The sequence below is a fragment of the Rhizobium mesosinicum genome, from assembly GCF_019511345.1.
In the GTDB taxonomy this organism is placed as follows: domain Bacteria; phylum Pseudomonadota; class Alphaproteobacteria; order Rhizobiales; family Rhizobiaceae; genus Rhizobium; species Rhizobium mesosinicum.
Genome location: NZ_JAEUAK010000010.1, coordinates 1 through 227,742, shown reverse-complemented (window position 1 = coordinate 227,742; position 227,742 = coordinate 1). Strand labels below are relative to the sequence as shown.

The window sequence follows — 227,742 nt, the reverse complement described above, 5'->3', positions numbered from 1 at the left end:
TTTACGCGGAGCGTCCGGCGCTTTCGCTCGAAGCGGCAAAGGAAGCCGTGACGGGTGCGCGCAAGGCACAGAAGGCCTGGGCCAAGCGTCCGCTCGAAGAGCGCGTCCAGTTGGTGCTGAAGGGTGTCGCCCGTCTCAACGAAATGTCCGATGTCGTCGTGCCCGAGCTTGCCTGGCAGATGGGCCGGCCGATCAAGTATGGCGGCGAATATCGCGGCTTCAACGAGCGCTCCAATTATGTCGCCTCGATCGCAGCCGATGCTCTGGCGCCGCTCGTCGTCGAAGAGAGCGACAAGTTCGAGCGCCGTATCGAGCGCGAAGCGCATGGCGTCGTCTTCGTCATCGCTCCCTGGAACTATCCTTATATGACGGCGATCAACACGATCGCGCCGGCGCTGATGGCCGGCAATACCGTCGTGCTCAAGCACGCCTCGCAGACGCTGCTCGTCGGCGAACGGCTGGTGCAGGCCTTCGTCGAAGCCGGTGTTCCCGAGGATGTGTTCCAGAACGTCTTCCTCGATCACGAGACGACTTCGGCGCTGATTGCGGCCGGCAGCTTCAACTTCATCAATTTCACCGGTTCGGTCGAAGGCGGCCGCTCGATGGAGCGGGCCGCGGCAGGCACCTTCACCGGTCTCGGCCTCGAGCTCGGCGGCAAGGACCCGGGCTATGTGATGGAAGATGCCGATCTCGACGCTGCCGTCGATACGCTGATGGATGGCGCGACCTATAATTCCGGCCAGTGCTGCTGCGGAATCGAGCGCATCTATGTGCATGAATCGCTCTATGACGCTTTTGTCGAAAAGTCGGTCGCCTGGGTTTCGAACTACAAGCTCGGCAATCCGCTCGATCCCGAGACATCGCTCGGGCCAATGGCGCACAAGCGCTTCGCCAAAGTGGTGCGCGAGCAGATCGCCGATGCAGTCGCGAAGGGCGCCAGGGCGCTTGTCGATCCGAAGCTCTTCCCGGCCGATGATGGCGGCGCCTATCTCGCGCCGCAGATCCTCGTCAATGTCGACCATTCCATGGCTTTCATGCGCGAAGAAACCTTCGGTCCGGCGGTTGGCATCATGAAGGTGAAGAACGATGACGAGGCGCTGGCGCTGATGAACGACAGCCAATACGGGCTGACGGCTTCGCTCTGGACGAAGGATGCGGAGCGGGCAGGGCGGCTCGGCCGCGAAATCGAAACCGGAACCGTCTTCATGAACCGCGCCGATTATCTCGATCCGGCTCTGTGCTGGACCGGCGTCAAGGAAACCGGCCGCGGCGGCTCGCTGTCGATCATCGGCTTCCACAATCTGACGCGCCCGAAATCCTACCATCTCAAGAAGGTTACAGCATGAGCAGCGCCAACATCACCGCCAACTGGAGCTACCCGACATCCGTCAAGCTCGGCCGCGGCCGCATCAAGGAACTGGCCGACGCCTGCAAGAGCCTCGGCATGAAGAAGCCGCTGCTCGTCACCGACCGCGGCCTCGCCTCGATGGCGATCACCAAGAATGCGCTCGACATTCTCGAAGATGCCGGCCTCGGCCGGGCGATCTTCGCTGATGTCGATCCGAACCCGAATGAAAAGAACCTCGAAGCCGGCATCAAGGCCTTCCGCGACGGCGGCCATGACGGCGTGGTCGCTTTCGGCGGCGGTTCTGGCCTCGATCTCGGCAAGTGCGTCGCCTTCATGGTCGGCCAGACGCGCCCGGTCTGGGATTTCGAGGATATTGGCGACTGGTGGACACGGGCGAGCGTTGAAGGCATCGCGCCGATCGTTGCCGTACCGACGACGGCCGGCACGGGCTCGGAAGTCGGCCGCGCCAGCGTTATCACCAATTCCGTGACGCATGTGAAGAAAATCATTTTCCATCCGAAGTTCCTGCCGGGTGTCGTCATCGCTGATCCGGAACTGACGGTCGGCATGCCGAAGATCATCACAGCAGGCACCGGCATGGATGCCTTCGCCCATTGCCTGGAAGCCTATTCCTCGCCCTTCTACCACCCAATGTCGGCCGGTATCGCGCTGGAAGGCATGCGCCTCGTCAAGGAATTCCTGCCCCGCGCTTACCGTGAAGGCACGGATCTGGAAGCCCGCGCCAACATGATGTCGGCAGCTGCCATGGGCGCCGTCGCCTTTCAGAAGGGTCTCGGGGCCATTCATGCGCTCTCACATCCGATCGGCGCCGTCTACAACACCCATCACGGCATGACCAATGCTGTCGTCATGCCGGCTGTTCTGCGCTTCAACCGCTCGGCCATCGAAGAGAAAATTGCCCGTGCGGCTGCCTATCTCGGAATTTCAGGCGGTTTCGAGGGTTTTTATGATTACGTGCTGAAGCTACGTTCCGAGCTCAACGTCCCAGACAATCTGACGGCGATGGGAATCACCCCCGACCGGATCGATGAACTGGCGGCGATGGCCATCGAAGACCCGAGCGCCGGGGGCAATCCAGTTGCAATGACGCTCGAAAATACCAAGACCCTGTTCAGAGATTGCTTCTGAACAGATAAAGGCGGACCTAACAGCTAGCCCGGAAAACCTTGGTTTTCCGGGATTTTTTGTTTTTAGCGCGTGCTTATTTCTAATGATGTGAAAAATGCAGGCCGCAATTTCAGCGGGTCCGCTTAACAGTTTGTTAACCACGATTGGAAAGGATGGGTTAACCGCACGATGCTCCGACAGTGCGATTGACAACGAGCGATGCCGGCTCGCGCCATTTCCCTTCGAGGACTAAGAATATGCCAGTCATCACATTCGCAAATACCAAGGGCGGCGCCGGCAAGACCACAGCCGTGTTGCTGCTTGCCACCGAACTGGCCCGCCAGGGCTACCGCGTCACGATCCTCGATGCCGATCCGCAGCACTGGATTTCGCGCTGGCACGAAATCTCCGGCCATGTGCCCAACATCAGCGTCATCGACTTCGTAACGACCGCCTCGCTGCCGCAGCATATCAGCGAAAACAAGCAGAATACCGATTACTTCATCATCGACCTGCCAGGCGCGCGCAATCCGCTGCTGGCAACGGCCGTCGGCCTCTCCGACCATGTGCTGATCCCGATCCAGGGCTGCGCCATGGATGCCCGCGGCGGCGCCCAGGTTCTCGAACTTCTGCAGTATCTGGAGGAGAGGGCAGGTATCAAAATCGGCCATTCGGTCGTGCTCACCCGCGTCAACTCCATGGTCACCACCCGTGCTTTGCAGCTCGTCAAGGCGCTGTTGAGTGAGCGTCACGTGCCGGTTCTCGATACGGCGATCATCGAGCGTTCGGCTTTCCGTGACATCTTCGATTGCGGCGGCACGCTGCATACGATGGACCCGATGCGCGTCAGCAACCTCGACAAGGCTCGTGAAAACGCCCTCTGTTTCGCTGAAGAAATCACCCGCAAGGTGCCGGGCCGGCTTCCGGTCGCGGTGCGGCTGGCAAACGCGATGCTCAGCGCTGCCTGATCATAATATTCGATGAAAAAATGCCCCGGCCTGTCTCGGGGCATTTTTTGTTTGTAACTACGAGCACGTGGAGTTGCTCTGCCTCTCCAGTCGGCTAACGCGCGGCTGAGACATCGGGCGAATAGACTTCGTTAATCGACGAATTCGACCGTCACGCCGGGCTTGACCATCTTGGCAAGCTCCGTCGCATCCCAGTTGGTGAGCCGGATACAGCCATGGCTCTGGGTGCGGCCGATCCTGGAGGGGTCGGGTGTGCCGTGGATGCCGTAGGTGGGTTTGGAAAGCGCCATCCAGACCGTACCAACCGGGCCATTCGGACCTGGCGGGATGTCGAGGATCTTGTCGTTGGCACCCTGCTGGAAATTGATCTTCGGATTATAGGTGTAGCCTGGATTGAAGGCGACGCGCTCGACCGTCACCGTACCTGACGGAGAAGGCGTGTCGGTGGAGCCGATCGAGGCGGGGTAGGCGGCAACGAGGTTGCCGGCGTCATCATATGCGAAAACCTGCTTGCGGCCCTTGTCGGCAAGGATCTTTGCAACAGTGCCGGCCTTGTTCCCGCCGGGATTGACGACTTTGATGACGGTGCCCGGAATGGTGAAATCCGCGCCTGGGTTCATTTCCTTCAGGAAGTTCTCGTCCATGTGGAAACGTTCGGCGAGCGCTTCGGTGACTGAGGTGTAGGCGAGGGACGGCAAGAGCGCCTTCTGCGAATAATCTTCGGGGATCTGTGCGACATAGGGACCGGCCGCATCCGCATCCGTGATCGTATAGTTGACGACCGGCAGGCCGCCATTCATGCGCAGTTCTTCGAGGATCGCATCCGTATTGTTCGGATCGAGTTTGGTCCCTGTCATTTGCTCATAGGCATAGATGGCCTTGGTGACGTTGGAGCCCATATGGCCATCGATGACGCCGGGCGAAACGCCGGCGCGATCGAGAAAGACCTGGAGGGCAACGATCTCGGGCTTAGACTTGTCCTTGAGCGTGATGACGGGTTCCTGCGGTGCCTGGCGGGGCTGATCGACCGGCGGAAACTGCTGATCGGGCTCTACCGCTGCGTAGTCGTCCTGGCCTGGCTGGTCACCGGGATAGGGTTGATCCTCAAGCGGCCGTCGCTCGATGGCGGCATCCTGCGGTATGGAGCCGGTGACCGGGCCGCGCTCTGAATAGCGTGTGTCGCCGTAGCCGTTGGCATCAGGGTAATAGGGATCGTTGTTGTCGGCGTCGTAATAGACTTCCCGGTCGGTGCGCGGCGAGTAATAGCCGCGGGCGCGCATTTCGGTGGCGACGATATTGCCGTAGCGGTCGATCAGCACGCGATTGCCACGATAATCGTGGGCATAGACGAAGCCGCGGCCGGGCGGGACGTAATCGAGAATTTCGCCGCTCGGGGTCACCAGTACGATATCGCTTCTGTTGCGGCCATATTGCTGCGCATCGGCCTGCTGCGGTGTGACGCCAGCGAACGCCAAAAACATCGCCGAAAGGGAAAGGGCCGATTTCAAAAAGCGATTCACGTCTCACACCTCGATCAGTGGCTCGGCAGACACACACCTGCGAATTTTGACGCTAGTGTGGAATTTCTTAAGCCGTGCTGAACAAAAGATAAAAACAACAGTATTTGGCGTTTACTCTTAAACGCTTGCGCGAAAATGACGTTCCCGTGAAGTCGCCAGCTGCGCTGTTGTCTGCCGCCGTTTCGCCCTCGATTGACCAGGGTGGCGGCACCACCTAACCCTATTGGCAGCCAAGATTCGCGGGAGGACAAGCGATGATCGAATTTGCCGCGGCGCGCGGGCCGCGCCTGGTGTTGGATGAAAGATCGGTGCTCGATATCGGCGGCTGCATCGTCGAGGGCATCGATATCGCGCCCAAGCGCGCCATACCTGACGATGGCGATCCGCGAATCGATCATTCGCTCGAAGGCTTCCTTTTCACCTGTGGTCCCGATCATATCCGTCATCGGCAACCAATTCCCGGCACGGATGGTACGATCTATCCACTTCATGGTTCGGCTTCCGGCCACGCGGCCAAGGTGTTCTGGACGAAGTTCGAAAATGGCAATGCCGAATGCCGCGCCGATATCGACATTACCACGGTCGAGGGTCTGCCTCAGCGCATCGAGCGCCTGTGGCGGATCGACGGGGCAACAGGCGAAGTCTCGCTTGAGGATCGCGTGGTCAATACGAGCAGCCAAGCGGTACCGACCTTTCTGATGTACCATATGAATCTCGGCGGCAAATGGCTGGACGCGGGAACGCGGCTCGAGGGGAAGATGCTCGACGGCGGCGGTTTTCCCTGGACCTTTGGCGAGGAACCGGGCGGCATCTTCTGCGTCGAGGCTCCGGCCACCGAAGACGGTTTCGCCGAAGTCCGCCTCGGGCCGATCGCGGCCATCAACGGCAAGACGTTGAGGGTGCGTTTCCGCGCCGATACGCTGCCGCATCTGCAGATTTGGCGGAACCAGAAGGCGCCGGCGCATATTATCGGGATCGAGCCCGTGTCGCATCGCTGGGTGCCGCGCGATGAACTGGAGGCCGCGGGCGAATTCAACTGGCTTAAGCCGGGGGAAAGCCGCAGCTACGGCCTGCGCTTTGCATTCGTCTAATGAAGGAGCGTCCGGCGAAGACATGTTGACGCTCGGCAGGGCGCGTCGTAGACCTTCAGCCCACCATTTTCGAGGAGATTGAGACGATGGATATCCGCCAGATCGACGATGAATACTCCGTTTCCGGCCAGATCACGGTAGATGATCTCGACCAGATCAAGGCGCTCGGCTTCAAGTCCATCGTCTGCCATCGTCCGGATGGCGAAAGCCCGGATCAGACACCCTTTGCCGTCATCGAGGCCCGCGCCAAGGAAATCGGCCTCGATATCACCCATGTGCCGGTTGGGCCTATGGGCGTGACCGAGGAAGCCGTGCAGGGCATGGTCGATGCGCTCGACGAATTCCAACGTCCGATGCTCGGCTACTGCCGCTCCGGCGCACGCTCCACGGCGATCTATCAGAAGACGCACCACATTCGCGCCTGATCCGGCTTTACCCGGTCCAATATGACGCCGCCTCAAGCGGCGTCTGTCATTTAATGAACAGGAGAACACGATGAGCATCAAGCGTATCGACATCGGCGCCCGCATGAGCGGTGCCGTCATCCACGGCAACACCGTCTATCTCGCAGGCCAAGTCGGCGAAGGCGAAAGCGTTACCGATCAGTGCAAGTCGGCACTCGGCGAAGTCGACCGTCTGCTCGCCGCTGCCGGCAGCAGCAAGTCGAAGATCCTGCAGACGATCATCTATCTCTCGGATATCGCCTATTTCGCAGAGATGAACGCCGTCTGGGAAGGCTGGATCGATCCGGCAAACCCGCCGGCTCGTGCCACCAGCGAAGCCAAGCTCGCTGCGCCGAAGTACAAGGTCGAGTTCATCGTCACTGCTGCTCTCGACTAAGAGCGCTGCAGGCCAACCAATCAAAGCCGGTGAGGTGTGAACTGGACGAGTTCACGTATTCACCGGCTTTTTGTTTGGGCAATTTCCGAGAGCGTCCGGGTTGGCGTAATAGCCTCGGGATCGAGTTTGATTTCGATGATCGCCGGCTTACCGCTGTCGCGCGCCCGCTCGAAGGCCTGAGCGAATTCGTCGGTCTTTTCCACCGTCTCGCCGTGGCCGCCATAGGCACGGGCAAGGACTGCAAAATCCGGATTGGTGAGATCGGTGGCGCTGACGCGACCTGGATATTCACGCTCCTGATGCATGCGGATCGTGCCGTAGATGCCGTTGTTGACGACAACCGATATGATCGGCAGGCCGTAGCGTATAGCCGTTGCAAATTCCTGGCCATGCATCAGGAAGCAGCCGTCGCCGGCAAAGCAGATGACCTCCCTCTCTGGAAAAAGCTGCTTGGCAGCGACAGCAGCCGGCAGGCCATAGCCCATGGAACCTGAGGTCGGCGCGGCCTGCGTGTTGAAGCGACGGAAGCGGTGAAAGCGATGCACCCAGGTGGCATAGTTGCCGGCGCCATTGGTGAAGATCGTGTCCGGCTTCGTATTGGCCTCCAGCCATTCCATGATCGGTCCCATCTGCACCGCGCCGAGCCCTGTCGCGGGCGGCTTCGACCAAATGAGATAGGCCTGATGCATGCGCTCGGTGCGTTCGGCCCAGCGCGGTTCTGCCGGCGCTTCGAGATCGGCGAGTGCAGCGACGAGATCGGCAGGGCTGGCGCAGATCGCAAGATCAGGGCGATAGACGCGGCCGAGCTCCGATGGATCCGGATGGATGTGGACGAGCGACTGGGCCGGGTAGGGGATATCGATGAGCGTATAGCCCGAGGAGGCCATTTCCGACATGCGGCTGCCGAGCAGGATCAGGAGGTCGCTCTCCTTGATCTCCTTTGCCAGCGCCGGATTGATGCCGATGCCGACATCGCCGGCGTAGCAGGGGTGCAGGTGATCGAACAGCATCTGCCGGCGGAAGGAGCAGCCGACCGGCAGGCGGAAGCGCTCGGCAAAGGTCTGGAAATCGGCGACGGCATCGGCATCCCAGCGGGTGCCGCCAAGGATGACCATCGGCCGCTCGGCCTTCAGCAGGCGCAGATAGAGATCGTCGATCTGGCTGCGGCCGGGATGGGCTTCGACGCGCGCGTAGCGCCTTGCTTTCGGGGCCTCGACCTCGTCGCGCAACATATCTTCAGGTAGCGTCAGCACGACCGGACCCGGACGACCTGATGTTGCGATCGCGAAGGCGCGGGTGACGAATTCCGGGATGCGGGCGGCATCATCGATCTCGCCGACCCATTTGGCGAATTCGGTGAAGGCGCGGCGGAATTCGACCTCCTGGAAGGCTTCGCGCTCGCGCGCATCCCGCTGCACCTGACCGATGAAGAGGATCATCGGGATTGAATCCTGCCGGGCAATGTGCAGACCGGCAGAGGCATTGGTGGCGCCGGGGCCGCGGGTGACCATGCAGATGCCAGATTCGCCCGTCAGCCGGCCCCAGCAATCCGCCATCATGGCAGCACCGCCCTCCTGACGACAGACGATGACGTCGATATCGCTGTCATGCAGGGCGTCGAGCACGGCGAGGAAGCTTTCTCCCGGCACGCAGGAGAGGCGCTTAACCCCGTTCGCCTTCAGCGCCTCGACGATCAACTGCCCGCCTGTCCTCTTCATGGCTCCCTCCTTGTCATGGCCCCCTCCTTGTCATGGCGATGTCTTCCTCTCCCATTCTACAAGTTCGGCCAGAACTTCGGCATTGTGTTCACCAAGACGCGGGCTCGGCCGCTCGTATCGCAGCGGCGTTTCCGACAGCACGACCGGGGAACGCACGCCAGGGATCATCGTGCCCGCTGCATCCGGCAGATCAACCCGCAGGCCGCGCGCCTTGACCTGCGGATCGGCAAACATTTCCTCAATCGTATTGATGGCACCGGCTGGCACGGCATTGTCCTCGCAGGCCTTGAGCAGATCCGCTTTTTGCCATTTCAGCGTTTCGGCTGAGACCATCCGGCGAACTACGTCTCTGTTGGCGAGGCGGGCCTTGTTGGTCGAGAAATTTTCGTCATCGCCGATGACGAGGCCAAGAATCGTGCAGAGGCGACGAAACTGGCCGTCATTGCCGATGGCAAGGATGAGATGACCATCAGCTGTGGGCACCACCTCGTAAGGCGATATGTTCGGGTGAGCGTTGCCGAGCCGAACCGGGGCACGGCCGGAGACCAGGTAATTCATGTTCTGGTTGGCGAGCACTGCCGATTGCACATCGAGCAGCGCCATGTCGATCAACTGACCTTCGCCCGTCTTCAGGGCATGGATAAGAGCGGCTTCGATTGCCGAGACCGCATAGATGCCAGTGAAGATATCGGCAATCGCGACACCTGCTTTCATCGGCTGTCCATCCGGTTCACCCGTTATAGACATGAAACCCGATATGCCCTGGACGATATAATCGTAGCCGGCGCGATTGGCATAGGGGCCGGTCTGGCCGAAGCCGGTGATGGAGCAATAGACGAGGCGCGGGTTGATTGCTTTCAGGCTCTCATAATCAAGCCCGTATTTGACAAGGCCGCCGAGCTTGAAATTTTCGATCAGCACATCAGCGGTGGCGACGAGGCGGCGCACCAGCGACTGGCCTTCCTCGCTTTTCAGATCGGCAGTGATGGACCGCTTGCCGCGATTGGTTGAGTGGTAATAGGCGGCAGAGAGGTTTTCTCCATCCGCGCCCTCGACGAAGGGCGGTCCCCAGTGCCTGGTGTCGTCGCCACCGTCGGGGTTTTCCACCTTGATGACATCGGCGCCGAGATCGGCCAGCATCTGCCCTGCCCAGGGACCGGCCAGCACGCGCGCAAGCTCGATGACCCTGATGCCGGCAAGCGGCGGCTTCTTCTTCACGTCTTGCGTCATGCTCCTCCCCAATTCCTCCCGAACTCCTCCCATGGCTATCGGATTTCAGGGCGCCCGCGTTGCCTCAGATGTATCGGATACGGGTTTGGAAGCAAAGCGCCGCTCACGCCAGATGATGTAGAGGCCCGATGCAATGACGATGAGGATGCCGACCCATTTCAGCACATCTGGGAAATCGCCGAAGACCAGCCAGGCGAAGACTGTCGCCGAGACGATTTCCAGATATTGCAATGGTGCCAGTGTTGAGGCCGGGGCGGCGCGATAGGCATAAGCTGCGAGAATGCCGGTTATCGCTGCGGCAATGCCTGTGCCGACCAGGTAGCTGAAGGCGGGAAGATCAGGCATGGCCGTATCGATGATGTCGGAGCCGCTGCCATAGCCGAAGAACAGGATGACGGCACAGAAGAAGATGCCCCAGAGGCCGGTCTGGAACTGCATGGCCCAGGGATCCTCCCGGTGTGACAGCACGCGCGTCATCAGCGCGAAGACGGCGATGCAGAAGGCGCTGACGACGGGTAACAGAGCGATATAGCCGACCTGCTCGAAACTCGGCTGGATGATCAGCAGGGCTCCCATGAAACCGACAGCGCAGGCGCTGTAGCGCCGCCAGCCGATCGTCTCCTTCAGGAAGATGCTGCCGAGGATCGTGAGAATGATTGGCTCGACGAAGAAGATGGCGATGGCATCGGCAACCGCCATGACCTTCAGCGTCGTGACGAAGCAGATCATCGAAATGGTAACCATCGCGCCACGGATGGCATGATACCAGCTCTGCTTCAGCGAAAACTGGATCTTCGCGCCGCGCAGGAAGACGAAAGGCAGCATGGTGAGCGACTGGATGATGAAGCGGAAGCCAGCGACTTCAGTGGACGAGATCGTCGCGGTCGCGAGCTTCGAGAAGATGTCGATCAGCGGCGAGATCATCACCGACAAGAACATAAAAAGCAGGCCGAACGTCACCTCGGAGGCGGCGGGATGGCGTATGGAACTCGTGCTCGTCATCTCAGATCCTTTCGCACGGGACCGCGCGGATCGCCGCGTCGCACCAGCCGGCGAAATTCGCAATTGCCGTTTGCGCGCCGATCTCATTCAGCGTTTCATGCCGCATGTCCTGATATATCTCCGTGCTGATACGGGAAAAGCCCTGACTTCTCAAACGCTTTGACAGCCAGAGGACGGCTTTTCCATAATTGGTTGCCGGGTCCTGACCACCGCCGACCAGATGGATTGGGAGGTCTTTCGGCAGCCTCTCGAGCCGCTCCTTCTCGATGCCGCGGAAGGTGAGGGCGAAGACATCGAGCCAGAGCGATACCGAGGGGTCGAAGCCGCAGGATGGATCGGCGATATAGGCATCGACCTCCACCGGATCGTGCGACAGCCAGTCGAATTCCGTCCGGTGGTTGGGAATGGATTTGCCCCAGGCGGAAAATGTCAGCCGCGGCAGCATGTCGCTTGGCACATCCGAGCCTTTTAGCATGCGCTCGGCAAGCAGGATCGCCTGCGCAGCGCGGCCCGAAAGGCCAACCGCAAAATTGGAATTCCAGACGGCAAGGGCTGCGAAACGGCCGGGGAGATCGGCGGCGGCATTGAGGGCGATCAGGCCGCCCATCGAATGGCCGAGGAGGATGACGGGCAGGCCGGGGTGGCGGGTCGTGGCAAAGTCATGCACGGCGGCTATATCACGGATGACGCTCTCTATGCCGCCCCATCTCGCGAAGCGGCCGATCGGTGCATCGGGTGCGCTTGTCTCACCGTGGCCGCGATGGTCATGCGCATAGACATGATAACCTCTTGCCGCCATTGCCTCGGCAAAGCGCCGGTAGCGGCGCGAATGTTCGGCAAGCCCGTGTGAAATCATCAGGATAGCGTGCGCTTGGCCCTCTGCAGGCTGATGATGGCACGCAAGCGAAGCTCCGGCATTCTGAAGCCGCAATGTCTCGGAAAACATGCATTCCTCCCGCGCCCAAAAGAGCAGATCGCAGGACAAATGCAACATTACGGTTCTCCTCATACATGAGAAAGCGCAATTTTTCTGCGATTCAGGGTTGCGTAATCCTTGGCTTCATGCTTGTTTGTTCCTGTATTGTTCTTTTCGGGGCTGCCAATGGTCAAGTTTTTCCTTTCGGTTTCCATTCTCTTCCTTTCGCTGTCGTCAGTCGGTTCCGTATCCGCGCAGGAAAGCGGGCGCACGCGCTTCATCCTTGCTGCAAGCTGGCAACCGGCATTCTGCCAAACCAACCAGAAGAAGGCGGAATGCGTCAGCCAGGGCGGTGATCGTTATGACGCCACCAATTTTTCTCTCCACGGTCTCTGGCCCATGCGCCAGGACTATTGCGGTGTCCCTGATGATCAGAAGGCTGCCGATAAGGGCAGCGACTGGAAGAGCCTGCCGGCGGTAAACCTCTCGGCCGAGACGAAGAGCGCGCTCGACAAGGCGATGCCCGGGACGCAATCGGCGCTCGAGCGGCATGAATGGGTCAAGCACGGTACCTGCACGAAGATGAGCGCGGACGACTATTTCGCCACCGCCATTCATCTGATGGGCGATCTCAACGCCTCGGCCGTGCGCGACCTCTTTGCCGCCAATGTCGGCAAGACGCTAAAATCTGATGCGATCAAGGCGGCGTTCGACAAGAGCTTCGGCGCTGGCGCCAGCGACCGTGTGAAGATGAGCTGCCGGCGCGTCGGCAACAAGCGCGTGATTAGCGAACTGACGATCGGGCTTTCGCAGGATGCTGTTTCGGCTCAAGCGAAGGAGAAGGGCCTTGGTGGCCTCATCCAAGGGGCAGGGCAGACGTCCTTCGGCTGCGACGAAGGTCTTGTGGATGCCGCCGGCTTCTGACGGAAACATGCCGAAATCCTGACGAAACAGGGTTTCGGCGTTGCCCGCGGGCGTGGTTTCGCCTACATAGCGGCCACGATTTCAAGTTTCCGCCCGGAGCATCCCAGCATGGCACGCCAGTTCATCTATCATATGTCCGGCCTCAACAAGGCCTATGGCAATAAGAAAATCCTCGAGAATATCCACCTTTCCTTCTATCCCGATGCCAAGATCGGTATCCTCGGCCCGAACGGCGCCGGTAAGTCCACCGTACTGCGCATCATCGCCGGCCGGGACAAGGAATATACCGGTGAAGCCTGGCTCGCCGAGGGCGCGACGGTCGGCTATCTGGAGCAGGAGCCGCAACTCGATCCCAACAAGACGGTGTTCGAAAACGTCATGGAAGGCGTTGCCTCCAAGACGGCAATCGTCGATCGCTACAACGAACTGATGATGAACTATTCCGACGAGACGGCGGAAGAGGGCGCAAAGCTTCAGGACATCATCGACAGCCAGAACCTGTGGGATCTCGAAAGCCAGGTCGAGATGGCGATGGAAGCCCTGCGCTGCCCGCCGCGCGATGCCGATGTCACGACACTGTCGGGTGGTGAACGCCGCCGTATCGCTCTCTGCCGCCTGCTTTTGTCGCAGCCGGACCTGCTGCTGCTCGACGAACCGACCAACCATCTGGACGCCGAAACCATCGCCTGGCTCGAAAAGCACCTGCGCGACTATCCGGGCGCCGTAATGATGATCACCCACGATCGCTACTTCCTGGATAACGTCACCGGATGGATCCTCGAGCTCGATCGCGGCCGCGGCATTCCCTACGAAGGCAACTACTCGGCCTACCTGCAGGCCAAGGCCAAGCGCATGCTGCAGGAAAACCGCGAAGAAGCCGGCCGTCAGAAGGCGATCAGCCGCGAACAGGAATGGATCGCTTCGAGCCCCAAGGCCCGTCAGGCCAAGTCCAAGGCCCGTATCAAGTCCTACGAACAGCTGGTGGAGGCTGCCGAGAAGCAGCGTCCTGGCGACGCGCAGATCATCATCCCGGTCAGCGAGCGCCTCGGCCAGGTCGTCATCGAGATGGAGGGCATCACCAAGGGCTTTGAAGGCCGCACGCTGATCAACGATCTGTCGATCAAGCTGCCGCCGGGTGGCATCGTCGGCATCATCGGCCCGAACGGCGCCGGCAAGACGACGCTGTTCAAGATGATCACGGGTCAGGAAAAGCCCGACAGTGGTTCGATTCGCATCGGCGAGACCGTGCATCTCGGATATGTCGACCAGAGCCGCGATGCGCTCGACGGCAACAAGACCGTCTGGGAAGAAATCTCCGGTGGCGCCGAAGTCATCAAGCTCGGCAAGTTCGACATGAACTCGCGCGCCTATTGCGGCGCCTTCAACTTCAAGGGCGGCGATCAGCAGCAGAAGGTCGGCAATCTTTCGGGCGGTCAGCGCAACCGCGTTCACCTTGCCAAGATGCTCAAGGCCGGCGGCAACGTTCTGCTGCTCGACGAACCGACCAACGACCTCGATACGGAAACGCTCGGTGCGCTCGAAAGCGCGCTAGAAAATTTCGCCGGCTGCGCCATCATCATCAGCCACGATCGCATGTTCCTCGACCGTCTGGCCACGCACATCCTCGCTTTCGAAGGCGAGGGCCATGTCGAATGGTTCGAAGGGAACTTCGAGGATTACGAGCAGGACAAGATCCGCCGCCTCGGCCCTGACGCGCTGAATCCCGGCAGCCAGGCCCATAAGCGCCTGACGCGCTAACTGGTATGACATACCTTTCGAAGCCCCGGCTGGTCCGGGGCTTTTCGATGTTTGCTGTCGTTATCACCACAGCCAACTTCGCAAATCTGTAAAATGTAGCTTGCCTCAGCTATCCAAATCACATAAAGATATCTTTATATCTTGATTGGATAGGGTATGGGTGAACCGTTAAGGCTTGGACTGGATGCGCTGGTGGACGTCTTGAAGGCGGCCGGCGAGCCGACGCGCCTGCGGCTGTTGGCGCTGCTGGCGGCTGGTGATCTCACTGTGACCGATCTTACGGAAATTCTCGGCCAATCCCAACCCCGCATCTCCCGGCACTTGAAGCTGCTCGGTGAGGCGGAGCTGATCGACCGCTATCAGGAAGGTGCCTGGGCCTATTTTCGGCTTGCGCATGAAGGCAAGGCTGCCGCGCTCGTGAGGAATCTGCTCAAGCATGTCTCCGAAAATGATCCGGTCGTGCAGCGCGACGGCGAGCGCCTTGCTGCCGTCAAGCGCCAGCGCGCCGAACGCGCGCAGGCCTATTTCAGCCGCAACGCCGCTGAATGGGATGAGCTTCGCCGTCTGCATGCCGCAGACGAAGAGGTGGATGCCGCCGTCATCAAACTGCTTGGCGGCAATCCGATCGATTCCCTGCTCGACCTCGGCACCGGCACCGGTCGTATGCTGGAGCTTCTCGCCGGTCGTTATCGCCGGGCGATCGGCGTGGATGCCAGCCGCGACATGCTGAGTGTTGCGCGCGCCAATCTCGACAAGGCCCATATCACGACGGCGTCGGTGCGCCATGCCGATATCCTGAACCTGCCGTTCGAGGGGCAGGACTTCGATCTGGTGACGATCCATCAGGTGTTGCACTTCTTCGATCAGCCTGACATCGCCATTACTGAGGCTGCACGTATGCTGCGGCCAGGCGGGCGTCTTGTTATCATTGATCTCGCGCCGCACAATCTCGAATATCTTCGCGACGAACATGCCCATGTCCGTCTCGGCTTTTCGCATCAGGCCATGTCAGACTGGGTGCGCAAGGCCGGTCTCGATATAGAGCAGGTCGTCGACCTTCATCCGGGTCAGCAGAGCGAGAAAGGCCTCACGGTCACCGTCTGGCTCGCACGTGATCCGAGGCGCCTCATGGCTTCGCTGGAGAGCGAAGGCGCTGTACCTACATTTGCCGGGAGAGACTAAATGCACCAGAAAAAGAACGACGCCCCCCGCCGCGATATCATATTCTCCTTCGAGTTCTTCCCGCCGAAGTCCGAGGAGATGGAGGGTCAGCTCTGGAACGCCGTCCGCGATCTGCAGGACTGGAACCCGGAATTCGTTTCGGTGACCTATGGCGCCGGCGGCACCACGAAGGCGCCGACGCTCTCCACAGTCACCCGCTTCCTGGCCGATACGCCGTTTGCCACCGCCTCGCATCTGACCTGCGTCAGCGCCACAAAGGAGGAGACGCATCAGGTGATCGACAGCTTCCGGAAGGCAGGCGTCACGCATTTCGTCGCGTTGCGCGGTGATGCGCCTGGCGGCGTCGGCGCGCCATACCAGCCGCATCCGGGCGGTTATGCCAATGCGGCTGAACTGGTTGCCGGTCTCAAGCAGATCGGCGATTTCGAGATCTCCGTTTCGGCCTACCCGGAAAAGCATCCGGAAAGCCGCGACCAGGCGGCCGATATCGACATGCTGAAGCGCAAGGCGGACAACGGTGCGGACCGCGCGCTGACACAGTTTTTCTTCGATAACGACAATTTCGAGCGCTATCTCGAAAAGGTGCGTGCAGCCGGTGTCAAGATTCCTGTCGTGCCGGGCATCATGCCGATCCAGAACCTGACGCAGCTGAAGCGCTTTGCCGGCGCCTGCGGCACGGTCATCCCGGCCTTTCTCGATGAGCGCTTTGCCGGATATGATGACAAGCCGGAGGAGCGGGCCAAGATCGCCGCCGATGTCGCCGCCGAACAGATCGAAGATCTCGTCCGCCGAGGTCTGCACGAATTCCATCTTTATACGATGAACCGCGCGCCGTTGGTCTCGGCTGTTCTCAATAATCTCGGCTTTTCGCGCCAGACAGCCAGAAGTGCCGGTGCGGCCGCCTGATCCCACAGTTTCATAGACAAGGGAAAAGCGCATGTCCGGCGGGGACATGCGCTTTTCAATAGCTGGGGCTGGTTGTTTCAGGAGTTCGGTATTTCAGTCTTTACGCTTTGCCTTGGCTCAAATGAAGAGCATGGACAAGACGAAAGCGAACGCTGCACTGACCAACAGGACATTCAAGGATTGCGTAAGTCCCATGTCTGCCTCCTCGCGTTAACCGGCTGATAATATGTCGGAAATGTGTTAGTTGGGAAGCGCTTCTTGTGCTGCGCTGCCGAAGAGGCCGGTGGACAAGTCTTCCAACAGGGCTCCAAGCTGCTGAAATATAATCGGAAAATCTCGCTCTCAAAATTTAACGATTCGTTACAAACCGATAGTGTGGATTCATGCTTTTGGCGGAAAAATGGCGCGATGCAGCATAATCCTTTCAGGCTATCGCGCGTGAGCGGCGATAAAGGCGGCCGTCGAGTATGACAAGCCCAGCGCCGATCAGCGCCATGCCGGCAATGTCAGTCATTTCCAGCCGCTCGCCGAGAAAGAGGAAGCCGAGCAGGATCGCACTCGGCGGAACGAGCAACGTCACCAGCGAGGTGTTGGTCGCGCCTGCCGCCGCCATAATGCGAAAATAGAGAATATAGCCGAAGGCGGTGGACAGTAGGGCAATTGCCAAAATGGCTGCAATGGAATCTATTGACGGCATGGCAATCGCCCAGGGGCGGTCCATGACGAGCGACAGCGGCAAGGCCACGAGCGAGGACGCCGTCATCTGACCGGCGGCGATGACGGGCGGCACCACACCCTTGAACCCTTTGCCGTAGGTCGCCGCAAATCCATAGGAGACAGCGGCGATGACGGGCAGGAGGAGCGCCCAGAGGGGCAGGTCGCGACTACTGGTCATGCTCGGGCCGACGAGGACGACTGTGCCGAGAAGGCCGGTGAGGCAGCCGATGATCTTCGCCGAGGAAAATTTTTCGTCCGATGTCAAAAAATTGGCGATCAGCACCGTCCAGATCGGCGTCGTGGCGTTGAGGATGGAGGCAAGGCCGGCGCCGATGCGCGTCTGACCGAAGAAGATCAGCGCATGGGGCAGGGCATTGTTGAGGATGCCCAGAATGAGGAATTCGCGCCAGCGGCTCTTCAACAGCGGATAGATGCCGAAACGGCCGGCGATGTAGATATGCAGCGCAAGGGCCGCGATCGAGAGGCGCATGAAGACGAGGGTAAGCGGCGGTACCTCCGCAACAGCGATGCGCGCGAAGAAAAATGAGCCGCCCCAGATCAGACCGAGCAAGGCAAGGAGTCCCCAGGTCAAAGCGCTCATTTTCTGTTCCACGCCGATTCCTCCCATTTGCTGGCAGGTTCAACCGAACGACTGGAAACCGCCACCCGATTCATGGACCCGGGTGACGAAAGGATAGATGTGAGGACTCAGAGAGCGTTGAGAAGGGCGGGTGTCGCCCAGCCGTCGGCCGGCACGCCGAGGCGGAGCTGTTCCTTTTGGATCGCAATACGGGTGCCGGAGCCGAGAATGCCGTCGATCTCGCCGACATCGTGGCCAAGCGAGTCGAGCTTCGTCTGCAACTGCTTCATCTCGTCGTTGGAAAGGCCCTGCTCAGGCGTGCCCTTCTGATATGTCGGGGCACCGGAGAGTCGCGTTGCGAAATAGGCGGCGGAGGTCGTGTAGATGAACGACTTGTTCCATTCGAGATAGATCTTGAAGTTGGGATAGGCGATGAAGGCCGGTCCGAGGCGGCCCTGCGGCAGCACGAGATCGCCTTCGAGATTGGCGAAAGTGATGTTGCCGTCGCGTGGCTTGACGCCGAGGCTGAACCATTCGCCTGCCGTCATCGTACCGCCGAGGCCTGATTTTTCCCAAGGCAGATTATCAGGCACGGTGACTTCCTGCAGCCAGGGCTGGCCGCGCTCGAAGCCGAGATGCTGGATGAACTTGGCGGCCGTCAGGATCGCGTCCGGGCCGCTCTGCTTGAGGCGCACATGGCCGTCGCCGTCGCCATCCATACCGTAGGCGATGATATCGCGCGGCAGCATCTGCACTTGGCCGATTTCACCGGCCCAGGCACCGGTGTTGGTCTGCGGGTCGAGGTCGCCATGCTGCACCATTTCGATGAGGGCGATCAGCTGCGGGCGGAAGAGTTCCGGGCGGCGGCAATCATGGGAGAGCGTCACCAGCGCGTTGCGCGTGTTGAAGTCGCCCTGCACGGCGCCGAAATCCGTTTCCATCGCCCAGAAGGCGGTGATGATACCGGCGGGAACGCCGAACTCTTGCTCGGCGCGGGCGAAGACATCGGCATATTGCTTCATCTTCTGGCGACCGATGTCGAGGCGGGCCTGGCTGACGGTGCGCTGCGAGAATTCCAGAAAAGTTTGGCGGAAGACGCCTTGGGCGCGGTCGCGGCTGAGAACCTTGGGATCGATCTGAGCGCCGGCAAGCGCCTCGTCTGCTGCTTCGGCGCTGGCGCCGGCTGCGATCGCGTCCTTCTTGACGCCCTCGAGGAAGGTAGAGAGATCGCCGCCGCAGGGGGCTGCCGGGGCCGAAGCTGCCGCATCCGGGGCCTGTTGGGCGGCAGCGCCTGTTGCAATGGCGCAGGCAAACAGAAGAGCAAGTGCAGAGCGGCCTTTAAGCGGGCGGTGCATGAAAGGATCCTCGTAAAATGACATAGAATTCCGTCGCTTTCTCAAAGGAATGTGACGGAAGCAAGAAAGATTAGGGTACGTTACTAAGAATTTCTATCCTTGGAAACGTCAGCCACCCAGTTGTTCCAGTTTTTCGCGGAACCGGCGAAGACATTGATATCCGTCGGCCCCTGAATGCCGGGAATGACGCCCGTCGACGTATACTGCCAGAAGGCCCAGCGGCGGTCGGCGTAGGTCACCTCGGGGTGTTTGGCGGTCGAGCGGACCCAGAAATGGTAGTCCTGGAAGTAGCCGGCGAGGTTGTCGCGATGGAAATCGACCGAAGTATAGATGATCGGCCGCTTGCCATAATAGGCTTCCAGGCGATCCATGAAACGCTGCATCTCTGAGCGGACGGTCGCCGGGTCGGGGCGGAAGCGACAGGTCTTCGATTCTGCGTTCCACTCGACATCCAGCACAGGCGGCAGACGCATGGATTCCCTGGGAACGTTACGGATGAACCAGTCGGCCTGGTCGTCGGCGGAGGAGCAGAAATAATAGAAGTGGTAGGGGGCATGCGGAATGCCGGCGGATGCGGCTTCGTGCCAGTATTCGCTAAAGCGCGGATCAACCCTGTCCTTGCCTTCGGTCGCCTTGATGAAGGCGAAGGCGACGCCGGATTTGCGCACCGTCTGCCAGTCGATATCACCCTGCCATTTGGAGATGTCGATGCCGTGGACCGCGTTTTGCTGCGGATGCTTGGGGCCGAAATCCTGGGGATCGGTATCCTTGAAGCGGGTCTTGGGCTTTATGGAAGCGGTTTCGAGATAATCGTAACCCGTGGAACTGCAACCGGCGAGCAGCAGGGCAAGCGGCAGGACGCAAAACAGAAGCCGACGCATGAACGTTCCGTCGTGATGATGGATCTGCCCCACAGCCTGACCTTCGAAAACACGCGCCCAGCAGAGGGTATAACCCTCTTTTCTAATATCAACGTAAAAAAATGGTTATTTACAAGCAAATTATGAGCGCTTGCTGATAATTGCCGCCCGCCAGGCGTAGCCGCCGCCGATCGTCTCGAATGACAGTCGGGCGTTATTTTCAGCGGCTTGCGCTTCCAGGATCTCGCGCAGATTGGCGCGCGGCGTGACGTGAAATTTGGCGAGCCACGCCTGCAGCAGGTTGCGGAACCAGGTGGGAAGGCCTTCCTGCTGGCCGAAATCAACGATATGGAGTTCGCCGCCAGGGTTGAGTGCTGCAATCGATGCGTCCACCGCCCGTTCCCAATCCGGGATCATCGACAGCGCGTAGGAAATCAGGATGCGGTCGAAACCGGTGATGCCGAATTCGCGCGGTGTGTAGGCCGTGGCATCCGCCACTCTGAAATCCGGAATCGTCGCCTTGGTGGCGAAGGTCTTGCGGGCGGAAATCAGCATTTCCTGGGAAATATCGAGGCCGTAGAGCCTGGCAGTCGGGAAGTGTTTGTGCGCAAGCGCCATGTTCCGGCCGGTGCCGCAACCGACTTCCAGCAGCGTGCCACCTTGGGGGATGTCGAGGTTGCGGATCGTGCGGTCACGGCCGAGAAGATAATATTTGCGGGTCAGGTCGTAGAAATGGCGCTGGTAGCGGTACATGCCGTCCATCAGATCGGCATGTTCCTCGCTCTTGACGGTCATCTCGTTGGCTTTGCTCACGCCTTCTTCCCGTAAATATGGAAGCCGCCGTAGATTGCCGAGCGGTCCTGGGTGGTCATCTCACGCGACTGCTCTTCGAAATAGTGCCACTGGTCGCGAATTTCAGGGGCGAGGCGGCCTTCGATGATGCTCTTTTCGGCTGCCGTGCGGAAGATCACGCGGGCGCCTTCGCGCGCGGTGCGGGTGATCTCGCGCCAGACATCGTTGAGCTGCTTATCGGTCATCCAGTCCTGCGCATCGAGCAGGATGTAGCGGTCGCGCGATGCGGCGGGCTCGCCGGCCAAAAGCTCGGTAAAGCTTGCGTGGTGGACGTTAACTCGGTCGACATTGGCGCGGATCACCTCATAGTGCTCCGGCTTCAGATAGGTCGGCAGCGGGCCTTCGTCGCCGTCGGCATAACGGCGTGCGAAAGCCTGCCAGGCGAAATAATTGTCGCGCATCGGGAAATGGCATGCGAGCTTTTCCAGGCGGTGCTTCAGAACCGGTGCGATCGAATTGTCGGCGGCAAGGCTTGCCAGCTCGTCATATTGCTGCGGCGGAATGCCAAGGCCGAAAAGCGAGCTCTTGCGGTTGGTGATCCAGCGAACGACGGGCTTTTCGAAGAGGGGAGCGATCTGATCGTCGAAAAACTGGCGCTGCTCGCGGATCGTGCGAGCCTTGGTCATTTCCTGCAGCTTCACGCCATGCAGGCGGGCAAGAAGATGAGCGGCACCGATAAAGCGGCCGAGCAGGCCGGTTTCATAGATATTGCGGTCAAAAACAGTGACGCGCCGGCGGCCGAACTTGCGGGTGTTCCAGTAGGCGCGGGTCGTATCATCGAGATTGGACGACAGATAGCGGTCGAAAACCCGGCTGTTCGATTTCTCGTTCGGCATCGCCAGGAAGCGCACGAGATCGGAATGGTTTGGCAGGTTCTTGAAAGCGGCAAGCTTCAGCCTGTTCAGGGCGATGTGGTGTGGATTGAGGTCCACCACGTCGATCGAAGCCGGCGCCTTGGAAAGGTAGGCCAGCATGTTGCAACCGCCGGAACCGATCGTGACGATACGATGACTGGGCTTCAGCTCCATCGCCTGCATGTCGAGATCCGGGTCTTCCCATATCTGCGGGTAGACGAGACCGGAGAAGAGAAGGCCGAAGAGGCGCTCGGAGAAGCCGTCCTTGGAAAAAGCCTTGTGGCGGAGAAGCGCTGTCTTGAGTTTCCGGTTCTTGCGGAAGCCGGTATCCGGTGCAAATTCCGACATGAGTCTGTCACCTTTTTAGCGTTCAGGGCGTGTAACGCGCCTCTGCTACAGTTTGATGACGAGCCCTGTGGGCCAAGCTTTCCGCAGAAGCCGGCGAGGATCTCCGCAAAATTTGAAGTCGATTGAGGCGCTTCTTTCCGCTTCTCTCTTTTCGCCAGCTGCGTTTCCTGCTTCTTTCCGTTTCGTGGAGGATTGCATGCGAGTTGTTCTGCGTATCGTCAGGGGCTTGGCCCTGCTTGTCATTCTTGTTGTCGTAGGCGCAGCCGCGTGGCTCTCCATAAGCCCGCCGGAGCTTCTGAAGGTGGGCAACGGCTATGCCGCCAAGATCGTCTGCTCCAATGTCTTCATCGCCGGCCGCGATCCCGACGCCGTTCTTTATGATGATGTCCAAGCGCCCGGAAACCCGCTCCTCAGGCTGATGCGCGTCGAGGTCGATCGTGATGGCGGGCGGGTGACCTCGCGTTTCATGGGTCTGTTTGCGCCGAGTTACGCGCTTTATCGCGGCGCCCTCGGCTGCACGAGCGTGCCTGATGGCGATTTCGATGCCGCCGCAAGGGCCGCGCCGCTGATGCCGGCGCCGCAGGTGGATGAAAGCGACGCGGTCTGGCCGGACGGCGAAGGCGTCGATCCGGCGGCGGTCAACGCCAAGGTCGCGGCCCTTCTTGCCGATGCCAAGCTTGCCGGGCCTGCCATGCGGGCGATGGTTGTCGTGCAGGACGGCCGCATCATTGCCGAAAGCTACGGGCCGGGCTTCAACGCCGCCACGCCGCTGGTCGGCTGGTCGATGACGAAGACCGTCAATGCGGCGCTGATTGGCCGGCTGATGCTGTCAGGCAAGATCTCCTTCGATGACACGCATCTCCTGCCGCAATGGGTGAATGATCCGCGCGGCGACATCAAGCTCTCCGATCTGCTCGGCATGGAAAGCGGGCTTGCCTTCAACGAGGATTATGGTGCCGTCGCCGATGTGACGCGCATGCTCTATCTCGATCCTGATATGGTTTCCCTGCCGGCGCGCGCGCCTCTCGTGGCGGTGCCGGGTACGGATTTCCATTATTCCAGCGGTACGGCCTTGATTCTGTCACGTATTTGGATGGACAAGGTCGGCGATCCGCGGGCGGCCTTCGACTATCCTCGCGATGCGCTGTTTTCCCCGCTCGGCATGACGAGCGCCGTTTTCGAGGCGGATGAGCGCGGTACGTTTGCCGGCAGTTCCTATCTCTATGCCACAGGGCATGACTGGGCGCGGTTCGGCCAGTTCCTGCTGCAAGATGGCGTGTGGAACGGGCAGAGGCTGCTACCCGAGGGCTTCGTTGCGATGATGCGGACGCCGACGGCAAGCTCGGGCGGCCAATATACCCAAGGCCAGGCTTGGCTTGCGGGGCCTGGCGGCGGCACGAGCGCTGAGTTCGGCCTGCCGCAGGATACGTTCTGGCTGCAGGGTCATGACGGCCAGGCGATGGCGATCATTCCCTCGGCCAATCTGGTCTTCGTCCGCATGGGGCTGACGCCGAGTTGGTTGCGTTACAGGCCGCAGATAATGCTGAAGGAAATTCTCAACGCGCTTCAGTCGGCGAAAGCCGGCTGAGGCCTATCATCGATGATGGTTTGTATCAGGAATTGGACTATTAGTAATTGCCCTGGGCGATGTCGGTCATGCCCTTGCGCTTGGCGTCATAATAGTAACCGCGGGCATAGAGACGAACGGCGTCGTCTTCCTTCTTGTCTGCCACCTGCCAGGCGCCCTGCAGGTACTTGCCTGCATATTTGATATTGGTTTCGGCGTCGAAGAGGCCGGTAGGGTTGCCGTCGTAACCCATCGACTTTGCGGTGTTGTACTTGATCTGCATGAGACCGAAGTAGCCGCGCTTGTTGTAGGCCTTGGAATTGTAGCGGCTCTCGCGATGAACGACGCGGTGGAGCAGCGATTCCGGAATCTCGTAAAGCTTCGAATATTTGCTGATGAGCTTGCTGACGAGGCTCTTTTCCACGGTCGGCGCGTCGTCGCTGTCGTTATCGCCGAACATCGGCGGGGCGGTTGGCGGATCGATCGGACCGGATTCGTCGAAGCCGTAATCCATAGTGAAGCGCGGCGTGGTATCGACGGCGGCGAGCGCTGCGAGCGCGCCGTTCTGCGGTGTCGTGGCTGCGAAGGCAAGCTGCGTCGAGGGGCTTGCCGGAGAAGCCGGGCGCGGTGTCGGAATGACGGATTGGATTGCCGTCATCTCCGGCGTCAGCGGAATCGGTGCATAGCCGTTAACGGCAACCTGCTGGACGCCGGTCTGCATTGCCAGGCCGCCAGCCTGCTGCTGGACGGGCGAGACAACGGTCGGCATGGCTGTGCCAGTCAGGACGGGGGAGGTGCTTTGCTGTGGTGCGATCGTCGCGACGGTGGAAGCGTTTGCGCCTTCGGCAGTCGGGACAGCAGCCAGCGTTGCGTCTTCACCCGGCTTCGGCATGGGAATCACGGTCTGTGCGGCGGTCAGCTCCGCCTGAGAGGTGTATTCGACGCTCGCGCATCCCGAAATGACGCCGCAGAGCATGGTAGAGACCACGAGACTGCGTTTCAGGCCGGAAAATCCGATCGCTACCATTCTCTCACTTTCGTGAATCGCGCCGCCCCGGCGGCGTCTTAAAAGTTATCAAATACCTTAAGCCCGGGGATAGCCATTAACTTATTCGTGGCTTTGCGGCAACCACGGATTATTACTAGGCTGCAATACGGCGATATCCAGCGGTTACAGCGCCGGCAGCGATGAGGAGAGTGCCGCCGGTGCGGTTGACCGCGCGCTGCACGCTTGCCCTGCGAATCAGGCCGCGGGCGGCATGGGCGGCAAGGGCGTAGCAGGAGGCGTTGATGGTGGCGAGCACGAGGAAGGTCGCTTCCATGATCAGCATCTGATCAAAGAAGGGAAGGGCAGGGTTGAGGAACTGCGGCACGAAGGCGACGAAGAAGACGATGCTCTTCGGATTCAGCGCCGTCACCACATAAGCATGCAGGAAGATCCGCAAGGACTTTTCTTCCGGCAGGTTATCGTTGTCCGCGATATGTTCGCCGACGATCGGTGCCCGCCAGAGCTTGATCCCGAGCCAGATCAGGTAGGCGCCGCCGATCCACTTCAGTACCGTAAAAAGCGTCGCGGATGCGGCGAGCAGGGCGCCCAATCCGAAAAGCGATGCCGTCATGGCCGTAAAATCGCCGAGCGCCACGCCTGAAACGGTCGCCAGCGCCGTTTTCCGGCCATGACCAAGCGCATAGGAGACAACCAGAAGAATGGTCGGTCCCGGTATGGCGAGCATGATGGCGGATGCGGCCGCAAAGGCGAGCCAAGCTTCAAGCGACATGGAATCTCCTCCTATTCCTGGAGAACAAGCAAAGACACCATATTAGCCATCCGTCAATCATGCCGCCCTGTATTTTTGCCCGATCTGGCTCATTACTTCGGCAAACCATCCGGTTGAAAGATCAAAAGGCTTACCACCCTTGATGCGAGGAAATTCTATTGTGCGCAACTTGCCATTCTGCGCTTCATCGTGGCCGGTGACGCCTGAGATCTTGTTAAGAGCACTTTCGACGGCGAGGTCGACCATGCTTTGAATCAGGCGCAGGTCTTCGCCGTTTGCCGGTGCGGAGCGGGCGAAGTAGCCGGATTTCTGCACGAGCGAACGCTCGGCGTCGAGCAGGCTTGCAAACTGCTTCTGGAACCAGGCGCCGACATTGATCGTGTCGATCTTCACATGGCCAAAGGCATCGCGCTTGACGGTCTCGCCGGCGGCTTCGCGCTCGGCGACGATGGCATCAAGGCAGGCGCCTTCCGATACGAAGACCGTGGCATGGCCAGTGCGGTTCATGATCTCCTTCAGGCGTGCGGCCTCGGCATCGAGGTCGAAGGCCATTTCAGGCAGGTAGACGGCGTCGATGCTCTTCATACGCGCGTTCATCATCAGGCCGTCGACATATTCATTGCCTTTGGTGCGCTGGAGATAGGCGCGGGCGGTAGCGGCCGTCAGCCAGCCGCAGTGGCGGCCCATGACTTCGTGAATGACGAGCGTGCGCGGTGCTGCGGTCTGCTCGTTGCTGACATTGTCGAAGAAATGGGCGCCGACTTCTGCAGCCGTCCAGGCGCCGAGAGACTGGCGGATCGGCACGACGTCGTTGTCGACGGTTTTCGGCAGGCCGACGACCGTGAGATCATAACCGTTTGCCGCGAGGTAGGCGGCCAGGTCTGCGGCCGTCGTATTCGTGTCGTCGCCGCCGATTGTGTGCAGGACGGTGACGCCGTCATCGGCAAGACGTTCTGCGGCGACCCTGAGCGGATTTTCGCCCTCCTTGACGAGGCCGCGCTTGACGCAGTCGGCAGCATTGGTGAGCTTTACGCGGCTGTTGCCGATCGGCGAACCGCCATAACGGTGCAGGAGCGGCGCCTTCTCGCGCATTTCCTTGGTGATCGCGACGCTATCGCCGAGCAGAACGCCCTGATAACCGGACTTGTAGGCGATGAGCTCGATATCGGGAGCCACGTCGCTATAGCGCTCGATGAGGCCGCCGACGGCGGATGAGAGACAGGGCGCCAGGCCTCCGGCGGTCAGCATTGCGACTTTCTGTTTGGCCATAATCCCTCCTTTGGCGCCCGATGCGCGACTGCCTACAATCTAAAGCGCGCCGCGATCTCTCCGATCCGCCGCCGCTTTAAGTCTTTGTTTTCCAGATGTCGTGATCGCAAAACCGCTGCACAGTTTTGCGCGACATGGTTCAGGTACCGCATGGATGCGGCAGAGAAAGTGACCTGTAAAGTAAAGAATTTACGAAAAGCGCGGCTTTCTCCGGAGCAAGTGCCGATAGCAGCGATATAATCGGTTCAATGCCATCCAACCTATCTATAAGTGTTGTGGAAATCGCCGGCCGCTGTGCCGATAATCAGGAAAGTGGCAGACACGGCGGGTGGTCGCAGCATCAGCGACAATTACCGAATTGTGAAAACTGTTTTCGAACCTACGATCAATAGCTGCCTTGCAATGGCAACGATTATTTGGTCAAGGTGTTCTTCTGGAACTTGCTGCATTGCGAGAAGATGACGATGTCTTTCTGGGAAAAACTGGTGAATGCCATGGGCAATACCGCGGGCAATGCGCTCTCCGCGGTGGTCGAGGCTATTCGCACGGTTTTTGAAGGCGATCCGGAGACGCGTCGCAAGGTTGCTTTTTCGGTGGCCGTCATCGCGCTTTCGGCCAAGATGGCGAAGGCGGACGGTATTGTGAGCGAGAAAGAAGTGCAGGCCTTCCGCGATATCTTCGAGTTTCCTGCGAGTGAGGCGAAGAATGTCGCGCGCCTCTATAATCTCGCCCGCCAGGACGTCGCCGGTTACGAGGCCTATGCAGCGAAGCTGTCCACACTCTGCTCGACCTGCGCCGCCAATTGCCCGGTGCTGGAAGATGTGCTCGATGGTCTGTTCCATATCGCCAAGGCGGATGGGCTGATCCACGAGAACGAAATGAATTTCCTGCGCCATATCGCCGAAATCTTCCAGATGAGCCAGGCCCGCTTCGATCAGATCGCTGCGCGCCACGTCGCTGATGGGCGGGACCCGTACAAAGTTCTCGGCGTTTCGCCGGCAGATGATTTCCCGACGATCCGCCGCCATTACCATGTGCTCGTCAGCGAGCATCATCCAGACCGGCTTATCTCGCGCGGCGTGCCGGAAGAGTTTCACGCGATTGCCAATGAACGCATGGCAGCGCTGAACGATGCTTATGCGGCGATCGAAAAGGAACGCCGCGCCGCATGACCTCATTCGAGGCCGATTACACACAAGCGCGCGTCCAGCCTTCGCCGAACCACGGCGAACGCGCCGATGGCCGCAGACCCGATATGATCCTGCTTCATTATACCGGCATGCCGAGCGCGGAAGAAGCGCTCGACTGGCTCTGTCGGGACGAAAGCCAGGTTTCCAGCCATTACTTCGTGCAGCCGAATGGCGAGGTCGTGCAACTCGTTCCGGAAAACCGGCGCGCATGGCATGCGGGCAAGAGTTTCTGGCATGGCGAGACGGATATCAACTCGATGTCGATCGGCATCGAAATCGCCAATGCCGGCCATCCGGGCGGGCTTCCGGACTACCCGAAAGAGCAGATTGCAGCAGTGATCGAATTATGTCGCGATTGCGGCGATCGCTGGTCAATCGCGCCTGAAAGGGTGCTCGGTCACTCCGACGTTGCCCCGGTGCGCAAGGTCGATCCGGGCGAAAAATTCCCCTGGCGCGAGCTGCATCAGGCCGGTGTCGGCCATTGGGTGGAACCGGCCGCTATTACCGGCGGGCGCTTCTTCCAGCGCGGCGACCGAGGACAGCCGATCGAGGCGCTGCAATCCATGCTGTCGCTCTATGGCTACGGCACTGAAATATCAGGCGAGTTCACCGATAAGACGGCCGGTGACGTCGAAGCCTTCCAACGACATTTCCGCCCGGAAAGAGTGGATGGAATCGCCGATTTCTCGACGATCGATACGCTGCATCGCCTGCTGTCGGCGCTGCCGCGTTATTCCTGACCGGTGAGAGTTTCCGACATTGCCGATTTTCCATGTCTGGATGCGAAATCCGGGCTGCCACATCATTTCCCTATTATCTCCTCATTGCGATGGTCTAAGAGCTTCCGCTAAGCGGCGCCGATGGTTGTTCCCAAGCTAAATCGAAGGCGTCATGTGAAACGATAAGAATTGCTGCGAAGCCTGATCAGTTCTTGGTCGGGAATTCTCTATGACGGCGAGGCGCGCAGTCCGGCAATTCTTTGGGTCGGAGTGATTAAGACTACATGAGAAAACTGATTGTTGTTGCTGCAGCATGCGTCGGCATGGTGCTGGCGGGAAATAGCTTTGCCTTCGCGAATGACTGGGGCGTGCGAGCCGATGCGCCCGTGAAGAAAGTTGAGCGTCCGCAGAAGACAGCGGAGCGGGTGCATAAGAAAGAACGCCCGCAAAGGACGGCGCAGCGTGTACAGAAGAAAACAGAGCGTCCGCTGAAGACGGTCGAGCGCCAGAGTGGCTATCCCGTCGCCAATGATTCCGGCAATTCCTATTCCGCACTGATCAGCAAATATGCCGCGCAAAATAATGTGCCGGTGGCTCTTGCGACTGCTGTCATTCGTGTCGAAAGCAATTTCAATCCGATGGCGCGGGGTAGCCATGGCGAGATCGGCCTGATGCAGATCAAGCCGGCCACGGCTCGCATGATGGGCTATTCCGGCAGCGCCAGGGGACTGTTCGATCCGGAAACCAACATCAAATACGGCATGAAGTACCTGGCGGCAGCTCACGATCTCGGTGGCGGACAGACCTGCAATACCATCCTCAAGTACAATGCCGGTCACGGCGCGACGCGCATGAACCCGGTCTCCAAGTCTTATTGCGGCAAGGTTCTTGCGATGCTCTGAACAGAATCGCCTGCCTCCGACAGGAGCTGGATGATTCAGTAGGATTGCCATGTTATCGCTAGCCTTTAGCGAGGTGCGATATGGCAGTCGATTTCAGGTTCATCGTCATCGGCCGCGGCATGATGGGTGCAGCGGCCGCAAAATATCTGGCGCGCCAGACAGACGGTGTCGCCGTCATTGGCCCGGACGAACCGGAAGACCGTAGGGCGCACGAAGGCGTCTTCGCCAGCCATTATGATGAAGGCCGCATCACCCGGACCATCGATCCGGATCGCGACTGGGCCTTGCTCGCCAATCGCTCCATCTCACGCTACGGCGAGATCGCCAAGGAAAGCGGCATCTATTTCTATACGGAAGCGGGCTGCGTCGGCGTGGCACCTGCCGGGAGCGATTATCTCAGGGATGCGCGACAAGCCGCGGTTTCGCTCGGCGTCGAAACCGTTTCGCTAGATGAGGGCGGGCTGAAGTCGCAATTTCCCTATTTCGCGTTTCCCTCCAGCAGCGCCGGCATTTTCGAGGCGAAAGGCGCAGGGCATATCAGCCCGCGCAAGCTCGTGAAGGCGCAGTCGCTGCTTGCTGAAAAGGCGGGGGCGACCGTCGTCCGAGATTATATCATCTCGACGCGGGAAGAGGGCGGGGCGGCTGTCGTCACAACGGCGGACGGCGACATCTATCGCGCCGAGAAGGTGCTGCTTGCGGCCGGCGGTTTTTCCATTTCGCAGAATCTCTTGCCGCAATCCGTTGATATGACGGTTTACGGTCGCACCGTGACCCTTTTCGAAGTGGCGGAAGAGAATGCGCATCGCTTTGCCGGGATGCCGTCGCTGATCCTCGATGCGCCCGGCATCGCCATCTACCTGCTGCCGCCGATCCGCTATCCCGATGGCAGGCTTTATCTGAAGATTGGCGGTGATCCGGACAATCTGGTGTTGAACAATGACAAGGACATGCGTGCCTGGTTCCGCAACGACGGGCGCGAAGTTGCCCGCGAACACTTCGAGCGTATCGTTGCACGAATTGTGCCGGAACTTCAGGCGCGGTCCATTTCAAGTGCATCCTGCGCCGTCTCCTACACGAAGAGCCGTTACCCGATGATCGGTTATACCGCGTCGCCGCATATCGCTGTTTTGACAGGCTGCATGGGAACATCCGCCAAGAGCTCTGATGAAATCGGCAGGCTAGGGGCTGAACTGCTTCTGGCAGGCAGAATCAAAGATCAGGGCTACGCCACGGATTTCGCACCGTATTTCCGTTAAAGCCGGTCCTCATATTTCGTTGGCTTTTGCGGTCTTCCTCGTTTAAGGGAGCCCTGCCAGTTGGCCGGGCAGCCGCGCTTTACCAATGCCGAAAGGCGGTAGGGTGAGGAAAGTCCGGGCTCCACGGAAACACGGTGCCGGATAACGTCCGGCGAGGGCGACCTCAGGGAAAGTGCCACAGAAAGCAAACCGCCTGTCTTGACAGGTAAGGGTGAAAGGGTGGGGTAAGAGCCCACCGCATCTCCGGCAACGGATATGGCACGGTAAACCCCACCGGGAGCAAAACCGAATAGGGATGACGCGGTCGGCGAAAGCCTTCCGGCCTGTTTCTGGGTCAGTCATCCGGGTGGGTTGCGTGAGGCAGCGTGCAAGCGCTGTCCCAGATGAATGGCTGCCACGTTCCGGTTCGCCGGAGCCATACAGAACCCGGCTTACAGGCCAACTGGCGATTAACTCTCAGGGCATCCGCTTGCCGCAATGTCCGATCTCCCTCCCGTCAAGTCATTGAATTGACTGAAATAGAAGCGAGGTCTCACGGATATTGCCGGACCGGCTTTCCCGTTGCGCCGGCCTACTTCCAGCGCAGTTTGAGAATCGCTTTCCTAACCCTTTGTTAAACTTAACAGCTTATAAATGTTCGATACTGTGCCCGCCTCAAAACGGGTCCATCCCATTGACGCCCATATGGTCCCATGCTATCCCAAATGCGCACTGCATCAGGGCAATCATCTGCCCATCCATCGCAAAGCAAAGGCGTCTTCCGGGCCGGAAGCGTCGGGAGGACCCTGGTTCTTTCGGCTTGCGAAGCTGTGCCTGACTTTGAGGGTTTCGGGCGGCGAAATGCTTTCCGGGCTCTTTCGGAAACGGGTGTTTCGTGTCATGAGCCGCTTCCTTTCGAATGCGACCAACAGGATCGATACCAAGGGCCGGGTTTCCGTGCCGGCGGCGTTTCGGTCGGTGCTGGCGCAGCGCAACGTCCAGGAGCTTTATTGCTTCCAGGACTTTGTGTTTCCGGCGATCAGCGTCGGCGGTTCGGATCTTCTGGAAAGGTTCGAGCGGCAGATTGCGGCGGAGGATCCGTTTTCGCCGGATGCAAACGAGATGTCGCTTCTCATTCATGGGGGCGGGGTCTTCATGAAGCTCGACGCCGAGGGGCGGTTGATGGTCACGGACTTCATTCGCGACTTCACCGGCATTTCGGACGAGGTGACCTTCGTCGGTCGGGCGGATCACTTTCAGCTCTGGCAGCCGCAAGCATTCGCGGCCGCGCAGGCGCAGGCACGAGGGGAGCGCAAGCTGGCGGGCAAGCGTTCCTGAACGAACGAGGGAACGGAATGGCGGCGAATCCTGGCGGAGGTTCAACTGAAGCCGGTGGCGGACCGGTTCGCCACATTCCGGTTCTTCTCAAGGAAGTGCTTGCGGCGCTGGAGCCTTCTTCCGGCAAGGTCATTCTCGATGGCACTTTTGGCGCGGGCGGATACACGTCCGCTATTCTCGATGCCGGTGCTGATGTGATCGCGCTCGACCGCGATCCGACGGCGATTGCCGCCGGCCAGGCGCTCGTCGCCAAGCATAGCGGTCGCCTGAAGCTCATTCATTCGCGGTTTTCTGCACTTGCCGATCATGCGCCGGAAGGCGGTCTCGATGGCGTTGTGCTCGATATCGGCGTTTCCTCCATGCAGATCGACGAGGCCGAGCGTGGCTTCTCCTTTCAGAAGAACGGCCCGCTCGACATGCGCATGTCGGCTGCGGGTGTTTCGGCTGCCGATGTCGTCAATCGCGCCAAGGTTGCCGATCTTATCCGGATATTCCATTATCTCGGCGAGGAAAATCAGGCGCCCCGCATCGCGCACGCCATCGACAAACATCGTGCCGAAAAGCCCTTCGAGACGACGCGCGATCTTGCCGGCCTGATCGAGCTGGTGACGCCGCGCAAGATGAAGGACAAAATCCATCCGGCGACACGCGTCTTCCAGGCGCTGCGCATCTTCGTCAATGACGAGCTTGGCGAACTGGCGCAGGCGCTGTTTGCCGCAGAACGGGCGCTGAAGCCCGGCGGCCGTCTCGTTGTCGTCACGTTCCATTCGCTGGAAGACCGGATCGTCAAGAAGTTCTTCTCCGACCGGGCAGGCAAGGCATCCGGCTCTCGTCACCTGCCCATTGCGCATGAGCGTGCCGCCACGTTCGAGCCGGTTGGCAAGCCGATGGTTTCTGCCAGCGAAGAGGAAGCTCAGGCAAATCCGCGCGCCCGTTCCGCCAAGCTGCGTGCCGGCCAACGCACCGCCGCTCCCGCTGAAGCAGAAGACATTTCGCTCTTCGGTTTCCCCAATCTTGCCAGCCTCGGAAAGCTTGGAGCTTGATATGCTGAGAACGTTCGATCTTGTGCTCATTGGCATCATGACGGCCGCGGCCGCCGTCACCTATACGATCAAGCACCGCGCCGAGCTGAAGCTCGAGGAGGTTCAGCGCCTCGAAGCGGAGATCAAGCTGGAGAAAGACACGATCGATCTCCTGAAGGCCGACTGGGCGCTGCAATCGCAGCCGAACCGGCTGGAGCGGCTGGTCAACGCCTATAATGGCGAGCTGCAGCTGCAGCCGACGGATTCGACCGCGCTTGCCCATGCGCGCGAACTGCCGATGCTGAAGTCGCAAGTTCCTGCGCCTGATCTGACCGAAGCCAAGGCCGGCGCCAAGCCGGGTGCCAAAGCCGGCACGGGTGCCAAGGGTCAGCCGACCCCGATGCCAGCGCCGCGCGAAGCTGAAGATGCGGACCAGATCGAAACGGGGGCGGTGGAATAATGTCCTTTCTTTCCCGCATCATGGTGCTGAAGAGCCAGGCGCATTTTTCCGCCGGCGTCTACGGCCGTTTCGGCGCCCCCTCGGGCATGGCGATCGAAGGTTCGCGCAAACGCAAGTCCGGGCAGGCCAAGAGCCGTGTCGGACTGCTCATCTTCGGCTTTACCGTCGTCTATGCCATCATCGGCGGCCGTATGGTCGAATATGCGATGAAGGAGCCGGAATCGGTCTCGTCCATCCTGCCGCCCGACCGGCTGATGGCCTCGCGCCCCGATATTATCGACCGCAATGGCGAAGTGTTGGCGACCGACATTCGCACGGTTTCGCTGTTTGCCGAGCCGAACAAGATCGTCGATACTGACGAGGCCGTCGAGAAGCTGCAGACCGTACTTTCCGACCTCGACGTCAAGGACACTTATAAGAAGCTCTCGAACCGCACCTCGCATTTCGCCTGGCTGCGTCGCCAGTTGACGCCGAAGCAGCAGAGCCAGATCCTGGCGCTCGGCATTCCCGGCATCGGGTTTCGTCCGGAAAAGCGCCGGTTCTATCCCGGTGGCGCGACGGCTGCGCACATCCTCGGTTACGTCAATATTGACAACCGCGGCGTCGCCGGCATGGAAAAATATATCGACGATCAGGGGCTCGCCGATCTCGCCTCGGTCGGCATGACGAGTAATCAGCCGCTGGAGCCGGTTCGCCTTTCGATCGATCTGCGCGTGCAGGCGATCGTGCGTGATGTCGTTGCCAATGCCGTCGTCAACTACAAGGCCAAGGGTGCGGGCGCGGTCGTTCTCGATGCGCATACAGGCGAGGTGGTCGCCATGGCGTCTGCGCCGGATTTCGACCCGAACAATCCGCAGGAAGGCTCCAAGGACGGCTGGCTGAACCGCATGTCGAACGGCACGTTCGAAATGGGCTCCACCTTCAAGACCTTCTCGACCGCCATGGCGATCGACAGCGGCAAGGTTTCGCTGAAGGATAGTTTCGACGCTACCAACCCCATCCGCATCGGCGGCTTCACCATTCACGATTTCCACGGCCAGCGCCGCTGGCTGACGGTGCCTGAGATCTTCGAATATTCCTCCAACATCGGCACGGCGAGGATGATCGACCTCGTCGGCATGGACCTGCAGAAGGAATATCTGACGCGCCTCGGCTTGCTCACCAAGATGCAGACCGAACTGCCAGAAGTGAAGATGCCAAGCCAGCCACGCGTCTGGAAGAAGATCAACTCGATCACGATCTCCTTCGGCCATGGCGTGGCTACCACGCCGCTGCAGACGGCTGTTGCCGGCGCCGCGCTCATCAACGGCGGCAAACTGATCGAACCGACCTTCTTGCCGCGCAATCGCGAGCAGGCCGATGAAGTCGCCGAGATGGTCGTCAAGAAGAGCACCAGCGACGACATCCGCTATCTCTTCAAACTCAACGGCATGAAGGGGTCGGGCCGCAATGCCGACGTGCCGGGTTTCCACGTTGGCGGTAAGACCGGCACGGCCGACAAGGTCGTCAACGGCCGCTATGCCAGCAACCTGAATTTCAACGCTTTTCTTGCGGCTTTCCCGATCGACGATCCGAAATATGTGGTGCTGACATTCTGCGACGAACCGCTGGATGGTGAGCAGCATCAGCGTATCGCCGCCTATACGGCAGCACCCATGGTCAAGAACATCGTGCGGCGTGCAGCACCCATTCTCGGTGTCGAGCCGGAATTTGGCGAAGACGGCTCGGCCTTGTTGGTGTCTTATTGAGTGGGAATCAATGTCGGTGTCGATTCGTAAGGGGCGATCGACCTGAACCAGAAAAGTGCATTCGATGAAATTGCGGGACCTCGCCGGAAATGCGTTTCCGGAACTCAAAGCTGAACTTGAAGGACCGGCCGGGGCGCTGGATATATCGGGATTGTCTTCCGACAGCCGGAAGATCGCGCCCGGAATGGCTTTCGTGGCGATTGCCGGTTCGAAGGCCGATGGTGCGGGCTTCATCGCCGATGCCGTTGCCAAGGGTGCTGCCGCCGTCATCGCATCGCATGCGGCCGAGACCTCCGTACCGGTTCTGGTCGTTTCCGAACCGCGCCGTTTCCTCTCCGTTGCCGCTTCGCATTTCTACGGCCGGCAGCCTGCAACCATGGTTGCGGTGACGGGCACTGCCGGCAAGACCTCTGTTGCGTCCTTCGTCAGACAGATCTGGGCGCATGCAGGCCATGCGGCTGCGATGATCGGCACGACAGGCATCATCTCGCCGACGCGCAATGAATATGGCTCGCTGACGACGCCTGATACTGTGTCGCTGCACGAGCTGCTCGCTGAACTCGCTGATGAAGGCGTCACGCATGCATCTATGGAAGCTTCCAGCCACGGGCTCGACCAGTATCGCCTCGACGGCGTGAAACTCGCGGCAGCCGCGTTCACCAATCTCGGTCGCGATCATATGGATTACCATCCGACGGTCGAAGACTATATGGCGGCCAAAATGCACCTCTTCGACCGGGTGCTGCCGAAGGGCTCGCCGGCCATCATCTTCGCCGACGATTCGTGGTCGGAGCAGGCGATCAAGGTGGCGACGGCTGCCGGCCATGACGTTCGCACGGTCGGTCGCAAGGGTACTTATCTGACGCTGAAGCGTGTCGAGCATTTCCGTCACAAGCAGGTCGCGGAAGTCCATGCCGAAGGTGAGATCTTCGAAGTCGACATTCCGCTCGCAGGGGATTTCCAGATTGCCAATGCGCTGGTTGCCGCTGCGCTCGCCATGTCGACGGGTGTGCCGGCAAAACTCGCCATGGCGGCACTCGAAAAGCTGCAGGGTGCGTCCGGCCGCCTCGAATTGGTCGGTCATACCAAAGACGGCGCGCTTGCCTATGTCGATTACGCTCATAAGCCGGACGCGCTGGAAAATGTGCTAAACTCGGTGCGTCCGTTCACGACGGGCCGCGTCATCGTCGTGTTCGGCTGCGGCGGCGACCGCGACCGCGGCAAGCGGCCGATCATGGGCGAGATCGCTTGCCGGCTCGCCGATGTCGTGATCGTCACCGATGACAATCCGCGCTCGGAGGAGCCAGCTGCGATCCGCGCCGAGATTATGGCAGCCGCGACATGCGCTTCCGAGATCGGCGACCGTGCAAAGGCGATCCGCGAGGCGGTTCTGCAGCTGAAATCCGGCGATACGCTGATCGTTGCCGGCAAGGGACATGAAGAGGGGCAGACGGTCGGCAGCGTCACGCTGCCGTTTTCGGATCATGCCGAAGTGCGCAAGGCTTTGGAGGAGCGGGGACCATGAACTGGCTCTGGACGACCGAAGACATGATCGCCGCGATGGCAGGCCGTCCGTTCGGCACGCTGCCGCAGGGCATTACCGGCATTTCTATCGACAGCCGCTCGATCGCGCCCGGCGAGGCCTTCTTCGCGATCAAGGGTGACCGCGTGGACGGACACGATTATGCTTCGATGGCGATGGCAAACGGCGCGTCGCTGCTTGTTGTCAGCGAGGCCCGCCTGCCGGCGATGGGGCGTCTGACGGTGCCGATGATCGTGGTCGAGGATGTGCTTGCCGCGCTCGGCAAGCTGGGACAGGCATCGCGCGAGCGCTCGCGGGCGAAGATCATCGCCGTCACCGGTTCGGTCGGCAAGACGACGACCAAGGAGATGCTGCGCCAGGTGCTGTCTCCTTCCGGCAAGGTGCATGCGTCGGTTGCTTCCTTCAACAATCACTGGGGCGTGCCGCTGACCTTGGCGCGTATGCCGATCGACACCTATTTCGGGGTCTTCGAGGTCGGGATGAACCACCCGGATGAGATCCGGCCGCTCGTGAAGATGATCCGACCGCATGTCGCAGTCATCACAACGATCGCGCCGGCTCATCTCGGCAATTTCCAGAACGTTCAGGAAATCGCTGCCGCCAAGGCGGAAATCTTCGAGGGGCTGGAGCCCGGAGGGGACGTCGTTCTCAACCGCGACAACGATCAGTTCAATTTCCTGGAGCAGGCCGCCCAGGCGCTCGGTATCACGAAGATCCATTCCTTCGGCCAGCATGCCAAGGCGGAATTCCGCCTCGCTGAATTCAACGGCTCGGACGAAAGCTCGACGCTCTGGATGACTGTCGGGGGCGATACCAAGGAAGTGCGCATCGGCGCACCGGGTCGTCACATCGCTGAGAATGCGCTCGCTGCATTGGGCGTCGTGACGATCGTCGGCGCCAGCCTCGACAAGGCAATCGAAGCGCTTGCGACGTTGAAGCCGGAAAAGGGCAGGGGCAAGCGCTACAGGCTTCCGATCGGTAATGGCAGCTTCACGCTGATCGATGAGAGCTATAACGCCAACCCAGCCTCCATGCGCGCAGCGATCGCGCTGCTTGCGAGCGCCGAACCGACCGGCCGGGGGCGCCGCATCGCCGTGCTCGGCGATATGCTGGAGATGGGCGAATTTGCCGAGCAGGTGCATGCGGATCTCGCCGGGCCGCTGCTGGCCGCCGGTCTCGCACATGTCTGGCTCGCAGGACCTGAGATGGTGACGCTGAAAGAATCGCTTCCCGATAGCGTGGCGGTCGAGCATCGCGAGAAGACGGAAGAATTGTTGGAATTCATATTGAACTCGGTCGCACCTGGCGACGTGTTGATGGTGAAGTCGTCTCTGGGGATCGGTTTCGGCAAGATTGTCGCCGCGCTTCTTGACAAGTACCCGCCAGTTTCAGACACGCAACGCGAACCATGATCGGGTAAAAGGGGCCTTGAATGCTGATTTGGCTAGTCGAACTGTCGGAATATTTCAAATTTCTGAATTTGTTCAGGTATATTACCTTCCGGGCGGGTGCCGCTCTGTTTACCTCCGCTCTGATCGTCTTCCTCTTCGGGCCTACCATCATCAACTCGCTGCGCATCCGGCAGGGTAAAGGCCAGCCGATTCGCGCCGATGGGCCGCAAACGCATTTCAAAAAGGCCGGTACACCGACGATGGGCGGCCTGATGATCCTTGCCGGCATCGTCGGCGCGTCGCTGCTCTGGGCCGATCTTTCCAATGTCTATGTCGTCGCCACGCTGCTCGTGACACTCGGCTTCGGCGCCATCGGCTTCTATGACGATTATCTCAAGGTCACCAAACAAAGCCACAAGGGCTTTTCGGGCAAGGCGCGCCTGGGCATCGAATTCATCATTGCGGGCATCGCCGTCTATTTCATGATGCGCACGGCCCTTGCCTCCGGCGCTGCCGGCTCGACCTTCGGCTCCTCGATCGCATTCCCCTTTTTCAAGGACTTCCTGATCAATATCGGCATCATGTTCGTCGTCTTCGGCGGCTTCGTCATCGTCGGCGCCGGTAATGCCGTGAACCTGACCGACGGCCTCGACGGCCTTGCCATCGTGCCCGTCATGATTGCCGCAGCCGCCTTCGGTATCATCGCCTATCTTGCCGGTAACGCGGTCTTTGCGAACTATCTGCAGATCAATTTCGTGGTCGGAACGGGCGAACTTGCCGTCGTCCTCGGCGCCGTCATCGGCGCGGGCCTCGGTTTCCTCTGGTTCAACGCGCCACCGGCGGCCATCTTCATGGGCGACACGGGGTCGCTCGCGCTCGGTGGCACGATCGGCACGGTTGCCGTTGCCACCAAGCACGAGATCGTCATGGCGATCGTCGGCGGCCTCTTCGTCATGGAAACCCTATCGGTCATCATCCAGGTCGGCTTCTTCAAGATGACTGGCCGGCGCGTCTTCCTCATGGCGCCGATCCACCACCATTTCGAAAAGAAGGGCTGGACGGAGAGCCAGGTGGTGATCCGTTTCTGGATCATTGCCGTCGGCTTGGCCATGCTTGGCCTGTCCACCCTGAAACTGCGGTGAGGCGGTCATGATCCCGGTCACGACGCTTGCAGGAAAGAAAGTCGCTCTCTTCGGTCTCGGCGGCTCCGGCTCAGCGACCGCCAAGGCTTTGATCGCCGGCGGGGCCGATGTCATCGCTTGGGACGACAATCCTGACAGCGTCGCCAAGGCCTCGGCAGGGGGCATAAGGACTGCCGATCTCCATACGATCGACTGGAGCGCGCAGGCGCTCTTCGTGCTTTCGCCCGGCGTACCGCTCACCCATCCGAAGCCCCACTGGACGGTTGATCTCGCACGCGCGGCCGGCGTTGATATCGTTGGCGATGTCGAGCTTTTCGTGCGGGAGCGCCGTGCGCATGCCCCCGATTGTCCTTTCGTCGCGATCACCGGAACGAACGGCAAATCGACGACGACGGCGCTGATCGCTCATATCTTGAAATCGAGTGGCCGTGACACGCAGCTCGGCGGCAATATCGGCACGGCCGTGCTGACGCTCGATCCGCCGAAATCCGAGCGCTACTTCGTCGTCGAATGTTCTTCCTACCAAATCGATCTGGCGCCGACGCTCAATCCATCCGCCGGCATCCTCCTCAATCTGACGCCCGATCACCTCGATCGGCACGGCACTATGCAGCACTACGCCGATGTCAAGGAGCGGCTGGTCGCCGGGAGCGACGTCGCTGTTGTCGGTGTCGATGACAGCCATTCGGCGCTGATTGCCGACCGCATCGAGCGGGCAGGGGTGAAGGTCATCAGGATCTCCCGCCGCAGCGTACTCGCCGACGGCATCTATGCCGAAGGCACGAAGCTCATCCAGGCAACGGGTGGCGCTATGTTGCCTTTCATCGATCTCGAGGGCATCCAGACACTGCGCGGCAGCCACAATGCGCAGAATGCCGCAGCCGCGGTCGCTGCCTGCCTTGCCGTCGGCGTCTCCGCCGAGGACATCCGTGCGGGTCTTGCATCCTTCCCCGGTCTCAAGCATCGCATGCAGCCGGTCGGCCGGCGCGGCAATGTCGTCTTCGTCAACGATTCCAAGGCGACGAACGCGGATGCCGCTGCGCCGGCACTTTCGAGCTACAATAGAATCTACTGGATTGCCGGCGGTTTGCCGAAGGCAGGCGGCATTACGACGCTTGCGCCCTATTTTCCACGTATCGCCAAGGCCTATCTGATCGGTGAGGCGGCGGCGGAATTTGCCGCGACGCTCGGCGAGGCAGCACCCTATGAGATATCAGGCACGCTGAGCCAAGCCGTGGCGCATGCGGCAGCTGACGCGGAGAGGGATGAGACCGGTCCCGTGGCCGTGATGTTATCCCCGGCTTGCGCAAGCTTCGACCAGTACAAGAATTTCGAAGTCAGGGGCGATGCCTTTGTCGGCCACGTGGCCGCCCTTGACGGGGTAACCATGCTGATCAATTCGGCGACAGGAGATAAATGACATGGTGAGCCGCGCGGAACGTGGAGCATTGGCCGATTGGTTCTGGACCATCGACCGCTTTTTCCTGGCCTTGTTCCTCTTCCTGATGGGCATCGGCTTCATGCTCTCCTTTGCGGCTTCGCCGGCGGTTGCCGAACGCATCGGCCTGGAACCTTTCCACTTCGTCAAGCGCCACGCGGCCTTCATGATCCCGTCGATCGCGGTCATGCTTGGCCTTTCCTTTCTGACGCCGCGCCAGGTGCGGCGGACGGCCATTATCCTGCTGATCGTGGCGCTTGCCATGATGCTTCTGGCATTGTTCTTCGGCATAGAGGTCAAGGGATCCCGCCGCTGGGTGACGCTTGCGGGTATCTCCATTCAGCCTTCGGAATTCATGAAGCCGGCCTTCGTCGTCGTCTGCGCTTGGCTCTTTTCCGAACATGCCCGCCAGCCGGAAATCCCGGGCAACCTTTTTGCCATCATCCTGTTCGGCATGGTCGCAGCCCTTCTCGTGGCGCAACCTGACCTTGGCCAGACGATCCTCACGACGGCCGTCTGGGGCGGCATGTTCTTCATGGCCGGCATGCCTTGGCTCTGGATCATCGTGCTCGGTGCCGGTGGCGTAGGCGGCCTCGTGACGGCGTATTATGTCTTTCCGCACGTAGCGGGTCGAATCGACAAGTTCCTGACCGGCGAAGGTGATACCTTCCAGATCGATACCGCCCGCGAGGCGATCATTCGCGGCGACTGGTTCGGGCAGGGACCGGGCGAAGGCATCGTCAAGCGCATCATCCCGGATGCCCACACCGACTTCATCTTCTCGGTTGCGGCCGAGGAATTCGGCATCGTCTTCTGCATCGCGCTCGTCGCCATCTTCACCGTGCTGGTGCTGCGCGGCCTGTCGCATGCGTATCGCGAACGCAACGACTTCAATCGCTTTGCCGTCGCTGGCCTCGTGCTGCAGATGGGCATCCAGTCGATCATCAATATCGGCGTCAATCTCGAACTGCTGCCGGCAAAGGGTATGACGCTGCCGCTGATTTCCTATGGTGGTTCGTCGATGGTAGCGATCTGTGTGACGGCCGGCTTCATTCTGGCGCTGACGCGCCATCGCCCGGAGAAGCGTGCGCAGGACCGGAGCCTCTTCCGCGTGCCGCACGGCATGCCGGCGGAGTAAGGATGTTATGAGCAAGGGCATCGTCCTTCTTGCTGCCGGGGGAACCGGCGGCCACGTCTTTCCGGCCGAAGCGCTCGCCTTCAAGCTGAAGGAGCGCGGCTATTCCGTGCATCTCGTGACAGACAGTCGTGCCGAACGCTATGCCGGCAAGTTTCCTGCCGACGAGATCCATGTCGTGCCGTCAGCGACGATCGGTTCCAAGAACCCCGTGGCCGTTGCCCGTACTCTGTGGAAGCTCTGGACGGGAATGCGCGCTGCAAAGCGGCTGATCCAGCGGCTGAAGCCCGTTGTCGTCGTCGGCTTCGGCGGTTATCCGACAGTGCCGCCGTTGCTTGCCGCCACACGCCTCGGCGTGCCCTCGATGCTGCACGAGCAGAATGCCGTGATGGGGCGCGCCAACAAGGCGCTCGCGCCGCGCGTCCGGGCGATTGCCGGCGGCTTTCTGCCCGAGAGCGGCGGCACGTTTTCCGACAAGACGATTACGACAGGCAATCCCGTGCGGCCGGCAATCCTTGCCGCGGCCGAACAGCCTTACATACCGTCGCATCCGGGCGAGGATTTCAACCTCGTCGTGTTCGGCGGCAGCCAGGGCGCCCAGTATTTCTCCAAGGCGATGCCGACGGCGATCAGCCTGCTCGACGATGCGCTGCGGGCGCGGTTGAAGGTGACGCAGCAGGTTCGCCCTGAAGATATGGATATGGTGCGCGGCTGCGTAGCGCAGCTGCAGATGGGCGCCGATATCGCGCCGTTTTTCAACGATATGGCGGAGCGTCTTGCCAAGGCGCATCTGGTTATCTGCCGCTCCGGCGCCTCGACGGTTTCGGAAATATCCGTCATCGGCCGCCCGGCCGTGCTGGTGCCTTATCCCCATGCGCTCGACCATGACCAGGCTGCCAATGCGGCAGCGCTGGCAGCGACCGGCGGAGCCAAGGTGATCGCGCAGTCGGAGCTTTCGCCCGAACGCATCGCCTCTATCCTGACGCATGTGATGAACGATCCGGAAAAGCTTGCGAAAATGGCGGTTGCCGCCAAGCTTGCGGGAAAACCTGACGCGGCGAACTTGCTTGCCGACATGGTTGAGGCTATTGCCGCCGGCAAGACAGTTGCAGAATTCAAGGGGGCACGCGCATGAAGCTGCCGAAGGCAATAGGCCTCGTCCATTTCATCGGCATTGGCGGTATCGGCATGAGCGGTATCGCAGAGGTGCTGCACAATCTCGGCCACAGGGTGCAGGGGTCGGATCAGGCCGACAGCGCCAATGTCCAGCGCCTGCGCGACAAGGGCATCGAGGTTTTCGTAGGCCATAAGGCGGAAAACCTCGGCGATGCCGAAGTCGTCGTCGTCTCGACCGCAATCAAGAAGAGCAATCCGGAACTCATCGCTGCGCGCGAAAAACTCCTGCCGGTCGTACGCCGCGCCGAAATGCTGGCCGAGCTGATGCGCTTCCGCAATGCGATCGCGATCGGCGGCACGCATGGAAAGACGACGACCACTTCGCTGGTCGCCACGCTACTCGAAGCCGGTGGTCTGGATCCGACCGTCATCAATGGCGGCATCATCAATGCCTATGGCACGAATGCGCGCATGGGCGAGGGTGAGTGGATGGTGGTCGAAGCGGACGAATCCGACGGCACCTTCCTGAAGCTGCCCGCCGACGTCGCAGTCGTGACCAATATCGATCCTGAGCATCTCGACCATTATGGCAATTTCGATGCGGTTCGCGCCGCCTTCCGGCAGTTCGTCGAGAATGTCCCTTTCTACGGCTTCGGTGTCATGTGCCTCGATCATCCCGAGGTTCAGGCCCTGGTCAGCCGGATCGAAGACCGCAAGGTCATCACCTACGGCGAAAACCCCCAGGCCGATGTGCGCTTCATGAATGTGCGCATCGACGGCACGCGCTCGATTTTCGATGTCGAAATTCGCCGCCGCCGCACGGGACAGGTCATCAGGCTGGATGATCTCATCATGCCGATGCCCGGCCGTCACAATATCTCGAATGCCACAGCGGCCATTGCCGTCGCAAACCGGCTCGGCATCTCCAGGGAAGATATCGCGAAGGGGCTTGCCTCCTTCGGCGGCGTCAAACGTCGCTTCACGCTGACGGGCCAATGGAACGGCGTGCAGGTCTTCGACGACTACGGCCATCATCCGGTCGAGATCAAGGCTGTGCTGCGCGCCGCTCGCGAGTCCTGCAAGGGCCGGATCATCGCCGTACACCAGCCTCACCGCTATACCCGCCTGTCGAGCCTATTTGAGGAATTTGCCGCCTGCTTTAATGATGCGGACAGTATTTTCATCGCGCCCGTCTACGCTGCAGGTGAAGAGGCCATCGAGGGTGTGGATTCGGAATCGTTGGTTTCCCGCATCAAATCGGGTGGTCATCGCGACGCGCGCTTCCTTCCTTCGGCAGAAGCTCTGCCTCAGATGGTAGCGGAGATTGCAAAGCCCGGGGACTTTGTGGTTCTCCTGGGTGCTGGTAGCATTACATATTGGGCAGCAGGGCTGCCGAAGCAGTTGCAAGACCTTTCAGGAAAGTCCGCATGAAACAGGTTAACGGGGAAAAGCTTCTTGCCTCTCTCGGAGAGGGCGTAAAGGACATTCGCGGCCGACTGACTCCGGATGCCCCCATGGACCGCGTCACCTGGTTCCGCGCCGGCGGCCTTGCCGAGCTGATGTTCCAGCCGCATGACGAGGACGATCTTATTGCCTTCCTGAAGATCCTGCCGGATGAGGTGCCGCTGACGGTCGTCGGCGTCGGCTCTAACATCCTGGTGCGCGACGGCGGCATTCCGGGCGTCGTGCTGCGCCTGTCGGCCAAGGGTTTCGGCTTTGTCGAACTCGCAGGCGAAAACCGCATTCTCGCTGGTGCCATCTGCCCGGACAAGCATGTGGCCGCCATGGCGATGGACAATGGCATCGGCGGTTTCGCTTTCTACTACGGCATTCCGGGCGGTATCGGCGGCGCTGCCCGCATGAACGCCGGCGCCAATGGCGCAGAAACGAAGGATCGTCTCATCGAGGTGCGGGCAATCGACCGCAAGGGCAACAAGCATGTGCTGTCGAATGCCGAGATGGGCTATTCCTATCGCCACTCTGACGCTGCTGACGACCTGATCTTCACGTCGGTGCTGTTCGAGGGCTATCCCGAAGACCGTGCCAAGATCCGTGCCGAAATGGATGCCGTGCGCAATCACCGCGAGACGGTGCAGCCGATTCGCGAAAAGACCGGTGGTTCGACCTTCAAGAATCCTGAGGGGCATTCCGCCTGGAAGCTGATCGACGAGGCGGACTGCCGTGGTCTCGTCATCGGCAGCGCGCAGATGTCGTCGCTTCACTGTAACTTCATGATCAACATGGGGCAGGCGACGGGTTACGACCTCGAATATCTGGGAGAGGAAGTGCGCCGCAAGGTTTTCGAAACGTCTGGTATCAAGCTCGAATGGGAAATCAAGCGTCTCGGCCTCTTCATGCCGGATCGCGAGGTTCGCCCCTTCCAAGGCGTGACGACAGAATAGCGTTATTTTACCGCAAGCCTTAAACCTTCGCGCGACGTGACGATGGGTTCCCAGCCCAGTACGTCCCGTGCGTGGGAAATGTCGACCTGCAGCGAACCGCAGAGGCGCTGGTAGACGGCTTCCTTTCCGATGATCCTGGCCGCTACCTGCATCAGGGATGGCGGGAAGGGGAGCAGCTTGGGTTTGATGCCGAGACCTGCGGCGATCCCTTCGATCAATCCCGGTGTCGATAGGTCTTCGCCATCCCCCGCAAGGAAGGTTTCGCCCGCGGCGGCGGGATGTTGCATGCTGGTGATGATCAAGTCGATGAGGTTCTGCACGGCGACCAGTGTGCGGCGGTTTTTCAGCGAGGCAAAAGGCAGCGGCAATTTCTTGCGGACAAGCCCGACCAGCAAAGCGAAATTGCCGCGTGCGCCGGGGCCATAGACCAATGGCGGGCGGATGATGACGACATCCATGCCGGTACGGGCGGAGATCTCGCGTAGGCCGATTTCACTTTCCAATTTGGAAATGCCGTAGGGATCGAGAGGCTTCGGTTGATCGTCGTGGCGGAACGGCCGGTCGTTCTCTTCGCCGTTGACCTTGATAGTGCTGATGAAGACGAAGCGCTTCACGCCAGCACCGGCTGCCTGTTCGGCAAGATTAAGCGTCGAGGCGGTGTTGACCCGGCGAAAATCGGCCAGCGGATTTGCCGACCGATCGTTCATGATGTGAACGCGGGCAGCAAGATGGACGATGACATCGACGCCGTCGAGCGCTGCTGCCCAATCAGTCTTCTCGGTGATGTCGATAGGGAAGTGCCGGATGTCAGGCGGGAATGCTGGTGTCGCGGATCGTGTCGTGACCGTTACATCGCAAATCCGCTCTTTGCGCAGACGTTCGACAAGTGGAGCGCCGACGAAGCCGGCTGCGCCGGTGACGAGGCATCGCATGATCTTCTCCCTGTTCCGCCCGAGGAGGTCTTCGCTAACCGGAACTGTCAGTCGCATCAATAAAAAAAGCCGCGACGGGTGAAGTCGCGGCATTCTTGTTTGAGATTGGAAAGTCTCAGACTTCTTCGCGGCCCGATAGCCGGATGCAGATCAGCGAGATCGCAGCCGAGGCGGCGAGGTAATAGCCGACATAGTTCAGGCTGTAGTTGGTCGCGAGCCAGGTGGCGATATAGGGCGCAAGCGAAGCCCCGAAGATGCCGCCGAGGTTGAAGGTCATCGAGGCGCCGGTGTAGCGCACCATGGTCGGGAAGGGGGCCGCGAGCGCTGCGCCGATCGGACCGTAGGTGAAGCCCATCAGGCCAAGCCCGATGATCGAGCACAGGAAGGCGCCTGTGAGGCCCGCCGTCAGCAAGCTCGCATAGAAGAAGCCGAAGATGGCAATGGCGATCGTCGTCAGTGTCAGGATCATGCGTCGCGAGTAGCGATCAGACAGCCAGCCAGAGAGCGGAATCGTCAGGCCGAAGAAGACGACGCCGACGAGCTGGACGACGAGGAACTGCTCACGCGTGTAGCCGAGTTTCGTCGTGCCCCAGGACAGCGTGAAGACCGTCATCAGGTAGAAGAGCACAAAGGTGGCAACGGCGATGAACGTGCCGAGAATCAGGCTGCGCAGATGACCGCGGAAGACGGTGGCGACCGGAACGGCGACGCGCTCGTGCTTTTCGACGGCCTTCCGGAATTCCGGCGTTTCGGCGATCTTCAGGCGGACGTAGAGGCCGACGGCGACCAGCGCCAGGCTCGCAATGAAGGGAATACGCCAGCCATAAGCGAGGAAATCCTCGTTGCTCATGGTTTCCGTCAGAAGCAGGAAGAAGCCGGAGGAAAGGATGAAGCCGATCGGCGCGCCGAGCTGCGGGAACATGGCATACCAGCTGCGCTTGCCGGGAGGAGCGTTTTCGGTCGCCAGCAGCACCGCGCCGCCCCACTCGCCGCCGAGGCCAAGTCCCTGGCCGAAGCGGCAAAGCGCAAGCAGCAGCGGTGCGGCGATGCCGATCGCATCGTATCCGGGCAAAATGCCAATCACGACGGTCGACAGGCCCATGGTCATGAGCGCCGCCACCAGCGTCGCTTTGCGGCCGACCTTGTCGCCGAAATGGCCGAAGACCACGGCGCCGAAGGGGCGGGCGAAGAAGGCGATCGAGAAGGTCACCAGCGACTGCAGCAGCGCGGAGGTCGGATCGCTCGACGGGAAGAAGAGGTGCGGGAAGACGAGGACGGCTGCCGTCGCGTAGACGTAGAAATCGAAGAATTCGATCGTGGTGCCGATGAGGCTGGCGATCAGGACGCGGGCGGGGGAATTGACTTGCGTGCTGCTCGAAGGGCGCGGCGATACGGAGATCGCTTCTGTCATGTTCATTCCAATCAGTATTTTTATCGATTGCTTGGGAGGTGTCGCTCTTAACGCAATTTTAAGGCTGAGAAAATGCCCGGACACGCAAGAATATGACGCAAGCGACATTATCCTCGGAGGTGACCGGGCTGCCTCGATATGGGTTATCCGTTTTCCCCGGGATCAGCGGTTCTCAACCTTGTGCCGAGCTTGCCGGTAGGTCGTCCCCAGCTTGACCGGAATCGAATTGTAACTGATTGATAAAGTGTTCTCTGGTTGAGAGAATGGAGGGGCACACATGCGCAAAAGTCTTGCCGCCGAGTTTTTCGGCACGTTCTGGTTGGCCTTTGGCGGATGCGGCAGCGCCGTTCTGGCGGCCGCCTATCCCGAACTTGGAATCGGTTTCGCCGGCGTGGCGCTGGCGTTTGGATTGACCGTCGTCACCATGGCCTATGCCGTGGGTGGTATTTCCGGCGGCCATTTCAATCCCGCCGTCTCCCTCGGCCTCGCTGTTGCGGGACGTTTCCCTGCGGGGCGTCTCATTCCCTATATCGTCGTCCAGGTGATCGGTGCCATCGTCGCTGCCGCAGCGCTCTACGTCATTGCTAGCGGCAAAGCAGGCTTCGAACTCGGTGGATTTGCGGCCAACGGATATGGCGAACATTCTCCTGGCGGTTATTCGCTGTTTTCGGCGCTGCTGATGGAAGTTCTGCTGACCATGTTCTTCCTGATCATCATTCTGGGATCGACCAGCATCAGGGTGCCCGCCGGCTTTGCGCCGCTTGCGATCGGTCTCGGGCTAACGCTAATTCACCTCGTCGCAATCCCTGTAACGAATACGTCGGTCAATCCGGCGCGTTCGACCGGGCAGGCGCTATTCGTTGGCGGTTGGGCGCTGCAGCAACTCTGGCTTTTCTGGATTGCGCCGCTTGCCGGCGGTGCGATCGGCGGTCTCGTCTGGAAATTCTTCGGCGATAAGGACTGACTTCAAAAGCCTCGGCATGTCATTGAACCCGCGTGGTTTTTCCGCGCGGGTTTCTCATTCTTCATCGTGCTTGCGGCTTGCTCGTTGCGATATGCGCTTGGCCACAAAGCCTGAAAATCGAAGCATAAGGCAAGGCGGAGTTAACGAAAGTAAACGATTCGTTAACCATAATGATGCTCTAATGCACCCAAGTCGGACAAAGGCCACGAACCGCGCAGACCAGCTTCGCGCAAGCCTCGGTTCAGCAGATTGAAAGTTATTTTTGGGGGTGTTGATGAGTCGCGAGCACGTAGCTGTCCTGATGGGCGGATTTTCCTCGGAGAGGCCTGTCAGCCTTTCCTCGGGAAAGGCGTGTGCCGATGCTCTCGAAGGTGAAGGTTTCAAGGTGACTCGCATCGATGTCGAACGCGACATTTCCGAAAAGCTCTCTGCTCTGAAGCCTGATGTTGTCTTCAATGCCTTACATGGGCCTTTCGGCGAGGACGGCACCATTCAGGGCGTTCTCGAATATCTGCAGATTCCCTATACGCATTCGGGCGTGCTTGCCTCCGCGCTTGCCATGGACAAGGGCCGGGCGAAGCGTGTGGCTGCGGCCGCGGGTGTTCCGGTCGCCGAATCACAGGTGTTGAACCGCTTCTCGTTCCCGTCGGAGCATCCGATGAAGGCGCCCTATGTGGTCAAGCCGGTGCGCGAAGGTTCCAGTTTCGGCGTCGTCATCGTCGGTGAGGATCAGGCGCATCCGCCACAGGTTATCGGCTCGGCCGAATGGCGCTATGGCGAGGAAGTCATCGTCGAGCGCTACATCCATGGTCGCGAGCTGACCTGCGGTGTGATGGGCGATCAACCCATGGATGTCATCGAGGTGGTGCCGCAGGGCCACAATTTCTATGATTACGACTCCAAGTATGCGTCCGGTGGCTCAAAACATGTCTTGCCGGCAAAAATTTCACCGAAAATTTACCAAAAAATACAAACATTGGCATTAAGGGCGCATCAAGCAATCGGTTGCCGCGGCGTCAGTCGGTCCGACTTTCGTTACGACGATCGTTTTTCCGAAGACGGCGAGCTCATCTGGCTGGAGGTCAATACCCAGCCGGGCATGACTCCAACCTCCCTTGTGCCCGAAATGGCCGGCCATGCCGGATATTCCTTTGGTGCATTTCTCCGGTGGATGGTGGAGGACGCGTCTTGTTTGCGTTGACGGTCAAAAGGATAGGGCGCCCCAGCCGTTACATCGAGCTTCCGATTGCGGAAGCCGACGAGCGCCGCGTGCTGCCGCGTCCGCTGCGCCGCGTCGTGCGCTTCTTCGTCAGCCTCGGTAGCGGGCGTATTCATATCCCTGCTCACACGGGCACGGTTTCTGCACTCGGTTTCCTGGCTGCGACCGGTCTCTATGGCATGTCACTCGGCGGCCATACGGAAGCCGTCGCGCAGGCAACGACCAGTGCTGTCGGTTTTGCTATCGAGGACGTGAAGGTATCCGGCAACAATCAGACCTCCGAAATCGAGATTCTGCAGCTTCTCGGCCTTGATGGCGCGACATCGCTCGTCGCTCTCGATGTTGATGCTGCGCGCCAGAAGATCGCTCGTCTTCCGTGGGTCGAGAATGTTGAAGTCCGCAAGGTCTATCCAAAGACGATCGAGGTGAAGCTCTCGGAGCGGGCCGCCTATGCGATTTGGCAGCACGGGCAGGAGCTTTCGCTGATCGAGAAGAGCGGCAGCGTGATCGCGCCGCTTCGGGACAATAAGTTTTCGACCTTGCCGCTCGTCGTCGGCCGTGATGCCGAAACGGCTGCTGCGTCCATCGAGGATGCGTTTTCCAAGTGGCCTGATGTCAAGGCCCGCGTGAAGGCATATGTCTGGGTGTCCGGCCGCCGGTGGGATCTGCACATGGACAATGGCGTCGTCGTCAAGCTGCCGGAAGATGATGTCGATCAGGCGCTCGCGACGCTTTCGAAATTCGATAGGGAACAACAGCTTCTGGAGCGCGATATCGCTGCAGTCGATCTCAGGCTGCCGGACCGCACGACGATCCAGTTGACCCCGGAGGCGGCTGCCCGCCGGCAGGCGGCGGTCACAACGCGCACCAAGGACTTGAAGAAGGCGGGGCAGAATATATGAGCTTGTTCGGTTCATCCCATTTTGGATTGCCGCGCCTGAAGCCGCTTTCGTCGAAGCGGTCGCATATCGTTTCGGTGCTCGACATCGGTTCGACCAAGGTCGTCTGCATGATCGGCAGGCTGACGCCGCGCGAGGAAAGCCAGATCCTGCCAGGCCGCACGCATAATATCGAGATCATCGGTATCGGCCATCAGCGTTCGCGCGGCATCAAGACCGGCGTGATTGCTGATCTCGACGCGCTGGAAGGCGTTATCCGTCTTGCCGTCGATGCGGCCGAGCGCATGGCGGGCCTCACCGTCGAGAGCCTGATCGTCAACCTCACAGCCGGTCGGCTCGGCAGCGACATCTATACCGCGACCATCGATCTCGGCGGCCAGGAAGTTGAACTGAACGACCTGAAGAAGGTGCTTTCGGCCGCCTGCCAGCAGTCGCTGCGCCAGGACCGGGCCGTCCTGCATTCGCTGGCGACCGGTTTCTCGCTCGACGGCGAACGCGGCATCCGCGATCCGCTGGCGATGTATGGCGATGCGCTCGGCGTCGACATGCATGTCGTGACTGCGGAACGCTCGGCGCTCAAAAATCTCGAGCTCAGCGTCAATCGCGCACATCTTTCGGTGGAAGGAATCGTTGCAACGCCTTATGCATCCGGTCTTGCTGCACTCGTCGACGATGAAGTCGAACTTGGCTGTGCGGCCATCGATATGGGCGGCGGCACGACGACGATTTCGGTTTTTGCCGAGGGTAAGCTCGTTCATACCGATGCTGTCGGCCTCGGCGGTCATCACGTAACGACCGACCTCGCACGCGGCCTTTCCACCCGGATCGAGGATGCCGAACGTTTGAAGGTGGTTCACGCTTCGGCGCTGACCAACTCTTCCGACGAACGCGAACTGATCTCCATTCCGCCGATCGGCGAGGATGACCGAGATCAGCCGAGTCAGGTGCCGCGGGCTCTGGTGTCGCGCATTGTTTCTGCGCGCATCGAGGAGACGATGGAACTTATCCGCGACCGTATCCAGCGTTCGGGCTTCAGCCCGATCGTCGGCAAACGCGTCGTGCTTACGGGCGGCGCCAGCCAGCTCACCGGCCTTGCCGAGGTGGCGCGGCGCATTCTGGCCCGCAACGTTCGCATTGGCCGTCCGATGGGCGTCTCGGGCCTGCCGACGGCGGCCAAGGGACCGGCTTTTTCGACGGCTGTCGGGCTGATGATCTATCCGCAGGTCGCGGACATGGAGACACATGCGTCACAGAGCAGCCTGCTCATGTCGCTTGGGGGTAATAACAGTCGCATTGCCCGCATGGGCCAGTGGCTGAAGGAAAGCTTTTGAAATTGAGTGAATTGGCCGGCGTGGCGATGCGGCCAGAGAGAGAAGGAACAGGTACCATGACTATCAAGCTGCAAAAGCCTGACATCACCGAGCTGAAGCCGCGCATCACCGTGTTTGGCGTCGGCGGCGGCGGCGGCAATGCCGTCAATAACATGATCTCGGCCGGTCTCCAGGGCGTCGACTTCGTCGTCGCCAACACGGACGCCCAGGCGCTGACCATGACGAAGGCCGAACGGGTCATCCAGCTCGGCGCCAACGTCACCGAGGGCCTCGGCGCCGGTTCGCAGCCTGAAGTCGGCCGTGCGGCCGCCGAAGAATGCATCGACGAGATCATCGATCACCTGAACGGTACGCATATGTGCTTCGTCACCGCCGGCATGGGCGGCGGCACCGGTACGGGTGCTGCTCCCGTCGTCGCACAGGCCGCCCGCAACAAGGGCATTCTGACGGTCGGCGTCGTCACCAAGCCGTTCCATTTCGAAGGCGGACGCCGCATGCGTCTGGCCGAATCCGGCATTCAGGAACTGCAGAAGTCTGTCGATACGCTCATCGTCATTCCGAACCAGAATCTCTTCCGTATCGCCAACGACAAGACGACCTTCGCCGACGCCTTCGCCATGGCCGACCAGGTTCTCTACTCGGGCGTTGCCTGCATCACCGACCTAATGGTGAAGGAAGGTCTCATTAACCTCGACTTCGCCGACGTCCGCTCGGTCATGCGCGAGATGGGCCGTGCAATGATGGGCACGGGCGAAGCCTCCGGTTCGGGCCGCGCCATGCAAGCCGCCGAGGCGGCGATCGCCAACCCGTTGCTCGACGAAACCTCGATGAAGGGTGCGCAGGGCCTGTTGATCTCCATCACCGGCGGTCGCGATCTTACGCTCTTCGAAGTCGATGAAGCTGCGACGCGCATCCGCGAAGAAGTCGATCCGGATGCCAACATCATCCTCGGCGCAACCTTCGACGAATCGCTCGAAGGCATTATCCGCGTCTCGGTCGTCGCCACCGGCATCGACCGCACAATGGCTGAGGGCACCGACCGCGTGTTCCAGCCGGCAGCAAAGCCCGCTATCCGCCCCTCCGCGGCCGTTGCTCCGGCACCGGCCGCAGTTCAGCCTGCTCCGGTAATGCAGGCACCGAAGGCCGACCAGATTGCGCAGACCATCCGCGAAGCTGAAGTCGCAATGGAACGAGAATTGGAAATCCCGGCCCCGCGTGCCGCTGCTCCGCTGCAGCAGCCGGTGATGCAGGAAACCTTCCGCCCGCAGAGCAAGATCTTCGCACCTGCGCCGGAAGCTGCCCCGGTCATGCGCCAGGCTCCGGTTCAGCCGGCTCCCGTCATGCAGCAACCGGCTCCGCAGCCGGTCATGCAGCAGCAGCCGATGCACCAGCCGGTCCGCCAGGAACCGATCATCCGCCAGGCTCCCGAGCAGGTCCGCATGCCTAAGGTCGAGGACTTCCCGCCGGTCGTCCAGGCCGAGATCGACCATCGCTCGCAGCCCGTCTCTTCCCACGTCCAGGAAGAGCGCGGTCCGATGGGCCTGCTCAAGCGAATCACAAATTCGCTCGGCCGCCGCGAAGAAGAGGTCGCTCCGGAAATGACGTCTGCGCCGGCCGCTGCTTCGCAGCAGCGCCGTCCGCTGTCGCCTGAAGCAAGCCTCTACGCGCCGCGCCGCGGCAGTCTTGACGACCAGGGACGTACGGTTCCGCAGGCCCGGATGATGCAGGAAGACGACCAACTGGAAATTCCCGCCTTCCTGCGCCGTCAGTCGAACTGAGAGAGCACGTCTCCACAGAAAACGCCCGGGACCGAAACCCCGGGCGTTTGCATTTCTACATGCTTGAATTCTAAATGCTTTTGCCGCTGCGGATTTCGTAACAAATCGAAACGAACAGTGATTTGGATTGCAGCGCCGGTCCACGTAAGTATGAGGCAAGCGAGCTGCCCCAAGAATCTGCTTCGAGCGGTTCGGGCAGCATAGAAGAAAGACCCGGCCGGTTGGCAGCAACGGGTACGGAAGAATAAAGGCAGAATTTTATGGGACTTGGCTTGCTGGGTTTTCAAACGACGGTATCGCGTCCGGTGACACTTTCGGGCATCGGCGTCCATTCGGGTGCCGACGTTTCGATCACCTTCAATCCGGCCGAAGCCGGCACCGGCGTGGTCTTCCAACGTGTTCATGAAAACGGCGACGTCACTGAGCTGAAGGCTGTTTCCTCGCAAGTCGGCAATACCGATCTCTGCACCGTTCTCGGCTTCTCGCCGGCCCATTCCGTCGCGACGATCGAACATGTCATGGCAGCCGTCTATGCGCTCGGCCTCGACAACGTCGTCATCGAAGTCAACGGCGCCGAAATGCCGATCATGGATGGCAGCTCGGTTCCCTTCGTCGAAGCCATCGAGCAGGTCGGCCTCGTTTCCCTCGGCGTCAAGCGCCGCTATATCCGCATCACCAAGCCGGTTCGTATCGAGCATGGCGGTTCCTGGAGCGAGTTCCGCCCCTATGACGGCACGCGCTTCGAAGTCGAGATCGATTTCGAATGCCCGCTGATCGGCCGCCAGAAATGGGAAGGCGATCTTACCGCCACCGTCTTCAAGGCAGAGCTGTCGCGGGCGCGCACCTTCGGCTTCATGCGTGATGTCGAGCGTCTGTGGGCTTCGGGCCATGCTCTCGGCTCCTCGCTCGAGAATTCGGTCGTCATCTCCGACGACAATACCGTCATCAATGTCGAAGGCCTGCGCTATGCCAAGGACGAGTTCGTGCGTCACAAGACGCTCGATGCCGTCGGCGATCTGGCGCTTGCCGGTGCACAGTTCATCGGCTGCTACCGTTCCTACCGCGGCGGCCACAAGATGAACGCCAACGCTCTCAAGGCACTGCTCAGCGATCCCTCGGCCTATGAAGTGGTCGAGACGTCGATACCGCGCCAGCGCGTTGCCGTTCGCGAATTCATTGCAGTCAGCGCTCCGGAATTCGCCCCCTGGTCGGCATGACCTCCAGTATACCAATTAAGGCCAGGGCCGCCTCCTAACGGGGGCGGTTTTTTTATGGAAAAAGGCGGGTGGCGCACCGATAGATGTTTTATGGCAATATTTAGCCGCCGCCGCTGCGAATGCCGGCGAAAAGCCGGATATTCTCGTCGGCGCCGCCACAAAAATGCGTTAATGCGTGATCATTGCGTTGCTCTCGATAGGTATTTGTGGCTAGAAACGCCAGCTAGGCGTGGCTGCTGTGGAGTGGACGGCGGCGGTGGGATTCTTTCGAATGGCTTATGCAAGGTCTGACATGATGATGAAGACAGCGCGCGCTTTGCTCGCATCCGTGATGGTGCTGAGCGCAGGCGCCTTGATTTCCGGCTGCCAGTCGGACCCTGATATCGACATCACCAAGCTTGGCCTCGAAACCGATCCGCCTGATGTGCTCTACACGCAAGGCCTTGCCAACATGAAGGCCGGCAACATGGCCGAAGCGGCGCGCAAGTTCGATGCGATCGATGCGCAGAATCCTTTCTCGGAATGGGCGCGCAAGGCGCTCGTGATGAGCACCTTCGTCAAGTATCGCCAGGGCCGCTTCGACGACGCGCTCGCATCGGGCAACAAATATATGGCGCAGTATCCGAAGTCCAAGGATGCGGCTTATGTGCAGTATCTCGTGGGTCTGACCTACTCCAAGCAGATCGTCGACGTGACGCAGGACCAGCGCGCGGCGCAGAAGACGATCGAGGCGATGCAGGCCGTCGTCGACAATTATCCCGACTCCGAATACGTCGATGACGCGCAGGCCAAGATGCGTTTTGCGCGCGACCAGCTCGCCGGCAAGGAGATGCAGGTCGGCCGCTACTACATGGAGCGCAAGGAATATCTCGCCGCGATCTCGCGCTTCCGCATCGTCGTCGAAAAATATCCGAACACGAATCAGGTCGAGGAGGCGCTCGCCCGCCTCGTCGAAGCCTATTACGCGATGGGCGTCGTCGAAGAGGCGCAGACTGCCGCTGCCGTTCTCGGTCACAATTATCCCGACAGCCAGTGGTATGCTGATTCTTACAAGCTGCTGCAGTCGGGTGGCGCGGAGCCGCGTGAAAACAAGGGTTCGTGGATCGCTGCAGCGGGCAAGAAACTCCTTCTCGGTTCCTGAGGCCAATGCTGATCCAGCTTTCGATCCGCGATATCGTTCTGATCGAGCGGCTGGATCTTGCCTTCGAGACCGGCCTCTCCGTGCTGACGGGTGAGACGGGTGCCGGCAAATCCATCCTGCTCGACAGTCTTTCGCTGGCCCTTGGCGGGCGCGGCGATGGCGGGCTCGTGCGCCACGGCGAGGACAAGGGTCAGGTGACGGCCGTCTTCGATGTCGGCATGGATCACGGCGCCCGCAAGCTCTTGCGTGAGAACGGCATCGACGACGAAGGCGACCTGATTTTTCGCCGCCAGCAATCCTCAGACGGGCGCACCAAGGCCTACGTGAACGACCAGCCAGTCAGCGTGCAGCTGATGCGCCAGGCGGGCCAGATGTTGGTCGAGATCCACGGCCAGCACGACGACCGTGCGCTTGTCGATACAAACGCCCACAGAACGCTGCTGGACGCGTTTGCCGGCATCAGCGAGGATGTGCAGGAGGTAGCCGCGCTTTACCGCCAGTGGCGCGATAGCGAGCGTACCTTGAAGAAGCACCGCGAGAAGGTCGAGGCGGCGGCCCGCGAGGCGGACTATCTGCGATCATCGGTCGAAGAGCTTGAGAAGCTCTCGCCGCGGGATGGCGAAGAGGATGAGCTTGCCGACCGCCGCCAGAAGATGATGAAGGCCGAGCGCATCGCCGGCGATATCGCCGAGGCCTCGGAGTTCCTGAACGGCAATGCCTCTCCCGTGCCGCATATCGCCTCGCTGGTGCGCCGTCTCGAGCGCAAGAGCCATGAGGCGCCCGGCCTGCTGGAAGACACCGTAGCGCTGCTCGACGCCGCTTTGGACCAGCTTTCGAATGCACAAATGGAAGTCGAGGCCGCACTGCGCAAGACGGAATATGACCCGAAGGAGCTGGAGCGCGTCGAGGAGCGGCTTTTTGCGCTGCGCGCCGCCTCACGCAAATATTCCGTTCCCGTCACCGAGCTTCCTGCTCTGGCCGTGCGGATGATCAGCGATCTTGCCGATCTTGACGCCGGCGAGGAGCGACTTTCCAAGCTCGAGGCGGAAGTCGGGGTCGCCAAGGCGAATTACGATGCGGCGGCGCGCTCGCTTTCGGAGAAGCGTCACCATGCGGGCGATGCGCTGGCGCAGGCTGTGATGGCCGAACTGCCGGCGCTGAAACTCGAGCGCGCCCGCTTCATGGTGGAGATCACCACCGATGCGGAGGAGGCGACGGCCGAGGGCATCGATGTCGTCGAATTCCACGTCCAGACCAATCCGGGCACGCGTCCCGGCTCGATCATGAAGGTCGCTTCGGGCGGCGAACTCTCGCGTTTCCTGCTGGCGCTGAAGGTGGCGCTGGCCGACCGTGGTTCGGCGCCGACGCTCGTCTTCGACGAAATCGACACCGGTGTCGGCGGCGCCGTGGCGGATGCGATCGGCCAGCGGCTGAAGCGGCTTTCCGAGCGCGTGCAGGTTCTCTCCGTCACCCATGCGCCGCAGGTGGCGGCACGGGCCGCCACGCATCTCTTGATCTCCAAGGGACCGTCAGGGGAGGGTTCCGACAAGATTGCTACGCGCGTTGCCACCATGGCGCAGAAAGACCGGACGGAAGAGATTGCCCGCATGCTCGCCGGCGCCTCGGTCACGGAAGAGGCGAGGGCGGCTGCGGCGCGTCTGCTGTCGGGGAACGCCTAGACATTCATCGCCGGTAACAAGGCTTGGTCACTGCGCTATCAGGCGTCATCCATCCGTGAGGTGCTGCAATCCATGCGGCTTTTCCATTTCAGCGACGATCCCGCCATTACGGTTTTCGAGCCGCGCCCGGCGCGCATTGCCTCCGATCGCCCGCCGGGGCGAGAATGGTTGAACGGGCCGCTCGTCTGGGCGATCGATGAGAACAACGACTTCATGTATCTCTTTCCGCGTGATTGCCCGCGTATTCTAATCTGGGCGACGCCCGAGACATCAGACGAGGATCGCCGCTTGCTTGGCGACTGGCGGGGTGCCGCCTATATCGAGCGCGGCTGGCTGGCGCGGCTGCGGGCCGAAACGATCAATCGTTACGACATGCCGGTTGACGGTTTTGAAGATCTGCAGGATGCGGGGATGTGGGTGTCGCGCAGAACGGTTCTACCGCTTGGCCGCACCGTCCTGTCCGGCCTCGATCGCGAGTTTGCGCCCCGCGGCATCGAGCTCCGTGTCGTTGACAGCCTGACCCCGTTGAAGGCATTGAGAGACAGCACATTGCATGTCAGCGCCATCAGACTGCGCAACGCGCAGCCATAATTCAAAACGCTGATGCTATTTCAATCGCGGAATTTTGCTCTAAAACGATTGCAGATTCTCTGGAGTGAAGCTGCATGTCGACCGAATCCGTCGCTGTTGAGGACCTGACTCTTGAAGACGCCGCCGCCGAACTGGAGCGGCTGTCTAAGGAAATCGCGCATCATGACGCGCTCTACCACGGCAAGGATCGGCCGGAGATTTCGGATGCGGATTACGACGCGTTGAAGCGTCGCAACGATGCGATCGAGGCGCGCTTTCCGGAGCTTATCCGCGAGGACAGCCCGTCACGCCGCGTGGGGGCCGAACCATCCAACACCTTTGCGCCCGTCGTTCATTCCCGGCCGATGCTTTCTCTCGACAACACCTTTTCACAGGAAGATGTGCGCGACTTCGTTGCCAGCGTCTATCGTTTCCTTGGCCGCCTGCCGGACAATTCCATCGCCTTCACGGCCGAACCAAAGATCGATGGGCTTTCCATGTCGATCCGTTACGAGAGTGGCAAGCTGGTGACGGCTGCGACGCGCGGCGACGGTACGACGGGCGAGAATGTCACTGCCAATATCCGCACCATCAAGGAAATCCCGAACGAACTGCCAAAGGGCGTTCCGTCTGTCGTTGAGGTGCGCGGCGAGGTCTACATGGCCAAGAGCGACTTTATGGCGCTGAACGCCCAGATGGAGGCCGAGGGTAAGCAAACTTACGTCAACCCGCGCAACACGGCCGCTGGCTCGCTGCGTCAGCTCGATGCGAAGGTGACGGCGAGCCGCAAGCTGCGGTTCTTCGCCTATGCCTGGGGCGAGATGTCGGAGATGCCTGCCGATACGCAGATGGGCATGGTCGGCAAGTTCAGGGAGTGGGGCTTCCCGGTCAATCCGCTGATGAAGCGGCTGAGCTCGGTGGACGATATCCTCGCCCACTATGCCGAGATCGGCCTCGAACGGCCGGAGCTCGACTACGATATCGATGGTGTCGTCTATAAGGTCGACAGCCTCGAACTGCAGCAGCGCCTTGGCTTCCGCTCGCGCAGCCCGCGCTGGGCGACGGCGCACAAGTTTCCGGCCGAGCAGGCTTTCACCACCGTCGAGAACATCGACATCCAGGTCGGCCGTACGGGTGCGCTGACGCCGGTGGCGCGGCTGACGCCGATTACCGTCGGTGGCGTGGTCGTCACCAATGCGACACTGCACAACGAGGACTATATCAAGGGCATCGGCAACAATGGCGAGCGCATCCGCGAGGAGGAGCACGACATCCGCATCGGCGATACTGTGATCGTGCAGCGCGCCGGCGACGTGATCCCGCAGGTGCTCAATGTCGTCATGGAAAAGCGCCCGTCCGGAGCGCAGCCCTATCAATTTCCGAAGGTGTGCCCGGTCTGCGGTTCGCATGCAGTGCGTGAGCGGCACGAGAAGACCGGCAAGCTCGATTCAGTCACTCGCTGCACCGGGGGCTTCATCTGCCGGGCGCAGGCGACGGAGGAGCTGAAGCATTTCGTTTCGCGCAATGCTTTCGATATCGAAGGGCTTGGCTCCAAGCAGATCGACTTCTTCTTCGAGAGCGAGGATCCGGCCCTGCAGATCCGCACCGCACCAGACATCTTCACGCTGGAGAAGCGCCAGCAGCAGTCGATCACCAAGCTGGAAAATATCGACGGCTTTGGCAAAGTCAGTGTCAGCAAGCTTTATAGTGCAATCAACGACCGGCGCAGCATTGCGCTTCACCGTTTCATCTACGCGCTCGGTATTCGCCATGTGGGCGAGACGACGGCGAAGCTGTTGGCGCGCTCCTATCACACCTACGAGGCCTTTGCGACTGCGATGAAGGAGGCCGCAGCTCTTTTCGGGGATGCCTGGAACGATCTCAACGCCATCGAAGGTATTGGCGAGGTGGTGGCGCGCGCCATCGTCGAATTCTACAAAGAGCCGCGCAATATCGAGGTCATCGGCCGCCTGCTTGAAGAAGTGACGCCGCAGGAGGCTGAACAGCCGGTTACGGCGGGCAGCCCGGTCGCCGGCAAGACCGTGGTTTTCACCGGCTCGCTGGAAAAGTTCACCCGTGAAGAGGCTAAGGCACGCGCCGAAAGTCTCGGCGCCAAGGTGGCGGGTTCCGTCTCTAAGAAGACCGATATCGTCGTTGCCGGCCCCGGTGCTGGCTCCAAGCTCGACAAGGCGCGCGAACTCGGAGTCCAGACGATGGATGAGGATGAGTGGCTGGCGCTGATTGGTGGATAGCGGACGCGGCAGCTGACGAGTTTGTAAGTCCGCCTTTATTGGGCGTCATCCTCGGGCTTGTCCCGAGGATCTACTGCCGGTCGATATGTAGCAGATCCTCGGGACATGCCCGAGGATGACGGAAGAGAACTTAGCGGCGGCCCCCTGTCTGTCGTTGGTGCCTGCCGCTCCCGTTTAGCTCCGCAACCGCGCCATCGTATAGGCATCGACATATTGCCCGTCGCGATAGCCGAACGACCTCAAAAGGCCTTCCCTCTCGAAGCCGAATTTTTCGTAGAGACAGATGGCAGCGTCATTGTCCGTATAGACAGTCAACTCCAACCGCTTGATGTCGTGCCAGTTGTCGGCCGCATCCACCATGGCGGCCATCAGGAAGGTTCCGATGCCGCGGCCGGTGAAATCGTCATGTACGCCCATGCCGAGACTGGCGGCGTGCTGGCGCCGTCCTTCGAAGCGGTTCATGCCGCCATTGGCGACGAGTTTGCCATCGAATTCGACGACGAGATTGAGCGCACCGGACGAGGGGTTTTCCATGCGCTTGCGCACCGCGTCGACGCTTTGAAACGGCGGGCGCAGCGTTCCGGCGCGGTAGCCCGGCAGGTTCATCAGTTCGGTGACAGCTTCGGCATCGCTGATGCGCAAAGCGCGAACGCTGAGGCCTTTCAACAAAGGCTTTTCGGGTGGGGTATCCTGATTGGCTGACATCATACTCTCCTTGGGCTTTTAAAAGAGGAGAGCGGAGTTTTCGAAAAACCCTGCTTTCCTCGGCAGGGTTTTCGGGATGATCGGCTGCTAGTGACGCACCATCGCTCCCGCGCACCCTGCAAGGGTCGTGGCAATAAGATGCATAGTGTGGGTCACTGAGTTGATCATGGATGGAAGTTTCGCCATTCGCCTGCAGATGTCAACAGGTCAGAATTTGCCTTCGGATGCGGCTATCTTTATTCCGATAAGCACAGACGATTCGGATATCTGCCCTTGAAGACCATCGCCATCGACTTCGAAACAGCCAATGAACAGCGCGGCAGCGCCTGCTCGGTCGGTCTTGCCTGGATCGAGGATGGGCAGGTGACGCGGGTCGAGGAGCGCCTGATCCGCCCTAGGGATATGCGCTTTTCCGGCATGAATATCGCCATCCACGGGATTCGCCCCGAACATGTCGAGGATTCACCAGAATTTCCCGAGGTCATGGACGAGTTCCTTGAGGATTTCCGCGGTGCGACCATGATCGCCCACAATGCCGCCTTCGATTTCAGCGTCTGGCGCGCGAGCCTCGATCTTTACCGGCAGTCCTATCCGGAGCTGACCTATCTCTGCAGCCTGAAGATGGCGCAGCGCATCTGGCCGCATTTCCTATCCCACCGGCTGAATCTGATTGCCGAGCATCTCGGCCTGCGTTTCGTCCATCATAACGCGGCTGAGGATGCTGCCGTTTGCGCGGCAGCGGCGATCGAGATGGCAAGGGCGGTCAAGGCTGCGACGGTTGCCGCCATTCCGGCTGTCATCGGCATGAGGCCCGGCAAGCTGACATCAGGTGGCTACGAGCCCTGTACCTGCCGTAAAGCGTGAGGCGCCTGCGTTTCTTGTAAAGATTCAGGCCATTCTTATCTTAGCTTGCGGATCAACACGGGAGTTGCCATGTCCGCTTTGCGCAATCTTTTCCTTGGCTCAGCATTCCTCGCCGTCTCCGCAGGCGCGACATCGGCCGAGGTCGTCGGCAAGGTCGGTGTCGACTGGATCGGCAACGACATCATTATCGAGGCTGTCTCCGACCCTGAGGTGAAAGGCGTGACCTGCCATGTCACCTATTTCGACCGGAGCCTGATCGACCGGTTCAAGAACGGCAACTGGTTCGAAGACCCTTCGAACAATTCCATCGCCTGCCGTCAGACAGGGCCGATCGAGATCGGCAATATCGATCTGTCCAAGGATGGCAGCGAAGTGTTCCGGCAGGGCATGTCGCTGATCTGGAAGACGCTTGTCGTCAACAGGATCTACGACAAGGCCAACAACACGCTGATCTATCTCGCTCATTCGCGGCAGGTGACGGATGGTTCGGCAAAGATGGCGATTTCGACCATTCCGCTCTATGGGCAGGATGTGGTTTGGAAGAATGGGAAGCCGTAATTGAGTCGATCCCTATCTTCTGATGTGCCGTGGGCCCCCTCATCCGACCCTTCGGGCCACCTTCTCCCCCAGTGGAGAAGGGGATATGCCGCGCCGTCTCGGCATTCTTAACCGGGTCGTGTAACACGTCCCCTCGCCCCAGCGGGGAGAGGGTTAGGGTGAGGGGGCTCCACACGCAAAGTTTGCTTTTTGCCTCCATTCCAAACAAAGAAGGCCCGAACGAGCCGGGCCTTCGCATTCGAGATATCGAAACGTATCAGGCAGCTTCGCGGGACAGTTCGTCGGCGATGACCGTGTCGAGGTTGAGGAAGCAAACCATGGTCTTTTCCAGCGCCACGATGCCGCGGCAGAAGGCGCGCTGGGCTTCCGGGATGATTTCCGGCGGCGGCTGCAGATCTTCGCTCTTGATGGTCATCATGTCGGAGACCTGTTCGACCAGCAGGCCGACCAGCTTGCCGGCGATGTCGGTGACGATGATGGCGGAACGCTCCGACGGTTCCGTCATCTTCATGCCGAGGCGGCAAGCCATGTCGATGACCGGGATCACCGCGCCGCGCAGGTTGATGAGGCCGAGGACGTAGGGCGGAGTGTGCGGCATCGGAGTGACCGGTGCCCAGCCGCGAATTTCGCGGATCGCCATGATGTCGATGCAGAACTCCTGGTCGCCCAGGTGGAACGAGACGATTTCGAGGTAGGCGCCCGTCTGTTTGATGGCGTTGCTCATGATCAAAATTCTTCCCAGTTGTCTCCGGCCGGAGAGGAGGCGATTGTCCTGGCGGCAGCGCCGCCCGTGAATGCGCCCGCGACTTTGCCCATTAGGCTTCGTGCGGGTGAGGATTTCGGATGCGAGGCTGCGGAGGCTTCTCGCGGCGTTTGACGGGCGCTCATGCCCTCGCCGATATTGAACTGCCGAACCAGCTGCGTCAGGTTTTCCGCATCGGTTGCGAGAGTGTGGCTGGCGGCGTTCGTTTCTTCCACCATGGCCGCATTCTTCTGCGTCACCTGATCCATCTGGCTGATGGATGTATTGATCTCGTTCAGTCCGACCGATTGTTCGCGCGCAGACGTTACGATTGATTTAACATGGCCGTCGATACGCAGAACATCTTCGCCGATCTGGCGCAAAGCCTCGCCGGCAGCCGTCACAAGTTCGCCACCGATTTTCACCTCGGCGCCGGATTTGCTGATCAAGGCCTTGATGTCCTTGGCTGCTCCGGCCGCGCGGCCGGCAAGTTCGCGCACTTCCTGCGCCACGACCGCAAAACCCTTGCCGGCTTCGCCGGCCCGCGCCGCTTCGACGCCGGCATTGAGTGCGAGTAGATTCGTCTGGAAAGCGATCTCGTCGATGACGTTGATGATGGTACCGATCTCGCGGGAGGCGCCTTCGATTCGCTCCATTGCAGCCATCGCATCGCCGACGATGGCATCGGATTTCTCGGTATTCTGGCGTGTATGGGCGACCATGTTGCCGACTTCCTCGGCGCGGCTGGTGGCGTTTCGCACGGTGGCGGTAATCTCGTCCAAGGCTGCTGACGTCTCTTCCAGCGAGGCCGCCTGCTGCTCGGTGCGTTTGGCGAGATCGTCGGCGGCGGCGCGCATCTGGCGGCTGTTTGCCTGGATGGACGTGCTGTTCAGGGCAATATCGCCCATCGCCTGACGCAGGCGAACGGCTGTCTGGTTGAAATCCTGACGCAGCCGTTCAAGCTCGTCGCGGAAAGGCTGATTGATGCTTGCGGTCAGATCGCCGTTGGCAAGGCGGGTGAGGCCCTGTCCGAGGGCCATGACGGCGGCGCTCAACGCCTCTGCATCGGCGAGCTTGGCAGATTCGCGCTCGCGACGCTCGGCATCGCTGCGCTGGCGGTCGGCAGCCGTGCGTGTTTCCAAATCGATCTTTTCGATGGCGGCAAGACGGAAGCTTTCGGCGGCGCGAGCCATTTCGCCGATCTCGTCACCGCGTTCTTTGCCGGCGACGTCGCTTGTCAGGTCGCCGTTCAAGATGCGCAGCATGCTTTCGCGCACGGTGACGATGCCGCGGCGGATGGAGCCGCCATGGATATATTGCAGCGAGGCCATGGTGAGAATTGCGATGACGCCAAGCGCGATCTGGATCACCAGAGAATTGCGGGAGGTCTCATTGGCGCTTTCGACGCGCTGGCGGGCAACGGCGGTCCCTTCACTCGCGAACTTGTCGAGGGTGGCGGCAAGCTTTTCGCCGTCAGCGTCGATACGATCGTCGATCTTGTCGAATTCGGCATCGGACGCGCCCTGTTCGACGAGCGCCTTGAGGTCCACCTGGATGGCCTGGCGAAGCGCGCCGACATCTGAATCGTAGCTTTTCAGCAGGTCGCCGGCCTTCAGCTCCTCAGCGATCATGCCCATTTCCTTCGAGCCGCCGGAGAGGGTGGCGAGCGAGTCTGCGACGACTTTCAGGCGGTCGGGCTGGATGGTCTTCTCGTCCTTGTCGACGATCGTGTCCATGGCGGCGAGAACCAGCGTCAGGCCGGCGACGCGCATATCGTTGATGCTGTCGATGCTCTGCTGGATCTCGCTGGCGCGGCGCAGGCCGGTGTCGACCTGCATGTTCTCATACCAACCGGTTCCGAGCATCGAGCCGAAACCGATGAGAGCAGCCCCGCCGAGCGTCCAGAGCCGCTGGCCGACCGAAAGGTTTCTGCGAACCGTCGAATTTGTCATAAAGCCACCCTCCGCCCCAGGCGGTTTTCAGTTCCCTCGATTTTTATGCTGATCCGGTTCATGCTCCGGCCGACATCATGTCGGAACAGCGCCGAAGCACTGTATGCATTACTAAATATAGATATCCGCAATTAAGCCTTTCCTAACGATGTCTTTCCTTGGGTTGCTTGGAGGTGTTCGGGGCAAGCCGTTATAAAGGCGTGATAATTCGTTTGTGTGAGGCTTTTTCTGAAGGTGTTTGCCCAGATTTGGCATTCATCAAGGCGGGCCAATTAATCACGGGTGAGAAAACGCATTCTTGAATTGCGCGCTCGCGATGGTGACTATAATCACACGGGCGAGGCGGACGGGGAATCCGCGCTGGTAAAGGATCGTGCAATGAAGAATTTCCGTATCGCCGTCTGGATCGCAGTGCTGCTGCTTGCCGGCGTGCTCGGCTGGTTCACGCTCGATCAGAGCCGGACGAGGGAAGTGGTGGCCGAGGGACCATTCGGCGTGCCGTTCACGCTGGTATCGCAGACGGGCCAGCCGATCACGGAGCAGGCCCTGCGCGGCAAGCCCACGGCCTTGTTCTTCGGCTTCACGCACTGCCCGGAGGTCTGCCCGACGACACTCTTCGAGCTCGGCGGCTGGATGGAGAAAGTCGATCCCCAGGGCAACAAGCTGCAGGCCTATTTCGTCACGGTCGATCCCGAGCGCGATACGCCCGAAATCATGAACGAGTACGTCTCCAACGTTTCCAAGCGCATTACCGGCATTTCCGGCCCGCCGGACAAGATCGCCGAGGTCATCAAGGGCTTCCGCGTCTATGCCAAGAAGGTGCCGGTCGACGAGAACAATCCGAACGGAGATTACACGATGGACCATACGGCCTCGGTTTTCCTGCTCGATTCGGCCGGGCGCTTTGCGGGAACGATCTCCTATGGCGAAAACCCCGATACGGCGATAAAGAAGCTTGAGAATCTCGTCGCCAAGGGATGACCGGCAGCTGAACGCATTGCAACCGGTCGCAGGCGGCGCAACCGGAAAGATTGCCTATCGTGAGTGAAATCCGCCTTTACGTGTCAACGACCGAAAAGCAGGCCGAAGAGATCCTCGACCTTCTGGGCGAGGTCTTCGGCGAAGAAGATTTTGCCATCGGTACCACCGAGATCGATGAAAAGAAAGATATCTGGGAAGCCTCTGTCTACATGATGGCGGAGGACGAGTCGGATGTGCGCTCTCGCGTTGAAGATGCGCTGGCACAGGCGTTTCCCGATGTCGTGTTGTCGCGGGAAGTCATTCCGGATGTGGACTGGGTTTCAAAATCCCTGGAAGGGCTGAAGCCGGTCAGGGCAGGGCGCTTTCTCGTGCACGGCTCGCATGATCGCGACAAGGTCCGCACCGGCGATATCGCCATCGAGATCGATGCCGGCCAGGCTTTCGGCACCGGCCATCACGGAACGACGGCCGGCTGCCTGGAGGTGATCGATAGAGTGCTTCGGGCACGGAAGGTGCGCAATGCCCTCGATCTCGGCACGGGCAGCGGCGTATTGGCAATTGCCGTGCGCAAGCTGCGCAACATTCCCGTGCTTGCAACGGATATCGACCCGATCGCTGTCCGTGTCGCGGCCGAGAATGTACGCCGCAACGGTATTGCCAGCGGCATCAGCATGGTGACGGCACCGGGCTTCCATTCGACGGCTTTTTCCGAGAATGGGCCTTTCGACCTCATCATCGCTAATATCCTGGCGCGCCCGCTGATCAAGATGGCGCCGCAACTCGCCACCAATCTGGCGCCCGGCGGATCGGTGATCCTGTCCGGCATCCTTGCCAGCCAGCGCTGGAAGGTGATTGCCGCCTATAGTGGCGCGAAGCTCCGTCACGTGCGCACGATATGGCGCAATGGCTGGGTGACGATTCATCTCGATCGCCCGTAATCTTAGGGAATTCCGACAAGAAAAAAGGCGGTGCCGGAGGCACCGCCTTGGACCGGCATTTAAATCCGGTCTTGCCCGCGAGCTCGAAGGAGGAGGATGCTCAAGCGGGCACTACTGCATTCCGATAGGCCCGTCCGGTGGAGGGAGGAGGATCGGAAAGGCTTTAAGCTCAGAATGCGTAGCTGGGAGCGCCCTTGTGGCGCGTGGAACGCTGGCCTGCTACGAGCATCTTGAGGCTATCCTCATGCTGCGGGCGGCGGGCACCGATGATGTGACGCACAGTCTGGCGTTCGCCAGCCTGTACCGGGCTGCTGTAAGCGAAGCGCGAGAGCGAGGCGGTCATTTCAAAAAATCCTTTGTTGATGGTTCGTCGCAAACCGTTCGATGCGCTCTATATAGATATTCCGTCATGCGGCGGCAGAGGGTTTGTTTCATTGCAGCCATGCGCTCAATGCATGAAGCATGCCAGTTTCCCATATCGAGACACATTTCCGCCAAATTATTAGGCGGCTTGGCCTTTCCAGACGCTTGGCGTCGCTTTTTCTCCCCAACGATTGAAAATTCGCTAACATGGCGACTATCCCATTAACCGGATTCGTTTCATTCATTCGGGTTTTCAGCATGTTCCAGTCTTTCGAAGTCACCTCCACGCCGCAGTTCGGCAGGGAACGGGTTTCCGCACTGCGCGCCAGTTTCGATGCGCTTGGCATCGACGCTTTCCTCGTGCCACGCGCCGATGAGTTCAACGGCGAATATGTGCCGGCTTGTGCTGAACGGCTCTCCTGGCTGACGGGCTTCACCGGTTCGGCGGGGATTGCGCTGATCACCCGGACGGAAGCGATCGTCTATGTCGATGGCCGCTATGTCACTCAGCTAGCCGAACAGGTGGATGGCTCGGTCTTCACAGGCGGTGATCTCGTCAACGAGCCGCCGCATGTCTGGCTGCCGGCGCATGGCAAGAAGGGGCTGAAGCTCGGCATCGATCCATGGCTGCATTCGGGTGCTGATGTTCGCAAACTCGAAAAGGCCCTGTCGGAGATCGGTGGTACGCTGGTTTTCCTGCCGCATAATCCGCTCGACAAGCTATGGGCTGATCGGCCGGCGGAGCCATTGGGGGCCGTGACCATCCAGAACGTGGCGCAGGCGGGTGTGCTGGCCAAAGACAAGATCGCCACCATCGCCGCCGATCTCGGCAAGAAGAACCTCAAGGCAGTGCTCATTGCCGATCCGTCCTCCATCGCCTGGATCTTCAATATCCGCGGCGCCGACGTGCCGCATACGCCGCACCCTTTGGCGCGCGCCATCATCCATGCCGACGGTAAGGCGGAGATATTCCTCGACAAGCGCAAGACCGGCATCGAGCCGGAAGCCTATCTCGCGCAGATCGCTACCCAGCTTGCGCCCTCACTACTGGATGAGAAGCTGGCTGCGGTCGCCGAGAGTGGCGGCCGCATCCTCATTGATCCGGATATCGCTTCATATGCACTTGCCGAGATCATCCGCAAGGCGGGCGGCGAAGTGGTCGAAGGCGCCGATCCGGCAAAGCTGCCGCGGGCGGTGAAGAACAGTACCGAAATAAATGGTTCGGCGGCAGCCCACCTGCAGGATGGTGCGGCCATGGTGGAATTCCTTTACTGGCTTTCGCAGAGCAAGCCGGGGACGATCACCGAAATTGGCGCGGCCGAACGGCTGGAGGCGGCTCGCGCGAAAATGGGCGAGAGCATGCAGAACCCGCTGAAGGATATTTCCTTCGATACGATCTCGGGTGCAGGCGAACACGCGGCGATCATGCATTACCGCGTGACGACGGCGAGCGACCGGCATATCCAGCCGGGTGAACTCTTTCTCATTGATTCCGGCGCGCAATATATCAACGGCACGACCGATATTACCCGCACGGTCGGTATCGGTACGGTCAGCGAGGAGCACAAGCGCTTTTTCACGCTGGTGCTGAAGGGCATGATCCAGATCAGTACGGCGCGTTTCCCGAAGGGGACGCGCGGCTGCGATCTCGATCCGCTGGCGCGCATCGCGCTATGGCGGGCAGGGGCTGATTTCGCCCATGGCACGGGCCATGGCGTCGGCTCCTATCTGTCGGTTCACGAGGGGCCGCAGCGCATCTCGCGGCTTTCGACACAGGAACTGCTGCCGGGTATGATCCTCTCTAATGAGCCAGGCTACTATCGGCCGGGTCATTTCGGCATCCGCATCGAGAACCTGATATATGTGCGGGAGGCGGAAGCCATCGATGGCGGCGACACGCCGATGCTCGGCTTCGAGACGCTCACCTTCTGCCCGATCGATCGCAGCATTGTCATCCCCGAATTGCTGACACATGATGAGCTGCACTGGTTCAACGAATACCACCGCCAAACACGCGAAGCGCTGATGCCACTGATTCACGATCGTGACGTCAAGGCGTGGCTGGAGAATGCGACGCTTCCGCTGGAGTACTGAGTCTCGGCTTTAAAGACCGATCGTGTGCCGCCAGATCATGACGATGATCCAGGCGGCCACGAGCATCCAGGTGTGTGAAAAGCGCAGGCCGATGACGAGGGCGACGGCGAGCGCCAGTTTCGAATCCCAACCGCCGATGAAGAAGGCGGGCGCGACAAGCGTCGTCAGCACTGCCGCCGGCACGGCATTCAAGGCCGCTTCCATGCGCGGCGGAATGCGCTTCATCTTGGTGATCATGATATAGCCGCCGATGCGAGTCGCGAAAGTCGCGGCTGCGGCAGCCAGGATCACGAGTGCCATGTGGAGATCGAATTCCATCTCAGACCTCGTGGTTTTCAGTGTTGAGGGCGTCGGCTTCGAGATCCGGCTCCGCAGCGGGCAAGGGCATCAGAGCAGCGAGCAGGATGCCGGCCGCAGCACCCAGGCTCACATGCCAGGGGGAGCCGACGAAATGATAGGCGATGACGGAGGCGACAGCGCTCGTCAGTGCCACGGCCAGAAAATTGTCACGCTTGCGGAAGCCGAGGACGATGGCGAGAAAATAAGCCGGCAGCAGGATATCGAGGCCGAGCGTTTTGGGATCACCGATGAAGGAGCCGGCCATGCCGCCGAGGAGGCTGACGAGGATCCAGGGGATGTAGATGACGATGCCGAAGCCGAGATACCAGGTGAAGGTAACCGGCATTCCAGCTTCGCCACGCTTGACGGTTTCGGCAAATTGGGGATCGACCAGAAGGAAGAAGGTGAAGAACTTCTGGACCGGCGTGAAATGCCTGATGTAACGGGCGATCGCCGCCGAATAGAGCACGTGGCGGAAGTTGACGGCAAGGATCGACAGCACGATCACCCAAGCCTGGACATTATGGCTGAAGAGTTCGATACCGACCATCTGACTCGCGCCTGCATAGACGGTGGCGCTCATGAAGGTGAGTTCGGAGAGCGACATGCCCTGCTCGGCGGCAAGGGCGCCGAACAGCGCTCCGAAGGGGGCAGAAGCGAGTGCCACTGCAAATCCGCCCCGCATACCTTCGACAAAGTCGGAGCGATTCATGGGAGTTCATCCTGTTGGAATTGAAATTTCCCTCTATGGTGTCTCACCCGTTGCGGCAATTGAATTTCCTTGATTCACCAATCGATTTTGCTGAAGCGTGACCGGTTTACGTCACGGACTGACGAGGGAGACAATGAAGAAGATTGAATTTACCAGGGAAGAAAAGGCGGAGATCATCTCGCGCATCCGACAATATTTCGACCGCGAGCTCGATCCGATCGGCGTGCTGCCGGCCGAATTCCTGCTGGACTTCTTCGCCGAGGAGATCGGGCCGTATTTCTACAACAGGGGCTTAAGGGATGCCCATGCCGCTTTCCTCAAGAAGATGGAGGATTTCGGTGAGGAGATCTATCTGCTGGAGCGGGAAGGCGAGAAAAAGGACCGGTGATTATTCCGCGAGGATATCGGCGCTCTTGACGATATCGATGCCGTGCCCGCGCATCTCGTCAATCGCAGCAGCCACGCCCTCGGGTGAGATGCCACGGCTGGCGTCCTCGATGAAGCGAACCTTGATGCCCGGGATCATGTCCAGCGCATCGAGCGCGGAAAACTTTACGCAATAATCTGTCGCAAGCCCGCAGACGTCGAGCTCGGTGACACCCTGATCTTCCAGAAATTCGGCAAGGCCGGTCAGGGCATGCTGATCGTTGTCGCGGAAGGCGGAATAGCTGTCGACGTTCTTGTTTTCGCCCTTCTGCTGGATAAGGTCGATTTGGGCAGAGTGGAGTTTGGGATGCAGTTCGGCGTCGCGAGTATATTGCACGCAATGATCCGGCCACATCATCTGCGGCTTGCCCGAGAGTTGGCCCATTTCGAAAGGTTGCTTGCCGGGATGGGAGGAGGCGAAGCTGCCATGGCCGGGAGGGTGCCAATCCTGCGAGGCGACGATGAGATCGTATTTGCCGCTGTCGATCAGGCTGTTTGCCACGGGAACCACCTTGTCACCATCGGGAACCGGCAGGTTACCTCCGGGACAGAAACCGTTCTGAATATCGACCAGCAGCAACGCCTTCATCAAGCTATCCCTTACGCATACCGCTCCGCAAAATGCCGACCGGTGCCCGCATAACCAACTAGTGGATTTCCGAGGGGCAAGGCGCAAGTGCTATTTCTCGTCTTGAGAGTGGCAAATGGCTGCATCAACGTATTTTTCTGTTGCCGCTCGCGTTATACGCGAAAGCGGCAAGTATTTCGCGTTTTATATTAGGGTCTATGCATGCAGCTATGGGGCAGCCGTCGCCCTGCGCGATTGGGCCTTTGCGGTGCGTGGCCTGAAGACACTGGTGAGCTATATCGCTCCTCCCAATGTGAGGTCGATCCGGCTCGCCGAGCGGCTGGGCCATCAAACCCGCTCCACAAACCCATCCAGCACGCGCTTCTGGCCGGCGCGGTCGAAGTCGATCGTCAGCTTGTTGCCTTCGATGCCTGATATGGAGCCGTTGCCGAATTTGATGTGGAAGACGCGGTCGCCGACAGTGAAGCGCGAGGGTTCGGTTGCGGTGGATTTCGCCACCAGTTCGCCCTCGATGGTTCGTCCGCGCGGGCCGCTTTCGCCGTAGCCGATGCGCTCCACGGCGTGGCCGGAGCGGGTGCCCCAGTTGTCGCGGGTGGCGTCGGTCTTGTTCTGCTGGGCACGTTTCCATCCGGGGGTGGAATAGGAATTGGCGAAGGGGTCGGCCTTGTCGAAGCGCGACTGTCCGTAACCGCCGCCGCGGCCGTAGCCACCGTAATTCTGCTCCATCTCGGCGACTTCCACATGGGTTTCAGGGAGCTCGTCCAGGAAACGCGAAGGGATGGTCGACTGCCAGAGGCCGTGGATGCGCCGGTTGGAGACGAACCAGATGTGGCAGCGGTGCTTGGCGCGGGTGATGCCGACATAGGCAAGGCGGCGTTCTTCCTCCAGGCCGGCGCGGCCGGATTCGTCGAGCGAACGTTGGTGCGGGAAGAGGCCTTCCTCCCAGCCGGGCAGGAAGACCGTGTCGAATTCCAGGCCCTTGGCAGAATGCAGCGTCATGATCGAGACGGCGTCGAGATCCTCGTTCTGCTCGGCATCCATGACGAGTGAGACATGTTCCAGGAAGCCGCGCATGGATTCGAAGCTCTCCATGGAACGGATGAGTTCCTTGAGGTTTTCAAGGCGGCCCGGTGCTTCGGCCGTCTTGTCGTTCTTCCACATGTCGGTATAGCCGGACTCTTCGAGGATCTGCTCGGCAAGCTCGGTATGTGGCGTGTTTTCAAGCAGTTCTTGCCATCGGCGGAAAGATTGAATCACGTCGAAGAGGGCCTTGCGGGCCTTCGGTTTCAGCTCGTCCGTCTCGATCATGTCGGCGGCGGCTGCCAGCATCGGAATGTCGCGGGCACGGGCGTAATCGTGGAGCGCGCGCACCGTCGTGTCGCCGAGGCCGCGCTTCGGGGTGTTGATGATGCGTTCGAAGGCGAGGTCGTCGGCCGGCTGGGCGACGAGGCGGAAATAGGCCATGGCGTCGCGGATTTCGAGGCGCTCGTAGAAGCGCGGGCCGCCGATGACGCGGTAGTTCAGGCCAAGCGTGACGAAGCGGTCTTCGAATTCGCGCATCTGGAAGGAAGCGCGCACCAGGATCGCCATGTCGTTCAGCAGATGCTTCCTGCCGTCGGCATCGCCGCGCTGCAGGCGCTCGATTTCCTCGCCGATCGCACGCGCTTCCTCTTCGGAATCCCAGGAGGCATGGACCTGCACCTTGACGTCATCTGGATCGGAGCGATCCGTGAACAGCGTCTTGCCGAGGCGGCCTTCATTATGGGTAATGAGATGGGCGGCGGCTCCAAGGATATGAGCCGTCGAACGGTAGTTGCGCTCGAGCTTGATGACTTTGGCGCCCGGAAAATCCTTCTCGAAACGCAGGATATTGTCCACTTCCGCGCCGCGCCAGCCATAGATCGACTGATCGTCGTCACCGACGCAGCAGACATTCTGCGGCTCACCCTTGGCACGCTGGGCGAGAAGCCGCAGCCACATATATTGGGCCGTGTTTGTATCCTGATACTCGTCGACGAGGATGTAGCGGAACCTCTGGTGATATTCCTTCAAGAGGTCCGGCTGCTTGCGGAAGATCGCGATCGGGTGCATCAGGAGATCGCCGAAATCGCAGGCGTTCAGCGTCGACAGGCGGTTCTGATAGGCGAAGTAGAGATCGCGGCCGCGGCCATTGGCGAAGGCCCGCGCATCCCCTTCGGGAATATCGGCAGGGCCGAGGCCCTTGTTCTTCCAGGTGTCGATCATGCCGGCGAACTGCTTGGCCGGCCAGCGCTTGTCGTCGAGGCCTTCGGCCTGGATCAGCTGCTTGATGAGGCGGACCACATCGTCGGTGTCGAGGATGGTGAAATCGGAGCGCAGGCCGACGAGCTCGGCATGGCGACGCAGAAGCTTGACGCCGATCGAGTGAAAGGTGCCGAGCCAGGGCATGCCTTCGACGGCGCCGCCGACGAGAAGCGCGATACGTTCCTTCATCTCGCGCGCCGCTTTGTTGGTGAAGGTCACGGCGAGGATCTGCGAGGGGAAGGCGCGGCCTGTAGACAGGATATGGGCGATGCGCGTGGTGAGCACGCGCGTCTTGCCGGTGCCGGCGCCGGCAAGCACGAGGACCGGGCCTTCCAGCGTCTCGACCGCTTCGCGCTGTTCCGGGTTGAGGCCGGCGAGATAATCCGGGCGGCCGCCATCACGGGCCGCCATGGCGCGGGCGGCAATGCTGCCGCCGACAGCGGGCGCTCTCGGGGCAGGTGCCACAGGCTGCTGCGGCTTACGCGGCGCTTCGCCCGGTTCTTCGTCGAAGAAGGGCATATCGTCGAAACTGTTGCTCATGGCGCGTAATGTAGTGATTCGGGAAGGAAAGACCAGAAAAGATGTTCTGCTTTCATTCCGAGGCGCTCAGCCGTCCCTAGGCGGTTTGCTTCGCTTGGTCCAAAGCCTGCTCTGGAGTTGTGGTCGTCCGGGGCCTCAACTATGCTTTCACGCCAGTCGCCGGGGGAGCCACATGCATATCATCGCCATTCTTGCCAACCTGATCCTCCTGGTCGTCGTTATGACCCTGATTGTAGGCAACGGCTTGCCGAATGATGGTGAAGGCCTCAGAATCGTTGCCGCAGCCCTCGCGGCCCCCGTTTTGAGCACTGTCGCATTATTGCGACGCAATGGGTCAATTTCCGAACTCATTTCCCTTGAGATACAGGCGCGGAAGATCACGCTTCGGCAGCGGATTGCCGAGGCTGAAACCAAGGGCAAGGACATCAGGGGCTAAAGGGGCTAAAGGCTGCTCTCAGGCGGCCTGCGGGCCGGCAAAAGCCAAGCAGACCGAAACCAGGGCAAAGAGGGGCGGCAGGGCCAAGCACCAGACGCCAATGGTTGCAAAAAGCAGGGCGGCAAGGCCGCAGCCGAGGGCGAAGGCGAAAACTGCGACCGTCATGCGCGACAGGCGCCCTTTCACGATCTTTGTCTGATCGCCGAGGCTGCCATGGGCGAGGTCGCCGAGATCGATCATGATCTGCGTCGTCGTGCCGGTCATCAATGTGCTCGGCGGTGAGGCGCCGAGATGGATGCGGTGAGCGGCATTCTGGATCGCCATGGCGATGACGAGCAGCATGCCGGTCGCGACCAGCGGCAGGCCATCCGGATTGGTAAAGGGCGCAAGCCAGATGGCGCAGGCGCCGCCGGCAATCAGGAAAAGGAGCTTGATGACGAGAAGGATGCGCAGGCCCTTTTCGTCGCCTGGGGGCACTTTGTAGGTCAGATAACGCAGCACGAGGATCGTCAGGCAGAAGACCGGCAGCGCCAGAAGCTTGGCGATGATACCTGATGTGCCGTGCGTGAGCGCTGCGCCTAATGTCACGAAGTTGCCGGTGACATGGGCAGGGAAGAGACCGCCGAGTGCCAGGAAGCCGGCAGTATCGACATAACCCCCGGTGAAGCTCAGGAGCACGGGCAGGGCTGGGCGCAACGTTCTTTCCCTTCTTTGATGATTTTCTCTACTCTGCCGTGACGGCGTGGATTTCGGCAATATAGCTGCCCGGGAATTCCACCATGGCGGCGCGGCGGTCACCGGATTGATAGGGTTCGACGAGTATTTCAGCGCCGCTGTCCTTGGCTTTCTGCAGCGTCGCATCGAGATCGGCGGTCTCGTAGCCAGTCATTTCTCGGCCATAGGGGAAGGGCAGATGACCGTCGGTGACGAGCACGGTCATGCGGCCGAAGACGGATTCGATGCGCAGTCGGTGAAAAGTCCCATCCGGCAGGCCGATTTCGATACCCGGTGCCTTTTTATCGTCGGAGACGAGTTTGCCGTGCGAGAAGGCGAGGAAGGCGCGGGTGAAGGCCGCGACGCGGTCGGGCGACACGTAGACGCGGTTTTCCGGGATGGCCGCAAAGGCCGGATAATCTGGCTTGGTCGTATGCCAGTAAAGCTGCATGTTGACTCCGCCCGGCCACTGGACGACGGCATCGCGGCCAATCGGGTCTGGGAAAGGTGAGACGATGACATCGGCGCCGGCCGCCTTTGCGGCGGCGACAGCCTTGTCGAGATCGGTGACGAGGTAACCGGTGCGTTCGGCGCCAAACGGGTAGGGGATCGGTGTCTTGAAGCCGAAGAGCGAGACGGTGCCAACCGGTGTCTGCAGGAGCTGCGACGTGGTGCTGCTCGGCGTCGGCGTCACCGTTGCCGTCACCTGCTTGGTGCTGGTGCCGCCGAAGGTGGCGAGGAAGCTTTTGACGAAGGCGTCTACGTCATCAGGGGCGACATAGACATGGGTCGTATCATATTGCGCGCCGACGCCGAATTGCGGCGAGGCGGCAAGGGCCGGAGAGCCGGCCAGGCCGAGAAGGGCAACAAGGGCTACCGATAGACGAAGCATTGCAAGATCTCCTGGGGCCCGACCGGCCGCTCTCGTTGTTTAGGCCTTGATGAAGGCGAGGACGTCGGCGTTGAACTTGTCGGCTTCGGTCTGGGCGAGACCGTGCGGGGCGCCCGGATAGACCTTCAGCGTGCCGTTCTTCAGAAGCTTGATGCCCTTTTCGGCGGCTGCCTTGATCGGCACGATCTGGTCGTCATCGCCATGGATGAGGAGAGTGGGAATATCGATCTTCTTCAGGTCTTCGCTGTAATCGACCTCGGAGAATTCATGGATGCAGTCGTAGTGGCCCTTGATGCCGCCGGCCATGCCCATCAGCCAGAAGGTTTCGCGCAGGCCTTCGTTGATCTTGGCGCCATCACGGTTGAAGCCGTAGAAGGGCATGGTGAGGTCGCGGAAGAATTGCGAACGGTCGCCTGCCGTGCCCTTGCGGATGCCGTCGAAAACTTCGATCGGCGTGCCCTCCGGATTTCCAGGCGTTTTCAGCATCAGCGGCGGAACGGCGCCGACGAGTACGGCCTTGGCGACGCGGCTGGTACCATGGCGGCCGATGTAATGAGCGACTTCGCCGCCGCCGGTGGAATGGCCGATCATGACGAGGTTCTTCAGATCGAGCTTCTCGATGAGCTCGGCGAGGTCATCGGCATACTGGTCCATATTGTTGCCGTTCCAAGGCTGCGACGACCGGCCATGGCCGCGGCGGTCATGAGCGATGACGCGGTAACCCTGCTGGGCAAAGTAGAGCATCTGGACTTCCCAGGCGTCGCCGGACAGCGGCCAGCCGTGGGAGAAGAGGATCGGCTGGCCATTGCCCCAATCCTGATAGTAAATGGTCGTTCCGTCTTTGGTGGTGATCGTCGGCATTGAACTAGTCCTGTGCTGGGGTTGGGGGTCTTCTACGCCCTGGAGGGCGAATGGTTTGCAGCGCGGTCTTGACAGGGGCAGGAAACATTTTTGCCGCTGTCAGCGTAAGCGATCCTTTGGTGTAGGTTGCCTATGCCTTTTTCTTGAGATCGAGCCAGGCGACGAGCAGGAAGCCGCCGACGAGGCCGAGATGTTCGAAGAAGGAATTGGCGGCCATGAAGCGCTCCATTCCGGCCGGCAATTCCCAGAAACGCAGGGCAAGGAAGGTCGCGAGCAGTGTGAAGCTGCCGAGTGCGAGCGCGCCAAGCCAGCGCAGGAAACCCAAGAGAATCATCACCGAGGCGGCAAGCTCGAGGGCGATGACGATCCCGGCAAAGACCGGCGCGGGAGACAGACCGAAATGGGTCATTTCGGCAATCGCGCCCGCAAAATCAGTGAGTTTGTTGAGCCCGCCCTGCAGATAGGCGGCGCAGAGACCGAGATAGGCGATGAAGCGCATCCATGACGCGCCGAAGAGCGGTCGGGCGAGGGCGGCGAGCCTGATACTGATTCCATGCATGGCCTGATCCTCAAACGGCCCAGCAGGCGCAGCCGATTGCGCCCCAGAAGCTCTTGAGGTCGGAAACAGGCGCTTTCGAGCCCCAGGCATCGGCATGGGCATGGCCATGGACATTGCAATCGTTGGCGCATCCGCAGGAAGCAATCAGGCGGCGATGCAGCGAGTTCTTGCCGGCGCCTTCAGGTTCGCCCCAGGCGGCATAACCCTTGAAGCTGCGCACCGGCGACCAGTCGGGCATGGCGGGCGGGATACCGCTCTCGTCGAGGCTGGCAAAGTTGCCTGATCCATAGACTATCTTGCCGCCGACCATGGTCAGCTCCGACGTGAGGAAGGAAATCTCCTCTTCGGCACAGGCGAAGAAATCCTTGTCCGGCACGATCAGATCAGCGAACTGGCCTTTTTCGATGCGGCCCTTCTTGCCTTCTTCGTTGGAAAACCAGGTGACATTCTCCGTCCACATGCGCAGCGCCGTCTCGCGGTCGAGGCAGTTGCGGCGCGGATAGATCGCCATGCCACCGACGGTGCGGCCCGTAATCATCCAGGAAAGGGAGACCCAGGGGTTATAGGAGGCGACGCGGGTGGCATCGGTGCCGGCGGAAACCTTGACGCCCTTTTCCAGCATGCGGGCGACGGGCGGGGTGGCTTCGGCAGCACCCATGCCATAACGCTCGACGAAATATTCGCCCTGATAGGCCATGCGGTGCTGCACGGCGATGCCGCCGCCGAGAGCTGCGATACGGTCGATCGACCGTTCGGAAATCGTCTCCGCATGGTCGAAGAACCAGTTGAGGCCTTCGAGCGGGATATCCTGATTGACCTTTTCGAAGACATCGAGCGCGCGGCTGATCGTCTCGTCATAGGTGGCGTGCAGGCGCCAGGGCCAGCGGTTTTGCGCAAGCACGCGCACGACCTCTTCCAGCTCGCCTTCCATTTCCGGCGGCATGTCGGGACGCGGCTGGCGGAAGTCCTCGAAATCGGCAGCCGAGAAAACCAGCATTTCGCCCGCGCCGTTGTGGCGGAAATAGTCGTTACCCTGCTTGTATTTCACTGAGGCGGTCCAGTTCAGGAAGTCTTCCTTCTCCTGCTTCGGCTTCTGGGTGAAGAGATTATAGGCGAGACGCACGGTCATCTGGCCGTCATCGGCAAGCTTCTGGATGACGGCGTAATCGTCAGGGTAATTCTGGAATCCGCCGCCGGCATCGATGACGCCTGTGACGCCGAGGCGGTTCAATTCGCGCATGAAATGGCGGGTGGAATTGACCTGATAGTCGAAGGGCAGTCTCGGCCCCTTTGATAGCGTCGAATAGAGGATGCCGGCATTGGGCTTGGCGAGCAGCAGGCCGCTCGGGTTGCCGTTGGCATCGCGGGTGATCTCGCCGCCGGGTGGGTTCGGCGTGTCCTTGGTATAACCGACGGCACGAAGTGCTGCGCCATTCAGAAGGGCGCGGTCATAGAGATGCAGGATGAATACCGGGGTATCGGGCGCGACCGCGTTGATTTCGTCGATGGTCGGCAAGCGCTTCTCAGCGAACTGATGTTCGGTGAAACCGCCGACGATTCGCACCCATTGCGGCGCGGGTGTGATCGCCACTTGTCGCTTCAGCATGTCCATGGCGTCGGCCAGCGAGCGAACACCATCCCAGCGCAGCTCCATGTTGAAGTTCAGGCCGCCACGGACGACGTGCGTGTGGTTGTCGATCAGACCGGGAAGAACGCGCTTGCCCTTGAGGTCGACAACTTTCGTATTCGGGCCCTTGAGCGCCATGACTTCGGCGTCGTGGCCGACGGCGAGGAACCTGCCGTCTTTGACGGCGACGGCGCTGGCTGTCGGATTGGCGCGGTCGAGCGTCGTGATCAGGCCGTGGTGCAGGATGAGGTCGGCGGTCGCATTTTCCATAATCTTCGTCCTCGAGCGAGAGCGGGTATCAGACCTTGTCGGAAGGTTTTGCGTCGGAAGGTGCGCTGCCTTTCGGCAGGTGGCCGAACATATGCGGCTTGATCTGGTTCAGCCAGGAGACGGCCGCAGGCTCCTTGTTGATCAAGGTCTTCGCGAATGGAATGACCTGCTCGCCGACCAGAATGCCGAGCAGGCCGACAAGTGCAACGACAGGCGGGGCCGGCGAGCGGACGTTCAGCAGACTGTAGACAATGCCGACGAGAAGGCCGGCGCCGAGGGAGAGGAGATAGATTTTCATTTGGGGGCTCGATTCATTTCGGCACGCAGATACGTGGAAGCGGCAACGAAGCCGCTTCCACCGAGAGAGCTTACTTCGCTGGGTTCGGGCCGATGCGTTCGCCATGCGTGACGCGCTCGGGCGCCTTGTGGACGTGGGTGTAGGCATAATCGACGCCCATGCCGTAGGCACCGGAATGCTCCTTCACTATGGTGGTGACGGCATCATAGGTTTCGCGACGCGCCCAGTCGCGCTGCCATTCCAGCAGAACCTGCTGCCATGTCACCGGTACGCAGCCGGCCTGGACCATGCGGTCCATGGCGTATTTATGCGCATCGGCCGACGTGCCGCCCGAGGCATCGGCGACCATGTAGATCTCGTAGTCGGTGTCATGCATGCAGGAAAGCGCGAAGGTGGTGTTGCAGACCTCGGTCCAGAGGCCTGACACGACGACCTTCTTGCGGCCGTTTGCAGCATTCTTCGCCAGCGCGTCGCGAACGTTCTGGTCATCCCAGGAGTTCATCGAGGAGCGCTCGAGAATCGTATTTTCGGGGAAGACTGCCAGCAGTTCCGGATAGGTATTGCCGGAAAAGGCTTCGGTTTCGACCGTGGTGATCGTGGTCGGGACCTTGAAGGTCTTGGCGGCCTTGGCGAGGCCGACGACATTGTTCTTCAAGGTCTGACGGTCGATGGACTGGACGCCGAATGCCATCTGCGGCTGCTGGTCGATGAAGATCAGCTGGCTGTTCTGGGGTGTGAGGACTTCAAGATATCTGGACATTATCGTTCTCCCTGGTCATGAGGCCTTGCGGCAAGAAACGGGCTACCGGGTCGCCGCTACAGGAAGTCGACGGGCATCGGCCAGCGTCGCGTTCCCGCAGGAGCGAGGCTGCGAATTGACGGCGAACCTACTTGGCAAAAGCCAAATCCGATTGTCGGTTCTGACCCTCTTTTGTCGAAAATTGCTCTCGGCTGCAGAGGCGTCGGGAACCTCGAAAAAGGCATTCGAGAAAATTTGTGCTGCCGTGTCGGAATGGGCGGGGCTCGCGCGCCCTGGGGTCATAGTGACTGACAGCTCAAGGAGGACAGTTCATGATCAAGGTCATTTCGTTTCTCTGGTTTGCCGAAAGCGCCCGCGAAGCAGTCGAATTCTATGTCTCGCTGGTACCTAATTCCTCGATCGGCGAGACCACCATCGTGCCGTCGGAAACCCCGAGCGGCCCTCCCGGCAGTGTCGAGATCGTGGAATTCACGCTCGGCGGCCAGAATTACATCGCCATGCAGGCCGGGCCGTTCGAACCGTTCAACCATGCCTTCTCCGTGCAGGTCGTTTGCGAAGATCAGGCGGAACTCGACCGCATATGGGATGGTTTTCTTGCCAATGGCGGGACGGCCGAACATTGCGGCTGGCTTAGGGACCGCTGGGGTCTTTCCTGGCAGATCGTGCCGAAGGCGCTGGCCGAGATGATGAGCGGTCGGCGCAAGGGCAATGCCAAGAAGATGACGGAGGCTATGCTGCAGATGGTAAAGATTGACGTCTCCGTGCTGGAAAAAGCGTTTCAGCAAGCGACCTGACATTTGGGTAGCAATGCGAGTGGCGGCGGCTTTGGAAAGAGGCCGCCGTTTCGATTTCCTTTGCTGGATTTCGCGGGCGAATAATGCGATTACGGCAACGGGAGGCAGTTGGAAACAGGTGATTGAATTGGCGTCTCGGCCACAGATTTCATTGCTTCAAGCCGGTGCGGTCTCGATTGTGCGGATGCGCAGCAACAACGCCGATCATGACGAAAGCGGGCCGATTCCCCAGGCGGAGGCTTTCAGCGTCATCGCCCAGCTGAAACCTTTTGACAATCATCGCCTCTGGCGCGGAGGCAAGCTCGTCCACAACGGCGGCCATCCGGCAGGCGCGCTGGCGATCACCGATCTCGGGGAGGAATGGCGCTGCCATCATCGCTCCCCCTTCGACAATGTGCGCTTCAACATATCCCGGCAGGGGCTTTCCGATTTCAGCTACGAGGCAGGGCGGTCTGGCTTTAACGGGCTCGATTGCGGACAGGGGCAGCTCGACCCCGTCGTGCAGGGGCTCGCCATGGCGCTTCTGCCGGCGCTCAGTCAGCCGGCGCATGCGAGCGCGCTCTTTATCGATCACGTTCTCCTGGCGCTGCAGGCGCACCTGGTGACGCGTTACGGCAAGGTCAATCTGCCTGCAGAGCGCAGCGGCGGGCTTTCGGGCCGCCAGCTCAACATGGCGACGGCGTTTCTTGCCGCGCTGACGGCGCGTGAGGCGACGATATCTGATGTGGCAGCGCAATGCGGGCTTTCGACCAGCTACTTCATCCGTGCCTTCAAGAAATCGACCGGCCGCACGCCGCATCGCTGGCTCATGGAATATCGGGCGGAAAAGGCGCGGCAGATGCTGCTCGGCACGGCATCCATCGCCGAGATCGCGGTTGCCTGCGGTTTTGCCGACCAGAGCCATCTCACGCGCGTCTTCACTGCAGTCAATGGAGTCTCGCCCGGAACATGGCGGCGGGAGCGACGGATATAGGCATGTCCGGTTCGTCGAACATAGAAAGTCTTTTCTTGTGCAGTTCGGACGCAAAGCTGCTGCGCCCGTTTGCGAAACTGATTTAGCTTCGCTCAAGTAAAAGTGACCGGACGGGTTATTTTCAAAATCTGCTGACATTACAAATCCGTAATGACGGGTGGTTATGCTTGCTGCCGTCCGGGGGAAGGTGCGATATTGTCGCACCAGGCGGCCTTGTTACCCGCACGCCTCTTTCGACCGACCCCGGACCTAACCTTGAGTCCCTCCGGAGACGTGAATGCCCTTTTGGAAGCAATTCATACTTTGCATTGTCGTCATAATCGCTGGCTTTGCCGCGTGGGCATACTTTGTGCCCGGCGCCGGCGAGACGATGCGCAATGCCGGTATTCCTGATAATCTCGTCCCCATGGCCACACCCAGGGGCGAGGAAGCAGCCGATGCCGGCGCGCAGGCGCAGGGTGGTGGGCAAGGGCAGGGCCGCCGGAGCGGCGGTGAACGCAATGCTGCCGTTCTCGTCGTCACCCAGGCCGTGGTACAGGGCGTCGTCAACGACCGGCTGAACGCGATCGGAACAGGCGACGCGATCCGCTCCGTTGCGGTCACGCCGCAAGCGACGGGCACTATCCGCGAAATCCTCATCAAATCAGGCGATATGGTCAAGCAGGGTCAGGTTCTCGCCAAGCTCGACAGCGAGGAGCAGGTGATTGCCCAGGGGCAGGCGCAGGTGGCGCTGAACAGCGCGATCGAGAAATCCAGCCTCTACCACAACATCAAGTCCAGCGTATCGCGCATGGATGTCTTCGATTCCGAAATCGCCGAGCAGAATGCGCGGCTGCAGCTGCAGGCCGCCGAGCTCAATCTCCAGCGCCGCAATATCGTGGCGCCCATCGATGGCATCGTCGGTATCGTGCCCGTCAATATCGGCGACAATGTCACGACCTCGACGCCGATCGTGACGCTCGACGACCGCACGGAAGTCCTCGTCGACTATTGGGTGCCGGAGCGTTTCGCCAATACGGTTTCCGTCGGTCAGGCGGTCGAGGCGACGTCTGTGGCGCGGCCGGGCAAGGTCTTTTCAGGTGTTCTGGAGGCGGTCGACAACCGCATCGATCCGGCAAGCCGGACGCTGCGACTGCGCGCCCGCATCGGCAACAGCTCGGACGAGCTGCGTGCCGGCATGTCTTTCGCGGTCAGCATGAAGTTTGCCGGCGACAAATATCCGGCCGTCAACCCGCTCTCCGTGCAGTGGGATGCTATGGGTTCCTTTGTCTGGCAGGTGACTGACGACAAGTCGCACAAGGTGCGGGTCACGGTCGTGCAGCGCAATCCGGACTATGTCCTGGTCAAAGCCGACTTGAAGGATGGCGATCAGATCGTCACCCAGGGCCTGCAGCGCGTGCGCGAGAATGGCGCTGTGCGTGTGGCGACCAATGTCGCCTCCGACGAGAAAGTCGCCTCCCAATGAGCGTGGCCGAGATCCACCCCGGCAAGCCGGAATCAAGCAAGGCGACCTTCACCGCGCTTTTCGTGCGCCGGCCGATCCTGGCGCTGGTCTTCAACACGCTGATGGTGGTGGCCGGCCTTGCGGCCTATGTGGGCGTCGAAGTGCGCGAGCTGCCCGATGTCGACCGGCCGGTCGTGACCGTGCGCACGACATTCGACGGCGCTTCGCCGCAGACGATCGACCAGGAACTGACAAAGGTCATCGAAGGCGCGGTTGCGCGCGTCAGCGGTCTCAAATCCATCTCTTCCACTTCCCAGTTCGGCCAGAGCCGCGTGACGCTGGAATTTTCCGATTCCATCGATCTGGCCGTTGCCGCCAACGACGTGCGCGATGCCATCGGCCGCATCGCCCAGAACCTGCCCGATGAGGCGGACGCACCGCAGATCGTCAAAGCGGACTCCGATTCCTCTGCGATCATGCGCCTTGCGGTGACGTCGGATACGCTCAACATGGATGACCTGACGCTGCTTGTCGAAAACGAAGTGGTCGATCGCCTGGCATCTGTCGACGGCGTGGCCGATGTCGAAGAATACGGCGATCAGGAAAAGGTCTTCCGTGTCGACGTCGATCAGAGCGCGCTTGCAAGCCGCGGGCTGACGGTTGGCGATCTTACCAAGGCGCTCGACAATGCCGCACTCGACGTGCCGGCCGGTTCGCTGAAGAGCATGATGCAGGATATCGTCGTGCGTGCCACGGCGAACCTGCAGACGCCTGAAGATTTCCAGAACGTCATCCTCCAGCACAATGTGCGCCTCGGCGATGTCGCGACCGTGACGCTCGGACCGCGCGACGGCGAGACGGCGCTGCGCTCCAACGGCAAGCCTGGCATCGGTCTCGGCATCATCCGCCAAGCGCAGTCGAATACGCTGAATATTTCCACCGGCATTCATGCTGCCGTCGACCAGCTTTCGAAGACGCTGCCGAAGGGCACGACGATCGCGATCACCAGCGACGACGCCGTGTTCATCGAGGGCGCGATTCATGAAGTGGTGCTGGCGCTGCTGCTCTCGGCCGTCATCGTCACCGTCGTCATCTATCTCTTCCTGCGCGACTGGCGCGCGACGCTGATCCCGTCCGTCTCGATGCCGGTGGCGCTGATCGGCACGCTGGCGGCGATCTATATGGTTGGCTTCTCGATCAACATCCTGACGCTGCTTGCGATCGTGCTCGCGACCGGTCTCGTGGTCGATGACGCCATCGTCGTGCTCGAAAACATCGTGCGCCGCCGCTCCGAGGGCATGGGGCCACGCGCGGCTGCCGTGCTCGGCACTCGTGAGGTGTTCTTCGCTGTCATCGCGACGACGGCCACACTTGCCGCCGTCTTCATTCCGCTCTCTTTCCTGCCGGGACAGGTGGGGGGCCTGTTCCGCGAATTCGGTTTCGTGCTTGCTTTTTCGGTCGGTCTGTCGTCGATCGTGGCGCTGACGCTGTGTCCGATGCTCGCCTCGCGTATGCTGACCAAGCCGATGATCGAGGATCATGGATTGCTCGGCCGTTTCGGCGAGGCTTTTGCCGGCCTCTACAAATCGGGGCTGCATGCCTGCCTGAACGCGCCTGTCGTCGTCATCGTTTTCTCGCTCATCTTCGGTGCCGCAGCCGTTGTCGCTTTCGGCACGGTCAAGAGCGAACTGACGCCGGAAGAAGACCGCGCCATGGTGATGATGCGGCTGACGACGCCGCAGGGTTCCAGCCTCGAATATACGCGCGACAAGCTGCAGCTCGTGGAGGAATACCTGCAGCCGCTCGTCGATAGCGGCGATATCAGGAACATCTTCTCGATCTCCGGCCAGGGTGGCGCTTCCAATAGCGGCTTTATGGTGCTGACGCTGGCGCCCTGGGGCGAGCGTGACCGCACGCAGGCAGAGATCGTCCGCAACATCAATCAGGCCGCGTCAAAGGTGCCGGCGCTGCGCGGCAACGCGATTTCGTCGAACAGCCTGCGCATCCGTGGCGCCGGCAGCGGTCTGCAGATGGCGCTGATCGGCAACGATCACGAGGCGCTGACGGCCGCTGCCGCCAAACTGGTGCAGCAACTCGATGCGAGCGGCCAGTATGATACGCCGCGCCTGACCAACGAACCGTCGCAGGCACAAGTCTCCGTCGCGATCGATCGCGAACGCGCCTCAGATCTCGGCATCGATATTACCGGGCTGTCCACCGCCATCCAGTCGCTGCTCGAGGGACGCTCGGTCGTTGATGTTTTCGTCAACGGCGAATCCTATCCGGTGCTTCTGACCTCGACGATGCGGCCGATCGATGATCCAACCGATCTCGAAAATGTCTTCCTGAAGACCGGTGACGGCAAGATCGTGCCGATGTCGGTCATCGCCTCGCTGAAGGAAGGCTCGGTTGCGCCACAGCTGAACCGTGAGCAGCAGCTCGCCTCGGTGGCGATCACCGCCGGCCTGAAGGACGGTATGTCGCTTGGCGACGCCGTGAAGAATGTCACGCAAATGGCAGCACCGCTGTTGCCGGCCGGCGCGCGCCTGCTGCCGCTCGCAGAAGCTGCGACGCTGGAGGAGAACTCCAGCGGCATGGCGCTGACCTTCGGCTTTGCGATCGTCATCATCTTCCTGGTGCTCGCGGCACAGTTCGAAAGCGTGCTGTCGTCGCTGATCATCATGTCGACGGTGCCGCTCGGTCTTGCATGCGCGGTCTTCGCGCTTGTCATCACCGGCTCCAGTCTCAACATCTACAGCCAGATCGGCCTGGTGCTGCTTGTCGGCGTCATGGCGAAGAACGGCATCCTGATCGTGGAATTCGCCAACCAGCTGCGCGACCGTGGCGAGGATGTGCGCTCGTCCATCGAGAAGGCCTGCGCACTTCGCCTGCGGCCGGTCATGATGACGATGATCGCGACCATTCTTGGGGGAGTTCCCCTGGTCTTCGCGCATGGCGCGGGTGCGGAAGCGCGCGTGGCGCTCGGCTGGGTTATCGTCGGCGGTCTCGGCTTTGCGACGCTGGTGACGCTGTTCATCACGCCTGTCGCCTATCTCCTGATTGCCCGCTTCGCCAAGCCGCACGCCCATGAAGAAGCGCGCCTGCACGAGGAAATGACCCAGGCTACGCGGCCAAAACCTGGTCCGGAAAAGCAGCTTCAGGCGGCTGAGTAAGAGGGCGAATAAGCCTTTTCAATACTTTCGGAAGCGCCTGCCGGATCTCTCCGGCGGGCGCTTTTATGGTGTGTGAAGTCTTGTGAAATAAGCTAAATTACTTCTGAACTTTAGCCGTTTATTAAGCATGACCGGCAATGATTGCGATCGGTAACCGGCCGGCCTTCTCAGTTTTTTCGAAGGCCACTGCGCTGATTTTCCAGCGACGGCGGGCATGAGCGTCCGCTTGAATCCGGTATATGCTGTTCTGTTGCGTCTGTTGTGTTTTTGGAGTTCGTACCGTGAGTATTTATCAGCGCACCTCCGTGGATGCGGCGCTTCATGTGCTGCGTGACATCAATCGGAACATGACGGTGACGCAGAACCATATCACGACGGGTCTGCGTGTCGAAAAATCCAGGGATAACGCCGCTTATTGGTCGGTTGCGACGACTGCGCGTCACGACAACAAGGCACTTTCTGCAGTTCAGGATGCTCTCGGCATGGCTGCCGCCACCATGGGCACGGCATCCGCTGGTGTCGACAGCGTCATCGACGTCGTCACCGAGATCAAGGCAAAACTTGTCGCCGCAACCGAGCAGGGCGTCGACAAGACTAAGATCAACGAAGAACTAGACCAGTTGAAGGCGCAGCTGCGCAGCGTTTCCGAGGGCGCAGGCTTCAACGACGACAACTGGATCATCCTCGACAATACGACCACGCCGACGAAGCCACGCCAGATTCCGGCCTCTTTCATCCGCAATTCGGACGGTACGGTATCGGTCGGCATGTTGAGCTATCATATCGATATCCCGCCGAGCGGTGCGACCTCCTCCAAGGATGCGCGCTATGTGATCGACGACCGGGCAGGCGGCACAGGCGAATATGGCGTGCTGACCTCCGCCTTCTTCGCAACCGAGCTCGGCACGGCGCAGACCTGGGTGCTGACGAAGAGCAAGAACGGCAATACAGCCGGCCAGGTGGAAATCGGGCTGACGGCCACCACCAGCAAACAAGACCTGAACGACATGATCGGCGTCGTCGATGCTGCGCTCGGACAACTCACGACTGTTGGCTCGGCTTTTGGCGCACTGGAACGGCGCATCAGCATGCAGGACGAATTCGCCAAGAACCTGTCCGACAACCTGACCGAAGGCATCGGCCGCCTGGTGGACGCCGATATGGAAGAGGAATCAAGCAAGCTCAGGGCACTGCAGACCCAGCAGCAGCTCGGCCTGCAGTCGCTGAGTATCGCCAACGCCTCCTATGACACGGTTCGTCAGCTCTTCCAGAAGTTCTGAGCCTGACACAGAATCATAAGCGCGCGGCAAGCCATACTCGCCGCGCGGTTTTATTTAGCTCAAGCCTCAGCGGCCTTGGCAGCCATCGTCGCCTTGGCCCACCACGCCAGTTCGTCGAGGGCAGTCTTTGCCGTCGGCAGCAGGTTCGCCTCGATCTCGCTGATCGGCTTTTTGCCGAAGGCCGGATGGATGGCCATGAAGTCGCCGCCGCCTATATGGACGGCCGCATGAGTGGAGACCATCTGCAGCTCCACGCCGATCCCCCGGAGATGCTCGATTGCACGTGTCGCACCGGTGCCGCCATAGCCGATGGCGGTGAAGGGCTTGCGGTTCCATTCCTTATAAGCCTGGTCGAGGGCGTTTTTCAGGGAGGCGGTGATCGAGTGGTTATATTCGGCGACGACGAAGATATAGCCGTCGAAGCGCCCGACCGTCTGCTGCCAGCGAACCGCTTCGGGATTCTGGCTCGGCATCCACAGATTGGATGCTATCTCATCGAAGAAGGGGAGCGGATGATCGCGCAGGTCGATCAGCTCGACATCAAGATCTTCTCGTGCTTCAGCCTGTTTCAATATCCATTGTGCCGGCGCGTCGGCAAATCGGGTGGAGCCGATAATAACGGCGATACGGGCTTAGAATTCAAGGTAACCTCCTATATGATGGTTTCCAACGGTAACCAGACTACGAATGGTTCGTTGAGCGGCACGGTGGTGCGCGTGCTGGGTCATGGTCCGCTGCGCTTCAACGCCTTGCGCCGCGAAGTGGGCGAGATCAGCCAGAAGGTACTGGCGTCGACATTGCGGGAACTGGAGGAAAACGGCTTCGTTTCCCGGGCCGTCACACCCACCATGCCGCCGCAGGTCGAGTATGCGCTGACGGATATCGGCCGGGAGTTTCTGGATCCGGTTCGGGGCTTGCCGAGTGGGTCGTTGCAAACTCCGCACGCATGGATGAGGCACAGGCGGCCTAAGCCAAACGTCGCGGGCTCGACTGAAGTCCTGCGGTTTGCCAATAAAGCTGGTGATATCGGTGCGCGGCTGCAACAGACCGATGTTTCCCATGGGGAATTTGGCTTAACAGATTGGTATCTTCATCTTGTTGCCGCATTCCCTAATATCTGCTCGCACCAGCTTCGAACGGAGAACCTCCTGTCCATGATCAAGAAATTTGTCCTTCTGGCCGTTGCGGCGAGTTACCTCTCGGCTTGCACGACGACCGATCCCTATACTGGCGAGCAGAAGGTATCCAATACCGCCGGCGGTGCTGCCCTTGGCGCGCTCGGCGGCGCTCTCGTCGGTGTCGCCGTCGGCGGCGGCGGCCACGGCAAGCGCAATGCGGCGCTGATCGGCGCCGGGCTCGGTGCGCTCGCCGGCGGCGCGATCGGCAACTACATGGACCAGCAGGAAGCCGAGCTTCGCGCCCAGCTCGAAGGCACCGGCATTTCAGTCACCCGCCAGGGCGACAACATCATCCTCAACATGCCCTCGAACATCACCTTCGATATCGACCAGGATGCGGTGAAGCCGGGCTTCTATCCGACGCTGAATTCTGTCGCGATCGTGCTGCGCAAGTTCAATCGCACGCTGATCGACATCAACGGTCATACGGATTCTACCGGCAGCCTGCAGCATAACCAGGATCTGTCGCAGCGCCGCGCGCTGGCCGTCGCCGATTATCTCGGCGGCCAGGGCATCGACCAGCGCCGCGTTTCGGCCGTCGGCTACGGTCCGTCGCAGCCGATCGCTTCCAATGCGACCGAAGCGGGCCGCGCGCAGAACCGCCGCGTCGAAATCCAGATCGCGCCGATCACACAGGGCTGATCGGTCGCACCAGACGACAAAGAGGCCGGGTCATCGCCCGGCCTCTTTCGTTCTGCCGGTTGCTTCAATGCTGCATCGTTGCGCCCTTGGTGATCTTGTCGACGATCTTCTTGTCAGCTCGGAGCGCAATGCCGACCACCTTTGCGTCATCAGGGGCGTATTCCGCGAAGACGGCGCGGTTGGCTGCGTCATGGCCGGTTGCAAACATCTCTTCGATGAAGATCGAGGAAGTCACTTCGCGCTCCAGCGCGCGGCGGTGGATGGCCGAGATCGTCGCTTCGTCGGCCGACAAGACAATGATCGGCTGGATGGATAGCGGGTTGTAGAGATTGCCAGCACGATCCTTATAGGGTTCGCCGATGATCTCGGGATATTGCCCGACAATGCCTGTCGAGAGGAAGGCTGTAACATTCAGCTTTTGCCAGCCGGCAAGATTGTTTCGCAGGACGATCGCAATTTTGGTATCAAACATTCCAGTTTCTTTCATCAGGGTATCGAAACGCGTTGAGCCAGGATCTAACGCCGCAGGTCTTCGAGGGTCTTGAACGTTTGTGCGAGCCGCAGGGACGCAGCGGCATTCTGGCGCCTGCGGGCGGCATTCTGACTGCGCCTGCCTTTCCGGGCATCGAGCGCATCGAGGCGCAGTTCTCAGGCAATATGTTCGAGCCGCACCGGCACGATACCTATGCGCTCGGCGTTACCCTACACGGCGTGCAGACCTTCACCTATCGCGGCGAGCGGCGGTTCAGCATGCCGGGGCAGGTGATCGTGCTGCATCCGGACGAGGAACATGACGGCGGGGCGGGAACCGAGGACGGGCTGCATTACCGCATGCTCTACATGGAGCCGGCGCTGCTGATGGAATGCCTGGAGGCGGAGAAGATCGGGCTGCCTTTCGTCGATCAGCCAGTCATCGCCGATGGGGCACTGGCGCAAGTGCTGCTTGCAGCCCTTGGTGAGCTCGATCAGGAGCTGGACGAGCTTTTCGTCGACGATTTCGTCAGTCGGGTGGCCGGGGGCCTGTCGCGGCATGCGCAGGTGCGCCGTCGGGCGCTGGGCGCTGTTGCGTGGAAGCAGGTGCGGGCGGCGCGCGATTATCTGGAGGCGCATGCGCTCAGGCCCGTGCGCTCGGGTGAACTGGAGAACATTACCGGCCTCGACCGTTTCACCCTGTCACGGCATTTCCGCACGGCCTTCGCCACCAGCCCGCATCGTTACATGCTGATGCGGCGGTTGCAGCAGGCGAAGGCGCTGATGGGCGAAGGCGAGGGGTTTGCTGATGTGGCCGCCGCTACCGGTTTTGCCGATCAGGCGCATTTCATCCGGCACTTCAAGAAAGCCTATGGGGTCACGCCGGGGCGATGGGTCGGGCTTCAGCGTTTTTATGCGGCAAAGGCCAGCCCGTTCAGCGGCTGATACCGGCGTGGGCAGCGCGTATTTATCCATAAAACGGCATTATCATATGCATTGCTCATGCCTACAGCAAGAAAGCTTGATGACCTAACTTGACTCTTGGATCTGAGCTATCGGCATCAGCCGGCAGTTCTCTTCAGTTTTACGCCTGGCTCTGCAATCGGCAGCCAGGGACAGGAGAAAGGTCAAGGTACAACCATGTCAGCAAATGATAAGCCACTTATCGCAGTCGTCGGTGCAACCAGCAAGCAAGGTCGCAGCGTCGCAACTTCGCTCCTTCGCAGCGAACGTTTCCGCGTCCGCGCCCTAACCCGTAAAAAGGATTCGCCCGAGGCTCTCAGTCTGGAGAAACTTGGAGCCGAAATTGTCGCCGTTCCCCTTCAGCTTGGCTTTCAGAAAGATTTCGTTGCCGCCTTCGAAGGTGCGGAGGGGGCATTTCTGATGACGCCGCCCATCGCGCCACCGGAGACGACAGAGGCTCCTATCGGGCGCCAACTGGCGGATGCGGCGGTTGAGGCGGGAGTCGGACATATTATTTTTAGCACGCTCGAGAATGTCGACGCCATCACCGGCGGGACCAAGTTTGCTCCGCACTTCACCGACAAAGCGCGCGTCGCAGACTATATTCGTGGTTTGCCGATCTCTCATTCCTTCGTCATGCTGGCGTTCTTCTACTCGAATCTTCTCGAATATTATCCGCCGCGCATGGAAGGTGACACGCTCGCGATGCCAATCTATCTTCCCGAAGATTTTCGAGCGCCTTTTGTCGATCCGCTCACGGCGACCGGGCCAGTCGTGCTCGAAATTTTCTCAAATCCCGAGCGCTACAACGGGAAAACCCTGCCCATCGTCGGCGATATCATCTCTCCGCGCGAGATGGTCGAAACCTTCCGGGAGGTAACCGGCCTCAAGGCGGAATATCGAAATGCTTTCACCAGGGATGGCCTGCTGCAGTATTTTCCAGAGTTTGCCGCCAACGAACTTCTCGTGCGCGAGATTCTGGGGATGGTCGAGTATGTTGTTGAATATGGTTACTTCGGCAGGGAGCACGACCTGGAATGGAGCCGTCGCCTGAATCCAGACACGCTCGATTGGGAGCAGTATCTTCGTACCACGGGCTGGCGCGGCGACAAGCGATCTTTCGGGCTCTAAGTCACGATGGCCGGATTCCCGGCAGTTTGGAAACCTCGGCGACAAGGAAGTCGGTGAGGAGGCGAACACGGGCAATGGCGGAACGCTCGGGCACGATGAGCAGGCTTAGCGGGACCGGCGACGGGCGATAGTCTTCGAGGACGGCCTCGAGCCGGCCGTTTTCCAAGAGATCGTGGACCAGCCAAAGGTGGGCGGGACCAATGCCGCGTCCTGCAGCAAGGGCTTCGCGCGCCGCAAGCCCGTGATCGGTGCGCAGCTTCCCATTGACCGGAACCGTCAAATTCGCACCGTTCCTGGAGGAGAGAGCTATCTGATCGCTCCCGGCTATATTGGACATGATGATAGCTTCATGTCGCGAGAGATCATCCGGGCGCTCCGGCCGTCCGTGGGCGGAGAAATAAGCGGGAGCGCCGACCAGCAGCCGATGGCTTTTTCCGAGCGCATGAAGCTTCATGGAGCTGTCGGTGAGAGGTCCAAGCCGGAGTGCCACGTCAACACCTTCGCGAACCAGGTCGATGCGCTCGTCGGTCAAGTTGAGATCGACGCTGATGTCAGGATGCTGATCCTGAAATTCGAAGATGAGGCGGGTGATGTGCATCACGCCAAGCGCTGCGGTGCACGAAAGCCTGACCGAGCCCGCGGCAGCCCGACGGGCGTTTCTGGCTTCCTCGGTAGCCTGCTCGACGAGGCGCAATACCTGAAGGCAGTTCAAATAATAGCGGCTGCCCTCGTCGGTGAGGGTTACGCGGCGCGTGGTTCGGCTGAGGAGAGGGACACCGACTGCGTCTTCGAGTTCTTTGAGATGGCGGGTCACTGTTGATTGACCGATGCCGAGCTCCCTTGCCACCGTAGACAGATTGCCCCGTTCGGCAACGCGAACAAAGGTGCGCATTCTGTCGAGAGACAGTCCCGTGTTATCCATTTTCCAGCACAATGATGTTCATTAAAGCAATATAGAGGATAACCGGACCTAAGTAGTCAAGCGCAGGACGCTGGCGGGGCTTCGGAGATTTTATGCGGCCAAAGCTAATAAAAGCGTCCGGTTACGCGGGTTTAATGCCGAGGAGCGGACCCAACAAGGCGGCTGATAGAGCCGCGACGTTGTGTCATTCGCGCATCATTTCTCCGTAAAGTAGAAAATATCCGGTTGGCAAGATCGAACTTGTCCGGTACATAAGCTCTACCGTTGCAGATCAATCAAAGGAGGCGTCGTATGACAACAGCATTCATCGAAGTCCTCCCGTCCGGAATGACCCGACACTAGGTCGTTCCAATTCGCGGCCCGCCGGGGAACGCGACAAGCGGTTTTAATTCGTCACAGTTCGCTCGATCTGCCGGGACCAGTTTGTCTCCCGCTTCGACTGTGTTCTTCAACTCTCGATTTTGGGGCCGACCGCCGAAATACGGCGTCGGACTGGTTAAAATGGCTCGCAAGAAGCTCGATTTCCGTGCCGATGCGTATCGCAACGTACTCGGCTTTGTCTTTCGTCAGTGGACCCATCGTCCCGCACTGGTAGGCGTCATTATCCTGCTGGTTATTGCCAGCACGCTGGCCGAAGTGCTGGTGCCGGTGTTTTCCGGCCGGATCGTCGACGCGATCGCCGGCGGCAACGCGGCTGATGGTGCTATCAGCGCCTTCGCCGTCGTCGTGGTCCTTGGGTTGACCAGCGTTACCTTGCGCTGGTTCATCTTCGCCGGGATTATCCGGCTGACGCTGCGCATCATGGCTGACGTCGTCAATGAGGGCTTCCATAAGGTGCAGCGGTTTTCGACGGATTGGCATGCCAATAGTTTTGCCGGCTCGACGGTACGAAAGATCACACGCGGCATGTGGGCGCTGGATTCGCTCAATGACCTGCTGCTGATAGCTTTGCTGCCGTCTATCGTCATGCTGTTGGGCGCCAGTCTCGTGCTCGGCACCTATTGGCCGGTCATGGGGATGATCGTGGCTTTGGGATCGCTGATCTATATCGGCGTGACTGTCGCGCTTTCCATGGGCTTCGTGTCCCCGGCGGCAAAGCTTGCCAATGCCTGGGACACCAAGCTGGGCGGCGCGCTGGCAGACGCGATCAGCTGCAACGCGGTGGTGAAAGCTTTCGGTGCCGAACGCCGCGAAGAAGCGCGCTTGCGCCATGTGCTTGCCAAGTGGGACAGCCGAACGCGCCGCACCTGGAAGCGGGGGACGCTGAACGGCACGATTCAGGGCTTCATGATGGTTTCCATGCAGGCCGGCATTCTCGGCACCGGCCTTGTCATGTGGCAGCAGGGGCTGGCGACGCCTGGCGACATCACATTCGTGCTGGCGATGTTCTTCGTTCTTCAGGGTTATCTGCGCTCGGTCGGGCAAGATATCAGAAACCTGCAGCGCGCCGTCAACGACATGGAAGAACTCGTCCTGCTGGACAAGACGCCGCTCGGCATCGAGGACAAGCCGAATGCGAAACCTATCGCAATTGGCCAGGGCGAGATCGTGTTCGATCGCGTCACCTTCCAGTATGGCGCCCATCCGACCCCGCTCTATCAGGATTTCTCGGTCACCATCAAATCGGGAGAGCGGGTCGGTCTCGTAGGGCATTCCGGCTCGGGCAAGACTACCTTCGTCAAACTGATCCAGCGCCTCTATGACGTGAACTCGGGGTCGATCCGGATCGACGGACAGGATATTGCCGAGGTCACGCAATCGAGCCTGCGCAGCCAGATCGCCATCGTGCAGCAGGAGCCCATCCTGTTTCACCGCACGCTCGCCGAAAACATCGCTTATGGCCGCCCGAACGCGTCCAGGCGTGAGATCGAGAATGCGGCAAAACAGGCGAGCGCCCATCGTTTCATCATGGACCTGCCGAAGGGCTACGAGACGATGGTGGGCGAGCGCGGTGTCAAGCTGTCGGGCGGCGAGCGTCAGCGTGTCGCCATCGCGCGGGCCTTTCTTGCCGATGCGCCCGTGCTGATCCTGGACGAGGCGACCTCCAGCCTCGACAGCGAGAGTGAAGTGCAGATCCAGCAGGCCATGGAGCGCTTGATGGACGGCCGCACGACGCTTGTCATCGCGCACCGCCTTTCGACGGTGCGGGCGCTGGACCGGCTATTGGTCTTCGACAGGGGAATGATCGTTGAAGAGGGCGACCATCAGGCGCTCATCCGGCTCAACAACGGCATCTATCGCCGGTTGTTCGAGCGGCAGGCGCTCGAACTGACCAAGGGGCTGGTGGCATAGGCCGAAGCTCCGGTGCTTCATCTCCGCTTGCTCAGCGTATCTTCGTTGAGCAAGCGGCGCTGGTATAGGCGCAGGGCCTAAGCGGAACTTTCCGTAAGGCCGGACCGCCGTGCGATGAAGCGCGCTAGCGCCGGCCCGATCAGCAGGATGATCAGGAAACGGCCGGTCTGCATGGCCATGACGAAGGGTACGTCCACGTCGCTGGATGCGGCGATGATGGCGACGGAATCGGCGCCGCCGGGGCTCGTTGCGAGATAGGCGGTCAGCGGATCGATGCCGGCGAATTTGTGAAGTGCCACCGCCATGCAGCCGCAGAGCGCCATCAGGATGATGATGGCGGCGGAAACGCGCGGCAGGGCGCGGGCGGCGTGTTTGATGATCGAGCGGGTAAAGCGCAGGCCGATGCTCCAGCCGATCAGCGCGTAGCTGAGCGCCAGGATCCAGGTCGGCAGCTCGATCTTTAAGATGCCGAAGCCCTGCAGTATGGCGCCGGCAAAAAGCGGCACCACGATATTGCCGCCCTGGATGCGAAAGCGGAAGACGCCGTAGCAGCAGAGGGCGGCGAAAGCGGTTGTCGTGGCGAAAGCCGGCCAGTCGACCGGTGGGAAGAAGATGACCGGCGGCGGCGCTTCGCCATCGGCGGCGACCCAGAGACGGGAGATGACGGACGCGCCGACGGCGACGAAGACGACGCGCAGATATTGCATGAAGGCAACGAGGCGGGCATCGGCACCATAGGCTTCCGACATGATAACCATGGCCGATGCGCCGCCGGGCGTGGAGCCCCAGACGGCGGTGGTGCCCGGCAATACCTGCCAGCGCGTGAGCAGCCAGCCGAGACCGGCGGCAATGGCGATCACCGAGACGATGAAGACGAAGAAGAGCGGCGCGTCCTTCGCCATGGTGCCGAGAATATCGGGCGTGATGTTGCGCGCCATCAAGAGGCCGACCAGCACCTGGCCGAACTGCAGCGGCCAGTAGGGGATGTGCAGCTGTCCCTTGCCGATGGTAAGCGCCAGCACGATGGCCGCGACCATCGGGCCGATCAGCAGCGAGGCGGGCAGGGCGAAGAGCTCAAGGAAAAAGACTGATATGGCCGACAACGCGAGCAGCAATACCCATTTGGGCAGGCTCGCTTTCTGATGGAAGCTGCTTGCGTCCAAAGCTGTGATCCCCGAACTTTTCGACCGGAGCAAGCCCGAAGGCGGAGTTGTGAGGAGGCCCCGGCAGTATGAAGAGGCCGGCTACGAGGGCCGGCAGGCATGGACCCGATATAGGCGCGTGGTGGTCAAGGGGTCAATTGCGGAATCTGACCTTGCGCTCCTAGAGACGGATGTGTTTCGCAAGAAAATCAAGCAGGGCGCGAACGCGCGCCGGAAGCGGTCCGCCCTGGCCGATGTAGACGGCATAGAACTCTTCGACATCGCCGGGATTGAGCTCTTCCAACACGGGAACAAGCCGATCCGTCGCGATATCGGCGCGCACGGTGAATTCGGTCATGCGGGCAAGACCGGCGCCCGAGAGTGCGAGGTAACGCATGGCTTCGCCATCGCCGACCTGCAGGCCGGGGGTGAGGGGAATGGTGATCGTCTCGCCGGCCTCAATGACCGGCCAGCCTTCCAATGCGCGGGCATAGGAAAAGCCGATGCGGCGATGATTGTGCAGATCGGCGGCTGAGCGCGGCTTGCTGTTTCGCTCAAGATAATCGGGCGAGGCGACTATGATCTTCCGGGCAGCGCCGAGCTTGCGGGCGATCAGGCTCGATGTCTTCAACGGGCCGGCGCGGATTGCGACGTCGGCACGCTCTTCCAGCAGATCGACCACCCTGTCGGTATGGCTGATATCGAGGGTGACATCCGGGTGCTCGGCCATAAAGGCCGGGATCAGCGGCGCCAGAACATGATTGCCGAAGGAGCCGCTGGTGTTGACGCTGATGCGGCCCGCCGCCTGTTCCCCCGCCGAGGCGAAACGCTCAGCCTCCGATATATTGGCGAGGATTGCGACACTGCGCTCATAGAAGGCGCAGCCCTCGGGCGTCAGTTGCAGCTTGCGCGTCGAGCGGTTGACGAGGCGGGCGCCGAGCCTTGTCTCCAGGCGAGCGACCAGCTTGCTGACGGCCGATGGCGTCATGCGTCGCGCCTGCGCGGCAGCGGAAAAACCGCCGCGCTCGACGACGCTGACGAAGACTTCCATTTCGCCCGATCGATTGATGTCCTGACGGCTCATGATGAATTCAAATCACAGATGATGTGCTCTGAGGCAATCTATATCATGGTTTCGGCAGGGTCTATCTCTCGAAGAGAGAATAGGAGATTGGATGATGGAATATAGAAATCTCGGCGCATCGGGCCTGAGGGTGCCGGTGCTGAGCTTCGGGGCCGGCACTTTCGGCGGCAGCGGGCCGCTCTTCGGGGCCTGGGGGACGACGGATGCGCAAGAGGCGCGGCGGATGGTTGATATCTGCCTGGGGGCGGGCGTCACGCTATTCGACACGGCGGACGTTTATTCGGCCGGTGCTTCCGAGGAGGTGCTGGGACAAGCCATCTCCGGAAAGCGCGACGCGGTGCTGATCTCGACCAAGACGGCGCTGCCGATGGGCGAGGGGCCTGGCGATTGGGGCACCTCGCGCGCACGGCTGATCCGTGCGACCGAGGATGCGCTGCGCCGGCTCGGCACCGACTATATCGACCTTCTGCAATTGCACGCCTTCGATGCGTCGACGCCGGTCGAGGAGGTGCTTTCGACGCTCGACGGGCTCGTTGCGGCGGGCAAGGTCCGTTATGTCGGCGTTTCCAATTTCTCCGGCTGGCAGCTGATGAAATCGCTTGGGCTTTCCGAGCGCTATGGCTACCCGCGCTATGTCGCGCATCAGGTCTATTATTCGCTCGCCGGGCGGGATTACGAATGGGAACTGATGCCGCTTGCCGCCGACCAGCGGGTGGGAGCATTGGTTTGGAGCCCGCTCGCCTGGGGCCGGCTGACCGGCAAGATCCGGCGCGGTGTGGCGCTGCCCGAGGGAAGTCGCCTGCACCAGACAGCGGAATACGGCCCGCCCGTCGATGACGAGAAGCTCTTCGATATCGTCGACGCGCTGGACGAAATTGCCGCCGAGACCGGCAGGACGGTGCCGCAGATCGCCATCAACTGGCTGATCGGCCGGCCGACGGTTTCAAGCGTCATCATCGGCGCACGCAACGAAGAGCAGCTCAGGCAGAATCTCGGCGCCGTCGGCTGGAGCCTGACGCCGGAGCAGATCGGGCGGCTGGATGCAGTCAGTCGCGTAATGCCGCCCTATCCGTATTTTCCCTATTATCGGCAGGAGGGCTTTGCGCGGCTGAACCCGCCCGCAGTCCCTGCAACAAAGATGGAATGAATCTTTCCGAATCTTGGCTGGCCGAATCTTGGCTGGACAGCCGCTTTGACTTGCCTCATACCCGACCTGCTACAGATGCTGTAGCAGGCTGTGGAATGCAGGGAGATCAAGGACATGGCGCTGCGCGACGCGAAGGCTGGGGTGCGAAACGAGGCGGGTATCGAGGCCGTCACCGGCATTCTGAAACAGCGCTTCGAAGAGCGTTTCCAGACTGGCCAGGCTTTTCGCGGCCAGCATGCGCACACGACCACCTATATCCCTGCCCAACTGCCCGACGGCGTGCTCTTTGCCGAGACGGTCGACGATGTGAAGACTGTTGTGCGGGCCTGCGCCGATCATAAAGTGCCTGTTATCGGCTTCGGTACCGGCTCCTCGCTCGAGGGCCAGGTCAATGCACCGAATGGCGGCATTTCCATCGATTTCAGCCGCATGAACCGGGTGCTTGAAGTCAATCCCGAGGATCTCGACTGCACGGTCGAACCGGGCGTCACGCGTGAGGCGCTGAACACCCATCTGCGCGATACCGGCCTGTTCTTCCCGATCGATCCCGGTGCCAACGCCTCGATCGGCGGAATGACCTCGACGCGCGCCTCCGGCACCAATGCGGTGCGTTATGGCACGATGAAAGACAATGTGCTTGCCGTTACGGCAGTGACCGCATCGGGCGAGGAGATCCGTACGGCGCGCCGCGCCCGCAAGTCTTCGGCCGGTTACGACCTCACTCGGCTTTTTGTCGGCGCGGAAGGCACGCTCGGCATCCTGACCTCGGTGACGCTGCGCCTGCACGGCATTCCGCAGAAGATCGCCGGGGGGGTGTGCGCCTTCCCGAGCGTGAAGGCTGCTTGCGACGCCGTTATCATGACGATCCAGATGGGCATTCCGGTTGCCCGTATCGAACTCGTCGATGCGCTGCAGATGCGCGCCAGCATCGCCTATGCCAATCTTCCCTATGAGGAGAGCCCGGCGCTCTTCCTCGAGTTCCACGGCACGGATGAGGCGGTGGCGCTGCAATCGGCCGCTTTTGCCGAGATCGCAGCTGAATGCGGCGGCGGCGAATTCAGGTGGGCGGCAAGCCCCGAGGAGCGCACGAAGCTCTGGAAGGCACGCCATGACGCCTATTGGTCGGTGCGGGCGCTGGCGCCCGGGCTTGCCGTACTTTCGACCGATGTCTGTGTTCCGATATCGCGGCTTGCGGATTGCGTTGCCGAAACGCAGGCCGATATCGAAGCAAATGGTTTGCTGGCGCCGATCGTCGGCCATGCGGGCGACGGGAACTTCCATGTGCAGCTATTGTTCGACGATAAGAGTGCCGCGGGGATCGCCACGGCAGAAGAGTTCGTTGCCCGGCTGAATGCGCGGGCGCTGGCAATGGATGGCACGTGTACCGGCGAACACGGGATCGGGCAGGGGAAAATGGCGTTTCTGGAGGAGGAGCTCGGGGGTACGGTGGACCTGATGCGCCAGATCAAGCGCGCGCTCGATCCGGACAATATCCTCAATCCCGGCAAGATTTTTCATCTGGGCTGAAAAATGGAATAATCTCATGATCTTGGCCCTTGCCCCCCGCATGAATAGCGCTAGTGTCGGCAACAGAATCCCGAATGGAGAATCCCTGATTTGGTAGGCCGGTTCCTCGTCTTTCTAGGAGGAGTGATCGTCGTAGTGCTCTTCGTGGCGCTGCTGGCACCGCTGTTCATCGACTGGACGGATTTCCGGAAGAACTTTGAAGATCAGGCAAGCCGCATCATCGGCAAGAAAGTGACGGTGCATGGCACCGTGGACGCGCGGCTTCTACCGTTTCCATCGGTGACGCTGCATGACGTGCGTGTCGGCCAGGAAGAAGACGGCACGCCGGTGGTGCAGGTCGAACAGTTTTCCATGGATGCCGAGCTTGCGCCTTTCCTCTCGGGCGAAGCGCTGATCTTCGACATGCGGGTCGTCAATCCCAAGGTGCGGCTGCGGCTTCTGAAGGACGGCACGCTGGACTGGATGCGCGGCAGCCGGCCGGAAATTCCGGCCAAGACCGTTGTTCTCGAAAATGTGCATGTCAACGGCGGCGAGATCGAGTTTATCGACGACCAGTCCGGCCGGTCGCGGAACGTTACCGGGCTCAATGCCGAAATGTCGGCGAAGTCGCTTGCAGGTCCCTGGCGCATCGAGGGCGACGGCGCCCTCGACGGTGAACATGGCAACTTCTCCGTCTCCAGCAATCAACCGGACGAGAGTGGTGTGTTGCATGTGCGCACCCGGCTTGCGCCGGACAAGCATCCCGTCAACGTCGATCTCGATGGTGAACTCAAGCTCGTCGACAGCCGGCCGAATTATCAGGGTACGCTCTCAGCGGCAATCGAAAGCCGCGAGGCCAAAACCGAAAAGGGACAGGCGCCGCCGCCGCGCCTCAAGGGGCGTTTCGAGCTCACCAACGACCGCATCCGCATTCCCGAATATCGCATGGAAGTCGGCTCGACCGACGATCCCTATGTGATTACGGGCGAGGCGACGCTTGATACCGGCAGTGCGCCGGAATTTCTGCTGACCGCCGACGGCCAGCAGATAGACGTCAACCGTATCGGCAATCAGGGTTCCGCCGGCAAGACTAACCGCGATCCTGCCGTTTCGGCACGTCAGCGATTGAACTCGCTGCTGGACATTGTCGGCCAAGTGCCGATCCCGCAGGTGCCGGGCAAGGCGACGGTGCGCCTACCAGCGATCGTTGCCGGGGATACGACGATCCGCGACGTGGCGCTGGAACTGGAGCCGGCCGGTAATGGCTGGATGATCGACAGTGCTATCGGCACGCTGCCCGGCCGCACGCAGGTGGAAGGCAAGGGCAAGCTGACGCTCACGGGCGATCCGTCCTTCAACGGTCAGATGGTGGTTGCATCCAATCAGCCGACCGGGCTTGCCTCCTGGCTGTCAGGCTCCGTCGATCCGGCGATCCGCCAGCTCCGGCAGGCCGGTTTCTCCGCCAATGTCAGCCTGACGCGTGATCTGCAGCGTTTCGAGAACCTGGAGATCGCGATCGGTGCTGCAACACTGAGAGGGCGGCTGGAGCGGCAGACGACCAATGGCCAGACACCGTCGCTTTCCGTTGCGCTCAACGGTGATTCACTCGATCTCGATGCGCTGAGAGCTCTGACCGGCCTGTTTACCGGCCAGGATGCCGGCGACAACGTGCTCGATCACAAGATCGCCGCACAGCTCAAGGCCGACAAATTCACGGCCTTCGGTGTGCAGGCCGATAATGTCGAGACGACCTTTACCCTCGCCGAAGGGGCGCTTTCCGTCGACCGGCTGTCGATCAAGAACCTTGCAGGCGCCGAACTGACGGCGACGGGCAAGGCGGAGGGATCGCTGCTCGACTATAAGGGCACCGGCGAGATCACCTTCAAGGCCGCCGATCCCGGCGCCTTCTTTGCCATGCTGCGAGAGCACCTGCCGCATCACCCTGTGATGGATCGGCTGGTGCGCAATGCCGGCTGGTACGGCAATACGGCTTTGCGCGGCGCGCTGACGCTCGGCGGCGATGACGGCAACGCCCTGTCGGTGACGCTTGCAGGCGTTTCGAACGGCAGCCGCGTCAATCTCGATTATCGCATGTCCGACCTCCTGGCGCTGACTGGCAACGGCACGACGACGCTGGAGGCGACGCTCGACAATGCCGTGCCGTCAATCCTGTTCGGGCAGGCGGGTCTCGATCCTCTGCCGGTCGATGCGGGCGCCAATGGCCGACTGACGTTGAAGGTGACGGCGACCGACAACGATCCGGCCGAGGCTGCACTGACGTTTGCGACCGACCGGACCTCGTTTACGGCAAACGGCAAGGTCGACGTGCGGCCTGGCACTTTCATGAACGGCAACGTCGCCGTGTCGCTCGAAAGTGCGGACCTCGACCCGTATCTGGTTATGAACGGGATTGCGCTGCCGGACCTTGGCGCCGGCCTGCCGTTCAAGCTGCAGACCAATGCGACCATCGATGCCGACAAGGTGGTGCTTGCAGATCTCAACGGTCACGCGGCCGATAACGAATTCGCGGGCGCCGTTACATTCGACCGAAAGGCAGCGAAAACGGCTGCGAACGGCGCGCTTACTCTTTCCAAGGCCGATCTCGGTTGGCTCGGCGAGGCGGTGTTCGGGCAGATCAGCGACCCGGCCAACGGCCAGCTGACGACTGCGGCGCTCGGCCAGCCGCTCTTCCGCGATCTCGACGTCAGTCTGAAGCTCACTGCCAAGCAGTTCTGGCCGGGACTTCTGAATACGGCGGTAAACGATTTCACCTCCGACGTTGCCTATAAGGGCGATGAGCTTCAGCTCAACAACATGGCAGGCAATTGGGATGGCGGCGCGCTCTCGGGCAACCTGCTGTTCACCAATGCCAATGGCACGGGGTTCCTGCAGGCACGGCTGGTGCTTGCCGACTCCGACCTCGGTGGTGTCGTCTGGCCGCGTGACGGCGCACCGGTTGCCAACGGTAAGTTCGGCATGTCGCTGGCGCTCGAAGCTTCGGGCAAGACGGTTGCGGAGATTGCAAGTTCACTCAATGGCTCAGGCGAAATCCGGCTCGGAGAGACGAATGTTCGCGGGCTGAACCTTGCGATCCTGGCGCCGCTTCTGTCGGCGACCGATCCGATGCAGGACCAGGTCAATGCCGGTAAGGTGCATCCGATCGTCGAAACGCTGCTCAATAACGGTGAGGCGAAACTGCCGCCGCTCAGCATTCCTTTCAACGTGACGGATGGCACTCTGCGCGTTCAGAATGTCAGCGTCGCCAACGAGCTCGCGCACTTGACCGCGGATGCGCAGATCGAGCTGCCGCAGGAGCGCATCAACGCTACGCTCGCCGTCGGCTTCAATCCCGGTACCGAGGCGCTGTCGGGCGCAGAGCCGGGCATCCGGTTGAACTTCTCCGGCCTACTGGCTTCGCCCGGCAAGACGATGGATGTGACCGATATCACCAGCTATCTGTCGCTGCGCGCCTTCGAACGCGAGCGGCGGCGCGTGGAAAGGTTGCAGGCCAATGTTCTGGAAAAGCAGCGGCTGCGGCGCGAAGTGGCGCTCTATCGCTACAATGATGCCGAACGCGTCAAGGCCGCCGAAATCGAGCGGCAGCGGCAGGCGGAGGAGGAGAGGCTGAGAGCGCTGGCGCAGGAGGCTGCGCAGCGCAAGGCTGAAGCAGATGCACGTGCCAAGGCGGAGGCGGAGGCTCGGGCAAAGGCTGCTGCAGAGGCCGAAGCCGCCCGCCGCGCCGAGCAGCCGGGGCAGCTCAATTTCGATCAAGTGCCAGGCGTCCGCGCTCAGTGACGAGGACGGTCGATCCGGCGGCTTGCGGGGATTGATCAGGCGCTGGCGATGCTGCTTTTCAGCCAGGCCAGCACATGCAGACGCAACGCCGAGGAGAGGTTGCTGTCAGGCGTGCGGCCGTCGTCTATTTCTGATATCAGTGCCGCGAGCGGCATGGAGCGACTTGCGGCAATCGCCTTCAACTCGGTCCAGAACTCATCTTCCAGCGAGAAACTTGTGCGGTGCCCATGCAATGTCGCCGAGTGTTTGCGGATCATCGGCCTGCTTCGTCTTCGTTGAGAAAGCGATTCAGTCAGGAACCGCATCTGTCTGATCGCTAAGGCTTTTCACCCGCCGGCGATCAGGTTTTGTCGTCTTCGATGCGGCCCTGATCAAGCGCCTTTTCGGCCTTCTCGTTGAGGGCACGGGTCAATTGCTTTTCAGCCTTGGTGCGGCCGTGCGAGATGCGGTTCTGCTCGGCCTGCTTCTCCTTTTCGGAGCGTGCCTGCTGCTTGCGGAATTGGCGCAGGTTGACGATTTCGGCGCTCATGCGGTTTGCCTCCGTCATGAAAGAAAAAGGGAGGCTTTTGCCTCCCTTGGCATTACTGCTTCTTGCGGAAAGAATCGAGCGAAACGACCGAGCCCGGTTTCTTTTCCTCGCCTTCTACGGCAGGCTTTGCCGCGGCATCCTCGGATTTGGTCGCATCGACCGGATAGGCAGTAATCTCGGCCGCCGGCAGTTCCTCGCCGTCGCTCAGCGGCACGTCGAATTCCAGCTCGAAATTAACAGAGGGGTCGTAGAAGCCTCTGATGGCGTTGAACGGAATGACGAGCTTTTCCGGCACATCGGAGAAGGACAGGCCGATCTCGAAATGGGATTCGGTGATCTTCAGTTCCCAGAACTGGTGCTGGATGACGATGGTCATCTGCTCGGGATATTTCGATTTCAAGTGCTGCGAGATGCGCACGCCGGGAGCGCCAGTGAGAAACGTAATAAAGAAGTGATGGTCGCCGGGCAGACGGCCCGTCGTTGCGACTTCGGTCAAGACCTTGCGGATGACACCGCGCAACGCGTCCTGTGCCAGAATGTCGTAGCGGATATGATCCTGCCCCATGCTTTTCCTGTCTTTCGTCGGTTTGGAAGTCTTTTCACGAACTTGTATGGCACGTCCCGGCGGTTTGGGAAAGGCGCAAGCCGATTCATGCCTTCATCAAGCATACATGATTTTGTCGAAAAAGGGGAGAAGGTGAAGGCTTCTGTTGCCAGGTGCCTTCGGACCCCGCCTCAAGGGGCTAACCTAGAGGACTTAGGTCGGAATTCTCACACCGCCATTAGGCAGCGAGAGCGTATTCCTTAGCGTTGTTGTCGTTTGCAACTACACTTGTGACCCGATAACGGCGGTATCATGCCGGGCACAGCTTTTGTCTTTCAATGCCAGTCGATCCCATTTCGCCCCCATCATAAGCAGCCCGGTAACGGCTAATTGTGGTGGAGGCGGCGGCTTCGAAGCCGCGTCCTGCACATCTATTGCACAAAAGGTTTAGCACCATAGTCTTCTTGCGAAGCACTACATAGTTAGGAGTCTATCGGTTGAATTTCAAGAGAAATTAAGCGGCTATGGTCGAAGCGGAACAACCTTTAATCCGAGCCTTTTCTTGAGCTCGCGGTTTTTTCCTTGCCATGCGGAGCATCGGGATCTTCCAGGCATGGGCTCTGGTCAGGATTCGCTCCTGCCGATCGATGGCCTCGTGATACATAGCCTTCCAGTCGGTTGCTCCGGAACTTTCATTCGATTCCAACTTCCGCCGCTCTGCAAGTTCCGCGTTCAAGGTCTTGAGAAACGTGCCGACTTCGGACTTGGTCGTGGGCTTGTGTTTGTGACCGTTGAGAAGGTTCGGGTGGAGGGTCGTAAGGCGTAGGACGTCACTCTCCTTCAGTGCCTCCCTCTTTTATCCGACAAGGTAATCCTCAAGCTCACCAGAGCGCAGTTGCTGTCGAAGCAACGCTTTCGCTTGCTCAATCTGAACACTGCTTTGGAGGTTCTCAATGACGAATCGTCAGCAAGGCCTTCTGGTTGGCTCTTGAGCTTCATTTTGACCTCCTGAGTTTGTCAAATTACGGCGTGAACAAGCGGCGGGAGCATCGAGTGCTCCCGCCGTAATCTTCGAGGTCCGCCGCCTGCTCTCAAAGGGCGTCAGCGAAAATCGGCGCGCCAGTCTTAAACCTGGATTCAATCTTGACGTATGCTCCTCTCGCTAAATAATCCCATCGAGGTGGAAACGAACCAAGAGCCATTACGTCAGTTCCCTTTAGGTTTCGTCGCGCAGCGACTTGAATGAGGCCCGCAGCTCGGCGGTGAAGATCTCCGGCTGCTCCCAGGCCGCAAAGTGGCCGCCCTTTTCCGGCCGCGCATAATGGATGAGCTTCGGATAGGCCTTTTCGGCCCAGCTCTGCGGCGCCTGGTAGATCTCATCCGGGAAGGCGCTGACGGCGACGGGGATCTTGATGCCGCGCGGATCGAAGAAACCGCCCGAGGGGAAATGCGCATTGTCCCAGTAGAGCCGTGCGGACGAGATCGCCGTATTCGTCAGCCAGTAAAGCGTGACATTGTCGAGGATATCGTCAGGCGTCAGGCCCTCCTTCTCCCCGTCGAAGGAACGAGCGATCATCCGGTAGCTTCTGATGTCGTGGTCGAGCATCCAGGAGGCGAGACCGATTGGCGAGTCGACGATGCCGTAAAGCGTCTGCGGCCGGTTGTTCATCTCGATCGCATAGCCAAGACCGTTCTTGTAGAAATCGTCGAGCTGTTCATAGGCGCGCTTCTCGTCGCCGGAAAGATCGGCCGGCGCGGGTGCGCCTGATGACAGTAGTTTGGCGATGTCGGCCGGCACGGTGGCCGCCATATTGGTGTGGATGCCGATGAGGCCGGCAGGCTCCTGCACCGCCATCAGTTCGGTCACGGCATTGCCCCAATCGCCGCCTTGGGCGACATATTTCGTATAACCGAGGCGTTGCATCAGCGCGGCCCAGGCCTTGGCGATGCGCGGCGGGTTCCAGCCCTTCTCCTTCGGCTTGCCCGAAAAGCCATAACCCGGCAGCGAAGGGATGACGACATGGAAGGCATCGGCCGCGGTGCCGCCATAGGCGGTCGGATCGGTCAGCGGCTTGATGATCTTCAACTGCTCGATGATTGAGCCCGGCCAGCCATGGGTGATAATGATGGGCAGCGCCTTCTCGTGCTTCGAGCGCACATGGATGAAATGGATGTCGAGACCGTCGATCTCGGTCATGAACTGCGGGAGGGAATTGAGCTTGGCCTCGACCTTGCGCCAGTCATGGGCGCGCCAGTATTTGGCCACTTTCCGGATCGTGTCGAGCCGCACCCCCTGCGTATCGTCGGACACCGTCTCACGGTCCGGCCAGCGGGTGGCTTCAACACGACGTCGAAGATCCTTAAGCTGCTCGTCGGTAGCCGAGAACTTGAACGGTCTGATATCGGGACCCGTGGTCGACGCCGCGAGTGTTCCCGGAAGCATACCCATCGCGCCTGCGGCTGTGGCGGCGGCAAGAAGAGTTCGGCGTGTGACTTCGTGCTGTATACGGGACATGGCATCCTCCTACGTGTTGACGGGGTTGATGGGGAGGAAAGTCACACCGAACGGGCGTGTGGACTATTGCACCATGGTATCGCCGATACTTTGGTATCTACGATGTTCTTCATTGCGCGCCTGTAAGCCTCGCAATGTAACAAAACGCTCAGATCCTTCAGAAGGGTGCTACATCTCGATCTTCCAAGGCCCGACACCTAAGTACTATTGACGAGATTGCTTCGAGTACTCAAAAAATGACCCCGCCCTTGACTGTAGGAAAGTGAGGTATGGAACCAGACCTCTGGAAACCTTTCGACATCCTGCCTGGACTAGTCTGGGCGACAGGGCCAGATGGCGTAACGACTTTCGTAAATCGCCGATGGCGCGAGTACACTGGCATTGATGTCAAAGAGCTCCGGGAGCGCGGCTGGACGGCGACAATTCATCCCGACGACATCGAGCGGGTCCGCGATAGCTGGCGCGATGCGGTTACCAGGGGTGGCGCCGCGGAGTTCGAGATGCGACTTCGTCGGTTCGACGGAGTTTATCGCCGTTTCAGTGTCAAGGCCGAGCCGGTCCACAATAGTGATGGTCTTGCGTCGGGATGGTATGGGGTCAACACCGACATAGAAAGCCAGAGACAGGCAGAAGCGCAGCTCCAGGTGGAGAAACAACTGCTCGAGCTTGTCACACGCGGCGTTGCCCTGCCGGAAATTCTGAATCAACTCTGCCTGGAAGTGGAACGACTGTCGCCTGGGTCGCTCTGCAGTATCCTCTTTTCCGATCCTGACGAACTTCGGTTTCGGATGGGGGCAGGTCCCAATCTTCCTGGACCATATAATGCTGTTCTCGACGGGTTGAAGATCGATCCCTACTTCGGACCGTGTTCGCTCGCGATCAAGACAAGATCCACGATAATCGTCACCGACCCGACAAATGACTCGCGCTGGCTCGGGTCAGCCTGGCCGGGCATGATGGTTGAATTCGGTCTCGGATCATGCTGGTCGGCGCCGATCGTCGGGAGCCGTGGAAAAGTGCTCGGCATATTCGCCATCTATAAGCTCGACCGCGTCGGTCCGACGGACGAAGAGCAGGAACTAATCGATCGATTTGCCAAACTTTCTGGCATCGCTATGGAGCGGGCGGAGTCGGATGCCATGTTGGCCGCAAGCACGCTGGAACTCAGGCGTGCGAACCGTTTCCTGGCGGGCGCCCAGAGGCTGAGCAAGACGGGCAGCTTTTCTCTGGATACGACAACTGGCGAACAAGTTTGGTCTGACGAGAACTATCGCATCTGGGAGTTCGAGCCTGCGATTTCTCCAACGATGGAGATGGTTCTAGCCGCCATCCATCCGGACGACCGTGATAGGGCCTACCGCGCATTTGAAAATGCTGTTCGCGAGCGCAAGGACGTCGAACTCGTCTACAGAATCGTAACGCCCGTCGGCGGCGTGAAGTATCTTCACACGGTGATGGAGGTCGTATCGGAAATCACCGAGCATCTCGTCTATCTCGGGAGTTCCCAGGATGTCACTGAGAGTAGGCTTGCAGAGGCCGCGCTCCGTGACAGCGAGGCGGATCTTGCGCGAGCCAATGTTCATCTCAGCGCGGCGCAGCAACTGAGCCAGATCGGCAGCTTCAGGTGGGACTCAAGGACCCTCGAGCTGACCTGGTCGGACGAAAACTACCGAATCTGGGATTTCGATCCAGGCTTGGCGCCGACAATGGATATGATCGTGAAGGCCTTTCATCCAGACGACCGCGAGGCGACCATCGCTGCGATAGAGGAGGCCGCGCGGACCCGCTCGGCTTTTGACGCCTACTATCGCATCGTCACGCGCAACGGCTCCTTGAAGTATCTTCACACGGTCAGCATGCCGGTCCCGGAGATAACCGACCATGCGGTGTTCCTTGGGAGCACTCAGGACGTGACGGCGAGCAAGCTGGCAGAGGAAGCCCAGAAAGCCATCGCTGCGGAGTTGAGGCGTGCCAACTCATACCTGACCGCAGGACAGCGACTGAGCAAGACAGGGAGCTTTACCTGGGACGCCGGGTCCGGCGAGGTGGACTGGTCGGAGGAAACCTTCAGGATTTGGGGCATCGACCCGACCGTGACACCGGATATGTCGATCGTATTGGGCGTGATCCATCCAGACGACCTTGAGCGGGTCGGAAGACATCTCCAAGAAGCAACAAGCGTCGGCGAAAGCTTCGACATGTACTATCGCATCATCACGTCGGATGGGAACCTGAAACACATCCACTCTGTCGCCACCCCCATCCCGGAAATCACCGATCGGATGGTCTATATCGGTAGCGTGCAGGATGTCACTGAAACCAAACTGGCGGAAGAAGTCCAGAAAGCCAGTGAAGCCGAGCTTGCGCGCACGAATGCCTACCTGACAGCTGCCCAGCGGCTAAGCCAGACCGGAAGCTTTACATGGGACCTGGAGCGCGATGAGCACAATTGGTCGGAAGTAATTTATCAGGTCTTCGGATTCGAGCCTGGTGTGAAGGTGACCATGGACATGATCGCCGGCACGATACATCCGGAGGATATGCCACATGTCGAGGTTCTGCTTCGAAGCGCGGCGATCGGGGAAAAATTTGAATTGATGTTCAGGGTGCTAAGAGCGGATGGCGACATGCGGCATGCCCATGTCATCGGCCACCGCATCGCGCAGATCCCTGACAGACCGGTTTTCATGGGAGCGTTGCAGGATATCACGCAGCGGAAGCTTCAAGAGGCCGATCTGAACCACGCGCGCGCGGAACTTGCACATGTGGCGCGCGTGACGGCGCTGAGTGCGCTGACCGCGTCCATCGCCCACGAAGTGAGCCAGCCTCTCGCCGGGATTATGACCAACGTGAACACCTGCCTAAGAATGCTTGCCGCCGATCCGCCCAACTTGGACGGCGCCCGGATAACCGCCCAGCGGACTCTCAGAGACGGGGATCGTGCGTCGGAGGTGATCAAACGTCTGCGCAGTCTGTTCACCAGGAAGCCGCCGTCGCTCGAACTTATTGACCTTAACGAGGCGGTACGCGAGGTCCTTGCTTTGTCGTCGAGCGAACTTCAGCGACGGCGGGTCATCGTGCGCACCGAACTAGCGGGCGATGTCCCGCTTGTACTCGCCGACCGGGTCCAGATCCAGCAGGTCATTCTGAATCTCGTGCTGAATGCGGCCGATGCCATGGCGGCGGTCAACGACGGTGCGCGTGAAATGCATGTTTCCAGCCGCATTGACCCTGGCGGCGAGATTAGTGTCTCCGTTCGCGACGCTGGTATCGGGTTTGAAGGCAAGAACGTCGAACAGCTTTTCCAGGCCTTCCACACCACAAAGTCCGACGGGATGGGGATCGGACTGTCAGTAAGCCGCTCCATCATTGAGGCTCATGGCGGGCGGCTTCGGGGAGTATCCAATTCCGAAGGGCCGGGCGCGACATTTGCGTTTTCAATTCCCTGCGATGTCCCTGCACGGGTCAACAGTCGCGCATGATGAGCGATCACTGATCAGGATCACAATTGAGGCTGTTGTGATGGCCGGATCCGCCGTCGCTTCTTCCCCGCCCAGTGTTTATCAACCGAGCGCGGCGCCCCCCGTGCTTCTCTCCGACGGCGACTGTCTAACTCGGCATGACCGTCTGCCTCAGTGTTGCAAACGAGGGTTGGCCGCCGGCTGACGAATTTTGTGACGTCAGTCTCCATGACCAGTCTGCGGGGGGGGCGTCAGGTCACGAGCGAGGCGAGGCGGAGCGCACTCTGCAGCTCCTCGTCACTGAACGGTTTGAACAGGCATCCCGCCGCTCCGTCGCTTAGCAAGCGTGCACGTGCCATCTCGTCAGCGAATGCGGTCACAAAAATGATCGGAACGCGTAGATTTCTACGTCTAAGTTCGCGTTGCAATTCGGGACCCGTCATGCCCGGCATTGCCACGTCCAGGATGATGCCGTCACTGGCTTCCAGTGCCTGCGATTCGAGGAAGGCCTCCGCGGATGGAAATGCTTCCACCGACAGACCGAACGATCGGAGCAGGTCTGGGAGAGCTTCTCGCACAGACTCGTCGTCATCGATCACTGATACGAGCTTTGATCGCTTTCTCATCGGACTGTCCCGGAGGTCAAGTCTGGCCTGACTCGCGCTTCAACGTCGCAAGATTCTCTGGCGACATCATGTATCGGAATGGCAAACGCGACTGTTGCGCCATGGCTATCGTTTGCCTTCGCCCACAGCCGTCCATTATGGTTTTCGACTATGGACCGACTGACAGATAGTCCGATGCCCATGCCATCGGGTTTCGTGGTGTAGAATGCGTCGAAGATCCGTCCCGTCCCTTGAGAGCCGAAGCCAACTCCGTCGTCACTCACTGAAACCTTGACCTCACCTGTCGGGTCTGCTTGCGTCCTGATTATGATTTGCCTCGGTCTGTCGTTGATCCCAGCCAGAGCCTCGATGGCGTTTCGGAGCAGGTTCATGATCACCTGCTGGAGCTGGACACGCGCACCTGCGACGCGTGGTAGGTCAGGGCCGAATTCTGTCGCGACCGACACGCGCGCCCGCTGGAGATCGCTCAGTGCCAACGCGATCACTTCGCTTGCGATCTCGTTCATATCGATCGGCTCGATGCTCGGAGGTTTTCTGCTGAACAGCGCCCGCAGCCTGACGATCACGTCGGCGGCCCGGTTGGCATCGCGGATCATGCGGCGAGCCGTATCTTTCGCGACCTCCATGTTGGGAGGTTCCGTAGTCAGCACGCGAAGACATGTATTCGCATTGGTGACAATCCCGGCAAGAGGCTGATTGACTTCGTGGGCGATCGACGCGGTCAGTACGCCAAGGCTTGTCGCACGCGTGACATAGGCGAGCTCGGACCGAACCTCGTTGAGTGTTTCTTCTGCCCGCCGGCTTTCAGTTACGTCCTGCACCGCGCCAGTCAGTTCCTGCTCGCCGTCCTTGTTTCGTTCACTGTGCGCCAGCATGCGAACGTGCTTCATCGACTTGTCGGGCATAACGAGCGTGATGTCGTAGTCGAAGTCGCCATTTCCTTCGCGCGCGCGTTCGAGTACGCGCTGCACCCTTGCGAGACTGTCGTGATCCAGCCGCGACAGAATCGTGCGCAGCGTGACCCTCGAGGATGGATCGACGTCGAAGATGCGATAGGTTTCCGCCGACCAGGTAACTTCGTCGGTGGCTAGCTTGAGTGAGAAGCTTCCAGTCTTGCTGAGACGTTGGGCGTCGGCAAGAAAGGCTTCGCTTCTGCGAAGGTTCTCCTCCGTCCTCTTTCGATCGTCTATATCCGTCAGCAGGCCATACCAACGCACGATCTGACCGTCGGTGTTTCGCAATGGCAACCCGCGAAGCTGAAACCAGCGCCACGTTCCATCGTGGCGCAGGAAGCGAGTCTCGTAATCATAGGGCTCTCCGGTCGCGATGGCTCCCATGAAACTGTCGATGCAGATCTGCAGATCGTCGGGATGGGTGATTCCATTCGTTGCCCAGTTGTCGAGCTCCTCGATAGGCCGCTGGAAATAGTCGATTATCTGCTGGTTGCCGCCAATCAGTTTGGCGTCCGGCGAAAAGATCGCAATCATTCCAGCTATGCCGTCGATGACAAATCGTGACTCGCGCTCACGTTCCGCCAGCGCGTCTTCTGCCCGCTTCCTATCATCAATGTCCATGTGAAGGGCGTACCACCGGATGATCCTGTCATCCGCCGACTTCAGGGGATGTCCGGTGACTTGAAACCACCGATATGTTCCGTCGGCGCGCCGCAGACGCACCTCTGTATCATACGGAGATCCGGATGCGACGGCATCCGACACTGCTGCGATCATCCGGGGCATGTCGTCCGGATGAACGACATCTGTACTGCCCCATTCGCGCAGCTCATCGAGCGTGCGGCCGTAGTACCGCAGCAGCGGTCCGTTGACCGCCTCGACCTCTCCATCTGGAGCGAGGACGCCGATCCCGGCCGGGATGCTTTCCAATACGAGTTGCGCTTCGCGCTCGCGCGCGGCGAGCGCCAATTCAGCCTTTTTGCGGTCATCAATGTCGACGAGAAGATGAAACCAACGCAGAATATTTCCGTCGCGATCCTTGAATGGCAAGCCAAGCACATTGTGCCACCGATATACGCCGTCCGAGCGGAGATGCCGGCTTTCGACATTGTAGAAGGTCGCTGTCCTGTGAGCCTCGAGCTGATCGGCGATGGTTTGCTGCAGGTCTTCGGGGTGAACGACTTCGATCGCCTTCCAGTTCTTCAGTTCCTCCAGCGTCATGCCAAAGTATTCGAGAGCGGGATTGTTCAATGCTTCAACGTCTCCGGTCGGTGTGGTGACCGCGACTGGAACAGGAATGCTATCCACGATGCGCTGAAAGTCAGTTTCGTGCTCGGAACGGCTATCGCTGCTTCCAAGCCCAGATTCGGAGGCAAGACCATACCATTTCTGGACATCGCCGTCTGTGAGCATTGGGTTGCACTGAACCCTCAGAAGGCGGGGCTCGCCGTCAGCGTGCAGGGTTGGGATCTCCATCTCGAATGGCTCACCCCGAGACAGCATCGATCGAAAGCGTTGCAGGATCATCGACGCCTGCGCAGGTTCCGCGTGCACTGGCCATTCCCACATGGCTGTCTCGGTCATCGGGACGCCGGAAAAGTCTGCCAGGTCCTTGTTCACAAAATCGATGCGTCCGTCCGGAAGAGCGCTGAACACCATCCCAGGCAGCGTGTCGAGAACCCGACCGAGTTCCGTCTGCATGCATGTCCTTTCAAGGGCTGAGCTACCCTTTTCGTGCACTGTATGGGTTCCGCAACCTGTCGTACATTATCCTATGGTGTCGGACGCTGGCGGACTTTGCTGAGATTGCACCCGAGCTCACAGGCTCCTAGGCGAAAACCCGATCCAGCGTTTCCTGGAGGGCGACATCGCTAAACGGCTTGAACAGGCAGGCAACCGCGCCGTTCTGCATGAGTGGAATTCGATCGTTCTCATCCTTGTGGGCTGTTATGAAGACGACGGGAATTCGGTCACCGCGACGGATCAACTCTTCCTCAAGCTCTGGACCGGACATGCCAGGCATGGCGACGTCGAGTATCAGGCAGTTCGTTCTTGCCACCCATTCGGAATTTAGGAAGTCGTCGGCAGAGGAGAATGCACGGACGTCGTATCCGAATATCCGGATCAGGTCGGGAAGAGACTCTCTGACCGACTCATCATCATCAACGACAGATACCAGCGCGCGCTCGCTCGTCATTGCCGATCCGCCTTAGTCGCGCAGGGGCTGTCCTGCGTTCTCCAGGCCCTTATCGAAAAGCCAAATATTGCACCGCCTGCGGAACCCGGGGTCGCCCAGATCTTACCTCCATGCGCTTCGACTATGGAGCGGCTTACCGACAAACCGATGCCCATGCCATCGGGTTTCGTTGTGTGGAAGGCATCAAACAGGCGATCTGTTTCCAGAGTTGCCAATCCGCACCCAGTGTCGGCAACTGTCAGTTTCACGCCTCCATCGTCCTCACGGGAGCCGGCAACCAGCGCGCCGTTGGCGACGTTTGCGTCGAGTTCCTGTAGAACACAGGAGAACGTCGATTTGCCCCGTTGGAACGTAGTAGCGGCAGATAACGTGGAAGTCACATCGCCAAGCATGGCTGTCAGGCCATGTCGGAAACCACTCGCGTCTTCCAAGCCAGCGAGTTTCCCGAACCAGGTGATGTTGGTGGTTTGTTCGCCTTGGCGCGAGGCAATTCTCAGAACCAGGAAATCGAGGTTCAATAGAGGGCCGACGACATCCAGGAGTCTCTTGCCAATGTCATCAAGGCCTTTTCCGATCCAGGTAGTCGGAAGAGCCGTGATTGTCAGGATTTCTTCCATGCACCGACTAAGCCGATCGCTACCGGTCATCGCGGCGATCTGGGCCGAAGCATGCCGCGGCAGCGTATTGTCTGCATGATACTGTCCGAATTCTGCGTCGTCACAATATCCCTTCGTGAGCTGGAACATCCGAATTGCTTGCCGTACCCGTTCGCCGTCCGACTGTCGCTCCATCCTTTTGCGGGGGCAATGTCGTCACCGGATCATGCCTCACTCTGCTGGTATCAATCTATTGTGCAATGGTGTCGGTATCGGCGGAAAATGAGCGAGCCCCGTGACGCCGCTAGTCTCATCGCTCGTTCAGCGCCGCCACGCACAATGCTTATCAAGTCATGAGAGGACCGCCCGACTGCTCGCTCACGATGTATTCGGCGTACCAGTCCGGCCATGCATCGTCGTGTTTCCCACCCATGCGTCTCTCATGTTCGCCATGGGCTTCGGCGGCACGACGAAGCGCGGCCGCAAGATCGGCGGCGGAGCTGAAAGCTGCACCTGTGGCTTCGATGCGGCCGGGAAGTCTCGCGGTCACTTCCTGTAGGAGCCATCCGTTTCCGTCAGGATCGCTGAAGGAGGCAAACGAGCCATAGCTGGCGCGAGAGGGGTGAGGGCCGGGAACGCGCTCATCGGTGGCTTTGTGATGGAACACGCCACCCGCGTCATGGAAGACCCCGCTCATTTCAGCGCCGCGAGCGGCGAGTGCCGCGTGGGCGATCTCGATGTCCGAGACGATGAGATGGAGTCCTTGGGCTGATCCCGGTACGGCCGCAGTGACGTTCCTGCCGAAGATGATCGAGCAGGGCGATCCTGAAGGCGTTACCTGGACGACCCTGAAGCCGTCTGCGCCAGAGACATCGGCGTCAAGTCTCCAGCCAAGGCCCGTGTAGAAGGACTTCGCGCGATCAACGTCGGATACCGGTATTACAACGACCTCAAGCTTCGTGTCGATGTCGTTCACTACGGCGGCAGACTGGGTGCTGCGCTCCTTGATGTCCATTCTCCTTCTCCCTCGGTGTGTGCCTGCGGACTACTAGCAGACGGCGCTACGGTGCGCTCGTGCAGCGGTCGCGTCCATTGTCCGATGGTATCGGTTCCAGTTTAAGATCGCTCCCCAAAAAACCACCCAAGGTATTGCCGATACCTTCGTCCTATGGATTCCCGGCAGACTTCGGACGATCCCTAAGGACGGCAAAGGCCAACGGTCAGGATGGGCAGCACGTCCACGGACGCTCAGCACGGAGACGCTAGATGACGCAATCCTCCCAAGGAACAGCTCTGATCACCGGTGCATCTTCAGGTATCGGTGCGATCTATGCCGATAGGCTCGCCAGACGAGGCTACGATCTGGTGCTCGTGGCGCGCAGGCAGGACGAACTCACGAACGTGGCCGGAGAGATTGCTCGCGTCACGGGGCGCCGCGTGACGACGCTGAGAGCGGATCTCGGCGCCAGGGAGGACCTTCTCAAGATAGAGGGGTTTCTCCGCAGCGACCCATCGATCAACATGCTCGTAAACAATGCAGGCGTTGGCGCGGTGCAGCCACTCCTTGTCTCTGACGTTGAGGACATGGAGCGCATGATCCGGATCAACGTCATCGCGTTGACCCGACTGGTCTATGCCGCCGCTCCTTCCTTCGTGGAGCGGGAAAGAGGTACTATCATCAACGTCGCCTCGGCGCTTGCTCTCGCCCCTGAAATTCTCAACGGTGTCTACGGTGCCACCAAAGCGTTCGTTCTCGCGCTGACGTTCTCGCTTCACAAGGAACTTGCCGAGAAGAGCATTCGCGTTCAGGCCGTCCTTCCGGGGGCTGTGGAGACTCCGTTCTGGGAGGCTTCCGGAGGATCGCTCAAGCATCTTCCAGACAGTATCGTCATGAAAGCCGACGACGCTGTGGACGCTGCTCTAGCAGGCCTGGATATGGGTGAACTGGTGACGCTTCCGTCCATTCCGGACGCGGATGACTGGAATGCGTATGAGGCGGCGAGGCAGAAGTTGATGCCAAACCTGTCGCGGAGCATTCCGGCGCCGCGATATCGCCCCGCAGCGATTCCCCAGAATGCCACGCCCGGAGCGTCCCATGCAGGAATTTAAGTTGCCGATCGCGCTCAAATCGTGGGTGCCAGCAGGACGGCAGGCAGTCGTCCTCGCCACGTTAATAGGTGCGCTGGCATCATGCTCAAACGTATCAAAGACGAAATCTCCCTTCGCGCCTTCAGAAGGTGGTGGAGGTCGTAGCATCGGTTACCTCAACTCTCGGAATTCCGGTGCGAGTTGCACGCCGTCGGGATGCGGATCCACGTCATGACGAAGCACAGCACCGAAGAAGGAGATGACCGATGCCATTGGTGAAGATCCACGTCTTCAAAGGGCGCAGTGTCGATGAACTTCAAACGCTGCTCGACGTCGCCCACGATGTCGTGGTCGAAGCGTTCGGCGTTCCGCGCCGAGATAGGTATCAGATATTGGAGGAGCACGAGAGATCGCATCTTCAAGTCCTTGATACCGGTCTCGGTTTGGATAGATCCGAAAGATTCGTTCTTGTCGAAATCATCAGCCGCGTGCGCTCACGCACGTCGAAGCTCGTCCTATACGAAACGCTTGCTCGGTCGCTTCGAATAAAATGCGGTATCGAGCCGTCCGATGTCATGGTCTCGATCGTGGAGAATTCGGACGAGGACTGGTCGTTCGGTATGGGACGGGCTCAGTTCATGACCGGAGAACTGACTGCAAACAGAACCGACTGAGGCAGTCGTGCCGCACATCAACCTTCGTGGAGACAGTCCGATGGCAAAAACACCGCTCCTCAGCCGCTTTCCTCACACTCGCCTGATTGAGGGTCCGACGCCAATTCAGCGCCTCGACCGCCTCGAGAGTGTCCTCGGTTCGCGTGCAAAGGGTATCACGATATGGGCGAAGCGGGACGACCTTATGGGGTTGGGGGGAGGCGGCAACAAGCTGCGCAAGCTTGAATTCCTTGTAGGGCAGGCCGCGGCCGAAGGGTGCGACACCCTGGTGGCGATCGGAGGAGTCCAATCGAACTTCGCCCGGCTCGCCGCCGCGGCGTGTGCGCGATCCGGCCTGGCATGCGAGCTGGTTCTCGCACAGATGGTTCCTCGGGATACGGCGATCTATCAGGAGAACGGGAACGTCCTGCTGGATCGCTTGTTCGGAGCACGCCTGCACGTCCTGAAGCCGGGGGATGATGCGGGTGGGTTTGCGTCGCGCCGGGCGTCCGAGCTGGCCGCGTCCGGGCGCAAGGCATTTGTGGCCACCCTTGGCGGTTCGACGCCAGTCGGGTGCCTAGGTTATGTGGACTGCGCATTCGAGATCGCGATGCAGTCTGCCGAGTTGGGAGTGGAATTCGACCAGGTAGTCATCCCGAATGGCAGCGGTGGAATGCATGCTGGGCTTGCGGCGGGAATGGTGGTCGCAGGCCGTGAACCTTCCCGAGTACTGGCTCACACCGTCCTGTCACCCGTTGATGCCTGCATTGCCGCTACGGTCGACAAGGTCAATTCGGTTCTCCAGCTTATGTCCAGGAAGGAGCAGGTAGGGCCTGGCGATCTCAGGATCAGCGGCGTGCAGCTCGGAGGCGGCTACGGCGTTCCGACACAGGAGATGGTCGAGGCTGTCAGGCTGCTCGGCAGCACGGAAGGTCTTCTCATCGATCCCGTCTACGGAGGCAAGGCATTCGCCGGCATGCTTTCCGATTTCGACAGCGGCACCATCACGCCGGGATCAAACGTCCTCTTCCTAATGACCGGAGGTTCGCCAGGGCTCTACGCATACGCCGATGCTCTGAACGACGACTAACCCTCGAACGAGGGGCATAGGGTATAGACAGAAACCAACAGAAGTGAGGATCGCATGGCTTCCAAACCAAAAATCGCCGTCATCATCGGCTCAACCCGTCCGACCCGTTTCGGAGACAAACCAGCGCAGTGGATGCTGAAGCAGGCGCAGGCCCGCGACGATATGGATGTGGAGGTGGTCGACCTGCGTGACCATCCGCTGCCGTTCTTCCATGAGGTGGCATCCAATGCATGGGCGCCTAGCCAGGATCCGGAAGCGGTCCGCTGGCAGCAGACCGTCGGGCGGTACGACGGCTACATCTTCGTCGTCGCAGAATACAATCGCTCGATTACGGGGGCGCTGAAGAACGCGCTCGATCAGGCCTACACTGAGTGGAACCGCAAGCCGTTCACTGCGATCGCATATGGCAGCACTGGCGGCTCGCGCGCACTCGAACATCTCAGGGGGATCGGCGTCGAGCTGCAGATGGTCTCCACGCATGCAGCCGTTCACATTGGCGGAAGCGATTTCTTCGCGGTATTTCCGATGGGCGGAAACAAGCCGATCGAGGATATCGAGGCAAATCTCCTGCCATCGGCCAAGACAGCGCTCGACGAGCTGGTCTGGTGGGCAAAGGCGACGATGGCAGCCAAAGCTTCCGAAGCGTGAAGGGTCAAAGCGGAGTTCAGCAACCGACTCCGCAACTCTCCATTGCTTCAGAGGTCACGTAAGCGACAGGTAAAACCCCGGCTGACTCTATGGTCCGCCGGGGTTTTTGTTGCCCTTCACCATCAGGCAGCCTGAGCTACCGATAGTGCCGAAAGGATCTCACTCGTATCGACGATAGCGCTGGCATAGCTGGGCAGGTTGACCTCAAGAGCCGCATGCATCATTTCCGGCGAGTAGTCGGCTACCGCGTCCTTAACGACGGTCACGTCGTAGCCGAGTTCGGCGGCATAGCGCACGGTTGCCTCGATGCAGGTATGCGCGACGAGCCCGATCACGATGAGCCTCTGGATTCCATGCCGCTTCAACTCGAGATCGAGATCGGTGTTGGCGAAACCGCTGGAGCACCAGTGTTCGGAGGCGACGACTTCGCCCGGTTGTGGCACGAACTCGGCGCGGAAGTCTCCGCCCCAGGTGCCGAACTCGAAGCTCTTGCGATGCCATGCCGCGCGCTGGATAGGAGCGATAAACTTCCAATTTTCGTAATCGCCGGCGCGATACCGGTGATGCATTGCGTAGAAGACGCGAAGTTTGGCCTCGCGTGCAGCGTTCAGCACCTGGAGCATGTGCGGCACGCAGTTGTTCGCCTCGGCCACTTCCTTGATCCTCGGCCAGATCTTGCCGCCTTCGGAAATGAAGTCGTTGTATGGATCGACCACCAGCAGACCTGTATTGTTCCGCTCGAAAGACAGTTGTGTCATGGGTATTCCTCCGGTGATCAGGCGGCTTTCGTGGAGGCGGCGTTCTTCAGCGCCGCCCGCTCGATGCTTACCGCAAACAGGGGCGTTTCGCCCTTGTTGTGTGCGATCGACATCGGTTGCCGCTGCGTCCGGAAGATCTCGAACGGGATTCCCTGGCGGTCGAGAGAGGCCATCATCTCGTCCGTCGCATAAGACCTAACCCGGTTGGTGAACTCGCATCGACCCGCGTCGAGTTTCTTGACGCTGAGCTCCCAGGTGACGTGGATCGTCACGCGGCCATTCGGTGTGAAAACGTCGGAATCGGAGTCGAGGATGAGATGATCCTTCTCGCCGAGGGTCTCGAGATAATGCTGGACCATCAGGCTGCCGCCGATCGTCTCGACATTGATCGACATGCGCGTACCGTCGGGCGCCGTTGTGAAGCCTGCGGCGATGTGTGCCGGAGAGCATCCCTGGTATTCCTTCTCGGGCAGGGTGAAGCACCACTTCGGTATATCCACCTGTTCGATCGGTGCGTTGATGATTGCCGAGAAGCTGGAATCGACGATCTGGTTTTCGATGCTGTGCATGTGACTTCTCCATCGCTGGTTGGGTTGTCGGTGCGGAAAATTTCCGCGGCTGGGGCGCGATTTCTCTGACTGGAACGATTGGCAGGATGTGCGCCCGCGCGACCTGCCGTTCCAACGCGCGGGCGCGGCTTTGGCCTAGTTGTCGGCCAAAGTCTGGGTGTAGTGCCCGAGGCGCTCTTCGATGTCCGGGTTCGTCTGAAGCCCCATTTCCATCAGGCGGCCGATGTTCTTCTGCGCCACGGGGCGCTGGACTGACTGGATGAACGCGTCCCAGCCCGCTCCGACTTCCGGATCGCTTGGAAGGCTGGCGAAATCGACGAGGCGTTTCGTATCGGCGATCGCCTGGCGGTCGAAACCAGAAATCCTGGCGGCGAGCGCATCTACAAACGGGTCGAGCTTATCGTCGTCGAACGAACGGTTGACGTAGCCGTATTCCTCGGCGAGCTCGCCGTTGATGTCATCGGAGCCGAGAAGCACTTCGAGCGCGCGGCCGCGCCCCATCAGACGCGGGAGGCGCGCCATCGGACCGCCACCCGGAACGAAGCCGGCTCCGACCTCCCATTGAGAAAGGATTGCATTCTCCTTGCTGGCAAACCGCATGTCGCTGGCGAGCGCCAGTTCGCTGCCGACGCCCGTGGCTCGCCCGCGGATGAGCGCGATGGAGACAACGGGGGCCTTGCTGATGCGAACGAGCATGTCCGGCAGGGGGTGGAGCCCGGTCTTCCCATAGGGAAGGCTTGTGGATTCGGAGAGCGGCGGCGTAAAGTTGTAGTGGGTGAGGAAGAAGCCCGGCACGGCGCTGTCGAAGACGACGACCCTCAGGTTCGTGTCCGCTTCGATCTCCGCGACGACCTTCTCCATCTGCGGAATTGTCTCCGGCCCGAATATGTTGAAAGGCGGATTGTCGAAGGTGACGCGCCAATATGTGGGTGTGCGCTTGTCGATCCGGATCTGCGGCTTCTCGCTCGCCGGCTGTGACCTGGCGTCGGCGGGACGATCGGTCTTTTCCGCAATCATTGTTTGCCCGGAAAGAGCGAGCGCCGGAAGCATGAACACCGCGGCAGCCGTCACGAATTGCGACGACGCGACGACAGCGGTTGTCGAGATGGTTGATCTGACTTTCATGAATACCTCCATTCAGGTTGTTGGAACGATGTCGCTAGGATTCGATTTCGAGCACGAGTTCGATTTCGACCGGCATTCCCAACGGAATACTGGAGACGCCGAGGACGATGCGGGGCGGAACCAACGACGCGCCAAACACGTCGCGCAGAAGCTCGGATGCTCCGTCGGCCACCTTCGGATGTTCCTGGAAACCGCCGGGCGATGCGATGTAGACGCCGAGCTTGGCGATACGGCTGATCTTGTTCAGCGACCCCAGGTGCGCTTTCGCGGCGGCGAGCCCGCTAAGGCAGGCAACACGGGCAGCGTCGTAGCCTTCAGGGACCGAAAGATCCTCGCCGACGCGCCCGTGGTAGACCGCTTCGTGTCCGATCACGGGGAGCATTCCGCTCAGGAAGAGAAGCTTGCCTATCTGTACTGCCTCGACATAGGCGCCGAAAGGCCTTGGCGGGGGAGGGAGTTCGATACCAAGATCCCGCAATCGGGCATCAGCGCCAGCGACTACCATTTTCCCAAATGTGCGCCGTTGTCGACGTGCAGCACCTCCCCGGTGATGTTGGTGGATTCCGTCAGATAGACGACGCCGTTGACGATTTCCTGGACAGCGGTGATCGCGCCCATTGGCGAAAGAGATTTCAGAAAGTCCTTCGGATCCTTTTTATGCATCGGCGTGTCGACGATGCCAGGAGCGACGGCGTTCACCCGGATGTTGTCTTTGGCGAATTCCATCGCGAGGTTCTTCGTGACCGCATTCAGGCCGCCCTTGGTGATCATGGCGAAGGACGCGGTCACGCCGGCGATCGGGTGGTCTGTCAGCGATGTCGTTATCGTGACGACGCTTCCGCCCGAGCCCTGGCGGAGCATCTGCCGGATCGCGTGCTTCGTGAAGTGGATGAATCCTTCGACATTCGTCGCGGTAAGCTGTCGAAGGTCTTCGATCGTGTATTCGAGGAACGGCTTGGTGAAGAAAATGCCCGCGTTGTTCACCAGCGCGTCGATCGATCCGAAGCGTTCGATTGCGCGTCGCGCCACGCGTTCGGCGGTCACTGGATCGCCCACGTCGCCATCGACCAGTTCCAGGTGTTCCGGAGCGTCCGGCAGCAATGCTTCCGTGACACGGCGCGATGTGCCGACGACATTGTAGCCTCGTTCGATGAACGATCTGACCAGTCCTGCCCCGATCCCCTGCGACGCGCCGGTAATCAAGATTGTCTTCTGCGTGCTCATCAGCACCTCCATTGTTCGACCACGCACGATCCTCCGCTCCCGCCGACGCGCGGCAGGTTCGCCAGGATATTCAAAGTCATGTCTCTGCTGCTGCGGATAGGGACGATCGCTGCCGCCTGCCGTGACGACACCATCTCGCGGTTCAGCGCTTCCAGCTATTGTACAAAGGTGTCCCCGATACCTTTGGATCGGGTGTGAGATCATCAGGTGCAATAGACTCACCACGTGCAAGGATCTAAGCAGTGCTCGAGCCACACGAATGGGATGGTGTCTGATATGACGCGCTGGCCAGACCGACGCATTCTCGATCTTTTCGGTATTGAGCTTCCGATCATCCAGGCGCCCATGGCGGGAGCCACGACGATCGAGATGGTGGTCGCCGCAGGGCAGGCTGGCGGATTGGGCTCGCTGCCGAGTGCGCAGTTAACCGTCGATCAATTGGAAGCAGCGATCCGCAACATACGTGGCTTGAGCAAGGCGCCGCTGAACATAAACTTCTTCGTGCATCAAACGCCTCCTGTAGACGCGGTCGCTCAGATGCGATGGAGGGCGTTGCTGGCGTCCTACTATGTCGAGTTTGATCTCGACCCCGCCGCTCCCGTATCCGGCGCGGGTCGCGCGCCCTTCGATGAAGCTTTCTGTGAAGTTGTCGAAGAGCACAGGCCGGAGGTGGTGAGCTTCCATTTCGGCTTGCCTGCCAAGCCGCTATTGGACCGCGTGAAGGCGGCCGGGGCGAAGGTCGTGTCTTCGGCAACGACTGTGGCTGAAGCCGTGTGGCTGGAGGCGAATGGGGCCGACGCTGTCATTGCGATGGGTTCTGAGGCCGGAGGGCATCGTGGCAACTTTCTCACGCAGGACATGTCCACACAGGTCGGAACGATGGCGCTCGTTCCGCAAGTTGTCGATGCCGTAGCGGTTCCTGTGATTGCTGCGGGTGGTATCTCCGACGGGCGGGGCGTCGCCGCAGCCATGATGCTCGGCGCTTCCGCCGTCCAGGTCGGGACGGCCTACCTTTTTTGTCCGGAGGCGAAGATCCCGGCGGTACACGCGCAAGCACTCGCCGAGGCGGGGGATGACAGTACCGCGATCACGAACGTCTTCACCGGCCGCCCCGCCAGAGGTATCGTCAATCGCCTCATGCAGGAACTCGGTCCAATTTCAGAGGCCGTGCCAGCGTTCCCAACAGCCGGAGCCGCGCTGTCTGCCGTGCGCGCACAGGCGGAAAAGGCATCACGCGGGGACTTTACAAACCTATGGGCGGGCCAGTCGGCGAGACTTGCACCCAGGATGGGAACCTTCGATTTGACCCGGAACCTCTACGAAGCAGCGTTAGTGGTGCTCGAGCGCCGAGCCTGCTCGCGTTCGAATATCTCGGAAACGTAGGAATCGAATATGAGGCGCCATCCTCACCCGTATGCAATCGTCGTCGCGGGATCGGCGTCGCTTGCCATCGCCATGGGAGTCGGACGCCTTGATAGTGAGGCTGCCGTGCGCTTCAGTCCGCCTCGACACTTTCTCCGAGGCGGAGCTTTGCAGCCATGTTCACTAGTTCCGGAAGCGTGCGGGCATCCATTTTACGCATGACTTGGCCGCGATGCGCCTTCACGGTGATCTCGCTTATATCGAGCTCGAAGGCGACCTGCTTGTTCAAGAGACCCTTGACCACGCGTATCATCACTTCGCGTTCCCTCTTTGTTAACGTGTCGTACAACCGCTGCAGCCGTCGAAGCTCCTCGTCGCTGCGTAGCATTTCTTCGCTCCGCGCGAGTGCCGCTCGGATCGCCTCCAGAAGCGCCATCGTGTCGATGGGTTTGGTCAGAAAATCGAGTGCGCCCCCCTTGAGCGCCTTTACGGTCATCGGGACATCGCCGAAGCCGGAGACGAAAATAATGGGCATGCGATTGCCGCCAACGTTGATCATGGTCTGCAGATCGAGGCCGTTCAGGCCTGGCATATTGACATCGAGTACGAGACAGCACGGAGCCGACAAGAGGGGGGTTGCAAGGTAGGATTGCGCGGATTCAAAGAGCAGGGGCTGCCAGCCCGCTGATACTATGAGCAGCTCCAGGGATTCCCTGACTGATATGTCGTCGTCGATAACCACGACGGTTGGTCGGTCGATATCCCCGCAATCGGGAAGCGCTGCGTTCGTCATTGCCGAGATCATCCGATACATGTGCTTCATCCCCAGAGAAGACAGCAGGCTCGTCGTCCAATCGAAGTATCTATATCACAACTCTCAACTTGCGGCGCGGCAGCTCAATGCGCTTGCTCCGACCGCGGGCCGAGGATGCGCCGTTCTCGCTAGAAGTCCATTGTACGATGGTATCGCCAGCGGCCCATCGGGATTTTTCCGCGGTCAGCTTGCGCCGACACCATCGTACAATGGATTACGCAACCATCGCCGCCCATGTTGCGTTCGTCGATTGGCTCTGGGGCGTGTTTGCCAACTTCCTCCAGTCGACCGATCGACGCCCAGTGCATTGGCGTAGCTGAATAGGTTCCGGAAAGAGGTTTCGACATGAGAGAACGTCTTGAAGAGATCACGGGTGCAGAACAGAAGGCAGGTGATGGCGGCGCCCTGGATGCGCTGATCGAATTCTACAGGGCATTCAATTCGGCCGACATGGTGGGGCTGGAGGCGATCTGGTTCCCAGGGGCTGCGCCCAGCATGGACAACCCTATCGGGGGAATTCGTCGCGGTTGGAAGGAGATCGCGGGGGGCTATGCCAAGCTGTTCGGTGGCGTCGCCACAGTAAACGTCACGTTCCACGACTTCACCAGCCAGGGTGGACCGGAGTGGCATCTGTTCGTCGGTCGCGAGCGGGGTAAGTGCCGCACCGCCAGCGACAGTCTCGATGTCGCCTTCCGAACAACCCGCTGGTTCGTCCGGCTGGACGGCGTCTGGAGGCAACTCCATCATCATGGCTCGGTCGAAGATCCGGAGATGCTCGCAGCCTATCGAAACATCATTTTCGGCAGCAGCAATTGACCATAGCCGCGTTGCCTTTGCAACGTGTGTTTCCACCGACAGTGGAAACACTTCGCTTCTCAGGCCCGCGGATCCGGAGTGCCCTGCGAGAACGTGTCCGTTGCCTTCCGGAGAAGGCTGTGGCCGATCGCTCCTGCGATAAGGGGGGTGGTATCTTCCCTCGAGCCCCCGCGTCTTTTGATGATGCGGTTAAGGACGCCGTCCGCGGATGAGAGGCGCGACTTCGGTGCCGAGAAGTTCGATAGAGCGACGCATTGCCTCGGTCTCCAGTGCAGCGGTGCTCATCTGGAAGGTGATGCGAGAGACACCGCGCAAGATCTCGTCAACGTGCAGAATCTTACTCGCCACCGTCTGCGGACTGCCAACCAGGAACGCGCCATCCGGACCGCACATTTGCTCAAATTGCGCCTTCGTCGGCGACGGCCAGCCCCGTTCCCGTCCAGCGTCCGTGAACATCTGGAACCACCCCGGAAAGAACGCCTCCCTGGCAACCACGTCGGTTTCTCCGACAAACCCCAGGGCATGTACACCGACCTTCTGGTCCTGCGGGGGATGGCCGGCGGCGTCCCATGCGCGACGATAGAGATCGACCAGAGGCAGGAAACGCTCAAAGCTTCCGCCGATGATGGCGACCATCAACGGCAATCCAAGGGTCCCAGCGCGGACGAAGGATTCAGGCGTGCCGCCGACGCCCAGCCAGATTGGCAAGTTCGGCTGGTGTGGACGGGGGAAGACACCCTCGCCATTGATTGCAGGACGAAAGCGGCCCTGCCAAGTGACATTCGGTTGCTCCCTGATCTTCAGCAGGAGTTCCAGCTTCTCGGCGAAGAGCGCGTCGTAGTCACGCAGGTCGAATCCAAAAAGAGGATAGGCCTCAACGGATGAACCGCGACCGACCACGAGTTCGGCCCTCCCGCCGGATATCAGATCCAGTGTGGCGAACTCCTGGAAGAGCCGCACGGGATCGGCGGCACTGAGGACTGCCACCGCGCTTGTCAGTCTGATCGACTTAGTGCGCGCGGCAGCGGCCGCAAGGATGACGGCCGGAGCTGAATCGAGCGCGTTCTCTCGATGGTGTTCGCCCATTCCGAAAACATCCAATCCAACTTGATCCGCGAGCTCTATCTCCGCCAGGACGCTCTCCATGCGGTCAATGGCTGGCTGCAATCGCCCCGTGACAGGGTCGGTCAAAAGCATTGCGAAACTATCGATACCGATTTCCAATCATCGTTCCTTTCCGGGGTTGAGCTGGTGGTGTCGCCTTACTGAAACATTCTTCCCGCATAGGGACGCTAGCCGCCGTGCAGTCACAGAGGGAGCGGTGCTATCTAAAAGTGCTTCCACCATCACACGACCAGCGGGCATCGCACTAGCCGGCATTTTCTGATCGATTTCATCGAAGGATTCGATATGTGGATTTTGATGGGTCGCCATCGAACAGGCGTCGAGCACAAACCGACGCGCTATGAACTTGTCGATTGATGCGCGCTCCCTGAAAGCCTCGAGGTTGTGTCTGCGCCGATGTCGGTAGCTACGCCCAGCCGTCCACATCGGCTACGGCCCGAGCGAAAGCTTCCGGGGCTTGTTGCGGGAGGTTGTGACCGATCCCCCCTGCGATGAGGCGGTGCTCATATTTCGCCTGGAACTTCAAGGCGTAGGCCTTCGGATCTGGGTGCGGTGCCCCGTTCGCGTCGCCTTCGAGTGTGATTGTCGGGACCGAGATGTCGGGCGCCTTTGCTAGCTCCGCCTCGTACTCGTCGAACCGATCCTCGCCGGGTGCCAATCCAAGGCGCCAGCGGTAATTGTGGATTACGATCTCGATATGGTCGGGATTAACGAAAGCGGCAGCGCTCCTCTCAAACGTCTGGTCGTCAAAATCCCAACTCGGGGAGGCCAGATGCCAGATGAGTTTGGCGAAATCGCTCGTGTATTTCTTGTAGCCCTCCTGGCCCCGATCGGTAGCAAAGTAATACTGATACCACCACTGAAGTTCGGCAGACGGCGGCAGCGGCATCCTGCCTGCGCTCTGGCTTCCGATCAGGTATCCGCTGACTGACACCAGAGCCCTGCAGCGTTCCGGCCAAAGAGCGGCAACTATGTCGGCCGTCCTCGCTCCCCAGTCGAAGCCTGCGATAGTAGCCTGGTTTATCCCCAACGCATCCATCAGCTTGATGGTATCGACTGCGATTGCCGCCTGCTGGCCATTGCGTTTCGTTTCACTTGATAGGAAGCGCGTGCCCCCGTAGCCCCTGAGGAAGGGAACGATGACGCGGTGGCCTCGGTCGGCAAGCAGCGGTGCAACCTGGGCGAAGCTGTTGATGTCGTAGGGCCAGCCGTGCAGCAGCAAGACTGGTGATCCGGTCGCTGGTCCCAGGTCGGCATAGGAGACAAGCAAGTCCCCTGCCTCGATGCTCTTGTTTGCTTCGAGTATGGCTCCGGTAGCAGCCGTTGGTAAGTCCATACGCGTCGTCGCCTGAGAGGCTTCGGCCACCTTTTCACCGAGGACACCCGCGGCGGTAATGGCGAGTGCAACGCTGCCAAACGATCGGCGTGTGAGATTTGCGGGTACGAAATTTGACATTGCGCCAGTCTCCGGTGGTGATTGCTCATCTGCTAGGCTGCGTTCACGATCCAGATTCGGAGAGCATTGCGCTGACCTTCCGTATCGATATCCGTCGCGGATCCGTATCCGGGGACATTGAGACTGACCCGTGTAGCGCGCTACTGCACGATGGTATCGCCTATACAAACGTATCGCCTATACCAAGGTGCACTGCCTTCCTGGTTGTCCCCCGACATAGTCTCCGCTAGCCGGCGGCTGCGGATCAGTCGCGGCCAGAAATCGGGAGCAGAAGATGACCTACCGAGACCAAGAACATACTGGCTCAAGCTTTCCGCTTGTTGTGATCGTAATTGCCATGGTGGCGATCGTCGGGGTCCTGATTGCCATCAGCGATCGACGAGCACCGACGCGTGTCTGGGTGCCATCTGCTTCCGTCGGTTCTGGAGCGAGCGTCGGTCTGTCGGATGCCACTTGACCTATTGAGGTAAATACGATCGTGCAAAGCCCAACCGATAGGCCGTGCCTCCGGCCGCTGATGCCGGAGGAGGTGTCGATAGCCGCAGACGTCCTCAGGGAATACTGTGAAGCTCGACGCTGCGACAGAAAGAGCGAGGAAGCGGAGGCCGTGGCGCGGGACCTCATTCGGTGGCTCCAGTCAGGAGTTCCGACCCTGCAGCGGCTTCAAGAAATCCTCAGAGCGAGATGTTGAGATGGACCATTCCATGCATCCGCTGACCTAGCGCGGGCTTGGCTAAGCTCTCAAGGCACACTCAAGCTTGCCGGCCCACAGAGTACCTTGCGCGTCCGAATGCGCGATTTACAAGTAGATGTTGGGGATTTCATGACGACTGCGAATGACGTTTCACCTCTCACCCAGATGCTCAACAACGCTTTCACCAAGTTCGATCGCAATGGGGACGGTAAGCTGATTGGGCAGGAACTTGAGAACTTCAATCAAATACTGATGACTGGAGTTGCCGTTGATGACAGCGGCCGTCCAAAGGTGGATATGAAGCAGCGGCTGGACCACGACGCCGACGGTGCTGTCGGCCGTGATGAGATGAACTCCACTGGCATACTTATGCCTACGGAGATGACCGATCCGTCGTTGACTTCGCTTCTCAATTACCTGCATGCCAAGAACGATCCGGCGGCGCTGCAGGCAGCGGCGATACTGGAGCTTGATGACTCCACCGAAAGTTGAGAATCGAAAAACGGGAGCCATACTCCCCGTCCTTCTCCGGCTCGCGAAGGTGCAACAGACCATAGTATCGGCGACACTATGGTCCAATGGTTCCGGAACAAGATGATGGTTACCTCAGTCACGTCGCCGGCTGATCGACGGCGACTTACACTAAGGAGCCGGAACATGAACCATCTTGAACTCGAAACGAAAGTCATCCAAGCCGCGCCAGAGAACGCTCCAGTTAGGATGAACCTCGAACTCCTCGTAATATCTGTGTCGGACTCCGACCGCGCTCGGAAATTCTACGAGAGTATCGGCTGGCAAGTCGACATCGATCACTCCGTAGGAGACGACTATCGCATCGTTCAGATGAGCCCTCCTGGATCGGGTTGCGCGATTATGTTCGGAACGAACATAACACTGGCGGCTCCCGGCTCCGCCCAGGGAATGCATCTCGTGGTCGCCGACATCGAGGCTGCCAGGACCGATCTGCTATGCCGAGGCGTGGCTGCCAGCGAGCCCTTCCACGACGTCGGTGGGATATTCCATCATTCGAACGGCAAGGGGATTGTTCTTGGACCCAATCCGGATCGGAAAAGCTATGCGTCGTATTTCACGTTTTCCGATCCGGACGGAAACGTTTGGACAGTCCAGGAGGTCACAGCACGGCTTCCGGGCGCAATAGGTGACACCCGCTTCACTACGCAGCTTTATGAAGCAGTTTGGGGCGTCTCAGGCCCCGCCACGAATGCGTGACACCGAGGCCAGGCAGCGGCGTGCCGCGCTCGGCGCTCTCCTGAAGGTTTACGGCGCGAGCTATCACCCCGAGCGCTGCTCGGATCGGTTCGAGAAGGCCCTCCGTCTTTCTAAAAAAGGCGCAAGAGCCGCGTGAGGCCGCTCTGGGTGCAGGAAACGGTGGTCGTCAACTGGGATTTCTTGGTCGCCGGGTAAGGTGCTTAACTCCAGGTCAGGTCACTCACAGGTTTCCTGCACGAGCAACATGTGCGACACGCCCCCCTAAATCACGATGGTATCAGGCTGGTGCAGTTGCTATCTGACTGCGCGTTTTCCTCTTGGTGGGCGTTCCCAGTACAGGGCACTTTTCTTCCAGTAGGTCGCGAACCCTGAACGGCTGTAGACGCGCGCATTTACGCTTGGGAGCAAGTTTGTGGTCACTTTTAAACTCGGTAAAAGCGCCTCTTTGATCTTGTAGTGAAGCTGCATCCAATACCTTGGTATCGCCAATACCAATGTTCAACTGCACCATCGATCCATCGAGAGCATAGTCTCCGGCGCAGCTCTTTCGGCTGATTAACCTGGAAGGAGATTTTCGGATGAAGATACTAATGGTTTTCACCTCTCATGACACGCTCGGCGACACGGGGCGCAAGACCGGCTTCTGGCTCGAGGAAGGCGCCGCTCCTTATTATGTGTTCCGTGACGCCGGTATTGACCTTACTCTTGCGTCACCTAAAGGAGGACAGCCGCCGGTCGATCCTAAGAGCGATCTCCCTGAGAACCAGACACCCGCGATGGCCCGCTTCAAAGAGGATCCTGAAGCCCAAAAAGTGTTCGCCCACACAAAGCTGCTAAAGGACATGCGGTCGGAAGAGTTCGACGCCGTATTCTATCCCGGCGGCCACGGCCCGATGTGGGATCTGGCAGAGGATCAGGATTCGATCACCCTGATCGAGGCCTTCTACAATGCCGGAAAGCCGGTCGCGGCGGTGTGTCATGCACCTGGCGTTCTGCATCGGGTTACCTACAAAGGCGCTCCTATCGTGAAGGGCAAGCGCGTGACGGGCTTTACCAATACAGAGGAGGAAGAAGTTCAACTCACGAAGGTCGTTCCGTTCCTCGTAGAGGATGAACTTACGCGGCTCGGCGGCCTCTACGAAAAGAGAGGAAATTGGGAGAGCTTCGCTATCACCGACGGTCGCCTTATCACGGGACAAAACCCAGCATCCTCTACAGCAGGCGCGCAGCACCTGGTGAAGCTGCTTACAAGTGGCCACGCCTCAACCGCGGCGTGACTACCGATCAGCTCTTGAGGCCACCGGACGTTCTCCGCAGCCCTTAGCCAATCCCGATGCCAAATCAGCAAGAACCGGAGTGCCGAGAAATAATGAAAGCTTTGAGTTCGAGAACGCTCCCAGTCCCTCCGGGCGGCGTTTGCGGCCAGCCCCTGATATCTGGAGCTTTTCAAATGGGGCACAGGGTGCGTTCTCGATGCCTTTGATATGATCCTGCCCTGTTCGAACTTTAAGTCCACTGCCTGGCAAGGATCATCAAATAGAACCCCCAGGTCGCAATCTGTGGCGTCGGCGACCGAGATGGCAAATTCCGCGGTCTTGTTTGGCCCATCACCATGATGCCTCTTGTTATTGTCTGAATTCCGCGTGGCGGAGCAGTGATCGGGATAGTTAAACGCTCTGGGCTAAGGGAGGGGATCTTGGAATCGAAAAGGCTACCGTTGTGCCAGGTCCATCGTTGGGCGTCGCCCACATGTGGCCTCCGTGGTTTTCGATAATCGACCGGCTGACAGAAAGTCCGATTCCCATTCCGTTACGCTTTGTCGTGAAGAAAGGTTCAAACAGCCTCTCCGCAGAGTCCGCGGCGATGCCGACGCCCGCATCCACGATCGACAAGGTGAGCATGTCCTCCTCTCGTGAAGTCAGCACAAGCAGACGGCGGGGCCACCCCTCGATCTCAGCCATGGCTTCGATCCCGTTCAGGACCAGGTTCAAGATGACCTGCTGGAGCTGAATACGATCGCCTCTGACAGAAGGTAGTCCAGATGCCAACCTAGACTCGAGGACGATAGATCTCTCCCGCATGTCTCTCGCCGACAATGCGATTACTTCGCGAGCAATTTCATTGAGGTCGATGTCCTCCATAGTCGGAGATTGCCGTTTAAACATAGCCCGAAGGCGCTTAACGACTTCGGTTGCGCGCATGGTGTCCCGGATTGTTCTCCGTGCAGTGTCTGCCGCGGAGGCGATGTCCGGCGGATCGAGCGCCAGTAGGCGAACACACGCGTTGGCATTGGCGAGAATGCCCGATAGCGGTTGGCTCACCTCGTGCGCGATGGATGTCGTCAACGCACTTATCGTCATCGCGCGTGAAACGTAGGCAAGTTCTTCTCGCGCTTTTAACAGAGCTTCCTCACTACGTCGGATAGCGTCTTCTGCCCGTTTCGTTTCGGTGATGTCCTGTACAGTCCCCATGAAAACCGGATGGTCACCGATATAATGTGTTACTTTGGCAAGTCCGCGAATGAACCTGACGGAGGCGTCTGTCCTGATGATCCGAAAGACAAAATCGGAGCCTTCGCCGGCAAGCCCCCTTTGCATCTCGACGTCGAAAAGTTCCAGGTCTTCCGGATGGATCCGCTCCCTGACCGCATCGATGCTCGGCTCGACCTCAGGATCGAGATCGAAGATTCGATAAAATTCCTCAGACCAGATATTCTCGTCCCGCTGGACGTCCGATGTGAAGCTACCTGTCGAACTGATCCGCTGCGCTGCGACGAGCTGCGCCTGGCTCCGCTTGAACTGGGTCTCACGCTTTACTAGCGCTTCTTCATGGCGGGTCCTGTCTATGGAAATCCCTGCGATATGCGCTGCTCGGTCGACAATCTGCCGTTCGCGAGGTTTAAGTTCGGTATATTGATGACGGAGGATGGCAAAGATCCCAGCCGTGTTCCCATAGGGCGAGAGAATAGGAATTGCGTGGCAGTAATTGAGCCTGTTCGCCAACATGAACTGGCCCATCGACGTGTGGCGATAATCGCTTTCGAGCAGGTTTTGGATTTCAACCGCCTTCTTTGTGAGCGCTGCGAACGAGCACGCATTCTTGTCCGACGCCACGCTCTTTTGGTCGAAGATCTCTCGGAATTCGCTTGGCAACCGCGGAGCCGCGCCCATTCGAAAAAATTTGCGATCGAGCGACAGCTCGAGAAAACAGCAAAAGAGATCCGGGATCAGATCTTCGACGACATTGCAGAGCTTTTGGAGGACGCTTGCTGATGGTGTCCCCCGGGCCACCATGTCGAGCATCTCCATTTCCTTCCCGAGTAGGTAGGCGGCATCGCGAGAGTCCTGAACGTCGTTCTGAAGTACGCAGTAGTTCGTTAGTTCGCCTGACTTCTCGATAACCGGCACGACTTGAGCCTCAAGCCACCGCAGTGTGCCGTCGGCATGCTGTGCTTGGTACGAGAAGACCGGTGTTTGCTCTCCCTCCATGTATGCCTTGAGCGGAAGCAGGATCTCGTCGAGTTTCCTCGGCTCCCTATCGGCCGAGGCCTCCTGCGCCGAACTCTCAGGCAGAAAGCCGTACCAACGCAACGCCGCTTGATTGGCAAACTCTAGTTCCAAACCAGGGCTGATCAGCAGCGCTGAAAGCGACAACGAATTGAGGAAGCGCCGAAACCCGCCTTCTATGTCCTCTTGGGTTCGGTCGTTAGCGCTCTCACGGCGTTCTGTCGCGAGCCAGCAGATCCTTCCATCATCCGCTAGCGGCGACCCAGCAAGTTCGAACCACCTGAACTCTCCATCTTTTCGTCGCAAACGGGCATTGATCACCCTGCGCCGCTTGGTCCGTCGCGCATTTTGCCCGTACTGTACCGCGAAGACTGCATCATCCGGATGTAAAACTCTCGCCCAGTGTGATGGGTGGCTCAAGCCGAAATCTATACCAGCATATTCTCCAAAACGGGAGTTGCAGTATGAGATCGTGCCCGTTTCGTCGGTCGTCCAGACCAGACCCGGCAGGTGGTCCAGGATCAGCGCCGCATCGGGCTCAATCGGGGTTACCTCCTCGTTGAGTGAAATGGACATCCGGCCGTCCCGTTACCTTCCTTGCCCGCTCTCGCCGGGCATTTGGCGCTTTGGCTAATCTGGTAGGCTCTGCGTGCGCGCCGTGGACAGGCGCCGCCCGACGATCAAGTCCTGCACTGAAATCACTCCCAGCACAAAAAGGAGCAACCATATCGCTGCGGTCAGCGTTAAAGAGACAGATGTCCAACCAAGCATCGATGAGGCCAATATCGTCCCAACCGAGGTGGATATCTTCAGCGCCGAAAACCTTTCAGCCCTCATTTCGGGCCTTGCCAATCTGTTGATCTGCAAAGAGTAGTGAATACCGAGTGACGGGGCAAATAGTCCCACCAACGCGCAGCCGACGATTGATAACCCAAAGGAATTTTGAAGTACGAGCGCGATACCTATGACGATCGCCGCCAGCATTCCGGCGACCTGGTGCCTCGAAAAAGTTCGGTTAAGAAAGCTATTTCCAATGGCGCCAATCAGGGAAGCCGCACACAAGGTTCCAGTGAACACTGCTCCGTATCCCGCTTGGAGCCCAAATCCCATCGCAAGCGATACCGCGCCAACCTCGACCGCACTGATTGCGGCGGAACTGGCGCAAGCGCACGCAAACCAAATAAGGACATCTGGAGATATCGCTTTTCTCTTCTCAGCCTCCTCGGCCTTCGCGTCGGCGGCCGGGGCTGACGGCAAGATGAAGGCAGGAAGCGCACCCAGAGCCGCGACAGCAGCTATCGCCAATGATGCGGAGACGGTCCCCAACGCCGCCGCCAGAATCGGCGTGACTAGAAAAGTAAGTTCGGTTGCGAAAGCTCCAAATGAAAGGAATCTGGTCATTTGTGTCGGTACGACCAAGTAATTCGCTGCATTGCGCAGATGGCCGAAGGCTGCTCCTTGCACCAGCCCGGATGCAACTGCCGCAGCAATGAAAACTGAGTAGGGCGCCCTCGCGCTGCACGCTGCGGCGCATCCGAATAGCGCCATGGTCCTGATGACAATGAGGATCTTAAAATAGGCGATCGAGTTTGATCCGCGTCCCAGCCTGGCAACGGGTATAGCTCCTGCCAGTTGTGCGGCGGTCATAGCAGCGAGCGCTGTAGCGCCGCCCGCTGCATTACCAGTGATCGAAATAGCTGCCATAGCAAAGGCTATCGACGCTCCGGCACGCGGCGCGCCAAACAATCCGTATGCGACCACCCAGCGGAGAGACCGATGACACTTCAAACTGCCCCCGTTCATTTTCCCGTCAACTCTGGTCAGCTACGTCCGAACCGACGGACGTTGTCGATCTATCTCAAAACGACCCGGCACAGGTGCATCGCACCCTGTCACTTTGCCTGATGCCCGACCGCGTGAAGCTGAGCTTACCGGAAACTGGCACCAAGCACATCATACTATGGTATTGCCGAAATGGTGAGGGACAAGGTCGCCCTCTGCGGACCGTCACATGCCATCGCGCCAAGGGAGGATCTGCGATGTCGGCAAGGCTTGGCCTGCCGGAGGATGTTTTCAAGGCGCTCTCCTCCGGCATGTGGCAGATGCCGGGGTCGGCCAAGGGTGTCATATTCCTCGAGGACGAAGCGGGACCGGTGAACGAGGCGGTATGGCCATTGGTGTTTGAAAAGCGCCGCCGCATCGCTGGGATCATCGATGATGCCTATCGACCGCCAATCCCTACCGCAGCAGGCCTTCGCTCCCGAACTCGTCCCACCCGCTCAACCCGGTCGCAGCATCGTCAGCGTTTGGATCAGCCGCTTTGACTTTCTCTTTTTTCTTTAGAGAACGCGTCAGTTTCGCCTGGTACGCGGCACGCCTCCGGTTTTCTGCTTTCGCCGCCGCGTCTTCCTCGCGCCATTGCTCCACGGCCCCGCGATCAAGCAGGTCTTCGACAATCCGCGGATCGAATATGTGGAAGCTGATCCGCCGCGCGCGGCCCTGAAGCCTGACGGTTCGAGTTCCAGTGCTTGGAAGACGTCCGTCCTCCAGCCACCGCTTCCTCTCAGAAGCCGTGATCCCCAGAATGTCCTCGATCTCCCGAGGGATGATCGGAAGGTCCGAGATGTCCCGGAGCGCTTCGGACACAATCGACGCCATCGCGCGAAACGCTGTCTTCGAAGTCTCTGGCATGACAAGAGTAAGCTCGCCCGACTGCATATCCAGCGACTTCCTGACCGCGGGAGGCAGCCGAGACCGGATTTCCTGCAGGATTCCCTTCACCCTCACAGCCGATCCGAGCGTCGCCTCCACGGGGAGCGACCACTCCCTGATCAGCTCGGGATCATCGCTCTTATTTTCCGTCTTCGTCTTGGGCATACTGCAGCAGATGGGATCGGAAGGGGTGAGCGTCAACGGTCTGCCTGTCCTTGCCGTGGCGGAGTAATCAGTGCCGTGTGTTGTTGTGGTTCAGATGAAGGGCACGGCTTCGCGGGAGTCGCTGGACGATTTCTTCGATATCGCAATCGCACATTGCGTCACAATGGGGAGCGGAGGACATGGGCAAGAAGAAAAATGAGATGAAACCTCGTATCGCAACGATCAATCTCAACGTCGCTCCGGGCGACAGCGTTGAGCTCCATTTCAACCTTTCGGCTGGGCGCGCGATCGCGAAGGTATTTCGGGACTGCAAGGTGGTCGCCCCACGGTCGGTGCAATATCGAATGGAATATGAACGGCCGAGCCGTCCGAAGCAGATATTCCAGCTTCATACCGACAATTCCGGGAAGTTCACCGTTGATGTCGATGAAGCATTGAAAGCCTTCGACGCCATCTGGGCCGTAGATACCAACACGAAGCTATTGTTCAACGAAACGAGAACAGTGAATGTGACAGTGTGCAGTGCGTGTCGTCTCGGCGAAAATGCGGCGATAGTTCCTATTCTCGCTATGGTTTTCGGATACACCGCGAGTAAGCCCGAACCCTTTGCATGGAGGCACTCGATTGAGTTTCTCACCACACTTGAAGGCTGCGACCCGAAAAATCAGTACGCTGTGATCGTGGATTCTGAGTTCAGCGAGATCAGCAAGATGAATCATCGCGAACTGCCAATCCACTCAGATTTTTACCTGCCTGAGAACTGGACGCTGCTGTATGCGACGGCCGACAGGCGGGACAGCTTTTTGAACAAGGCCATCGTGACAACGGATGCGAAAGCCACGTTTATATTGGAAGAGATAGCGGCCGATCCGGCGAACGTCGATGCAGAGGTGCTCGATCCCGTTGGGGATGAAAACGACCCCGTCGTTCAGCTCTTCCTCATTGACGGCGACGAGATCACGCCCGTATCGTCAGAAACCACTGAATAGCGTCCCAGCGTCCATCCATTCGTTCAGATCAGAAATCTCATCAGCGATTTTGCTTGGATAGTCAGCAAGACGCATTGGTTTGCGGCCGTTTTGCCCTTAAATTAAGTGCAGAAGGAATCGGTGGCGACCATGAAGCAATATCTCGACCTGTTGAGCCATGTGATGGAAAACGGCACCGACCGTGGCGACCGCACTGGCACCGGCACGCGTTCGGTCTTCGGCTATCAGATGCGCTTCGATCTCGATGCCGGCTTTCCCGTGCTGACGACGAAGAAGCTGCATCTGCGCTCGATCATCCATGAGCTGCTGTGGTTCCTGAAGGGTGAGACCAATATCCGCTATCTTCATGAGAACGGTGTGAGCATCTGGGACGAATGGGCCGACGAGAACGGCGATCTCGGTCCAGTTTATGGCGCACAGTGGCGCTCCTGGCCGGCACCAGATGGCGGACATATCGACCAGATCGACAATCTCGTGAAGGGCCTTGTCAAGAATCCCAACTCGCGCCGCCACATCGTCTCGGCCTGGAACCCGGCTGAGGTCGATGACATGGCACTGCCGCCCTGCCATTGCCTGTTCCAGTTCTACGTGGCCGACGGCAAGCTTTCCTGCCAGCTCTATCAGCGCTCGGCCGATATCTTCCTCGGCGTGCCCTTCAATATCGCTTCCTATGCGCTGCTGACGATGATGGTGGCGCAGGTGACGGGGCTGAAATACGGCGAGTTCGTCCACACGCTCGGCGATGCGCATCTCTACCACAACCATTTCGAACAGGCGAAGCTGCAGTTGACGCGCCAGCCGAAGCCTTTGCCGCGTATGGCGATCAAGCGCGACGTGAAGGACATCTTCGGTTTCGTCTACGAGGATTTCGAGCTCGTCGGTTATGAGGCCGATGCCAATATCAAGGCACCGATTGCCGTGTAAGCCGGGAAGGCCGATGTCCGATATCCGCAAGACCATTTTTGTAGCCGTTGCTCGCAACGGCGTCATCGGCCGTGACGGTGACATGCCGTGGCGTCTTTCGACCGATCTCAAGCGCTTCAAGGCGATGACGGTCGGCAAGCCTGTCGTCGTCGGTCGCAAGACCTTCGAAAGCTTCGGCGGCAAGCCGCTGCCAGGGCGCCAGCATGTGGTGATCTCGCGCGACGCCGATATCGATTTCCCCGATGTGCATATGGCCCGTTCGCTCGACGAGGCGATCGTTGCTGCGGAGAACCTCGCCCGTAAACAGGGTGAGAACGAGATTTCCATCCTCGGCGGCGGGCAGATCTACGCGCAGGCGATCGGGTTTGCCAACCGCATGTGCGTCACGCATGTGGAAGCAGACGTGGAGGGTGATACGTCCTTTCCCGATATCGATCCCGCCGTCTGGGTGGCGACCGAGAGCCTTGATGTTCCGGCAGGGGAGAAAGATACCTATCCCACCCGGTTCGTCGTTTATGAACGGCGAGATGCGTGAAAAGGAACTATTTTCCAATTATATTGACCAAGTTCCTGACACCGCGTTGAAAGCCGGTGCGGCGATACCTATAACGGTCGGATCGCATCCGCCGGCAGCCCCCACGGCGGTCGGATGTGTATGACGTAACCAACAACGAGGTTTTGATGCCCTGGAGCAATCAGAATGGCGGCGGCGGCCCTTGGGGCGGCGGCGGCGGAAATAATAATCAGGGACCATGGGGGCAGGGGCCGAACCGTCCGCGCGGCGGTGGCGGCAAGGGCGGTCCGCCCGATCTGGAAGACATCATCCGGCGCGGGCAGGATCAGCTGCGCGGACTCATTCCGGGCGGCTTCAACGGAGGCGTTGTTGCGATCATCGTCGCGATCATCGCAATCTTCTGGCTCTTCCAGTGCATTTACGTCGTCCAGCCGGACGAGCGCGGCGTGGAGCTGCGCTTCGGCAATCCCAAACAAGAAATTTCAATGCCGGGCCTGCATTTCCATTTCTGGCCGCTCGAGACCGTCGAGACCGTCAAGGTGACGGTGCAGCAGCTGAACATCGGCGCGACCACGGCGGGCTCGTCGAGCGGGCTGATGCTCTCGAGCGACAAGAGCGTCATCAACGTGCAATTTGCGGTCTTCTATACGATCAGCGATCCCAAGGCCTATCTTTTCGGCGTCGAGAATGCAGCCGAGACGCTGCAGCAGGTTTCCGACAGCGCCATGCGTGAAGTCGTCGGCCGTCGTCCGGCGCTGGATGCTTTCCGCAGCAATCGCCAGCCGATCGAAACGCAGGTTCTCAACATCGTTCAGGATACGATGAACCGCTACGGCGCCGGCATCACGGTGACCGGTGTGACGATCCAGAATGTGGCGCCGCCGCGCGAAGTCGCCGACTCCTTCGAAGAAGTGCAGCGTGCTGGCCGCGACCGTGACAGTACGATCGAAGACGCCAACCGCTACACCAACCAGAAGCTCGGCCAGGCGCGAGGCGATGCCGCCCGCATCCGCGAAGACGCAGCCGCCTATAAGAACCGCGTCGTCAACGAAGCGGAAGGTGAGGCCCAGCGTTTCAATGCCATCAACGACGAATATTCGAAAGCTCCCGATGTGACGCGCAAGCGCCTGTTCCTGGAAACGATGGAGCAGGTTCTGAAGAACTCCAAGAAGGTCGTGATCGACGACAAGCAGGGCGTTGTGCCCTACCTGCCGCTCAACGAGATCAATCGACCGGCGGCACCGGCACGGCAGGGAGGTTGAACCATGGTATCGAACAGACTTCCTATTATTCTGATCGCGCTCGCGATCCTTCTCGCCATCCTCTATTCGTCGATCTTCGTGGTCAACGCGCGTGAGCAGGCGATCGTCGTCCGCTTCGGTCAGATCCAGTCGGTGAAGACCGAGCCCGGCCTCTATTTCAAGCTTCCCTTCGGCTTCATGGATGCCGACCGCGTGCAATATGTCGAAAAGCGGGCGCTCAGGCTCGACCTCGACAATATCCGTGTTCAGGTTCAGGACGGCCAGACCTTCGATGTCGACGCCTTCGTGATCTACAACATTGCGGATGTACGTCGTTTCCGCGAAACGGTGTCGGGCGACCGAGACGCTGCCGAGGCGCGGCTGCGTGCGCAGCTCGATTCTTCGCTTCGCCGCGTCTATGGCCTGCGTGACTACAATGCCGCGCTTTCGGAAGAGCGCGTGGCGATGATGCTCGAAATCCGCGACGATCTTCGCACCGACGCCGAAAATCTCGGCCTGCATATCGATGACGTCCGCATCCGTCGGACGGATCTTTCGCCGGAAGTGGCTCCCAACACCTACAACGCCATGCGCTCCGAACGTCTGGCCGAGGCCGAGCGCATCCGCGCCGAGGGTAATGAAGAGGGGCAGCGCCGCCGGGCCGTCGCAGACCGCCAGGTCGTCGAGATCACCGCCGCGGCGCAGCGGGATTCGGAAATCCTGCGCGGGCAAGGGGATGCGGATCGCAACCGCATCTTTGCCGAAGCCTTCGGCAAGGATCCGGCCTTCTTCGACTTCTATCGCTCGATGGCGGCCTATTCCGCGGCCCTTTCATCGCAGGATACGACCCTGGTGCTTTCGCCGAACTCGGAGTTCTTCCGCTTCTTCGAAAATGCGGAAGGCAATCCGGCACAGACCGGTGGCCTCGTGCCGCCGGCCTCCCCGCAGCCTGCGGATCCGGCGCAGCCGGCGAACTGACGACAGACTGAATGCAGGATTTCCTTGCCGGGCTTGCATTCTTCCTCATCATCGAGGGGCTGGTCTATGCACTGGTCCCTCGTTTTCTTATCGAGATAGCGAAGCTGCTTCCTGCCGTTCCCGAGCGGCAACTGCGAGCCTTTGGCTTGGCCGCAATGGCGCTCGGTGTGGCCTCCGTCTGGCTTTTGCGAGGTTAGAGCCTTTCCTGGTCAGAATGCTGCGATCTGACTAGGAAAGGCTCTCCATCGCATTCGCGGGGGGATTTCTCGAAAAGGTGATTTCGCCCTCCATCATTCCGCCTTATGCTGATGGTGTATGTGCGCCTTTATCCCAGACGAGGAAGCTTGATGGCCCCCACGAATCGCTCGCCCTTCAGACGAACGCTCGCGCTTTTGGCCGGCACTGCCTTCCTGGCGAATGTCGGCGCAGACGGTTTTGCGTATGCGCAAACCGCTCCCGCACCCGCGACCCCTGAACGGTCGGCACCGGCCCCTGCCGCCCCGCAACCGTCGCCGGTCTCGCCGGCTGCCGTGGCCCCCGCCGCTCCGCCCGTACAGATGACGGCTCCGGGCAATGGACCGGCTTCAGTCGCCGATCTCGCCGAGGGATTGCTCGATGCAGTCGTCAATATTTCGACCTCGCAGAATGTGAAGGATGACGAGGGCGCAGGCCCGGCGCCGCGTGCGCCCGACGGCTCGCCCTTCCAGGAGTTCTTCAACGATTTCTTCAACAAGCAGCAAGGCAATCGCGGCTCCAACCACAATGTCAGTTCGCTCGGCTCCGGCTTTGTTATCGATCCCTCGGGCTATATCGTCACGAACAACCATGTGATCGAGGGGGCCGACGATATCGAGATCAATTTCGCCAACGGCTCGAAGCTGAAGGCCAAGCTGATCGGTACGGACACCAAGACCGACCTTTCGGTGTTGAAGGTAGAGCCGAAACAGCCGCTGAAATCCGTCAAGTTCGGCGATTCCAGTGTCATGCGGATCGGCGACTGGGTGATGGCGATCGGCAACCCGTTCGGCTTTGGCGGATCGGTGACGGTCGGCATCATCTCGGGCCGTGGCCGCAATATCAACGCAGGTCCCTATGACAACTTCATCCAGACGGATGCGGCAATCAACAAGGGCAATTCCGGTGGTCCGCTCTTCAATATGAAGGGCGAGGTTATCGGCATCAATACGGCAATCATCTCACCGTCGGGCGGCTCGATCGGCATCGGCTTTGCGGTGCCGTCGGAGCTCGCCTCCGGCGTGGTCGATCAGCTTCGCGAATATGGCGAGACGCGTCGCGGCTGGCTCGGCGTGCGCATCCAGCCCGTCACCGATGAGGTTGCCGAGAGCCTCGGTCTCGACAGCGCCAAGGGCGCGCTGGTCGCCGGGGTCATCAAGGGCGGACCTGTCGATGACGGCTCGATCAAGGCCGGCGATGTCATCCTGAAATTCGACGGCAAAGCCGTCAGCGAGATGCGCGACCTGCCGCGGGTGGTGGCCGAAAGCTCCGTCGGCAAGCAGGTGGATGTGGTTGTGCTGCGCGATGGCAAGGAGCAGACCGTGAAGGTGACGCTCGGGCGTCTCGAGGATAGCGACCAGGCGGCTGCCGGTGACAATTCAAGTGATGACGGCGTCATCAATCCCGATCCCGGCGAGAACAGCGATATGGACGAGCCGGATCAGGACGGCGATCAGGGGCAGGCCGCGCCTGATGGTCAGGACCCGCAACAGCAGGGTCAAGGGCAAGATCATAACGGACAGGATCAGCAAGGGCAGGCAACGCCTGGCCAGGTTGCGCCCAAGCATGTGCTCGGCCTCTCGCTCTCGCTGCTCAGCCCGGAAACCCGCAAGGCATTCGGCATTGCCGAAAGCGTCGACGGTGTCGTCGTGACCGAGGTTGCGCCGGGTTCGGCCGCTGCCGAGAAGGGCTTGAAGCCCGGCGACGTGATCGTCGAAGTGGCACAGGAATTCATGAAGTCACCGGATGCGGTTGCCACGAAGGTGCAGACGCTGAAGCAGGAAGGCCGGCGCAATGCGCAGCTGATGGTCGCTGCAGCCAATGGCGATCTGCGGTTCGTTGCAGTGCCGATGGAGTGAGGGCTGGCAAATACAGTCCCCTAAATCTCAAGCCTTCAGACCGTCACAAAATCCGTCTTCCTATAGCCCTGGATATAGAGCAGCGCCGTCAGGTCGCCGTGGTTGATCTGCATCTCGGCTTCGGCGGCGATAGCCGGTTTGGCGTGGAGGGCAACACCGGAGCCGGCCAGGTGCAGCATGCCGAGATCGTTGGCGCCGTCGCCGACGGCAATGGCGTCTTGCGGGGAAATGCCGAGGCGGGCGGCGATGTCGTTCAGCGCATCGACCTTAGCCTGCTTGCCGAGAATGGGTTCAGCGACGTGGCCGGAGAGGAGGCCGTCTTCCTCGAGCAGGAGATTGGCGCGGTTTTCGTCGAAGCCTAGGGTGGCGGCGATGCGGTTGGTGAAGACCGTGAATCCACCGGAGACGAGGGCGGTATAATAGCCTTTCGACTTCATGGTAGCGATCAGTTCAAGGCCACCCGGGGTAAGCGTAATGCGCTTGGCAATCACCTCGTCGACAACCGAGATCGGCAAGCCCTTGAGGAGGGCAACGCGTTCCCGCAGCGCCGGTTCGAAGGCTATCTCGCCGTTCATGGCGCGGGCGGTGATCGCGGCGACCTTTTCTTTCAGGCCGAGTTCGGCGGCGAGTTCGTCGATGCATTCCTGGCCGATCATCGTCGAATCCATATCGGCGATCAGCAGCTTCTTGCGCCGGGTTTCCTGTTCCTGGATGACGAGGTCGATCGGGGCGTCCGCGATGACGGCGAGCAGATTGGCTTCTGCCGCTTGGCCGTTCGTGCCGTCTGCGAGCACTATATCGCAGGCAATGCCGTCCGCCAGCCAGTAGAGCCCGGATGCCTTGACGGCGCCGGCGGCGCGCTCGGCGATCTCAGGCGAAAGAACGGGGTTTGACGGATTGGCAACAAGCGTGGCAACGAGGGCCATGATGGAAAACCTTCTAAGCACTATGAATGCGATCCTGATAACCGGGCCGACTGCCAGCGGCAAGTCCGCGCTCGCAGTGGAATTGGCCAAAGAGCATGGCGGCGTGGTGATCAATGCCGACAGCATGCAAGTCTACGACACGCTGGGGGTGCTGACGGCGCGGCCCTACGAAGAGGATATGGAGGACGTGCCGCATCATCTCTATGGCCACGTACCGGCGGGGCAGGCCTATTCGACGGGCGCCTGGGTGCGGGATGTCACGACGCTTCTGCCGCATATCCGCACCGAAGGCAGGCTGCCGGTCTTCGTCGGCGGTACGGGGCTTTATTTCAAGGCGCTGACGGGCGGGTTGTCGGAAATGCCCGTCATTCCGGAGAAAGTAAGGCAGCGGCTGCGCGCACGGCTTCTGGAGGAGGGGGCGGAGGGCCTTCATGGCGAGCTTGCCAAGGTCGATCCCGCCGTTGCCGCCAGCCTGAACCTACAGGACGGGCAGAGAATCGTGCGGGCGCTCGAAGTTTTCGAGGCGACGGGCCAGTCGATCGCGGAATTCCGAGGACAGGCGGGGTCGCTCGTCGTCGATCCCGAAAGCGCACGCAAGATCGTTGTGCTGCCGGATCGCACCGTGCTGCATCAGCGCATTAACGGCCGTTTCGAGAAGATGCTGGAGCAGGGGGCGGAAGAGGAGGTGAAGGCGCTACTCGCCCTTGATCTTCCCCCCGAAATGCCTGTCATGAAGGCGATCGGCGTGTCGCAGATCGCGGCGATGCTGCGCGGGGAGATGAGCCGTGCTGAGGTGATCGAGCGCGGGGCCGCTGCCACACGGCAATATGCCAAGCGGCAGATGACATGGTTCCGCAACCAGATGGATGAGAGCTGGGAGCGATTGACAGTTTAGGGTATGGAGATCTGCTGATCTTGAGGAGCAGGGGTACTCAGAATCAATGTCTTAACGCTGGCCGCGAGGCTCGCGGCTGGCTCCCCCTTCGCCCGCGGGGGAGAAGACACCTGTGGTCGGCGCCTACGCCAAACATCTATCACAGATGCCACGAAGAGGTTTGCCATTGCCGAGTTCGCGCCAGCCGCGTTCGCCAGGTGCACTCAGTCCTTGTTGTAGAGGCTGCTCAGCGGCTTCTTCAGGATGCTTTCGCGGAGCGACATGCCGCCCTCCCGGCGTGGCGGTGATGCCTGTTCGCCGAAGGCCGGCCTCGGCTGTTCGTCGCGCCGCATTTCGCGGCGCAGTGCCTCCAGGCGCGTGTCGATCGAGGTCTGCGGCGAAAGCGGCGGGGGCTCAGGATGCGGAGCACGGGTCTGTGGCAGGAGTGCTGGCCGATAGGGTGGCGCCTCCGTTGCCGGCGGAGCGGCGTAGGGCTGCGCGGTGTCCTCGTCGGTGAAATCCTCGTCCGGCTCGTAATCTACCATCGCGGCACTGTAGCTCTGCTGGAAGGTCGAGATGTCGGGGCCTGACGTGATCGCCCGCATGCGGGTCACGATGCGGCGCAGGTCGACGGTATCAGGATCTTCCTCGGCATGTTTGCTGGTGGCGCTATGAGCCTTCGGCAGCAGGCTTTCGTCGACGCGCAGGAAGCGCATGCGCATTGGCACGCGGATCGCCTCGCCGAAGGCAATGGCTTCCCCATTACCGATCGAGGAGATGAAGCTCGTCGTCGAGATCGAGGAGTTTGGGATTGCCGAGCGGATGATTTCCTGGTCGCGGTCGTTAGCAAGGCGCATGGCAAAGAGCGTCGAGCACTGCGAGAGGATCGTCTGGTCGAGTTCGCCCGGGCGCTGGGTGATGATGCCGAGCGAGACGCCGTATTTGCGGCCTTCCTTGGCTATACGGGCAATAGCCTGGCGGGTCGGGACGAAGCCGAGATTCGGATCGGAGGGTATGTAGCGGTGCGCCTCTTCGCAGACGACCAGCATGTGAATGGCGCCTTCACTCCAGAGTGCGATTTCGAAGGCCATGCGGCAGAGCACCGATGCGACCGAATTGACGACTTCGGAGGGGATGCCGGCGAGCTGGAAAGTGCAGATCGGCCTGTTGTCGCCGGGAATGCGGAAGATCTGGGCGATGGTCTCCGTGATCGTGTCGCTGATCGTATTGTTGGAGAACATGAAGTGGTAGCGCGGATCGTTGATCGCGGCGATGATGCGCATCTTCAAGGAGCGCAGGAACGGTTTTTCGGCGCGGCCTTCCAGCCGGCCGATGCGTTCGTCTATGAGGGCTAGGAGATCGGCGATGCGGTAGGGCACCGGCGTATCGGCAGTGATCGAGCTCTTTTCCGTCGCGCGGCGCACCAGCGAACTGTCGCTGCCGCGGAAGGCGCGTTTGGCCTCCGGCAGGATATCGCGCAGCATGTCGAGTTCTTCCGGCACCGGCGGGCGGCCGCGGAAGACGACTTCGGCGAATTCTTCGAGCCGCATCAGCCAGAAGGGCAGGTCGAGCGTGTCGGTATCGATGGTGACGGCGTGTTTCGGGAAGGCGGCGGCAAACTCATTATGCGGATCGAGGATCAGCACGCGCAGCTTCGGATCGGCCTCGACCGCCTTGTGCAGCAGCAGCGAAACGGCCGTCGATTTGCCGACACCGGTCGAGCCGACCACGGCGAAGTGCTTCGACAGCATCGAGGGGACATGGATCGCCGCGTCGATGCTTTCATCTTGTGTCAAGTTGCCGATGACGGCGGTGGCGCCCTTGCCGGCATCATAGATGCGCATCAGATCCGCGGCGCGGATGCGGTGGGCGATGGCACCGAGATAGGGATAGCGCGAAATGCCGGTCGAGAACTCCTCGCGACCGTCTTCGTCGACGCGGACTTCGCCGAGAAGTTCAGTCTCGATGCGGAAGATATTGTCCTGACCTTCGCCCCAGCCCTGGTTGCCGGTATTCATGGAAAAGACGAGGGCGACGACGCGATTGCGCCCGACGCTGATCGAAATCAGCCTGCCAACGGACCATAATTCGGTGAGATCGGTGCCGCCGGCTTCCGCCACGGCGGCGATGGTAGCGCGCGAACCGCTGCACGCAACGACACGCCCGAGGAAACGATTCCCCGGCGTAAGGCTATCGCGGCGATCCTGTTCGCCTGCCTTGCCTGTCGTCATCATGTCGTTGTTCAGCAAAGGGTTTACTCCCCGCAGTAAAGGACAGGATATGGCCGATCCTTTAACAAATCCTTCCGCCCCAAAATTGGAGGGCCCATGGGAGGCGTGATCGGCTGCCGGGCCGCGGATTTTTTATTGCCGAATGCGTTGACGCTGCGAAATTTTCTGTCTATCACTTCCGCCCATGACAATTTCGAACGTTCTTATCGTGGTGGGAAAGCGCATGGGCAGGATGGTGTAACCATCCGGCGATAGCCACCCATGCGCTAGACGAAGGCTCCTCAGGGGCCTTTTTTTATGCCCGAAACCAGGGCTCCGGCCACAAACTCAAATCCCCAGAATCAAACGGAACAGACACATGGCGAGCACGGATAATCAAGCGGACAGCAATCGGATGACGGGAGCGGAAATCGTTCTCCGCGCGCTGAAGGACAATGGCGTCGAGCACATCTTCGGCTATCCCGGCGGCGCCGTTCTGCCTATCTATGACGAGATCTTCCAGCAGGAAGACGTCAAGCACATCCTCGTTCGCCATGAGCAGGGCGCCGGCCATGCGGCCGAAGGTTACGCCCGCTCCACCGGCAAGGTCGGCGTCATGCTGGTGACTTCTGGCCCGGGCGCTACCAACGCCGTCACGCCGCTGCAGGATGCCCTGATGGATTCCATTCCGCTCGTCTGCCTGACGGGGCAGGTTCCGACCAGCCTCATCGGTTCGGACGCCTTCCAGGAATGCGACACCGTCGGCATCACGCGCCCCTGCACCAAGCACAACTGGCTGGTCAAGGATGTCAACGAGCTCGCCGCCGTCATCCATGAAGCCTTCCGCATTGCGCAGTCGGGCCGTCCTGGCCCCGTCGTCGTCGATATCCCGAAGGATGTACAGTTTGCCACCGGCACCTATACGCCGCCGGCCGATCACGCGATCCAGAAGAGCTATCAGCCGAAGATCCAGGGCGATCTGAACCAGATCCATGCGGCAATCGAAATGATGGCGAACGCCCGCCGGCCGATCTTCTATACGGGTGGTGGCGTCATCAATTCCGGTCCGGAAGCTTCCCGCATGCTGCGCGAGCTGGTGGAGCTCACCGATTTTCCGATCACCTCGACGCTGATGGGGCTCGGCGCCTATCCGGCATCCGGCAAGAACTGGTTGAAGATGCTCGGCATGCACGGCTCCTACGAGGCCAACATGGCAATGCATGATTGCGACGTCATGGTCTGCATCGGCGCCCGCTTCGACGACCGCATCACCGGCCGCCTGAATGCCTTCTCGCCGAACTCCAAGAAGATCCATATCGATATCGACCCGTCCTCGATCAACAAGAACGTTCGTGTCGATCTCGGCATCCGCGGCGATGTCGGTCACATCCTGGAAGATATGATCCGCCTGTGGCGAGCGTTGCCGAAGAAGCCGGAGAAGAGCCGTCTCGACGCGTGGTGGGGCGATATCGCCCGCTGGCGCGCGCGCAATTCCTTCGCTTACACGAAGAGCAACGACGTGATCATGCCGCAATATGCGCTGGAGCGTCTCTTTGCCCTGACGAAGGATCGCGACACCTACATCACGACCGAAGTCGGCCAGCACCAGATGTGGGCGGCGCAGTTCTTCGGCTTCGAACAGCCGAACCGCTGGATGACGTCGGGTGGTCTCGGCACGATGGGCTACGGCCTGCCGGCTGCGCTCGGCGTGCAGATTGCCCATCCGGAAAGCCTCGTCATCGACATTGCCGGCGATGCCTCGATCCAGATGTGCATCCAGGAAATGTCGGCGGCGATCCAGCACAATGCGCCGATCAAGATCTTCATCATGAACAACCAGTACATGGGCATGGTGCGTCAGTGGCAGCAGCTCTTGCACGGCAACCGCCTGTCCAATTCCTATACGGAGGCGATGCCTGATTTCGTGAAGCTCGCCGAAGCCTATGGCGCGGTCGGCCTGCGCTGCGAGAAGCCTGACGATCTCGATGCGACGATCCAGGAGATGATCGACGTCAAGAAGCCCGTCATCTTCGATTGCCGCGTTGCCAATCTCGCCAACTGCTTCCCGATGATCCCCTCGGGCAAGGCTCACAATGAAATGCTGCTGCCGGACGAAGCCACGGACGAAGCGGTCGCCAATGCGATCGACGCCAAGGGCCGTCAGCTAGTATAAGAATTTGAATTTGCGCATAATTACTTTCCGAAAATCGATGCCGATTTTCGGGAGTATGCGCCAGGGTAAGGAACCCAGGATCATGAACGCACACCTTCAACCAACGGGCTCTGCCTACTTCATCTCTCCGGAAACGGCAGCCATCGAGAACCACACGCTCTCGGTGCTGGTCGATAACGAGCCGGGCGTGCTTGCCCGCGTCATCGGCCTGTTTTCCGGCCGCGGCTACAATATCGAAAGCCTCACGGTTTCGGAGACGGAGCATCAGGCGCATCTGTCGCGTATCACCGTGGTGACGCGCGGCACGCCGCAGGTGCTGGAGCAGATCAAGGCGCAGCTGGAGCGAATCGTGCCCGTGCACCGCGTGGTGGATCTGACGGTGCGCGCCCGCGAACTCGGTCAGGAGCGGCCGATCGAGCGGGAAGTGGCGCTCTTGAAGGTGATCGGCAGCGGTGAAACCCGCGCCGAAACGTTGCGCCTTGCCGATGCCTTCCACGCCAAGGTGGTGGATGCGACGATCGATCACTTCATCCTGGAGATTACCGGGAAATCCTCGAAGATCGACCAGTTCATCGCGATCATGAAACCGCTCGGCCTCATCGAAGTCTGCCGCACCGGCATTGCCGCCATGAATCGCGGCCCACAGGGCATGTAAGGGTTACAGTCCGGGCATGTAGGCACTACAGCCGGGCATGTCATCACACATTTGAAAAGACGGTCGCGCCGCGGGAGGTCAGAGCATTTCCAGCGGCGTTTTCTTTGCCGGCGGCGGGAAGGCGGCGTCGAGGGCCTCCCAGTCCTCGTCGGTGATATCGAGAGAGACGCAGTCGCGGTTTTCGCGGACGCGCTCGATATTTGAGGTCTTGGGAATGACGAAGACGCCGTCGCGTTCGAGCAGGAAGGCGAGCGCCAGCTGAGCTGGGGTGGCCTGATTGGCCTTGGCGATATGGATCAGGTCGGGATGGTGCAGGATCCGGCCCTGTTCGATCGGCGAATAGGCCATGACCGGGATGTTGCGGCTCTGGCACCAGGGCAGGAGATCATATTCGATGCCGCGCCGGGAGATATTGTAGAGCACCTGATTGGCGGCGACATTCTTGCCGCCTGGCACGGAGAGCAGCTCCTGCATATCGTCAGTATCGAAATTGGAGACGCCCCAGGCGCGGATCTTGCCTGATGCCTTCAGCGTCTCGAAGGCTTCCACAGTCTCGGCGAGCGGATAGTTGCCGCGCCAATGCAGAAGATAGAGATCGATGCGGTCGGTGCCGAGGCGTTCGAGGCTGGCTTCGCAGGCTGCGATCGTGCCCTTGCGGCTGGCATTCCAGGGATAGACCTTGCTGACGATGAAGGTCTCGTCGCGGCGCCCCTTGATCGCCTGGCCGACGATGTCCTCGGCCCCGCCATCGCCGTACATTTCGGCGGTATCGATCATCGTCATGCCGAGATCGAGGCCGGCCCGGAGGCTGGCGATTTCCTGCCTCGCATGGCCGGCATCCTCGCCCATGCCCCAGGTGCCCTGGCCGAGCGCGGGGACTTCGGCGCCATCGGGGAAGGTAATGGTGGGGATCGGATCGTCCATGGCAGCTCTCGTCCTTTGCGTGCTTGGCAGACTATCGGTAATCCTGTCACCATGACAATCATGTTATAGTGACAGGGGTTTAGGGTAGTTATGCTGACCTAATTCAACGAGCCACCGCTTTATCAATACGCGCGGTCCGGGGAGGTTTGATGCCGCTGGATACGTTTCTGGCACTGCTGCTCTTTGCCTTTACGACCTCGATCACGCCGGGGCCGAACAATATGATGCTGTTTGCCTCGGGCGTGAATTTCGGCTTTCGCCGCACGATTCCGCATATGTTCGGTATCGGCGCGGGTTTCCTTTCGCTGCTCCTCGGCGTCGGGCTCGGGCTCTGCGCGCTGCTGCACACGATGCCGGTCGTCTATACGGCGCTGAAGTTTGCCGGTGGGGCCTATCTCGTTTGGATCGCCTGGAAGATCGCCACCTCGCGGTCGCTCAGTGAAGGCAAAAGCGGCGCTAAACCCATATCGTTTCTCGGCGCTGCGGCTTTCCAATGGGTCAATCCGAAGGCCTGGGTGATGGCGGTGACGGCCATGGCGACCTACACCAACCCGCAGCTCTATATGATCAGCGTGTTACTGGTGGGCCTCGCCTTTGCGGCGGTCAATGTGCCCTCGGTTTCCACCTGGGCAGGCTTCGGCTCTGCGCTGCGTGAGTGGCTATCCGACCCAGCAAGGCTCAAATGGTTCAATATCACGATGGCGGTGCTGCTCGTGCTCAGCCTCTGGCCGATGCTAAAATAGCGTCGGCTTGGTCAGCATCAGCCAGAGAATTCCGAGCACGGCGAAGAAGGCCGGGAAGCCGAAGGCGAACCAGATACGGTAAAGGCTGAAATAGGCTGACGGCAGCGCAGTGCCCGAGGCGGCAGCGGCGCGCGCCAGATTGCGCAGCCGAATCTGGATCCAGACGACCGGCAGCCAGAAAATGCCGGTCACGACATAGAGCACCAGCGAGAGTGCGATCCAGCTTTCCTTCAGATCCCAGCCGATGATGCGGGCGAGAAGGTAGCCTGTCATCGGCTGGAGAACGGCCGCGGTGGCCGTGAAGATCGTATCGGCAATGACGACCGTGCCGCTGACATGGGCGATGAGTGCGGGGTCGCGGGTGCGGTGTGCCATCACCATGAAGAAAGCGATGCCGGCGCCGGTGCCGAAGAGCACGGTCGCTCCGACTACGTGGGCAAGAAGCAGCAGTTCGGCGAGCATCAGCGTTCATCCAGAATGGCAAGGGCGGTGAGCGTCAGGAGCAGCGATGGCAATACCTTGACAAGCGGGCCGAGCGGATCGAGCCAAAGTGCCGGTTCCAGAACCGTACCTCCGGCGAGATAGGCGAGCGATACGGCGAACATGCCGAGGAGAGAGCGGCGAGCAAGGGGGCGGAAGAGCACAGCGGCGCCGAACGCCATATCGATCAGGCAGGTGAGAATCGTCAGCGCCATGGCCGCATCGGCGGGCATGAAAGGCAGGAACGGGGCGCTTGCCTGTCCTGGCGCCAGAAGGGGGATCAGGCCTGACAGCAGCCAGAACAACGACAGGCCTGCTATGACGGGCGCCTTCAACAGATAGAGGCGGGCGAACCACAGATCCTGCACGCCGGATGGATTGGCGGCAAGCGTTGCAGCGGCTGACAAGGTTGGGAGGCTCGATGGCGTCGGGCTGCTCATGCTGACACCTTCGGACATGACGGTCATGGCGGTAGAGCGCAGTGGCGAGCGCCAGCCGAGATAGCCGGCCATATCGGCAAGCCATGTGACCGGTCTTGCGAGGACAGGCGGGATGGACAAGACCGGAGCATCCGGCAGGCCGAGCCAGGCGCGATGCAGTTTGACGAGATCGGCGAGTGTATACCGTTCCTCAGCCGCCAGTTCGATATCACTGCCGGAGGGGAACAAGCCTGAGATAGAGGCCGAGACGGCAGCGGCGACGTCGTCAACGGCGACGGTCTCGACAGCACTGTCGGCGTGAATGAGCGGCAGGACGAAGGGGAAGGCTGAGAGTGCGCGCAACAGCGCCGTGCCGCCATGCGCATTGCGGCCGAGGACGAGAGCGGGGCGCAGGATCACGTAGGGCAAGCCTGACGATGCAAGGACGGTATCGGCGGCTCGTTTGGTGGCAAGGAAGGGGAGGTGGCTACCGGCGCCGTCCGTTCTCGCGGAAATCTGGACGACGAGTATCGAGGAGGGTTTTTCTGCGGCATAGAGGGCGAGCATGGCCTCAGTCTGCGTTGCCGAGAGATCGTCCGAGAGGCCGTCTTGAAGCGCGCCGGCGCAGTTAACGACGGCGTGCTGGCCTTTGAGGATATCGCGCCAGTCATCGGGTTGTGTCATCCGGGAGAGATCGGCGCGGCGCCACTTAATTGTCGGTTGCTTAAGCGCAGCGCGGGCGGGGGTGCGACCGAGGCCGGTGACGACATGGCCCTCGTCGGCAAGGCGTGCCGCGACGACAGAACCTATAAAACCTGTGGCGCCGAGAATCAGGATATTCATGGGGCAAGCATAGCGTCAAAAGCTTAAGGTCTCGGAAGGGCTTGGCGCAGCGCCAGCAAGTGCTAAAACTGAGGGTAAATCCGGGGAGGCTTCGTATTGCACGATCACGATCATAGTCACGACCACCATCACGACAACCACTATTCCGACATGCAAGCCCGCGTCAAAGCGCTGGAGACGCTGCTGACGGAAAAGGGCCTGATCGACCCGGCGGCGATCGATGCGATCGTCGAGACCTATGAGACGAAGGTCGGGCCGCGCAATGGCGCACGTGTCGTCGCCAAAGCCTGGAGCGACCCCGACTTCGCCGAATGGCTGAAGCGGGATGCGACGGCGGCGATTGCGAGCCTTGGGTTTACCGGCCGGCAGGGCGAACATATGCGCGCCGTCTTCAATACGCCGGACACACATAACCTCGTCGTCTGCACGCTCTGCTCCTGCTATCCGTGGTCGGTGCTCGGCCTGCCGCCGGTCTGGTACAAGGCGCCGGCTTACCGCTCGCGCGCCGTCATCGATCCGCGCGGCGTGCTTGCCGAATTCGGGCTGACGCTGCCGGAAAGCAAGAAGGTCCGTGTTTGGGATTCGACAGCGGAGCTGCGTTATCTCGTCATCCCCGAGCGGCCAGAGGGTAGCGAAGGCATGGACGAGGAAGCGCTTGCCGATCTTGTCAGCCGTGATGCGATGATCGGCACGGCGATTGCTGGCAGCCCAAAAATCCCGGCTGCCGGAAGCCAGGAGGTATCGGCATGAACGGTCCGCATGATCTCGGCGGGCAGATGGGCTTCGGCCCGGTCGCGCCCGAAAAGAATGAACCCTATTTCCATGCCGAATGGGAAAAGCGGGCGCTCGGCATCACGCTTTCATGTGGCGCTTTCGGCGCCTGGACGATTGATGAAAGCCGGCATGCGCGGGAGAATATCCCGCCGGCCGATTACCTTGCGGCAAGCTATTACGAAATCTGGATCCGCGGCATCGATACGCTGTTGGAGCGCCATGGTTTTGCGACGCGCGAGGAGCTGCTGTCCGGCCATAAGCTGCAGGATGGGGCGGTGCCGAAGCGGGTGCTGAAGGCAGAGATGGTGCCGGGTGTACTCGCGAAGGGCGGTCCCTGCGACCGGCCGGTCGAGACGGCGCCGCTCTTCCTCGTCGGCGAAACTGTGAAGACGAAGAATTTCAATCCGACCACCCATACGCGGCTGCCGCGATATGCGCGGGCCAAGGTGGGTGTGGTCGAGGCGGTGCAGGGCTCGTTCGTCTTTCCTGACGACAATGCGCATGGCAAGGGCGAGAATCCGCAATGGCTTTATACCGTCGTCTTCGATGGCGGCGAGATTTGGGGCGAGGGGGCAGACCCGTCGCTCACGGTCTCGATCGATGCTTGGGAGAGCTATCTTGAGCGCGTGTGAGCTGCCGTCCGAACTGGCGCAATCGCCCGGCCTGCCGAAGTCACCGCAGGGTGTTCCTGTCTTTCCGGAGCCCTGGGCGGCGGAGGCTTTCGCCATGACCGTGCATCTGCATGAGAAGGGATTGTTTGCCTGGAGCGAATGGGCAGCGAGCCTGTCGAAGGAATTGCACAGGCCTGGCCGGGCCGAGGATGGCAGCGACTATTTCGACTGCTGGGTAGCCGCGCTTTCCAATCTTCTCGTCAGCAGCGGCGTGGCGGATGTCGACGCGATCCTTGATCTGCAGAAGAGTTGGCAGCGGGCGGCAGAGGCGACGCCGCATGGCAAGCCGATCGAGCTTGCCAACGACCCGCTGCGCTACAGCATCGGCCGAAAATCGGAATCGATTTTCGGAAAGCCTGATGCGTAGATTCAAAGAATTAGAGCGTCCTTTGTGCGTCCGAATGGACGCACGGCGCTCTAGGCTGCTACTGCTGTTCACTCGTCAGGATCGCACCTGAGATGATGTCGAACAGGTGATCCGCGCGCGGCACGAGTGGCGGCTGCTCAGCGAGCCACGCCAGCGCGCTTATCAAAGCGAACAGGTCGTTGCCGTCCATGTCCATTCGCGCCGCGCCTTTCGCCTGGGCGCGTCGAAGAAGCTGTGCGCCGGCTGTGCGCAGCATCACACATGACGTGTGAAGCGCGGAATTCTCGTCAGCGATTGCGGAAACCATCGAGGCAATAGCGCCGCTGTAATTGTGGGTTACAGTGGTCGCCTCGCGCAGCCACGTCACCAGCGCATTGCGCGGATCGTCCGACTGTTCGAGTTCGCTCGCCCTTCGCGCCAAATCCTCGAAACCCTCGCGCAGCAAGGCTTCAAGCAGTGCTTCCCGGGTTGGGAAGTGACGGTGCAAGGTTCCGTCTCCTACTTCCGCTTTGCGCGCAATGTCGCGCAGCGATGCATTCGCACCATTCCCCGTCAGCATCTCACGGGCGACCGCGAGAATGTGATCATAGTTCTTTTTTGCGTCAGCTCTCATATCACCTCTTGACAAGCGGGGCGGCGCTCCACTTATAAACGGGGCAATGCTCCATTTATAGCGGGGCAGCGCTCCAGATTGGGTAGCATAAGTATTTTGATGGAGAAAGTAATGACGAGCGAGACGATGAAAGCGATCCGGATCCACGAGTTCGGCGGTCCCGACGTGCTGCGTTACGAGGATGCGCCGAAGCCTGAGTTGAAACCGGGGGAGGTGCTCGTTCGCGTTCACGCCATAGGGATCAATTCTCCCGACTGGTATCTGCGCGATGGTTACAGGGCGCTTCCTCCGGAATGGCGGCCGCAGGTGCCATTCCCGATCATCCTGGGCACGGATGTATCTGGTGTCGTCGAGGCGGTTGCCGATGATGTCCGTGAATTCTCCGTCGGCGACGAAGTCTATTCCATGGTCCGCTTTTTCAGTGTCGCGGAAAGCAGGGCCTATGCGGAATATGTCAGCGTGCCGGTCTCGGAACTCGCACTGAAGCCTGCCGGCATCGATCACGTGCATGCCGCTGGAGCGCCGATGTCGCTGCTGACGGCGTGGCAGTTCATGATCGAACTCGGACATGATGAACCGAACCCGCTTCAATCGGGCAGGCACGAGCCGGTGCCGCTCAGGGGCAAGACGGTTCTCGTCAACGGCGCCGCCGGCGGCGTGGGACACTTTGCGGTGCAACTCGCGAAGCTGAAGGGATCGCATGTCATTGCCGTGGCATCAGGCAAGCATGAGTCATTACTCAGGGAACTCGGTGCCGATGAATTCATCGATTACACCAGGACGCCGCCCGAGGAGGTCGCGCGTGACATCGATCTTGTCATCGATGCGCTCGGTGGTCCGACAACAGGTCGTTTCCTGCGCGTATTGAAGCGGGGCGGGGCGTTGTTTCCGGTATATCCCCTCGGTTTTTCCGATGTCGAGGAGGCCAGCAAGCGCGGTGTTACGGTTTCGGCGACCCAGGTCCGTTCCAGCGGAGCTCAACTGGCGGAGGTCGGGCGCCTGCTCAATGACGGGACGATCCGTGTCGTTATCGACAGCGCCTATCCGCTTGCGGATGCGCGCAAGGCGCATGAGCTTGCCGCCCGGGGGCATATCCAAGGCAAGATCGTTCTAACGGTCGATGTGTGAAGAGGAGGCTCGGCAATCATGCTTGTCATAATGGGTTACATCGAACTCGATCCGGCAGATGTCGACGCGTTCATTTCCGACATCAGGGCAATCAGCAGCAGCACGAAGGCCGAAAAGGGGTGTCTGTTCTACAGCATTGCCCTGGATGACGGGCCGGCCGGACGTTTTGCGGTCGCTCAGCGCTGGCAGGATCGGCAAGCGCTGGCCGCCCATCTCGAGAAAAGGGAGACGCTGGCGTTCCTGACGGCCTGGAAGGACAAGATGAGAAGTGATCTCCACGAATATGAGGTTCTGAGCGGACGGCCGCTTATCGGCTGAACGCAGGCTGGCCTGCCTCGCAGTTCCCGCGATAGAGTGTTTCCGTTCTTCTTCGAAACACGAAGCCACTCTATCTTGTTGTTCGACGCAATTCGGACGCAAAACCGTTGTGCGCTTTTGGCGGAATTGCTCTAGGATGGAAACTGCCGGTAACATTCCTCCGCCACCTTGCGCAGCATGTCGCGGGAGATCTCGCCGGTGACCGCATAGCCGAGTTCACCGTCAATCCAGTAAAAGGTCTCGACATCCTTGGCGGAGGCGAAGCGGAAGCTCGTCGTCCTGTTTTCCTTGTTGCGGCCGACGATGACGGTCAGGCGTTCTCCAGCCTGATCCTCGTACATGAACATCGCGCCTGGCTTGCCATCGACCGGCAGGAGGCGGCCGCCGACCAGGTGGAAGCCGAGGGATTTGAGGTCTGGCACCTTGAGGTCGGGGATCGCCAGCCGTTTGCCGAGCCAGGTGGCGAGATGCGCCTCCTCATTGGCGAAGACCTCGACCGGGTGGCGCACTTCGCTGGCATAGACCAGGAAGGCGGTCTCGGCCTGTCTCGGCAGGGTTTCGGATTCGGCAAGTTGCAGCGGCGGGCGTTCGAAGAGCGGCGGGAGGAAGCGGTCGCTGAGCGCGCCGAGCGCAAAGAGCGCGACGGCGGCAGCGGCAAATGCGGAGCGCATCTTCCAGGGTGAGGCCGGCTCTGCCGGTGTCAGCAGCTGGAGATCGGTGTCGCGGCTCTTCTCATAGTCTGCAAACAGAGATTTGATGCCGGCATTCTGCGTCTGCCAGCCGGCCACCATGGCGGCGTCCTCGGGGTTTTCGGCGAGATAGGCTTCCACGCGGGCGCGGGCAGCTTCCGGCAACTGCCCATCGGCGTAAGCGTGCAGGTCCGCTTCGGTGACGGTGGGGTTGGTCTCGTTCATTTTGGTCTCCGAAGCGTAATCACATTATCGGCTTTCACATGTTCGCTCATGCGCTGGCGCGCGCGCGACAGGCGCGACATGACGGTGCCGATCGGGATGTCCAGCATGGTTGCGACTTCGCTGTAGCTGTAGCCCTCGATGACGACGAGCATCAGCACGGCGCGGTATTCCTCCGACAGGCTGTCGAGGGCCTGTTCCAGCCGCAGGCGCTCCAGCGGATCAGCCTGGTTATCGGGGCTCGCCAGCCCGTCGGCGGCATCGAGTTCGACCAGCCTGTCGCGGGAGCTTGCACGACGGGTATTGCGGTAGAGGTTGGTCATCGTCGTCAGGACCCAGCCGCGCAAATTGAGGCCGCGCCACTGGCCGCGCCGGGCCAGAACCTTTTCCACGCAATCCTGAAGCAGATCCTCGCCTTCGGCATCCGAGCGGGTGAGACTGCGGGAATAGCGGCGAAGCGAGGGAAGGAGGGCCAGGATCTGGCCCTCGAACGTATCGGGTGGAGGCTTCTTCACGCTTGCCTCATCAGGGCTTGGCGACATCCCAGACGCCGCCGACGCCGTCGCCGGTGGCATCGCCGGACTTGGTGTCCTTCACAAAGTAATAGAGCGGCATGCCGTCCTTTGCCCACTGCTTCTTTCCATCCTTGCGCTCGACGAGCGAGTATGCGCCTTCGGCCTTGGCACCGCTAGCGGCGAGGAAAGGCGGCCAGTTGGTGGCGCACTTGTCGTAGCAGTTTGTCATTCCCTTTTCGTCCTTCTTATAGGTGTAGAGCGTCATGCCCTTTTCGCCGGCCAAAACCTTGCCTTTGGCCGTCTCGACGGTGGTGACGGCAGGGGCGGCGAAGGCCGTAGTAGCGGTAGCGGCAATGAGCGCAAGCACTGACAGGAATTTCGCGGACTTCATGGTCTCTCTCCTCGGGTTAGGCACGCATTTTTGCGATACCGGACATGAGACACGACAGGCGTCCGTTTTATTCCCGTTTCCATTCCTCGACCTTCAGTGAAAGCTATAAGGTCGCGGCGAAGCGGCTTGGATGACGCTTGCGAGGGTAGGCAGAGCGACGGAAAGGCTCTAGTGTCGGCCTGCCTGCGTGACTGGCGAAACAGATGGAGAACCATCGGGAAGCGCAGGCTGCCGATGCCGCTCGCCTGGCATAAACATAACCCCGATGCACGTGTGCCATGCCCATGCAAGAACCACATTTCCGCCTTGCCGAAGCCCTCTCGCAACTTGATCAGCTCACCAACTGGGAACAGCGTCCGCGTGGCGAAATGCGCGTCGGGCTGGAGCCAATTGTCGATCTCTCGGCCCGCCTCGGTGATCCGCACCGCGCCTTCCGCTCGATTCATGTGGCAGGCACCAAGGGCAAGAGTTCGACCTGTGCGCTCTTAGAAGCTGGCTTGCGCCATGCCGGCATTTCGGTCGGGCGTTATGCCTCGCCGCATGTGAAGCATATTTCCGAACGGGTAACCGTCAACGGTTGGCCGGTCGAGGATCAGGTGCTAGCTGAAGCGCTCTTCTTAGCGCTCGATGCATTAAAGGCAGCAAGAAGAGACGCAACGGCGGCGGAAGCCGCAACATGGTTTGACATGCTGACGGCCGCGGCATTCCTCATCTTTCGGGATGCCGGCATTCAATGGGCCGTGGTCGAGACGGGGCTCGGCGGGCGGCTGGATTCGACCAATATCGTCGACAGCGACATTTCCATAATCACCAATATTGGCCTCGAACATACGGAAATCCTCGGCAAGACGCGAGCGGCGATCGCCTTCGAAAAGGCCGGTATCATCAAGTCTCGTACGATTGTCGTGACACCGCTCGAAGCGGATGACGAGGCAGGCGCAGTCATTGCGAAGCGAGCGGCCGAGATCGACGTGCGGCTTATTCAGCCGGATTTCTCGGGGCTGAAGACGATTGCAGAAAGAAATATCGCGGTTGCAGGTGCTGCGCTCGATGCGCTTGGCGAGTTTGGTCTCACGGCTCGCGAGGGTGAGGTGGTCGGGGGATGGCTGATCGATGAGCAGGCCAAGCTAGACGCGAATTTACCGGGGCGGATGGAGCGCTTCGTCGTGCCAGCCGGGGGCAGGGCTGTTGCGGTCGCGATCGATGGGGCGCACGTGCCGTTCAATCTCGAAGCGGTACTCGACGATCTCTCCGGCATGGAAGGCTTTTCCGGGCCAGGCATCGCCGTCGTGGCGATTGCGGGGGACAAGGATGCGGCGGGGTTTGTCGAGGTGATGGCCCGTTATGGCGTCTCGCCGATTTTCACCTCGGTTTCCGATCGTTTCAGGTCGCCTGCCGAGTTGCAGGCGCTTGCAAAGGCGATGGGCCTGGAGAGTGAGGTGATCGAGGATCCGAAGGCAGCTTACGAGAAGGCGCTCGATCGGGCGGGCGCATCCGGTGCTTGGGTGATCCTGACGGGATCGCTCTATCTTGCCGGACTCTTGCGCGACCATGTGATGATGCAGGACGCGATGTCAAGGAAACGCTAGCTTCGTTCAGGGTAACCCAAAATAAGGCTTACGAGGCGGCGCACGAGAGTTTCTGCTGCTGACGCTTGGGTGATTTTGACGAGCTTGCTAGCTCGTCGGGCTCCTGCGCGAGCAGATCAGCGGGGAAGCGGCGAAGGGTTTGTTTGATGGCAGGATTGCGATCCTCCCGTCAGCCTTAGATCTCAACATTTCAGCCTCATGGAAGAGCGAAACCTCGGCGCCGATCTTATGTGTTGCGAACAATTAAATTGTACGATATCAGTCTCGTCGTTGGCACTCGAAAAGGAAGACAACATGCATAATTTTCTGAAGATTTCTCTGGTGGCCGGTGCGATTGCCACGATGGCCTCTCCGTCGTTTTCGGCAGATGCGAAGCCGACGGTGGTTCTGGTGCATGGCGCTTTCGCCGATGCGTCGAGCTGGAACGGCGTCATCACAAAACTCGAAAAAGATGGCTACCCGGTGGTCGCTGTCGCCAATCCGCTTCGCGGCGTCAAATCCGATGGGGATTATGTCAGGCGTGTCGTTGCGGGCGTGAAGACCCCTGTCGTCCTGGTCGGGCATTCCTACGGCGGCTCCGTGATCACCGACGCTGCCTCATCCGCAACAAATGTGAAATCGCTTGTCTATGTGGCAGCATTCGCACCCGATAGCGGTGAGACCGCTGCAGCGCTCTCAGGCAAATTTCCGGGCGGCACTCTGGGATCTGCCCTTGCCGAACCCGTCGCCTTGGACGGAGGCATGAAGGACCTCTACATCGATCAGGCCAAGTTCCACGATCAGTTCGCAGCCGACGTGCCGAAAGACGAAGCTCGTCTGATGGCGGCAACGCAGCGCCCGATCACCGACGCGGCGCTGAACGAAGCTACCGACAAGGCGGCCTGGAAGACGATCCCGGCTTATTTCGTCTATGGCGATGCCGATAAGAACATTCCCGCAAAGGCCCTGCAGTGGATGGCCGATCGCGCGAAGTCGAAGGACACTGTCGTGGTGCATGGCGCATCCCACGTCGTCATGGTCTCTCATCCCGACAAGGTCGCGAAGTTGATCGAAGAGGCAGCCACAAGCAAGTAGCCTGCGACGCGGCTCGCTCGCAGGAGCCAGCTCGAACCGATGCGTGCCGGACTGATTCGTTCCGGCACGCCTGTGGCGGCAACCAATAGAATTTCGCCTTGCCTATGCCGGGCGAATCCTGCCAAGTCGCTTCCATGCAATTCGCCCCTCAACAGGATGAAGCCCTGAAGGCCGTTTCGAACTGGCTGAAGGAGGGCAGGTCGCCGCTCTTCCGTCTGTTCGGCTATGCCGGGACGGGCAAGACGACACTTGCCAAGCATTTTGCCGAGCATGTCGATGGCGACGTTCTGTTTGCCGCCTTCACCGGCAAGGCCGCACAGGTGCTGCGCTCGCGCGGGGCATCGAACGCCAAGACCATCCATTCGCTGATCTACCGGCCACGCGGCGAGGAAGAGGTGGAGGACGAGGAAACCGGCAAGACCTCGATCGCACCGATGTTTTCCATCAACCGACAAAGCCCGGTCGCCAAGGCGGCGCTGATCATCGTCGACGAATGCTCGATGGTGGACGAGGCGCTCGGCAAGGACCTGATGAGTTTCGGCACGCCGATCCTCGTGCTTGGCGATCCCGGCCAGCTGCCGCCGGTGTCGGGCGGCGGCTATTTCACCAATCAGGAGCCGGACTATCTGCTGACGGATATTCACCGGCAGGCGCGTGACAACCCGATCATCCAGCTCGCCATGCAGGTGCGTGAGGGCAACGAGATCATGTATGGCGACTATGGCACGGCGCAGGTGATCTCCAAGAACGAGGTGACGCAGCCGCTGGTCATGGATGCCGACCAGGTACTCGTCGGCACCAACAAGACACGCCGGCGCTATAACCAGCGCCTTCGCGAGCTGAAGGGCTTTAGCACCGATTATCCGCAGACCGGCGACAAGCTGGTCTGCCTGCGAAACGATCCGGCCAAGGGCCTGCTCAACGGCTCGCTCTGGCAGGTGATGACGTCCTCGAAGGAAACGACGAAGCCCGGCATCAACCTGCTGGTCCGTCCTGAGGACGACGATATGGATCGGGGCGCTGCCAAGATCAAACTGCTCAAGCAGGCCTTCGAAAATGTCGAAGGCGAGATCCCTTGGAACACGCGCAAGCGTTATGACGAGTTCGACTATGGGTATGCACTGACGGTGCACAAGGCGCAGGGCTCGCAGTGGAACAATGTCGTGCTGTTCGATGAAAGCTGGGCCTTCCGCGATACGCGCGAGCGCTGGCTTTACACCGCGATTACACGTGCAGCAGAGACGCTGACGATTGTCCGTTGACGGTGGCGTCCGCTGAAGACGACGTTCGCTGATATTGGCCTGCACTGCCGTACAGGATGCGGTGGCGGCCGCAGCCGGTGGGGATAATCAGGCCTGCACGACGCCGAGGAGAACCGCCTTGGCGATGGCCTGGAAGCGGTTATTGGTGTGGAATTTCATGATGATGTCGGCCTCCAGAGCACGCGCTTCCTCATGTCTGAGGTCGAGGGCGCGGGCGATACGCTGTGTCGAATATCCCTCAGCCATGAGCTCCAGGCACTGACGCTCCTGATCGGTCAGGCTTGCCGGATCCCGGTTGTCGTTGATCGGCGGCAGCTCGAGGCTGCTGTCATAATCGAGAAGATCGCTCACCTGCTGCAACTGCCGGTGCAAAGTCGACATTTCGGCCGTCAGCTCGCGCTTGCGCTGGGAGAGGGCCTCGTGGAAGATCGACTCGGCCTCTTCCTGTGAGGCTGCGCTGCGCAACACGTCCATCAATTCCTGGATGACGGCGATCGGCATGCCGGTTTCGCGGCAAACGGTGATGACCGCCATGCGCATCACATCATCCTGATCGTAAACGCGCATCAGGCCGATGCGGTTTGCGGAAATCAGGCCCTTCTCTTCGTAGAAATGCAGTGTTCTGTGCGTCACGCCGAAAGCGTTCGCCATGTCGGCGATGGGAATGGGACCTTGCGGAATATCCGGCGGCAAAGCGGCCGAAGGCAGGAACCGGTATTTCGACCGAGCCTCCGATGCTATACCGGCGGCAGCAAACATGCGTTTGGAACCGTCTGGCATGAACCCTCCTGGGGCAGATAGTTGCACCTCATGCGGCTTTGCCAGTTGCTTCCGGAGCGCGGCGAGCGGGGTTTCCTCTAGCGTTCTTGTCGTTGGAAGAAGCAGTACTCGGCGTACTTACTCGTTACGCAGTGCCCACAATATGCGCGGACGGTTTCTTTTGTAAGTGCTAAAAATAACCGTTTTCAAATGGGATAGCAATGTTGCGGCATCTGCTTTGTGTGTGGTAAAATAGAACCACGCGGTTGGCCGTCTCTGATGAATGCTCTTTTGACGGAACGGAAGTTACTATTCTCGGTACGTCCATGATGTCGACCGCCGTGGCGCGCGCGACCATGAAGGGCAGGCATGAATGCATGCGCGAATCTCATTGGCGTTCGCGGGCGGCTTGCCTTAAAAGCAGGGCCAGTCTCCACCCCAGACGGATATCGCCATGCCCGCCAAACTCTCCGTGAACCTCAATGCCATCGCCATGCTGCGCAACCGGCGCGATCTGCCCTGGCCAAGCGTGGAAGGGCTTGGGCGCATCGCGCTTGCCGCCGGCGCTTCGGGGCTGACCGTGCATCCGCGGCCGGACCAGCGGCATATCCGCTTTTCCGATCTGCCCGTGATCCGAAATCTGATCGACGACGAGTTTCCGGAAGCCGAATTCAATATCGAGGGCTATCCGACGGAGGAATTCCTGGAGCTTTGCGCCGGAGCGCAGCCGGAGCAGGTGACGCTGGTGCCCGACGATCCGTCGCAGGCAACTTCCGACCATGGCTGGGATTTCCGCAAGCATCAGGCGTTGTTGACTGATGTGGTATCGCGGCTGAAAAAAATGGGATGCCGTGTTTCGCTCTTTGCCGATGGCGACGGCGACGCGGGGGCGGTTAAAGCGGCAAAAGCGACGGGTGCCGATCGGATCGAGCTTTATACCGGCCCCTATGGCGGCTGCTATGATGCGCCGGAACGTGCCGAACCGATCCTCGAAGGGCTTGGCAAGACGGCGGATGCGGCGATTGCGCTTGGACTCGCTGTCAATGCCGGTCATGACCTTACGGTGGCAAACCTGCCCGCGCTGGTGAAGCGCATTCCCGGTCTTGCGGAGGTTTCGATCGGCCACGGGCTGACGGCCGATGCGCTGGAATATGGTATGGCGGAAACGGTGCGCCGCTTCTGCCGGGCCTGCGGCCAGAAAATCTGACAAAAAAGGCCCGCCCTTGGTGGATGCAAGGGCGAGCCTTAGAGCGCCGTGCGTCCATTCGGACGCACAAAGGACGCTCTAACTCTTTGAATCTACGCATCAGGCTTTCCGAAAATCGATTCCGATTTTCGAGCCGATGCTGTAGACCGGCTCAGGCGGTAAGAGCGGCCTTGTTGGCGATGAAGTAGTCCTTCAGCGACTGCGGCTGTTTGCCCGTCAGCTTGGTGAAATCGTCGGTGACGATATCGAACTTGCCGGCGCGTATGTTGGCATCGGCCGAAACCAGCATGTCGGCGACAAAGCCCGGCAGGCCTGCGCCACGGATGCCCTGGCCGAGTTGCTCGTCGCTAACCGGTACGACTTCCAGCGGCTTGCCGGTGGCTTCAGTGGCGATTGCGGCGATTTCCTTTGGAGTCAGCGACTGCTTGCCGGTCAGCGTGTAAGTGCCGGTGGTGCCGGCAGCGAGGACCGAAGCGATGGCGAGCGCGCAGTCGTCACGCGAGATGGTCGAAATCTTGCCGTCGCCGGCGGAGGTGAACCACTTTCCGGCCTGCAGATTGTGCGGCATGCTGTGCATGTAGTTGTCGTGATACCAGGCGTCGCGGACGATCGCGTAGGGGATGCCGCTTTCCTTGATGGCGTTTTCAGTGCCGAGATGGTCGGGCGCGAAGGTGACGAGCGAATTGTCAGGGGCGGGCATGGAGGTGTAGGTGATGTGCTTCACCTTGGCCTTGACGGCAGCGGCAACGGCGGCTTTGTGCTGGATCAGGCGCTTGCCGGGCGTATCCAACGCATCGGTGCTGATGATCAGCAGGCGGTCGACACCGGCGAAGGCAGCTTCGAGGCTGGCAGCATCATCGAAATTCGCCTTGCGGGTGATTACACCCTTGGCGGCGAGGGTGGCGAGCTTCTCCGGGCTGCGGGTCGCGGCGACGATATTGGCCGGCGCGACCTTGTAGCTTTCGATCAGGTGATGGATGACACGCTGGCCGAGCTGGCCTGCAGCGCCGGTGACGAGAATGGTTTCGCTCATGGTATCCTCTAGTGGTTCACAGGTGGTCTCAAAAAGAGAGTAACGCTAGAATAGGAATTGACCCGAGACTGTAAAGAAGGCAGTTTTTCGGCAGTTCGTTACCAAAAGGGAACCAGCTCATGGCCGGAACAGTCGTCAATCTGAAAGCGAGAACAGACCAAGAAGGGCTGGGTGCGCGGCGTGAGATCGACCTTGCCAGCCTGGATTTCACCAATTGCCCGGTTCGTGATGTGTTACAGCAGATTGGTGGCAAATGGTCGACGCTGATTCTCGAAGCGCTTGCCAAGCAGCCCTACCGTTTTGGCGAATTGCGCCGGATGATCCCGGATATTTCCCAGCGCATGCTCACCCAGTCGCTGCGTGACCTGCAGCGGGACGGTTATATCGAGCGGGAGGTTTTTCCGACGAAGCCGCCGAGCGTGGAATACCGGATGACGGAACTTGGGCGGTCACTCTATACGGCGCTGTCACAGTTGTTGAACTGGGCTGAGGCGAACCATGATGAGGTTCGCGCCGCGAGGCTGCGTTTCGATGCAGAAGAATAGAGAGCGGATCAGGCGGGCAAGTCGCCTGATCCGCATTTGATTACTTCTCGCGGCCTTCCGTCAGGAAGAACAGGAAGGCGAGTGCCGGAAAGCAGAAGCCGATCCAGGCCGCCAGCGTCCAGCCACCGGTCGCGTAGGCCCAGCCGCCGAGTGCCGAACCGATCGCGCCGCCGGTAAAGAACGTTGCCATGAAGAGGCCGTTCAGGCGGCCGCGATGTTCCGGGCTCAGGCCGTAGATCGCGCGCTGGCCGCAGACGAGGTTGGTCGTCACGCCGAAATCCAGGAGGATCGCCGCAGCCGTCAGCAGGATGAGCGCCGTCAGCGAGCCATCGGCGGCGAACTGGCTGATGAGGAAGGAACCCATGCCGAGCAGCATCGCGAGCGTCGAGGCGATCTTCGTCAAGCCTCGGTCGGCCAGGCGGCCGGCGATAGGCGAGGCGACGGCACCGGCGGCACCAGCGAGCGCGAAGAGGGCGATGCCGCTCTGCGATATGCCGAAAGCGGGGCTTGCAAGCAGCAGCGGTGCCGTCGTCCAGAACAGGCTGAAAGCGCCGAACATGCCGGCCTGATAAAGGGCGCGGCGCTGCAGCACCCGCGAATTCAGCGCCAGATGGCCCATGGAGGCCAGCAGCTCACCATAACGCAGTTTCGTGTGCGGGACGCGAACCGGCAGGTTGGCGCGCAGCACGACGCCGAGTGCGATCATGACGGCGGCGGTGACGTAATAGACCATATGCCAGGAGGAGGCTTCGGCAACGAGACTCGCGAAGGGTCGGGCAAGCATGATGCCGCAGAGCAGCCCGCTCATGACATTGCCGACGACCTGACCGCGCGTCGCGTCCGGCGCCATGCTGGCGGCGAAGGGCACGAGGACCTGCGCTGCGACCGAGGCGAGGCCGATACAGAGCGAGGCCGTCAGGAACATGCCGGGCGTGGAGGAGAAGGCCGCGCCGATGAGGGCAAGTGCGGAACCAACCGTTAGCGTCAGGATGAGACGGCGATTTTCAAAGAGGTCGGCAAGCGGCACCAGAAGCAGAAGGCCGAGACCGTAGCCGATCTGCGTCAGCGTGACGATGAGGCCGGTTGCGGCAGGCGAGAAGCCGAGATCGGTGCTGATCAGGCCGGCAAGCGGCTGGCCGTAATAGAGATTGGCAGCGACGAAGCCGCACGAGGCGGCAAAAAGGAAGGTTAGCCAGGGGGATAGGGTGCGGGACATGGCCGCATCCGGCGTGGTGGCTGAAACGCTCATCAGAAACTCCAATAGGCAATGATCGGGAGGATTGAATGCAATCTTGTCGTCTGACGCCACCCGATCCCTGACCGGACGGCGCATTTCGGTTGTCAAGTTACGAGCCGCATTGCGGCTTCGGCCGCAGCCATCATCTCTTTCTCGCCGCGCCCCGTCCTCCCGATGACGCGCAAACCCTTGGTCAGGCAGAGAAAGGTGAGGGCCGTGGCATCGGCATCCACTGTGGACGGAATGGTGCCATCGGCCTGGCCGATGCGGATCAGATCGGCCATCAGCTTTTCATCGGCGGAAAAAGCGGCGGCCACATGCTCTGCGGCTTCTCCATCCAGCAGGGAAAGATCGTTCGCGCCGCCGACGACGAGGCAGCCCTTGAGGCCTGCTTCGCCGTGGGAAAGCTCGGCGTAATACATGACCATCTGGAAGACCTTTTCACGGCCGGTCTTCGCTGCCGCGATCTTCGCCTCCAGCCGGCCGCGGCCGAGCTGGCGGTATCGCTTGAAGGCAGCAAGGAAGATGCCGCGCTTGTCCTTGAAAGCCTTGTAGACGCTGCCGGAGGCAAGGCCCATGGCTTCGGTGAGCTCGCTGATCGAGGCCGCGTGGTAGCCTCGCTCGGAGAAGACGCGCAAGGCCGCATCGAGTGCTGCGTCCATGTCGAATGCGCGCGGGCGGCCTCGGCTGCGGATTTTTACATTAGATGTGAGGGCGTCAACGGTCATACCGCCTAATTAGGGAATGATCGTTTCCAAATCAAGCGAAATTTTCGCGACGCGGCAAAATCAAAGATCGAGCACCCAGGTCTGGCCATTGGCCTCGGGCCCGAACATGCGGTGTCTCTCCTCGGAGACAAGCCGAAAACCAGCCTTCTGATAGATGGCGCGAGCGGCGTGCAGGAAGTCATTGGTCCAGAGCGAGATCTGTCGGTAGCCTTTGCGGCGGGAGAAGGCGATGCACTCGTCGACGAGTTGCTTGCCGATGCCAAGACCACGGGCGGCCTTGTCGACATAGAGCAGCCGAAGCTTGGCGATGCCATCGCCGCCATTGGTGATCAGCACCGAGCCGAGATTGATGCCGCCGCGCTCGGCAATCCAGCAATATTCCCTCTCGGGATCGAAATTGGCGAGGAATTTGCCGGCGACTTCGGCGACCAGCCCCTCGAAGCGCAGGTCCCAGCCATATTCCTCGGCATAGAAACGCCCCTGGCTCTGGACAATCCAGCCGATGTCGCCGGCGCGGTGCGGCCGGATGGTGGCGGCAGCCGGCTTTGCCTGCGGATCGAGGATCGCGCGGATCGTATGCATGGCGGCAACGGCGGCCTGCGGCTCGCCATCGGCCAGCGTGTCGAAGCGGGCAGCGATCTGGGCATTAGAGCGGCTGCCAAGCTCTTCGAACTGGGTGCGTCCTTTGGCGGTGATAGTCAGAATCTGGCTGCGCTGATCGGCGGGATCGGGCATCGCCTCGATCAGCTCTTCCTCGCGGAAGCGCTTGAGGATGCGGCTCAGATAGGCAGGGTCTAGCTGCAGGTCGCGGGCGAGGGCGCCGGCATTGACGCCATTTTGGACGCCGATCTCGAAAAGCACGCGCGCATCCGTCAGTGTGAAGGGGGTATCGAGATAGGCCTTGTTCAGAAGGCCGAGGAAGTTCGTGTAGAAGCGATTGAATTCGCGGGCGGATTCGATGAGGGCAATATCGGTCATGGCAGGGTCTCCTGACAGAAACCCTGCTGCCTTTATTTGACTGAGTCAACTAAATTGATGACTCAGGCCGCGTCTTCTTCTTCGTTTGCGAGTTCTCCCTCGAACGCGAAGTCGACAGCGGCGCGGGCATGGATTGTCGTCGTGTCGAAACCGGGCAGGGGAAGCCGATCGGGATCCAGGATAAGGCAGATTTCTGTGCAGCCGAGGATGATGCTGTCGGCGCCCTTGGCATGGGCGCGCTCGATCACCGCCATCAGCTTTTCGCGCGAGTTGTCGAGCACCTTACCGGCGCAGAGCTCGTTGAAGATGATGTCATGGACGGTGGTGCGGTCGGCGGCATCAGGCACGACGATGTCGAGACCGAGGCTCTTCATGCGATCACGATAGAAGCCGTGCTCCATCGTGTAGCGCGTGGCGAGCAGCAGCGGGCGCTTGCAGCCAGCGGCATGGATCGTCTTTGCCGTCTCTTCGACGATATGGATCAGCGGCACGGAGATATGTGTAGCAACCTCGGGCGCGATCAGATGCATCGTGTTGGTGCAGATCAGCACGCAATCAGCACCGGCAATCTGCAGGCGCAGCGCGACATCTCCGAGGCGCGAGGCAGCCATATCCCAGGCGCCGGCCTTCTGCAGTGCAACGATTTCCTCGAAATTCACCGAATGCATCATCAATTCGGCGGAAGCCAGACCGCCCAGGCGCTCGCGTACCATCTCGTTGATGAGGCGGTAATAGACTGCCGAACTTTCAAAGCTCATGCCGCCAATCAGGCCGATTGTTTTCATGATTTCTCGCTCCCTCTGGTGTTCTAGGATGCGCTTATAATGCGGTAGATTGAGCGCCGTTTGTTTGCAAAGTTTGTGCTTTTGCTACGACATATGCTAATCTTTCGCGTCATTTTCCGGTATCTTGCAAAATTTGGGCGTGGAGGTGCAATCATGATCGACGATCGCGACAGGCGAATTCTCGATATGCTGCAGGAGAATGCAGGCGTCTCCGTGACCGACCTTGCCGAACAGGTGGCGCTTTCGGTCTCGGCCTGCTCGCGGCGCATTCAGCGGCTGGAGGAGACCGGCCATATAGCTCGGCGTATCGTCGTGCTCGACCGGGAGCTCATGGGCGTGCCGACGACCCTCTTTGCGCTCGTCAAGACGGCGCATCATTCCGACGAATGGACGGAGAGCTTCCGGCGGGCGATCAGCGATATACCGGAAATCGTCGAGGCGCACCGGCTGACGGGCAATTACGATTACATCCTCAAGATCGTGCTGCCGCGCGTCGAGCATTACGACGTCATCTACAAGCGGATCGTGCGGCGGATCGAGCTTTTCGACGTATCAGCCTCGATTTCGATGGAACTGATGAAGAGCGGGACGTCCATACCCGTAGGCTATGCCAGCTGAACAACCGACCTAGGACAAGACCGCTTCCAGCGTTTGTCGGTTGCGAAGCATCCAGGATGCGCTTCTGGTGCGCCATGTTATAGCCCATAGAGATTCTGTGTTTTCTGTACCGGGGGTGACGTGAACCTCTTTTGCCTGCTCGGCAGCATCATGAATTGCAAATGTGAGCAGCTTCTCAAAAAAACCGTCTCGCTGCGTTTTCGAAAAACCATAACCGTCCAGCAGATACCGAACCTGTCGCGCCCTCGCCATTGCCGAGCCAAGGTTCATTCTTTCCGCTATGTCGTCATCGTAAAGCTGCGCATTCAACCAGCAGGCTTGAGCCAGTTCAGTGTCTATTCCGACCGGTCCGGCAACCTCCCAGTCGATAAGTGCGATTGGTGTGTTAGAGCGACAGACAATGTTCCAGGGGCCGGTGTCGCAGTGACCAATGACACGCGGCCCGGTGTCGAGCGTACGGCCAAACCACTCACGCCAGATCGCATTGTCAGGAACTTTGAACGAAGATGTTGCCTCGTGGAGTTGTCGCAGCGTGTTTCCGAGGCGTGGCAGAGCTTCATCGCTCCAAGGCCGGGGATGGACAAACTCTCCTTCGATAAACGACAGAGTTTCCCGACCCCGCTCGTCAAACCCGGTGCCAACGACACGGGGACATGCGGTGAATCCTACCTGCTCAAGATGTCTCAGCAGCAAAACTATGGTCGGAGACCAGGGGCCGCTCTCACGATAAATGACACTGCCGCGTCGAGAAACTTCAGTGCGTCCGCCGCCGGTCAAAATGTTTTCCTCGTCCATGCCTGGAATGTACGTGCAAAATGCTTTTGATGACAACGAAGATGGGAACTAACGCAAGATGCATATCGGCAGCACACAAAGCCGATCGGGATGCAGGGCAGGCATGCCGAAACGGCGGTTGAAACCTTTGCTCGAAAGGCGACATTTGTTGCAGCGCAATAACGAAAGGGTAGGGGCATGAGCGAACATCACGTCGTCGTTATCGGCGGCGGTTTCGGCGGGCTGCAGCTCGTCAATGGCTTAAAAGGCGCGGGCGTGAAGATCACGCTCATCGACCGGCGCAACCACCATCTCTTCCAGCCGCTTCTTTATCAGGTGGCGACGACCATCCTGTCTACCTCCGAGATCGCCTGGCCGATCCGCCATCTCTATGCCGACCGGCCCGATGTGACCGTGCTGCTCGGCGAGGTCAACGGCGTCGATGTCAAGGCAAAGACCGTATCGTTACGCAGCGGCATGATGCTGAACTACGATACTCTGGTGCTGGCGACTGGTGCTACGCACGCTTATTTCGGTCATGACGAATGGGAGCCGGTAGCGCCGGGCCTGAAGACGCTGGAGGACGCGACGACGATCCGCCGCCGTGTGCTGCTCGCCTTCGAGCGGGCGGAAGTGGAAAGCGATCCGGCGGCACGCGATGCGTTTTTGACCTTCTCCATCGTCGGGGCCGGCCCGACGGGCTGCGAGCTTGCCGGCATCATCGCCGAGCTGGCGCATTTCACGCTGCCCAAGGAATTCCGCAACATCGATACACGCAAGACCCGCGTCGTGCTGATCGAGGCCGGGCCGCGTGTGCTGCCGGCCTTCGCCGAGGAGCTTTCGGCCTATGCGCAAAAGGCACTGGAGAAGCTCGGCGTGGAGGTGCTGACGGGAACGCCGGTGACGCGATGCACGGCCGATGGGGTGACCGTCGGCGAAAACTTCATTCCGAGCCGCACCATCGTCTGGGCGGCGGGCGTGCAAGCCTCGCATGCGGCTCGCTGGCTTGGCGTGCCGGCCGACCGGGCAGGGCGCACCATCGTCGAAAAGGATCTCACGGCACCGGGTCTGCCTGACGTTTTCGTGATCGGGGATACAGCCTCCGTCATCCAGGAGAATGGCAAGCCGGTGCCTGGCATTGCGCCGGCTGCCAAGCAGCAGGGCGGCTATGTGGCGAAGGTCATTCGTGCCCGCGTAGCCGGCAAGCCGGTGCCAGGGCCGTTCAAATACTGGCATCAAGGAAGTCTGGCGACGATCGGCAAGAGTGCGGCGATCATCGATTTCGGCCGCTTCAAGCTCAAGGGCTGGCTCGCCTGGTGGATCTGGGGCCTTGCCCATATCTACTTCCTGATCGGCACGCGCTCACGCTTCACTGTCGCCTGGAACTGGTTCTGGATCTATATGAGCGGCCAGCACAGCGCCCGGCTGATCACCCAGCGCGAGACCATGCGCGACGATGGGTAGAGGCGGAACAGGCTAGAAGGAGAAAGGGCCGCTCCGGAGCCGCCCTTTCCGTTTCATCAGGCTGCCAGCGAGGCGATGTCGATGACGAACCGGTAGCGCACGTCGCTCTTCAGCACGCGCTCATAGGCTTCGTTGACCTGCTGGATGTTGATCTTCTCGATTTCGGAGACGATGTTGTGCTGGCCGCAGAAGTCGAGCATTTCCTGGGTCTCCTTGATCGAGCCGATCATCGAGCCGGAAATGCTCTTGCGGCCGGGAACCAGCGAGAAAGCGTGGACCGGGATCGCATTCTCGGGAATGCCGACCACGACGAGGGCGCCATCCACCTTCAGGAGACGGAGATAGGCGTTCCAGTCGATCTCGGCGCTAACCGTGCAGATGATGAGGTCGAACGTGCCGGCGAGCTTCGTGAAGGTTTCCGCATCGTTGGTGGCGTAATATTCCTTGGCGCCGAGCTTCAGGCCGTCTTCCTTCTTGGAGAGGGTCTGGGAGAGGACGGTGATATCAGCGCCCATGGCGGCACCGAGCTTGACGCCCATATGGCCGAGGCCGCCCATGCCGACGATCGCGACATTCTTGCCGGGGCCGGCCTTCCAGTGGCGCAGCGGCGAATAGAGAGTGATGCCGGCGCAGAGGAGCGGTGCGGACGCATCCAGCGGAAGGTTGTCCGGAATGGACATGACATAGCCTTCCTTGACGACGATCGAGTCGGAATAGCCGCCCTGAGTGCGGGTCTTGCCGTCGGCTTCGAACTCGTTATAGGTGCCGACGAGGCCCGGCATATACTGTTCGCGGTCGAGGTCTCGTTCGGCGCAGCCGACGCAGGAATCGACGAAGCAGCCGACGCCGACGCGGTCGCCGACTTTGAACTTGGTCACTTCAGAACCAACGGCCGTGACGATGCCGGCGATCTCGTGACCAGGCACGATCGGGTAGACGGCATTCTTCCATTCGTTGCGGACGGTATGGATGTCCGAATGGCAGATGCCGGCGAACTTGATCGCGATGACGACATCATCCGGGTTCGGATTGCGGCGTTCGAAGGTGAAGGGGGTCAGCGGCTTGGAAGCATCGGTCGCGGCGTAGCCTCTTGCGATAGGCATGGGAACCTTCCTTTTCGATTTCAGAGGGGTGGAAGAGAGGATGACGAACTATTGCCGGGAAGCGCGCGGCTGCGTTAGAGCGATACTCTCAGCTTTTTGCACGATCCTGCAAAAGTGAGCCGGCCACCTGTTTGAGAAATGGAAAGGCCACCTTAGATTAAGGCCATATCGCAGGCGTAAGACAGAAAGAGTTGCCGCATGACATTGCCTTTCAATCCCTATCGGGAAATCGCCGATATCGCGATGCGCTTTGCGCCCGGCGACGGCGAGTTCCGGACGTCGATCGGCAATCTTCATATCAGCCGCCGCTCTAAACCCAGCGATCCACTGCATAGCAGCTACAAGCCGTGTTTTGCCTTTGTGCTGCAGGGCGCCAAGAGCCTTCGTCTCGGCAATGAATTTATCAGCTATGGGACGGGGGATTATCTGCTGACCTCGCTCGACCTGCCGGTCGCCTGGCGCGTCACCGAGGCCAGCCCCGAAGTGCCGCATCTTTGTCTGGGTCTTGCGATCGATTCCGAAAAGCTGCTCGAGCTTTTAAGCCGCATCGATATTCCGCGCCCGGGCGCCCATACCGATGGGCAGCGCGGCATGACCGTCAACGTCGCGCCGCCGGAGCTTCTTGACGCTGCCGTGCGCCTGCTGCGCTTGCTCGATCGTCCAGACGACATTCCGGCGATGGCGCCACTGATTGAGCAGGAAATCCTTTACCGGATACTGACCGGGCCAAATGGCGAGCGGTTGATCAACATCGCCACTGCCGACAGCCACAGCAACAGGATCGCGCGGGCCGTCGCCTGGCTGAAGGAGAATTTCGCCCGGCCGCTGCGCATCGAGGATCTCGCCGACCACGTCAATATGAGCGCGTCTTCGTTCCACCATCACTTCAAATCGGTAACGGCGATGACGCCGATGCAGTATCAGAAGCAGCTTCGCCTGCATGAGGCGCGCCGGCTGATGCTGGTGGAGCGGCTCGATGCCGGTACTGCCGGTCATCGGGTCGGCTATCAGAGCCCATCGCAATTCAGCCGCGAGTACAGCCGCCTCTACGGCGCATCGCCGGCGCGCGATGTCGATGGCGCACGGGATGCCGTCGCAGCGGAATAGGCTTCAGCCCGGAAATTTCAGCGCCTTGTCGTTGCGGCATTTCGCGAGCTTCAGCTGGCGGAAGGAGAGGATGCGTGTGATGCGTTCCTTGCCATCGGTCTCGACGCTCATGCAGGCGCAGGCATAGCCATAATTGCCGTTGGTCTTCACATAGTCATGCTCGGAAATGTCAGGGATGAGGTTCATGCCTTCGGGCTCGTCGCCGTTTCCCTGTGTCATGATCGTCCAAGTATTGTGCGCATCGTCCAGCCACCAGTTGGCGGGGGTAGGGTTCTGGATCCAGCCGCAGCGCGTTTCGGCGGCAAGAGCCGGGAGGGCGAGGGCAAGCGCCAGGGCAGCGGTGAGGGCTATTGTTTTCACGGGGGAGTCTCCTTGTCTTCGATGTTCGGCGATTTTCCTGCCTTCGAACAGCCGAATTCCGTTGTTTCATATGATACGAAAAAAATCTCCTGATGCTTCTTGACGGGAGCATGCGATCCGGCGCATAAAACCGCGAACCGTACCGTACGGTACGTAAATTGGGAGCAGAAACCGTGTCAGTCGATGTCGCAGAGCCGAGCGAGTTTTCGCCACGCCAGAACGCTGTTCTGGAGCAGGCGCTGCAGCTTCTTGTCGACGGAGGCGAAAAGGCGCTGACGACATCGGGCGTTGCGCGCGCCGCCAATTGCTCCAAGGAAAGCCTCTACAAGTGGTTCGGCGACCGTGACGGTCTGCTGTCTGCCATGATCGCCTATCAGGCGAGCAAGGTGCGCACCTTCGAGCGCAGCGGCGAGCGGCTGACCTATACGAGCCTGCACGACCATCTCGTCATCTTCGCTCGCGATCTTCTCGAAGTTCTGGCCGGCGACGTGTCGCTGGCGCTGAACCGGCTGGCGATCGGCCAGTCTCATCGTGATGGTTCCAAGCTCGGTAAGCTGCTGCTCGAACGCGGCCGGCGGCAGATCGACCGCCGCGCCATGGCGCTGATCGATGCGGGAAAAAGGGCAGGGCTGTTGCGCTTCACGGATGCCGATGAGGCCTATCATACGCTTTACGGCCTCATCGTTTCCGATCTGCATGTGCGCATGCTGCTCGGCGAGCCGGGCCTCAAGGATACCGCGCGTCAGGCGGAGAAGGCGGTCACCGCTTTCCTTCGCCTCTACGGCACGGACAAGGTTCTGGCGGAGATGCCGATCCTCGGCTGACCCGTTTTATACAGTCAACAAGACAAGCAAAGGGAAGGAACTTCAAATGCGCGTCTATTACGATCGTGATGCCGATCTCAACCTCATCAAGTCGAAGAAGGTCGCCGTCATCGGCTATGGTTCGCAGGGTCGCGCCCATGCGCTGAACCTCAAGGATTCCGGCGCCCAGAACGTCGTCATCGCACTCAAGGCCGGTTCGCCGACCGTCAAAAAGGCCGAAGCCGACGGCTTCAAGGTCATGACGGTTGCCGAGGCTGCTGCCTGGGCCGACCTGATGATGATGGCAACCCCGGACGAATTGCAGGCCGATATCTACAAGGCCGACATCGCTGGCAACATCCGCGACGGCGCTGCTATCGCCTTCGCACACGGCCTCAACGTTCATTTCGGCCTCATCGAGCCGAAGGCGACTGTCGACGTCGTCATGATCGCCCCGAAGGGTCCGGGCCACACGGTTCGTGGCGAATACCAGAAGGGCGGCGGCGTTCCCTGCCTCGTTGCCGTTCACCAGAACGCGTCCGGCAACGCACTTGAACTCGCTCTCTCCTACGCCTGCGGCGTCGGCGGCGGCCGTTCGGGCATCATCGAAACCAACTTCCGCGAAGAGTGCGAAACCGACCTCTTCGGCGAACAGGTCGTTCTCTGCGGCGGTCTCGTCGAGCTCATCCGCGCCGGTTTCGAAACGCTTGTCGAAGCCGGTTACGCTCCGGAAATGGCCTATTTCGAGTGCCTGCACGAAGTGAAGCTGATCGTCGACCTGATCTATGAGGGCGGCATCGCCAACATGAACTATTCGATCTCCAACACGGCCGAGTGGGGCGAATATGTCTCCGGTCCGCGCATCATTACCGCAGAGACCAAGGCCGAGATGAAGCGCGTCCTGAAGGACATCCAGACCGGCAAGTTCACCTCCGAGTGGATGCAGGAATACCGCGCCGGCGGCTCGCGTTTCAAGGGCATCCGCCGCCTGAACGATAGCCACCAGATCGAGGAAGTCGGCACCAAGCTGCGCGCCATGATGCCCTGGATCGGCAAGAACAAGCTGGTCGACAAGTCGGTCAACTGAGCTGTTCTGAGATTGTGATTAAGAGGGGCCGGGGGCGAAAGCTCCGGTCCTTCACTTACGGGCGACAAGATATAGCCAGCGGGTTGGTTTACCGTCATAACCGCCGCCATCCGCTTCGTCGATCGTGACGTCTCTCCAGCCGCCCGCAACGAGTAACTCCTGCAGCCATTTCCTCGAAGGGTAATTGTAGTAGCGCCCGAAACCGTCATGGCCTTCGGCAGTGCCGGCCTTGAAGCTCGCATGGAAGATGCTGTCTTCCTTCAGTGCGTTATGGATGAGGCCGAGGATGGCGGGGAGGTCGGAGCGGGGCACGTGGAGAAGGCTTGCCTCGGCCCAGATGCCGTCGAATTCCTCGCTGGCCGAAAGCTCTTCGAAACGCATGACTTTCACCGGCCTGCCGACCAGCTTCTCGGCTTGTCGGGCAAGTTCCGCCGAGCCGTCTGTGGGCAACACGTCGAAGCCTCTGGACAGCATGTAGGCGCAGTCCTGCCCGCCTCCGCAGCCGAGTTCGAGGATGCGTGCTTTTTCGGAAAGAGCGGAGAGGAAAGCGTCCAGTCTTGCCGTGGGGAGCTTCCGGCCGCGGTTCGCGTAGGTCTCGGCATTATCGTCGTAGAAGGCTTTGGTCATGGGTTCTTCTCAATATAGACCACGCGATCGAGATCCTTGAAATGGGCGTCGAGCGTCAGAACGTCGGCGTCGTGCAGTTCGGCGGTTGCATAGATGATGGCGTCGGCAAGGGCGAGTTTGCGTTTCGCCGAAACTTCGGCGGCGCGGCGGCCGAGCGCCGTGTCGAGCGGAGCTGTGATGCAGGTGGCGGTATAGGCGAAGAAGGAATCGACGGCTTCTTCGCCGCGTTCGCGCTCCAGCCATTTGGCGAGTTCGAGCTGGACGATGGTCGGGACGATGCATTCGGTTCGTGAAGGCATCTCGGCTTGCAGACGATCCGCGGCGGGGCCTTGGGTCAGCCATTCGATCCAGGCCGAGCTGTCGACGACACGCATCAGAGGCGGTCTTTCCTGTCGCGGTAATTGCCGGGGTCGGCGCCTTTGGCCATGCCCCTGAGATCTGCCAGATCAGGAACGGGGATGAGAAGGACGCCTTTGCCCTTGGGGATAAAGACGAACTCCTGGCCAGCGGACCAATGCTGCTGTTCGCGCACTTCCTTGGGAATGGAGATCTGGAACTTTGCGGAGAGGATTGCGGTTGCCATTCTTACCTTTCCTCTATCGATCGATAGATCGTAAGAATTCAACTGACCTCGGTCAATAGGGAGCGTTTTTTGACGTCAAGTGGCCGGGTCGGGCATGGAAAAACCGGGCGAAGTGCCCGGTTTCGATGTTGTCGCTTTATCTGCGGAAGGACTTCGTCCGAAATTCAGATCACAGGACGCGGCGCGTCCAGCCGCGCTCGTCGTTGGTGACGCCCTTCTGCAGGCTGACGAGCTGCTGGCGCAGTTCCGTAGTCAGCTTGCCGGTCTGGCCGTCGCCGACCTTGAATTCGCCGGCGGCGTGGCGAACGAGGCCGATGCCGGCGAGCACCGCGGCCGTGCCGCAGGCGAAGGCTTCGACGAGCTTGCCGCTCGCTGCATCAGCCTGCCATTCCTCGAAGGAGTAGGGGCGTTCATCGACGCGCAAGCCCTTTTCCTTGGCGAGTACGATGACGGAGGCACGGGTGATGCCGGGCAGGATCGTGCCGCCCAGCGGCGGGGTGACGACCGATCCGTCATTCATCACGAAGAAGACGTTCATGCCGCCGAGTTCCTCCACCCAGCGATGTTCGGCTGCATCCAGGAAGACGACCTGGTCGCAATCCTTCTTCGCGGCTTCGGCCTGTGCCACGAGGCTGGCCGCATAGTTGCCGCCGCATTTTGCAGCACCCGTGCCGCCGGCTGCTGCGCGGGTGTATGTGGTTTCGACCCAGAGGGAGACGGCCTTCGCGCCGCCCTTGAAATAGGCGCCGACCGGGGAGGCAATGATGCAGAAGATATATTCTTGAGCTGGACGAACGCCGAGGAACGCCTCGTTGGCGAACATGAAGGGGCGAAGGTAGAGGCTGGCATCGCCGGAGGGGATCCAGTTCTTGTCGACGCGCACGAGTTCCTCGACCGCCTTCAGGAAGAGTTCTTCTGGCACGGCAGGCATTGCCATGCGGGCGGCCGACTGCGCGAAACGGCGGGCGTTCTCTTCGGGCCGGAAGAGCAGGATGCGACCGTCGTCCGCCTTGTAGGCTTTCATGCCTTCGAAGATTTCCTGGGCGTAGTGCAACACGGCGCTAGCAGGGTCGAGTTCCAGAGGGCGCCTTGGGGTCACCTTCGCATCATGCCAGCCCTTGTCGGCAGTCCATCGCGCTAGGACCATATGGTCCGTGAAGATCTTGCCGAAGCCGGGTGTTTCCAGTGCCTTGATGCGGTCGGCGTCGGAGACGGGAGATTCGTGGAATTCGATTGTGATTTCAGGAGAGGTCGACGTCGCGGTCATGCTGGCACCTTGATAGTCCATTGAATAATGGCCGGCACACTACTGCCGCCGGGCCGGTTTTGGAAAGGTCTGAATCAGCCGGTTTTGGGTTTTGATCGGAGGAATAATCGCCCGATATGGCGAATGTTCAGGCAATGAGGCAGACTATTCGGCTGGGTGGCATGAAGACTCGAACGGCAGCCCAATCGGCACCAGGGCTTTCAAATGTAATCCCCCCATTGTCACAGTGACAAGAAAATAGGTCAGCATTATTGACATAAATTTCGCTGCGTGGTGAGTTGTCGGTATTATAAAAAACATGAGGAAACCCCATGCTGAACTGGGATTCAATGTTTGCGACGCGCTCGTCGCGGATGCGCGCTTCGGAGATCCGTGAGCTTCTGAAACTTCTCGACCGGCCGGATATCATCTCCTTTGCCGGCGGCATTCCGGACCCGGCTCTGTTTCCGGATCAGGAATTCAGAAAGGCCTACGCAAATATTTTCGACAGTGCGGCTGTGAACTCGGCCCTGCAATATTCGGTATCGGAAGGCTACAAGCCGCTGCGCGAATGGCTCACCAAGCAGATGGCGGATCTCGGCATTCCCTGCGAGCTCGACAATGTCTTTATCGTCTCCGGTTCGCAACAGGGCCTCGATTATCTCGGCAAGCTGTTCCTGTCGCCCAACGACACGGCGCTCGTGACATGGCCGACCTATCTCGGCGCGCTGCAGGCCTTCAACGCCTATGAGCCTTCCTACGACCAGCTGACGCCCGGCGGCAACCGCACGCCGGATTCTTACCGCGAGGCTGCGGCGCAGAAGGGCGGCAAGGTGAAGTTCGCCTATCTCTCGGCCGATTTCTCCAACCCGACCGGCGAGACCGTCGATCGCGAAGGCCGCGAGAAAGTTCTTGACCTTGCCGAAGAGCTCGACATCGCTGTCATCGAGGATGCCGCCTATCAGTCGCTGCGGTATGACGGCGATCCGATCCCGCCAATCCTGGCGTTGGAGATCGCCAAAAAGGGCCATATCAACGATACGCGCACGATCTATTGCGGCAGTTTCTCCAAGACGCTGGCACCGGGCCTTCGCGTCGGCTTCATCGTCGCCAATGCGCCCGTCATCCGCAAGCTGGTGCTGATGAAGCAGGCGGCCGATCTGCATTCTTCGACCATCAACCAGATGGCGATTTCGGAAGTTGCCGAGCGCGGTTTCGATGCGCAGGTCGCCAAGATAAGGGCCGCTTACAGCCATCGCCGCAATGCCATGCTGGCGGCACTCGAGAAGTACATGCCTGCCGGCACGCGCTGGACGAAGCCGGAAGGCGGCATGTTCATTTGGGTCACGCTGCCGGAAGGGATGGATGGCGCCAAGCTGCTCGCCAAGTCTCTCGAAAGCGCCAAGGTCGCGTTCGTTCCGGGCAAGGCCTTCTTTGCCGATGGTTCGGGCGCCAACACGTTCCGTGTCAGCTTCTCCTGCGCCAACGAGCAGATGATCGAAGAGGGCATCGGCCGTCTCGGCAAGCTCATCGCCAGCGAAATTGGCTGATACTGACTATTGGTCTGGGCGGCGATCAGAAGATCGTCGTCCAGCCTTCGTTTGCGGTTTCGCTCTTGCCGTAGCCGACCCGATCGGCGATTGCCCCATCGGCATTGATGAGGATGATGTCGCCGCCCTTGTTGGCAAGCTGCGGGCCGCCGTTCTCAGGATCGAGCGTGATGGTGCGGAATTCGCCCGAGGCGAGTGAGCCCGTCAATTTCTGCCGCCGACCTTCGCCGTCTTCCAGCGACCAGCCTTCGATCGACATCGCCACATCAGAGCGATTGACGAGTGTCACCGTCTCGTCCTCGGTACCGTCAGGGCGGTTCACCGGATTGATCATGGCGGCGACGATGCGCAGTGACGAGGCGACGATCGGCTGCGGGCGGCGGGTGCCTTCGCCGCGGCCCTGGCCGCCTCTGTTGTCGCCGACAGGATGGCCGGTGTTGGCGTCGGTATTCCAGTTCTGCGACTGAAAGCCGAGGAAGATAGCCGCCCAGTGGTCTTCATCCGAGAAATGGATGAGCAGTGCGCCATCCTGATTGGGCGCGTTGGTGGCGCGGAAGCTGCCGCTGTCGCCCTGATTCATATGGATATCGTGGATGCCGTTGCCGGGCTCGAAGCCGAAATATTCGTCCGGCTTGTTGTTCTCCGGCCCCCAGGCTTCGCCGAAGGCGTAGAAATGGATGCTCTTGTCGGCAATGCCTTCCTGCACGATAGGTTCGATGAAATCGCGCAAGTCGTTCTTCGGTCCGTCGATTTGGAAGGGGGCGACATCCATGTCCTCGCGCTCGATCATCCCGCCGCGCACATAGTCGATCGCCAGATCCTGCCGGTCGCCCCTGATATCCGTGAGGCCCATCGGCAGGGCGGCGAGTTCAGCTGTCAGCTCCGCGTGCTGGAAATTCATGACATTGGCGTAGAGCAAGTCGTGCGGTGATTCCTTCGAGCGCACGTTCATGGCGATGCGATAGCTGACGCCACCGGCCTCGATGCGGATTTCGATATGCGGATCGTTGTCATCGTCAAGGGCGAGCGCCGAAGCCGTACCCTTCAGCACCTTGTAATTCCGGAGCATGTCGAACCTCGTGGTGGGGCAGGGGTTCACGATAGCATGGCGGAAATGCATCTTTTGTGACGCTGATTTTCCGCCATACAATGCTTTGGAATCTTACTTCTTCACATGCGGGGCGAAGAGTTCCATGTCGGCTTCGCTGAGCCTGTCGTTTGCCGTATTCAGCTGATGCCAGTAGGGGTAGATGACCGGCGGCACGCTGACGTCGTCGAGGCGCTTGCGCTCCTCATTTGAGAGCTTCAGGTCCGTGGCGGCGAGGTTGTCCTTGAATTGGGCCTCGGTACGGCCGCCGATGATGACAGAGGTGACCGCCTTGCGGCCGATTAGCCAGGCGAGTGCCACCTGGGCAGCCGAAACACCGCGTTCCTGACCGATCGCCACGAGCGTCTCCACGATGTTCCAGAGGCGGTTTTCGTCGCGGATCGGCGGCTCGGTCCAGCCGGCGAACTGGCGGGTGCCCTCCGGCGCGGCGGCATTGCGGCGATGCTTGCCGGAGAGAAGGCCGCCGGCGAGCGGGCTCCAGACCAGCACGCCGAGACCCTGATCGATCGAGATCGGCAGCAGTTCGTATTCGGCGTCTCGGGCTTCCAGCGTGTAGTGGATCTGCTGGCTGACGAAGCGCTGGTACTTGTGCTCGTTGGCGATGCCGAGTGCTTTCATGATGTGCCAGCCGGAATAGTTCGAGCAGCCGATATAGCGCACCTTGCCCTGCCTGATCAGGGTGTCCAGCGCTTCCATCGTCTCTTCGAGCGGCGTCTGGCCATCCCATTCATGGACCTGGTAGAGGTCGATGACATCGGTCTTCATGCGCTTGAGGCTTGCCTCGCATTCGCGGATCAGATGGTAGCGCGACAGGCCGCGATCGTTCGGGCCGTCGCCCATGCCGAAGCGGGCCTTGGTGGCGAGCAGCACTCCATCAGGGCGCTTGCCGCCGAGCACCTCGCCGATGATGTTCTCGGATTCGCCGGAAGAATAGACGTTGGCCGTATCGATCAGGTTGACGCCGGCATCGAGGCAGATATCGACCATGCGGCGGGCCTCCTGGACGCCGAGATCGCCGACCATCTTTGCCCAGCCGACGCCGCCGAAGGTCATCGTGCCCATGGTCACGGTGGAAACTTTCAGGCCGGAACGGCCGAGCAAACGATATTCCATTGAAATTCCTCCTCATGAGAATGGCCTGAGTGACGTACCGCAGCAAGGCTCGCCGTCAAACAGCAAAGCGTTCACGCCTGTGTGAACTTACGCCTTCGTTCGCTACCGCGCGAGGATAATCAGCGGACCAATTTCGGCAAAGGAGCCATGCCGGCATTGCGACGCCCTGTCACATCGCTGTAAAACACCCCCAATAAGGAGGGGCATCACCATCGAGGATACCTTCCATGAAAACTCTAGTTTCCGTCGCAGCCCTTCTCGCCGCGAGCCTTCTCGCTATCCCGGCTTCCGCCGCCAACCTCGTTCTCTACACCAGCCAGCCGAACGAAGATGCGCAGGCGACCGTCGATGGTTTCATGGCCACCAACCCGGATATCAAGGTCGACTGGGTGCGCGACGGCACGCCGAAGATCATGGCGAAGCTGCAGGCTGAAATCCAGGCCGGCAACCCGGTTGCCGACGTTCTCCTGATCGCCGATGTCGTGACGCTCGAGCGCCTCAAGGAAGAGGGCAAGCTGCTCGCTTACAAGTCGCCGGAAGCAGCCCAATACGACGCCGCGCTCTATGATGCCGGCGGTTACTACTATTCCACCAAGCTGATCACCACCGGCATCATGTACAACACGTCGGCTACCATGAAACCGACGAGCTGGAAGGACTTGACGAAGCCGGAAGCCAAAGGCCTCGTCACCATGCCGAGCCCGCTCGCTTCGGGTGCAGCCCTCATTCACGCGCAGACGCTCGCTGCCGTTCCAAGTCTCGGCTGGGATTTCTACAAGTCGCTCGCCGATAATGCGGCTGTCGCTTCCGGCGGCAACGGCGTTGTGCTGAAGTCCGTCGCCTCGGGCGAAAAGGCTTACGGGGTGGTCGTCGATTACCTGCCGATCCGCGAAAAGGCCAAGGGTGCTCCGGTCGAGTTCGTCTTCCCGAGCGAAGGCGTATCTGCCGTGACCGAGCCGGTCGGCATTCTCGCCAGCACCAACAATGCCGATGCCGCCAAGAAGTTCGTCGATTACGTTCTCTCGGAAAAGGGCCAGGAAGGCTTCGTGAAGCTCGGCTATATCCCGGCTCGTAACGGCATGAAGCTGCCTGCAGGCTTCCCGGCACGCGATACGATCAAGCTTCTGCCCATCAACGCCGCCGAGGCGCTGAAGAACACCGATAAGGACCTGAAGACCTTTACGGATCTGTTCGGTTCGAAATAATAGACCCATGCAGGGCTATGTACGTGCGGGAAGCAGCCAGCCCGCCTGGCTGTTTCCTTTTATTGTTTTGGCGGTTCTCTTCCTCAGCGTGCTGCCCTTGGGGCGGCTCGCGGTCGTCGGTATCTCGGCCTTCGCCAATGGCGGCGTCATGGTGGTTCTGTCCGATCCCATGGTGTGGTCGGCAGTCTATTACACCATCGTCACGGCTATCATCGGCACGATCATTTCGCTCGCCATCGGCTGCGCCTTCGCCTATCTGCTGACGCTGACGGATATTCCGGCCAAGGGGCTGCTCAGTTTCTTCTTCGTGCTGCCGATGATGATCCCGCCGCAGGTGACGGCTCTTGCCTGGGTGCAGATGTCGGGGCCGTCGAGCCCGCTTTTGAAGGCGCTGCATATCGCACCGCCGCTGGGATCGCCGCAGCCGCTCTACTCAGTTGGTGGCATTGCGCTGCTCTATGGCGTGCAGCATGCGCCGCTCGTCTATCTGGCGCTGCGGGCAGGGCTGATGACCTTGCCGCGCGACGGGGTCGAGGCGGCGAGGCTGTCAGGCGCATCGAGCCTCAGGGTCTTTCGCGACATCATCCTGCCGCTATCGCTGCCGGGTATCATTGCGGGAGCGGCGATTTCCTTCGTGTCCTGCACCGGCAATTTCGGCATTCCTGCCATCCTCGGCATTCCTGCGTCGATCTTCACGCTGCCGACGCTGATCTTTTCGAAGTTCACGGCCTTTACCGGCCGCACCTTCGGCGATGTGGCGCTGCTGTCTGCCATCATCGCCCTGATCTCGGTTGCGGGTCTCGCGATCCAGGACCGGGCGCTGCGCGGTCGCGATTATCGCGTCATCGGCCTTTCAGGCGCAACCGCTGCCTTCGAACTCGGCGGGTGGAAGCTCGTCTTCACGCCGCTACTCTGGACCGTGCTGTTCTTCATGCTGGCCGCTCCCTTCTTCGCGCTCGTCGCTGGAGCGCTGGTGCCGGCCTATGGCGTGCCACTCACCTTCAAGACGATGACGTTCCATGCTTTCGAGGAAATCCTCTTCCGGCAGGCTGTGACGCGCACGGCTTTCGTCAATTCGCTGTCACTGGCAAGCGGGGCGGCGGTCGGCCTGCTCTTCGTCACGGTGCTTGCTGCTTATACGCTCGCGCGCCGTAGGGATGCGTTGTCGCGCATCGTCTCCAGCCTTGTGGAAATACCCTATTCGCTGCCGGGCATCGTCATGGCGGTGTGCTTCATCCTTGTGTTCGCAGCGCCGATCCCGGTGCTGAACGTGACGCTCTACGGCACGGTCTGGATCATTCTGATCGCTTATTTCTCCTCCTTCTTCGCCGTCAGCCTGAAGCCTGTGGTCAGCGCCTTCCACCAGCTCGATCCGGCGCTGGAGGAGGCCGCACGGCTGTCCGGCGCCGGCTTCTTCCGGCGGCTCAGAGATATCATCGTGCCGCTGATTGCGCCGGCGGCTGGTGCCTCGGTCATCCTCGTCTTCCTGATTGCCTGCAACGAGCTGACGATCTCGGCGCTGCTCTGGTCGGCGGGCACGCAGACGCTGGGTGTCGCGATCTACAATCTCGACGACAGCGGCAGTTCCGATCTCGCGTCGGCACTTTCCGTGCTCGTCGTATTCATGGTCGTCGCCATGATGCTGCTTCTGGAGCTTCTGGCGAAACATCTGCCCAAGGGAGTGGTGCCGTGGCGAAGCTGATCCTCAATCAGGTTGCCAAGGATTTCGGCACCGGCAGAGCTGCTGTCAGCGGCTTTTCGCTCGATGTGCGCGAGGGCGGCTTCCTGGCGTTGCTCGGTCCCTCTGGCTGCGGCAAGACGACGGTTCTGCGGATGATCGCCGGCTTCGAGACGCCGAGCGACGGTTCCATCCACCTCGGCGAGCGGCTTCTCGCCGACGCTTCGCAATCATTGCCGCCGGAAAAGCGCAACATGGCGATGGTCTTCCAGTCATACGCGCTCTGGCCACATATGAGTGTCGCCGACAATGTCGGCTATCCGCTGAAGATACGCGGTATCTCCGGCGAAACCTACAAGGCGAAAGTACGCGAGGCGCTGTCGACCGTGCGCCTCGTCGATTATGCCGAGCGGCGGCCGGCCGATCTTTCGGGCGGCCAGCGGCAGCGCGTGGCGCTCGCCCGCTGCCTGGTGACATCGCCGGATGTCGTGCTGCTCGACGAGCCGCTCGCCAACCTCGACCGGCATCTCAAGCAGGAGATGGAGGAGACGTTCCGCGAGTTTCATCAGCGCTCCGGCGCGACGATGATCTATGTGACGCATGACCAAAGCGAGGCGATGGCGCTCGCAACCGACGTTGCTGTCATGTCCGAGGGGCGGTTGCTGCAGGTGGCTCCGCCGGCGGAAATCTATGCGCGGCCAGAAGGACGCATGGTCGGCGGGCTGATCGGTCGCGGCGCGATCGTCACACTTCCTGTCATGGGCAGTGAGCGCCAGCTCGAATGGGACGAGTTGGAGAATGCGCTGGAGGCTGCCAATACCGATGGCGCGGATATTCTGGTGCGGCCCGAAGATGTCGTCATCGGCGGGGAGGGGGTTTATGCAACCGTCGAATCCGTGCTCTTCGAAGGCGAGCGATATGCCGTGAAGCTGACGCTTGGCAACGGCCAGACGTTGCGAGCTTACAGCCGCGTCGCTGTCGTGCCCGATGAGGCGGTGCACGTCGTTATCCGCGCCGGCTGGCGGCTCTGACGGACAAACGGCTTTTCGAAGCGCGTATCCGATTTTAACTGTTTTCACGCAACTCCCGACGCAAAAAACCGCTGCACACTTTTGCTGAAATTGCTCTAGTAGTTGGCGTCGATCCAACCGGGAATGCCTGATGTCGCTTCGCCTTGCCACGTTCAATGTCGAGAACCTGCTGACCCGTTTCGATTTCACGGGCTATCGCAATCAGCTTCGGCAGGACCGCGTCATCAAGCTCTTCGAGGTCAATACTGAGGGCGTCTACCAGCAGCTCGAGCAAGCACGGGTGATCGCCTCGACCGATGATACCAGGCAGATGACGGCGCTCGCCATTGCAGATGCGGATGCCGATATTCTCTGCCTGCAGGAAATAGACAGTATGGCCGCCCTTCAGGCCTTCGAATATGGCTATCTCTACCGCATGGTCGGCAACGGCTACCGGCAGAAATACCTGGTCGAAGGCAATGACAGCCGCGGCATCGATGTCGCCGTTCTGATGCGCGAGGAAACGCGCGACGGCCAAAAGATCGAACTGAAGGACATCAAGAGCCATGCGATGGTGACCTATCGCGATTTCGATCTCTTCGACGAGGAGATCGGCAAGACCAACCGGCTCGACGACAAGATCTTCAAGCGCGACTGCCTGGAACTGGATTTGAGGGTCGGCGGGGCGCCGCTGACGCTCTACGTCGTGCATTTCAAGTCGATGGGCAACCCGCGCGACGGGCTGGACGGGCGGCAATCGACCCTGCCGATCCGCCGGGCGGAGGCGCGCGCCGTTCGCCGCATCATCGAAAACCGGTTCGGCGCCGGGCATACGGCGAAAAAGAACTTCGTTATCTGCGGCGACATGAACGATTATCAGGAGCGGGTCGATGTGATCGGCCGGCGCGGCACCGGCTACCGGTTCGAGCATCAGGACGAAGCAGAGAGCGCGCTCGATGTCTTCAGCCAGGACGGATTTGCCGAAAATGTCGTGCGCCGCCGCGCTCCGCTCGACCGCTGGACGCTCTATCATGCGCGCGGGCCGGAGGAGCAGTGGCTCTGCCAGCTCGATTATCTCTGGCTGTCGCCGACACTTGCCGCCACTAACGCCAGGCGCATCCCCGAAATCATCCGTCACGGACAGCCCTACCGCACCATTTTCCCACCGGGGCAGGAAGTCGAGCGTTACCCGCGCACCGGCTGGGACAGGCCGAAGGCATCCGACCACTGCCCAGTCGTCATGACATTGGATCTTTTATGACCGCGCGCTTTTCAACGGAATTTTCAGAAGATCTTTCCGCTTTTCCCCCGGAGCGGACAGTATTTTCGGTTGCAGGAACCGACTTGCGCGTGCTGGACGGCGATCATCCCTTCCTTGTCGCCAACCGATCGGTGATCCGCGAGAACTGGGAACGCGAAATTGCCGCCAACCCTGCGCTTTTCGATGGCCGCATGGTGTTGCAGCACCGGCTGAAGCTCTCCGAGGCGGGGATTGCAGGCGAAGCCTATATCGTTCCCTTCTCGGCTTTCATGTGGTGGCGCAGGCAGCCGGAGCGGAAGGGCGCCATTCATCTCTTTGCCTATCCGGTGCTGGAATCCTCGGATGGTGCGCTGGTCGCGATTCGCATGGGGGCGCACACGGCCAACCCCGGTCAGGTCTATTTCGCAGCCGGTTCGCTCGAGCCGGAAGATGTGGTGGGCGGGCGCTGCGATATCGACAGCAACATGCGCCGCGAGGTGATGGAGGAAACGGGGCTGGATCTTGCCGACGCCATTGCGGGCGAGGGGCTGCATGCCGGCCACGTGCGCGGTTCGGTGTCGCTCTTCAAGTTGTTCCGCTTCGATATGACGGCGGATGAAATGGTCGATTTCATCGGCGCCCACATGCTGGTGGCCGACGACAAGGAAATTGCCGGGGCGGTTGCCATTCGCTCTGCCGATCCGGCCGCGCAGCCTTATAACGTCGCCATGCTGGCGATCATCGACTGGTATTTTAGCAGGTAAGCTTGCACTTGGCTTTTCTGTCGGGCAGGTTGGCGGCTCGATGACCGATTCAGGGAGGCCGATGTGGCGTTGAGCTACAGCATCTATGACGTGTTCACCGACACCAAGCTTGCCGGCAATCCGCTGGCCGTGATCTTTGACGGCGATGGGCTCGATGACGAGGCGATGCAGGCGATTGCCCGCGAAACCAATCTCTCCGAGACGGTTTTCGTGCAGCCCGCTGCCAACCCCGCCTATACCGCGCGTATCCGCATCTTCACACCCGGCCGTGAACTCCCCTTTGCGGGCCATCCGACGGTCGGCACGGCGATCGCGCTGGCGGAGAAGGCGCATGGGTCTGCAAGGCTCGACCTCGTTTCGGTCCTCGAAGAAAATGTCGGGCCGGTGCGTTGCGCTGTCCGGCTGCGCGAAGGCGAGGCGAGCTTTGCCGAATTCGACCTGCCGCGCAAATCCCAACAGATATCGCTGCCGCTCGACAAGCTCGGCATTGCCGACGCACTATCGCTGAAGACAACAGAGATCGGCTTCGAAAATCACGTGCCGTCGATCTGGAGTGCCGGCGTTCCCTTCCTGATGGTGCCGGTCCACGACGTCGGCGCGGCAGAGCGCCTGGAGTTCGACCCGCAGCTCTGGGAAAAGACGGTGCCCTTCGTCGATGGCGCGCTCGCTTCGGCCTATATCTACTGTCGCGGCGGCGTGAACCATGTCGCCAAGTTCCATGCCCGCATGTTTGCAAGCGGCATGGGCATTTCAGAAGACCCGGCCACCGGCTCGGCAGCCGCCGCCCTCTCGGGGACGATCAACCATTTCGACCGGTTGACGGACGGGCACTACCCGATCCTCATCGAGCAGGGCGTGGAAATGGGCCGCCCGTCCTTCATCCACCTGCATATGGATATCGAAGGCGGAGCCATCTCGAATGCCCGGATCGGCGGTCAGGCGGTACGGATTGCAACCGGCACGCTCGACCTTTGATTTCATTGGATTTCCGGCACCCGACAAAAAAACTTCGCAATTAACCAAAGAATTTTCGGCAGGGCGCTAGACAAGCCGGACGATCCTATTTATATGCCCGTCACACCGCGCAGCCAAGCACGGTACGGGTGATTAGCTCAGTTGGTAGAGCAGCTGACTCTTAATCAGCGGGTCGTAGGTTCGAGCCCTACATCACCCACCAAATTATCCTTCAAAGAGAACAGAATAAAAAAACAAGATCTTTGATATCAAAGGCTTGCCGGCTCTTTCTGTTTCTCTGAATCCGCTGCCTCCGTTTGCCGGAATCAGCGGCTCCCACTTTCCAAACAATCTGTCCTTGCCCGCAGGCGCCCCCGGTATTTAACTCGCTGGAGCGAAGTCCTTGCAGCGGCATCCACCGTCGCAAGCCTATCCCTGGAGGAATGGCAATGACCGATGACAAACAGAACAATCTCGGCGAACATCGGCTGGATGAGAAGGTGATCAACGTTCTCGGTGCCTATCACCAGCGGATCGACGAGGAGCGCGGTGTAGCGCGTCAGGAAGCGCCGGGCGGACGCGATGGCGGGCAGGATCAGCGGATGCGGGCGGTCGGTCCGGAAACCGGACGGTTTCTCAATATTCTCGTCCGGAGCCTGACGGCGCCGACCATTCTCGAGCTCGGCACCTCCTTCGGCTATTCCGGAATCTGGCTCGCTGAAGCGGCGCGGGCGACCGGCGGGCGGCTGATCACCATGGAGGTGCACGGCTATAAATCCGCGCATGCACAGACGATGGCGGAGAAGGCCGGTCTTGCCGAACATATCGACTTCCGGGTGGGCGATGCGGTCGCGATGATCCGCGAATTGCGGGGCAAGGTGGATTTCGTGCTCGTCGATCTCTGGAAGGATCTCTACCTGCCGTGCCTGGAGGCTTTCTATCCGAAGCTCAACGCGGGCGCGATCATCGTTGCCGACAACATGATTTATCCTGTGACTGAAGACGTGAAGATCTATGCCCGGGCCATCCGCGCCAAGCCGGGGATCACGAGCGTGCTGCTGCCGATCGGATCGGGGCTGGAGGTGAGCCGGTACGAGCCGGTTTGAATCTCAAGCAGGTTCACCAAATGCCGGAAAACAGCCGGTATTGCACTTTGCGGCAGTAATCCTCGTAGCCAGGCAAGTCCTGGCGCAGATGGTGCTCCTCGTCGAGCAGGCGCAGGATCAGGCCGATGAAAATCAGCGGCACGATGACGAGGCCCCACCAAGAATTGAGGGCAAGCGGGATGCCCGATGCCAGCGGCAGAACAGCGGCATACATCGGGTGCCGCACGAGGGCGTAGGGGCCTGTGGAGATGACTTGCTGGCCCTCGGACACCTGGATGGTGGCCGAGGCGAAGGTATTTTCCCTGAGGACGAAGACGACGAACAGGAATCCTGCCGAGATCAGCAGGTTGCCGAAAATGATTGTCCATACCGGAACGGTCGACCAGCCGAAGCGGTAATCGAGTGCTGAAACCACGATGAGAGCGATCATCACAGCGCCGGTGAAGAGCTGAATGCACTTTTGAACCGGTTCCGTTTCTGCGGCCGGGCCGGCGCGCATACGCTTTTCCAGAAGTGCCGGGTCTCGATAATAGAAATAAGCCGATGAGCCGGCCGACCAGGCGGCGAAATTGGCAAGGAACAGCCACCCCTGCCAATAGGCGAGTGTTCCCGCCGCCAGGAAAACCATGACGCCGAGGGCCACCAGAAACTTGGCGTTGGCTTCAACGGCCCTGCGGCCAAGACCGGGTGCTGCATTTTCCATGACGTCTCCCCGTGGGCGTGCTCCCGCGATCCACTTTGCGGCTTTGCCTTTAGAATCTGCAAAGCAGACACATGATATCAAACATCATCATCGGCACAGATTCCGATCTTCAGGGCAACGGCGCTCTGCCTTGTGTGCCTTCAGGCGATTGGTCATGCTTCCTTGCGGGGAACGAGGAGATTCGGTGGATATGGGGAAATCCGTTGACGACGGCGATGTGAGGATCAAGCTTTCCATCGTCGCGCCCTGCTACAACGAAGCCGAAGGGCTTGCCGAATTCTGCCGCCGGGCGAGGGCGGCGGCCGAGGCCGTTGCCGGCCAATCCTTCGAGATCGTCCTCGTCGACGACGGCTCCAGCGACGATACGTGGGGCGTGATATCAGCGCTTGCGGCAGACATTCCGCAGGTGCTCGGCGTCAAGCTGCTGCGCAATCACGGCCACCAGCTAGCGGCGACGTCCGGCCTTGCGGTGGCGCGCGGCGAGCGCGTCCTGCTCATCGATGCCGATTTGCAGGATCCGCCGGAACTGCTCTCCGAGATGATGGCGATCATGGATCAGGGTGCCGATGTCGTTTATGGGCAGCGCAGCGAGCGCAAGGGGGAGACGAGATTCAAGCTCATCACCGCCTCCGTCTTCTATCGGCTGCTGACGCGGGTTACCTCCATCTCGATCCCGCAGGACACAGGCGATTTCCGGCTGATGAGGGCGCGCATCGTCCATATCCTGCTCAACATGCCGGAGCGGCACCGTTTCATCCGCGGCATGGTGAGCTGGATCGGGGGAAAGCAGATGGCGCTGCAGTATACGCGTGATGCCCGCTATGCCGGGGCGACGAAATATCCGCTGAGGAAGATGATCCGCTTTGCGATCGATGCGATCACCAGCTTCTCGATCATTCCGCTGCGCGTCAGCGCCTGGATGGGGCTCCTTTCAGCGGTCTTCGCGGTAGGGCTTTTGATCTACACGCTCGTGCAGTGGTTCGAGGGCAATGTCATCACCGGCTGGTCGAGCATTATGGCCGCCATTTCGGCATTGAGCGCCATCCAGCTGATTGCGCTCGGCACGCTCGGCGAATATGTCGGCCGCCTCGTGCAGGAGCATAAGCGCAGGCCGATGTTCATGATCGACTGCGTGGTGCAGGGCGCGGTTACGTCCGAATTGCCCGACGATTTCTCCGAACTCGATACGGCCGGGCGAAGATTTGAACTCGGCAGGCTTTCGGCGGCAAGCGTGATCGCAAAGCCGATTGAAGCATCTGTTGGCCGCTGATTTCGGATTGTTGCCGAGCAGGTTGACAAAAGTCTCGGACCTGCGGCATTTGACCTTTCCGATGCGGCATAAGGGGCGTATGCAGACTGTATCCTTCCGCGCGGCTTGACCTGTCGGTTCTCCCGCCTTTTCCCGCGCAATCTCGAATTCGCATTGACAGATCGATGACTGCAGTTCAGACGCGCGAGAACACAGATGAGGCGGCGAGCGCCCGTCAGGCGAAGATCGTAGCTCTCGTCGTTGCCGTTTCCTTCTTCATGCAGATCCTTGACGGCACGATCGTGACCACCTCGCTGCCACAGATGGCGACAAGTTTCGGCGTGCAGCCGGTTGCCATGAGCATCGGCATCACGGTCTATATGCTCACCATGTCGGCCTTCATTCCGCTGTCCGGCTGGCTGGGCGACCGGTTTGGCGCGCGGCGTGTCTTTCTTGTGTCCATTGCGGTTTTCACCGTGGCATCGCTCTTCTGCGGCCTGTCGGGAAGCCTCACCGAATTCGTCATTGCCCGTGCGGTACAGGGTGCGGGCAGTGCGCTGATGACGCCGGTCGGGCGTATCATCGTGCTCAAGAACGCCCGCAAGTCCGAGCTGGTGCAGGCGATTGCGCTGATCACGTGGCCGGCGCTGACGGCACCCGTCCTCGGCCCTGTGCTCGGCAGCTTCATCACCACTTATGCCAGCTGGCACTGGAACTTTCTCATCAATATCCCGATCGGCCTCGTCGGCATCGCGCTGGTGCTGCGCTTCGTGCCGGAACAACGCGAGGAAAGGGTCGGACCGCTCGACATCAAGGGCTTTTTCCTCAGTGCTGCAGGGCTGACCCTGCTGCTGGCGGCACTTGAGCTGTCAGTCAAAGCACAAGCCGGCTTCGTGCCGCTCGTCGTGCTGCTTGCCGCCGGCATCGTGCTTTCGGCCATGGCGACGCGGCATTTCCGGCGGATCGACAATCCGCTGCTGGATCTGACCGCTTTCAAGGTGCAGACCTTCTCGATGACGACGCTTTCGGCGGGTACTGCCTGCCGAGCTGCGATCAATGCGACGCCCTTCCTGCTGCCGCTGCTCTTCCAGCTCGGCTTCGGCCTGAGCTCGATTGCTGCCGGCACCTATCTTCTGGTCTATTTCCTCGGCAATCTCGGCATGAAGGTGGTGACGACGCCGCTCTTGCGTTTTTTCGGGTTTCGCAACGTGCTCTTCTTCAACGGCGTCATCGCCGCCGGCTCGATCGTCGCCTGCGGCTTTCTGACCCCCGATACTCCCGACGTCGTCATCTCGGCGCTGCTCCTGATTGCCGGGCTTTCCCGCTCTATGGAATTTACCGCTCTCAACACGCTGTCATTCGCCGATATCGGCCCGGCGCAGAGAAGTTCCGCCTCGACGCTATCGAGCATGTTGCAACAGATTTCCATGCTGGTCGGCGTTGCCGTGGCGGCCGCGGTACTCAACATTTCCGCAGGGCTTCGCGGCGCTGCGGACCCTATCCTCGGCGACTTCCGTACGGCTTTCTTCGTGGTCGGCATGATCGGATTTTTGTCCTGCCTGCGCTTCCTGCGGCTTTCAGCCGATGCGGGTGCCGACGTTTCCCACCACCGCCGCTTTCAAAAAAGCTGACTCACCCTCGGAACTATTTGCCTTCCCCTGCGTTACCGAGCTGATTTCCAGTATCTGTGTTTCGCATTATTTAGAGGGGCTTCCGGCCGCAGCCGGCAGGGGTCGAGATTCTCGATGACTTTCTCCTTCGATCTGCCTGGCATCAGGCGTCACATCATGCCAAAGGTCAGGTGCTGTTTACGCACGCCTGCCGATGCAATACGACAGTCTTATGCAGAAGACTCGGCGGCTCCGCAGCCGATATTGCTGCGGAAAAGTGCCCGGAGGCGGAATGAGTGAGTCCAGTGGCGATACGGGTCATCCGATCCGTATCCTCTATATCGATGACGACGAAGAGCTGGCCCTGCTGATGCAGAAGAACCTCGGCCGTCGCGGTTTTACGCTCGAATGGGCAAGTGACGGAGCGACCGGCCTCGCGCTGCTTGCCGAGGGCGGTATCGATGCCATTGTTCTCGATCATTTCCTGAAGGCCGAAACCGGGCTCGATATCCTGCCGCGCATCGTGGCGATTCCCGATCATCCGCCCGTTATCTACGCCACCGGTTCCGGCGATACGAGCATTGCGGTCGCAGCCCTTAAGGCCGGCGCCGACGATTATGTTCTGAAGGGCATTTCGCCCGATTATTTCGATCTTCTGGCCGCGGCCCTCGAACAGGGGCTGGAGCGGGCGCGCTTCCGCCGCGATACGGCGCAGGCGCAGGAGGTGATCCGCCAGCAGCGCGATCACGCGGAGATGCTGCTTGCCGAAGTCAATCACCGCATCGCCAACAGCCTCGGCCTCGTCGGTGCGCTGATCCGCATGCAATCATCCATGACCAGCGATCAGGTGGCGATCGATGCGCTGCAGGAAACGCAGATGCGCATCAATGCGATCGCCAGCGTCCACCGCCGCCTCTACACCAACCGACAGGTCGGCACGGTGCAGGTGGATGAGTATCTGAGCAGCCTTCTGACCGAGCTCGAAGCCTCGATGCGCGACGAGAAACGGCCGCATCGTGTGGTGCTGACTTCCCAGCCGGTCAATCTGGCGACTGACAAGGTGATCACGCTCGGCCTGATTGTCAGCGAACTCGTCACCAACGCCTTCAAATATGCCTATCAGGACGGCAGCCCCGGCGAAATCAATGTTATCGTCGAGCAGGACGCCGACCGTCTCAGGGTCACCGTGGAAGATGCCGGCCAAGGTTTCGACCCCTCGGGTCCGGCGAAGGGAACGGGTCTCGGCACGAAGATATTGAACGCCATGGCCGGCAGCCTGAAAGCCGAACTCGTCTACGACGGGCAGCACAGCGGCACGCGGGCCATACTCGCTTTTGCCGTCAACTGAAGCGGCCGGGGAGGGTCATGAACACGGATATCGTCTGCACACCCGGCGAAGTCTATGATTTCTGGTTCGTCCGCTGCAGCCGCGAGGAATGGTTCAATTCGACCGCCGAATTGGACGAGGAAATCCGGGCGCGGTTTCGCGCAACCCACCTGTCGCTTGCCCGCAGCGTCACCGAGGAATGGCGCTCCAGCCCCGAGAGCCGTCTTGCGGCCGTTATCGTGCTGGACCAGTTCCCGCGCAACATCTATCGTGCCACGCCTCTTGCCTTTGCGACCGACGGGCTGGCGCTGCGCGAGGCGAAGATGGCTCTTGCCGTTGGCGCCGATCATGCCGTCGAGGATATCCGGCGAACCTTTTTCTATATGCCGTTCGAGCATGCGGAAGATCTCGTCGAGCAGGACCGCTCGGTGGCGCTGTTTACGGCGCTCGGCGACGAGGAATTCCGTGACTATGCGCTTCGCCACCGGGAAGTGATCGCGACATACGGGCGTTTTCCGCACCGCAACGCCGTTATCGGGCGGGAGTCCAGCGAGGCCGAACTGGCCTATCTGGCGCTTCCAGGCTCCGGTTTCTGAGCGGTTACCTGAATATTCTGCCTTTCTGTCGCCTTTCTTTCCGATAAGAAGCGGTCCATTACCTGATGAGACGAATCCACGCGGGGGCTTCTTGCGCTTGACACATTGGCTGCTTCGCACCGTTCTTCTGCTGTCGCTGGCTGTTGCCGGCCTGCATCTCGATGGAGAGGCGGCCGTCGCACAGGCCCCGCAGCCTCCGGCCGAGGCTCAGACGCAGGTGGCGCCGGCTCAACCTTCTCAAACTCAGCCAGTTCCGGCGCAAACGACGCCGGCCGAGCCGCCGCTTGCAAACAGCGCGCTCGATCAGGCGCTGAAGGATATCGACAAGGCCAAGAGCCAGCTTGCCTCGCTGCAGGATCGCGTCAAGCAGAATGCCGATAATGATGACGCTCTGGTCGAGCTTGCCGGCCAAGCCGATGAACTCGGCCGTGGCGTTATCGCCACCTCCGTCAGCCTGCGCCCACGTTTCGACCAGATCAAGAGCCGTCTTGCCGAACTCGGCGAACCGCCGAAGGACGGGCAGCCGCCGGAAGCGCAGATTGTTACCGAAGAGCGCAATGCACTGACATCGGAGCGCTCGCAGATCAATGCCGTGACGGGTGACGCGGAGAACCTGTCGATCGCAATCACCAAGCTTTCCAACGTGATCACGGCGACGCGCCGCCAGCTCTTCACAGCGACGCTGTTCCGGCGCACCGAAATCTCCCTCTCCGTTTTCGACGATGCGAGCAGCGCCTTCGTTCGGGAAGCCAGCGAGTTTTCCCAGACGTTTTCGAGCTGGATCACCTTCGTCTGGAAGTTCAAGAGCCTGTCGCTCTTTGCCGCGATCTTTCTGTCGCTCGCAACGGCCTTGATCCTGCTCTCCGGCGGTTACAGGCTTTTCGGCCAGTATCTGCGGCGCGACGTCAATATCGAAGAACCGTCCTATATCAGCCGCCTTTCCTTTGCCTTCTGGTCGACGCTGATCCGCACGGCTTCGCTCGATGCGCTGCTGGTGACGTCGCTGATCTTCCTCGATGGCTTCAACGTGTTGCGGAGCGATATCACGCCTGTCATCGGCGCGCTCTTCGGCTCTATCGGCCTGGTCTATTTCGTCGGCCGCTTCGTCAACGCGGTCTTTGCCCCGAATGATCCGTCCTGGCGGCTGGTGCGCCTTTCCAATCTCGGCGCACGCTCGGTCGGCTACTGCCTCATCGCCATGGCCGTCGTCAACGCGCTCGACTATCTCTTCGGCGCCATCGGCGAGGCGATGGGATCGCCGCTGGTCCTGACCGTCGTGCGCAGCCTGCTTGCGGCGCTGATCATCGGTATCATCCTGATTGCCGTGTCATTCGGAAAGCCGATGCTGGCGAAGAACGGCGATCCCGATGCGCCGGGCCGCCACTGGCCGCGCGGCATGGCGATCCTGCTGCGGGTCTTCGGGGCGGGCCTCATCCTTGCGGCACTCTCGGGCTATGTAGGCCTGGCGCGCTTCGTCGCCACCCAGCTCATCATCACCAGCGCCATCGTGGTGACCACTTATATCGGCCTGCTGCTCGGCAAGGCGGTGTCGCGACAGGACAATTTCGCCGATACATTCCTCGGGCGTTTCCTGGAAACCCGTTTCAAGCTCGGGCCTGTGGCAATCGATCAGGCGGGGCTGGTGGTCGGCCTGCTGATCTATGCGGTGGCACTCTTGACCGGTATTCCGCTGATCCTGCTGCTCTGGGGCTTCCATGTGCAGGACCTGCAGCTGCTCGCCTACCGGCTGTTCACCGAGGTGCGGCTCGGCGGCATCAGCATTTCGCTGCTCGGTATCTTCACCGGCATCCTGCTCTTTGCCGGCGGCTATCTGGCGACGCGCTGGGTTCAGAAGTGGCTGGACAGCAACGTCATGGCGCGCAGCCATGTCGATCTCGGCGTGCGCAATTCCGTCAAGACGGGCATCGGTTATCTCGGCGTCGGCGTGGCGGCCATCTTCGGCATCTCGGCGGCGGGCATCGATCTTTCCAACCTTGCGCTCGTCGCCTCGGCGCTGTCGGTCGGTATCGGTTTCGGCCTGCAGAACATCGTGTCGAATTTCGTCTCCGGCCTGATCCTGCTCGTCGAGCGCCCTTTCAAGGTGGGCGACCATGTCGTTTCGGGAACCGCCGAAGGCATCGTCAAGCGCATCTCGGTGCGCGCGACCGAGATCGAGACCTTCCGCAAACAGTCGATCATCGTGCCGAATTCGGAGCTCATCAACGGGCTCGTCGGCAACTGGACGCATCGCAACAAGCTCGGGCGTTCAGAAATCCCTGTTTCCGTCAGCTATGAGGCCGATCCGCGCAGGGTGATGGATATTCTGCTGGAGCTGACGGCTGCCGTGCCGCTGATCCTGCGCAATCCGGAACCGCATGTCGAATTCCTGCGCTTCGGGCCTTACTCGCTGGATTTCGAGCTGCGCTTCTTCCTGGCCGACATGGGCGACGGCCTGACGGTGCGTAACGATCTGAGGATCGAGATCCTCAGGCGCTTCAAGGCAGAGGGCATCGAGATCCCGCTGCCGCAGAGCGATCTGACCATCCATCGGCAGGCGAATGCGGATGCGGAGAAGGTGCTTGTCCAAAAGCCCGATGAGCCAGAGGAGCAGGCTCCGGCGGAAGACGAGGGCAAGGTAATAGAGACGGTAGAAGACGAGCGGCCGGTGCGCCAATTGCGCAGCAAGACGGCAGACGGCAAGCTCAAAGGCTGAACGGGTCATTCAGCGCTCATTCACGGGTCTTGCGCTATAACCTCATGCAATCGATCGCGGCTGGTGCCGCGACGAGCGCTCCAGGGGAGGGCGTATAGCCCATGTCGCATACCGTGACACGATCCGCAGTCGCATTCCTTCTTCTCCTTTCCGCGGCACCTCTGGCGCTGGCCGCCTCCGTCACCAACAAGGATGACGCAGCCGTGGTGCTGACCGTCACCGAAGGCGGCAACCGTGTGGAGATCGTTGTCGATGCCGGCGCATCCGAACGCGTCTGCCCCTCCGGCTGCTTCATGACGACGCCCGATGGCGACCATATAGGGCTTTCCGGCGACGAGACGATCGAGATCGTCAAGGGTTCTGCCGTCGTCAAGTGACGGCGGCTTCGGCCCGGCCACTATAGATTTTTACGATTTTTTGAGCCTCGCGGTTTTGACGCTTGTCTATTTGCGCCTCGTCGCGGCAAGCTTTTCCCATGTCGTAAACAGGCCTCTCATGACGCAGGCCTCGCTGCATAGTTCGCGACAATGGTTCGTCCGGCTTCAGCCGCCGGATATTGGGAGTTCGTCCGGTATGGGCTGCCGGATATCAGATAAAAGAGGGTATTTCTCCATGAAGTCACATGCACGGGCAGTGGTCATCGGCGGCGGCGTGGTCGGTGTTTCGACGCTCTATCATCTTGCGAAAAAGGGATGGAGCGACAGTGTGCTCATCGAGCGCAAGGAGCTGACATCAGGCTCGACCTGGCATGCCGCAGGCCTCCTGCCGCTCTTCAACATGAGCTACTCGGTCGGCCAGATCCACAAATACTCCGTTCGCTTCTACCAGGAACTGCAGCAGGAAACCGGCATGAATGTCGGTTTCAGCCAGGTCTCCAACATCCGTCTCGCCCGCACCAGGGATCGCTGGGACGAATTCATGTATTATGCCGGCATTGCCGAGACGATCGGGGTCAAGGTCAATATCCTGACCCCGGAGCAGGTGAAGGAGATCTGGCCGCTCTGTGAGACCGACGGGCTGCTCGGCGCGATCCAGCATCCCGATGACGGCTACATTCAGCCTGCGGATCTCACGCAGGCGCTTGCCAAGGGTGCCCGCGATAATGGGGCCACGATCTACCGTAACACGACGGTCACGGCCATCGAGCAGCAGGCGGACGGGCTTTGGAAGGTGACGACCGACAAGGGCGAGATCACCGCCGAGCACGTCATTTCCTGCACCGGCAACTTCGCCCGCAAGACCGGCGAGATGGTCGGCATCAATATCCCGGTCATTCCGGTCGAGCATCAGTATATCGTCACCGAGCCGCATCCCGATATCCTGGCCCGCAGGGCACAGGGCCTGCCGGAAATGGGCGTGCTGCGTGAAGCCGACAGCGCCTGGTACATGCGCGAGGAAAATGGCGGGCTGCTGCTCGGCCCCTATGAGCAGGGCGCGCCGGTCTGTTACGTCAACGGTCCCTCCGACGACAGCGAGTACGAGCTGTTCCAGGAAGAGCTCGACCGATTGATGCCGCATATCGAAACGGCGATCGCCCGCGTGCCGGCCTTCGGCGAAGTCGGCATCAAGAAAGTCTACAACGGCGCCATCGCCTATACGCCTGACGGCAACCCGATCGTCGGCCCCGCGCCGGGCCTCAAGAATTTCTGGCTGAACGAAGGCCATTCCTTCGGCATCACGGCCGCCGGCGGCGCCGGCTGGCAGCTTGCCGAATGGATCGTCGACGGCGAGCCGACCGTCGACATGATGGGTGTCGATCCGCGCCGCTTCGGCCCCTATGCCAAGGAAGGTTACCTCATCGCCAAGAACGAGGAGGCCTATGCCAACGTCTTCACCATGCACTATCCGGACGAGGAGCGCGCTGCCGCCCGGCCGCTGAAGACGACGCCTGTTTATGACCGCCTGAAGAAGCTCGGCGCCGTCTTCGGCTCCGTCTACGGCTGGGAACGCGCCAACTGGTTCGCGCCCGAAGGCTACGATCTGCCGAAGGACCAGATCGGCGTCGGCGCGGACGTGCTGACCAACCACAACCATTCGGAGCCGACCGAAGACGGCCGTATTCTGGAACGCTGGTCGTTCCGCCGCTCGAACTATTTCGAGCATGTCGGCAACGAGGTCATGAACGTTCACAAGAATGTCGGCGTGCTGGATATGTCGGCGTTCGCCAAGGCGCTTGTGACCGGCCCCGGCGCGCGGGAATGGCTGGAATCGATCTTTGCCAATGCCATCCCGAAGAAGCGCGGGCGCATCGCTCTCTGCCACATGCTGACCAAGGAAGGCGGCGTGCGCTCGGAATTCACCGTCTATGAAAGCGCGCCCGGCACGTTCTACCTCGTCTCGGCCGGCGCTTACGAGGCGCATGACCACGACTATATGCGCAAGCTCCTGCCGTCAGACGGCAGCGTGAAGTTCACGCCGATCACCCAGGCCTATGGCGTGCTGGTGCTTGCAGGTCCGAGGTCGCGCGATGTCCTGAAGAAGCTGACGCATACCAGCCTCGACAACAAGGATTTCCCGTGGCTTTCGGGCAAGGAGATCTCGGTCGGTGCTGCCAACGCCCATGCGCTGCGCGTCAACTTCGTCGGCGAGCTCGGCTGGGAGCTGCATCATCCGATCGAGATGCAGAACTACATCTTCGACAAGCTGATGGAAGCCGGCGCCGAATTCGGCATCAAGCCTTTCGGCATCCGAGCCATGCTCTCCATGTCGGTCGAAAAGTCCTACCGATTGATCCCGCGCGAAATGTCGATCGAGTATAACGCCTATGAATCCGGCCTCGACCGCTTCATCAAGCCGGAGAAGGAATTCCTCGGCCGCGAGGGCCTGCTTTCCTACAAGGCAAAGGGCCTGAAGTGGAACTTCGCCACGCTCGTCGTCGAAACCGGCAACGATGTCGATGCGCGCGGCTCCGAGGCGATCTACAACGAGGCGGGCGAGCTCGTCGGCCGCGCCACCAACGGCACATTCGGTTTCCGCATCAACCGTTCGCTGGCGCTTGCCATGCTGCGGCCCGATTATGCCAAGGAAGGCACGAAGCTGAAAATCAAGATCCTTGGTACGAACTACAATGCGACCGTGGTTGGCGAGAGCCCGTTCGACACGGAGAATGCAGCACTTCGCAGTTAAAGTGCTGCGCAACTGATTTAGTTTCTTAAGCATATGATGAAGAAAAAGGCGGCCGGGACATCGGCCGCCTTTTTCGCAGCCGGCTCAGGCGTCCTGATTAATAATTATTCAAATGAATTCATGTAACCGGTTCGTTCAGGGACAAAATTTCCATTTAAAGGTTTGCCATGGCGTTTCTAGGTATTTCGGGGATGCAATATTCCGGAGAAATGTTTGCCGGTGCGCGGATTATCCTTGCTGAAGATTCAAACGTCTTCACCTCGATGATCGGAAAGCGTCTCAAGGAACTCTTCGATATCGAGGTCGAGATCTGCCGCACGTTTGAAGATCTGCAGCTTTCCTACGACAAGTCTTCCGATCCGATTACGCTCGCAATTTCCAATATCAACCTGCCGGGCGCCGAAAACGGCGAGGCTCTGGAATATCTGGTCGATCTGTCGATCCCGACGATCGTCTTTACCGGCACCTTCCAGGAAGGGATGCGCGACAAGCTGCTCGCCAAGGACATCGTCGATTACATCCTCAAGGACAATGTATTCGCCGTCGATCTCCTGGCGGAATCGATCTGCCGGTTCCTGACCAACCATCGCCATCACGTGCTGATCGTCGACGACAGCGCCACGGCCCGCGCATTGCTGTCCAGCCGCCTGAAGCGCTATAATTTCCGCGTCAGCACCGCCGAGAGCGGCGCCAAGGCGCTGGAGATCCTCAAAGCCAACCGCGACATCGGGCTGATGATTACCGACTACAACATGCCCGACATCGACGGTTTCGAGCTGACGCGCCGGATCCGCGCCACGATCGGCTCGCATGAGCTGCGCATCATCGGCGTTTCCTCCTCTTCCAACCGATTGCTTTCGGCGCGATTCCTGAAGGCCGGCGGCAACGATTTCATGCTGCGTCCGTTCATCGACGAAGAGTTCTATTGCCGCGTCAACCAGAACCTGGATACGCTTTTGCAGATCCAGTCCATGCGCAAGGAACGGGCTGTTGCCTGACCCTGCCGCAAAGATCGGGTGCAGGGAAACGGTTCAGTGAGATGCCCACACCTGAAAGACATGACGGAAGCTCATATTTTTGCAATCGCAGGTGTTGCTTCCGTCATTTGCCTCTTCACGGAAGCGGAGGCCTCGGCTATCGTCCGGCACGGCAAGAGGGGGCGAGTCGACCCCCTCGCGCGCACGGAGGGGTAGGCAGCTGTGACTTTCCACGGGGATTTTCAGCAAGAGAACGCAGGTCCTCGGTTTGGAGGAATCCGCATACTTCTGGTTGAAGATTCCCGGATGTTTTCCGCCGTGCTCTGCCATCGGTTCCAGACAGAACTCAACCTCAGCGTTGTCTGCTGTTCCTCACTGAAGGCGTTGCGCGAAGCACTCTCGCAGGATGGCCACGGCTGCAGCATAGCTGTCGTTGACCTGAACCTGCCGGATTCGCCCTATGGCGAGGCGCTCGACTGCACGATCGAGCACGATATTCCGACCATCGTCTTCACCGCGACCTTCGATCTCAATACGCGCGCCCGCATCCTCGAGCGCAATGTCATCGATTATGTGCTGAAGGATAACGAATTCGCGCTCGACAATCTGGTCGCGACCGTGCGCCGGGCGATCATGAACCGCAAGACGCGGGTACTTGTCGTCGACGACGTGTCGTCTGCCCGCAAGGTACTGGTCGATCTCTTGCGAGCTCAGCAATATCTGGTGGTGGAAGCGAATTCCGGCCTCGAGGCGCTTGCGGCCCTGGAAGCCTATAGCGATGTCGAACTGGTCGTCACGGACCATCACATGCCCGACATGAGCGGCTATGAGCTGACGCGGCGCATCCGCCACCGTTTCGGTTCGGACAAGATGCGCGTCATCGGCGTTTCCTCCTCGAACGACCGCATGCTGTCGGCAAGTTTCCTGAAGGCAGGCGCCAGCGATTTCGTCTATCGGCCGTTCGTGGCCGAAGAGCTGCAGTGCCGCATCGCCAACAATGTCGAGACGCTGACGCAGATGAAGCAGCTGCGCGCAGCGGCTGCCTGCGATTACCTGACCGGACTCTATAATCGCCGCTATTTCTACGACAACGGCCCGAAGCTGGTGAACGAGTGCCTGCGGCTGAAGATGCCGAGCGCGGTGGCCATTCTCGATATCGACCATTTCAAGCGCCTCAACGACACCTATGGGCATGAAATCGGCGACAAGGTGCTGAAGGCTGTCGCAGACAGGCTGCAGACGATCTTCGAAGGCAGCGACAATCTTCTCTCACGCCTCGGCGGCGAAGAATTCGCAATCCTCTTCCCGCAGATGGATTCGCTGGCCGCCACCAAGCTCTGTGACGAAATCCGCTCGGATATTTCCCGCCTCAAAGTGACCGCCGACGATGAGGAACTGTCGGTGACGGTGTCGATCGGCGTTGCCGAGATCGCCGGTTACGAGACATTCGAGAACCATCTGAATGCGGCAGACCAGTTCCTTTATATGGCCAAGCACAAGGGGCGGAATTTGGTCTATTCCGATTCCAAGATGACGGAAGAGGCGGCGCAGTAAGAGGTCTCCGGTCGTCATCCCCGGGCTTGTCCCGATGATCTAACCACGTGTCAAAAAACGACTGGCGGCAGATGCTCGGGGCAAGCCCGAGCATGACGAAAGCGAGGGCTCAAGCCGCAACCGCCTGCTGGCGAGCCGTCGCCATGGTCATCTTGCGATCGGCGCGCTCCTGCTGCGGCGAGCGCTGGTAGAGTTCGCGATAACACTTGGAGAAGTGCGAGGCGGAGACGAAGCCGCAGGCGACGGCGACTTCGACGACCGGCATGGAGGACTGCACCAGCAAGTGGCGGGCGCGGTCGAGGCGGATTTCCAGATAGTAGCGGGCTGGAGACCGGCCCATTTCCTGGCGGAAGAGGCGTTCGATCTGGCGGCGCGACAGGCCGGCGCCTTCGGCGATCTCCAGGAGCGACAGCGGCTCGGCGAGATTGCCTTCCATCAGTTCGATGATCGACAGCACCTTTGCGTTCTGGACGCCGAGGCGGGCGCGCAGCGGCAGGCGCTGGCGGTCGTGCGGATTGCGCACGCGGTCGGTCAGGTGCTGCTCACAGATGCGGTTGACGAGGCTTTCGCCGAAATCCTCACCGACGAGGTTCAGCATCATGTCGAGCGAGGCAGTGCCGCCCGCGCAGGTGTAGAGATTGTTGTCGATTTCGTAGAGGTCGGCATAGACCTCGGCCTGCGGGAAGGCTTCGGAGAAACCCGGCAGGTTTTCCCAATGGATCGCGCAGCGCTTGCCGTTCAGGAGACCTGCCTGGGCAAGCAGATGCGCGCCCGTACAGAGAGAACCGACGGCGACGCCGCGGTTATAGGATTCGCGCAGCCAGGCATTGACGGATTTATTGTTGAAGGTCTCGACATCGATGCCGGAACAGACGAGCACCATGCCCGGCCGGTTTTCGCCGCCGAGATGGCGGCGCTCTTCGGCAAGCGAGGAATTGGCCTCCACGCCGATGCCGCAGGAGGAGTAGACCTTTTCGCCGTCGACCGAGCTCAGGCGCCACGTATAGGCCTGATAGCCGAGCATGCGGTTTGCAATTCGCAAGGTATCTACCGCCGCCGCGAAGGGCAGCATGGTGAATTGCGGGACCATGAAGAAGACTACGGAACGTTTCTTGAGCTGCATCTTGTTCATTGGAAAATCCATGCTCGAGGGCGACTGCCTATTGGTCGCGTGGAATGCGTCGTTCCGATGTTTCAAAAGCGACACTGGCATGGATAAATGCGGCTGGGAAGAGCAAATCTGCGACATCACAGGCGATTTGCGGCGCGAGTGAAGCAAAAGGCCTCGCTTCAGCACTATAGTCCTATGAAATTTCCGGGGGAAAGGCCGAGCGGCGGATATGAAAAAGGCGGTGCTGCTTGGGACAGGCACCGCCTTTTAGCTTGGGAGGTATGTCGCATTCATTGCATGGTATCGCATTCATGAGCCCTGTCTTTAATGAGCTCTGTCCTTGTCGGTCTCATCGGCGCTCGGCCAGCCGATATCCTTGCGGATGTCGAGAGGCATGGATTCGATCTGGCGTTCCGTCTGCCACCTGCGCCATGCGCGCACAAGCTTGTTGGCATAGGAACCGAGCGAGGAATGTCTGTGATAGGACGACAGGCCCTTGCCGCCATCTCTGTAAACCATCGAGGTCATTGCCGTTTCCTTTCCTTGCAAGATACGGAATTGCCGTATCCTTGATGTGAATATGCGCTTGTGGCACTCATCATTCAAACGAATAGATTTCATGGGTACCATAAGCGATTTTGAACTATCGCTGCTGCTCGTCCAGGGCGGGCAGGGCGCCGATATCGGCCGCAAGATGCGGCGGATAATGCTTCATTTCCTGCCTTATATGCTCACGTGCCGCCACCCGATACATGCGGGCGCGGAAAGCGAAGAAAGCCTGGAGGATACTGAAGCCTGCTGTCTGCAACATGATCGGCCTCCTTTTCTTCAGCCTCATCGTTACACCTACAATATAGGTATCGAGCATGGTTCAAACAAATGAAATGAACTTGGCTTTAGGTTCAGAGAAATTGAAAGATGAGGGCGTGCATACCCATGGCTGCGAGCTGCCTCCGATGGTGGACGGGCGTGGACGATTCACGCGCCGCGGTCAGATGACCATCTGCTCTCCGAGCTCCACCACGCGGTTGCTGGGGAGCTGGAAATAGTCCGAGGGGTCAATGGCGAAGCCGGCCATGGCAATGAAGAGCCGGTCCTGCCAGGCAGGAAGGCCGGTGTTCGGGTCGCCGACGAGCTTGCGCCTGCCGACGTAGAACGAGGTCGACATGATCTCGAAATCGAAGCCTGCCTTGCGGCAGAGCGGCAGGGCTTTGGAAACGTCCTGATCTTCCATGAAGCCGAACAGGAGCTGGATCTTGATGAAGCGCTCGGACAACCTTTCGATCGTCACCCGGTCCGTCTCCGCCACATAGGGGCGCGGTGCGGTTTTCACGTTGAGGATGACGTTACGCTGGTGGAGGACGCGGTTGTGCTTCAGATTATGCAGAAGCACGCCGGGCGTCATGTCGGGAAGGCTGGTCAGGAAGATCGCGGTGCCGGGAACCTGGACGGGAGCGTGATCCGACTTCCGTTCGATGGACGCGAGGAACTGCATCAAGGGTACGTCGCTCCTTGCGGATTTCTCCCGCACCAGCAAGGTTCCCTTTTTCCAGGTCCACATCATGATCATCAGCCCACCGGCGATCAGAACCGGAACATAGCCGCCGTCGTGGATCTTCAGGAGATTCGCGCCGAGAAAGATGCTTTCAAGCAGGAGGAGCGGCAGGAGTGCCGCCAGGGCCGTAAGCACGCTCCATCCCCAGATGACGCGCAGAAACTGGAAGGACAGGATCGTCGTGACGACCATCGCGCCCGTGACCGAAATCCCGTAGGCGGTGGCCAGCGCCTCGGAGGAGCCGAATGCGAAGATCAGGGCAAGCACACCCAAAAGAAGCGCCAGGTTGACGGCAGGGACATAAATCTGGCCGGTGTTGGAAGCGGAGGTGAAGCAGATCTCCAGCCGCGGCAGGAATCCGAGATGGATCGCCTGACGGGCAAGGGAGAACGCCCCGGTAATGACCGCCTGGCTGGCGATGATGGTGGCTGCGGTGGCCAGAATGACCACCGGAAGGATCGCCCATTCCGGAAACATCAGGAAGAACGGATCGGACGCAGCCTGCGGGTTGGCAAGCACCAGTCCGCCCTGGCCGAGATAGTTCAGCGCAAGCGACGGGAAGACCACGGCGAACCAAGCCGCCTGAATCGGTTTCCTGCCGAAATGGCCGAGGTCGGCATAAAGCGCCTCCGCCCCCGTCACGGTGAGGAAGACGGCACCGAGGACCACGAGGCCGACGAGGCCCGCATGGGTGATGAAGTCGAAGGCGTAGAGCGGATTGAGCGCTGCGAAGATCGCAGGATCGTCGGCGATATGGACAAGTCCGCCGAGGCCCATCACGAGAAACCATAGCAGCGTTATCGGGCCGAAGAGTTTCGACACCGACGCCGTGCCGACTGACTGGACGAAAAACAGCAGCAGCATGATCGCGATGGCGATCGGCAGGACATAGGGCGTGAAGACCGGTGTTACGAGCTTCAGCCCTTCGAGCGCCGACAGCACCGATAGGGCAGGGGTGATCATGGCGTCGCCGATGAAAAGCGCGGCACCAATGATGCCTGCGAAGAAAAAGATGGTTGCGTGCCTGCTGGTCTTTTTCATGAGAAGGGCCAGCAGGGAAAGGGTTCCGCCTTCGCCCTCGTTGTCCGCCCTCAGCAGAAACAGCACGTATTTGAACGTGACGATGACCGTCAGTGTCCAGATCATCAGCGAGATCAGCCCGATGACCTCGTTTGGCGTGACGCCGTCATGGACGAAGGGCCGAAGCGCTTCGCGGAAGGCATAGAGCGGGCTCGTCCCGATATCTCCATAGACCACGCCGATTGCTCCGAGCAGCAGGGCCGCAAACTTTTGCTGGCCCGGATGGGACCGGCTTGCGTCGTGGGTGGTGACGGACATGGGCGTTCCTTGATTGTTGTTCGGCCTTGATTGCTGTTAGGAACGAAAGATATGGGGCGCAGCCTGAGAATGGCACGTCGGAGCGCGACTAGGAGGCAAGGCTTCCAGGTCGGACGCATCCGGTCCCTGCAGTGCCGATTAACTCTCCGCCCTTGCCTCGCTCTTCGACAGCGCGCTGACGAGAACCTTATCGACGCGCCGACCGTCGAGGTCGATCACCTCGAATTTCCAGTCGTTCTTGACAAAGCTCTCGCCCAGTTCCGGCAGGTGCTTCAGCTCTTCCAGAACGAGACCGGCGACAGTTTGATATTCGACGTCGTCATCAACAGGGAAATTCATGAATTCCGAGAACTCGTCGATCGGCGTCCATCCGGAAACCAGGTAGGAGCCGTCGTCGCGCCGCTTGATCGCCGGCTCCTCGCCGGAGGCCGCGTCGCCGAACACGCCCATGATCGATTCCAGAATGTCGCCCGAGGTGATCACACCCTCGAAGTGGCCGTATTCGTCAAAAACCAGAACCATATGCTGCGACGACTTGCGGATCGATTCGATCACCGAGGAGGCGGGAGCAAGGTCCGAGATGATCGGAACATCCCGCACGAGCGTCATGATGTCGACCGACCGGCTGGCAGCATGGGCGTCGTAATAATCCTTGACGGCGAGGACGCCGAGAATCTCGTCCGAACTGCCCTTGCGGGCCGGCAGCCGCGTTCGCGCGGTCGATTGGATGGTGTTGCGGATCTCCTCGGCGGAATCCTCGATATCGATCAGCTCGACATCGCGCCGCGGCGTCATCAGCGCGCGCGCCGTTCTGTCGGCAAGCCGCATGACTCCGGTGATCATGGCGGATTCGCCGCTTTCGATCACGCCGGCGCTCTGGGCCTCGGCGAGAACCGTCTTGATTTCCTCGTCGGTGACGCCGTCGGCGTTCTTTCCGGACTGGCCGAGCAGGGCGAGAATGAGCTTGCCCGAGCCGTCGAGCAGCCAGACGAGGGGCAGGGCCGCCTTCGACAGGTAGGTCATCGTCGGAGCGACCCGGGCAGCGACGGCTTCCGGCGCGCGAAGGGCCATCTGCTTAGGCACAAGCTCACCGATGATGAGGGAGAGATAGGTGATCGCCACGACGACGGTGCCGACGCCGAGCCCGTCTGCCCAGGCACTGGGAATGCCCTGCGCCAAAAGCCAGGCGGAGAATCGCGCGCCGAGCGTTGCACCGGAGAAGGCGCCTGACAGGACGCCGACGAGGGTGATGCCGATCTGGACCGTCGACAGGAAACGGCCTGGATCTTCAGCCAGGCGCAGAGCCAGTCGCGCTCCCCCGCTTCCCTGGTCGGCCATGACCTTGAGGCGAGCCGGGCGGGCGGAGACGATTGCGAGCTCCGACATTGCAAGGACGCCGTTGAGAATGGTGAGAAGGACGACGATGGCTATTTCGGTAAACAAACTTTGGCCTGTTTTGCTGATAATGCTGCGTCGAAACTATGCGATCTCGCCTCGCTTTGCGAGGGTTCGCATCGAAGATCATGGGCTCTTGGCAACATAAATATGGCGGGATTTCTCCCAGCCGGTGCCGCTGGCGAAGCCCGTGACGGCATCTCCCCGAAAGGGCGCTCATATAATCCGCGGCTCATAAACCGCCTCTTAAGGATCTGTTGACCATAATGAAGGCTTAACACCGCCCGCGTGTGCGGTGCCTTTGATGTTTTCGTGTCTCGCACCAAGGACGAAGCCTGTGTCCCTTCATCAAGCCATCGCCGCCATTCCGACGACCGCCTGTGTGTGGTTTTTGTCTGTCGTCGCCCATCGCATGGTGATCGTCGCGGCCTTATTTTTTGCAGTCATTGCCGGATCGGGCGAGGCAGCGGCCGAGGACCGGGCATTGAAACTCTACTTCACACATACGGGTGAGCGGGCGACGATCGTCTTCAAGCGCAACGGCAAATTCGACCAGCGCGGCCTGAACCAGATCAACCGCTTCCTGCGTGACTGGCGGCGAAACGAACCGGCCAGGATGGACCCGCGGCTGCTCGACCTTGTCTGGGAGGTCTATCGCAAGAGCGGGGCGAAGGAGGCGATCCACGTCGTTTCGGCCTATCGCTCGCCGGCGACGAACAACATGCTGCGCAACCGCTCGCGCAATACCGGCGTGGCAAAGCGCAGCCAGCACATGCTCGGCAAGGCGATGGATTTCTATATTCCAGGCGTCAAGCTTGCGACGCTGCGCGCGCTTGCCATGCAGATGCAGGTCGGCGGCGTCGGATATTATCCGACATCGGGTTCGCCTTTCGTACATTTGGACGTCGGCAATGTGCGCGCCTGGCCGCGCATGTCGCGCCAGGAGCTGGCGCGTCTGTTCCCGGATGGGCACACGATCCACCTGCCGGCGGACGGGCGGCCGCTGCCGGGTTATCAGGTGGCGCTTGCCGAGCGCAAGAGGGGCATCCGCTCCGCACCGATCGAGATTGCCGCAAGCGAGGATGAGGATGACGACGCACCTGTAACGCCAAAGACAGCGGCGCCGACCCTGGTGACGGCACCCGCAACTCTGCCGGCGAAGACGCCCGATCCGGTGGTAACCGGAAGCCTCGTCACCGCCATGCTGCCGACGCCGCAGAAGCGGGCCGAGATCGGATTGGCGCCGCAGCTTGCCAAGCCCGAGGACAAGGCGGTTGCCGACCGGGCATTTGCCGATCTTGCGTCACTCACCGTTCCACTCCCGGTGCTGCGGCCTGTTGAAATCGAGGCCGTGGACAGCCAGACGCCCGCACCCGTGCCCGCGGTCGCGCCGGTACTTGCATCCGTCCAGCCGGCCCCGGCCGATTTCACGCGCTTCGTCGTCGGTCGCAAGCCTACCAATACTTCGGATATCGCCGACCGGCTGACCCATCCCGCACCAACGGCCGAGCAAATCGCGGTGTTGCCGGTCTCCGCGTCGGAGAATGTCTCGGGCGGCGTCGGCGAGATGTCCGCACGAGCGCTGATTGCCTGGGCGGTGCGGTCGCCGGAAACGGCAGTTGAACTCACGGCGCCTGCCATGATCGACAACACCTATCCGAAGGGTTCCGGCGAGGGCCGGACGGTTGCCTCAGGTGCGACTGGAACCAGCTTCAAGACCAGCCGTTTCGGCACCGAGGGCTGAACTCAAATAGTGGTAACCGCCCTATAAAAATAGGGGCAGATTGACTTTCAATCAAATGGAATGATAATCCTTGGTCATTCAGAAAAATTGAAAGATGTGACGATGACCATCCCGTTTCGCCGTCCCATTCCTCTGCTCGACAATGACGTGCTGCGCACCTTCGTCGCCATTGCAGAGACCGGTAATTTTTCGACTGCGGCCGAGACAGTGTTCCGCACGCCGTCGGCCGTTTCCATGCAGATCAAGAAGCTCGAAGAGCAGCTGGGCGTGATGCTGTTTCGCCGCGATGCGCGCTCGGTGACGCTGACGCAGCATGGCGAGATGCTGCTGTCTTATGCGCGCAACATCCTGGCGCTTTCCAATGAGGCGGTGTCGCGCTTCATCATGCCCGAGCTCAGCGGCGTGGTACGTCTCGGCGCGCCAGAGGATATCGGCGAACGACTGCTGCCGCAGGTCCTGAAGAGCTTCGCGCAGACCTATCCGGGCATCATGGTCGACGTAACGATCGACATGAGTATCGGCCTGAAAAAACGGATGGAGGAGCAGCGTCTCGATCTCGCGCTCATCAACTGCGCCACGCGGCCTTTCCCCACCAACGGCGAAGTCGTTTATCGCGAACGGCTCGTCTGGGCCGGCGCCAAATGCGGCTCGGCGCATCGGCGCGACCCACTGCCGATTTCGATCTGGGAAGACGGCTGCATCTGGCGGCAAGAGGCGATCACCCAGCTCGAGCGCAACAGGCGGCCCTATCGCGTCGCCTATCTCAGCGCCCACACGATGGCTCAGCGCGCCGCCGTGGTCTCCGATCTGGCCATCGCGCCGCTGCCGCTCTCGTATATCGGCGAGGATATGGCGATCCTCGGCATTCAGGAAGGCCTGCCGGAACTGGGGTCTTTCGACATCCAGCTTTTGACCGCATCGCAGATGACGGGGCCGATCGAGACGGTTGCCGACAGCATCCGGGCATCCTTCGCCGAGAGGTCGAAAGCGGCTGCTGCCTGAATTCGGTTAGCCGGTGAACTTTTCGCTCACGAATGCGTTATCCCGCCCGGGCGGCTTCAGCCGTTCGGGGTTATTTCACAAAAGGATTTCGCACATGACGACCACGGGTAAAATCGCATCCGCCTTGATGATCCTTCTTGCGCTCTCTTCCTGCGCCAACACGATCAAAGGCATGGGCAGGGATACGGCAAATGCCGTCAACGCCACGCAGGATGCCGGCCGCAGTGTCGACCGCGCAGCTAAGAGATAATTAGTTTCAGATTTTTGAAGTCGGATAGGCTTTTTCGAGGCCGCCGGATCGGGCAAGCCCGGTCCGGAATGCGGCATAGGCCGGGTGCTGGCTGGAGCGTGCTGCTTCCATCAACCTGATCTGCAGCCGGTCGGGTGCAGCTTCGCCGATCCACTTGCCGAGCGTTTCGAGTTTTAGCGAGTTGAGAAGACGCGCGGCGGCGGCGAGATCGAGATGCCGATAGAGGCCCGCGAGCAGGTTATCGTCCTGCACCGGATTTTCCATGAGCAGCGACAGGTAGGATTTGTCGGTTTCCGAGAGCGCCGCGAGTTTTTCCGCGACAGTATCGCGATCGGGGAAGGGCACCGTGCCAGTCATAACGAATCGTCCAATCCTTATTGTCAGAAAGGCTTATAGACTGGCCTTGACCTTTTCGGCTACATCGGCCGGAATCCAGCGGCTCCAGAGTTCCTCGTAATTCTCGAGGAAATAGAGGGCTGCATTCTCGTTGTCCTCGCCATTTTCATCCTGCCAGGCGAGGATTTGGCTGATGGTTTCATTATCCCAGCTGCGGGCTTTCAGGTAGGCGATGACGGGGCCGGCGCGGCCGGCGAAAGCCCCCGTCATCAGCGTAAAGGCCTGCGACACCGGGTAAGCGTTCACCTTGGGGTTGGCGCAACGAGGCACCGAGGTGCAAGCATCCCATTCGACTTGATCGTGCGGCACACCGAAGCCCAGCTGTTTCATGTCGTATTTGCCGATGACTGACGTCGGCGACCAGTAGTAACCAAGCCAGCCGACCTTGTTTTTAAAGGCGCGGGCAATGGAATCGTCGAAATCGTCAGGGGTCCTGCTGTCGATCAGCGTAAAGCCGAGCTTATCGGCATCGAGCGCCCTGAACAGATTGGCGGTCGAGATCTCGCAGGCCCAGGCTTCTGGGCAGTTGTAGACAGCGGCGCGCGAAGGGTCGTCGGTATCGGGGAAGAGTTCCGGGTGCTTCAGCGCGTCCTGCACGGAGAGGATATCCGGATTTGCATCGGCGATGAATTTCGGAATGTACCAGCCTTCGACCGCGCCATCCGCTAGAATTTCGGCGCCCTTGACCAAACGCCCGGCGCTGATGGCGGCGTCGAGTTGCGGCTTGACCGCTTTCACCCAGAATTCCGAGGCGATATCAGGCGTGCCGCTGCCGCTCATGGAAGCCAGGGTCGGCAGCGTGTCGCCATCGACGATGGTGACGGAGCAGCCGTAGCCTTTTTCGAGGATGTATTTGTCGAAGCTCGCGGCAATGGCGGCAGAGCCCCATCTCATCTTGGCGATCGAGACTTTGCCGCATCCGGCCGCTTGCGCCTCCGCAATACCGGCATAAAGACAGGCGGCAAGGATGAACGACGTGAAAAATGCCTTCATTATGCTTCCCCGAATTTTTATGTGGTCGAACGCGACATGCGCCGGAGTAATTAGCCGACAAATCCCTGCGCCGCTTAAACTGCCGATCGCCCCGACGGAATAAGGCTCTATCGGGTTTTTCCTGTCTGCGGCGCCGTTCGTCTGGCTTCCGGCGGCTCGTCCCTGGCCACTTATGTCGATGGCTCATCACAAGTGAGCCTACGGATTTACCATCAGAAATCAACTCTCTTTTCCAGGTTACAATCTTGCTAAATTATTGAATCTGAATAATTTATGTCGGCATTTCCTGGACGTGGCCATTTTGGGTGCGATTGGGCGGAAATGCATGTCCGCGGAGAGGGCTGGAAGCGGTTTCATCAACGGCAGATTCGAAAAGTTCAAAAAAAGTCGAAATTCACATCCGGCTGGGCCTTCAATAACCATCCGGTAAGAATGTGCCGTTATCTGTTGATGCGCAGCGGGGAGAACCGCTGCTTTTCCGGATCAGGTATTGCGTCCCGGAAAACGCGAGCTTCATCGTGTAAGGGTGAAGACGCCAGCGTTTACGGCAAACCGCGTAGGGCTTTATCGCCTGATCGCGGTTTTCGCATTTCAGGGCCTCTGTTGACCTGCCCTCGGCCCGCATATAGGCCTGCGGGAAATGCTTCACGGATGACGCCAATGACCAGAGCCATCATGCTGCAGGGAACCGGCTCGGATGTCGGCAAAACGGTGCTGGTGGCTGGGCTTTGCCGCCTGGCGACCAATCGTGGCCTGAAGGTGCGGCCCTTCAAGCCGCAGAACATGTCGAACAATGCGGCGGTTTCGGACGACGGCGGCGAGATCGGGCGGGCGCAATGGCTGCAGTCGCTCGCGGCACGCACGCCATCGTCGGTGCATATGAACCCGGTGCTCCTGAAGCCTCAGTCGGAAAACGGCAGCCAGATCATCGTGCAGGGCAGGGTGTTCGGGCAGGCGAAGGGGCGCGACTATCAGCGGCTGAAGCCGCAGCTCATCTCTTCCGTGCTGGAGAGTTTCGCCAAGGTGTCCGAGGGGGCCGACCTCGTGATCGTCGAGGGGGCAGGCTCGCCCGCCGAAATCAATCTGAGGGCCGGTGATATCGCCAATATGGGCTTTGCCACGCGGGCGAATGTGCCTGTCGTCCTCGTCGGCGATATCGATCGCGGCGGGGTTATCGCTTCGCTCGTCGGCACGCATGCGATCCTTTCCGATGAGGATCGCAAGATGATCTCGGGTTACATCATCAACAAATTCCGAGGCGATGTAAGCCTGTTCGACGACGGCATTACATCCATCGGGCAGTTCACCGGCTGGCCCTGCTTTGGCATCGTGCCCTGGCTGAAGGCGGCCGGGCGGCTGCCTGCCGAGGATTCCGTCGTGCTGGAGCGGCTGGTGAAGGGCGAGCAAGGGGCGCTGAAGATCGCCGTGCCGGTGCTGCCGCGCATTGCCAATTTCGACGATCTCGATCCGCTGCGGACCGAGCTCGGCGTTGAGCTCGTCTTCGTGCGCGCTGGCGAGCGGCTGCCAGCCGATGCCGCGCTCATCATCCTGCCGGGCTCGAAATCGACCATATCGGATCTCGCGGATTTCAGGGCGCAGGGATGGGACCGCGACCTTGCCGCCCATGTGAAGCGCGGCGGCCGGGTGATCGGCATTTGCGGCGGCTACCAGATGCTCGGCCGCAAAGTGTATGACCCGCTCGGCATTGAGGGTACGGCGACAGAGATCGAAGGGCTTGGCCTGCTTGATGTCGAGACGGAAATGGCGCCGGAGAAGACGGTGCGCAACAGCTCTGCCCATTCGGCGGAATATGACGTGCCGCTGTCAGGCTATCAGATCCACCTCGGTGTCACGCAAGGGGCTGATTGCGAACGGCCGACGGCGATCGTGGATGGATCTGCCGATGGCGCGGTTTCGGCCGATGGCCGGATCGTGGGCACCTATCTGCACGGCCTCTTCGGCAGCGACGCCTACCGTGCCGGGCTGCTTCAAAGCTTTGGCCTCTCAGGCGAAGGCAGCAATTATCGCGAGAGCGTCGACCGGGCGCTCAACGAGGTCGCAGGCGGCCTAGAGCAACATCTCAACCCGCGCTGGCTCGCAGGGCTGCTCGGCTAGGCCGGATATGGCCTGCGTTCATCAGCATCGTTCTCCTATTGCCAAATTAGTTGACTGAGTCCATTAATTGCGCAGCGTTTCTGATCAAGAGCGATGAAAACCATGAGCATATTGGATAGATTTTCACTGGTGGGCCAGGTGGCGCTCGTGACCGGCGGCGGTCGCGGCCTGGGTTTCGAGATGGCACGCGCACTTGCCGAGGCCGGCGCACATGTCATCGTCACCGGGCGCACGGCGGCGACGCTGGAACATGCCGTAAGGGCCGTCCGCGCCGCTGGTGGTGCGGCGCAGGCTGCCGCCTTCGACATCGCCGACCGAGAGGCCCAGCGTGCGCTGATGGCGGACATCGAAAAGCTCCATGGCCGTCTCGATATCCTGATCAACAATGTCGGCGCCCGCGACAGGCGGCCGCTGGCCGATTTCGACGACGATGCCATCATCGAGTTGTTGCGCACCGACCTGGCCGCAGCGATGACGCTCTCGCGGGACGCAACCGTGCTGATGAAGCGGCGTAATTACGGGCGCTTGATCGCGGTGACTTCGATCAGCGGCCATGTCGTCATGCCCGGCGACTGCGTCTATCCGGCGGCCAAGCAGGGCCTGACCGGCCTGATGCGCGCCATGGCGGTCGAGTTCGGCCCGCATGGCATCACCAGCAACGCGATTGCGCCAGGCTGGTTTGCGACCGAGACGAATGCGGCGATGGCTGCGAATGAGGAATTGATGCCCTTCGTGCGCCAGCGCATCCCGGCCCAGCGCTGGGGCCGGCCGGAGGAGATCGCCGGCGCGGCGCTGTTTCTTGCAAGCGGTGCCGCCTCTTTCGTCAACGGGCACGTGCTGACCGTCGACGGCGGCATGACGGTCAGGATGTGAGGGGGGCCGGCGTTTCCCGCCGCTCCTCAAGGGGCGGAGGACCGCTCGGGAATCAGTTCCTCCGATGCTGTGGATGCGGTACGGGCGAGGACATTGCCGATATCGGTCAGGAACGTCAGCAGCAGATTGAACTCGGCCTCGCTGTAGGTCTCCAGCAGTGCGGCCATCGCCTCGCCATGCTCCTCGTAGAGCGAGCTGGCGCGTGCCGAGGCCTCGGGACAGGCAACCAGGACAAGGCGACGCTTGTCCGTCTCATCCCGTTGCCTGACGACGAAGCCGGTCGCCTCCAGCTTGTCGATCAATCCGCTGACCGTTCCTACCTTCAACCCGACCTCGCGCGACAGGGCCGTCATCGACAGCGGACCGAGCTGCTCCAGCAGCCGGAAGCACTTGAATTCGGTGCCTGTCAGACCAACTTTCTCGGCCATCTTCTGATGGAACAGCACCAGCCTGGCTGAAAACAGCTGGACCGTCGGGATGTAGCGCGCGAGGCGGCCGGTTGACTTTTGTGGCAAAACGTTTAGATCTCCGAACTAATTGTTTCGATATTCTAAGTAATCGTCGGCGTCATGTCGATACTCTCGCATGGCTGTCCGGCCCTGTCGGAGGCAGAGATCGATGAGCGCTTATTTCATTCTCGAAATCCATCCCGATATCGAAGATCAGGCGATCGATGATTATCTCGCATGCATATCACCTGACGTGACGTTCCATGGAGGCAACGTCAGAGCTTGCGGAGGCAAGGTCCAGCCGGTTCAGGGAGACCGTCGGATGAACAGGCTCGTCATCATCGAATTCCGCACCGCGTCCATCGCGCGCGAGTGGTATGACGAGGTAAAACAGGCGAATGAAGATAATGCCAGGTATCACTCTCTGCGCGCCTGCCCGGCGGTCGTCGTCGCCGGGCTCGACGGCTAGCGACCTCGGCCGGCGAGGCGATCTCCTGATGGTGCGGTGGCGCGGTTCGCAAACGCCGCCCATTTGCCCGATTTCGCGATCATAGAACTGTGACGGTCCATGTGGAGATTCCAAAATTAGCGATCATATTCATTGGCTTATAGAGCAGGGAATCACGAGCGAGCATATTGGCGACCTCGTTGCGGGCTTGTGCGAGCGGCTGATCGCGGAGGGCTTTCCGATCTGGCGGGCCAGTATAACGATGCCGTCCCTTCATCCGATGTACCGCGGCGTCGCGGCCAATTTCGTGCGAGGTGGGGTAACGACCATCGAAAATTCCGAACATGGCGGCATCGAAGAACGCAACTTTGAGAAGACGCCGACATTTCATCTGTTGAGCCGCGGTGAAAGAAAGGGGCGCTGGAATTTGGCGGACGGAGAGGGGCTCGAGTACCCGCGGCTCAAGGAATTCGCGCTTGCCGGGGGCACGGATCACGTGATCAGCATTTTCGAGTTTCCGAAGGAGGTTGCGTTGCGCGGCTTCAGCTTGTCGCTGACCAGCGACGTACCGGGCGGGTTTTCCGACGACCAACTGATGACCGTCACAACGCTTATTCCGGTTCTCGGGCTCGCCTGCTACCGCATGGCCGCATCGAAAACCGCCGCCGATATCCTGGCCGTTTACACGGGTGCCAAGACAAGCGCACGCATCCTTGCAGGCGAGGCGCAGAGAGGCAAGGGCGGATCCATCAATGCTGCGATCCTGCTTGCCGATCTCCGCAATTTCACAGGATTGACCGAGGTCTATCAGCCGGGCGAAATCGCCGGGTTTCTGGACGCGCATTTCGAGTTGATCGGCAGGCATGTCGAGGAAAATTCCGGGGAGATCCTCAAATTCATGGGCGACAGCGTGCTGGCGATCTTTCCGATCGGCAGCGGGGAAGGGGATGATCCCGAAAAGGCATGCCGTGCAGCACTCGCTTCGGCCCGGAACATGCTGAAGGCCAACGAGGTGCTGAACCGGGAGCGGACAGGCAAGGGTGGGCCTGACATCGGTGTCGACGTCGTCCTGCACCTCGGAGAAGTGTTTTACGGAAATATCGGCGCCCGCGGCAGGCTCGACTTCACCGTGATCGGCAGGGCCGTCAACGAGGCGTCGCGGATCGAGAAACTCTGCGGCGAGCTCGGGCAGCCCCTTCTGATGTCGGAAAGTTTCGCGGCTGCGTGCGGTGTCGCCTGCGAAGGTCTTGGATCGTTCGAATTGCGCGGCTTTTCGAGGAAGGCCGACGTGTTCAAGCTCGCGGATCCGATTGTAGCATCGGCTCGAAAATCGGCGGCCATTGCCTCAGATCTCGCCTGAAACCTCTCGGCGCCGGCGGTCGAGCTCTTCGCTGTAGCGGCGCAGCGTGTGGCTTTCGCTGAGCTGGCCGATCACCTTGCGCTCGATGAGGTTGTTGACGACGGCGAGCGCTTCACTTTCTGTCTTGTCGAAGATCGCGGCCGCCTGTTTGGCGTTCATCTGCGGCTGCAGGAAATCGTTTTTATAGCGGATGAAATCGGTCAGCTGCTGGCCTTCGTCCTGCGCGCTGGTGGGGTTGGCGTAGATTTCCGGCACGAGCACGAGACCGGCATATTTGTCGCCGTCATCGACGAGGATGACGCGCTGCGTCGAGCCGATGGGGAAGGCCTCCTTGAAGGCGTCCAGCGTGATCCCGAGCTTCGCGGTCTTCACGTCTGATCGCATCAGTTTGTCGACGGTCAGGTTGCGGATCCAGCCGACATCATGGGCGCTGCGGATGCTCTCGCCGCGCAGGTGAAAGCGCCATGTGGCGAAGGAGTAGCCGAAGGTGGTGCGCACGACAAGCGAGGAGGTGATGACGGCGGCAAGCACCAGGGCGGTGATCGGAAAGTCGCCGGTGATCTCCAGCGCCAGGAAGGTCATGGTCAGCGGCCCGCCGATGACGGCGACGGCGAGCGAACTCATGCCGACCACGGCATAGATCACAGGCGTCAGCGTCGCATCGGCGAAATAGGGGGCGGAATAGGCAAAGAGCTTGCCGAGCAGCGCGCCCATGAAAAGCGAGGCGAAGAACAGGCCGCCCCTGAAGCCGGAGCCGATGGAGACGGCGGACGCCACCGACTTCAGAAGGAAGAGACCGATCAAAGCAGGGATCGTGATCTCGTGGGAGAGGTTCAGATGCAGCGCGCCGTGGCCGGCGGCCAGCACCTGCGGCGAGACCAGCGCCAGCAGGCCGACGACGATGCCGCCGAGCGCCGGGCGGAAGGGCAGTGCGATTGCGCTCTTGCGCGCGAGTTCCTCGACGAAGGAGACGCCCTGCATGATGAGGATGCCGACGCCGGCGCAGAAGGCACCGAGCGCGATGGCCGGCACGTAGTCGGCCGGCTGGACAGCGCCGAAACTGCCGACATCGATGATGAAATCGCTGCCGGCAAGAAGGCGCGCAACGAGGGTTGCGACAAGCGCTGAGACGACGACAGGCGTCAGCGAGATAATGGTGTAGCTGCCGATGATCAGCTCGAAGGCGTAGAAGGCGCCGGTCAGCGGCGCGTTGAAGGCGGCGGCAATCGCACCGGCCGCGCCGCAGCCGACGAGGACGCGCATGTCGGCGCGGCGCAGCTGCAGCTTCAGGCCGAACTTCGAGGCGATGCCGGCGGCAAGCTGCGTATAACCGGCTTCCAGGCCGACGGATGCGCCGAAACCATTGGAAACGAGGTTCTGGATGGCGACGAGGATGCTGTCGGTCAGCGAGAGGCGTCCGCCATGTAGCGCATTGGCCTCGATCGGGTCGACCATCGGCTTCTTGCGCCATTTGGCGAGAATGAAGAGCAATAGTCCGAGCAGCATGCCGCCGGCAACCGGAGCCGTCATCAGCAGGAACTTGCTGTCGATCTGCGAGGCGCTGAGCCTCGTCGTTCCGTCGATGCCGAAGATCAGACTGTGCATCTCTTCCGAGACGTAGCTCATGGCTGTGACCGCAAGTCCCGATACGATACCGACAAGCGCGCCGGCGAAGACCATTCCCATTTCGCTGTGGCGAATGAGCGCGCGCAGGCGTCGCGGATCGAAGGCTGTGCCAAGAGGGCCGAGGCGGCGAATGTCCATTCGGGAGAGCATCATGAGAAAACTAGGCGGCAGGAGTGGGGGTCAAGGGCGGAGTCGGCATCCGCATGGGCGGCAATTGCGGCGAAATACCGACAGAGCCGTAAAGTTTTTGTGACGTAAGCCTTTGATTAAAGACGATAATATTGGTAGTGTAAGTACGGGTGAACGTCAGCGGGACGTTGCGCGGCAATTGACATGGGGGTTGCACGCGCTTAACCATGGATCCATATAATGGATGGTTCCGGATCGGCCTCACGCCTTCCGGATGAAAAGGGAATGTGACGGGGCGGACCCAAACCGGGCGCCTTCATCACAGCCGACCCCGCGACTGTAGAGCAGTCAGGGTCTTCCGTCCGGCATTTTTACTGCTGCGCCGACGGCCTCGCATTCTGCGGGCGGGCAAGGCGGGGCAAGTGCCGGAAAAGCCACTGGAAATGCATCGTGATCAGCCGGGGCAGGACGCCTCTAATTCTACGAATCGTCCGTCCTTTCACGAGATGCAGCCGGGAAGGCGAGGCAGATCCGCTGGCACGATCAGGGGCGACCGGAAACGGTCTGCCCCTGTCGCGGCCGAGAACTGCGAGCCAGGAGACCTGCCATCCGTGCCGGGCATAATGCCCAACTGGGTGTTTTGCCCGCTGCCAGCACGGAGGTTGTCTTGGCTGAAGGATATGATTCAGCGGTGCGATTTGGAGGCGTCGGTGCGGTGCTTTCGGCCTCTTGCGTCGACTATGTGGCACCCCCCATCGCTCATAAAAGTAGACCCGGAACAAGCCGCCGCATCCTCTCTCTCAGGAGCGTTTGCGCATGACCGCCACCTTCATCCTCGGGGGCGCCCGCTCCGGCAAATCCCGCTTCGCCGAAAACCTCGTCACCACAAGCGGCCTCGACCGCCACTACATCGCCACCGGCCGGGCCTGGGACGAGGAGATGCGGGCGCGCATCGACCAGCACAAGGCCGAACGCGGTCCTTCTTGGACCACGCATGAGGAGCCGCTGGCGCTTACCGAAACACTTGCCGCCATCGATGGTGAGGGCAGGGCGATCCTGGTCGACTGCATGACGCTCTGGCTCACCAACCTGATGATGGAGGGGCGCGATATCGCTGCTCAATCCGCGGCGCTCGCCGCCTTCCTGCCGCAGGCGAAGGCGCAGCTCGTCATCGTTTCCAATGAAGTCGGTCTCGGCATCGTGCCGGAGAACCGCATGGCGCGGGAGTTTCGCGACCATGCCGGCCGGCTGCACCAGATGATCGCGGCTTCGGCCTCGGATGTTTATTTTATCGCAGCGGGTTTGCCGCTGAAAATGAAGGGTTAGTTCCATGCAGCAGAAAATCCCCGCAACCGTCATTACCGGCTTTCTCGGCGCCGGCAAGACGACCATGATCCGCAACCTGCTCACCAATGCCGGCGGCAAGAAGATCGCGCTCATCATCAACGAGTTCGGCGATCTCGGCGTCGACGGCGATGTGCTGAAGGGCTGCGGCGCGGAGAACTGCACCGAGGACGATATTATCGAGCTCACCAATGGCTGCATCTGCTGCACGGTGGCCGACGATTTCATTCCGACCATGACCAAGCTTCTGGAGCGCGATCAGCGCCCTGACCATATCGTCATCGAAACCTCTGGCCTTGCCTTGCCGCAGCCGTTGGTCGCGGCCTTCAACTGGCCGGACATCAGAAGCGAAGTCACCGTTGACGGTGTCATCACCGTGGTCGACAGCGCCGCCGTTGCCGCCGGGCGTTTTGCCGATGACCACCATGCCGTCGATGCGCGCCGCGTCGAGGATGAAGCGCTCGATCATGAAAGCCCGATCGAGGAACTGTTCGAGGATCAGCTGACCTGCGCCGACCTGATCGTGCTCAACAAGACCGATCTGATCGATGCTGACGGGCTCGGCCGCGTAAAGAGCGAAGTCGCCTCGCGCATTGCCCGCAAGCCTGTGATGATCGAAGCGAAGAACGGCGAGGTGCCGGCAAGCGTGCTGCTCGGGCTCGGCGTCGGCACGGAGGGCGATGTGGCTAACCGCAAGTCCCATCACGAGCTGGAACATGAGGATGGCGAACCGCATGATCATGACGAATTCGACAGCTTCGTCGTCGAGCTTGGCGCGATCCCGGATACGGCGGGTTTCGTCGAGAAGCTGAAGGGCATCATCGCCGAGCATGACGTGCTGCGCCTCAAGGGCTTCATCGACGTGTCCGATAAGCCGATGCGCCTGCAGCTGCAGGCCGTGGGTGCCCGTATCGACCAGTATTTCGACCGCGCCTGGGCAGCGGGCGAAGCGCGCAGCACGCGCCTTGTCGTCATCGGCCTGCACGAGATGGATCAGAAGGCGGTGCGCAAGGCGATCGAAGCGCTCGTCTGAGGATATAAGATGCATCTGCTTCTGGCCCAGCAGGGAACGATCAGCGACGGGGACGAGGCAATCGACCTCGGTCAGTCGCCGGGCGATATCCTGTTCCTGTCGGCTGCCGACACCGAGCTTGCGGCAATTGCCGCGGCTCATGCCGGCGGAACGGGGGGGTATTCGCTGAGGCTCGCGAGCCTGATGAGCTTGAAGCATCCGATGTCGGTCGATACCTATGTGGAGCGGACCGCACGGCATGCGAAGCTGATCATCTTGCGGGCGCTCGGCGGGGCGAGCTATTTCCACTATGCGCTGGAGGCGCTGCATGCGGTGGCGGCGCGCAGCGGGGCGCTGATTGCGGTGCTGCCAGGGGATTCCAAGCCGGATGCCGGGCTGACGCCGTTTTCCAATGTGGCGCTTGAGGATTTGAATGCGCTCTGGGAATACCTGATCGAGGGTGGGGACGCCAATGCCCGGGGCTTTCTGGCCTATGCGGCGGCGATGCTATCGGGGGAGGAGAAGCCGGCGCCCGCCGCCCCGCTGATGAAGGCGGGGATCTGGTGGCCGGGGCGAGGGCTGGTTGGGGTTGAGG

The 227,742-nt window shown here is 60.4% G+C and carries 208 protein-coding genes, 1 tRNA gene, 2 other RNA genes, 2 pseudogenes and 2 riboswitches (1 of these 215 only partly in view); of the genes and pseudogenes, 123 read left to right on the top strand and 90 right to left on the bottom strand.

Features of this window, described 5'->3' with window-relative positions; genetic code table 11:
• The 3 genes from JNB85_RS23885 to JNB85_RS23875 all read left to right on the top strand — a co-directional run.
• On the top strand, positions 1–1,346 hold the 3' portion of the coding sequence (locus JNB85_RS23885) for an aldehyde dehydrogenase family protein (protein ID WP_220336760.1). 40 nt of this gene lie to the left of the window's left edge; 1,346 of the gene's 1,386 nt are visible here — the last part of the coding sequence; the start codon falls outside the window, past its left edge; it ends in the stop codon at positions 1,344–1,346.
• Positions 1,343–2,497 (top strand): iron-containing alcohol dehydrogenase, encoded by a 1,155-nt coding sequence (locus JNB85_RS23880; RefSeq protein WP_220336759.1) that lies wholly within the window; start codon positions 1,343–1,345, stop codon positions 2,495–2,497. Before JNB85_RS23885 ends, JNB85_RS23880 begins: the two co-directional genes overlap by 4 nt.
• A gap of 236 nt (positions 2,498–2,733) precedes the next feature.
• Positions 2,734–3,444, top strand: a complete 711-nt coding sequence (locus tag JNB85_RS23875; RefSeq protein ID WP_220336758.1) for a ParA family protein — start codon at positions 2,734–2,736, stop codon at positions 3,442–3,444.
• Positions 3,445–3,575: 131 nt separating this feature from the next.
• Here JNB85_RS23875 and JNB85_RS23870 read toward each other — a convergent pair whose 3' ends face one another.
• The gene (locus JNB85_RS23870; RefSeq protein ID WP_222858765.1) at positions 3,576–4,925 is read right to left on the bottom strand and encodes a L,D-transpeptidase family protein; all 1,350 of its coding nucleotides are present in this window, start codon (positions 4,923–4,925) and stop codon (positions 3,576–3,578) included.
• Between the two features lie 293 nt (positions 4,926–5,218).
• Between JNB85_RS23870 and JNB85_RS23865 the strand changes: the two genes are divergently transcribed.
• The 3 genes from JNB85_RS23865 to JNB85_RS23855 all read left to right on the top strand — a co-directional run bounded on the left by JNB85_RS23865 (position 5,219) and on the right by JNB85_RS23855 (position 6,895).
• Positions 5,219–6,055 carry a DUF4432 family protein gene (locus tag JNB85_RS23865; RefSeq protein ID WP_220336756.1) on the top strand — a complete coding sequence of 279 codons (837 nt, stop codon included), beginning with the start codon at positions 5,219–5,221 and terminating at the stop codon, positions 6,053–6,055.
• Positions 6,056–6,141: 86 nt separating this feature from the next.
• On the top strand, positions 6,142–6,480 hold the full coding sequence (locus tag JNB85_RS23860; RefSeq protein ID WP_220336755.1) for a protein tyrosine phosphatase family protein: 339 nt from the start codon (positions 6,142–6,144) through the stop codon (positions 6,478–6,480).
• A gap of 70 nt (positions 6,481–6,550) precedes the next feature.
• On the top strand, positions 6,551–6,895 hold the full coding sequence (locus JNB85_RS23855) for a RidA family protein (protein WP_220336754.1): 345 nt from the start codon (positions 6,551–6,553) through the stop codon (positions 6,893–6,895).
• Between the two features lie 59 nt (positions 6,896–6,954).
• On the opposite strand, the gene JNB85_RS23850 is transcribed toward JNB85_RS23855, so the two are convergent.
• Genes JNB85_RS23850 through JNB85_RS23835 form a run of 4 tightly spaced genes read right to left on the bottom strand, consistent with a single transcriptional unit; the run spans position 6,955 to position 11,791 of the window.
• Entirely contained in the window at positions 6,955–8,613 is a 1,659-nt protein-coding gene (locus tag JNB85_RS23850) for a thiamine pyrophosphate-binding protein (RefSeq protein ID WP_220336753.1), read from the bottom strand.
• Between the two features lie 30 nt (positions 8,614–8,643).
• Positions 8,644–9,843 carry a succinate--glutarate CoA-transferase gene (gene caiB, locus JNB85_RS23845; protein ID WP_220336752.1) on the bottom strand — a complete coding sequence of 400 codons (1,200 nt, stop codon included), beginning with the start codon at positions 9,841–9,843 and terminating at the stop codon, positions 8,644–8,646.
• Between the two features lie 45 nt (positions 9,844–9,888).
• A complete protein-coding gene (locus JNB85_RS23840; protein WP_220336751.1) occupies positions 9,889–10,845 on the bottom strand; it encodes a DMT family transporter in 957 nt (318 codons plus the stop codon).
• 1 nt (position 10,846) lies between these two features.
• Positions 10,847–11,791: an alpha/beta fold hydrolase gene (locus tag JNB85_RS23835; protein WP_220336750.1), complete on the bottom strand. Its 945-nt coding sequence runs from the start codon at positions 11,789–11,791 to the stop codon at positions 10,847–10,849.
• A 156-nt stretch (positions 11,792–11,947) separates the two neighbouring features.
• On the opposite strand from JNB85_RS23835, the gene JNB85_RS23830 reads away from it, so the two are divergent.
• The 4 genes from JNB85_RS23830 to metF all read left to right on the top strand — a co-directional run bounded on the left by JNB85_RS23830 (position 11,948) and on the right by metF (position 16,531).
• Positions 11,948–12,685 (top strand): ribonuclease T2 family protein, encoded by a 738-nt coding sequence (locus tag JNB85_RS23830; protein WP_220336749.1) that lies wholly within the window; start codon positions 11,948–11,950, stop codon positions 12,683–12,685.
• Positions 12,686–12,793: 108 nt separating this feature from the next.
• A complete protein-coding gene (ettA, locus tag JNB85_RS23825) occupies positions 12,794–14,443 on the top strand; it encodes an energy-dependent translational throttle protein EttA (protein WP_220336748.1) in 1,650 nt (549 codons plus the stop codon).
• Between the two features lie 156 nt (positions 14,444–14,599).
• A complete protein-coding gene (locus JNB85_RS23820; protein ID WP_220336747.1) occupies positions 14,600–15,625 on the top strand; it encodes an ArsR/SmtB family transcription factor in 1,026 nt (341 codons plus the stop codon).
• Positions 15,626–16,531: a methylenetetrahydrofolate reductase [NAD(P)H] gene (metF, locus tag JNB85_RS23815; RefSeq protein WP_220336746.1), complete on the top strand. Its 906-nt coding sequence runs from the start codon at positions 15,626–15,628 to the stop codon at positions 16,529–16,531.
• A 424-nt stretch (positions 16,532–16,955) separates the two neighbouring features.
• On the opposite strand, the gene JNB85_RS23810 is transcribed toward metF, so the two are convergent.
• The 5 genes from JNB85_RS23810 to JNB85_RS23790 all read right to left on the bottom strand — a co-directional run bounded on the left by JNB85_RS23810 (position 16,956) and on the right by JNB85_RS23790 (position 22,097).
• On the bottom strand, positions 16,956–17,849 hold the full coding sequence (locus JNB85_RS23810) for a DMT family transporter (protein ID WP_420852293.1): 894 nt from the start codon (positions 17,847–17,849) through the stop codon (positions 16,956–16,958).
• 107 nt (positions 17,850–17,956) lie between these two features.
• A complete protein-coding gene (locus tag JNB85_RS23805; RefSeq protein ID WP_220336744.1) occupies positions 17,957–19,183 on the bottom strand; it encodes a lytic murein transglycosylase in 1,227 nt (408 codons plus the stop codon).
• Positions 19,184–19,266: 83 nt separating this feature from the next.
• The gene (locus JNB85_RS23800) at positions 19,267–20,064 is read right to left on the bottom strand and encodes a glycoside hydrolase family 25 protein (RefSeq protein ID WP_220336743.1); all 798 of its coding nucleotides are present in this window, start codon (positions 20,062–20,064) and stop codon (positions 19,267–19,269) included.
• Between the two features lie 120 nt (positions 20,065–20,184).
• On the bottom strand, positions 20,185–20,838 hold the full coding sequence (locus JNB85_RS23795) for a class I SAM-dependent methyltransferase (protein ID WP_220336799.1): 654 nt from the start codon (positions 20,836–20,838) through the stop codon (positions 20,185–20,187).
• Between the two features lie 14 nt (positions 20,839–20,852).
• Complete coding sequence (locus tag JNB85_RS23790; protein WP_220336742.1) at positions 20,853–22,097, bottom strand: BtaA family protein; 1,245 nt, start codon at positions 22,095–22,097, stop codon at positions 20,853–20,855.
• 196 nt (positions 22,098–22,293) lie between these two features.
• Here JNB85_RS23790 and JNB85_RS23785 point away from each other — a divergent pair, with 196 nt between their 5' ends.
• Positions 22,294–23,685 (top strand): serine hydrolase domain-containing protein, encoded by a 1,392-nt coding sequence (locus JNB85_RS23785; protein ID WP_220336741.1) that lies wholly within the window; start codon positions 22,294–22,296, stop codon positions 23,683–23,685.
• Between the two features lie 40 nt (positions 23,686–23,725).
• Here the strand turns inward: JNB85_RS23785 and JNB85_RS23780 are convergent, their stop codons facing one another.
• The 3 genes from JNB85_RS23780 to JNB85_RS23770 all read right to left on the bottom strand — a co-directional run bounded on the left by JNB85_RS23780 (position 23,726) and on the right by JNB85_RS23770 (position 26,711).
• Positions 23,726–24,691, bottom strand: a complete 966-nt coding sequence (locus JNB85_RS23780; protein ID WP_220336740.1) for a lytic transglycosylase domain-containing protein — start codon at positions 24,689–24,691, stop codon at positions 23,726–23,728.
• 115 nt (positions 24,692–24,806) lie between these two features.
• Positions 24,807–25,442 (bottom strand): LysE family translocator, encoded by a 636-nt coding sequence (locus JNB85_RS23775; RefSeq protein ID WP_220336739.1) that lies wholly within the window; start codon positions 25,440–25,442, stop codon positions 24,807–24,809.
• A gap of 57 nt (positions 25,443–25,499) precedes the next feature.
• The gene (locus JNB85_RS23770; protein ID WP_220336738.1) at positions 25,500–26,711 is read right to left on the bottom strand and encodes a pyrophosphate--fructose-6-phosphate 1-phosphotransferase; all 1,212 of its coding nucleotides are present in this window, start codon (positions 26,709–26,711) and stop codon (positions 25,500–25,502) included.
• Between the two features lie 464 nt (positions 26,712–27,175).
• On the opposite strand from JNB85_RS23770, the gene JNB85_RS23765 reads away from it, so the two are divergent.
• From JNB85_RS23765 to murB, 17 genes are all read left to right on the top strand, one after another.
• Positions 27,176–27,883 carry a J domain-containing protein gene (locus tag JNB85_RS23765; protein ID WP_220336737.1) on the top strand — a complete coding sequence of 236 codons (708 nt, stop codon included), beginning with the start codon at positions 27,176–27,178 and terminating at the stop codon, positions 27,881–27,883.
• Positions 27,880–28,641 carry an N-acetylmuramoyl-L-alanine amidase gene (locus tag JNB85_RS23760; protein WP_220336736.1) on the top strand — a complete coding sequence of 254 codons (762 nt, stop codon included), beginning with the start codon at positions 27,880–27,882 and terminating at the stop codon, positions 28,639–28,641. Before JNB85_RS23765 ends, JNB85_RS23760 begins: the two co-directional genes overlap by 4 nt.
• Positions 28,642–28,904: 263 nt before the next feature.
• Complete coding sequence (locus JNB85_RS23755; RefSeq protein WP_220336735.1) at positions 28,905–29,522, top strand: lytic transglycosylase domain-containing protein; 618 nt, start codon at positions 28,905–28,907, stop codon at positions 29,520–29,522.
• An 80-nt stretch (positions 29,523–29,602) separates the two neighbouring features.
• Positions 29,603–30,778, top strand: coding sequence for an NAD(P)/FAD-dependent oxidoreductase (locus JNB85_RS23750; RefSeq protein ID WP_220336734.1), 1,176 nt, complete (start codon positions 29,603–29,605; stop codon positions 30,776–30,778).
• Positions 30,779–30,834: 56 nt separating this feature from the next.
• Positions 30,835–31,228: RNase P RNA component class A (rnpB, locus tag JNB85_RS23745), an RNA gene on the top strand.
• Positions 31,229–31,657: 429 nt separating this feature from the next.
• Positions 31,658–32,095 carry a division/cell wall cluster transcriptional repressor MraZ gene (mraZ, locus tag JNB85_RS23740; RefSeq protein WP_183825310.1) on the top strand — a complete coding sequence of 146 codons (438 nt, stop codon included), beginning with the start codon at positions 31,658–31,660 and terminating at the stop codon, positions 32,093–32,095.
• A gap of 17 nt (positions 32,096–32,112) precedes the next feature.
• A complete protein-coding gene (gene rsmH, locus JNB85_RS23735; RefSeq protein ID WP_220336733.1) occupies positions 32,113–33,138 on the top strand; it encodes a 16S rRNA (cytosine(1402)-N(4))-methyltransferase RsmH in 1,026 nt (341 codons plus the stop codon).
• A 1-nt stretch (position 33,139) separates the two neighbouring features.
• Positions 33,140–33,577, top strand: coding sequence for a cell division protein FtsL (gene ftsL, locus JNB85_RS23730; RefSeq protein ID WP_220336732.1), 438 nt, complete (start codon positions 33,140–33,142; stop codon positions 33,575–33,577).
• Positions 33,577–35,325: a peptidoglycan D,D-transpeptidase FtsI family protein gene (locus tag JNB85_RS23725; protein ID WP_220336731.1), complete on the top strand. Its 1,749-nt coding sequence runs from the start codon at positions 33,577–33,579 to the stop codon at positions 35,323–35,325. Before ftsL ends, JNB85_RS23725 begins: the two co-directional genes overlap by 1 nt.
• A gap of 64 nt (positions 35,326–35,389) precedes the next feature.
• Positions 35,390–36,850, top strand: a complete 1,461-nt coding sequence (locus JNB85_RS23720; RefSeq protein ID WP_220336730.1) for a UDP-N-acetylmuramoyl-L-alanyl-D-glutamate--2,6-diaminopimelate ligase — start codon at positions 35,390–35,392, stop codon at positions 36,848–36,850.
• Entirely contained in the window at positions 36,847–38,280 is a 1,434-nt protein-coding gene (locus JNB85_RS23715; RefSeq protein WP_220336729.1) for a UDP-N-acetylmuramoylalanyl-D-glutamyl-2,6-diaminopimelate--D-alanyl-D-alanine ligase, read from the top strand. The genes JNB85_RS23720 and JNB85_RS23715 overlap by 4 nt, the downstream gene beginning before the upstream one ends.
• Before the next feature lie 20 nt (positions 38,281–38,300).
• Positions 38,301–39,401 (top strand): phospho-N-acetylmuramoyl-pentapeptide-transferase, encoded by a 1,101-nt coding sequence (gene mraY / locus JNB85_RS23710; RefSeq protein ID WP_220336728.1) that lies wholly within the window; start codon positions 38,301–38,303, stop codon positions 39,399–39,401.
• A gap of 7 nt (positions 39,402–39,408) precedes the next feature.
• Positions 39,409–40,821, top strand: a complete 1,413-nt coding sequence (gene murD / locus JNB85_RS23705; protein ID WP_220336727.1) for a UDP-N-acetylmuramoyl-L-alanine--D-glutamate ligase — start codon at positions 39,409–39,411, stop codon at positions 40,819–40,821.
• Between the two features lies 1 nt (position 40,822).
• Entirely contained in the window at positions 40,823–41,977 is a 1,155-nt protein-coding gene (gene ftsW / locus JNB85_RS23700) for a putative lipid II flippase FtsW (protein WP_220336726.1), read from the top strand.
• Between the two features lie 7 nt (positions 41,978–41,984).
• On the top strand, positions 41,985–43,109 hold the full coding sequence (gene murG / locus JNB85_RS23695; protein ID WP_220336725.1) for an undecaprenyldiphospho-muramoylpentapeptide beta-N-acetylglucosaminyltransferase: 1,125 nt from the start codon (positions 41,985–41,987) through the stop codon (positions 43,107–43,109).
• Positions 43,106–44,521 carry a UDP-N-acetylmuramate--L-alanine ligase gene (gene murC / locus JNB85_RS23690; RefSeq protein WP_220336724.1) on the top strand — a complete coding sequence of 472 codons (1,416 nt, stop codon included), beginning with the start codon at positions 43,106–43,108 and terminating at the stop codon, positions 44,519–44,521. The genes murG and murC overlap by 4 nt, the downstream gene beginning before the upstream one ends.
• On the top strand, positions 44,518–45,492 hold the full coding sequence (gene murB / locus JNB85_RS23685) for a UDP-N-acetylmuramate dehydrogenase (RefSeq protein WP_220336723.1): 975 nt from the start codon (positions 44,518–44,520) through the stop codon (positions 45,490–45,492). Before murC ends, murB begins: the two co-directional genes overlap by 4 nt.
• A 2-nt stretch (positions 45,493–45,494) precedes the next feature.
• On the opposite strand, the gene JNB85_RS23680 is transcribed toward murB, so the two are convergent.
• Together JNB85_RS23680 and JNB85_RS23675 are read right to left on the bottom strand one after the other, a co-directional pair.
• Positions 45,495–46,424, bottom strand: coding sequence for a UDP-glucose 4-epimerase family protein (locus tag JNB85_RS23680; protein WP_220336722.1), 930 nt, complete (start codon positions 46,422–46,424; stop codon positions 45,495–45,497).
• Between the two features lie 115 nt (positions 46,425–46,539).
• A complete protein-coding gene (locus JNB85_RS23675) occupies positions 46,540–47,835 on the bottom strand; it encodes an MFS transporter (protein WP_220336721.1) in 1,296 nt (431 codons plus the stop codon).
• Between the two features lie 277 nt (positions 47,836–48,112).
• Here JNB85_RS23675 and aqpZ point away from each other — a divergent pair, with 277 nt between their 5' ends.
• The 10 genes from aqpZ to ligA all read left to right on the top strand — a co-directional run bounded on the left by aqpZ (position 48,113) and on the right by ligA (position 60,885).
• On the top strand, positions 48,113–48,799 hold the full coding sequence (gene aqpZ / locus JNB85_RS23670; protein ID WP_220336720.1) for an aquaporin Z: 687 nt from the start codon (positions 48,113–48,115) through the stop codon (positions 48,797–48,799).
• Positions 48,800–49,073: 274 nt separating this feature from the next.
• Positions 49,074–50,000, top strand: a complete 927-nt coding sequence (locus JNB85_RS23665; protein WP_220336719.1) for a D-alanine--D-alanine ligase — start codon at positions 49,074–49,076, stop codon at positions 49,998–50,000.
• Complete coding sequence (locus tag JNB85_RS23660) at positions 49,988–50,920, top strand: cell division protein FtsQ/DivIB (protein ID WP_220336718.1); 933 nt, start codon at positions 49,988–49,990, stop codon at positions 50,918–50,920. Before JNB85_RS23665 ends, JNB85_RS23660 begins: the two co-directional genes overlap by 13 nt.
• Complete coding sequence (gene ftsA / locus JNB85_RS23655; RefSeq protein ID WP_183740729.1) at positions 50,917–52,248, top strand: cell division protein FtsA; 1,332 nt, start codon at positions 50,917–50,919, stop codon at positions 52,246–52,248. Before JNB85_RS23660 ends, ftsA begins: the two co-directional genes overlap by 4 nt.
• A gap of 56 nt (positions 52,249–52,304) precedes the next feature.
• Positions 52,305–54,026: a cell division protein FtsZ gene (gene ftsZ, locus JNB85_RS23650; RefSeq protein ID WP_220336717.1), complete on the top strand. Its 1,722-nt coding sequence runs from the start codon at positions 52,305–52,307 to the stop codon at positions 54,024–54,026.
• Between the two features lie 260 nt (positions 54,027–54,286).
• A complete protein-coding gene (gene lpxC, locus JNB85_RS23645) occupies positions 54,287–55,243 on the top strand; it encodes a UDP-3-O-acyl-N-acetylglucosamine deacetylase (protein WP_220336716.1) in 957 nt (318 codons plus the stop codon).
• 271 nt (positions 55,244–55,514) lie between these two features.
• A complete protein-coding gene (locus tag JNB85_RS23640; protein WP_220336715.1) occupies positions 55,515–56,384 on the top strand; it encodes an outer membrane protein assembly factor BamD in 870 nt (289 codons plus the stop codon).
• A 5-nt stretch (positions 56,385–56,389) separates the two neighbouring features.
• On the top strand, positions 56,390–58,063 hold the full coding sequence (gene recN / locus JNB85_RS23635) for a DNA repair protein RecN (RefSeq protein ID WP_220336714.1): 1,674 nt from the start codon (positions 56,390–56,392) through the stop codon (positions 58,061–58,063).
• Between the two features lie 72 nt (positions 58,064–58,135).
• Positions 58,136–58,654, top strand: coding sequence for a DUF6886 family protein (locus JNB85_RS23630; RefSeq protein WP_220336713.1), 519 nt, complete (start codon positions 58,136–58,138; stop codon positions 58,652–58,654).
• Between the two features lie 74 nt (positions 58,655–58,728).
• Complete coding sequence (ligA, locus tag JNB85_RS23625) at positions 58,729–60,885, top strand: NAD-dependent DNA ligase LigA (RefSeq protein WP_220336712.1); 2,157 nt, start codon at positions 58,729–58,731, stop codon at positions 60,883–60,885.
• A 174-nt stretch (positions 60,886–61,059) separates the two neighbouring features.
• Here the strand turns inward: ligA and JNB85_RS23620 are convergent, their stop codons facing one another.
• Positions 61,060–61,590, bottom strand: a complete 531-nt coding sequence (locus tag JNB85_RS23620; protein WP_220336711.1) for a GNAT family N-acetyltransferase — start codon at positions 61,588–61,590, stop codon at positions 61,060–61,062.
• 273 nt (positions 61,591–61,863) lie between these two features.
• Between JNB85_RS23620 and JNB85_RS23615 the strand changes: the two genes are divergently transcribed.
• Both JNB85_RS23615 and JNB85_RS23610 read left to right on the top strand, forming a co-directional pair.
• Positions 61,864–62,454, top strand: a complete 591-nt coding sequence (locus tag JNB85_RS23615; protein ID WP_220336710.1) for a 3'-5' exonuclease — start codon at positions 61,864–61,866, stop codon at positions 62,452–62,454.
• Between the two features lie 69 nt (positions 62,455–62,523).
• Positions 62,524–63,012: a CreA family protein gene (locus JNB85_RS23610; RefSeq protein WP_220336709.1), complete on the top strand. Its 489-nt coding sequence runs from the start codon at positions 62,524–62,526 to the stop codon at positions 63,010–63,012.
• Positions 63,013–63,268: 256 nt separating this feature from the next.
• On the opposite strand, the gene JNB85_RS23605 is transcribed toward JNB85_RS23610, so the two are convergent.
• Positions 63,269–63,736, bottom strand: a complete 468-nt coding sequence (locus tag JNB85_RS23605) for a chemotaxis protein CheW (protein WP_420852292.1) — start codon at positions 63,734–63,736, stop codon at positions 63,269–63,271.
• A 2-nt stretch (positions 63,737–63,738) separates the two neighbouring features.
• On the bottom strand, positions 63,739–65,706 hold the full coding sequence (locus JNB85_RS23600) for a methyl-accepting chemotaxis protein (protein ID WP_220336707.1): 1,968 nt from the start codon (positions 65,704–65,706) through the stop codon (positions 63,739–63,741).
• Positions 65,707–66,084: 378 nt separating this feature from the next.
• Here JNB85_RS23600 and JNB85_RS23595 point away from each other — a divergent pair, with 378 nt between their 5' ends.
• Both JNB85_RS23595 and JNB85_RS23590 read left to right on the top strand, forming a co-directional pair.
• Positions 66,085–66,687 carry an SCO family protein gene (locus tag JNB85_RS23595; protein WP_183825267.1) on the top strand — a complete coding sequence of 201 codons (603 nt, stop codon included), beginning with the start codon at positions 66,085–66,087 and terminating at the stop codon, positions 66,685–66,687.
• Positions 66,688–66,746: 59 nt separating this feature from the next.
• Entirely contained in the window at positions 66,747–67,625 is an 879-nt protein-coding gene (locus JNB85_RS23590; protein ID WP_220336706.1) for a 50S ribosomal protein L11 methyltransferase, read from the top strand.
• A 169-nt stretch (positions 67,626–67,794) separates the two neighbouring features.
• Here JNB85_RS23590 and JNB85_RS23585 read toward each other — a convergent pair whose 3' ends face one another.
• Positions 67,795–67,968: a hypothetical protein gene (locus JNB85_RS23585; RefSeq protein ID WP_220336705.1), complete on the bottom strand. Its 174-nt coding sequence runs from the start codon at positions 67,966–67,968 to the stop codon at positions 67,795–67,797.
• A 278-nt stretch (positions 67,969–68,246) separates the two neighbouring features.
• Here JNB85_RS23585 and JNB85_RS23580 point away from each other — a divergent pair, with 278 nt between their 5' ends.
• On the top strand, positions 68,247–70,082 hold the full coding sequence (locus tag JNB85_RS23580; RefSeq protein ID WP_220336704.1) for an aminopeptidase P family protein: 1,836 nt from the start codon (positions 68,247–68,249) through the stop codon (positions 70,080–70,082).
• A 9-nt stretch (positions 70,083–70,091) separates the two neighbouring features.
• Here the strand turns inward: JNB85_RS23580 and JNB85_RS23575 are convergent, their stop codons facing one another.
• Positions 70,092–70,400, bottom strand: coding sequence for an AzlD family protein (locus JNB85_RS23575; RefSeq protein WP_220336703.1), 309 nt, complete (start codon positions 70,398–70,400; stop codon positions 70,092–70,094).
• Between the two features lies 1 nt (position 70,401).
• Positions 70,402–71,133: an AzlC family ABC transporter permease gene (locus tag JNB85_RS23570; RefSeq protein WP_220336702.1), complete on the bottom strand. Its 732-nt coding sequence runs from the start codon at positions 71,131–71,133 to the stop codon at positions 70,402–70,404.
• Positions 71,134–71,266: 133 nt separating this feature from the next.
• On the opposite strand from JNB85_RS23570, the gene JNB85_RS23565 reads away from it, so the two are divergent.
• Positions 71,267–71,521: a DUF2164 domain-containing protein gene (locus JNB85_RS23565; RefSeq protein ID WP_220336701.1), complete on the top strand. Its 255-nt coding sequence runs from the start codon at positions 71,267–71,269 to the stop codon at positions 71,519–71,521.
• Here JNB85_RS23565 and pncA read toward each other — a convergent pair whose 3' ends face one another.
• Positions 71,522–72,148, bottom strand: a complete 627-nt coding sequence (gene pncA / locus JNB85_RS23560; RefSeq protein ID WP_220336700.1) for a bifunctional nicotinamidase/pyrazinamidase — start codon at positions 72,146–72,148, stop codon at positions 71,522–71,524.
• Between the two features lie 327 nt (positions 72,149–72,475).
• Complete coding sequence (locus JNB85_RS23555) at positions 72,476–74,971, bottom strand: ATP-dependent helicase (protein ID WP_220336699.1); 2,496 nt, start codon at positions 74,969–74,971, stop codon at positions 72,476–72,478.
• 172 nt (positions 74,972–75,143) lie between these two features.
• Between JNB85_RS23555 and JNB85_RS23550 the strand changes: the two genes are divergently transcribed.
• Entirely contained in the window at positions 75,144–75,407 is a 264-nt protein-coding gene (locus JNB85_RS23550) for a hypothetical protein (RefSeq protein ID WP_220336698.1), read from the top strand.
• Between the two features lie 18 nt (positions 75,408–75,425).
• Here JNB85_RS23550 and JNB85_RS23545 read toward each other — a convergent pair whose 3' ends face one another.
• The 7 genes from JNB85_RS23545 to JNB85_RS23515 form a co-directional block, all read right to left on the bottom strand.
• The gene (locus tag JNB85_RS23545; RefSeq protein ID WP_220336697.1) at positions 75,426–76,103 is read right to left on the bottom strand and encodes a YoaK family protein; all 678 of its coding nucleotides are present in this window, start codon (positions 76,101–76,103) and stop codon (positions 75,426–75,428) included.
• A gap of 28 nt (positions 76,104–76,131) precedes the next feature.
• Entirely contained in the window at positions 76,132–77,013 is an 882-nt protein-coding gene (locus JNB85_RS23540; protein ID WP_220336696.1) for a glyoxalase, read from the bottom strand.
• A gap of 39 nt (positions 77,014–77,052) precedes the next feature.
• Positions 77,053–77,874, bottom strand: a complete 822-nt coding sequence (locus tag JNB85_RS23535; protein ID WP_220336695.1) for an alpha/beta fold hydrolase — start codon at positions 77,872–77,874, stop codon at positions 77,053–77,055.
• A 130-nt stretch (positions 77,875–78,004) separates the two neighbouring features.
• Entirely contained in the window at positions 78,005–78,433 is a 429-nt protein-coding gene (locus tag JNB85_RS23530; protein WP_220336694.1) for a DoxX family protein, read from the bottom strand.
• 10 nt (positions 78,434–78,443) lie between these two features.
• A complete protein-coding gene (locus JNB85_RS23525; RefSeq protein WP_220336693.1) occupies positions 78,444–80,330 on the bottom strand; it encodes an amidohydrolase in 1,887 nt (628 codons plus the stop codon).
• 28 nt (positions 80,331–80,358) lie between these two features.
• Positions 80,359–80,628, bottom strand: coding sequence for a XapX domain-containing protein (locus JNB85_RS23520; RefSeq protein WP_216755181.1), 270 nt, complete (start codon positions 80,626–80,628; stop codon positions 80,359–80,361).
• Between the two features lie 70 nt (positions 80,629–80,698).
• On the bottom strand, positions 80,699–81,388 hold the full coding sequence (locus JNB85_RS23515) for a hydrolase (RefSeq protein WP_220336692.1): 690 nt from the start codon (positions 81,386–81,388) through the stop codon (positions 80,699–80,701).
• Positions 81,389–81,699: 311 nt separating this feature from the next.
• On the opposite strand from JNB85_RS23515, the gene JNB85_RS23510 reads away from it, so the two are divergent.
• From JNB85_RS23510 to JNB85_RS23490, 5 genes are all read left to right on the top strand, one after another.
• Positions 81,700–82,182, top strand: coding sequence for a VOC family protein (locus JNB85_RS23510; RefSeq protein WP_220336691.1), 483 nt, complete (start codon positions 81,700–81,702; stop codon positions 82,180–82,182).
• 184 nt (positions 82,183–82,366) lie between these two features.
• The gene (locus tag JNB85_RS23505) at positions 82,367–83,155 is read left to right on the top strand and encodes a helix-turn-helix domain-containing protein (RefSeq protein WP_220336690.1); all 789 of its coding nucleotides are present in this window, start codon (positions 82,367–82,369) and stop codon (positions 83,153–83,155) included.
• Positions 83,156–83,432: 277 nt separating this feature from the next.
• Positions 83,433–84,620, top strand: coding sequence for an efflux RND transporter periplasmic adaptor subunit (locus JNB85_RS23500; RefSeq protein ID WP_220336689.1), 1,188 nt, complete (start codon positions 83,433–83,435; stop codon positions 84,618–84,620).
• Positions 84,617–87,772 carry an efflux RND transporter permease subunit gene (locus JNB85_RS23495; RefSeq protein ID WP_220336688.1) on the top strand — a complete coding sequence of 1,052 codons (3,156 nt, stop codon included), beginning with the start codon at positions 84,617–84,619 and terminating at the stop codon, positions 87,770–87,772. Before JNB85_RS23500 ends, JNB85_RS23495 begins: the two co-directional genes overlap by 4 nt.
• Positions 87,773–88,053: 281 nt before the next feature.
• Positions 88,054–89,052 carry a flagellin N-terminal helical domain-containing protein gene (locus JNB85_RS23490; protein WP_220336687.1) on the top strand — a complete coding sequence of 333 codons (999 nt, stop codon included), beginning with the start codon at positions 88,054–88,056 and terminating at the stop codon, positions 89,050–89,052.
• 59 nt (positions 89,053–89,111) lie between these two features.
• Here JNB85_RS23490 and JNB85_RS23485 read toward each other — a convergent pair whose 3' ends face one another.
• On the bottom strand, positions 89,112–89,678 hold the full coding sequence (locus JNB85_RS23485) for an NADPH-dependent FMN reductase (RefSeq protein ID WP_220336798.1): 567 nt from the start codon (positions 89,676–89,678) through the stop codon (positions 89,112–89,114).
• Between JNB85_RS23485 and JNB85_RS31135 the strand changes: the two are divergent.
• A pseudogene (locus JNB85_RS31135) lies at positions 89,565–89,888 on the top strand (winged helix-turn-helix transcriptional regulator); the annotation flags it as partial. The gene JNB85_RS23485 and the pseudogene JNB85_RS31135 sit on opposite strands and share 114 nt — an antisense overlap.
• Positions 89,889–90,206: 318 nt before the next feature.
• A complete protein-coding gene (locus JNB85_RS23475) occupies positions 90,207–90,872 on the top strand; it encodes a YiaD family glycine zipper/OmpA-like lipoprotein (protein WP_220336686.1) in 666 nt (221 codons plus the stop codon).
• Between the two features lie 64 nt (positions 90,873–90,936).
• On the opposite strand, the gene JNB85_RS23470 is transcribed toward JNB85_RS23475, so the two are convergent.
• Positions 90,937–91,344 (bottom strand): DUF2000 family protein, encoded by a 408-nt coding sequence (locus JNB85_RS23470; RefSeq protein WP_220336685.1) that lies wholly within the window; start codon positions 91,342–91,344, stop codon positions 90,937–90,939.
• Between the two features lie 32 nt (positions 91,345–91,376).
• Here JNB85_RS23470 and JNB85_RS23465 point away from each other — a divergent pair, with 32 nt between their 5' ends.
• The gene (locus tag JNB85_RS23465; protein ID WP_220336684.1) at positions 91,377–92,288 is read left to right on the top strand and encodes an AraC family transcriptional regulator; all 912 of its coding nucleotides are present in this window, start codon (positions 91,377–91,379) and stop codon (positions 92,286–92,288) included.
• 195 nt (positions 92,289–92,483) lie between these two features.
• Positions 92,484–93,437 (top strand): NmrA/HSCARG family protein, encoded by a 954-nt coding sequence (locus JNB85_RS23460; protein WP_220336683.1) that lies wholly within the window; start codon positions 92,484–92,486, stop codon positions 93,435–93,437.
• A 1-nt stretch (position 93,438) separates the two neighbouring features.
• Here the strand turns inward: JNB85_RS23460 and JNB85_RS23455 are convergent, their stop codons facing one another.
• Positions 93,439–94,359 (bottom strand): LysR family transcriptional regulator, encoded by a 921-nt coding sequence (locus tag JNB85_RS23455; protein WP_220336682.1) that lies wholly within the window; start codon positions 94,357–94,359, stop codon positions 93,439–93,441.
• A 501-nt stretch (positions 94,360–94,860) separates the two neighbouring features.
• Here JNB85_RS23455 and JNB85_RS23450 point away from each other — a divergent pair.
• Positions 94,861–96,651, top strand: coding sequence for an ABC transporter ATP-binding protein (locus JNB85_RS23450; protein WP_220336681.1), 1,791 nt, complete (start codon positions 94,861–94,863; stop codon positions 96,649–96,651).
• Between the two features lie 77 nt (positions 96,652–96,728).
• Here the strand turns inward: JNB85_RS23450 and JNB85_RS23445 are convergent, their stop codons facing one another.
• Entirely contained in the window at positions 96,729–97,823 is a 1,095-nt protein-coding gene (locus JNB85_RS23445) for an AbrB family transcriptional regulator (RefSeq protein WP_220336797.1), read from the bottom strand.
• Between the two features lie 151 nt (positions 97,824–97,974).
• Positions 97,975–98,877 (bottom strand): LysR family transcriptional regulator, encoded by a 903-nt coding sequence (locus tag JNB85_RS23440; protein ID WP_220336680.1) that lies wholly within the window; start codon positions 98,875–98,877, stop codon positions 97,975–97,977.
• Between the two features lie 94 nt (positions 98,878–98,971).
• Here JNB85_RS23440 and JNB85_RS23435 point away from each other — a divergent pair, with 94 nt between their 5' ends.
• The 3 genes from JNB85_RS23435 to JNB85_RS23425 all read left to right on the top strand — a co-directional run bounded on the left by JNB85_RS23435 (position 98,972) and on the right by JNB85_RS23425 (position 105,325).
• On the top strand, positions 98,972–100,024 hold the full coding sequence (locus JNB85_RS23435) for an aldo/keto reductase (RefSeq protein ID WP_220336796.1): 1,053 nt from the start codon (positions 98,972–98,974) through the stop codon (positions 100,022–100,024).
• A 114-nt stretch (positions 100,025–100,138) separates the two neighbouring features.
• Positions 100,139–101,551 carry an FAD-binding oxidoreductase gene (locus tag JNB85_RS23430; protein ID WP_220336679.1) on the top strand — a complete coding sequence of 471 codons (1,413 nt, stop codon included), beginning with the start codon at positions 100,139–100,141 and terminating at the stop codon, positions 101,549–101,551.
• A gap of 90 nt (positions 101,552–101,641) precedes the next feature.
• Entirely contained in the window at positions 101,642–105,325 is a 3,684-nt protein-coding gene (locus JNB85_RS23425; RefSeq protein WP_220336678.1) for an AsmA family protein, read from the top strand.
• A 35-nt stretch (positions 105,326–105,360) separates the two neighbouring features.
• Here the strand turns inward: JNB85_RS23425 and JNB85_RS23420 are convergent, their stop codons facing one another.
• The 5 genes from JNB85_RS23420 to JNB85_RS23400 all read right to left on the bottom strand — a co-directional run bounded on the left by JNB85_RS23420 (position 105,361) and on the right by JNB85_RS23400 (position 108,913).
• A complete protein-coding gene (locus JNB85_RS23420; protein WP_220336677.1) occupies positions 105,361–105,582 on the bottom strand; it encodes a ribbon-helix-helix domain-containing protein in 222 nt (73 codons plus the stop codon).
• Between the two features lie 83 nt (positions 105,583–105,665).
• Positions 105,666–105,854 carry a DUF4169 family protein gene (locus JNB85_RS23415; protein WP_037070786.1) on the bottom strand — a complete coding sequence of 63 codons (189 nt, stop codon included), beginning with the start codon at positions 105,852–105,854 and terminating at the stop codon, positions 105,666–105,668.
• 52 nt (positions 105,855–105,906) lie between these two features.
• Positions 105,907–106,419, bottom strand: coding sequence for an SspB family protein (locus tag JNB85_RS23410; protein ID WP_220336676.1), 513 nt, complete (start codon positions 106,417–106,419; stop codon positions 105,907–105,909).
• Between the two features lie 131 nt (positions 106,420–106,550).
• Positions 106,551–106,910: a transfer-messenger RNA gene (gene ssrA, locus JNB85_RS23405) on the bottom strand.
• A gap of 704 nt (positions 106,911–107,614) precedes the next feature.
• A complete protein-coding gene (locus JNB85_RS23400; protein ID WP_220336675.1) occupies positions 107,615–108,913 on the bottom strand; it encodes an epoxide hydrolase family protein in 1,299 nt (432 codons plus the stop codon).
• 269 nt (positions 108,914–109,182) lie between these two features.
• On the opposite strand from JNB85_RS23400, the gene JNB85_RS23395 reads away from it, so the two are divergent.
• Positions 109,183–112,395, top strand: coding sequence for a PAS domain-containing protein (locus JNB85_RS23395; RefSeq protein WP_220336674.1), 3,213 nt, complete (start codon positions 109,183–109,185; stop codon positions 112,393–112,395).
• A 230-nt stretch (positions 112,396–112,625) separates the two neighbouring features.
• Here JNB85_RS23395 and JNB85_RS23390 read toward each other — a convergent pair whose 3' ends face one another.
• From JNB85_RS23390 to JNB85_RS23370, 5 genes are all read right to left on the bottom strand, one after another.
• Positions 112,626–113,000, bottom strand: coding sequence for a response regulator transcription factor (locus JNB85_RS23390; RefSeq protein WP_220336673.1), 375 nt, complete (start codon positions 112,998–113,000; stop codon positions 112,626–112,628).
• Positions 112,997–115,654, bottom strand: coding sequence for a PAS domain-containing protein (locus JNB85_RS23385; RefSeq protein WP_220336672.1), 2,658 nt, complete (start codon positions 115,652–115,654; stop codon positions 112,997–112,999). Before JNB85_RS23385 ends, JNB85_RS23390 begins: the two co-directional genes overlap by 4 nt.
• 127 nt (positions 115,655–115,781) lie before the next feature.
• Complete coding sequence (locus JNB85_RS23380; RefSeq protein WP_220336671.1) at positions 115,782–116,150, bottom strand: response regulator transcription factor; 369 nt, start codon at positions 116,148–116,150, stop codon at positions 115,782–115,784.
• Positions 116,147–116,896: an ATP-binding protein gene (locus JNB85_RS30510; protein WP_223216585.1), complete on the bottom strand. Its 750-nt coding sequence runs from the start codon at positions 116,894–116,896 to the stop codon at positions 116,147–116,149. The genes JNB85_RS23380 and JNB85_RS30510 overlap by 4 nt, the downstream gene beginning before the upstream one ends.
• A gap of 196 nt (positions 116,897–117,092) precedes the next feature.
• Positions 117,093–117,761 (bottom strand): VOC family protein, encoded by a 669-nt coding sequence (locus JNB85_RS23370; protein ID WP_220336670.1) that lies wholly within the window; start codon positions 117,759–117,761, stop codon positions 117,093–117,095.
• A 251-nt stretch (positions 117,762–118,012) separates the two neighbouring features.
• Between JNB85_RS23370 and JNB85_RS23365 the strand changes: the two genes are divergently transcribed.
• The 4 genes from JNB85_RS23365 (at position 118,013) to JNB85_RS23350 (ending at position 121,225) form a co-directional block, all read left to right on the top strand.
• Positions 118,013–118,855: an SDR family NAD(P)-dependent oxidoreductase gene (locus tag JNB85_RS23365; RefSeq protein WP_220336669.1), complete on the top strand. Its 843-nt coding sequence runs from the start codon at positions 118,013–118,015 to the stop codon at positions 118,853–118,855.
• A 245-nt stretch (positions 118,856–119,100) separates the two neighbouring features.
• On the top strand, positions 119,101–119,508 hold the full coding sequence (locus JNB85_RS23360) for a tautomerase family protein (RefSeq protein WP_220336668.1): 408 nt from the start codon (positions 119,101–119,103) through the stop codon (positions 119,506–119,508).
• Positions 119,509–119,548: 40 nt separating this feature from the next.
• The gene (locus tag JNB85_RS23355) at positions 119,549–120,577 is read left to right on the top strand and encodes a D-cysteine desulfhydrase family protein (protein WP_220336667.1); all 1,029 of its coding nucleotides are present in this window, start codon (positions 119,549–119,551) and stop codon (positions 120,575–120,577) included.
• 54 nt (positions 120,578–120,631) lie between these two features.
• A complete protein-coding gene (locus JNB85_RS23350; protein ID WP_220336666.1) occupies positions 120,632–121,225 on the top strand; it encodes an NADPH-dependent FMN reductase in 594 nt (197 codons plus the stop codon).
• 122 nt (positions 121,226–121,347) lie between these two features.
• On the opposite strand, the gene JNB85_RS23345 is transcribed toward JNB85_RS23350, so the two are convergent.
• The 5 genes from JNB85_RS23345 to JNB85_RS23325 all read right to left on the bottom strand — a co-directional run bounded on the left by JNB85_RS23345 (position 121,348) and on the right by JNB85_RS23325 (position 124,901).
• Positions 121,348–121,983 carry a cysteine hydrolase family protein gene (locus JNB85_RS23345; RefSeq protein ID WP_220336665.1) on the bottom strand — a complete coding sequence of 212 codons (636 nt, stop codon included), beginning with the start codon at positions 121,981–121,983 and terminating at the stop codon, positions 121,348–121,350.
• Between the two features lie 17 nt (positions 121,984–122,000).
• Complete coding sequence (locus JNB85_RS23340) at positions 122,001–122,552, bottom strand: hypothetical protein (RefSeq protein WP_220336664.1); 552 nt, start codon at positions 122,550–122,552, stop codon at positions 122,001–122,003.
• A 135-nt stretch (positions 122,553–122,687) separates the two neighbouring features.
• Positions 122,688–123,677 carry an enoyl-CoA hydratase/isomerase family protein gene (locus JNB85_RS23335; RefSeq protein ID WP_220336663.1) on the bottom strand — a complete coding sequence of 330 codons (990 nt, stop codon included), beginning with the start codon at positions 123,675–123,677 and terminating at the stop codon, positions 122,688–122,690.
• 34 nt (positions 123,678–123,711) lie between these two features.
• A complete protein-coding gene (locus JNB85_RS23330) occupies positions 123,712–124,182 on the bottom strand; it encodes a RidA family protein (RefSeq protein WP_220336662.1) in 471 nt (156 codons plus the stop codon).
• Entirely contained in the window at positions 124,176–124,901 is a 726-nt protein-coding gene (locus tag JNB85_RS23325; RefSeq protein ID WP_220336661.1) for an SDR family NAD(P)-dependent oxidoreductase, read from the bottom strand. The genes JNB85_RS23330 and JNB85_RS23325 overlap by 7 nt, the downstream gene beginning before the upstream one ends.
• 276 nt (positions 124,902–125,177) lie before the next feature.
• Here JNB85_RS23325 and JNB85_RS23320 point away from each other — a divergent pair, with 276 nt between their 5' ends.
• Positions 125,178–126,284 carry an NAD(P)H-dependent flavin oxidoreductase gene (locus tag JNB85_RS23320; protein WP_220336660.1) on the top strand — a complete coding sequence of 369 codons (1,107 nt, stop codon included), beginning with the start codon at positions 125,178–125,180 and terminating at the stop codon, positions 126,282–126,284.
• A 112-nt stretch (positions 126,285–126,396) separates the two neighbouring features.
• Here the strand turns inward: JNB85_RS23320 and JNB85_RS23315 are convergent, their stop codons facing one another.
• On the bottom strand, positions 126,397–127,077 hold the full coding sequence (locus JNB85_RS23315; protein ID WP_220336659.1) for a response regulator transcription factor: 681 nt from the start codon (positions 127,075–127,077) through the stop codon (positions 126,397–126,399).
• 345 nt (positions 127,078–127,422) lie between these two features.
• On the opposite strand from JNB85_RS23315, the gene JNB85_RS23310 reads away from it, so the two are divergent.
• Entirely contained in the window at positions 127,423–127,893 is a 471-nt protein-coding gene (locus JNB85_RS23310; RefSeq protein WP_220336658.1) for a YybH family protein, read from the top strand.
• A 189-nt stretch (positions 127,894–128,082) separates the two neighbouring features.
• Here JNB85_RS23310 and JNB85_RS23305 read toward each other — a convergent pair whose 3' ends face one another.
• Positions 128,083–129,117 carry an LLM class flavin-dependent oxidoreductase gene (locus JNB85_RS23305; protein WP_220336657.1) on the bottom strand — a complete coding sequence of 345 codons (1,035 nt, stop codon included), beginning with the start codon at positions 129,115–129,117 and terminating at the stop codon, positions 128,083–128,085.
• A gap of 307 nt (positions 129,118–129,424) precedes the next feature.
• A complete protein-coding gene (locus JNB85_RS23300; RefSeq protein WP_220336656.1) occupies positions 129,425–130,474 on the bottom strand; it encodes an alpha/beta fold hydrolase in 1,050 nt (349 codons plus the stop codon).
• 274 nt (positions 130,475–130,748) lie between these two features.
• Between JNB85_RS23300 and JNB85_RS23295 the strand changes: the two genes are divergently transcribed.
• The 4 genes from JNB85_RS23295 (at position 130,749) to JNB85_RS23280 (ending at position 133,675) form a co-directional block, all read left to right on the top strand.
• Entirely contained in the window at positions 130,749–130,931 is a 183-nt protein-coding gene (locus JNB85_RS23295) for a hypothetical protein (protein ID WP_220336655.1), read from the top strand.
• A 366-nt stretch (positions 130,932–131,297) separates the two neighbouring features.
• The gene (locus tag JNB85_RS23290) at positions 131,298–131,660 is read left to right on the top strand and encodes an EF-hand domain-containing protein (protein WP_220336654.1); all 363 of its coding nucleotides are present in this window, start codon (positions 131,298–131,300) and stop codon (positions 131,658–131,660) included.
• A 165-nt stretch (positions 131,661–131,825) separates the two neighbouring features.
• A complete protein-coding gene (locus JNB85_RS23285) occupies positions 131,826–132,398 on the top strand; it encodes a VOC family protein (RefSeq protein WP_220336653.1) in 573 nt (190 codons plus the stop codon).
• A gap of 578 nt (positions 132,399–132,976) precedes the next feature.
• Positions 132,977–133,675, top strand: a complete 699-nt coding sequence (locus JNB85_RS23280) for a type 1 glutamine amidotransferase domain-containing protein (RefSeq protein ID WP_220336652.1) — start codon at positions 132,977–132,979, stop codon at positions 133,673–133,675.
• Positions 133,676–134,065: 390 nt separating this feature from the next.
• Here the strand turns inward: JNB85_RS23280 and JNB85_RS23275 are convergent, their stop codons facing one another.
• The 3 genes from JNB85_RS23275 to JNB85_RS23265 all read right to left on the bottom strand — a co-directional run bounded on the left by JNB85_RS23275 (position 134,066) and on the right by JNB85_RS23265 (position 138,781).
• Positions 134,066–136,480 (bottom strand): PAS domain-containing sensor histidine kinase, encoded by a 2,415-nt coding sequence (locus tag JNB85_RS23275; protein ID WP_220336651.1) that lies wholly within the window; start codon positions 136,478–136,480, stop codon positions 134,066–134,068.
• A gap of 54 nt (positions 136,481–136,534) precedes the next feature.
• Positions 136,535–137,707, bottom strand: a complete 1,173-nt coding sequence (locus JNB85_RS23270) for an MFS transporter (RefSeq protein WP_338050348.1) — start codon at positions 137,705–137,707, stop codon at positions 136,535–136,537.
• A gap of 435 nt (positions 137,708–138,142) precedes the next feature.
• On the bottom strand, positions 138,143–138,781 hold the full coding sequence (locus JNB85_RS23265) for a hypothetical protein (protein WP_220336794.1): 639 nt from the start codon (positions 138,779–138,781) through the stop codon (positions 138,143–138,145).
• Between the two features lie 179 nt (positions 138,782–138,960).
• Here JNB85_RS23265 and JNB85_RS23260 point away from each other — a divergent pair, with 179 nt between their 5' ends.
• The 7 genes from JNB85_RS23260 to JNB85_RS23230 all read left to right on the top strand — a co-directional run bounded on the left by JNB85_RS23260 (position 138,961) and on the right by JNB85_RS23230 (position 145,520).
• Complete coding sequence (locus tag JNB85_RS23260; RefSeq protein ID WP_220336649.1) at positions 138,961–139,770, top strand: hypothetical protein; 810 nt, start codon at positions 138,961–138,963, stop codon at positions 139,768–139,770.
• A 129-nt stretch (positions 139,771–139,899) separates the two neighbouring features.
• Positions 139,900–140,694: a thymidylate synthase gene (locus JNB85_RS23255; RefSeq protein WP_220336793.1), complete on the top strand. Its 795-nt coding sequence runs from the start codon at positions 139,900–139,902 to the stop codon at positions 140,692–140,694.
• A gap of 13 nt (positions 140,695–140,707) precedes the next feature.
• Entirely contained in the window at positions 140,708–141,229 is a 522-nt protein-coding gene (locus JNB85_RS23250; protein ID WP_220336648.1) for a dihydrofolate reductase, read from the top strand.
• Between the two features lie 146 nt (positions 141,230–141,375).
• Positions 141,376–142,470, top strand: a complete 1,095-nt coding sequence (gene hflK / locus JNB85_RS23245) for an FtsH protease activity modulator HflK (RefSeq protein ID WP_183740579.1) — start codon at positions 141,376–141,378, stop codon at positions 142,468–142,470.
• Between the two features lie 3 nt (positions 142,471–142,473).
• A complete protein-coding gene (gene hflC / locus JNB85_RS23240) occupies positions 142,474–143,427 on the top strand; it encodes a protease modulator HflC (protein ID WP_220336647.1) in 954 nt (317 codons plus the stop codon).
• Between the two features lie 11 nt (positions 143,428–143,438).
• Entirely contained in the window at positions 143,439–143,624 is a 186-nt protein-coding gene (locus JNB85_RS23235) for a DUF2065 domain-containing protein (RefSeq protein WP_220336646.1), read from the top strand.
• A 150-nt stretch (positions 143,625–143,774) separates the two neighbouring features.
• Positions 143,775–145,520 (top strand): Do family serine endopeptidase, encoded by a 1,746-nt coding sequence (locus tag JNB85_RS23230; protein WP_220336645.1) that lies wholly within the window; start codon positions 143,775–143,777, stop codon positions 145,518–145,520.
• A gap of 35 nt (positions 145,521–145,555) precedes the next feature.
• Here the strand turns inward: JNB85_RS23230 and serB are convergent, their stop codons facing one another.
• Entirely contained in the window at positions 145,556–146,446 is an 891-nt protein-coding gene (gene serB / locus JNB85_RS23225; protein WP_220336644.1) for a phosphoserine phosphatase SerB, read from the bottom strand.
• On the opposite strand from serB, the gene miaA reads away from it, so the two are divergent.
• Entirely contained in the window at positions 146,445–147,341 is an 897-nt protein-coding gene (miaA, locus tag JNB85_RS23220) for a tRNA (adenosine(37)-N6)-dimethylallyltransferase MiaA (protein ID WP_220336643.1), read from the top strand. The genes serB and miaA overlap by 2 nt on opposite strands.
• 203 nt (positions 147,342–147,544) lie before the next feature.
• Here miaA and JNB85_RS23215 read toward each other — a convergent pair whose 3' ends face one another.
• A complete protein-coding gene (locus JNB85_RS23215; protein WP_220336642.1) occupies positions 147,545–149,569 on the bottom strand; it encodes an ATP-binding protein in 2,025 nt (674 codons plus the stop codon).
• A 340-nt stretch (positions 149,570–149,909) separates the two neighbouring features.
• Between JNB85_RS23215 and JNB85_RS23210 the strand changes: the two genes are divergently transcribed.
• Together JNB85_RS23210 and ilvN are read left to right on the top strand one after the other, a co-directional pair.
• The gene (locus tag JNB85_RS23210) at positions 149,910–151,703 is read left to right on the top strand and encodes an acetolactate synthase 3 large subunit (RefSeq protein ID WP_220336641.1); all 1,794 of its coding nucleotides are present in this window, start codon (positions 149,910–149,912) and stop codon (positions 151,701–151,703) included.
• A gap of 82 nt (positions 151,704–151,785) precedes the next feature.
• Positions 151,786–152,358, top strand: a complete 573-nt coding sequence (gene ilvN, locus JNB85_RS23205; protein WP_220336640.1) for an acetolactate synthase small subunit — start codon at positions 151,786–151,788, stop codon at positions 152,356–152,358.
• A gap of 78 nt (positions 152,359–152,436) precedes the next feature.
• Here the strand turns inward: ilvN and JNB85_RS23200 are convergent, their stop codons facing one another.
• Entirely contained in the window at positions 152,437–153,282 is an 846-nt protein-coding gene (locus JNB85_RS23200; RefSeq protein WP_220336639.1) for an aldo/keto reductase, read from the bottom strand.
• A 149-nt stretch (positions 153,283–153,431) separates the two neighbouring features.
• Here JNB85_RS23200 and JNB85_RS23195 point away from each other — a divergent pair, with 149 nt between their 5' ends.
• Complete coding sequence (locus JNB85_RS23195; protein WP_220336638.1) at positions 153,432–154,025, top strand: LysE family translocator; 594 nt, start codon at positions 153,432–153,434, stop codon at positions 154,023–154,025.
• On the opposite strand, the gene JNB85_RS23190 is transcribed toward JNB85_RS23195, so the two are convergent.
• Complete coding sequence (locus JNB85_RS23190) at positions 154,017–154,487, bottom strand: DUF2269 family protein (RefSeq protein WP_220336637.1); 471 nt, start codon at positions 154,485–154,487, stop codon at positions 154,017–154,019. The two genes, JNB85_RS23195 and JNB85_RS23190, sit on opposite strands and share 9 nt — an antisense overlap.
• Positions 154,487–155,767: an SDR family oxidoreductase gene (locus JNB85_RS23185; RefSeq protein WP_220336636.1), complete on the bottom strand. Its 1,281-nt coding sequence runs from the start codon at positions 155,765–155,767 to the stop codon at positions 154,487–154,489. Before JNB85_RS23185 ends, JNB85_RS23190 begins: the two co-directional genes overlap by 1 nt.
• Before the next feature lie 96 nt (positions 155,768–155,863).
• On the opposite strand from JNB85_RS23185, the gene nthA reads away from it, so the two are divergent.
• From nthA to JNB85_RS23170, 3 genes are read left to right on the top strand one after another with little or no spacing between them, the layout of a single operon-like run.
• The gene (gene nthA / locus JNB85_RS23180; RefSeq protein WP_220336635.1) at positions 155,864–156,517 is read left to right on the top strand and encodes a nitrile hydratase subunit alpha; all 654 of its coding nucleotides are present in this window, start codon (positions 155,864–155,866) and stop codon (positions 156,515–156,517) included.
• Positions 156,514–157,173, top strand: a complete 660-nt coding sequence (gene nthB, locus JNB85_RS23175; protein ID WP_220336634.1) for a nitrile hydratase subunit beta — start codon at positions 156,514–156,516, stop codon at positions 157,171–157,173. Before nthA ends, nthB begins: the two co-directional genes overlap by 4 nt.
• Complete coding sequence (locus JNB85_RS23170; protein ID WP_220336633.1) at positions 157,160–157,579, top strand: nitrile hydratase accessory protein; 420 nt, start codon at positions 157,160–157,162, stop codon at positions 157,577–157,579. The genes nthB and JNB85_RS23170 overlap by 14 nt, the downstream gene beginning before the upstream one ends.
• A gap of 58 nt (positions 157,580–157,637) precedes the next feature.
• Here the strand turns inward: JNB85_RS23170 and JNB85_RS23165 are convergent, their stop codons facing one another.
• Positions 157,638–158,192 (bottom strand): TetR/AcrR family transcriptional regulator, encoded by a 555-nt coding sequence (locus JNB85_RS23165; protein WP_220336632.1) that lies wholly within the window; start codon positions 158,190–158,192, stop codon positions 157,638–157,640.
• Between the two features lie 111 nt (positions 158,193–158,303).
• Between JNB85_RS23165 and JNB85_RS23160 the strand changes: the two genes are divergently transcribed.
• Together JNB85_RS23160 and JNB85_RS23155 are read left to right on the top strand one after the other, a co-directional pair.
• Positions 158,304–159,320 (top strand): NADP-dependent oxidoreductase, encoded by a 1,017-nt coding sequence (locus JNB85_RS23160; RefSeq protein ID WP_220336631.1) that lies wholly within the window; start codon positions 158,304–158,306, stop codon positions 159,318–159,320.
• Positions 159,321–159,338: 18 nt separating this feature from the next.
• Positions 159,339–159,638, top strand: a complete 300-nt coding sequence (locus tag JNB85_RS23155; RefSeq protein WP_220336630.1) for a putative quinol monooxygenase — start codon at positions 159,339–159,341, stop codon at positions 159,636–159,638.
• Between the two features lie 131 nt (positions 159,639–159,769).
• Here the strand turns inward: JNB85_RS23155 and JNB85_RS23150 are convergent, their stop codons facing one another.
• The 3 genes from JNB85_RS23150 to JNB85_RS23140 are packed head-to-tail and all read right to left on the bottom strand — an operon-like array spanning position 159,770 to position 161,455.
• A complete protein-coding gene (locus JNB85_RS23150; protein WP_220336629.1) occupies positions 159,770–160,552 on the bottom strand; it encodes an anti-sigma factor family protein in 783 nt (260 codons plus the stop codon).
• Complete coding sequence (locus JNB85_RS23145; protein ID WP_220336628.1) at positions 160,549–161,064, bottom strand: RNA polymerase sigma factor; 516 nt, start codon at positions 161,062–161,064, stop codon at positions 160,549–160,551. The genes JNB85_RS23150 and JNB85_RS23145 overlap by 4 nt, the downstream gene beginning before the upstream one ends.
• A gap of 10 nt (positions 161,065–161,074) precedes the next feature.
• On the bottom strand, positions 161,075–161,455 hold the full coding sequence (locus JNB85_RS23140; protein ID WP_220336627.1) for a COG4315 family predicted lipoprotein: 381 nt from the start codon (positions 161,453–161,455) through the stop codon (positions 161,075–161,077).
• Positions 161,456–161,632: 177 nt separating this feature from the next.
• A riboswitch (ZMP/ZTP riboswitch) is annotated at positions 161,633–161,712 on the top strand.
• Positions 161,713–161,733: 21 nt separating this feature from the next.
• Here JNB85_RS23140 and JNB85_RS23135 point away from each other — a divergent pair.
• The 3 genes from JNB85_RS23135 to JNB85_RS23125 all read left to right on the top strand — a co-directional run bounded on the left by JNB85_RS23135 (position 161,734) and on the right by JNB85_RS23125 (position 165,380).
• Positions 161,734–163,044, top strand: coding sequence for a bifunctional folylpolyglutamate synthase/dihydrofolate synthase (locus JNB85_RS23135; RefSeq protein WP_338050347.1), 1,311 nt, complete (start codon positions 161,734–161,736; stop codon positions 163,042–163,044).
• A gap of 294 nt (positions 163,045–163,338) precedes the next feature.
• The gene (locus JNB85_RS23130; RefSeq protein WP_420852291.1) at positions 163,339–164,118 is read left to right on the top strand and encodes an alpha/beta fold hydrolase; all 780 of its coding nucleotides are present in this window, start codon (positions 163,339–163,341) and stop codon (positions 164,116–164,118) included.
• 134 nt (positions 164,119–164,252) lie between these two features.
• A complete protein-coding gene (locus JNB85_RS23125; protein ID WP_220336626.1) occupies positions 164,253–165,380 on the top strand; it encodes an ATP-dependent DNA helicase in 1,128 nt (375 codons plus the stop codon).
• An 87-nt stretch (positions 165,381–165,467) separates the two neighbouring features.
• Here JNB85_RS23125 and JNB85_RS23120 read toward each other — a convergent pair whose 3' ends face one another.
• Positions 165,468–166,160, bottom strand: a complete 693-nt coding sequence (locus tag JNB85_RS23120; RefSeq protein ID WP_220336625.1) for a MerR family transcriptional regulator — start codon at positions 166,158–166,160, stop codon at positions 165,468–165,470.
• Positions 166,161–166,593: 433 nt separating this feature from the next.
• Here JNB85_RS23120 and JNB85_RS23115 point away from each other — a divergent pair, with 433 nt between their 5' ends.
• Positions 166,594–167,346, top strand: a complete 753-nt coding sequence (locus JNB85_RS23115) for a pyridoxine 5'-phosphate synthase (RefSeq protein ID WP_220336624.1) — start codon at positions 166,594–166,596, stop codon at positions 167,344–167,346.
• A gap of 151 nt (positions 167,347–167,497) precedes the next feature.
• Here the strand turns inward: JNB85_RS23115 and JNB85_RS23110 are convergent, their stop codons facing one another.
• Positions 167,498–168,379: an SDR family oxidoreductase gene (locus JNB85_RS23110; RefSeq protein ID WP_220336623.1), complete on the bottom strand. Its 882-nt coding sequence runs from the start codon at positions 168,377–168,379 to the stop codon at positions 167,498–167,500.
• A 119-nt stretch (positions 168,380–168,498) separates the two neighbouring features.
• Here JNB85_RS23110 and JNB85_RS23105 point away from each other — a divergent pair, with 119 nt between their 5' ends.
• The gene (locus JNB85_RS23105) at positions 168,499–168,924 is read left to right on the top strand and encodes a winged helix-turn-helix transcriptional regulator (protein WP_220336622.1); all 426 of its coding nucleotides are present in this window, start codon (positions 168,499–168,501) and stop codon (positions 168,922–168,924) included.
• A gap of 40 nt (positions 168,925–168,964) precedes the next feature.
• Here the strand turns inward: JNB85_RS23105 and JNB85_RS23100 are convergent, their stop codons facing one another.
• The 4 genes from JNB85_RS23100 to JNB85_RS23085 all read right to left on the bottom strand — a co-directional run bounded on the left by JNB85_RS23100 (position 168,965) and on the right by JNB85_RS23085 (position 172,652).
• Positions 168,965–170,173, bottom strand: a complete 1,209-nt coding sequence (locus JNB85_RS23100) for an MFS transporter (RefSeq protein ID WP_220336621.1) — start codon at positions 170,171–170,173, stop codon at positions 168,965–168,967.
• 92 nt (positions 170,174–170,265) lie between these two features.
• A complete protein-coding gene (locus JNB85_RS23095; protein WP_220336620.1) occupies positions 170,266–170,889 on the bottom strand; it encodes a TetR/AcrR family transcriptional regulator in 624 nt (207 codons plus the stop codon).
• Between the two features lie 60 nt (positions 170,890–170,949).
• Positions 170,950–171,867, bottom strand: coding sequence for a bifunctional helix-turn-helix transcriptional regulator/GNAT family N-acetyltransferase (locus JNB85_RS23090; protein WP_220336619.1), 918 nt, complete (start codon positions 171,865–171,867; stop codon positions 170,950–170,952).
• Between the two features lie 62 nt (positions 171,868–171,929).
• Positions 171,930–172,652, bottom strand: coding sequence for an aspartate/glutamate racemase family protein (locus tag JNB85_RS23085; protein WP_220336618.1), 723 nt, complete (start codon positions 172,650–172,652; stop codon positions 171,930–171,932).
• 153 nt (positions 172,653–172,805) lie between these two features.
• Between JNB85_RS23085 and JNB85_RS23080 the strand changes: the two genes are divergently transcribed.
• Positions 172,806–173,270 carry an Lrp/AsnC family transcriptional regulator gene (locus JNB85_RS23080; RefSeq protein WP_220336617.1) on the top strand — a complete coding sequence of 155 codons (465 nt, stop codon included), beginning with the start codon at positions 172,806–172,808 and terminating at the stop codon, positions 173,268–173,270.
• Between the two features lie 9 nt (positions 173,271–173,279).
• Here JNB85_RS23080 and JNB85_RS23075 read toward each other — a convergent pair whose 3' ends face one another.
• Positions 173,280–174,065, bottom strand: a complete 786-nt coding sequence (locus tag JNB85_RS23075) for an aminoglycoside phosphotransferase family protein (RefSeq protein ID WP_220336616.1) — start codon at positions 174,063–174,065, stop codon at positions 173,280–173,282.
• Positions 174,066–174,242: 177 nt separating this feature from the next.
• Between JNB85_RS23075 and JNB85_RS23070 the strand changes: the two genes are divergently transcribed.
• Positions 174,243–175,508 (top strand): NAD(P)/FAD-dependent oxidoreductase, encoded by a 1,266-nt coding sequence (locus JNB85_RS23070; RefSeq protein ID WP_220336615.1) that lies wholly within the window; start codon positions 174,243–174,245, stop codon positions 175,506–175,508.
• A gap of 56 nt (positions 175,509–175,564) precedes the next feature.
• On the opposite strand, the gene JNB85_RS23065 is transcribed toward JNB85_RS23070, so the two are convergent.
• On the bottom strand, positions 175,565–176,611 hold the full coding sequence (locus JNB85_RS23065) for an NAD(P)-dependent alcohol dehydrogenase (RefSeq protein WP_220336614.1): 1,047 nt from the start codon (positions 176,609–176,611) through the stop codon (positions 175,565–175,567).
• Between the two features lie 198 nt (positions 176,612–176,809).
• On the opposite strand from JNB85_RS23065, the gene JNB85_RS23060 reads away from it, so the two are divergent.
• Positions 176,810–177,718, top strand: coding sequence for an AraC family transcriptional regulator (locus tag JNB85_RS23060; protein WP_220336613.1), 909 nt, complete (start codon positions 176,810–176,812; stop codon positions 177,716–177,718).
• A 3-nt stretch (positions 177,719–177,721) separates the two neighbouring features.
• On the opposite strand, the gene JNB85_RS23055 is transcribed toward JNB85_RS23060, so the two are convergent.
• Positions 177,722–178,078: a DUF4087 domain-containing protein gene (locus JNB85_RS23055; protein ID WP_220336612.1), complete on the bottom strand. Its 357-nt coding sequence runs from the start codon at positions 178,076–178,078 to the stop codon at positions 177,722–177,724.
• A 158-nt stretch (positions 178,079–178,236) separates the two neighbouring features.
• Here JNB85_RS23055 and JNB85_RS23050 point away from each other — a divergent pair, with 158 nt between their 5' ends.
• Positions 178,237–178,902: a TetR/AcrR family transcriptional regulator C-terminal domain-containing protein gene (locus tag JNB85_RS23050; RefSeq protein ID WP_220336611.1), complete on the top strand. Its 666-nt coding sequence runs from the start codon at positions 178,237–178,239 to the stop codon at positions 178,900–178,902.
• Between the two features lie 46 nt (positions 178,903–178,948).
• Positions 178,949–179,968 carry a ketol-acid reductoisomerase gene (ilvC, locus tag JNB85_RS23045; protein ID WP_220336610.1) on the top strand — a complete coding sequence of 340 codons (1,020 nt, stop codon included), beginning with the start codon at positions 178,949–178,951 and terminating at the stop codon, positions 179,966–179,968.
• A 51-nt stretch (positions 179,969–180,019) separates the two neighbouring features.
• Here the strand turns inward: ilvC and JNB85_RS23040 are convergent, their stop codons facing one another.
• The 4 genes from JNB85_RS23040 to JNB85_RS23025 all read right to left on the bottom strand — a co-directional run bounded on the left by JNB85_RS23040 (position 180,020) and on the right by JNB85_RS23025 (position 182,445).
• Positions 180,020–180,595 carry a class I SAM-dependent DNA methyltransferase gene (locus JNB85_RS23040; protein ID WP_220336609.1) on the bottom strand — a complete coding sequence of 192 codons (576 nt, stop codon included), beginning with the start codon at positions 180,593–180,595 and terminating at the stop codon, positions 180,020–180,022.
• A complete protein-coding gene (locus JNB85_RS23035; RefSeq protein ID WP_220336608.1) occupies positions 180,592–180,969 on the bottom strand; it encodes a type II toxin-antitoxin system VapC family toxin in 378 nt (125 codons plus the stop codon). The genes JNB85_RS23040 and JNB85_RS23035 overlap by 4 nt, the downstream gene beginning before the upstream one ends.
• Positions 180,969–181,178 (bottom strand): AbrB/MazE/SpoVT family DNA-binding domain-containing protein, encoded by a 210-nt coding sequence (locus tag JNB85_RS23030; protein ID WP_220336607.1) that lies wholly within the window; start codon positions 181,176–181,178, stop codon positions 180,969–180,971. The genes JNB85_RS23035 and JNB85_RS23030 overlap by 1 nt, the downstream gene beginning before the upstream one ends.
• Positions 181,179–181,347: 169 nt before the next feature.
• Positions 181,348–182,445 carry a branched-chain amino acid aminotransferase gene (locus tag JNB85_RS23025; protein WP_220336606.1) on the bottom strand — a complete coding sequence of 366 codons (1,098 nt, stop codon included), beginning with the start codon at positions 182,443–182,445 and terminating at the stop codon, positions 181,348–181,350.
• A gap of 311 nt (positions 182,446–182,756) precedes the next feature.
• On the opposite strand from JNB85_RS23025, the gene JNB85_RS23020 reads away from it, so the two are divergent.
• Positions 182,757–183,974 (top strand): aminotransferase-like domain-containing protein, encoded by a 1,218-nt coding sequence (locus JNB85_RS23020; RefSeq protein ID WP_220336605.1) that lies wholly within the window; start codon positions 182,757–182,759, stop codon positions 183,972–183,974.
• Positions 183,975–183,999: 25 nt separating this feature from the next.
• Here JNB85_RS23020 and JNB85_RS23015 read toward each other — a convergent pair whose 3' ends face one another.
• Both JNB85_RS23015 and JNB85_RS23010 read right to left on the bottom strand, forming a co-directional pair.
• A complete protein-coding gene (locus JNB85_RS23015) occupies positions 184,000–185,043 on the bottom strand; it encodes a DUF2278 family protein (RefSeq protein ID WP_220336604.1) in 1,044 nt (347 codons plus the stop codon).
• Positions 185,044–185,136: 93 nt separating this feature from the next.
• Entirely contained in the window at positions 185,137–186,195 is a 1,059-nt protein-coding gene (locus JNB85_RS23010) for an aldo/keto reductase (RefSeq protein WP_220336603.1), read from the bottom strand.
• Positions 186,196–186,422: 227 nt separating this feature from the next.
• On the opposite strand from JNB85_RS23010, the gene JNB85_RS23005 reads away from it, so the two are divergent.
• The 8 genes from JNB85_RS23005 to JNB85_RS22970 all read left to right on the top strand — a co-directional run bounded on the left by JNB85_RS23005 (position 186,423) and on the right by JNB85_RS22970 (position 194,152).
• Positions 186,423–187,400 (top strand): ABC transporter substrate-binding protein, encoded by a 978-nt coding sequence (locus JNB85_RS23005; RefSeq protein WP_220336602.1) that lies wholly within the window; start codon positions 186,423–186,425, stop codon positions 187,398–187,400.
• Positions 187,401–187,407: 7 nt separating this feature from the next.
• On the top strand, positions 187,408–189,102 hold the full coding sequence (locus tag JNB85_RS23000; protein ID WP_220336601.1) for an ABC transporter permease: 1,695 nt from the start codon (positions 187,408–187,410) through the stop codon (positions 189,100–189,102).
• On the top strand, positions 189,090–190,109 hold the full coding sequence (locus tag JNB85_RS22995) for an ABC transporter ATP-binding protein (RefSeq protein ID WP_220336600.1): 1,020 nt from the start codon (positions 189,090–189,092) through the stop codon (positions 190,107–190,109). The genes JNB85_RS23000 and JNB85_RS22995 overlap by 13 nt, the downstream gene beginning before the upstream one ends.
• 130 nt (positions 190,110–190,239) lie before the next feature.
• The gene (locus JNB85_RS22990) at positions 190,240–191,349 is read left to right on the top strand and encodes an endonuclease/exonuclease/phosphatase family protein (protein ID WP_220336599.1); all 1,110 of its coding nucleotides are present in this window, start codon (positions 190,240–190,242) and stop codon (positions 191,347–191,349) included.
• Entirely contained in the window at positions 191,346–192,092 is a 747-nt protein-coding gene (locus tag JNB85_RS22985) for an NUDIX hydrolase (protein ID WP_220336598.1), read from the top strand. The genes JNB85_RS22990 and JNB85_RS22985 overlap by 4 nt, the downstream gene beginning before the upstream one ends.
• A 63-nt stretch (positions 192,093–192,155) precedes the next feature.
• Positions 192,156–193,067, top strand: a complete 912-nt coding sequence (locus tag JNB85_RS22980) for a PhzF family phenazine biosynthesis protein (RefSeq protein WP_220336597.1) — start codon at positions 192,156–192,158, stop codon at positions 193,065–193,067.
• Positions 193,068–193,193: 126 nt separating this feature from the next.
• Positions 193,194–193,269 (top strand) — tRNA-Lys (locus tag JNB85_RS22975).
• A gap of 226 nt (positions 193,270–193,495) precedes the next feature.
• Entirely contained in the window at positions 193,496–194,152 is a 657-nt protein-coding gene (locus JNB85_RS22970; RefSeq protein ID WP_420852290.1) for an O-methyltransferase, read from the top strand.
• Between the two features lie 13 nt (positions 194,153–194,165).
• Here JNB85_RS22970 and JNB85_RS22965 read toward each other — a convergent pair whose 3' ends face one another.
• Positions 194,166–194,855, bottom strand: coding sequence for a methyltransferase family protein (locus JNB85_RS22965; RefSeq protein WP_220336596.1), 690 nt, complete (start codon positions 194,853–194,855; stop codon positions 194,166–194,168).
• A 190-nt stretch (positions 194,856–195,045) separates the two neighbouring features.
• Here JNB85_RS22965 and JNB85_RS22960 point away from each other — a divergent pair, with 190 nt between their 5' ends.
• The 9 genes from JNB85_RS22960 (at position 195,046) to JNB85_RS22920 (ending at position 208,007) form a co-directional block, all read left to right on the top strand.
• Positions 195,046–196,125 (top strand): glycosyltransferase family 2 protein, encoded by a 1,080-nt coding sequence (locus JNB85_RS22960; RefSeq protein ID WP_220336595.1) that lies wholly within the window; start codon positions 195,046–195,048, stop codon positions 196,123–196,125.
• 164 nt (positions 196,126–196,289) lie between these two features.
• Positions 196,290–197,735 (top strand): MFS transporter, encoded by a 1,446-nt coding sequence (locus JNB85_RS22955; protein ID WP_220336594.1) that lies wholly within the window; start codon positions 196,290–196,292, stop codon positions 197,733–197,735.
• A 271-nt stretch (positions 197,736–198,006) separates the two neighbouring features.
• Positions 198,007–199,062, top strand: coding sequence for a sensor histidine kinase (locus tag JNB85_RS22950; RefSeq protein ID WP_220336593.1), 1,056 nt, complete (start codon positions 198,007–198,009; stop codon positions 199,060–199,062).
• 17 nt (positions 199,063–199,079) lie between these two features.
• Positions 199,080–199,637 carry a DUF924 family protein gene (locus JNB85_RS22945; RefSeq protein WP_220336592.1) on the top strand — a complete coding sequence of 186 codons (558 nt, stop codon included), beginning with the start codon at positions 199,080–199,082 and terminating at the stop codon, positions 199,635–199,637.
• Between the two features lie 91 nt (positions 199,638–199,728).
• The gene (locus JNB85_RS22940) at positions 199,729–202,350 is read left to right on the top strand and encodes a mechanosensitive ion channel family protein (RefSeq protein WP_220336591.1); all 2,622 of its coding nucleotides are present in this window, start codon (positions 199,729–199,731) and stop codon (positions 202,348–202,350) included.
• A 101-nt stretch (positions 202,351–202,451) separates the two neighbouring features.
• Positions 202,452–202,727 carry a hypothetical protein gene (locus JNB85_RS22935; RefSeq protein WP_220336590.1) on the top strand — a complete coding sequence of 92 codons (276 nt, stop codon included), beginning with the start codon at positions 202,452–202,454 and terminating at the stop codon, positions 202,725–202,727.
• A 235-nt stretch (positions 202,728–202,962) separates the two neighbouring features.
• Positions 202,963–205,476, top strand: coding sequence for a GcvT family protein (locus tag JNB85_RS22930; protein ID WP_220336589.1), 2,514 nt, complete (start codon positions 202,963–202,965; stop codon positions 205,474–205,476).
• A 167-nt stretch (positions 205,477–205,643) separates the two neighbouring features.
• Positions 205,644–206,474, top strand: coding sequence for a response regulator (locus JNB85_RS22925; protein WP_183740429.1), 831 nt, complete (start codon positions 205,644–205,646; stop codon positions 206,472–206,474).
• Between the two features lie 201 nt (positions 206,475–206,675).
• Positions 206,676–208,007 (top strand): GGDEF domain-containing response regulator, encoded by a 1,332-nt coding sequence (locus JNB85_RS22920; RefSeq protein WP_220336588.1) that lies wholly within the window; start codon positions 206,676–206,678, stop codon positions 208,005–208,007.
• A gap of 109 nt (positions 208,008–208,116) precedes the next feature.
• Here the strand turns inward: JNB85_RS22920 and JNB85_RS22915 are convergent, their stop codons facing one another.
• From JNB85_RS22915 to JNB85_RS22895, 5 genes are all read right to left on the bottom strand, one after another.
• Entirely contained in the window at positions 208,117–209,139 is a 1,023-nt protein-coding gene (locus JNB85_RS22915) for a GlxA family transcriptional regulator (RefSeq protein ID WP_183740424.1), read from the bottom strand.
• A gap of 303 nt (positions 209,140–209,442) precedes the next feature.
• Positions 209,443–209,646, bottom strand: a complete 204-nt coding sequence (locus tag JNB85_RS22910; protein WP_220336587.1) for a hypothetical protein — start codon at positions 209,644–209,646, stop codon at positions 209,443–209,445.
• Positions 209,647–209,761: 115 nt separating this feature from the next.
• Entirely contained in the window at positions 209,762–209,929 is a 168-nt protein-coding gene (locus JNB85_RS22905; protein WP_220336586.1) for a hypothetical protein, read from the bottom strand.
• 180 nt (positions 209,930–210,109) lie between these two features.
• On the bottom strand, positions 210,110–212,011 hold the full coding sequence (locus JNB85_RS22900; protein WP_220336585.1) for a potassium transporter Kup: 1,902 nt from the start codon (positions 212,009–212,011) through the stop codon (positions 210,110–210,112).
• 138 nt (positions 212,012–212,149) lie between these two features.
• The gene (locus JNB85_RS22895) at positions 212,150–213,454 is read right to left on the bottom strand and encodes a hemolysin family protein (RefSeq protein ID WP_220336584.1); all 1,305 of its coding nucleotides are present in this window, start codon (positions 213,452–213,454) and stop codon (positions 212,150–212,152) included.
• Positions 213,455–213,743: 289 nt separating this feature from the next.
• On the opposite strand from JNB85_RS22895, the gene JNB85_RS22890 reads away from it, so the two are divergent.
• The 3 genes from JNB85_RS22890 to JNB85_RS22880 all read left to right on the top strand — a co-directional run bounded on the left by JNB85_RS22890 (position 213,744) and on the right by JNB85_RS22880 (position 216,402).
• A complete protein-coding gene (locus JNB85_RS22890; protein ID WP_220336583.1) occupies positions 213,744–215,150 on the top strand; it encodes a peptidoglycan L,D-endopeptidase MepK in 1,407 nt (468 codons plus the stop codon).
• A 102-nt stretch (positions 215,151–215,252) separates the two neighbouring features.
• Positions 215,253–216,152 (top strand): LysR family transcriptional regulator, encoded by a 900-nt coding sequence (locus JNB85_RS22885; RefSeq protein WP_220336582.1) that lies wholly within the window; start codon positions 215,253–215,255, stop codon positions 216,150–216,152.
• Positions 216,153–216,246: 94 nt separating this feature from the next.
• Positions 216,247–216,402 carry an entericidin domain-containing protein gene (locus tag JNB85_RS22880; RefSeq protein WP_183740405.1) on the top strand — a complete coding sequence of 52 codons (156 nt, stop codon included), beginning with the start codon at positions 216,247–216,249 and terminating at the stop codon, positions 216,400–216,402.
• 6 nt (positions 216,403–216,408) lie between these two features.
• Here JNB85_RS22880 and JNB85_RS22875 read toward each other — a convergent pair whose 3' ends face one another.
• On the bottom strand, positions 216,409–216,759 hold the full coding sequence (locus JNB85_RS22875; protein WP_220336581.1) for a hypothetical protein: 351 nt from the start codon (positions 216,757–216,759) through the stop codon (positions 216,409–216,411).
• A 33-nt stretch (positions 216,760–216,792) separates the two neighbouring features.
• Positions 216,793–217,791, bottom strand: a complete 999-nt coding sequence (locus JNB85_RS22870) for a glycine betaine ABC transporter substrate-binding protein (protein ID WP_220336580.1) — start codon at positions 217,789–217,791, stop codon at positions 216,793–216,795.
• 660 nt (positions 217,792–218,451) lie between these two features.
• Between JNB85_RS22870 and JNB85_RS22865 the strand changes: the two genes are divergently transcribed.
• Together JNB85_RS22865 and JNB85_RS22860 are read left to right on the top strand one after the other, a co-directional pair.
• Positions 218,452–219,906, top strand: coding sequence for a cobyric acid synthase (locus JNB85_RS22865; RefSeq protein ID WP_220336579.1), 1,455 nt, complete (start codon positions 218,452–218,454; stop codon positions 219,904–219,906).
• Between the two features lie 102 nt (positions 219,907–220,008).
• Positions 220,009–220,779, top strand: coding sequence for an SDR family oxidoreductase (locus JNB85_RS22860; RefSeq protein ID WP_220336578.1), 771 nt, complete (start codon positions 220,009–220,011; stop codon positions 220,777–220,779).
• A gap of 26 nt (positions 220,780–220,805) precedes the next feature.
• Here the strand turns inward: JNB85_RS22860 and JNB85_RS22855 are convergent, their stop codons facing one another.
• Positions 220,806–221,294, bottom strand: a complete 489-nt coding sequence (locus tag JNB85_RS22855; protein WP_220336577.1) for a MarR family winged helix-turn-helix transcriptional regulator — start codon at positions 221,292–221,294, stop codon at positions 220,806–220,808.
• A 103-nt stretch (positions 221,295–221,397) separates the two neighbouring features.
• Here JNB85_RS22855 and JNB85_RS22850 point away from each other — a divergent pair, with 103 nt between their 5' ends.
• Both JNB85_RS22850 and JNB85_RS22845 read left to right on the top strand, forming a co-directional pair.
• Complete coding sequence (locus JNB85_RS22850; RefSeq protein WP_220336576.1) at positions 221,398–221,697, top strand: DUF1330 domain-containing protein; 300 nt, start codon at positions 221,398–221,400, stop codon at positions 221,695–221,697.
• Positions 221,698–221,938: 241 nt separating this feature from the next.
• Positions 221,939–223,036 carry an adenylate/guanylate cyclase domain-containing protein gene (locus JNB85_RS22845; RefSeq protein WP_223216584.1) on the top strand — a complete coding sequence of 366 codons (1,098 nt, stop codon included), beginning with the start codon at positions 221,939–221,941 and terminating at the stop codon, positions 223,034–223,036.
• Here the strand turns inward: JNB85_RS22845 and JNB85_RS22840 are convergent.
• A complete protein-coding gene (locus tag JNB85_RS22840; protein ID WP_220336788.1) occupies positions 223,022–224,812 on the bottom strand; it encodes a chloride channel protein in 1,791 nt (596 codons plus the stop codon). The genes JNB85_RS22845 and JNB85_RS22840 overlap by 15 nt on opposite strands.
• 207 nt (positions 224,813–225,019) lie before the next feature.
• A riboswitch (cobalamin riboswitch) is annotated at positions 225,020–225,415 on the top strand.
• A gap of 192 nt (positions 225,416–225,607) precedes the next feature.
• On the opposite strand from JNB85_RS22840, the gene cobU reads away from it, so the two are divergent.
• The 3 genes and pseudogenes from cobU to JNB85_RS22825 form a co-directional block, all read left to right on the top strand.
• Positions 225,608–226,117 (top strand): bifunctional adenosylcobinamide kinase/adenosylcobinamide-phosphate guanylyltransferase, encoded by a 510-nt coding sequence (gene cobU, locus JNB85_RS22835; protein ID WP_220336575.1) that lies wholly within the window; start codon positions 225,608–225,610, stop codon positions 226,115–226,117.
• Positions 226,118–226,121: 4 nt separating this feature from the next.
• Positions 226,122–227,168 carry a cobalamin biosynthesis protein CobW gene (gene cobW, locus JNB85_RS22830; RefSeq protein WP_220336574.1) on the top strand — a complete coding sequence of 349 codons (1,047 nt, stop codon included), beginning with the start codon at positions 226,122–226,124 and terminating at the stop codon, positions 227,166–227,168.
• Positions 227,169–227,177: 9 nt separating this feature from the next.
• Positions 227,178–227,742: pseudogene (locus JNB85_RS22825) on the top strand (cobaltochelatase subunit CobN); the annotation flags it as partial.

What these genes read in the sequence shown, in the direction of transcription:
- JNB85_RS23880 (WP_220336759.1), top strand. Translation starts at nt 1,343, where the DNA reads ATGAGCAGCGCCAACATCACCGCCAACTGGAGCTACCCGACATCCGTC.
- JNB85_RS23875 (WP_220336758.1), top strand. Translation starts at nt 2,734, where the DNA reads ATGCCAGTCATCACATTCGCAAATACCAAGGGCGGCGCCGGCAAGACC.
- JNB85_RS23870 (WP_222858765.1), bottom strand. Translation starts at nt 4,925, where the DNA reads ATGTTTTTGGCGTTCGCTGGCGTCACACCGCAGCAGGCCGATGCGCAG.
- JNB85_RS23865 (WP_220336756.1), top strand. Translation starts at nt 5,219, where the DNA reads ATGATCGAATTTGCCGCGGCGCGCGGGCCGCGCCTGGTGTTGGATGAA.
- JNB85_RS23860 (WP_220336755.1), top strand. Translation starts at nt 6,142, where the DNA reads ATGGATATCCGCCAGATCGACGATGAATACTCCGTTTCCGGCCAGATC.
- JNB85_RS23855 (WP_220336754.1), top strand. Translation starts at nt 6,551, where the DNA reads ATGAGCATCAAGCGTATCGACATCGGCGCCCGCATGAGCGGTGCCGTC.
- JNB85_RS23850 (WP_220336753.1), bottom strand. Translation starts at nt 8,613, where the DNA reads ATGAAGAGGACAGGCGGGCAGTTGATCGTCGAGGCGCTGAAGGCGAAC.
- caiB (WP_220336752.1), bottom strand. Translation starts at nt 9,843, where the DNA reads ATGACGCAAGACGTGAAGAAGAAGCCGCCGCTTGCCGGCATCAGGGTC.
- JNB85_RS23840 (WP_220336751.1), bottom strand. Translation starts at nt 10,845, where the DNA reads ATGACGAGCACGAGTTCCATACGCCATCCCGCCGCCTCCGAGGTGACG.
- JNB85_RS23835 (WP_220336750.1), bottom strand. Translation starts at nt 11,791, where the DNA reads ATGTTTTCCGAGACATTGCGGCTTCAGAATGCCGGAGCTTCGCTTGCG.
- JNB85_RS23830 (WP_220336749.1), top strand. Translation starts at nt 11,948, where the DNA reads ATGGTCAAGTTTTTCCTTTCGGTTTCCATTCTCTTCCTTTCGCTGTCG.
- ettA (WP_220336748.1), top strand. Translation starts at nt 12,794, where the DNA reads ATGGCACGCCAGTTCATCTATCATATGTCCGGCCTCAACAAGGCCTAT.
- JNB85_RS23820 (WP_220336747.1), top strand. Translation starts at nt 14,600, where the DNA reads ATGGGTGAACCGTTAAGGCTTGGACTGGATGCGCTGGTGGACGTCTTG.
- metF (WP_220336746.1), top strand. Translation starts at nt 15,626, where the DNA reads ATGCACCAGAAAAAGAACGACGCCCCCCGCCGCGATATCATATTCTCC.
- JNB85_RS23810 (WP_420852293.1), bottom strand. Translation starts at nt 17,849, where the DNA reads ATGAGCGCTTTGACCTGGGGACTCCTTGCCTTGCTCGGTCTGATCTGG.
- JNB85_RS23805 (WP_220336744.1), bottom strand. Translation starts at nt 19,183, where the DNA reads ATGCACCGCCCGCTTAAAGGCCGCTCTGCACTTGCTCTTCTGTTTGCC.
- JNB85_RS23800 (WP_220336743.1), bottom strand. Translation starts at nt 20,064, where the DNA reads ATGCGTCGGCTTCTGTTTTGCGTCCTGCCGCTTGCCCTGCTGCTCGCC.
- JNB85_RS23795 (WP_220336799.1), bottom strand. Translation starts at nt 20,838, where the DNA reads ATGACCGTCAAGAGCGAGGAACATGCCGATCTGATGGACGGCATGTAC.
- JNB85_RS23790 (WP_220336742.1), bottom strand. Translation starts at nt 22,097, where the DNA reads ATGTCGGAATTTGCACCGGATACCGGCTTCCGCAAGAACCGGAAACTC.
- JNB85_RS23785 (WP_220336741.1), top strand. Translation starts at nt 22,294, where the DNA reads ATGCGAGTTGTTCTGCGTATCGTCAGGGGCTTGGCCCTGCTTGTCATT.
- JNB85_RS23780 (WP_220336740.1), bottom strand. Translation starts at nt 24,691, where the DNA reads ATGGTAGCGATCGGATTTTCCGGCCTGAAACGCAGTCTCGTGGTCTCT.
- JNB85_RS23775 (WP_220336739.1), bottom strand. Translation starts at nt 25,442, where the DNA reads ATGTCGCTTGAAGCTTGGCTCGCCTTTGCGGCCGCATCCGCCATCATG.
- JNB85_RS23770 (WP_220336738.1), bottom strand. Translation starts at nt 26,711, where the DNA reads ATGGCCAAACAGAAAGTCGCAATGCTGACCGCCGGAGGCCTGGCGCCC.
- JNB85_RS23765 (WP_220336737.1), top strand. Translation starts at nt 27,176, where the DNA reads ATGTCTTTCTGGGAAAAACTGGTGAATGCCATGGGCAATACCGCGGGC.
- JNB85_RS23760 (WP_220336736.1), top strand. Translation starts at nt 27,880, where the DNA reads ATGACCTCATTCGAGGCCGATTACACACAAGCGCGCGTCCAGCCTTCG.
- JNB85_RS23755 (WP_220336735.1), top strand. Translation starts at nt 28,905, where the DNA reads ATGAGAAAACTGATTGTTGTTGCTGCAGCATGCGTCGGCATGGTGCTG.
- JNB85_RS23750 (WP_220336734.1), top strand. Translation starts at nt 29,603, where the DNA reads ATGGCAGTCGATTTCAGGTTCATCGTCATCGGCCGCGGCATGATGGGT.
- mraZ (WP_183825310.1), top strand. Translation starts at nt 31,658, where the DNA reads ATGAGCCGCTTCCTTTCGAATGCGACCAACAGGATCGATACCAAGGGC.
- rsmH (WP_220336733.1), top strand. Translation starts at nt 32,113, where the DNA reads ATGGCGGCGAATCCTGGCGGAGGTTCAACTGAAGCCGGTGGCGGACCG.
- ftsL (WP_220336732.1), top strand. Translation starts at nt 33,140, where the DNA reads ATGCTGAGAACGTTCGATCTTGTGCTCATTGGCATCATGACGGCCGCG.
- JNB85_RS23725 (WP_220336731.1), top strand. Translation starts at nt 33,577, where the DNA reads ATGTCCTTTCTTTCCCGCATCATGGTGCTGAAGAGCCAGGCGCATTTT.
- JNB85_RS23720 (WP_220336730.1), top strand. Translation starts at nt 35,390, where the DNA reads ATGAAATTGCGGGACCTCGCCGGAAATGCGTTTCCGGAACTCAAAGCT.
- JNB85_RS23715 (WP_220336729.1), top strand. Translation starts at nt 36,847, where the DNA reads ATGAACTGGCTCTGGACGACCGAAGACATGATCGCCGCGATGGCAGGC.
- mraY (WP_220336728.1), top strand. Translation starts at nt 38,301, where the DNA reads ATGCTGATTTGGCTAGTCGAACTGTCGGAATATTTCAAATTTCTGAAT.
- murD (WP_220336727.1), top strand. Translation starts at nt 39,409, where the DNA reads ATGATCCCGGTCACGACGCTTGCAGGAAAGAAAGTCGCTCTCTTCGGT.
- ftsW (WP_220336726.1), top strand. Translation starts at nt 40,823, where the DNA reads ATGGTGAGCCGCGCGGAACGTGGAGCATTGGCCGATTGGTTCTGGACC.
- murG (WP_220336725.1), top strand. Translation starts at nt 41,985, where the DNA reads ATGAGCAAGGGCATCGTCCTTCTTGCTGCCGGGGGAACCGGCGGCCAC.
- murC (WP_220336724.1), top strand. Translation starts at nt 43,106, where the DNA reads ATGAAGCTGCCGAAGGCAATAGGCCTCGTCCATTTCATCGGCATTGGC.
- murB (WP_220336723.1), top strand. Translation starts at nt 44,518, where the DNA reads ATGAAACAGGTTAACGGGGAAAAGCTTCTTGCCTCTCTCGGAGAGGGC.
- JNB85_RS23680 (WP_220336722.1), bottom strand. Translation starts at nt 46,424, where the DNA reads ATGCGATGCCTCGTCACCGGCGCAGCCGGCTTCGTCGGCGCTCCACTT.
- JNB85_RS23675 (WP_220336721.1), bottom strand. Translation starts at nt 47,835, where the DNA reads ATGACAGAAGCGATCTCCGTATCGCCGCGCCCTTCGAGCAGCACGCAA.
- aqpZ (WP_220336720.1), top strand. Translation starts at nt 48,113, where the DNA reads ATGCGCAAAAGTCTTGCCGCCGAGTTTTTCGGCACGTTCTGGTTGGCC.
- JNB85_RS23665 (WP_220336719.1), top strand. Translation starts at nt 49,074, where the DNA reads ATGAGTCGCGAGCACGTAGCTGTCCTGATGGGCGGATTTTCCTCGGAG.
- ftsA (WP_183740729.1), top strand. Translation starts at nt 50,917, where the DNA reads ATGAGCTTGTTCGGTTCATCCCATTTTGGATTGCCGCGCCTGAAGCCG.
- ftsZ (WP_220336717.1), top strand. Translation starts at nt 52,305, where the DNA reads ATGACTATCAAGCTGCAAAAGCCTGACATCACCGAGCTGAAGCCGCGC.
- lpxC (WP_220336716.1), top strand. Translation starts at nt 54,287, where the DNA reads ATGGGACTTGGCTTGCTGGGTTTTCAAACGACGGTATCGCGTCCGGTG.
- JNB85_RS23640 (WP_220336715.1), top strand. Translation starts at nt 55,515, where the DNA reads ATGGCTTATGCAAGGTCTGACATGATGATGAAGACAGCGCGCGCTTTG.
- recN (WP_220336714.1), top strand. Translation starts at nt 56,390, where the DNA reads ATGCTGATCCAGCTTTCGATCCGCGATATCGTTCTGATCGAGCGGCTG.
- JNB85_RS23630 (WP_220336713.1), top strand. Translation starts at nt 58,136, where the DNA reads ATGCGGCTTTTCCATTTCAGCGACGATCCCGCCATTACGGTTTTCGAG.
- ligA (WP_220336712.1), top strand. Translation starts at nt 58,729, where the DNA reads ATGTCGACCGAATCCGTCGCTGTTGAGGACCTGACTCTTGAAGACGCC.
- JNB85_RS23620 (WP_220336711.1), bottom strand. Translation starts at nt 61,590, where the DNA reads ATGTCAGCCAATCAGGATACCCCACCCGAAAAGCCTTTGTTGAAAGGC.
- JNB85_RS23610 (WP_220336709.1), top strand. Translation starts at nt 62,524, where the DNA reads ATGTCCGCTTTGCGCAATCTTTTCCTTGGCTCAGCATTCCTCGCCGTC.
- JNB85_RS23605 (WP_420852292.1), bottom strand. Translation starts at nt 63,736, where the DNA reads ATGAGCAACGCCATCAAACAGACGGGCGCCTACCTCGAAATCGTCTCG.
- JNB85_RS23600 (WP_220336707.1), bottom strand. Translation starts at nt 65,706, where the DNA reads ATGACAAATTCGACGGTTCGCAGAAACCTTTCGGTCGGCCAGCGGCTC.
- JNB85_RS23595 (WP_183825267.1), top strand. Translation starts at nt 66,085, where the DNA reads ATGAAGAATTTCCGTATCGCCGTCTGGATCGCAGTGCTGCTGCTTGCC.
- JNB85_RS23585 (WP_220336705.1), bottom strand. Translation starts at nt 67,968, where the DNA reads ATGACCGCCTCGCTCTCGCGCTTCGCTTACAGCAGCCCGGTACAGGCT.
- JNB85_RS23580 (WP_220336704.1), top strand. Translation starts at nt 68,247, where the DNA reads ATGTTCCAGTCTTTCGAAGTCACCTCCACGCCGCAGTTCGGCAGGGAA.
- JNB85_RS23575 (WP_220336703.1), bottom strand. Translation starts at nt 70,400, where the DNA reads ATGGAATTCGATCTCCACATGGCACTCGTGATCCTGGCTGCCGCAGCC.
- JNB85_RS23570 (WP_220336702.1), bottom strand. Translation starts at nt 71,133, where the DNA reads ATGAATCGCTCCGACTTTGTCGAAGGTATGCGGGGCGGATTTGCAGTG.
- JNB85_RS23565 (WP_220336701.1), top strand. Translation starts at nt 71,267, where the DNA reads ATGAAGAAGATTGAATTTACCAGGGAAGAAAAGGCGGAGATCATCTCG.
- pncA (WP_220336700.1), bottom strand. Translation starts at nt 72,148, where the DNA reads ATGAAGGCGTTGCTGCTGGTCGATATTCAGAACGGTTTCTGTCCCGGA.
- JNB85_RS23555 (WP_220336699.1), bottom strand. Translation starts at nt 74,971, where the DNA reads ATGAGCAACAGTTTCGACGATATGCCCTTCTTCGACGAAGAACCGGGC.
- JNB85_RS23550 (WP_220336698.1), top strand. Translation starts at nt 75,144, where the DNA reads ATGCATATCATCGCCATTCTTGCCAACCTGATCCTCCTGGTCGTCGTT.
- JNB85_RS23540 (WP_220336696.1), bottom strand. Translation starts at nt 77,013, where the DNA reads ATGCTTCGTCTATCGGTAGCCCTTGTTGCCCTTCTCGGCCTGGCCGGC.
- JNB85_RS23535 (WP_220336695.1), bottom strand. Translation starts at nt 77,874, where the DNA reads ATGCCGACGATCACCACCAAAGACGGAACGACCATTTACTATCAGGAT.
- JNB85_RS23530 (WP_220336694.1), bottom strand. Translation starts at nt 78,433, where the DNA reads ATGCATGGAATCAGTATCAGGCTCGCCGCCCTCGCCCGACCGCTCTTC.
- JNB85_RS23525 (WP_220336693.1), bottom strand. Translation starts at nt 80,330, where the DNA reads ATGGAAAATGCGACCGCCGACCTCATCCTGCACCACGGCCTGATCACG.
- JNB85_RS23520 (WP_216755181.1), bottom strand. Translation starts at nt 80,628, where the DNA reads ATGAAAATCTATCTCCTCTCCCTCGGCGCCGGCCTTCTCGTCGGCATT.
- JNB85_RS23515 (WP_220336692.1), bottom strand. Translation starts at nt 81,388, where the DNA reads ATGTCCAGATATCTTGAAGTCCTCACACCCCAGAACAGCCAGCTGATC.
- JNB85_RS23510 (WP_220336691.1), top strand. Translation starts at nt 81,700, where the DNA reads ATGATCAAGGTCATTTCGTTTCTCTGGTTTGCCGAAAGCGCCCGCGAA.
- JNB85_RS23505 (WP_220336690.1), top strand. Translation starts at nt 82,367, where the DNA reads ATGCGCAGCAACAACGCCGATCATGACGAAAGCGGGCCGATTCCCCAG.
- JNB85_RS23500 (WP_220336689.1), top strand. Translation starts at nt 83,433, where the DNA reads ATGCCCTTTTGGAAGCAATTCATACTTTGCATTGTCGTCATAATCGCT.
- JNB85_RS23495 (WP_220336688.1), top strand. Translation starts at nt 84,617, where the DNA reads ATGAGCGTGGCCGAGATCCACCCCGGCAAGCCGGAATCAAGCAAGGCG.
- JNB85_RS23475 (WP_220336686.1), top strand. Translation starts at nt 90,207, where the DNA reads ATGATCAAGAAATTTGTCCTTCTGGCCGTTGCGGCGAGTTACCTCTCG.
- JNB85_RS23470 (WP_220336685.1), bottom strand. Translation starts at nt 91,344, where the DNA reads ATGTTTGATACCAAAATTGCGATCGTCCTGCGAAACAATCTTGCCGGC.
- JNB85_RS23460 (WP_220336683.1), top strand. Translation starts at nt 92,484, where the DNA reads ATGTCAGCAAATGATAAGCCACTTATCGCAGTCGTCGGTGCAACCAGC.
- JNB85_RS23455 (WP_220336682.1), bottom strand. Translation starts at nt 94,359, where the DNA reads ATGGATAACACGGGACTGTCTCTCGACAGAATGCGCACCTTTGTTCGC.
- JNB85_RS23450 (WP_220336681.1), top strand. Translation starts at nt 94,861, where the DNA reads ATGGCTCGCAAGAAGCTCGATTTCCGTGCCGATGCGTATCGCAACGTA.
- JNB85_RS23440 (WP_220336680.1), bottom strand. Translation starts at nt 98,877, where the DNA reads ATGAGCCGTCAGGACATCAATCGATCGGGCGAAATGGAAGTCTTCGTC.
- JNB85_RS23435 (WP_220336796.1), top strand. Translation starts at nt 98,972, where the DNA reads ATGGAATATAGAAATCTCGGCGCATCGGGCCTGAGGGTGCCGGTGCTG.
- JNB85_RS23430 (WP_220336679.1), top strand. Translation starts at nt 100,139, where the DNA reads ATGGCGCTGCGCGACGCGAAGGCTGGGGTGCGAAACGAGGCGGGTATC.
- JNB85_RS23420 (WP_220336677.1), bottom strand. Translation starts at nt 105,582, where the DNA reads ATGATCCGCAAACACTCGGCGACATTGCATGGGCACCGCACAAGTTTC.
- JNB85_RS23415 (WP_037070786.1), bottom strand. Translation starts at nt 105,854, where the DNA reads ATGAGCGCCGAAATCGTCAACCTGCGCCAATTCCGCAAGCAGCAGGCA.
- JNB85_RS23410 (WP_220336676.1), bottom strand. Translation starts at nt 106,419, where the DNA reads ATGGGGCAGGATCATATCCGCTACGACATTCTGGCACAGGACGCGTTG.
- JNB85_RS23400 (WP_220336675.1), bottom strand. Translation starts at nt 108,913, where the DNA reads ATGTCCCGTATACAGCACGAAGTCACACGCCGAACTCTTCTTGCCGCC.
- JNB85_RS23395 (WP_220336674.1), top strand. Translation starts at nt 109,183, where the DNA reads ATGGAACCAGACCTCTGGAAACCTTTCGACATCCTGCCTGGACTAGTC.
- JNB85_RS23390 (WP_220336673.1), bottom strand. Translation starts at nt 113,000, where the DNA reads ATGAGAAAGCGATCAAAGCTCGTATCAGTGATCGATGACGACGAGTCT.
- JNB85_RS23385 (WP_220336672.1), bottom strand. Translation starts at nt 115,654, where the DNA reads ATGCAGACGGAACTCGGTCGGGTTCTCGACACGCTGCCTGGGATGGTG.
- JNB85_RS23380 (WP_220336671.1), bottom strand. Translation starts at nt 116,150, where the DNA reads ATGACGAGCGAGCGCGCGCTGGTATCTGTCGTTGATGATGATGAGTCG.
- JNB85_RS30510 (WP_223216585.1), bottom strand. Translation starts at nt 116,896, where the DNA reads ATGTTCCAGCTCACGAAGGGATATTGTGACGACGCAGAATTCGGACAG.
- JNB85_RS23370 (WP_220336670.1), bottom strand. Translation starts at nt 117,761, where the DNA reads ATGGACATCAAGGAGCGCAGCACCCAGTCTGCCGCCGTAGTGAACGAC.
- JNB85_RS23365 (WP_220336669.1), top strand. Translation starts at nt 118,013, where the DNA reads ATGACGCAATCCTCCCAAGGAACAGCTCTGATCACCGGTGCATCTTCA.
- JNB85_RS23360 (WP_220336668.1), top strand. Translation starts at nt 119,101, where the DNA reads ATGCCATTGGTGAAGATCCACGTCTTCAAAGGGCGCAGTGTCGATGAA.
- JNB85_RS23355 (WP_220336667.1), top strand. Translation starts at nt 119,549, where the DNA reads ATGGCAAAAACACCGCTCCTCAGCCGCTTTCCTCACACTCGCCTGATT.
- JNB85_RS23350 (WP_220336666.1), top strand. Translation starts at nt 120,632, where the DNA reads ATGGCTTCCAAACCAAAAATCGCCGTCATCATCGGCTCAACCCGTCCG.
- JNB85_RS23345 (WP_220336665.1), bottom strand. Translation starts at nt 121,983, where the DNA reads ATGACACAACTGTCTTTCGAGCGGAACAATACAGGTCTGCTGGTGGTC.
- JNB85_RS23340 (WP_220336664.1), bottom strand. Translation starts at nt 122,552, where the DNA reads ATGCACAGCATCGAAAACCAGATCGTCGATTCCAGCTTCTCGGCAATC.
- JNB85_RS23335 (WP_220336663.1), bottom strand. Translation starts at nt 123,677, where the DNA reads ATGAAAGTCAGATCAACCATCTCGACAACCGCTGTCGTCGCGTCGTCG.
- JNB85_RS23330 (WP_220336662.1), bottom strand. Translation starts at nt 124,182, where the DNA reads ATGGTAGTCGCTGGCGCTGATGCCCGATTGCGGGATCTTGGTATCGAA.
- JNB85_RS23325 (WP_220336661.1), bottom strand. Translation starts at nt 124,901, where the DNA reads ATGAGCACGCAGAAGACAATCTTGATTACCGGCGCGTCGCAGGGGATC.
- JNB85_RS23320 (WP_220336660.1), top strand. Translation starts at nt 125,178, where the DNA reads ATGACGCGCTGGCCAGACCGACGCATTCTCGATCTTTTCGGTATTGAG.
- JNB85_RS23315 (WP_220336659.1), bottom strand. Translation starts at nt 127,077, where the DNA reads ATGTATCGGATGATCTCGGCAATGACGAACGCAGCGCTTCCCGATTGC.
- JNB85_RS23310 (WP_220336658.1), top strand. Translation starts at nt 127,423, where the DNA reads ATGAGAGAACGTCTTGAAGAGATCACGGGTGCAGAACAGAAGGCAGGT.
- JNB85_RS23300 (WP_220336656.1), bottom strand. Translation starts at nt 130,474, where the DNA reads ATGTCAAATTTCGTACCCGCAAATCTCACACGCCGATCGTTTGGCAGC.
- JNB85_RS23295 (WP_220336655.1), top strand. Translation starts at nt 130,749, where the DNA reads ATGACCTACCGAGACCAAGAACATACTGGCTCAAGCTTTCCGCTTGTT.
- JNB85_RS23290 (WP_220336654.1), top strand. Translation starts at nt 131,298, where the DNA reads ATGACGACTGCGAATGACGTTTCACCTCTCACCCAGATGCTCAACAAC.
- JNB85_RS23285 (WP_220336653.1), top strand. Translation starts at nt 131,826, where the DNA reads ATGAACCATCTTGAACTCGAAACGAAAGTCATCCAAGCCGCGCCAGAG.
- JNB85_RS23280 (WP_220336652.1), top strand. Translation starts at nt 132,977, where the DNA reads ATGAAGATACTAATGGTTTTCACCTCTCATGACACGCTCGGCGACACG.
- JNB85_RS23275 (WP_220336651.1), bottom strand. Translation starts at nt 136,480, where the DNA reads ATGTCCATTTCACTCAACGAGGAGGTAACCCCGATTGAGCCCGATGCG.
- JNB85_RS23270 (WP_338050348.1), bottom strand. Translation starts at nt 137,707, where the DNA reads ATGAACGGGGGCAGTTTGAAGTGTCATCGGTCTCTCCGCTGGGTGGTC.
- JNB85_RS23265 (WP_220336794.1), bottom strand. Translation starts at nt 138,781, where the DNA reads ATGCCCAAGACGAAGACGGAAAATAAGAGCGATGATCCCGAGCTGATC.
- JNB85_RS23260 (WP_220336649.1), top strand. Translation starts at nt 138,961, where the DNA reads ATGGGCAAGAAGAAAAATGAGATGAAACCTCGTATCGCAACGATCAAT.
- JNB85_RS23255 (WP_220336793.1), top strand. Translation starts at nt 139,900, where the DNA reads ATGAAGCAATATCTCGACCTGTTGAGCCATGTGATGGAAAACGGCACC.
- JNB85_RS23250 (WP_220336648.1), top strand. Translation starts at nt 140,708, where the DNA reads ATGTCCGATATCCGCAAGACCATTTTTGTAGCCGTTGCTCGCAACGGC.
- hflK (WP_183740579.1), top strand. Translation starts at nt 141,376, where the DNA reads ATGCCCTGGAGCAATCAGAATGGCGGCGGCGGCCCTTGGGGCGGCGGC.
- hflC (WP_220336647.1), top strand. Translation starts at nt 142,474, where the DNA reads ATGGTATCGAACAGACTTCCTATTATTCTGATCGCGCTCGCGATCCTT.
- JNB85_RS23235 (WP_220336646.1), top strand. Translation starts at nt 143,439, where the DNA reads ATGCAGGATTTCCTTGCCGGGCTTGCATTCTTCCTCATCATCGAGGGG.
- JNB85_RS23230 (WP_220336645.1), top strand. Translation starts at nt 143,775, where the DNA reads ATGGCCCCCACGAATCGCTCGCCCTTCAGACGAACGCTCGCGCTTTTG.
- miaA (WP_220336643.1), top strand. Translation starts at nt 146,445, where the DNA reads ATGATGGAAAACCTTCTAAGCACTATGAATGCGATCCTGATAACCGGG.
- serB (WP_220336644.1), bottom strand. Translation starts at nt 146,446, where the DNA reads ATGGCCCTCGTTGCCACGCTTGTTGCCAATCCGTCAAACCCCGTTCTT.
- JNB85_RS23210 (WP_220336641.1), top strand. Translation starts at nt 149,910, where the DNA reads ATGGCGAGCACGGATAATCAAGCGGACAGCAATCGGATGACGGGAGCG.
- ilvN (WP_220336640.1), top strand. Translation starts at nt 151,786, where the DNA reads ATGAACGCACACCTTCAACCAACGGGCTCTGCCTACTTCATCTCTCCG.
- JNB85_RS23200 (WP_220336639.1), bottom strand. Translation starts at nt 153,282, where the DNA reads ATGGACGATCCGATCCCCACCATTACCTTCCCCGATGGCGCCGAAGTC.
- JNB85_RS23195 (WP_220336638.1), top strand. Translation starts at nt 153,432, where the DNA reads ATGCCGCTGGATACGTTTCTGGCACTGCTGCTCTTTGCCTTTACGACC.
- JNB85_RS23190 (WP_220336637.1), bottom strand. Translation starts at nt 154,487, where the DNA reads ATGCTCGCCGAACTGCTGCTTCTTGCCCACGTAGTCGGAGCGACCGTG.
- JNB85_RS23185 (WP_220336636.1), bottom strand. Translation starts at nt 155,767, where the DNA reads ATGAATATCCTGATTCTCGGCGCCACAGGTTTTATAGGTTCTGTCGTC.
- nthB (WP_220336634.1), top strand. Translation starts at nt 156,514, where the DNA reads ATGAACGGTCCGCATGATCTCGGCGGGCAGATGGGCTTCGGCCCGGTC.
- JNB85_RS23165 (WP_220336632.1), bottom strand. Translation starts at nt 158,192, where the DNA reads ATGAGAGCTGACGCAAAAAAGAACTATGATCACATTCTCGCGGTCGCC.
- JNB85_RS23160 (WP_220336631.1), top strand. Translation starts at nt 158,304, where the DNA reads ATGACGAGCGAGACGATGAAAGCGATCCGGATCCACGAGTTCGGCGGT.
- JNB85_RS23155 (WP_220336630.1), top strand. Translation starts at nt 159,339, where the DNA reads ATGCTTGTCATAATGGGTTACATCGAACTCGATCCGGCAGATGTCGAC.
- JNB85_RS23150 (WP_220336629.1), bottom strand. Translation starts at nt 160,552, where the DNA reads ATGAACGAGACCAACCCCACCGTCACCGAAGCGGACCTGCACGCTTAC.
- JNB85_RS23140 (WP_220336627.1), bottom strand. Translation starts at nt 161,455, where the DNA reads ATGAAGTCCGCGAAATTCCTGTCAGTGCTTGCGCTCATTGCCGCTACC.
- JNB85_RS23135 (WP_338050347.1), top strand. Translation starts at nt 161,734, where the DNA reads ATGCCCATGCAAGAACCACATTTCCGCCTTGCCGAAGCCCTCTCGCAA.
- JNB85_RS23130 (WP_420852291.1), top strand. Translation starts at nt 163,339, where the DNA reads ATGCATAATTTTCTGAAGATTTCTCTGGTGGCCGGTGCGATTGCCACG.
- JNB85_RS23125 (WP_220336626.1), top strand. Translation starts at nt 164,253, where the DNA reads ATGCAATTCGCCCCTCAACAGGATGAAGCCCTGAAGGCCGTTTCGAAC.
- JNB85_RS23120 (WP_220336625.1), bottom strand. Translation starts at nt 166,160, where the DNA reads ATGCCAGACGGTTCCAAACGCATGTTTGCTGCCGCCGGTATAGCATCG.
- JNB85_RS23115 (WP_220336624.1), top strand. Translation starts at nt 166,594, where the DNA reads ATGCCCGCCAAACTCTCCGTGAACCTCAATGCCATCGCCATGCTGCGC.
- JNB85_RS23110 (WP_220336623.1), bottom strand. Translation starts at nt 168,379, where the DNA reads ATGAGCGAAACCATTCTCGTCACCGGCGCTGCAGGCCAGCTCGGCCAG.
- JNB85_RS23105 (WP_220336622.1), top strand. Translation starts at nt 168,499, where the DNA reads ATGGCCGGAACAGTCGTCAATCTGAAAGCGAGAACAGACCAAGAAGGG.
- JNB85_RS23100 (WP_220336621.1), bottom strand. Translation starts at nt 170,173, where the DNA reads ATGAGCGTTTCAGCCACCACGCCGGATGCGGCCATGTCCCGCACCCTA.
- JNB85_RS23095 (WP_220336620.1), bottom strand. Translation starts at nt 170,889, where the DNA reads ATGACCGTTGACGCCCTCACATCTAATGTAAAAATCCGCAGCCGAGGC.
- JNB85_RS23090 (WP_220336619.1), bottom strand. Translation starts at nt 171,867, where the DNA reads ATGACCGATATTGCCCTCATCGAATCCGCCCGCGAATTCAATCGCTTC.
- JNB85_RS23085 (WP_220336618.1), bottom strand. Translation starts at nt 172,652, where the DNA reads ATGAAAACAATCGGCCTGATTGGCGGCATGAGCTTTGAAAGTTCGGCA.
- JNB85_RS23080 (WP_220336617.1), top strand. Translation starts at nt 172,806, where the DNA reads ATGATCGACGATCGCGACAGGCGAATTCTCGATATGCTGCAGGAGAAT.
- JNB85_RS23075 (WP_220336616.1), bottom strand. Translation starts at nt 174,065, where the DNA reads ATGGACGAGGAAAACATTTTGACCGGCGGCGGACGCACTGAAGTTTCT.
- JNB85_RS23070 (WP_220336615.1), top strand. Translation starts at nt 174,243, where the DNA reads ATGAGCGAACATCACGTCGTCGTTATCGGCGGCGGTTTCGGCGGGCTG.
- JNB85_RS23065 (WP_220336614.1), bottom strand. Translation starts at nt 176,611, where the DNA reads ATGCCTATCGCAAGAGGCTACGCCGCGACCGATGCTTCCAAGCCGCTG.
- JNB85_RS23060 (WP_220336613.1), top strand. Translation starts at nt 176,810, where the DNA reads ATGACATTGCCTTTCAATCCCTATCGGGAAATCGCCGATATCGCGATG.
- ilvC (WP_220336610.1), top strand. Translation starts at nt 178,949, where the DNA reads ATGCGCGTCTATTACGATCGTGATGCCGATCTCAACCTCATCAAGTCG.
- JNB85_RS23040 (WP_220336609.1), bottom strand. Translation starts at nt 180,595, where the DNA reads ATGACCAAAGCCTTCTACGACGATAATGCCGAGACCTACGCGAACCGC.
- JNB85_RS23035 (WP_220336608.1), bottom strand. Translation starts at nt 180,969, where the DNA reads ATGCGTGTCGTCGACAGCTCGGCCTGGATCGAATGGCTGACCCAAGGC.
- JNB85_RS23030 (WP_220336607.1), bottom strand. Translation starts at nt 181,178, where the DNA reads ATGGCAACCGCAATCCTCTCCGCAAAGTTCCAGATCTCCATTCCCAAG.
- JNB85_RS23025 (WP_220336606.1), bottom strand. Translation starts at nt 182,445, where the DNA reads ATGACCGCGACGTCGACCTCTCCTGAAATCACAATCGAATTCCACGAA.
- JNB85_RS23020 (WP_220336605.1), top strand. Translation starts at nt 182,757, where the DNA reads ATGCTGAACTGGGATTCAATGTTTGCGACGCGCTCGTCGCGGATGCGC.
- JNB85_RS23015 (WP_220336604.1), bottom strand. Translation starts at nt 185,043, where the DNA reads ATGCTCCGGAATTACAAGGTGCTGAAGGGTACGGCTTCGGCGCTCGCC.
- JNB85_RS23010 (WP_220336603.1), bottom strand. Translation starts at nt 186,195, where the DNA reads ATGGAATATCGTTTGCTCGGCCGTTCCGGCCTGAAAGTTTCCACCGTG.
- JNB85_RS23005 (WP_220336602.1), top strand. Translation starts at nt 186,423, where the DNA reads ATGAAAACTCTAGTTTCCGTCGCAGCCCTTCTCGCCGCGAGCCTTCTC.
- JNB85_RS23000 (WP_220336601.1), top strand. Translation starts at nt 187,408, where the DNA reads ATGCAGGGCTATGTACGTGCGGGAAGCAGCCAGCCCGCCTGGCTGTTT.
- JNB85_RS22990 (WP_220336599.1), top strand. Translation starts at nt 190,240, where the DNA reads ATGTCGCTTCGCCTTGCCACGTTCAATGTCGAGAACCTGCTGACCCGT.
- JNB85_RS22985 (WP_220336598.1), top strand. Translation starts at nt 191,346, where the DNA reads ATGACCGCGCGCTTTTCAACGGAATTTTCAGAAGATCTTTCCGCTTTT.
- JNB85_RS22970 (WP_420852290.1), top strand. Translation starts at nt 193,496, where the DNA reads ATGACCGATGACAAACAGAACAATCTCGGCGAACATCGGCTGGATGAG.
- JNB85_RS22965 (WP_220336596.1), bottom strand. Translation starts at nt 194,855, where the DNA reads ATGGAAAATGCAGCACCCGGTCTTGGCCGCAGGGCCGTTGAAGCCAAC.
- JNB85_RS22960 (WP_220336595.1), top strand. Translation starts at nt 195,046, where the DNA reads ATGGGGAAATCCGTTGACGACGGCGATGTGAGGATCAAGCTTTCCATC.
- JNB85_RS22955 (WP_220336594.1), top strand. Translation starts at nt 196,290, where the DNA reads ATGACTGCAGTTCAGACGCGCGAGAACACAGATGAGGCGGCGAGCGCC.
- JNB85_RS22950 (WP_220336593.1), top strand. Translation starts at nt 198,007, where the DNA reads ATGAGTGAGTCCAGTGGCGATACGGGTCATCCGATCCGTATCCTCTAT.
- JNB85_RS22945 (WP_220336592.1), top strand. Translation starts at nt 199,080, where the DNA reads ATGAACACGGATATCGTCTGCACACCCGGCGAAGTCTATGATTTCTGG.
- JNB85_RS22935 (WP_220336590.1), top strand. Translation starts at nt 202,452, where the DNA reads ATGTCGCATACCGTGACACGATCCGCAGTCGCATTCCTTCTTCTCCTT.
- JNB85_RS22930 (WP_220336589.1), top strand. Translation starts at nt 202,963, where the DNA reads ATGAAGTCACATGCACGGGCAGTGGTCATCGGCGGCGGCGTGGTCGGT.
- JNB85_RS22925 (WP_183740429.1), top strand. Translation starts at nt 205,644, where the DNA reads ATGGCGTTTCTAGGTATTTCGGGGATGCAATATTCCGGAGAAATGTTT.
- JNB85_RS22915 (WP_183740424.1), bottom strand. Translation starts at nt 209,139, where the DNA reads ATGAACAAGATGCAGCTCAAGAAACGTTCCGTAGTCTTCTTCATGGTC.
- JNB85_RS22910 (WP_220336587.1), bottom strand. Translation starts at nt 209,646, where the DNA reads ATGACCTCGATGGTTTACAGAGATGGCGGCAAGGGCCTGTCGTCCTAT.
- JNB85_RS22905 (WP_220336586.1), bottom strand. Translation starts at nt 209,929, where the DNA reads ATGTTGCAGACAGCAGGCTTCAGTATCCTCCAGGCTTTCTTCGCTTTC.
- JNB85_RS22900 (WP_220336585.1), bottom strand. Translation starts at nt 212,011, where the DNA reads ATGTCCGTCACCACCCACGACGCAAGCCGGTCCCATCCGGGCCAGCAA.
- JNB85_RS22885 (WP_220336582.1), top strand. Translation starts at nt 215,253, where the DNA reads ATGACCATCCCGTTTCGCCGTCCCATTCCTCTGCTCGACAATGACGTG.
- JNB85_RS22880 (WP_183740405.1), top strand. Translation starts at nt 216,247, where the DNA reads ATGACGACCACGGGTAAAATCGCATCCGCCTTGATGATCCTTCTTGCG.
- JNB85_RS22875 (WP_220336581.1), bottom strand. Translation starts at nt 216,759, where the DNA reads ATGACTGGCACGGTGCCCTTCCCCGATCGCGATACTGTCGCGGAAAAA.
- JNB85_RS22870 (WP_220336580.1), bottom strand. Translation starts at nt 217,791, where the DNA reads ATGAAGGCATTTTTCACGTCGTTCATCCTTGCCGCCTGTCTTTATGCC.
- JNB85_RS22865 (WP_220336579.1), top strand. Translation starts at nt 218,452, where the DNA reads ATGACCAGAGCCATCATGCTGCAGGGAACCGGCTCGGATGTCGGCAAA.
- JNB85_RS22860 (WP_220336578.1), top strand. Translation starts at nt 220,009, where the DNA reads ATGAGCATATTGGATAGATTTTCACTGGTGGGCCAGGTGGCGCTCGTG.
- JNB85_RS22850 (WP_220336576.1), top strand. Translation starts at nt 221,398, where the DNA reads ATGAGCGCTTATTTCATTCTCGAAATCCATCCCGATATCGAAGATCAG.
- JNB85_RS22845 (WP_223216584.1), top strand. Translation starts at nt 221,939, where the DNA reads ATGCCGTCCCTTCATCCGATGTACCGCGGCGTCGCGGCCAATTTCGTG.
- JNB85_RS22840 (WP_220336788.1), bottom strand. Translation starts at nt 224,812, where the DNA reads ATGCTCTCCCGAATGGACATTCGCCGCCTCGGCCCTCTTGGCACAGCC.
- cobU (WP_220336575.1), top strand. Translation starts at nt 225,608, where the DNA reads ATGACCGCCACCTTCATCCTCGGGGGCGCCCGCTCCGGCAAATCCCGC.
- cobW (WP_220336574.1), top strand. Translation starts at nt 226,122, where the DNA reads ATGCAGCAGAAAATCCCCGCAACCGTCATTACCGGCTTTCTCGGCGCC.